Genomic DNA, 224,034 nt, shown 5'->3' with positions numbered 1-224,034 from the left:
CCGTTCCCCACGGGGCGGACCGATCTTGTGCGGGTCACCCGATCCCCCGGTGTCCCCGTGGAGGATGCCGCCAAGGAAGGCTCCGAGGAAGAAACGGCCGACGGCGTGGGGCTCCTTTACTGCCCCAGCCAGCTGGTGCTTCGGGCCGGGTTGGCGGCCAATGCGCTGATCGAAGGCATCCACGGGCCGCTGGCCGAGCTGCTGATCCCCGAGGAGCAGCGGGACAGGCACCAGGAACGCATCGACCTGGTCAACGCGCGCGACGGCGTCACCCGGGTGCACACCCGCGCCTCCACCTGGGGCATCCCCTTCAGCTGGTTTTCGCTGTTCCTCGAGTCCGACCCGCAGGACGTCGTCGAGGCCGGCGGCAGGATCCTCACCGTACGCGTGTGGACGCCCATCTCCGACGCCCTCGACCGGGTGCGCTACGCCGTCGCGAACCTTGCCCTCGCCGCGCCGGACCTGGACATGCTGGACGACCTCACGCAGCTCACCGAATGGCTGGAGCTCTTCCACGCCGACTCCATGGTGGAGCTGGACTACGGCGCGGTGGCGGACAAGGTCTACCCGGATGACTCCCCCATGGACGTGCGTCTTGGCATCGAGTGCCTCGCAGAAGGGGACATGACAGGCGCTGCCGCCGCCTACCGGCGGCTCGCTTCGCGCTGGATCCCGATCCGCCAGCTGGCCCGGGCTTCGTAAGCCCGGCAGCGGCGAGCGCCGGCGCGCCACGGGGAATTGCCGGCCCCAAACCCACGGTGAACGGTCAGGAGGACCGGGGCGGCGCCGTCGTGCGTCTGACGATCAGGCGGTGGGGCGCGACGGAGGACTTCACCGAACCGGGGATCCCCAGGAGTTCGTCGAGCAGCATCTTGGTGCCGAGCTCGGCCTGCTCGTCGGGCCGCTGCCCAACCGTGGTCAGTCCGATGGCATCGGAAAAGTCGTGGTCGTCGATGCCGATCACGGACAGGTCCTCCGGAACCCGGACACCGACCCGGTTCGCCTCGAAGATGACCCCCATGGCCATTTCGTCGGAGGCACAAAAGATGGCGGTCGGTTTTTCCCCGGGCTGGGCCCACAACCGGCGGAATGCCTCCTGGCCGCTGCGGACGGTGAAGTCTCCCCATTCGTCCCATTCGGGCCGGACCTCCAGGCCCGCGGAATTCATCACGTCCTGGAAGGCCAGGATGCGGACCCGGGGAACGTCGAAGTTGAGGTCGGTTTCGTCGTCGCCGTGCAGCAGCGCGATGTCCCGGTGGCCAAGTTCGATCAGGTGCTTGACGGCGGTGGAGGCTGCCGCGTAGTCGTCGATGCCGATGTAGGCGCATTCCTCCACATGGCCGCCCACCACCACCAGCGGAATATCGATCTTCTGCAGGTGCTCCAGTTCATCCCGCGTAAGCGCCATACACAGGACCAGCAGGGCATCGATCTGCTTGTAGACCATGGTCTTGCTGAACAGCCGCTCGCGGTGGCTGCCGTGGCCCCCGAGGTTGAAGAGGGAAAGGTTGTACTGCCGGGCGTGCAGTTCACGGTCGGCGCCCTCAATGGCCTTCGAGAAAAACCACCGGCTCACAAAGGGAGCCAGCACGCCGATGGTCTTGGTGCGTCCGGTGGCCAGGCCGGACGCCGACGACGACGCGACGTAACCGAGTGCCGTGGCCACCTCAAGGATCTTTTCCCGGGTGGCCGGCGACACTCGCGGCAGGCCGCGCACGGCGCGGGACACCGTTGCCGTGGAAACGCCTGCAGCGGCGGCTACGTCTTCGATGCTGACTCCTGAGTGGCCACCGCGCTGTGCCCTTTCAGTAGTGCGCGCCACGATGTCCTCTCTACGTCCTCATGCAGGTATCCGCCATGCTGTCCTCCAGGCGGCAAGAATCCATTTTAGTCCCGCCGGCCTCACCTGCGGCGCGTGGCCGTGCGCGCAGGAAGCCGCCTGCGGAGCCTGATCACTCCATACAGTGCGAGCAGTGTGGCCAGCAGGCCCAGGGCCCAGCCGACCGCGGGCTGCGCCGTCACCTCCATCCAGACGGTGACGACGAGCAGCACCACGGCCCAGAAGCCGAGGAATCCGATGATGATGTCGAAGTCCTCGCCGGAGCGGACGCGCCTGGGTGCGGCCGGTTCCGGTTTCCTGTTCTGCGGTGCTGCCCCGTGCGTCACTTGACTGCGCCCGCCGTCAGACCGGCCACAATCTTGCGCTGGAACACCAGCACCAGGATGACCAGCGGAATGGTGACGATGGTGCCGGCAGCCATGATGGCCGTGTACGGGACCTGGTTCGGCTGGGCACCGGCGAAGTTGGCGATTGCCACCGTTACCGGCTGGGTTGCGTCACTCGAGAGCTGGCTGGCAATGAGGAATTCATTCCACGAGGAGATGAACGCCAGGATCGCCGTGGTGAAGATCGCGGGTGCGGCCAGGGGCATGATGACCTTGCGGAAGGCCTGTCCCTGCGTGCAGCCGTCCACCCGGGCCGACTCCTCCAGCTCCCATGGCATCTCCCGGAAGAAGGAGGTCATGGTGTAGACGGTCAGCGGCAGGACGAACGAAATGTTCGGGATGATCAGCGCCTGGTAGGTGCCCATCCAGCCGATGTTGGTGAACAGCTGGAACAGCGGGGTGATAAGCGCAACGCCGGGGAACATGGACGCCCCCAGGATGAACCCGAGCACCAGGAACTTGAACCGGAAGTTCAGCCGCGCGAGCGCGTACGCCGCGAAGACACCGATGATCAGCGACACCAGCGTAACCACGCCGCCGATGAAGACGCTGTTCAGCAGGGCCTGGCCGAACCGGTTGCCGAAGGAGGTGTCGAACGCGGTGTTGAAGTTGTCCAGCGTGACATGGCTGGGCAGGATCGAGGTGTCGTAGGTGAAGCCCACCTCGCGGAACGCCGTCACCACCATCCAGTACGCCGGTGCCAGGCACCAGATCAGGATGACGGCGGCGCTGATGTAGGTCCTGCCCTGCGCCCACCGTTCCTTGTTCTGAGCCTTCCGGCGGCCTCGGTCCTGCTCCGCGCGCAGGGTTGCTGCGGAGGTTGTCGCGGCGGTCATTTCTTCCCCTTACCTGTGGCGCCGCTCTGTTCAACAACATTTGCGCCGAGGAACCGGACAAAGATGAACGCGACAAGAAAGATGATGATGAAGGTGATGGTCGACAACGCCGCGGCGGCATTGAACCCTTGCCTGATTTGGTTGATCACCAGGATGGACAGCGTGGTGGTGTTGTTCGCGCCGCCGGTGAGGATGTAGGGCAGGTCGAACATGCGCAGTGCGTCCAGGGTGCGGAACAGGATGGCCACCATCAGCGCGGGCTTTACCAGCGGCAGCGTGATCAGCCGGAAACGCTGCCAGGCAGAGGCGCCGTCGACCTTGGCGGCCTCGTAAACCTCGGCCGGGATCATCTGGAGTCCGGCGAGGATCAGCAAAGCCATGAACGGTGTGGTCTTCCAGACGTCCGCGATGACCACCGCCCACTTCGCCGGCCACTCGCTGCCCGTCCACAGGATTGAGGTGTTGAACAGCTTGTTGGCGATGCCCTCGAAGGCGAAGATGAAGAACCAGAGCTTCGCGGTGACGGCGGTGGGGATGGCCCACGGCACCAGCACAGCAGCGCGGACCATGCTCCGGCCCTTGAAGGTCCGGGCCATGATCATTGCCATCCAGAAACCCAGGACGGTCTCGAAGGCCACGGTCACCACGGTGAAGAAGAAGGTTGTTGCCGTGGCAGACCAGAACTGCGAACCGAGCGTGCCCGGCGGGCACGCGACCGTTCCGCCTGCCGGGGCGGAGCACTGCTGGGCGAGCCAGTTGACGTAGTTCTGAACGCCGGCCGAGCCGCCGGCCGTAAAGAGGCCGGTGGCGGGATCAAGGCCGGCGTCCTTCTGGAAGGACATCACGATTGCGCTGATGATCGGGTAAACGATCACCACCGCAAGGGCGATGATGGTCGGGGCCAGGAGCCATGTGGCCCACCTGCCCTGACTGAGAATCTTGTTGTCCTCACCCACGCCCTTGGGGCCGTGGTGGACCGGGGTGCCGCCCGACGCCGGTGCCTTGACCGGCGTCGAGCCTACTTCGGTTGCCATGGCAGAACTACGATCCTGCACCGGCGGATTCAATGGACTTCTGCATGTCAGACAGTGCAGTGTCCACTGGCTTCTCGCCCTTGATGGCTGAGTACGCGTTCTCCTGGATCGCCTTGGTGACTGCCGGGTAGAACGGGGTGACCGGGCGCGGCTTGGCGTTCTCGATGGAGGTCTTCAGGACGGGCAGGTACGGGAGCTTCTTCACCAGGGCCTGGTCCGTGTAGAGCGACCCGAGCACCGGTGCCAGCGAACCCTGGGTGGCGTAGAACTTCTCGGTTTCCTCCGACGTCATGAACTTCAGGAAGTCCAGGGCCGTTGCCTTGTTCTTGGAGTAAACGCTGACGGCGAGGTTGTGGCCGCCCAGCGACGAGGCGCCGGGGCCGTCCTTGCCGGGGATCGGGGCGATGCCCAGCTTGTCCTTCACTGCCGAGGAACCTTCAGTGGTGGCCAGGTTGTAGACGTAGGGCCAGTTGCGGAGGAAGAGGAGCTTTCCGCTCTGGAACGCCTGGCGGCTTTGCTCCTCCTGGAAGGTGATGCCTTCCTTGGGGATGTTGCCGTCCGCGTAGGCCTTGGCCAGGTTCGCCAGGCCGGCCTTGGCCTGGTCGGTGTTCAGGCTGGGCTTGCCGTCCGCGTCCAGGACGGAGCCGCCGGCCGAGTTGATGGCCTCCGACGCGTTGACGGTGAGGCCCTCATACTTGCTGAACTGCCCGGCGTAGCAGCCAATGTTGTTCTGCTTGGCGATGGAGCACATGCCCATCATTTCGTCCCACGTCTTCGGCGGAGTGGGGACCAGGTCCTTGCGGTAGTAGAGCAGGGCACCGTCAGAGGTCTGCGGGGCCGCGTAGAGCGTTCCCTTGTACGTGGCGCTTTCGACAGTCGGCTTCAGCATGGCGCCTGTATCGAAGGCCATCTTGTCCTTCAGCGGCTGGAGCCATCCCTTGGCGGCGAACTCAGCGGTCCATACGACGTCGACGTCCACGACGTCGTAGCTGGCGTCCTTGGCCTGGAAGTGCTGCACGATGTCGTCATGCTGCTGGTCCGCCTGGTCCGTCTGCTCCTTGAACGTCACCTTCTCGTTCGGGTGCGCGGCGTTCCATTTTTCGATCAGCGGGCGGACGACGTTGCTGTTGTCCTTGCCCTGCACATAGGTAATGGGACCGCGGCCATCAAGGTTGTTGGCAGCGTCGCCGCCCCCGGCACCGCCGCCGCCGCCCGTGGTGCCGCCCCCGCCGCCGCCACAGGCGGACAGTGTCAGGGCGAGTATGCCGGCGGTGGCAACCGGGAGTAAGAACTTTGGGGTTTTCATTGGCTGGAGACTCCTCGCTGAGTGACATGGAAATCAATCGTGCGGTTGATGTGGTGACAGTCACACTAGTAACGTTGCCCGAAGATATGCAAGCGTTTACACCGAATTGTTACCCGAGAGGCAACCATGACCCATAACCCGATTAGCACGCCGGCTTCCGAGACGGCAGCGTGGTGGGCCCACGCGGTTGTTTACCAGATCTATCCGCGCTCCTTCTCCGACGGGAACGGTGACGGCATGGGTGACCTGCCGGGTGTCACGGCACGCCTGCCCTACCTGCAGCAGCTCGGGGTCGACGCCGTCTGGCTCTCGCCGTTCTACAAATCACCGCAGGCCGACGGCGGCTATGACGTCGCGGATTACCGGCAGGTGGATCCCGCTTTCGGCACACTCGCGGACTTCGACGCCATGCTGGCCGAGGCCCACGGCCGCGGCCTGAAGGTGATCGTCGACCTGGTGCCCAACCACACCTCCGATGAACACGTGTGGTTCCAGGAGGCCCTCGCCTCGGAGCCCGGCTCGGCCGCCAGGGAGCGCTACATGTTCCGGCCGGGGAAGGACGAGGTCCCCGGCTCCGGCGACGGAAACATCGCTCCCAACAACTGGAAGTCGATCTTTGGTGGGCCGGCCTGGACGCGGACGACCGATGCGGACGGCACCCCCGGAGACTGGTACCTGCACCTGTTCGACACGAAGCAGCCGGATCTCAACTGGGAAAACCCCGAGGTCTGGGAGGAGATGCGTTCCGTACTCCGCTTCTGGCTGGACCGGGGCGTGGACGGCTTCCGGGTGGATGTTGCCCATGGCATGGTGAAGGAGGCCGGCCTTCCGGACTGGGAGGGCGTGGCCGCCATGGTGGAAGGCTCCGCCGAAACCGCCCACGTGGCGGATCCCCCGGGGGCCCACGGAGAAGCAGTTGAACCGCACACGGCGCACGCATCCCACGCCGGCAACCTTCCGGACGCTGCCGCCGGCGGCGCGGAGCATGAGCCCGTATCGCCGCTGTATCCGCCGTCGCCGTTCTTTGACCAGGACGGCGTCCACGACATCTACCGCGACTGGAACAGGGTCCTTGCCGGGTACGACGGCGACCGCATGCTGGTCGCCGAGGCATGGGTTGAACCGGCCGAGCGGCTGGCGAGGTACATCCGGCCGGACGAGATGCAGCAGGCCTTCAACTTCGATTTCCTCCTCGCCGGCTGGGACGCCCGGCGGATGGCCACGGCCATCGAGGACTCCCTCGAGGCAGCCGCGTCTGTGGGTGCACCGTCCACCTGGGTCCTGAGCAACCATGACACCGTGCGCCATCCGAGCCGCTTCGGCCTTCAGGACCCCACCACCTTCCCGAAGGGCATTGCCGCGGAGGACGAACAGCCCGACGCCGAACTCGGACTCGCCCGGGCAAGGGCCGCCACCCTTGTGTCCCTGGCCCTCCCCGGATCCGCCTACATCTACCAGGGCGAAGAGCTTGGCCTGCCCGAGCACACCTCGCTGCCGGCCGAGGCCCGCCAGGACCCGACGTTCTTCCGGACCAATGGCATCGAGCGCGGCCGCGACGGCTGCCGTGTGCCGCTGCCATGGAAATCCGCAGCACCCGGGTACGGCTTCGCGGCGGCCTCCTCGGCTACGGATCCGGCCGCACCGTGGCTGCCCCAGCCCGGGGTCTTCGGGGATCTCGCCGCTGACCGGCAGGACGGGGTCAAGGGTTCCACGCTGGAGCTGTACCGCTCCGCGCTCGCGGCGCGCCGGAGCCACGGCCTGGGATCCGGAACATTCTGCTGGGCGGACAACCACGACCCCGACCTCGGCGTCCTGGCGTTCCGCAACCGCGATGTGCTGGTGGTGGTCAACACCGGCGCGGAGCCCACGCCCATCCCCGACGGTTACCGGGTGGCGTTGTCGAGCGCTGCAGAACCGGGCGCCGAGGGATCGGCCGCCGATCAATCCGTGGTTGCGCCCAACAGTGCCGCCTACCTGGTAGCCGGATAAGAAGCCGAATAGCTTCGGGAAGACTGAGCTAGCGGACCCGCTCGGCACGGCTGAAGCGGGTCCGCGCGCCGGCCGCGATGTGCACCAGGACCGGCGTCCGCTGGCCCACCACGGCGCCCAGGGCGTCGATAAGGTCGGCCGCTTCGGCCGCGACCGCCTGCGGAGCCACGCCGGGCCGCGGATGCAGCCGGAGCTTCAGCGCCGGCTGGCCCTTGACGTCGTAGATCGAAACCGTGGCTCCGGCGAGATCTGGACGGTCGGTCAGCGCGTTCTTCAGTGCCTGCTCGGCCACTCCCCCGCCGATCCGGATATCGCCGGGAACGCCGCCCGGGTCCTCCGCTGCCAACAGGAGGTCGGTGCGGCCTTTGCCCTGCTGGGCGATCCAGGCCACCATGAGCACGATCAGCAGCACCACCGCCAGGGCCAGCACGATCCACAGCCAGCTTCCCTGCCGGCCGGGGAACTGTGTGCCCTCGAAGGCCGTTGCTGCGTTGTCCGAGACGCTTTTGGACCATGAATGCCACCAGTCCGCGACGGCGGGGACGGCCGCCAGAAGTATGAGCAGCATGCCAATCACCAGCAATTTGAAGCCCAGAATGCCGAGGATGATCCGGTTGAGGAGCCTGGGTGTGCTGTTCATGCGCCCACCACCCCGGAGGTGGACAGGTTGACCGTCACCTGGGGCATGGGGGAAGGGCCCATCGCCTGCAGTTCGTCCTCCACGGCCTGCAGAATGGCATTTTCGCTGACCGGCACGCCGGAGGTGGGGCGGACGTTGACCACCACCTGGCGCCGGGAGACCACCACCATGACCTGTTCCTGCGTGACATGGGCTGCGAGGCGGGCGCTCCTGGCGAGAGCCGCGGCGATGACTTCATCATCGACCACCACGGCGATCCGCCGGTCATCCAGCAGATGCCTGGCGCGCCGCCCGGGCAGGACCGCACTCAGGAAAAAGAACAGCCCCACCGCCGCAGTCACGGCTCCGGCAGCACCCAGCAGCAGCGGCGGAACGCCGGCCGGGAGCGCCGTGATCCGTTCCGCGGCCGTCTGCGGATCGATGAGCCAGGGCGGCTGGCCGATGGCGCGGACGACGGATTCCAGGAGGGCATAAAGGCAGACCAGAATGACCAGGGCTCCGGCGATGACCGCTGCCACGGCACGTGAGGAATGTGTTTCCCGGTGCAGGATCCGCCTCATGTCAATGGCGGCAGCGTGCGCCGCACCCGAGCCGCCCTGCGCCGGCTCCCCGCCGGCTTCCTGGTGCTGTTCAACGACAGAACTCACTGCGCCCTGCCCCCTTCCGTCACGTGGGTCCCGCTGATGCGGATATCCACCCTGCTCAACCTTGCACCGCTGAGTTCGGTGACCTTGGTGAGGATGTCGGACCGGGCGTGGACGGTCCTTTCCCAGATGGAGCCGCCCAGGGCCTGGACGCGACCCGGGTCGCGGAGGACGGCCGCAAGGCTGGGGATCCGGATGGGGGCGACGAGCGACAAGGCCAGCAGGCCGTCGTCGTCCGCCCAGTCTGCGCGCACGTCATGGGCGTGGATTCCCAGGGCTTCAGCAGCGGCAGCTTTGGCAAGGCTGGTCAGCGCCTGGGTACTGATCCTGTTGTGGCCGCTGTACTGCCCGGGGGCTGCACCGTTCATGAGGAGGAGCGCCGGCCGCTGATGGCGTCAATGACGCTGCGCAGGTCCAGTTTCCCTTCTGCGGCGCGGCCCAGAAGCGCACCGATTCCCATGAACAGCAAGGAAATCAGGAACCCCCAGAGGCCGAACTGTAGTGACATGAACGCCACGAAGGCGCCGACGGCGATTCCGACGACGGTGGGGCTCACAGGACTGCCTCCCTCTCCGCGATAGCGGGCGCACCGGTCGGCTTCACCGGCGGCGCGATGTAGACGTCGTTAATCTCGACGTTGACCTCGATGACCTGGAGGCCCACGAGTTTCTCGACGGCTGAATAAACGCTTGCCCGTACCTGGTTGGCCAGGGCATGCAGCGGAGTGCCATAGACCGCCACGAGGGTGATGTCTACTGCCACCTGGGTTTCACCGACCTCGGCGTGCACCCCGGCGGCGTGGTCGGAGCTGCCCACCGCGTCCCTGATGGCTCCGAGCGCCCGGGAGGATCCGGTGCCCAGGGAATACACGCCGGGCACGGCCCTGGCCGCTATCCCGGCAACCTTGGCCACGGCGGTCTCGGAGATGACGGTCCGCCCGCCGGCAGGAGCCGGCACCAGGGCAGGGTCCGCGCGAACGGCGGCGGTTTGTGGATTCTGGTATTCCATCAGCACTCCCCTTCTGTTGAACACAACCCTATCCCTTAGGCCGGACAACGTCAGGGGCCTGTCAGTTAGTGGCAGTTCGCGGACAGCCAGCTGGTCACGGGGGCCATGGCGGCCTCAAACTTGCCGTTGGAATACACACTCTGGTCCGAGAGGCCAGCCAGTGCCACCTGGTTGAGCCGCGCGAAATCCGCCTTCAGCGCTTCCGGCACCCGCTGGGCCGTCTCCGCCAGCTCGGCCTTCTTCTGCTCCAGTTCCGCCGTCTTGCCCTGGGCAGCGGAGAGGGGCAGCAGGGATGCGCCCGTGGCCTGCGTGGAGATGGCGCCACAGGCCTCAGCCGCCGTAGCGTAGCCGCCGTAGGGACCGGACGCCGCGCTTGCGGACTCGGTCGGCGCGGCGCTGCTGGCCGCCGTCGTGGATGTTGCAGAAGCCAACGGCGCACTTCCGGAGGCAGGCGCGGAGCAGGCGGTAAGTGCCGCTACGGCAAGAAGGGCGGTGGCGTACAGCGGGCGGGCAAGATGTTTCACGGTTTCCATTCCTGGAGTGGTTGTGCCGCCGTCGGCGGCCTGGCTGGGCAGCCGCAGAACGCCTGCCCCGTCCCCCGGCGTGCGAGTCTAGCCCGGGCGGAGTGCCTCTTTCCAAGTTGACAGGACGGGTGCACTTTGCAGTGCTGTCCGTACATGGCTCCTTATATACGGGGATGCAGACGCAGCAGGAGGCGCCCGGACCGGGTCCGGACGCCTCCTGTCTATTGCGTCAGGCTGGCCTACTTGTAGAGGCCGTTCCCGCCAACGTGGACGTTGGTGGGCAGGTAACCGAACGGGCCGAGGCCGTTCTTGCCGAAGCTGCGGTCAACCTGGGACACGCCGTCGCGGAAGTTGATCTTCACCGTGGGTGAGAGGGAGCCGCCGCGGACGCCGTTCACGTTGTCGATGAAGGACTGGACCAGGCCGCCGGGCTGCACGTAGTGCGAGTAGGCCTGGAACTGGCGGCCGTTCTGCTGGGCCGACAGGTTGCCGCTCGGGTTGTTGGCAGGCAGGTTCAGGTCGGTCGGGGACCCCAGGGCCAGGCCGCTCTTGTTCATCGGCTGGTAGTCGGAGCGGACGCCGTTGCCGACGAAGCCGTACACGCCGTCAGGGCCGCGCATGCCCGCCGCGTAGGTGAACTGGTGGCTGATGGTGAACAGGTAGTACTTGTTCTTGCCGTTTTCGTTCTGGATGAAGATCTGCGGGCGCTCGGTCTGGTCGTTGACGCAGTTGGCCGAGAGGACCGGCGGCAGGAAGTGCCACTTAGTCAGGTCCTTGTTGTCGGCCACGGCCAGGCCCACGTTGGCGGTCTGGTAGTAGGCGCCGCTGCTCTGGACGTCGTTTACGTTCTCGGCGTTGGCGTCGCCCGGCTTGTAGCCAAGGTCTTCGGCCTTGCACTCGTATGCGCCGCGGTTGCCGCCGGTGTTGCCTTCGAAGACCATGAAGGTCTTGCCCGGGTGGGCCGGGTCGGCAAAGGTGTAAGGGTCGCGGAACGCGAAGCCCGGGTTCTGCGCCTTGGTCTGGTACAGCTTTCCGTCCGGTTCCAGCAGTTTGGTGTGCTTGAAGCCGTCGAACGTCACGCCGTTCTTGTCAGCGTGGATGTTGCCCAGGGCCTTGGCGATGGCCGCGTCCGGGGCGATGCCGCCGCCGCCTGCGTTGCGCTCCGCAACGTCGTGGAACGTGGTGGCCGTGTAGAACACGTTCACCTGGTTGCCCTGCATCAGGCGGGTGGAGCCGGACCATTCGGTGTTGCCGATGGAGGTGTTGTCCAGGAACAGGTGTCCGCCATAGTTCCACTTGTCCTTGGCCGGGTCGGCGTTGGTCTTGCGGAAGAAGTAGCCGATCCGGGCGTTCCAGTGGCGCTGGTCGAAGCCATAGCCTGCGTGCCGGTCAGCAACCAGGGAGAAGATGACGTCGTAGCCCTTGTAGCTGATCTGGTTGGCGTTCTCGTCCGTCAGGGACCAGGTGTCCCAGACCCAGACGTCGTCGTTCATTGCAGGGAAATCCTCCGGGATTTCTGGCATGGTGACGTCGGGGCTCATGGAGTTCTTGCCCGGGGCAACAGTGGAGTCGCTCTGCGCCATGATCTGCTTGGCGTCGGCACGGGTCCACTTGGAGGTGAAGTCCGCTGCCGGGTCGTACGCCTTCTGGCTGTGGTCGGTGGGCAGCGGGAAACCGGGGGTGGGAGCCGGCATCTGCTGCGCGGCGGGCGGGTCCGACGGCTCGTTTGCCTGTGCCGAGGGCACGGCGAGGAACGCCGTGGCGGCGACGGTTGCCGCCAGAGCTGCGGCGGCGGGACGCCACCGCAGCATCCGGGTGTTGGGGTGCTTGTGCATTGTTGCTCTTCTCGCGGAGTTATTTCGTGGAAGACGGGCAAGTGCCCTTGTCCCGGCACTCCGGAGACCCCGATGACACGGCATGCGTCATCGAGGACGCCGTTGTGTCGAGGGAGAAACGGGGTTTGGGTAGGACCCCTGGTGGGCAAGTGGAAATGTCATACATTTCGCGGCCCACACTCAACGCTAGACAACGTTGTCAGCCGAGTTCAACCCGGTTTTTGGCGTCATCCATCACGAGGCATCAGATTCGCGCAAGCGCTTACATTTCGTCTGCGCGCGCGTGCAACACTCGAGGGCTGGAATCAAATGAGCCGTCATCAACGCGTCATCAATGGCCTCGATCACACCTCCCGCCAGGTGCCCGCCCCGACAAAAAGGGGGCACTATGACACGGAACACGCCGGCCGCCGTCGGAATTACGACGCCGGCAGCCCCAAAGCGCCCCGCGACGGCACACCCCTCTCCCGCCGAGGCCATCCTGGGACCGGCAGGTTCGAGGAATCCGCGCGGCCAAAGCGGGGGACTATGACACGAAACACGCCGGCCGCCGTCGGAATTACGACGCCGAAGCCGTCAAAGTGCCCCACGACGGTTCGCGGCGGCCCGGGAAGTGGGGTCAGAAAAGTGGGCGCCAGAGAAGCTGGGGGCCGGGCCGAAGATACGTAGTCCAGGGAAGGGAAATCCGGGGACGAAAAAACCCCGCTGTTCCTGATGGAACAGCGGGGTTTTAGCTGGTGGCTCCGACCGGCGTCGATCCGGTGACCTTTCGATTTTCAGTCGAACGCTCTACCAACTGAGCTACAGAGCCTAGGTGACATGTCACCATGACAACCGGAATTTCTTCCGGCAATCAAAGCGACCCTGACGGGACTTGAACCCGCGACCTCCGCCGTGACAGGGCGGCGCGCTAACCAACTGCGCTACAGGGCCTTGCTATTTCTTGCTTTCCGCAGCATCGCTACCGCGTTTTTTCAAGGACTCCAGCCTACCAGACTTTTTTGCCTGCTTTGACCACTTCCTTGCGTACCCCCAACGGGATTCGAACCCGTGCCGCCGCCGTGAAAGGGCGGTGTCCTAGGCCGCTAGACGATGGGGGCCTGGACTCAATTTGGCTGAGCGAGGGCAAAAATAAAGGGCCGAAGCCTTTCGTTTCTTTCCCTGTTCCTCCGAACTGGACGACTAAAACTATAGGGCCTATCCCCGGAATATCCAAAATCGGCGCCAAGACCGGCCAAACGGCAGGCAAACCACGGCCCGCGAGAATGGCAGTTTCTTGGCTAGACATGGCCGATTTCCGCCAGCCACCGGACGGGCAAGGGAACTAGATTGGCATCATGGCATCCACCGCCGGCACCAGTCCGCTCCAGCCCCACTCCCCCGAAGCGCACACCTCCCAGGAACCCCGGAAGGGCGTCAACAAGCTGGGCGTCGCCGCGGTCGTGGTGACCGTGGTGCTCTGGGCCTCCGCCTTCGTGGGCATCCGCGCCGTCGGCCCAAGCTTCTCCCCCGGCGCCCTGACCCTGGGGCGGCTGGCGATTGCCGCCGTCGTGCTTGGCGCGGTGATGCTTCCCAAGCTGCGGGCGCTGCCGCGGGGACGCGAGTGGTGGCCGATTCTCGCCTACGGCGTCATGTGGTTCGGCGGGTACAACGTAGCGCTCAACGCTGCGGAGCATTCGCTCGATGCCGGTACCAGCGCCCTGCTCATTAACGTGAACCCGATCCTGGTGGCCGTGATGGCGGGCATCATCCTCAAAGAGGGCTTCCCGCGCTGGCTGATTATCGGCAGCCTGGTGGCATTCGGCGGCGTCGCGGTCATCGCCTTGGGATCGGGGACGCGTTCGACGGCGGACGTGGCCGGCGTGCTGCTTTGCCTCCTCGCTGCTGCACTCGCCGCCGTCAGCGTCATCATCCAGAAGCCGGTCCTGCGGAAGTTTCCGGCGGGGCAGGCAACGTGGCTCGGAATCATGGTGGGCCTGGTCTGCTGCCTGCCCTTCGCCGGCCAGCTGGGACACGAACTGCAGGCGGCACCGCTGTCCGCCACCCTTGGCCTGGTCTACCTGGGCATCTTCCCCACCGCCATCGCCTTCACCACGTGGGCCTACGCCCTTTCGTTGATCGACGCCGGCAAACTCGCTGCCACCACGTATCTGGTGCCCGGCACCACGGTGCTGATCTCGTGGCTGGTGCTCAGCGAGATCCCGACGGTCTGGGGACTCGTGGGCGGCGCCATCTGCCTGCTCGGCGTAGGGCTGACCCGGCGGAGATCCCGCTAAAGTTTGGCTATGCCCGCAAACCTGCCGCCCGGCCTCCCGATCATGCCGGAGGGAGCCGGCGAACCGTCGGGTTTCGACATGTCCGAGGCCGACTTCGAAGCCGCCGTCAGCGACGCCCTGGACCAGCTTCCCGCCGAGGTGGCACGGGCGATGGACAACGTGGCCGTGTTCATCGACGACGACTACGTTCCGCAGCCCGGCGAGGACCCAGACACAGTGCTTCTGGGACTGTACGAAGGCGTTCCGCTGACCGAGCGCGACTCGTGGTGGGACGCCGGCTCCCTCCCGGACCGCATCACCATCTACCGCCAGCCGATCCTGGACATCTGCTCCTCGAGAGAGGACGTGGTGGAGGAGGTGGCGGTAACGGTGATCCACGAGGTCGCCCATCACTTCGGAATCGACGACCAGCGGCTTCACGAACTGGGCTGGGACTAGCCTGCAGGCTCTGTCCCCCACTGCCCGTTACGCCCCTGCGCCACCGTTTCCCACGACACGCCTGCGCATCTCGCGCGAAATGACACTGGTGTTGTTTATGTTATTGATGTGACCAGTGTTGCCAAAGTGGTAATTGGCCACCTAACCTCAGAGGGCTGGGCATCTCCAAAGGGGCACTTTCGTGCCGCCTCCCTCTTCGTTCGCCCCGCCATGACTTGCGAGGTTACGAATGGGTTTGACCGGCTCTGGCCGCACGACGGCGGTCCTGTGCACCGCGGTTGTCCTCTTGGGAACCCTTGCAGCACCCGCACGCGCTGACCGTGCACCCGCGGTAACACCGCCGTCTTCATTCCTTGTGCCAACAGCCCTGGCAGTTCCCGCATCGCCGGAGATCCCGTCCCCTGCGGACATCGCCGCCGCCAAGTCCAGTGAAAAAGCGACCGCGGCAAAGGTGGCGGACATCGAGGGCATCCTGGCCGACGCCGGCGCGGCCCAGGAGGTTACGTTCGCGCGGACGCTCGAAGCCAACAACGCCTACAGCAACGCGCTCGTGGAGCTGCACACGAGGGCGGACGCTGCCGCCGTGGCCACCGCAAGGGCCGCCGCGGCGGACAAGGAGCAGTCCAGGAGCCGCAAGGCCGTGGGGCAGTTGGCCGGGGACCTGTACCGGAACGGCGGACTCAATCCGGAGCTCAGCGGCCTGGTCACGGGCACGGGCGACGTCCTGGCCAAGGCCGCAACGCTGCAGGCCCTCACCGCCGGCCGGAGCAGGGCTTTCACCGACGCCGAAACCACCGCCGCCGCTGCCGAATCACTCACGGCCGCAGCCGCCGACGCCCGCCGAGCGGCCGACGACGCCGCAAAAACGGCCGAGACCCTCAAAGCAGAGGCGGACCAGGCCAATGCCGCCCAGGTGAAGGCGGTGGCGGATGCCAAGTCCCAGCGGACTGTCCTCGTGGGGCAGCTTGCCACGCTGCGCCACACCACCACAGCGCTCGAGTCCGCCCGCGTGGACGGCCTGGAGCGCCAGCGCCAGCAGGCCCGCCTCGCCGCCGTAACTGCGGCCGCCGAACGTGCTGCCGCAGCCCAGGCCGCGGCCGACGATGCAGTTGCCGACAAGGCAGCTGCTGCGAATGACGGGTCTGCAAGCAGCGGAACCGGGCAGCCGGCGGATCGGGCCGCTTCAGCTCCTGCCCGGACGCCTGCCCAGTCGGATCCTTCTCCCGCCGCCCCCGCGGCCCCTTCGGCCCCGACGCGCCCGGCTCCGGCGCCCGCCCGCCCGGCCCCCGCGCAGCCGGCCCCCGAACGGCCGGCACCAGCACCCGCCCCGGCACCTGTCCCGGTTCAGCCGGCCCCCGCCCCCGTGCCCGTCCCGGTTCAGCCCGCGCCGTCTCCCGGCGGTTCCAACCAGGCGGCCATCTCGGTGGCCATGGCCAAGGTGGGATCCCCTTACTTTTACCAGTACGGCGGCACGGGGGCGTACGGCTTCGATTGCTCGGGCCTGGTCCAGAACGCTTTCGCAGCCATCGGGAAACAACTTCCGCGCACCGCCGCGGAGCAGTTCGCCCAGGCACCCGTCCACCTTCCGCTGTCCCAGGCTCAGCCCGGCGATCTCCTGGTCTGGGGGTCGGCCCCGGGTTTCTACCATGTGGCGATCTACCTGGGCGGCGGCAAGGTGGTCCAGGCGCTGAACCCGTCGGCGGGCATCACCGTCACGGACCTGAGCATGATGGCCGGCATGCAGCTCTACCCCGTCGCTGCACGGTACTGAGCCGCCGCACGGCACTGATCCGCCCGGAAGCCCCGGGAGCCCCTAGGACAGCACGTCCTTGCTCACGAACCTGCCATAAGCGAGGGCGCCGAAGGCTGCGATGTAGCCCGCCTGCAGCAGCGCGTTGTCGCCGAACGAATCCCATCCGATGGGCTGGCGAAGCAGGTCTGCGAAGCCAAACCAGTTGTGCGTGAACAGCCACGGGTGCAGCCATTCCAGCTGGGGCAGCTGGTCGAGCACCTGGGAGACAACAGACAGGACGATGGTGGCAGCCATGGCCCCGACCGGCACGTCCGTCAGCGTGGACAGGAACAGCCCGATGGCCGACAACCCCAGAAGGGACACGGCCTGGTAGGCAGCGATCAGCAGCATCCTGACCAACGCTTCCTCCGGCTCCACGAGGTCGCCCGAGAGCAGCGCCACCGGCCCCACCGGAAAGAGCGCCCAGCCAATGCCCGCGCCAGCGAGCGCTACGGCCAGCGGCGCGGAAATACAGAACACGGCTGCCCCGGCATACTTGATCAGCAGCAGCCGCACCCTTCCGGCCGGAGCCACCAGCAGATACCGCAGAGTGCCCAGTCCGGCCTCCCCCGCGATGGTGTCCCCCGCAACCACGCCGATGGTCAGGGGCAGGAACAGCGGAACGGAAACCAGCATCGCGGTCACGGCCACGAACAGCCCGTTCTGGCTGATCCGGTCCAGGAAGGCCGGCCCCCTCCCCGCCGGCACAGCTGAAGAAACACGCACGACGACGGCAATCACCACCGGGATGGCGGCCAGTGCCAGGAGCATCGCCTGCGTCCTGCGGCGGCGGAAGAGCTGCTTCAGCTCCGACGCGAGCAGCGGACCACTGGACGGCCGGCGCCTGGTACCCGGTGCGGGGGCGTTGCGGACCGGCAGCTGCCCGCCTGCCGTCTCCTGCGCCGCCGGCCGATCACTGTGCGGCACCGAATCACCGTGGGACACCGAATCACTGTGCGACATCGAACCCTTCCCCCGTCAACGCCACGAAGCGGTCCTCCAGGCTGCCACGCTCCACCGTGAACCCGCGGACCCGCACACCGTCCGCCACGAGGGCCGCGACGATCGCTTCGGGTGCCACGCCTCCGTTTGCGCTTGGTTCACCAGCCGGGGCTGCGCCGACGGGCAGGCTGGACGTGATGACGGCGTCCGCGCCGTCCGGATGCCCCACCACCGCGGACAAACCAAACCGTGCCAAAACGCCCGAGGCCGTGCCGGCGTCGGGCGTCACCAGGCGGAGCTGTGCGGTGCCCGCCTGCCGGAGTTCTGCCAGGGGCCCCTGCGCCACGAGCCGGCCGGCGCTCATGATGGCCGCATGCGTGCAGATTTGCTCCACTTCGGCCAGCAGGTGGCTGGACACGAACACGGTGGCCCCGTCGGCGGCGAGGGAGCGCACCAGGTGGCGGACCTCCCGGGTGCCCTGCGGGTCCAGCCCGTTGGTGGGTTCGTCCAGGACCAGCAATTCGCGCCGTGCCAGCAGCGCGTTGGCGATTCCCAGCCGCTGCTTCATGCCGAGCGAATAGGCCCGCACCTTCTTGCCGGCGGCATGCGAAAGCCCCACGCGCTCCAGTGCTTCAGCCACCCGTGCCCGGCGCGTGGACGGCGCGGCGTGGCGGTCCGCTGCATCCAAGCGGTGCAGATTTGCCGCACCCGACAGGAACGGATAGAAGGCCGGCCCCTCCACCAGCGCGCCGACCCTGGGCAGGACCTCATCGAGCTGCCGGGGCATGTCGAACCCCAGGACCGTGACATCCCCCGCGGTGGGGGCCGCGAGGCCGAGCATCATGCGGATGGTGGTGGTCTTGCCGGAACCGTTGGGCCCCAGGAAGCCGAACACTGAACCCCGGGGCACGGTGAGGTCGATGCCGTTCACCGCCATCTGCCGGCCGAAGCGCTTGCTCAGCCCCCGAGTTTCTATTGCAGGTGCGTCAGTTGCGGAGCCCGGGCCGCGGCCAGCGGCTGTCACGTCGCGGCTGCGGCGGCCTGGAGCCGCTCCAGGGGCACGGCACCCACAAAGGTCCGGCCGTCGTCGGTCAGCAGGACATTGACCAGTGATGTGGAGATCGCCCGGCCGCCCTGCACCGTCACCGTCGCCTGGCGGAGCAGTGGATCATTGAGCAGCTTGTCCACCGACTGCTTACCGGAGTCCCGGGAAGCCGACGGGGCGGACGCGGACGGGGCCGGGATGCCGACGATCCGTTCCCAGCCGGTGCCAGAGACGGTTGGACCGTGCTCGCGCAGGTCCTTGTCAGCCAGGTCCTTGTGCATACGATTCCTGTTGGCCATGCCCTTCCCAGCCGGGTTCGTGCCCGTCTTGTGGGATGGCACCGCAAGTTCCTTCACCGAGGCACCCGGCGGCGGCGAGAAGTTGAACAGGCCCGCGTCGGGAGCCCCCAGCGTCAGGCTGGAGAATGCGGTCCGGAAGGCAGGCTCCTGTTGCCCGCGCGCCCGCACCTCCACGCTCAGCGGCATGCCGTTCTCACCGTCCACGGCCACGGCCACGGAGCCCACCAGGGTCACGTCCGACCGCGGTGTGAGGACCAGACTGTAAGCAGCCCGGCCCGCCACCTCGGTGTCGTCGGCCACGGTCACCTCGGTGCTGCTGTCCACCTTTTCAAGCATCTTCGCGGCCAGTTCCTCCGGCGTGGCAACACCGGCCGGCATGTCGTGGCTGCGGGATTCCTTCGACGCCCTGGCGGGGAGCGTGACGTGCGTGGCCGTGTTGTCCTTGGAGTTGTACAGCCACAGCTCATTGCCCTGGCGGACGGCGTCGTGCTCGGCCATCCGGTCCATCACCTGGATGCGCGCCTTGGTTGGCCCGTCGACGTAGACCCGGGCGCTGTGCGGCCCGGTCAGCAGCTCTGCGAGGGACCCCGTGGCTGCGCCCGATGTGGGCCCTACCTGTGGAAGATCAGGGAGGCCGAGTTCGGAGGACTGCTCCACCGTGCCGGAGAAGGACTTCGTCTGGTGTTGTCCGATCATCGCCAGCACCTGGGTCGGTGTCTTCTCCGGCAACGGATCCCGGGCGCTCGCGGGCAGGGACCCCGCCAGGACTCCGGCGGCAATAACAGCAGGTACGGCCACGGCAGGTGTCCACCGCAGCCAGGTGGCAGTCATGTCAACTCCGCTCCGACGTCGCAGCTCATATCCTCAGGGTACGCCTCAGTATCACCTGTGGCAGCCCCTGTCCGGCCTGTCCGCTTTCGCCATACCGGCCGGTAGGCCAGACTGGAGGGGACGCCGTCTTCCAGCTTCCAGGAGCCTTCAACAATGCGTATTCCCGGTGCCACCTCCAGTCCCGCCGACGAACTGACAGGCATCGTGGGCTTCGCCGCCCAGTCGATCGATTCGCTCGGGGAATGGGGCGTGGGCCTCTTTACGCTCCTCGAGACGGTGTTCCCGCCGATTCCCAGCGAGGTGATTCTTCCGCTGGCCGGGTTCCTGACCCGGCAGGGATCCCTCAGCCTGGCCCTGGTCTTCGTGACCAGTACGCTGGGGGCGTATCTCGGTGCGCTTGCCCTGTACTTCCTTGGCGCAAGGCTGGGGCTGGAGCGTTCGATCCGGTGGCTGTCGAAGCTGCCGCTGGTGGACCGGGAGGACTTCGAGCGCGCCGAGGGCTGGTTCCGCCGCCACGGCAGGGCCGCGGTTTTCTTCGGCCGCCTGCTCCCCGGTGTCCGCAGCCTCATTTCACTCCCGGCAGGTGCCGAACGGATGCACCTGGGCACCTTCAGCCTCTTCACCATTGCCGGCAGCGCCATCTGGAACGGGGCGCTGATCGGACTGGGCGTGCTGCTGGGCCGGCGGTACGCGACGGTGGAGCAGTACTCCCGCTACCTCAACTACGCCGTCTATGCCGCGCTGGCTATTTTCGTGGTCTGGCTCGTGGTCCGGCACGTCAGGCGCGGGAAGCCGGCGCCGGACCGGCAGTAGCCACCGGCACCCCGGTTCTCAGGTGCCCGGCACCACGGTGCCGGCCCCGCCGTCGACCGTCACTTCCTGGCCTGTCCTGAGCAGCAAGGTGGCGTCAGCGACGCCCACGACGGCCGGGATTCCGTACTCCCGGGCAACCACTGCGCCATGGGAGTTGGGGCCGCCCATCTCCATCACCAGGCCTCCCGCCGTCAGGAACAGCGGAGTCCAGCCCGGATCGGTGGACGGCGCGACGAGGATCTCCCCCGGCTCCAGATGGGCGCCAACGGGATCCAGGATGACACGGGCGGACGCCGTCACTGTCCCCGCCGACGCCGGGCTCCCGGACAGCGCCCCGGTGGCGGTGCCGTCGCCGGTAAGCAGGGTTTCGGGCTCCGTTCCGTCGGAGAGCAGCATGCGCGGAATATGGCGCCGCTCCAGTTCCAGGTAATAGGCGCCTTGCCGCTGCGCCACGAGATCCTGCATGTCGGCACCGTCCAGCGCCTGGTTCGCCTCGGCAAAGTCCAGGAAGAAGATGTCCTCTGCCCGGGCGATCCGTTTCTGCTCTGCCAGGACCGCGCCCACTTCGGCCAGCTGCTTGCGGACTTCGGCCAGTGCCAGGACGATCTGGAACTTGGGAAGTTCGCGCAGCCCGGCGAAGAGCCGCGCCCGCCGCAGCGCCGCCCTGACGGCCACGGCGCGGAGGCGTCCCCTGGTACCGGCCTCGGCCACCAGCCTCTCTATCTGTGCCTCCGCTTCGGCTGCTGCCTGGCTGAACTGGCGGTCGGGGGCCCGTTCCGGGTCCTCCAGCCGGAGGTAGTTGGCCAGGACACCAAGAATATGGGTGGGATCGTCCCGCCAGCGGGGCATGCCGACGTCGATCTCCGCGACCGCCCGGTGCCCGTACCGTGCCAGGAATTCGGCCAGACCGTCCTGGGCCGCGGCGGGCAACTCACCGGCGGCGAAGCGCTGCGCCAGGACGGCAGGGGGATGTCCGGTGACCACGGCCACCGACTCGGCGTCGGACTTGATCCTGGTGGCCACCCGCCACAGCTCGAGGTCCATCTCGGTTGTCACGTTGTTGGGCAGTCCGCGGAGCACGGGCTGGAGGTCGATGTTCCTGCCTGGACCCGTGCCATTCTTGGCGTTGTCCCCATTGGCGCTTTCCCTGCCCGCGCCAAAGAGCTTGCCGGCGCCCAGCAGTTTTCCGGCGAGGCCCAGCATGGCGAAACCGAGGCCGGCCAGCGGGAGTACGTTCGGAAGGTTGGGGAACAGCCGCGAGAGTATCCCCTCGGCGTGGTCAAGCCGCGCGCGGGGTGTTGCACCTTGGGGCAGCTCCAGCGTCGCGTTGAACTCAGTGGTGAAGCGGTTGAGGCGTTTGAGCGCCGCCTCCGGTCGGACCAGCGCCCGGAGTGCTGCTTCCGGCACTCGGAACCGGGCAGCGATGGGAACCACGTGCTTGAGCAGGGCCCAGGGCGTGCGGCGGGTGATGGAGAGGCGCGGGTCATCGAAAACGCTGCGGAGAACCTTTGCGGAGCGTGCCTCCATGATGTCAAAGACGCTGGGGATGACCCGGCGGCCCACGGTGCTCCGCGCTGCGGCCGTCAGGTCGACAAAGATGCGCTGCCCGGCTTCGACATAGGGCGGCGGCCCGCCGCGGTGGTCCGGGACGTCAAAACCGGCGGCGGCAGCAACGGAGGAGCCGAGTTGCCGCAGGGCGGCAAGCCCCATCGGGGTCAGCGGCCGGGTGAGGCCCTGGGCGAGGCTGAAGCACAGGTAGACGCGCAGCTCCTCCCCAGGGCCGCGCCGTGGCCGGGCCTTCGACGGCACGGGGAACAGCGTGGTGATCGGCCGGGACTGGGTCAGCCAGAGCTTTCCGCCGCCGTCGAGCGCCCACTCCGTGTCCTGCGGGGCGCCGTAGTGCGCCTCTGCTTTGCTCCCCAGCACGGCGAGTTCGCGGATCTGCGGGTCGGTCAGGCACGGCTCGGCCAGTGCACCCTGGCCTGCGTGGGCACCCTGGTCGACGTATTCGGTGCCGCCCCCGGGCAACGGCCGGACAGCTGTCCGCTTGTCCCCGAGGCGGCGCTGCAGGATGGCGCCGGATGCGGTGTCCACCACGAAATGGTCCGGGTTGACCGCGCCGGACACCACGGCCTCGCCGAGCCCCGGGCTCGCGTCGATCACGGTCTCCCGGCGCCTGCCGGTGACCGGGTTTGCTGTGAACATCACGCCCGCCGCCTCGGCGTCCACCATCCGCTGGACGACGACGGCGAGGGCAACGGTTGCGGGGTCGATGTTGCGGCTGGCGCGGTACGCCACTGCCCGGTCAGTCCACAGCGACGCCCAGCACTTGCGGACGGCGTCCAGCAGTGCCACGGCGTCGATGACGTTCAGGTACGTGTCCTGCTGGCCGGCAAAGCTGGCGAAGGGAAGGTCCTCGGCCGTGGCCGAGGACCTTACCGCGACGGGAACGCCGTCCATTGCCCGGTAGGCCGTCAGCACTTCCCCGGCGATCGCCGTCGGCAATTCTGCCGAGGTAATCAGGCTGCGGGCTGTGGCGGCCAGGGCTGCGAGGGCCTCCAGGTCATCAGCCGGGGTGTCCTGGAGGGCGCTGTGCACCTCTGCGAGGCCCAACGGCTCCACTGCCTGGACGTAGGCGTCGGTGGTCAGGCAGAATCCGTCGGGTACGGGGAGGCCTGCCGCAAGCAGCTCGCCGAGGTTGGCGGCTTTTCCGCCAACCTGCGGAAGCATGGAGGCGCTGAGGTCCCCGAGGCCGAGCACCAGCCCGCTCATGCGCTACGAAGCGCCGAGCATGGGTCCGAAGCTGGCGCGGTCGGCCAGCCGGGGGTCTTCCCGGTCCGGAACCACCATCACCGGGCTCTTGGCATGGTGGAGGACGCCGTCCGACGTCGAACCCAGGAGCATGCCGGTAAAGCCGCCGCGGCCGCGGGTTCCCACCACTATCAGCTCAACGTGCCGGCTGGCCTCCACCAGAACATCCACGGGCGAACCGTCCAGCAGCCGGGTCTCAATGGCCAGCCGCGGGAAGTGGCTCTGCAGCCAGGCCACCCCGGCCTTCAGCTGGACCTGGATGTCAGCGAACAGCGCCTCCCGGTCCAGCGGGGCAGGAACCCACGCAAGGGATCCGCTGTACTGCGGCACAGCGCAGATCACGCGCAGCGGCGCACCCAGGCGTTCGGCCTGCTCTGCGGCTTCCAGGACGGCGACGCGGGCCTGCTCGGACCCGTCCACGCCCACCACCACTGTCTTTTCCACGGCACCGTGGCCGGCCTTGGCCTGCTCCGCCCGGATGTGTTTGTCCTGGGTGGTCTCGCCCAGCCGGTCGGAGCAGATCAGGGGAACCGTCACCGTTGGGCATTTGGCATGGGCCGGAAGCGCGCTGCTTACGGAACCGAGGAGCCGCCCTACGAACCCTCCCCGCCCCCGCGTCCCGAAGACCAGCAGCTCGGCGGTCTCGGAGAGGTCGAGCAGCACCCCTGATGCGTCTCCGTTCTCAACCGAAGCGCTGACGTCGATGTTATAGCCGGCCACCTTGTCCACGGCATGCTGCAGGATGGCCTCGGCGCCCTCGCGGATCACCGAGTCGTCCACGGTGGCATAGCCGCCGTCGAGGCCGGAGGCGGCAAAGATGGGCACCGAGTAGGCGGTGACTATATGGAGGGGACGACGGCGGCGTTCGGCTTCGCGGGCCGCCCATACGAGGGCGCACTGGCCGTGGTCCGAACCATCGACGCCAACGACGATTCCTTCGGGTCTCGCGTGCCGGGCACCGCCATCCCTTGCCGGGTCGGGATGCAATTCGTGTGCGTCCATTCCGTCCGCCTCCTCGCGATACTGCCTGATGATGCGGCTAGTCTGCCAGAAGCAGCCTTGCTAACCGTAACCGGCAGGCCGTCCGGTTCCCGGTTTCGTACCGCCTGCGCTTAAATCCAATAATTCTCGGTCGGCGATCTCTTAGCAAGCAGGCCCAACGCGGCTCTGCGGGGCCTTTCGAAAGGCTGTTTTTGGCGGCCGGATGACGCCATGCAAAGCCCTGCAAACCAAAGTTTCGGGAGGGGTATCCAGCGACCAAAAAATTCTGTAATGTCGAGGCACCATCGATCCGGATTGTGCTCCACAGCACGTCCGGGGATGTCTTGTGTCTGCTTGCTGGGGCAGTGGACGGTGCACGGCGATGATGCCCTGCGCTTCGAAATTCTCGAGGAGGAAGTTGTAGTGTCAAGCATGCCTGGTCTCAGCGGCGCAGAACGGACCACCACTGTGGTCATCGGTACCGGACTTCCCGGTTTGGCCATCGCCACCGAACTCCGGCGCCGGGGCGTCGATTCAATCATCGTCAGCCGGCTTGCATCCCCCGGCAGCAGCCAGCCGTTCCAGAAGTCCGCGCCGCAGCGGTGCGACGAGGCGGCATCGGTCCAGGAGCGGAACGAAATCCTCCGGCACCTGCGCAACTACGCGTCGAGCCATCAGCTGGACATCCGCAACGACACGTCTGCCGTGTTGCTCGACAAGATGGGCCCGGCGGCGGAGGCCTCCCTGCACCGCTGGGCCGTGCATACTCCGGACGGCGTGCTCCTGGCCGACCACATTGTGCTCACCCGCTGCGCCCACAGCCAGCTGCGGCGCATGCTGACGGACCTCGGCATCTCCATTGGCACCAACCTGGTGGCCACCATGCGCGCCATCGGCATCTACCTGGTGGGCGTGGGTGAGCTCATCACGCCAACGCCCAAGGAAGTGCTGCGCCAGGCAAAGGTGGTGGGCCAGGCCATTTCGGCGAAGGTCTACCCGGACAGCGTGCCGTCGGTGCTCACCGGAAGCTTCCCGACGCTCCCCGCCGCAGCAGTCTGAGGCAAAGCCCGACGGCGATGATCGCCGTCGGGCTTTCTTGTCCCCTGTGGTTCGCTCGCGCTACTGCACAGGGCGGGGCGGGCAGGTGGCTAGTTAGTTCCCGGCGTCGTCATTGTCACTGACGCCGAGCCTCCGGCGGGCCAGCACGCCCAGGGTGACGAGCAGGCCGAGAGCCACGGCGGCAAAGATCACGATGCTCCATGGGAAGGGCTCCGCGGAGTGCGGGGCTGTGCCGGTGGCCTGGGTCTGCCCCGGCTGCGGCGTGCCGACGCTCGGGACCGGCGCCGTGGCCGCACCTGCGGCAGCGGCCGTGGCGGTGAAGGCGAACGTGCCCTCAATCGGATGGGAGTCCGAGCTCACCACGCGCCACACCACCGTGTACTTCCCGGCAGGCGCACCCTCCCGCAGCTTTTGCGAGGCGACGTTGTCCACGATCTCCACCTTGCCGTCGGCCCAGTCGGTTCCGGAGGCATCCGTCACCCTGACCTCGGAACCGAGCCCCAGCGGAGTGTTGTTGAAGGTGATCGAGACCCTGGCGGGAGCCGTTGCCACGGTGGCGCCGTCGGCCGGGCTGCTGCCCTCGGCGACATCGTGCGCAGAAGCCGGCCCTGCCGTCACGAGCCCCGCAGCAAGAAGCAGGCAAACGGACGCAAGCGCGCCAAGGACGGCGGACAGCAACTGGCGGGGAAAACGCATGGGCGGACTACTCCTAGTGTTGACTTCCTTACAGAGTAGGCGAATTTGCTGGGACGGCACCTGCCAACCTACTAGGATTCAAGTAACCCCCACACTCTCACCGGAGGACTAATGCTCAAGCAGGGCTCTGCACTTGACCGGTACTTCAAAATTTCAGAACGGGGGTCCAACCTCAACCGCGAGATCCGCGGCGGTTTCGCCACCTTCTTCGCCATGAGCTACATCGTGGTGCTGAACCCCCTGATCCTGTCCGTCGCCGACTCCTCCGGTGCCACACTCGGTTTCCAGGCAGTTGCTGCCGTCACCGCCTTTGTTGCCGGCATCCTGACCATCCTCATGGGCGCATGGGCCAAGCATCCGTTTGCCATGGCCACCGGCCTCGGCGTCAACGCCTTCGTGGCCGTGACAGTGGCCACCAACCCGGGCCTCACATGGCCGGACATGATGGGCCTGGTGGTCCTCTCCGGCGTCACCATGATGATCCTGGTCCTCACCGGGTTCCGGACCGCAGTGTTCCGGGCGGTGCCGGACGGTCTCAAGACGGCGATCGTGGTGGGCATCGGCCTGTTCATCGCCCTCATCGGCTTGGTGAACGCCGGCTTCGTGCGCCGCGTTCCCGATGCCGCCGGGACCACCGTCCCCGTGGGCCTCGGCTTTGACGGCAAGCTTCTGGGCTGGCCCACGCTGGTGTTCGTATTCGGACTGATCCTGACCATCGCCCTGCTGGTCCGCAACGTCAAGGGCGCCATCCTGATCGGCATCGTCGCCTCCACCATTCTGGCCGTCATCCTGGAGTTCACGCTGCACATCGGGCCCAGCTTCGACGGCAAGAACTTCAACCCGCAGGGCTGGTCCCTGGTGGCCCCCAAGTTCACCGAATGGGCCGCTCCCGATCTGTCCCTGATCGGCAAGGCCAACCCGATCGGCGCCTTCGGGCACCTGGGCGTGGTGGCCGCGGCCCTGCTCGCGTTCGTGATCCTGCTCAGCATCTTCTTCGATGCCATGGGCACCATGGTGGGCCTGGCCAACGAGGCCGGAACCGTGGACAAGGACGGCAACATCCCCAACGTTGACCGCGTGCTGCAGGTGGACGCCCTCGGCGCCATCGTGGGCGGCGGCGCCTCCGTGTCCTCCAACCAGATCTACGTCGAATCCGGTGCGGGCATCGGCGAGGGCGCGCGGACCGGACTGGCCTCGATCGTCACCGGCCTGCTGTTCCTGGTGGCCATGTTCTTCACCCCGCTGATCAACCTCGTGCCGTTCGAGGCCGTGGCCCCCGCCCTGGTGGTGGTCGGCTTCATGATGGTGGCGCAGATCAGCAAGATCCACTGGCAGGACTGGGGCATCGCGCTGCCCGCCTTCCTCACGTTCACGCTGATGCCCTTCACCTACTCGATCGCCAACGGCCTGGGCGCGGGCTTCATCTCCTACGTCCTGATCCGCACTTTCCAGGGCCGCACCCGCGAGGTGCACCCGCTGATGTGGGCCGTCGCGGCGGCGTTCGTCCTGTTCTTCGCCATCGGCCCGATCGAGCAGGCACTGGGCATGTAGTTCCGCTCTCCCCCTTCGACCAGATGGCACGGTGTTCTTCCCGGACACCGTGCCATCTGGCGTTTTCCGGTATTCCAGACATTGCGACGGCGGCGCTGCTGGTTTTCGCCGGGTCCGTGCGGTGAGCTTGAAGCATGGACTTTCCCACGCTCTCAGTTGACGTTCAGCCCCGCCCCTGGACGGGCCGTTACGACGGCGACGGCGAGGCCCACCGCCGGTGGTGGCAGGCGGTAGCAACTGATTCACAGGCCCCGCACACCACGGTGCCCGCACAGCGCCCCGCCGCTATCCTCGGCTTCTGCAGCGACGAGGGCGTGCGCCGGAACAAGGGCAGGACCGGGGCCGTGGCTGCCCCGGCGGCCATCCGCAGCGCGCTGGGCCCCCTCGCCTACCACTCGGAGAGATTGGTCGCCGACGCCGGCGACGTGGTGGTCCGAGACGGCGAACTGGAAGCCGGCCAGGCCCGCGCGGGCCTCGCCGTGGCAGCACTGCTCGACGGCGGCCGCCTCACCATGGTGCTCGGCGGCGGCCACGAAACCGCGTATGCCAGCTACATCGGCGTAGCCGGGTCGCGGGCGGTCCGCGACGGCCAGCGGCTGGGCGTGCTCAACCTCGATGCCCATTTCGACCTCCGGGACGAAGCAACGCCCAGTTCGGGGACGCCGTTCCTCCAGATGGCCCGTGCGGAAGCGGCCGCCGGGCGCGAACTGAACTACGCCGTCGTCGGAATTTCCGAACCCAACAACACCCGTGCCCTGTTCAGCACCGCCGAAAAGCTGGGGGTGAAGTATCTGCTGGACGAGGAGTGCACCCCCGGCGCAGCCGAGGCCTTTGTGGCGGATTTCCTCAGCGGGATCGACGTCCTCTACCTGACCATCGACCTGGACGTGCTCCCGGCGGCGGTTGCACCGGGGGTCAGCGCCCCGGCGGCCTACGGTGTTCCACTGCCGGTGATCAGCGCCGTCTGCCGCCAGGTGGTGGCCAGCGGCAAGCTGCTGCACGCGGACGTGGCCGAGCTGAACCCGGCCTTCGACATCGACAACCGGACCGCCAGGGTGGCCGCGCGGCTGGTCAGTATCCTGCTGGGCTAGGGACAGCCTGTCCCGCCCCTAATCCCTGGGTTTGGGCTTGGGCTTGGGCGTGGCCGTGGGCTTCGGGGTTGGCCGGGCGGGCGGCTTCGGCTTCGCCGCAGGCTTGCTGACGATCGACGCCGGCGGTTTGGGGAAGGCCGCGGCCGGATAGAGCCGCGCCACCTGGAGCATGTAGTTCGCCCACTGCGGGCCCGCGATCATGTAGCCGTCGATGCGGTCGTAGTGCTTGCCGTTGACGGTGAGGTTCCGGCCGGGGCGCTGCTGGCCCTCGAGGGCATCCCCGAAGAACGACGCGGTCGCCAGGCCGGAGGTGTAGCCCAGGACCCAGGTGGCGCTGTTGCTGTTGTTGGTGCCTGTCTTGGCCGCCACGGGCACGGCTTTCTGCACCTTGGGGTTGATGTAAATACCGGAGCCCTTGTTGAGCATGTCCTGAAGTGCCTTGTTCACTCCCCTGACCACGTTCTTGTCCACGGTGTCGCTGCATTCCTGGGCCTGCGCCGGAAGCTTCTTGCCGGCCATGTCCGCCACCCCGGCCAGGGCCACCGGCACGCAGTACCGGCCGTCGGCGGCGAAGGTGGCAAAGGCGCTGGCCATGGTCATCGGGGCCACCCCGGTGCCGCCCAGGAGGTTGCCCAGCTGGTGCATGTTGACCGGTGTCCCGTCCAGCCCGCTGCGCAGCCCGACGGCGTTGACCATGTTCTGGATTCCGCAGAAGTCCAGCTGTGCGGCTTCGGCAAAGGTGGCTGTGTTGATGGAGTTGTAGAGCCCGTAGTCGGCCGGCATCTTGCGGTAGTAGCCCTCCGACGCGTTCTGGAGGTCGTCAGCCGTTTCGAGCCCCGCCCGGCGCTGCTTGGTGCTGTAGCCGCCGGCCACCTTTCCACAGGAGGACCGCCAGCGGAACCCCAGCGGATACTCGCGCTTCGAGGCGTCCACCACCGTGGTCATGGTCCTGCCCTGGTGCAGCCATTCGGCGAAGGTAAAGGGCTTCATGGTGGATCCCGGCTGGAACCCGCCGGCCCCGTTGAGGTCGTTGCCGTTCGCGTCCTTGGCGTCCACATTGAAGTTCAGCTGGGTATTGAACTTCCCGGGCTGTGGCAGGTACACCGTGTTCTGGGCCATCGCCAGGACCTTGCCGGTGCCCGGCTGCACCGTGACCAGCGAAGCGCCCCACTTGTCCGGATTGGCACCGGCGGTGGCGTTGACCTGCGCCTGCGCCTTGGCCTGCAGCCGGCTGTCCAGGGTTGTCCTGATGGTCAGGCCGCCGCGGAAGAGCCGCTTTTCGCGCGCTTCCGTGTCCGCACCGTAGGCCGGGTTGTTGAGGAAGAGGTGGGTCACGTAGTCACAGAAGTACGGGGCCATGGTGGCCGCGGCACATCCCTGCCGCGAGGGCTTGACCTTCACGCCGACGCCGGAGGCCGCGGCGGCGTCGTGCTGTTTCTTGGTGATCATCTTCTGCTTGAGCATTTCGCCGAGGACCTGGTTGCGCCGTTTCAGCGAGTTCTTAGGGTTGGCCACGGGATCGTAGAAGCTGGGGCTGTTCACCAGGCCTGCGAGCAGCGCCGACTGGGGCAGCGTCAACTTGCTGGCCGGGACGCTGAAGAAGTACTGGGACGCCGCCTCGATGCCGTAGGCACTGCGGTTGAAGAAGACAATGTTGAGGTAGCCCTCGAGGATCTGGTCCTTGGTGAACTTCTGCTCCAGGGCCATCGCGAGCCGCATCTCACGCAGCTTGTCCCCCATGGTCTTCTGCCCGCTGAGCACCACCTGGTCCTCACGGCCTTCGGAAATCAGGGACTCGTTCACAATGTTGGTGACGTACTGCTGGGTAAGGGTGGAGGCGCCCTGCCGGTCGCCGCGGGTCAGGTTGCTGGTCAGTGCGCGCAGCACGCCCTGCGTGTCCACCCCGCGGTGCTCGTAGAACCGGCTGTCCTCGATGGCGACGACGGCCTTCCGGATGAACGGGGACATCTGCTTCAGGGGCACCCGGACCCGGTTCTCGGAATAGAACGTGGCGATGAGCTTGCCGTCCGCCGTCAGCATGCGGGTTGTCTGCGACGGCGCGGGCACCGCGAGTTCGGTCGGCAGGCTGTTGAAGTAGGAAATCGACCTGCTGACCGAGGTGCCGCCAAGGGCAGCCCCGGGCACCAGGAACCCGGCTACGAGGACTCCGCACAGGCAGCTGACAATCACGAACCCCAGCAACTTTGCCAAGGCCACAGCCGTACGGGGTATCAATCTTCTGCCTGCCATGATCCAAGCTCACCACACCACGGACGGAAAGCAGAATACTCGCGGCCCCCGGCATGGTTCGTTGCTCCGCAGGTCAGACCGGGGTGTGCGGAGCCTTTCCCTCATCACCGAATTTCTCCGCCGCCCTGCGTTCGCGGAGCCGGTCCAGGCGCTTCATGACCGGCGCTGTGGTGACCCCGTGCAGCACCACAGACGCCGCCACGACGAGCCCGATGATGCTCCACAGGCGCTCCGCCTGGTCCCCGAAGCCGCCCTGCCCCAGCGCGTAGGCAAGGTAGTACAGCGACCCGATGCCCCGGATGCCAAAGAAGGAAATCGCGATCCGCTCCCGGGGACCGGTCTTGCCCCGGGCCAGCGCCAGCCAGCCGGACAGCGGACGGACCAGGATCAGGAACGCCAGTGCCACGCCCACCTCGGCCCAGCCGATGCCCGCCAGCAGGCCCCGCGCGATCGCTCCGCCCAGGAGGACCAGGATGACTAGTGTCAGTAGCCGCTCGAGCTGTTCCACGTAGGAGTGAAGAATGCGGTGGTAGCCGTGCGTGCGCTCGGCCGCCCTGATGGTGACGGCGCAGACGAACACGGCGACGAAGCCGTAGCCTGCGACCATCTGGGTCAAGCCGTAGGCCAGGAAGGTGGCGGCCAGCGCAACGAAGCCTTCGGAATGGTTGGACAGCCGGATGCTGTCGTGCCGGGCGGAGAAGAAGAGCCGGGCGAGCGCCTTGCCCGTGCCGTAGCCCAGCAGCACGCCCATTCCGATGCGCCACAGGACGTCCACGCCGAACCACTCCGGAAACCAGGCCGACGGCGCCGTCCCCACGAGGCTCATGGCAATGGCCAGGTACACAAAGGGAAAGGCCAGCCCGTCATTCAGCCCCGCCTCCGAGGTCAGGGCGAACCTGACCTCGTCCTCCTGGTCGGTGCCCTCCTCCTCGTCGGCCGGTTCGCCGACCTGCACTTCGGAGGCGAGGACCGGATCCGTCGGTGCCAGGGCGGCGGCCACAAGGAGAGCGGCGGCGAGTCCCAGTCCCAGCAGCCACAGGCCCAGGAGCGTGAGGCCAAGTATGCACAGCGGCATGGCAATGCAGAGCATCCGCCACGTGGTGGCCCAGCTCCGCCGGCCGACCGAACGGTCCAGCGCCAGCCCGGCACCCATCAGGGAGACGATCACGCAGACCTCGGTCAGGTGCAGCGTCAGGTCCGGGTAGGTGAGGGGGCTGGGGTCGGGAAGATCCCTGAGCAGGCCGAAGGCGGCGGCCCCGGCACCAAGGAACACCATCGGCATTGAAACGGGCACGTTCCGGAGTGCTTTGGGCAGAATGGCGGCAACAAACACGGCCACCCCCGCCGCGGCGAACAGGATGCTGGCAGCTTCAAACACGGTAGCCTCCACGTTGGCCTTCCGGACCTGACCAACACTATCGGCCTGGCCGCGCGTCGGGGAGGGCAGGCGGACGCCGGGTACCGCCGCTCGAGGAACCAGTCATAAACGGCGGCAAATGCCAGTCGTCTGACCTTTGCACCCGTTCCCGGTAGAATGGGCTACTCCCCCCGGCAAGAAACACAGAAAGTCAGTACATGAGCACAGCAACCATGGAGCGCCCAACCGCTCCTACGAGCGCGACTCGCTCCGCGGATGCCCGGTCCATCGACCTGGCATTCACCAGCGCCGACCAGGTCCATGACGGTCTGGAAAACGCCGTGGAGACGCTGATCGCCACGGCTGCCCTTGAGGGCACCTGCGGCATCAAGGTCACGCGCCTTAAGCCAGGCCGTTACACGGTGGCCCTCGACGAGTCTGTTCCCTTCGGTGAAACACACGAGGACATCGCGGCCTAACACGCGAAAAAGCCCCCGATCCTGGACTCATGCCGGCCGTCAGGCCGGATGATCCAAGGTCGGGGGCTTTTTATTTCACGCTCTTCCGCGCTGCTTGAGCCAGCCGGGCTACGTCCGGCGCACCTGCACGCCATCGGACTTCATGAAGAGCTGGGACTCATGCGCTCCGCCGGAGACGAGCCACAACACGTTTCCGCTCCGTGAGACTTCCTCCACCTCGCCTGCAGCAATAACGTGCGCATGCTTGATGATCTCAACCCGCTCGCCCACATGCAGCGATCCCCAGTCGGAAACCGTTGCTGCGTGTGCGATACGTCTGGACAGGACTGCCCCGCGTGCTTTCATTTGAACTTCTACCCCTTTGTGGATGTTCTTACGCCACAGCCTCTTTGATGTGACTTTCACTACACCTTTAGTTCTACTACACTCGCAGGCCTCTTTCCGGCGCATTGCAGAGTATTTCGGCACCGCCGGCAATTACTTGCCGGCGGTGCAGATTGTTCACCCTCAGGCGAGGTTTCCGACGGCGGATTCGGCTGCCGTCCGCACCGCGCCGGAAGCTACGAACCGGTCGGCCGCTTCAAGCTCGGGTGAGAGGAACCTGTCCGTGCCGGGACCGCCGACGACGGTCCGCAGCGCTTCGAGCACGGCCGCGCCTGCGGGGCCGGGTGTCAGCTCACCGCCGGAAAGCTGCGTGCGCAGGTCAATCGCCCGTGCCGATGTCACGAGTTCGATCGCGAGCACGCGGCGCAGGTTCTCCACGGCCTTCCGGAGCTTGCGGGCCGCGTGCCAGCCCATGGACACGTGGTCCTCCTGCATGGCGGAGCTCGGGATGGAGTCGACGGACGCCGGGACCGCAAGCCGCTTGTTGTCCGAGACAAGCCCGGCCTGCGTGTACTGGGCGATCATCAGGCCCGAGTCCACGCCCGGGTCAGCGGCCAGGAACGCCGGCAGGCCATGGGACCGGGCCGGGTCCAGCATGCGGTCCGTCCGCCGTTCGGCGATGGAGCTGAGGTCGGCGACGGCGATCGCCAGGTAGTCCAGCACGTACGCCACCGGGGCGCCGTGGAAGTTGCCGTTGGAGCTGACCCGGCCGTCGGGCAGGACCACGGGGTTGTCGATGGCGGCCGCAAGTTCGCGGGAAGCGACCAGTTCGGCGTGGTCCACGGTATCCCGGACGGCGCCGGCAACCTGCGGCGCGCAGCGCAGTGAGTACGCGTCCTGGACGCGGGAGTCGCCCACACGGTGTGAGGCCACGATCGCCGAGTCGGACAGCACGCGGAGCATGTTGTCCGCGCTGGCGGCCTGGCCCGGGTGCGGCCGCAGTGCGGCGTGCAGCTCGGGCAGGAACACCTGGTCGGTGCCGAGCAGCGCCTCCACGCTGAGCGCAGCGGTGATGTCCGCCGTCGTAAGCAGTTGCCGCAGGTCTGCAATGGCCATGAGGAGCATGCCCAGCATGCCCTCGGTGCCGTTGACCAGTGCCAGCCCTTCCTTCTCGGCCAGGGTCACGGGCTCGATGCCGTGCGCGGCGAGGAGTTCGGCGACTGTCCCCTGGCCGGCGCCGCCGTAGAGCTCGCCGTCGGGGCCGGTGGCTTCGCCTTCGCCCATGAGGACCAGGGCGCAGTGCGACAGCGGCGCGAGGTCGCCGGAGCAGCCCAGCGAACCGAATTCCCGGACCACTGGGGTGATGCCGGCGTTGAGCACGTCCACCATGGTTTGCAGGACTACGGGGCGGACGCCGGTGCGGCCGGAGGCGAGGGTCTTGGCGCGCAGGAACATGATGCCGCGGACAACCTCGCGTTCCACCGCTGGCCCCATCCCGGCGGCGTGGCTGCGGATCAGCGACTTCTGCAGCTGGGTGCGCAGCTCGCCGGGAATGTGGCGGTTGGCCAGCGCGCCAAAGCCGGTGGAGATGCCGTAGGCGGGCACGTCACTGTGGGCCAGTTCGTCGATGTGCGCACGGACTTTGGCGACGGTGTCCAGGGCTTCCTGGGAGATGGTCACCTTGGCGTCGTAGCGTGCGACGGCGACGACGTCCTCGGGCGTGACACCGCTGGCACCGAGGGTAACGGTGAGCGGTTCGTGGGTAATCGTGGTCACTTTGTGGTTCCTTCGTTCATGGGGATGCGGACGCCGCGTTCCTTGGCGACGTCGACGGCGCGGTCGTAGCCGGCGTCGACGTGGCGGATGACGCCCATGCCGGGGTCGTTGGTGAGGAGCCGCTCGAGCTTCTCGGCAGCGAGGTCGGTGCCGTCGGCGACGGAGACCTGGCCGGCGTGGATGGAACGGCCGATGCCCACTCCGCCGCCGTGGTGGATCGAGACCCAGGTGGCGCCGGATGAGGTGTTGATCAGGGCGTTGAGCAGCGGCCAGTCGGCGATGGCGTCGGAGCCGTCGGCCATGGCCTCGGTCTCGCGGTACGGGGAGGCGACGGAGCCGGAGTCCAGGTGGTCGCGGCCGATCACGATGGGGGCCTTGACCTTGCCTTCCTTGACGAGCTGGTTGAAGAGCAGGCCGGCCTTGGCACGTTCGCCGTAGCCCAGCCAGCAGATGCGGGCCGGCAGGCCTTCGAACTCGACGCGCTCCTGGGCGGCGTCGATCCACTTGTGCAGGTGCTTGTTCTCCGGGAACAGCTCCTTGATGGCTTCGTCGGTGACGCGGATGTCTTCCGGGTCGCCGGACAGTGCGACCCAGCGGAACGGGCCGAGGCCCTCGCAGAACAGCGGGCGGATGTAGGCCGGAACGAAGCCGGGGAACTCGAAGGCCCGGCTGTAGCCGCCCTTGCGGGCTTCATCGCGGATGGAGTTGCCGTAGTCGAAGACCTCGGCGCCGGCGTCCTGGAATTCGACCATGGCCTGGACGTGCTTGGCCATGGAAGCCTGGGCCTTCTTGGTGAAGCCTTCGGGGTCGGCTTCTGCCTCGCGGTGCCATTCGTCCACCGAGATGCCCTCGGGCAGGTAGCTCAGGGGGTCGTGGGCGGAGGTCTGGTCGGTGACGACGTCGATGGTCAGCTCGCCGGCCGTGTGGCGGCGGAGCAGCTCGGGGAAGACCTCGGCTGCGTTGCCCACGTAGCCCACGGACCAGCCGCGGCGCTCTTCCTTGGCCTTCTGGACCTTGGCAACGGCGGTGTCCAGGTCGGTCTCGACCTCGTCCAGGTAGCGCTTGCCGGCGCGGCGGCGCAGGCGGGACTCGTCGACGTCGACAATCAGGCAGGCGCCGTCGTTCAGGGTGACGGCGAGCGGCTGGGCGCCGCCCATGCCGCCGCAGCCGCCGGTCAGCGTCAGGGTGCCGGCCAGCGGGCCCTCGGTGGAGCCTTCAGCGGCAGGAGCCGGTTGGCGGACAGCATCTTGCCTGGCGGCCGTCAGCTTATTTCCGACGGCGGCGAAGGTTTCGAAGGTGCCCTGCAGGATGCCCTGGGTGCCGATGTAGATCCAGGACCCGGCGGTCATCTGGCCGTACATCATCAGGCCCTCGGCCTCGAGCCGGCGGAACTCGGGCCAGTTCGCCCAGTCGCCCACGAGGTTGGAGTTGGCCAGCAGGACGCGCGGGGCCCATTCGTGGGTGCGGAAGACGCCGACCGGCTTGCCGGACTGGACCAGGAGGGTCTCGTCCTTTTCCATGGTTTCCAGAGTGCGGGTGATGGCGTCGAACGCGGCCCAGCTGCGGACGGCGCGGCCGGTGCCACCGTAGACCACCAGGTCATCGGGGCGCTCGGCAACCTCGGGGTCGAGGTTGTTCATCAGCATGCGCAGGGGCGCCTCGGTCTGCCAGGACTTGGCGGTGAGCTCGGTGCCGCGGGCTGCTTTGACCGGGCGGGCACCGGTGGTGAAATCGGCGGGTGCCATGGTGGCTCCTTCGTGTTGCGGAAATGTGGTGGACCGTTGTTGCGTGTTGAGGGGTTTTTGGTTGAGCGGGAAGTGCTTCTGTATCAACTAAAGCCCCTCCAGGCCGGGTCAGACAGGGGTTTCCAGCGGGTGCTGTCCGGTATCCCAGACGTGCCCGGCCACCCTGAATGCACCGGGCGGCGGCTACTTGGCCGGGCGGCCGTGGATGCGCACCGAGAGCTCGTCGGCGACCTTTTGCACCCGGGCGGCGAGCACCGGCCACTGGTCCTCGGGCAGTTTGTCCTCCAGGAACGTGACGGCGACGGCCGCCGTCGGCCATCCCAGGTGATCCGTGACAGCGGCGGCGATGGAGCCAAAGCCCGGTGTCACCTCGCCGTGTTCCGTGGCGTAGCCGCGCTGCCGCACCTGGTCCAGGTGCGAGGACAGCGCCGAGTACTTCATGATGGCGCCCTCCACCTCGTGCCTTGCCGTGAAGGCGGCGGCGTTCGGATACAGGGCGCGGACCTGGGATTTCGGCAGCGCGGCAAGGATGGCGCGGCCGCTGGCGGTGAGGTGGCTCGGCAGCCGGACACCGACGTCGGTCACCAGGGACGGCCGGTTCTTGGCCCGCTCCTCCACGATGTACAGCACGTCCCGGCCGTGCAGGACTGCCAGGTGCGCGCTTTCGCCAAGGACGTCCACGAGGGATGCCAGCATCGGCCGCCCGAGCCGGGACAGCGGCTCCTGCCTCGAATAAGCGGAACTGAGCTCGAAGGCGCTGATGCCCAGTCCGTAGCGCTGCTCCTCATGCAGGTGCAGGACAAAGCCGTTCGCCTCCATCACGCCCAGGAGGTGGTAGACACTTGAGCGCGGCAGCCCCAGCGCCGTGGCAATGTTCGACGCCGCCATCGGCCCCCGCCTGGAAGCCAACAGTTTGAGGATCCGCAGGGTGTTTTCGGCCGCCGGGACTTTCGCTTTGGCCGCTGGTTCCGGCCGCCTTGCCGCCGCTGCGGTCATGGTGCCTGCCATGTGCCCTCCAGGCCTCGTTGGTGACTGTGTTTTCGGATCTCGCCGGATCGGTGTCCGGTATCCCGTACTTAAGCTTGCGCTAGTTCCGGCGTCCCCTGCTGGCCCTGGCACCCGCATCTGTCTGGGGTACCGGACATTGGCCGCTTATGGCGATAATCCCGCTTTCCGCCGCACGGCGGTAGCGTTTGCGCATGGAATTTCCGCTGAAAGGCAAGGTAGCCCTGGTCGCCGGGGCCACGCGGGGCGCAGGACGCGGAACGGCCGTGGCCCTGGGTGAGGCCGGCGCGCTGGTCTACTGCACCGGGCGCACCACCAACGGCCGGACCTCCGACTATCGCCGCCCGGAAACCATCGATGAGACTGCGGCCATGGTGAGCGCGGCCGGCGGGACCGGCGTCGCAGTTGCCGTGGACCACCTCCACGCCACGGAGGTGGACGCGCTGGTCCGCCGCATCGACGGCGAGCATGGCCGGCTGGACATCCTGGTGAATGACATCTGGGGCGGCGAGAACCTCATCCAGTGGAACAAGCCCCTGTGGGAACACGACCTCGAGGGTGGCTGTTCTGCGGCGGTTCAGGCATGCCGGGGGCACAACTGTCCGTGCGCGCAGCTGCGACGCGCCCTGCCTGATGCCCCACAGTCTGAAATCAAAGACAGCAACAGCCCGTGAGTCTCATCACAGCCGCCTCCGGCATGGTCTGCTGGATAGCGATCCCCTCCCCAATGACGAGAAGGTATGTGGCATGCAACAAGCCCAAACAACTGATGAACTGGCACCGGAAAGCGGGGCAGGCACCTCTGCCGAAAGCACCTCCGCCGCCGGAACCGCACGCGCCGCCGTCGGAAGCGCCGTCGAAGGCGTCCTGAACCGCGGCCTGAACGTCCGCCACATCCGCTTCATGGCGCTGGGGTCCGCCATCGGCACCGGACTGTTCTACGGCTCCGCCTCGGCCATCCAGAAAGCCGGCCCGGCCGTGCTGTTCGCCTACATGATCGGCGGCGCCGCCGTGTTCATGGTGATGCGCGCCCTGGGGGAAATGGCCGTGCGGCACCCGGTCTCGGGGTCCTTCGGGCAGTACGCGAGCCGCTACCTTGGCCCGCTGGCAGGCTTCGTCACAGGCTGGACCTACGTCTTCGAAATGGCGATCGTCGCCATCGCCGACGTCACCGCGTTCAGCATCTATATGGGCTTCTGGTTCCCGGCCGTGGAACGTTGGGTCTGGATCCTGGCCATCATCTTCCTCCTCGCGGCGCTGAACCTGCTGAGCGTCAAGGTGTTCGGCGAACTCGAATTCTGGTTCACGCTGGTCAAGGTCTCAGCCATCATTGCCATGATCGCCGGCGGCGCAGCCATCCTGGCGTTCGGCTTCCAGAACGGCGACGCCTCGGCCGCCCCGGGCCTGGGCAACCTGGTGGAACACGGCGGCCTGTTTCCCAACGGCTTCGAAGGGCTTTTGGCCTCGTTCGCGGTGGTCATGTTCGCCTTCGGCGGCATTGAAACCATCGGCATCACCGCCGGCGAGGCAGCCGACCCCAAGAAGGTGATCCCCAAGGCCGTCAACACAGTGCCGGTCCGGGTCCTGCTCTTCTACGTGCTCACCCTCGGAGTGCTCATGAGTCTCTTCCCATGGAACGGGATCGGCAGCAACGGCAGCCCGTTCGTCCAGATCTTCAGCGGCCTGGGCATCCCCGCCGCGCCCCACATCCTCAACGCCGTGGTGATCACCGCCGCGCTCTCGGCCATCAACAGCGACATCTTCGGCGCCGGACGGATCCTCTTCGGCCTGGCCAAGCAGGGGCACGCACCGCAGAGCTTCGGACGTGTATCGCGGCATGGGGTGCCGTGGATGACGGTGGTGATGATGGCCGGAATCCTGCTCGTGGGAGTGGTGCTGAACGCGGTCATCCCCGAAGATGTCTTCCTGCTCATCGCCTCGATCGCAACATTTGCCACGGTCTGGGTGTGGGTCATGATTCTTGCCTCCCATGTGGCGATGAAACGCGAGATCGCGCGGAACGGCCTGCCGGCGTCGGAATTCCCCTCCCCGTGGTGGCCTGCCGCGTCCGTCCTCACCATCGGCTTCATGGGCCTGGTGATCGCGGTGCTTGGCTTCTTCGAGGACACCCGCGTGGCGCTCTATGTGGGGGCCGTGTGGCTGGGACTGCTGGTGGTCGCCTACCGGCTCTGGGTCAAAGGCAGCGGACGACGGCGGGCCCACCTTGAGGACGAGACCTCAGCGCTGCCGGTGGTGGCCAAAACTGAGTAGGATTCCGGCGAAAATGGCGCGCCAGGCTGGAATGGGCAAAAACAAGTAGTAAGAATGGAACAAGACAGGTACTTGGCATCTGTTACACGAGTGCCTGGTGTGATAAATGAGGTAGATGTTACTCGTGTGACGCATGTGATTCCTTCCTACAGTGGACTACACGGTGCCAGCCGGCTGGGGTTCTGACCCCCGATCGTGAACCGGACCCGCGCCGCCAGTGATTCGACGATTGGTCACACTGCGAAGGAGTGGTCCTCATGTTGGAAATCCAAGCCGGGGCGCCGGCACAAACTGCTCAGTCCGGGCGGTTACCCGGCATTCTGGCCCAGACCCTGCGGCGGGCCCGCACGGCCGCCGTTCCCTACAAAGTCGGTGACGTCCTGGTGGGCGACGATCCCTTCAACGGCAGGCGTGAGGGCACCGTGGTGGTCAAGAACGGCCGGTCGATCGGGATCCGTTCCTCGGACCGGGTGTACTTCTACGACCACCGGCAACTGAGGCGGCCGGACTAGGCGGGTCATCCCGCCAGTCCAGCCGACCACCAACAGGAGCCGATCCCATGTCCATCGCCAACCTGCCTGCCTCGTACCTCACGATTGCCGAGGTCGCCGCGGCCTTGCGCCTCTCGAAAATGACCGTTTACCGGATGGTCCGGGCCGGGACGCTGGCGGCGGACCGGTTCGGCAAGTCCTACCGCGTGCCGGAGTCGGCCGTGGAGGAGTACATCCGGGCCTCAGGCAACCCGGCTGCGGAAAGCCCTTCGGGCGCTGCCGCGGATTGAGTCACAGACTCTGGCTGGCCGGCGGCCACCGGCGTTACGATCAGGCATGCTCCCGCTGCAGAATCTGCTGGCCTTTGCCCTGGTCTCCGCACTGCTGATCGCCGTCCCCGGCCCAAGCGTCCTGTTCGTCATCGGACGGTCGCTGGCGCTGGGGCGGCGGGGTGGCCTGCTCAGCGTCCTCGGCAATGCTGCCGGGGAACTCGTGCAGATCGCAGGTGTGGCCCTGGGACTCGGCGTGGTGCTGGCCGAGTCGGTGCTGCTGTTCACCGTGGTGAAGTTTGCCGGCGCGGCCTACCTCGTTTATCTGGGAATCCAGGCGGTGCTGCACCGCCGTGGCGGCCATGCAGGCCCCGATCCGTCCCGGCCCGCGACCACCCGGCGGATTCTGCGCGAAGGCTTCATTGTCGGCGCCACGAATCCAAAGTCCGTGGTGTTCTTCGTGGCGGTCCTCCCCCAGTTCGTGGACCACTCCGCCGGCGCCATCCCGGCGCAACTGGCCCTGCTTGGTGCCACCTTCCTGGCCATCGCACTGGTCTCGGACAGCGTCTGGGCACTCGCCGCGGGAACCGCCCGGCAGTGGTTTGCCCGCTCACCCCGCCGGGTGGCAGCTGTCACGACTACCGGCGGGGTGATGATGATCGGCCTCGGCGGCACCCTGGCCCTGACGGGCTCGAAGAGCTGACACGAAGGGACCCGCGGTACTAGCGGGCCGACCAGCCTCCGTCCATTGTGTAGCTGGCCCCGGTGACCATTCCGGCGGCGTCGGAGGACAGCCAGGCAACCAGCGCGGCCACCTCCTCCGGCTCCACCAGCCGCTTCACCGCGGACTCGGTCAGCATCACCTTCGCCAGGACCTCCGACTCCGGAATCCCGTGGACACGCGCCTGGTCCGCCACCTGCTTCTCCACCAGCGGCGTCCGGACATAGCCGGGATTGACGCAGTTGGATGTGACGCCGTGCTCGCCGCCCTCAAGCGCCGTCACCTTGCTCAGCCCCTCAAGGCCGTGTTTCGCCGAGACGTAGGCGCTCTTGAACGGGGACGCCCGGAGGCCGTGCACCGATGACAGGTTGATGATGCGCCCGAAGCCGTTGGCGTACATGTGCGGCAGCGCGGCGCGGATCAGCAGGAAGGGTGCCTCGAGCATGAGCGCCAGGATCCGCCGGAACGCGACGGGATCGAACTCCTCGATGGGGCTGATGCGCTGAATGCCCGCGTTGTTCACCAGGATGTCGCAGTCCAGGCTCAGGGCGGCCAGCGCCTCGACGTCCAGGAGGTCGACGGCCCAGGACGTGCCGCCCACCTCATCGGCGAGAGCCGCGGCGCCGGCTTCGTCGACGTCGGCCACCACCACCTTGGCTCCCCTGGCGGCCAGTTCCCGGACGCACGCCGCGCCGATGCCGCTGGCACCACCGGTGACCAGGGCCTTGCGGCCGTTCAGGTTCTTTTCCACGTCCGGACCTTGTGCGTCCACAGTCTGCTCCTCCAAGTGTCCACGTTGACACGTGCCGCAAGCCATTCACTTCGAACACGTGCAGCACTTCCAATTCACCCGAGTATTCCTGCAGAAGTAGCGCGGTTCAATGACCAATGAGGCACTGGATTCGTGCAAAATTGCACATATGGATGCCAACCCGGACGACCTGCTGGTGCTGCTCGCCGTCTCCCGCTCGGCTAAATTCACCACAGCCGCCCAGGTCCTGGGCCTGAACCACACCACCGTTTCACGCCGGATCGCCGCACTGGAAAAGGCGCTGGGCGGCCGCGTCCTGGCCCGTGCCTCCGGGGGCTGGGAGCTGACCGAGCTCGGCGCCCAGGCCGTGCTGGTGGCGGAGCAGGTGGAGACTGCGGTGAGTACGCTGGGACCGTCCGGCCGCGCGCCTGACCCGATCACCGGCGTCGTACGCATGACGGCGACCGACGGCTTCAGCGCGTACATCGCCGCTCCGGCGGTGGCACGGCTGAGGAGGGACCACCCGGGGCTCAGCGTGGAGATCGTCACCGTCACCCGCCGGGCGCTCCAGCAGCGCTCGGGGCTGGACATCGAAGTGGTGGTTGGCGAGCCGCAGGTGCACCGCGCCGAAGCGTTCCGGCTGGGCGAGTACGAGCTGGGGATGTACGCCTCCCGCTCGTACATCGAGGCCAATGGGATGCCGGAATCGGTGGAGGCCCTGACCTCCCACCCGCTCGTATACTTCGTGGATTCCATGCTGCAGGTGGACGATCTTGATGCTCCGCGGCGGCTGGTGCCGGCAATGCGCGACGGCGTCAGCTCCACCAACGTTTTCGTGCACGTCGAGGCCACCCGGGCCGGTGCCGGGGTGGGGTTCCTCCCCTGCTTTATGGCCGACCGGCATGCCGACCTGGTGCGCCTGCTGCCCGGAAAAATCGCCGAGCGGCTGCCCTACTGGATGGTCCTGCGTCCCGACTCGATGCGCCGGCCGGCCGTCGCTGCCGTGGTGTCGGCGCTGCGCGAGCAGACCACGGCGCACCGGGAGTGGCTGCTGGGGCAGGGACGCGGCAGCTCAGCCGCTGAATGACGGCGCGGGCCCGGATTCGGCGGCGGGCGCGGCTTCCGTCCGGGGCTTGGTGTCTGTGCGCGGCCGGGGGTCGTGCCGCACCTGGGCTCCGGCGGCGAAGGCCCGGACCTTGGCGTCGTTCCAGATGTGCGCCGGCACCGCCCCGCCGAGGAGCCGCCGCGCGAGCTGGGGATCGTCGTCGAACGGTTCGTCGCTGCCGGCCATCACCATGTTGCCGTAGCGGCGCCCCTTCAGCATGGCCGGGTCCGCGATGATGATGGTGTGCTTGAACGCGGCCGCGATGGTGGCAGCGTCCTCCCGGGCATTCTTCAGGTCCGGCCCGTCCCCCGAATTCACCACGTAGATCCCGCCAGGGGCGAGCACACGGCGGACGTGCCCGTTGAACTCGGCTGTGGTCAGCGGAACGGGCGTCACCGCGCCGGCGAACACGTCCCGGATGATGAAGTCGCGGGTGTCCGGGGTGAGGGTCTCCGTCACGGCGCGGGCTTCCCCGACGCGCAGCCGGAGCAGCGGGGCCTTGGGCAGGTCGAACCAGCCGCGGACGTACTCCGCCAGCTTCCCGTCCAGTTCCACCACCACCTGCCGGGCATCCGGGTAGGCGGCATGAAAATACCGGGCCAGCGAGCACGCTCCGCCGCCCAGGTGCAGGCCCCGCAGCCTGGGCCTGGTCGCGGGCGCCCAGCGGGACTCGATGAGGGCGGACATCCAGCGCATGTACTCGAAGTCGAGGAACAGCGGATCCGCAAGGTCGATGTGCGAGCTCATCACGCCGTTGATGCGCAGCAGCCAGCCGGTGGAGTTGTCCTGGTCGGCGATGAGCTCACAGTCGCCGGTGTCGATGTAATAGACGCCCTCAACTGGGCCTTCTGGACGCGCTCCGCCGGGAGTTTCCAGCACGTCGGAGGCCGTTGCCGCGCCCTTCCTGCCGCCTGATTTGCCGCCCGCTTTGGAACCTGGCTTCCCGCCTGACTTGGTGCGCCGTGCCATCAGTTCTCCGCCGCTTCCGTCATGCCTTTAAGCCTAGTTGACCGCAGGCGGCCGGCGGCCGCCCCTCCGGACGCCGGCTACCCCTCCGCCACCGGCGCACCTTCGCCGTTGCGGATGCGCTGGACCATGGCCGTGGTGGAGCGCTCGGCCACGTAGTCGAGGATGGTGACTGTGCCGCCATAGGCCTCCACGGCCCCGGTTTCGGCCAGCATCTCCGGCGTGTAGTCCCCGCCCTTGGCGTAGATCTCCGGGCGCAGCTGTTCGATCAGGGGGATCGGCGTCGGCGTGTCAAAAACCGTCACGTAGTCCACGCAGCTCAGGGCGGCGATCACTGCGGCCCGGTCCGCCACGCTGTTGATGGGGCGGTCCGGCCCCTTGAGCTTCCGCACGGAATCGTCACTGTTGAGCGCCACCACCAGGATGTCACCGAGCTGTTTGGCCTGGTTCAGGTAGCGGGTGTGCCCGCGGTGCAGCACATCAAAGCAGCCGTTGGTCAGCACCACGCGCTGGCCGTCGCTGCGGTGGGCGCGGATGTGCCGCTCCAGTTCATCAGCCGCCAGGGCGGTGTCCGCGAAGCTTTCCAGGTAGCGGCCCAGTTCATCCGTGCCGCACACCGACGTCCCCGGAAGGTGGACCACCACGTCCGCGGCTGCCTGCGCCAGGTCCATGCTTGCCGTCAGTGGCAGCGACGCGGCCCGCGCCAGGGTCAGCGCGGCGACAAATGTATCACCCGCGCCGGAGGCCTGCTTCTCGTTGGCGGGCCGTGCCCAGGTCCGGTGCGTGTTCCCCGCGGCGGGAATCAGGACGGTCCCGTCCCGGTCCAGCGTGACCACGACGGCGCGTGCCCCGGTCGCCTGCAGCAGCTCGCCGGCATGCTCGGTCACCACCGCCGCGCGTTCCGGTCCGGTGCCGAGCCGGAGGTCCAGCATCCTGCCCGCCTCCTGTGCGTTGGGCGTGACCAGGTCCGGCTCCAGTCCTGCCCAGGGCCGGGGATCGTGGGCGTCCACCACCACCAGGGTGTCCTCCCCGCGCCGGGCCAGGGTCTCGATGAGCCGGCTGCGGACCGGCTCGGCAAGGACTCCTGTTCCGTAGTCGCAGATCACCACCGCGTCCTGCTGTCCGACGGCGGCGGGAACCGCCGCCTCGAATGCCGCCAGTGCGCCGGGCGGGACAGTTGCCGCCGAGTCGTCGAAGCGCAGCAGCACCTGGCCGCCGCTGCTGATCCGGATTTTCGTGGTGGTGACCATGTCCGGGTGCCCGGCGAGCAGCGCGGTGTCCACACCGGCAGTGTCCAGCTGGCGCCTCAGTTCCGCGCCGGCGTCGTCCGTCCCGACGATTCCGGCCACGCTGACCCGGGCACCCAGGGCTGCCAGGTTCATGGCGGTGTTGGCGGCACCGCCGGGGGCGAAGTCCCGCCGGGCGATGTCCACCACGGGAGCCGGAGCCTCGCGGCACATCCTGTCGATCGTTCCGGTCCACCAGCCGTCGAGCATGAAGTCGCCCACCACCATGACGGCCAGGCGCTCCTCCGCCAGCCGGCGCGGAAGCCAGGCCGCAAGGCCCCGCTGTTCGGAAAGCGCCGGTTCGGAACGCTGCGGGCCGCCGTCGTCCCCGGCAACTCCCCCGGCGCCGGGTGCCGTGGCGGTCACGACTCTGCCCCGCCCTGCCCGGCGTCGGCAGAAGTGCCAGAGGAAGAGCCAACGGCAGGCGCCGCCGGCGGGGGCGCCGCAATGTGCACCACCTTGACCCGGGTGAATTCGTCCAGGAGCTCCGGCCCGTAGCCGAACCCGTGCCCGCTTTCGCCGCGGGGCTGCGCAGAGCCGCCGGGGGCACCGCCAAAGACCTCGTTGACCTTGACTGTCCCCACCGGCAGTGCGGCGACGGCCTGCTGGGCGTGGGCAATGCTTCCGGTCAGGACGGTGGCAGCCAGTCCGTAGCGGCCGGCGGCGGCGAGGGCGAGCCCGTCCTCGAAGCTGTCCACCACGCGCACCGGGGCCACGGGGCCGAACGTTTCCTCGGCCATGACGTCCATGGTGTCGGTGCACTCCACGAGGACGGTGGCCGGGTAGAAGGCGCCGGGTCCGTCCGGGACAGTCCCGCCTTCCACGGCCCGCGCCCCGAGTTCCAGCGCCTCGGCCACGTGCCGCTGGACGGCGTCCCGCATCCGGGTGTCCACCAGCGGAGCGAGCCGGTCTCCGCTGTTCCGGTCCCGGGCCTGTCCGGCGAGGGCCTGGCAGAACTCTTCGGCAATGGCGCGGTGGACGTAGATCCGCTCCACGGACGTGCAGATCTGGCCGCTGTTGCTGAAGGCCCCGATCGCCGCCTGCTCCGCTGCCCAGGCCGGATCCACGTCGGCGTCGACCAGCAACGGATCGTTGCCGCCGTTTTCCCTGATGACGTAGGCACCGGTCAGCACCGCGGCCCGCGCAATCCGGTCCCCCGTCCCGCTGGATCCGACGTGGGCGAACATGTCGACGTCGGGCTGCTGCGTGAGGAGGGTCCCGACGTCGGCCCCTCCGGTCAGCGTGACCAGCACGTTGGGCGGAAATAGCGGCGCCAGCGCCTCCCCCAGAAGCTGTCCCACGTGCGGGCAGCGGTCGCTTGGCTTGTGGATGGCGGTGTTCCCGGTGACCAGGGCTGCGCCGATAAGTCCGCAGGCAACCGCAACGGGATCGTTCCACGGCGTCAGCAGGACGGCCACGCCCCGGGGCTCGGCAACGGTGTAGTCGGCTGCCAGTGCATTGCCGCGCAGGCTGTGTCCCCGGTGCAGCGGTCCGAGTTCGGCGTACTGCTCCAGTGTGGACACGCCTGCCGCGATGCCGGCGAGGGCCTCTTCCACCGGGCGGCCCGTCTCCTGCGCGTTCAGTTCCGCCAGTTCTGCTGCCGCAGCCTCGAGCGCCGCGGCAGCGTGGCGCAGCAACTTGCCCCGCTCCGCCGGAGGCGTGGCCGCCCACCCTGGCTGGGCACCGCGGGCGGCCGCCACGGCTCCCGTCACATCCTCCGGCCCCGCGGCCGGGACGCTGCCAACCGTTTCCCCGGTTCTGGGATTCAGGATGGTCAGCACGTCTTCTGCATGGGCCAGGTGGTTGGCGATGGTCGATTGCATGTGGCTCCTCACGGTGGATTGGCCTGTGCCGGGGTGGCATTTCACCCCTCTCTGAGGTGATCCGTACCCGGGCGCCGCCGGGTTTACACACGCCGGCAGCGGGAGTTTTCCGAGCTGGCACTACAGGGCCGGTGCACCGTAGGGTAGGCCCCACCAAACCCGTCCCGACCTGCACGATCCGGAGCCGAGGGGGGCTCACACCATGGAACTCTTCAACGCCGACTTCGGCGGGGCACGCATCACCGGACATGGAATCGGCCCGGTCCTGGAAGCCTTCGGCGGCGTCTCGCGGATAGCGGTTCTCCGGGGCGGCGGCCTGGGCGACCTGATGTACGTCCTGCCCGCCGTCGCGGCCCTGAAGGCCGCCTACCCGGGAGCCACTGTCACCCTGCTGTGCACGCCGGTCCAGGCGGAGCTGCTGTCGCAGACCGTGGGGCCGGTGGATGAGACGGTGATCCTGCCGTTTGCCGAAGGCGTCCGCCCCGGACCGGAGGACCGCGGTGAAGCAGAGCGGTTCTTCGCGGAAATGCGCACCAGGAACTTTGACCTGGCCGTCCAGCTGCACGGCGGCGGCCGGTACTCAAATCCCTTCCTGCTCCGCCTCGGAGCCCGCCACACTGTGGGCACAAGAACCCCGGACGCGGCGCCACTGGAACGGACCGTGCCCTACGTGTACTACCAGCACGAGCCGCTGCGGGCCCTCGAGGTGGCGGGCTTCGCCGGCGCCCCTCCCCGTGAGCTCGAGGCCAGGCTTGAGCCGCTGCCGGAGCTCAGGCAACAGCTTGCGCAGGACCTGGCTTTGGATATTGGCGCGTCCCGGAACCACCGCGTGCTGGTGATCCATCCCGGGGCGACCGATCCGCGCCGCCGCTGGCCGGGCGAACGTTTCGGCGCGGTGGCCCGGAGGGCGGCCGCCGACGGCTTCCGGGTTTACGTGGTGGGTGACAGCAGCGAAAAGGAACTGGCGGAAGCCGTGGTGGAGCTCGCCGTCGGGCATTCCGCTGACGGCACACAATCCGCTGACGGACCACCGGCCGAACCGAATGCAGCCCGGCCAACCGTGGAATCACTGGCCGGCAAACTCAGCCTCGGCGAGCTCGCGGCACTACTGGCGGGCAGCAGCGTGGTGGTGGCGAACGACAGCGGACCCCGGCACCTGGCCCAGGCCCTGGGCACGCCCACCGTGGGCGTCTACTGGGCCGGCAATGCCCTCAACGCCGCACCGCTGGGCCGCAGCCTCCACCGGATCCGCCTCGGCTGGGTCACCCGCTGCCCGGTGTGCGGCGTGGACGTCACGCAGGTCGGGTGGACGGCCCCACGGTGCCCGCATGACGAGTCCACCGTGAAGGCCGTCGAACCCTCAGAGGTCTACGAGGACGTCCTCCAACTCACGGCCACGAGCCCTCTTCTTCATGGCAGATGAGCATTTCACGGACCTCGCAGCCCGCGGGCTGGGACAGTGCGAACAGAATCGCCTGGGCCACGCTGCCGGGATCGTTCAGGCGTGAGTCGTCCTGCGGCTTGTACTGCTCGGCGCGGTCGTCGAAGAACCGCGTTTTCATGCCGCCGGGAATCATGGTGGTCACGCCGATTTCGCCGCCCGTTTCAGCTGCCAGCGAGTGGCTGAAACCCACCACGCCAAACTTTGAGGCGCAGTAGGCCGTGGCCTCCGGCAGTGCCCGTTTGCCGAGCGTGGACGCGATGGTGACCACCCGGCCCCGGGATGCCTTCAGGTACGGCAGGGCCGCCCGGACGACCGACACCGTGCCCATCAGGTTCACGCCGATCACGCGTTCCCACTCCTCCGCGGCGACGTCCTCCAGCTTGCCGCAGCGGTCGATTCCGGCCGCCGTGACCACGGCGTCAAGCCCGTCAAGGGTTTCCGCGGCCTGCTTCACCGCCTCGGTCACCGCAATGCGGTCCGAGACATCCACCTCGAAGGCCTTCGCCGCGGAGACGTTCCGGATGTCCCGGTCCAGCACCACCGGCGTTCCGCCGGCTTTCAGCACGGCATCGACGACGGCGGCCCCCAGTCCGGAGGCGCCGCCGGTTACCAGGACCCGGCCGGGCCGGGGAGTCGAGTCAGTCATGGTGTTCCTTTCGCTTGGGACAAAATTCGAGACTTAGGTTTGCGGTTCAGCTGACCTTCGCCAGGGCGTCCGCGAGGACGGACGTGGACCGCGCCTGGTGGAACGGCACCGTCACGCAGCGCCCACCCCAGCTTTCGATCAGGCCGGCCTCGGGAAGATCCGACGCGCGGTAGTCGCCGCCCTTCACCCAGACGTCCGGCCGCAGCGATTCCAGGCAGGCCTCCGGGGTGTCCTCCCCGAAAACCAGGACCGCATCCACACACGCCAGTGCCAACAGCAGTTCCGCCCGGTCCTGCTGGCCCACGATGGGCCGCTGCTCCCCCTTGATCCGGCGCACCGACTCGTCCGAGTTCAGGCACACGATCAGGCAGTCGCCAAGGTCCCTGGCGGCCGCCAGCGTCCGGGCGTGGCCGGCGTGCAGCAGGTCGAAGCAGCCCCCGGTGGCCACGACGGTTCCGCCGTTGGCGCGGACCCGCCGGGCAAGGTCCAGGGCGTCCTCTTCATGGCTGTGGTGCCAGACGGGCCTGTGCCGGTCCGGCAGGGAAGCCACTCCCCCGGCGCCGAGGAAGGCGGCCGCTTCGCTGATCGCAAGTTCCGCGGCCCCGTCCAGGCTGCGGCCTGCCCCCAGGTGGACGGCGAGGCTGGCCGCGAGCCGGTCTCCGGCGCCGCAGGGATCGGTGACCTCGGTACGGGGCGCCGGGATGGTCATGGGTGGAGCGTGGCGCTGGGACAGCAGGCCTCCCTGCTCCCCCATGGTCACCAGGACCGCCTGGCTTTGCCAGTTGTCCAGCAGTGTTTTGCCGACGGCGGCAATCGCCGCAGGCGTTCCGGTGCCGGCTTCCGCGGCTTTGGCAGCCTCGGAAAGGTTCGGGGTCACCACCGTGACGCCGGGCACCGGGACGGCGCCGGACGGGTGCGGATCCCACACGATCGGTATCTCGGCGGCACGGGCCTCGAGCACCCCGCGGATCTCCGGATTCGCGGCGACGCCCCTGCCATAGTCGGCCACAATGATCACCTCGGCCTGGTTCAGAGCCCGGAGCATGCCCGCGGTGGCCGCCGGCACCTCCGGCCTCTCGCATCCCTCGTCCACCCGCACCACCGGATGCCGGCCCGCGCGGACCCGGGTCTTCACAGGCGTCCTCGCGCGGGAGGGCCCGGACACCACCCGCACACCGGCGAGCGCGCCTTCCAATGCCAAGGAGGCGTCGTCGTCGGAAAGCACCGTCACCAGGGTGACGGGATGGCCGTCCTGGACCAGCATCCGGGCCACGAGCCCGGCGCCGCCTGCACGGCGGCGGACGTCTGCGACGTCCACCACCGGCACCGGGGCGTCGGGGCACAGCCGGGTTGCTTCCCCCGAAAGGTCCACGTCCAGCAAAACGTCGCCCACCACTGTGATTCTCATCCGCGATCGGCCTCCGGCCCCGGAACGCCCCGGCCCCTGCGGGCCACCTCGGCTTCGAAGGCGCGGCAAATGGCGTGCAGCGCAATCAGGTGCCCCTCCTGCGCATTGGCCGAGACGGCGTCGATGGCCACGGCATCATCGCAGCAGGACGCCAGCGGGTTGGGCGCCGGCCCGGTCAGTGCCCACGTGGTCACGTTCAGCCTGGCCGCCGCCTCGGCTGCCCGGAGCAGGTTGGGGCTCTGGCCGCTCGTGGACAGCAGCACGAGGATGTCCCCCGAACGGCCGTGGGCACGGACCTGCCGGGCAAAGAGCTCTGCGTAGCCGTAGTCGTTGGCGATGGCCGTGACGGCCGAACTTTCCGCGTGCAGGGAGATCGCGGAGAAAGGCATCCGCTCGCCGTCGAACCTTCCCACGAGTTCCGCGGTCAGGTGCTGCGCCTCGGCCGCGGACCCGCCGTTCCCTGCGGCAAGGAGCTTCTGCCCGCTCAGCAGGCGCTGGGCCAGTTCCACGCCCCAGGCTGTCAGCGTGTCGGCTTGGCTTTCCAGGGACCGCAGGGCGGGAAGGACGTTCTCCAGGTGCGCCCGCACGGCCTCCCGCGAGCCGGCCCCGGCATCCTTCCCGCCCGTGTCCGGAGCCGAGTCGGTGTCCGGAGCGGACAGCTGGTCCGCAGAGGAAAGGCCGGGCCGCATGCCAACCCGGTGCATCGCAGGAAGCTCAGCTTCCCGAAGGGATTCCGGAGTCACAGCGCAGCTCCTTCCATCGGTTCCAGGGTGCCGGCTTCCGCGGGGCCGGCGATCGCCAGCTGGTAGGCCCTTTCCGTTTCGGCGGCGACCCTGCTCCAGGAGTAGCGGGCCTTCGCCCGCTGCTCCCCGGCCCGGCCGAGTTTCGTGCGAAGGTCCGGGCTGGCCAGCAGGGTGCCGAGGGCTTCGGCGATGGCTTCGGGGTCCTTCGGGGGCACGTGGAGCCCGGTGCCGCCGTCCACCACGGTGTCCGTCAGGCCGCCTACCGCAGAGGCAACCACCGGAACGCCGCAGGCCATGGCCTCCAGGGGAACGATGCCGAACGGCTCGTACCAGGGCGTGCACACCACGGCATCCGCGCTGCGGAAGATGCCGGGCATGGCGTCCCTGGGCACCTGGCCCCGGAGTTCCACCTGGTCTGCCACGCCGAGCTTCCGGGCGAGGTCCAGCAGCCTGCGCGCTTCCGGATCGTGCCCGCCGGCGTCCGCCCCGCCGCCCACGATGAGCAGCTCGACGTCGTCGAACCCGGCCTGCAGCAGATGCGGCAGTGCGCGGATCACCAGGTCCACGCCCTTGCGCGGAACCAGACGTCCCACGGAAAGGATCCTGTGGGATCGGGAGCGGGCGTCGGCCGGGCCGTCACTGCAGAAGAGGTCCAGGTCCACCCCGCAGGGGGCAATGGAAACCCTGCGCGTGTCTATCCCCATCGCCCGAAGCTCGAACACCTCATCGGAGCAGGTGGCCACGATCCGGTCAACCGACCGGCCCACGGACGGTTCGAGGAAGCGCCGCTCGGCGGGGCTGGTATCGGCGGCGCCCTGGTGGCGGCGCTTGACCGTGCCCAGCGCATGGAAGGTCTGCACCACGGGGACCCGGAAGCCGCCCGGCCCGCGGCGTGCGGCGTCCAGGGCGGCCACCCCGGACATCCAGAAGTGGCCGTGCACCACGTGCGGCGGCGAGTCGCCCCAGTCCTGGACCACCCCATCCGCCAGTGCGCCCATGAAAGGGAGCAGTTCGTCCTTTGGCACGTGTTCGGCCGGCCCTGCGTCCACGTGCACCACCTCGAGCCCGGGATGCACGCGCACCCTGGGAGGCAGCCCGGACGAGTCACGCCTCGTGTAAACAGTCACGCGGTGGCCCCTCCGGGCCAGTGCCGCCGAAAGGGCGGCCACGTGGACGTTCTGGCCGCCCGCATCCACTCCGCCAAGCGCTGCCAAAGGACTGGCGTGTTCCGAAATCATTGAGATCTTCAATGGGTATTCCCTTCTCGCGCCGCGGACAGGGCATCCGGTCCGGACCCCTTCAAAGCTGCATCCCCCGGTGCCACCCCTTCCGTAAACTCCCCCCTCGTGCTGCCGGCCCGCTCCGGTTCGGGATATGCCGCCCCTGCCGGCGCCAGGTCCGCCAGCACCTCGTCCCAGTCCGCCAGGAAACGCTCCAGCCCGTACCGCTCCAGCGCGGCCTCCCGCGCGGCCTTGCCCCGCCGTCGTGCCTCCTCGGGATCGTTGACCAGCAGCCGTGCACACCGGCGCAGTTCCTCCACGTCGGTAGAGATGCAGCCCGCCTCCGCCGGGACGGCGCGTGCCGCCTCGGTGGTGGCCAGTGCCAGGACCGGCATGCCGAGGTGCATTGCCTCCAGCAAGGCCAGCCCCAGCGAGGTCCAGCGGAGCGGATGCAGATATGCCCGGCAGCGGGCCAGTTCCCGGTGGAGTTCAGCGGTTTTCAGGTCACCCCGCACGGTGAGGCGGGGCGCCGGAATGCCTGTGGCCTCCGCCAGCCCGCCGCCGCCCATCCCGAAGACCCGCAGCGGGGCTGCGGCGGCGAAACGCGGCAGCAGGTCGGTGCCGGTCACGCGTCCCCGGCGTACCGGTTCATTCACCACTACGCCCAGCTCCGGGACCTCACCCGTGTAGAGGTAACCGGGGTCCGCGATGCCGTGCTCGATCACCTTGGTCGGCGCGCGGCCGCTGTCCCAGAACAGCTCGTTGAAGTGCGTCACGTGCACGATCGGGATGTCGCGCTGCTCCCCGAGCGGATGGACGGTGAAGGGAACATCGCCCTTGGGCGTGTTGTGTTCCACATACACGGCGGGAAGGTCGACGCCGGGCCGCCGGCCCAGGACGCGGGTCACCTCCGCTGGTTCCTCCGGGCGCTGGAGCACGACGGCGTCCATGCTGCCGGCGTCCAGCTCCGCCAACGCGACCTCCCGCACGGAAGCGGGCCAGTCCCGGCCCGCCCGGCCCAGTCCCCAGGGCCCGCCGCCGGGCAGGACCGGAAGCAGGTACTCGTGCCGGCCGCGGACAAAGGCGTCCGTCCACGAGCCGTGCACGTGCCACAGCAAAATCCTCATAGTTTCCGGACCTTTCTCCGTGTGCTGAGCGAGGAAACCCCGCGCAGCAGGCGTTCGACCGCGTCCACCACCTGCTCCGGCGAAACGGAGCTGAGGCAGGGATGGCCCGGTACCGGACAGACGCGGGCACGGCTGAGCCGGCACGGCGCGTTCTGGTCGCCGAGCAGTTCCAGCGGGACGCCGTACGGCGCCCACCGCACTGCCGGGACGACCGGGGAAAACAGGCTCACCACAGGGGTTCCGACGGCCGCAGCGAGATGCGCGGGTCCGGTGTTTCCGCTGACCACCACATCGGCACCGGTGAGGACACCGGACAGGGTGGAAAGGTCTGTCCGTCCGCCCAGGTCGATGGCGGAGGGGCCGGCGACCGTTGCCGTGAGGGCGGCTTCACCCGGGCTGCCGGTCACCACAACCCTGTGGCCGGCACCCTCCAGCAGTTCCACGGCCGCCGCATGGTGCAGGGGCGGCCAGGCCCGGGCAGGCACCGTGGCGCCGGGATGGACCACAACGTAGGGCCCGTCCCCCACCAGGTGCCGGACACCGGGTGGCTCCTTGACCATGAGCTTTCCGTCGTCGCCGGTCCTGAGCCGGAAACCTGCCGCCTGGGCGATGCCCAGCGCCCGCACGGCTTCCGGCTGCTCCTCCGGAAAATCCTCGCCCGGCTTCAGCCTGACATCCAGGAGCGATCCCGGGTAGTCGGTGGAAGCCCCGGTGATGCGCTCCACGCCGGCCAGCCGCAGGAGCAGCGCCAGCGGAAGCGGCGACTGGTGAAACGACGTGAGGATGACCGCTTCAGTGATGCGCGAATTCCGGACAAAGCCAATCAGCGGGTCCAGGTGCGGTCCGGTGACCGGCGGAGCCGGGTTGCTGATCCACGGGGCATCCCAGGCAAAAACGTCGGCGACGCCGGGCAGCAGTGAGGCTGCAGACTGGCCCTGCGGTCCGCAAAGCACGACGACGTCATTGGGGCTCCCGCCGTCGGCCCGCCGCCCGTTCGCCACGGCCCGGACTGCGGGGCCGGCCAGGAGGACGTCGCCCACGCTGTCCAACCGGGCCACGAGGACCCTGCTCATACCGGTCCCCAAAGCGCTGCTTTCCTAAGCGCTGATTCCCGAAATTCTTGTTCCCGGAACAACAGCGCAACGGCCTGCTCGAGGTCGGCGGCAACCTCGGGGGCGGCCTCAACTTCCTCGGCGCGGGTGTGCGGTGTGGGAACCAGAACACCCCGGGCACCGGCGGCCGCGGCCGCCTCGACGTCGCTGCCGATGTCACCGATGAACGCCGCCTCTGACGGGTCGATGCCGAGCCGCCGGCAAGCGCTGTGGATCATGCCGGGCGCCGGCTTCCGGCACAGGCAGCCGTCGCCGGCTCCGTGCGGGCAGACCTCCCAGACGTCGAAGGGCCCCAGGAGGTCCTCCACCCGCGCGTTCACGCTGTTCACGTCCTCCACCGTCAGGAGGCCGCGGGCAATGCCCGACTGGTTGCTCAGGACCCCGGTGGCCAGGCCCATGCCGCGCAGCCCGTCGAGGGCTTTCCGCGCGCCAGGGCAGGGCTGCACCTTCTGCGGGTCGCCGTTGTACGGCACGTCAACCACGAGCGTTCCGTCCCGGTCGAACAGCACGGCCTTGAGCGTAGAAGCGTTACTTGCCATACCCCCTCCGTTCCCCGGACAGCAGACACCTAAACAACAGCCTGCTTACTTCTTCTCGGCTAGACTCCTCGACAGGCGACCCCCCAGGGCCTGCCCGAGGAGGAGAAGGACGGCAGTGGAAGCACGGAACGGCAAGCCCGAACAACCTGTCCTGCTGGTCCTGCGTGCACTAAAGCTTGGCGACCTGCTGGTTGCTGTGCCGGCGCTTCGTGCCCTGCACCGCGCTTATCCGGAACACCGCCTTCTCTACGCGGCGCAGGGCTGGCTGGAAGACGCGCTGGAGCTTGTGGGCGGGTACGAACTGCTTCCTACCCATGGCCTGGACGTTCCGATTCCCATCGAGGCAGGCAAGGTGGACATCGCGGTGAACCTGCACGGCAGCGGACCCGAAAGCGAGGCCCGGCTCGCCGCCGTCCGGCCCAGGACGACCATCGGCCACCGGACCCCGGAACGGCCGGGCCCGTCGTGGGTGGAGGACATCCATGAGCGGGAGCGCTGGACCAGGCTGCTGCAGTGGCACGGCATCGACGCGGAACCGGGCGATTTCCGGCTCCTCCCGCCTGCCGTTGCGAGTCCCTGCCCCGGCGCCACGGTACTGCACGTGGGGGCCGCGTACGGCAGCCGGCTGTGGCCCGAGGACCGCTTTGCCGAAGTGGCCCGCACGCTCGCGGAGGATGGGCACCAGGTGGTGTTCACTGGCAGCACGGGGGAACGGCCGCGGGCGCTGGACGTGGCACGGCTGGCCGGCCTTCCCGAAACGCAGGTCCTTGCGGGCCGGCTGCGGCTGGCCGAATTCATGGCCGCCATCACGGAAGCCCGGCTTGTGGTGTCGGCGGACACCGGCGCGGCGCATCTCGCCTCTGCCTACTCGCGGCCTTCAGTGGTGCTTTTCGGCCCGGCCCCGGCCGAAGTCTGGGGACCGCCCCCGGGACCGCACATAGTGCTGACGGACGCTCAGGCCCGCCGCGGCGACACCTTCGCGGCCACCCCTGACCCGGCCCTGCTGGCCGTCACGGTGGAGGATGTCCTGTCGGCTGTCGGGCGGCTCCGGCTGGCCTGATCCGCTCCGGTCCTGCCAGTGCCGGTCCTGCCGGTTCCCGTACTGCCGGTGACCGCATCCCCGTTGCGGACCTCCTCATCGAGCAGCCGGCGCTGCAGGCACACGAGGATCCGGGACAGGCGCCGGGACACCTGCATCTGGGAAATGCCAAAGCGCCTGCCCAGCTCCACCTGGGTCTCTTCCCGGAAGTAGCGCCGGTACAGCATCTCCCGGTCGTCAGGATCCAGTTCCTGGATGGCCTCGTTGAGGCAGACGAGCTCCTCGAGGTGCTCTATCGGCCGGTCCGGCGAGACAAGTCCTTCACCCATCGTCGGTCCACCCCAGGGATCCGGACTGTCCAGCGAGTCGGGATGCATGCTGCTCGCCGCCGCCCGGGCCTCCCGCACGTCGGCGGCGGTCACCCCCAGCTCGGCCGCAAGCTCCTGCTCCGACGGCACGCGGCCCAGCGACTGGGCCATGTCCGGGGCGGTGTGCAGCATCTGCGTCCGGACGTCCTGGACCCGCCGTGGCGGCCGCACGGTCCAGCACCGGTCCCGCAAAAAGCGCTTGAGTTCCCCGCTGATGGTGGGCGCGGCGTAGGCCGGGAAACTTTCGCCTTTCTCCTGATCGAAGCCGCGGGCAGCCTTGACCAGCCCCAGATAAGCCACCTGGACCAGGTCTGAACGCTCCCTCCCGCGGGCTGCATACCGGGAAGCGAGCGACTCCGCCAGGTCCAGGTAATTGAGCACCAGCTGGTTCTCGAAGGCGTCATGCAGCCGCCCCGCGGGAGGCCCATGCTGGGGCGCCGCGTGGGCGGAGCAGGTCGCGGAGTAAGAAGGCGGGGTATCTGGCATTGTCGTGGGTTCCTTCGATCGGGAGGTCGAGAAAGCCTGCGGCAAGACTTAGAAGTAGGAAATCATAAGCCTGCTTATTACACAATGGTCCCGAAGCTATACGCTCGGAAGAAGTACCACGGTTACGGCCCGTCGTCGGGCCGCCTGACCAGACCGTTCCACGGCAACAGACGGAGGGCATTTCATGCGTATCGCGATCACGGGCGCCAGCGGCAATGCGGGAACGGCCCTGCTGCGCAGGCTCCAGGAGGCCGGGCACGAATACCCGGGCGGCCTGGAACTGGTGGGCGTCAGCCGCCGCGCCCCGGACAGCACACGGCCACCCTACGCCGGCGTCCAGTGGCACACGCTGGATGTGGGTGCCGATGATGCCGCACAGAACCTGGCCAAGGCCTTTGCCGGCGCGGACGCGGTGGTGCATCTGGCCTGGCAGATCCAGCCGAACAGGGACCTGCCCCAGTTGCACCGCACCAACGTCACCGGCACTGCCAACATGCTGGCCGCCGCCCGGGAAGCCGGCGTAGGCCATGTGGTGTGCGCCTCCTCGGTCGGCGCCTACAGCAGGTCACCGAAGGACCGCCGCGTGGACGAATCCTGGCCCGCCGGAGGCATGGCGGGCTCGCACTACAGCCGGCACAAGGCGGAGCAGGAGAGGCTCCTGGACAGGTTCATGGCGGACAACCCCGCCATCGCCGTGGCCAGGCTGCGCCCCGGCCTCATCTTCCAAGCCAAGGCCGGCAGCGAGATCGGCCGGTACTTCCTCGGATGGGTCCACCCGAGGTTCGTCCCGCGCCGGCCGGCGCTGCCAATACTGCCGATTCCCGAGGAACTGGTCTTTCAGGCGGTGCATGCCGACGACGTCGCCGACGCCTACTGGCGCGTCCTCGAGCACGGGGCCGGCGGAGCGTTCAATGTGGCGGCCGAGCCGGTGGTCACGCCACAGAACCTGGCCAGGCTGTTTTCCGCCAGGCGGATCCTTCCAGTCCCGCTCCGCGCACTGCACGCCTTCGTCGGCGCCACCTGGCGGCTGCGCCTTCAGCAGACAGACTCGGGATGGGTGGAGATGGCGGCCGGCGCGCCGATCATGGACACCCGGCGGATCCGGGACGAGCTGGGCTGGGAACCGCGCACGCCGTCACTGGAAGCCATCCGCGAAGTAATTGATGGCATGGGTAAAGGCGCAGGCGTCCCGGCGTCCCCACCCCTCAAACCCCGGCGCAGCCTCCTGGCCCTCATCCGCCGGAGTTAAAAGCCCGACGACGGCCGGCTCGCGGCCCTACTCGCGCGGGGTATTCCTCCGGGTCGCGTCCGTCGTGTCAGCATCCGAGCGGCGGGCATCGACGTCCCGCGCGTCTGCATCGCGTGTCTCAGCGTTACGCGCATCGTCGTTTCGCGCCTCGGCGGTCCGGGCGTCAGCATCCCCGGCGTCGGCAGCCCGGACGTCGTTCCGCCCGGCATCCATCTGCGTATCGTCGCGCCGGTTGCCATCAGCGTCCACGTCGGGGTCCAGCGCGTCCGCCTTGTACTGGTGCTTCTCAGCATCCGTCCGGAACTCCTGCGCGGCCGACTGGCGGCTCTCGGCTTCCTGGCGGAGCCGCGCGGCTTCAACCTGCGCCTTTTCGGCGTCGGCCTTGGCGTGCATGGCGCGGGCTTCGTTTTCACGCGCCTCAAGATCCGCGTTTTCCGCTTTCCGGCGGATCTCGGCCGCATGCTGGCGGTTCTGCTCATCGCGCTTCTGCCGGAACGCCTCGCGGCGCCTGCGGCTGGACATCAGAAGCACCAACACGAGCGCGATGACGACAATTACAACGACGATCCAAATCCAGGCACTTGGGTCCACTGCGGATCCACCTCTCTCTTTTCCAGTACGTCACTATCCGGCAGGGGCTCAGCCGCCCCCTCCCGGTCTTTGGCTTCCGGAGCGGGCGGCCGGTTGAACTAGCGGCAGTCGGGGTACTTACTATCTAATAGTAATCATGCTTACTATTTATGGCGAGTGATTGCCGGTGCACGCGGCAGTCCGACATGTTGGAGAGGGATCAGTCATGACGGAGAACCAACAGCCACAGGATGCAGGCATTCCCCTGCCTGATGACGCCGGCCCGGCCCAGGAGCCGAACCCGCTGGATTCTGCCCAGCTGGCGGAAAGCCCGCAGTCGGATACCGGAATTGCGGACGATCCGCTGGGTGGCAAGCAACCCGCCGACGATCCCCTGGGCAGTGATCCGCTCACGCTCGACCGCCGGAACCCACCCAGGGCGCCCGGACGGTAAGCGCCGGCCCCGCGAGCCCGCCCCCCTGATAGCGGCAGGACGCCCACCCCGGAACACGTCCCTCCCGCGAACGAAAGGATGCCTCATGGCGACGAAAGAAGCCCCGGAAACCAGCACAGCAAAGGCGGCCAGCGCGCCTGCCCCGGATGACGCCCGAAAGCCGGACAGCCCCACGGACGTGGACAAGCCGTCGTGGAAGTACATAGCCCGCAAGACCCTGCGAGAATTCACTGCCGACCAATGCCCGGACCTCGCCGCCGGGCTTACCTACTACGCGATCTTTTCGATGTTCCCCGCACTGCTCGCCCTCGTTTCGCTGCTCGGGATCTTCGGCCAGGCCGAAAAGACGACGGCGGCACTCCTGGAAATCGTCCAGGGCGTAGCTCCGGGTCAGGCAGTGGAAACGATCCGTGATCCGATCCAGGAACTGACCACCTCTCCTGCGGCCGGATTTACCCTTGTCATCGGCCTCGCGGCGGCGATCTGGTCCGCCTCCGGGTATGTGACCGCCTTTGGCCGGGCCATGAACCGGATTTATGAAATAGATGAGGGCCGCGGCTTCGTAAAGCTCCGCGGCACCATGCTCGCGGTCACGGTGGTCTCGCTGATCATCGTTGCGCTGCTTGCAGCAATGCTGGTCATCAGCGGCCCGGTGGCCGAATCCATCGGCAACGTCCTGGGCCTGGGAGGAGCGGTCCTGACGGTGTGGAACATCGCCAAATGGCCCGTCATCGTGGCACTGGTCATTGTGGTCATTGCCATCCTCTACTACGCCACCCCGAACATCCGCCAGCCAAAGTTCCGCTGGATGAGCCTTGGTTCGCTGATCGCGCTGCTCATCTTCGTGGTGGCCTCGGTGGGCTTTGGCTTCTACGTGGGGAATTTCAGCAACTACAACAAGACCTACGGAGCGATCGGCGGCGTGATCGTCATGCTCCTGTGGCTCTGGATCCTGAACATGTCGCTGCTTTTTGGTGCCGAGTTCGACGCCGAGATGGAACGGGGCAGGCAGTTGCAGGCAGGCATTGAAGCCGAGGAAACGCTCCAGCTTCCGCCGCGCGACACCAAGAAGAGCGACAAGCTCCAGGAGAAGGAAGAGGAAGACGTCCGGCTGGGGCGCGAACTGCGCGAGAAGTACAGCGAGCAGGGCGGCGGCCAAGACGGCGACGGCCAGGACACGAAGGGCACGGGCGGAAGTGACCGTCACGGCAGCGACCGGCACAGCAGGGACCGGAACCGCAACAGCTAGCCGGCGGTTTTCAGCTGCTCCGGAGGGCCGCGGCCGTCTCCACGCCCAGGGCACGGAGATAAGCACCAAACCCGTGGGGTGCGCGGGCAACGGTCCGTCCGGAGGTCAGCACACGAGTGCTGTCCGTGGCGGTGACGGCGAAGCCACGTCTGCGCAGCTGTTCCACGAGGGCACGGTCCTCGGAGGAGCAGAGCGGCGGAAATCCGCCGGCCTGGCGGTACGCCGAGGCACGCACGCCGAGGTTGGCGCCGTAGACATTCGTGTGCCGTTCCTCCACCGGATGCCGGAGGCGCCAGCTCCGGAGCAGCTCCGGGTCCATGCCTGCGGAGTCCGGTTCCACGGAACCCAGCACCACATCCCAGCCGGCGTCCGCGAAGTGCAGTTGCCGGACGAGCCAGCTCTCCGGAACCCGGGAATCGGCGTCGGTATTTGCCAGCCAGGTTGTTTCGAGACGGCCGTTGCCGAGGTCCAGAAGGGCTGCCGCGGCTCCCGCTGCCCTGCTGGCTCCGGCGTTCCGGAACTGCCGGCGCAGGACCCTCACCCCCGTATGGGACACGGCGAAGCGGTCCGCGATTTCCGCCGAACGGTCGGTGCAGTGGTCCAGGACGATCGTGGTTCCCGTGGCCACCGGGGGCAGCTGCTGGGCCAGCGCCTCAGTCGCGGCGCGGACCGCGGAAAGGGCGGCCCCAAGGTGGTGCTCCTCGTCATGGACCGGCATCACCACCTCAACCCGGGTGATGACCGGCCGGGACCTAGCCGGCGTCACGCGCTGGTCCCGGCGCAATGAAGGTTTCGAGCACAAAGTCGCGCTCCCGGTAAAAGCTGGCCGACGGCCACCGCAGGTGGCTCCGTGCCAGCGCGTGGACGGCGTCGCCGTCGAGCTCCCAGCCGGAAACCGGATGCCTCCAATGGCAGAGCAGCAGTGTTCCGCCCGGCGCGAGGGACGTGGAGATACGGGTGAACAGCTCCTCCAGTTCGGCGGGTGCAAGGTAGTAACCCATCTCGGAGAGCACGATCAGGTCAAAGCTGCCGTCCGGCCACTGTTCCGGAAGGGTGAGCTGCCGGGCTTCAGCGCCCGGGTATCGGGCGAGCCGTTCGGCGGCCCGGGCCACGGCCGTACCGCTGGCATCCACGGCCAGGAGCCGCCCGCAGCGCTTTGCCAGTTCCTCGCCCAAGGTGCCGATCGAGCAGCCGGCCTCCAGTCCGGCGTCGTACTTCTGTTCAGGGAGGGCGGCGAGGGTCAGGCTGCGTTTGCGCTGCTCATACCAGCTGTCCTGGTACCTCCACGGGTCCTCTGCGCTGCGGTGCAGGGCGTCAAAGACGGCCTCGGCGTCCCGGGCCCTTCGCCTTCCGGTGACCGGAGGCCGCCAGGCGAAGACCTCAAAGGGCCGGGAGAAGTGCGCCAGGAACTGCTTTGACAGCAGTGCCTCGTCGCCCGGCTGGTCAGAGAGCGGCAGCAGCTGCGAGGCGTGGGCGCCAAGGGCTGCGCGCTTGGCCTCCCGTTCACCCGGGCTCAGGGGCAGCCTGGTCCAGCTCCGCCAGGCCGTGTCCTCCGGCGTGGCCCACAGCCAGTACCAGATGGGGTATTCCAGAAGCCCGTGGCCTCCGGCTGCGGCCGCCTCCGCCGCCACGGCCCCCAGGGTGTCGTGGTCGATGTGCCCGTCACCGCGGTAAGGGGCAACAATGACCAGCCCGCCGTCGGGTGTGCTGCGGTGGCTGATCAGGTCCGCCAGGTTTTCGGCAATGACTGCGCGGTGCCGGGCCAGCCCGCTGTCCGGGAGGCCCAGGAACTGCCAATGGTCCGCCAGCCCGAACGCCGCCATGGCAGCCGCGAACTCCTCCCGGCGGACGGCGGCAAGCTGCGCCGGCGTCGTGGTGGGCGAACCTGGATGGGACGCCTCCCCCGCTGAACACAGCAGCACCTCGACGTCCGCGCCGGCGGACACCAGCCGCGCAAGCAGGCCTCCGGCTCCAAGGGATTCGTCGTCCGGATGGGCAACCAGGACCACGAACCCCATCCCAGCCAGCTCAGCCGGATCCAGCGGGAGTTCGCCGATCGTGTCCAGGCCGCTGCCTGCCCAGGCCTCCTCGTCCGTGCCCGCATCCGCGTGCGAGAACGTCACCACGCGTGCTCGCCCGTGAGGGTCAGTGCACCCAACTGGGCGTCGTCACGTGTGGCGTGGTGCTGCCGCACGTAGAGCGACAGGTCCGCCATGCACTTGCCGTACCGTTCGTCGAAGGCCAGGGGGCCGGGTCCCAGGTTTTGGCTCACCAGGAGCTGGACGCGTTCGACGGCGGCAGCAACAGTTCCGCGGACACGGAGCGCCTCGCTCCACGCACCAACGGCCCCGCCGCCGTTGGGTTCGGCCCCGCCGCTGGCCGGCTGCGGCGCGGCATCCACGGCATCGGCTGCGCGGGCGAGGTACTGGAGGGTCGAAGCCAGGATCCGGTCCACTTCGCCCAAGGCTGCGAGCGCCACCTGGTCGGGCTCGCGCTGGGACCTGGCTCCGCGCAGGAGCGCGGCTTCGAAGTGGCGGCCGAGCGCCACGGCGCCGCCCAACCAGCATGCGGCAACGCCCATGCCGCCCCAGGCAAAGCCGGGGCGCTGGAAGTACCAGCCGTCACCTCCGAGCGGCACGGCAGGAACCCGGTCGAAGTGGACTGTGCCGCTGGGGATCTCGCGCAGTCCGCGGCTGGTCCACTCCGGCACGTCGCAGGTGACGCCGGCGGCCCGGAGATCGACGGTGAAGGCGGCCCTGCCGGTCCCGGTGTGCGCAGTCACAACGGCGTGGTCCACGAACTGCGCCAGCGAGCACCAGGGCTTGGAGCCGCTCAGCTGCACGTCGCCCGGAGTTTTGCCGGGTTCTGCCTCGCCCTGTTCAGGACCCTGTTCAGTGGCCGGTTCAGTGACCGGTTCAGCCGTCAGCCTGGTGCCGGGGGCTTCGGCTGCGTAGACGCCCCACGATCCCTTGAACGTTTCCGAAGTTCCCGCCTGGGACAGGATGGCGCCGGCATCAAGGTGCGGCTCCAGGACCCTGGCGGCAGCCACGTCCACCGCCGCGACTGATGCCAGCAACTCCCATAAACGGGCAGTCCGCCCGCCACCGGGCATCGGCGCCGAACGGCCGGCCTGCTGGGCGATGGCCAGGAGGGCAGGGACGTCCCCCACAGCCGAAGCAACCCTGTCCAGCAGCTGCTCGATGTTCAGTACCGATTCCGCGTCCAGCACAGATTCGGCGTCAGGGACAGGTTCGATGGCGGCCTTCCGGGCGGGCGGGGGGCTGAAGCGGACGGGCTGCCACTGGCGGTGCGGTGTGTTCATGCCGCATCCGCCGAAAGTCGGGGGCAACGGGTCATGGCCGCGCTACCCCTGTTCCGGTTCGGTGACCGACGCCGAGGCTGGCATCACTTCCGCGTTCACCATCCAGGCCAGCTGCTCCAGCCGGGTGATGGCCTCGTGCAGGAGGTCCGCGCTGGTGGGATCTTCTTCATCCACGTCATCGTGGACGTCGCGCATGGTCTTGACCGTCTGTTCCAGCCTCGCGGTGATGAGCTTGACGGTGTCCTTGGTGATGGTCAGGCCGGCAGGATACTGGTCCAGCCGGGTGCCGGACGAGACGGTGGCACTCCGGCCGTCCGGAAGCGCGTGGAGCGACCTCATGCGCTCGGCAGTCTGGTCGGCGAGCAGGCGGGCGCTGTCCACGATTTCATCCAGCTGCAGGTGCAGGTCCCGGAAGTTGGTGCCCACCAGGTTCCAGTGCGCCTGCTTGCCCTGAACGTGCAGCTCGATCAGGTCGGTGAGGACCTTCTGGAGATTGCTGGCCAGAGTCTCGGATGCTTTCATGTCTTCCTCCGCTGCCGTCACCGATGCATGGTCATGCCTGGCCGGCCGGGCAGCCCGCCAGGATGATTCCCAGCATACTTATCTTTTGGGCAGTCACATCCCCCTCACCGGCCGATGGGCCACAGCACCGTTGCCTGCAGCGATTCCACAGGCACGCTCCCGTAGGTCCGTGAATCGATGGAGCCGGCCCGGTTGTCACCGAGGACGAAGACGTGGCCGGCCGGCACCGTGACCGGACCAAAGTAGGTACCGTCGATGCGGCTGTGGTCGATCCCGGGCTCGGCTTGCGGAACCCCGTCCACCACCAGCACCGAATCCTCGATGGCAACACTCTGGCCTGCGAAGGCAATGGCGCGCTTGACCGCCGGGTTACCGTCCTCCGGGCTGGTGAACACAACGAGGTCTCCGGCCTTGACGGCCCCCAGCGCCGGTCCCGGCTTGAACATCAGCACAGTGCTGCCCTTGGGCAGGGCCGGTTCCATGCTTTCGGAGCTGACCGTTACCAGCTCCATCAGCCACAGCCGGGAGGCGAGCAGAGCGGCGGCCAGCAGCACCGCCGTCGTAATTGTCCTCCCCCGAAAACCCTGCCGGACGGAGCCGGCAGGGTTCCCGGAGACTGCGGGGCCGGCCCGGGGTTTCGGATCCGCCCTGTGCGCCGCTAGCCGTCCCATTGGGGCAGCGCCGCCGTCATGGGGTCGTTGGGATCATTGTCGTTTTCCTTCAGCCCCACCCGGAACTGGACCATCATGTCGTGGTCCTCGTGGGGCAGGTTGTGGCAGTGCACCATGTAGCGTCCGCGGTGCGGGCCGAACTTCATCAGCAGGCGGACCGTCTCACCCTCACCCACGTAGACCACGTCCTTGGGCCCGAGTTCCTGGGGAAACGGCGCCTTGCCGTTGCGGCTCAGGACCTTGAAATCCACCAGGTGGATGTGGACGGGGTGGAACCAGCCGCCGGACTTGTTCTCGATCTCCCACACTTCGACGCCGTCCAGGTCGACTTCTGCGGCGACCTTCTTGTAACCGCTGGCGATGACGTCCTGCCAGCTGTCGTCGTCGATGGTCCACATGTTGGTGGTGTCGTTCCGCTTGACCCGGAACCTCCGGACCCTGGTGGCCTGCTTCTCGGTCATCGCCATGACCTCGTTCGCGGGCGCCAGCTGCGTGGGCACCGTGTTCCAGGTCGGGTCCCCGGTGTTGACCGGCTCGTCCGTGACGTCGAAGGCCATGACCTTGTTGGTGAAGTCGTAGTCAACATTGTTCGGGTTGGACAGGTTGCGCAGCTCGATCCGCTGGCCGGTCTTGTACTTGCGGAAGTCGATGAGCACCTCGTAGCGCTCCGCCCCGCCATGCCGGTAGTTGGCCACCTTCTGCGCTGTGGGCACCAGGCCGCCGTCGGTGCCCACGATGATCAGCGGATCCCCCGTGCTCAGCGTCAGCCGCAGCGAGCGGGAGATGCTGCAGTTCAGGACCCGGAAACGGTAGATCCGCTTCTGCACCTTCATGACCGGCCACGGCTTGCCGTTGACCAGGATGACATCCCCCCAGAGGCCCGAGTGGGTGTTGTCGTCATAGCCCAGGGCGCCGTTCGCGGCGAACATCGCGTCGGAAATCAGGAGCGGCACGTCGAAGTCGCCCTGCGGGAGCAGCTGCCGTTCCATCGGATCGTGCATGTGGTACTGGGCCGCCAGGCCCGAGTAGGCATTCTGTGCGGTGAAGTGCACACCGTGGTCGTGGTACCAGAGCGTCCGGGCGGGCTGGAAGTTCGGGTAGTGGTAGTCCTTGAAGAAGCCGGGATGCGTGACGTCGCTCGCGTAGCCGTCGTACTGGGGCAGCGAGGCGGAGCCGTGCAGGTGCGTGGACGTGGCGAGCACATGCCCATCGTTCGGATGTGTTGCCGGGAGCTGGTTCCGGACCCGGACCACTGCCTTGGTGCCCTGGTCGAGGCTGATGGTCGGGCCGGGGAAAATGCCGTTGTAGCCCAGGATCGGAGTCTGGAGCCGCGGCAGGATGGACGCCATGGCTGCCCTCTCGGTCACCGTGTAGTAGTTGACGGGCCGGCCGTCGGCAGGGTCCACCTCCGTCCTGTCGGGTGCCAGCACCGGCGGCTTCACGAACGCGGACTGGAACGGTTTGGGCATCTCTGCGCTGCTCAGCCGGCTGGCGGACTTGGCCTCCACCTCGCCCCGCGGGAGCGAAAGGGCACCCGCACCAACAACACCGAGGCCACCCAGCAGCAGTACATTTCGTCTGGACACGGTCATAACCGGGCCTCCTTTCGAGTGGGATGAGACCGAATGGGGATGGTTCGAGGATGTCCCGGGCTACTTGGAAAAAGCCGGACCGGGCTGGGAGCCATGGGGGATGTGAGGGAGCACCCCCAATTGGGCCCCCTCAAATCGATGGTCTAATTCGGCAGCACCCCCCGCAGTCCGCGGAATGCCGGACCGCCGCAGGGGGACGAAACGCCAACTTGGGGCCGTGCCGGCACCGCTCCCCACCGGCTAAATCCGACCTTTGCCCAAGGTGCGGCGTCCACTGTTGACGCAGTTGGGAACGCACCTCCCGGCTTGGCCTTGAAGGTACTGGGGGCCATAAATCGAGTGTCCAAAAAGGAGTTACCATGTCCTCGCATTCCGCGATGAGGCCTTTAGTGCCTGACGGAGCCAAGGGCTCCGGGCCAGCGCACCGCAGGCCCTCCACCACCGCCGGGCGTCTTGCCCCGGCCGTTGCCGGCGCCCTGCTCGCCGCCGCCCTGTCACCCCTCGGCGCTGTTCCCGCTCACGCGGAAACTGCCGGGATGGGACCCGTCGACCCCGCAAACGGGTTCCCCACCTGGTTTTCAGACGGTAATGTCCGGCTGCAGTTCTGCTACCAGGGAGGGCAAGGCTGCCTCTCTGAGCCGCCCGACCCAAGCGCGCCGGCGTCCTACCCGGACAACTTCCCGGACGAGGCATTCTGGTTTGGGGCCGAGGCTTCGGCCGGCAACCTGCGCCTTTATGAGGCCGCCCTCGAAGGAGCTCACGCCAACGGACCCGTGGTCGACGGCGACCAGATGGGCTTCGGCCGGCTCCGGTTCCGCCTCAACGGCCTGACGCCTAATGCCAGCTACACCATCACCCACCCGTACGGCGTCCACACCTTTACGGCGGACGCCACCGGCATCATCAACCAGACCCTGGACCAGGGCGTCTGCGCTCCGTCTCCCACCGCCGCGTGCGACTGGGCCGGCGTCGGCGCCGCCTTCCTGGGGGACTTTGGCAGGGGCACCACGGCAACCTTCCTCCGCCAGGAGGGTGCTGCACCCGGTACCCTCGGCGACATCAATACCGCGCGCAAGGTCACGGGGGCCCCCTCGGGCAACAACTTCGTGAGCGTCGTGGGACCGAATGCCGGCGGGCCCGGGGTCAACACCCTCACCGTGGACACCTTCACGGTCCAGGGCCTGATCGCGACGGATTCCGTTGGCGGGCCCAATACGCCTGACCTGCCGGCAGCCAGCGACAGCGGCCGCTCCAGCACCGACAACATCACGAAGATCAACGCGCCCACCATCACGGGCACGCTGCCGGCGGGAACCACTGGTCCTGTGCAGCTCATTGTCGACGGCGGCGCTCCCCGGGCTGCCACCCTCACCGGCTCCACTTACTCCCTGAAGCTGACCCCGCTGGCCAACGGCTCCCACTCCGTGCAGGCTGTTGCCGGCGGACAGAATTCCGGGACGCTCAGGTTCACCGTGGACACGGTGGCACCGCCGGTGTCGATCGTGAGCCCGTTCCCGTCCTCGCCCAGCCTGGACAGCTCCCCGACGCTGAGTTTCACGAGCAGTGATGCGGGCGCCCGGTTCGAATGCCAGCTGCAGCCGACCAACACGATCTGGGATCCCACCTGCGCCTCACCGAAGACGTGGGACGCACAGGTCAGCGGCACGTACAACTTCATGGTCCGCGCCACGGACGTCGCCGGCAACGTCAGCCCGCTGGCCAGCCGCACCGTGCAGATCGGCACCACTGCCACAGCTCCGTACCGCAAGGTGGAGGACTTCAACGGTGACGGCCGTCCGGACGTCGTGTCCCGCGACTCCTCCGGGAACCTCTGGCTCTACCGCGGCAACGGAACCGGCGGCTTCCTCGCCCGGACCAAGATCGGCGCAGGCTGGAACTCGATGACCTCGATCGTCAGCACCGGCGACTTCAACAACGACCGCAAGGCCGACATCGTGGCCAGGTCCTCCACCGGCCTGCTGTACCTGTACAAGGGCAATGGTATCGGCGGCTTCTCCAGCCGCGTCCAGATCGGTTCGGGCTGGAACTCCTTCACGGCCATCACCGCGGCCGGGGACGTCAACGGTGACCGCAAGGCTGACATGGTTGTCCGCGACAGTGCCGGCAGGCTTTACGCCTACCTCGGCGTCGGCAACGGCGGCCTTTCCGGACGGATCCTGATCGGCAGCAGCTGGAACAGCCAGAACACCATCCTGGGCGCCGATTTCAACGGTGACGCCAAGCCGGACATCGTCTCCCGGGACGCTGCAGGCAGTCTCTGGCTCTACCGTGGCGACGGCGCCGGCGGGTTCGTCCCCCGGGTCCAGATCGGTGCCGGCTGGGGCGGCTTCAGCTCCCTGGTGGCCCCCGGCGACTTCAACCGGGACGGCAGGCAGGACATCCTGGCCCGTGACGCCCGCGGGAACCTGCTCCTCTACCGCGGCAACGGTTCCACCGGATTCCTGGGCAAGGCCGTCGTCGGCGCCGGCTGGAACACGATGAGTTCCATCCAGTAGTTCCCTGCAGGTAAGAAGCGCCCAGCAAGAAGAGCACCGCCCGCGTACAGCCAGTACGCGGGCGGTGCTTCGCTGTGGGGCGTGACTAACGGACCACTGCTAACGGACAACGGCGAGCGCGAAGCCGTCCCAGCCCTTGGAGCCCACGGTCTGGATGACCGTGGCGTCCAGCCTGCTGTCCTCCCCCATCATCTTCAGGGCGCCGATGATTCCGGGGGCGTTGACTTCATCCATGGAGGGGTCCAGCGCCACGCCCTCCCACACCACGTTGTCCATCACGATGCAGGTTCCGGCCCTCCCCAGCCGTACGGCCCAGTCCAGGTACTGCGGGTTGTTTTCCTTGTCCGCATCGATGAAGACGAAGTCGAACGGGGCTGCCCCCTCGGCTTCGAGGGCGGCGAGCGTGTCCAGTGCGGCGCCTGTCCGGATCTCCACTTTGTGGCCGACGCCGGCCGCATCCACGTTCGCCCGGGCCACCTCGGCGTGTTTCTGGAGGTATTCGCACGTCACCAGCTGCCCGTCGTCGGGCATTCCCTGGGCCATCCAGATGGTGCTGAAGCCTGCCAGGGTGCCGATCTCCAGCACCCGGCGGGCACCTGACGCCGCCACCAGCAGCTTCAACAGCTTTCCGGCGTTCGGGGTCACCTCGATCGGCGGCATCCCGGCCTCTTCGGCGGACCTGACGGCGCGCTGGACGGCATCGTCGGGATGGACGACGACGTCGGACAGGTACTCTTCCACGGCCGCCCACTCAGGCCTCGGCTTGTGCTCAAACATGCGCACAGTCTTCCAGCAAGCTCCCGGCCCGGCTAGGCTCCCCGGTCAGCCGCCGTCGGCCTTGCCTCTTTAGGCGCCGTTGGCCGGGGTACCGCCCAGGGCACCCTCCAGGCGCTCGACCTTCGCCGTGAGCTCGCCGGAGTAGCCGGGCCGGATGTCGGCCTTGATCACCAGCGATACCCTGCTGCCGAACTTGCCCACGGCCTCTGTGGCGCGCCTGACGACGTCGAACACTTCGTCCCACTCACCCTCGATGGTGGTGAACATCGAGTCGGTCTTATTGGGGAGCCCGGAGTCCCGGACAACCGTGACGGCGGCAGCCACGGCGTCATGCACGGAGGCGTCCCCGGCCCCCGCCGCGGCGTAGGCGGGATCAGCGGGAATTCCGGAGGGGGCGACTGAGAATGCAAGCAACATGGGTCCAGTCTGACACGGCGGAATCCGCGGCCCTGAACGTGTGCTGTGTCATATTCGGTGCTACCAACCGGTAACGGAGTCAGGCTGACACAGCGTTGCTAACCTTGGTTCCATGAACCTCGCAGTAGAGCGCAAGCCACTTCGTGCCGACGCTGCACGCAACGTGGACAAGATCATCAATGCCGCCCGCGAGTGTTTCCGGCAGTACGGCCCGGATGTTCCGCTGCAGACCATTGCCGCGACGGCGGGAGTGGGGCCGGCGACGCTGTTCCGGAATTTCTCGGACAAGGAACAGCTGGTCCTGGCAGCCCTGAACCGCCAGCTCCGGCTCAATGTGGACCCGGTGATCGACGTTGCCCTGGCGGGCACCGATGCGGCCGAGGGCCTGTTCCGGGTCATCGACGCCGTCATGACCGCGGCCAGCGACAACGCCAACCTGCTCGGCGCCGTGGCCGGCAGGCGGGATCTGCTCACCGGCATTACCGGAAGCCTGATTGAGTCTGTCGGTGTCCTCCTGGACCGCGGCCAGGATCAGGGCACCCTGCGCCTGGACATCTCGCTGACGGACATGGTGCGGCTCCTGGCAATGCTGATCGGCGTGGTGGACACCATGGAACCGGGCTCCGATGCCTGGCGCCGGCCGGCGGCACTTGTCGAAGACGCGATCCGCGCCGAACGGCCCACCAGGGTGCTGCCTCCGCAGGTGCCGCTCCCGTCGGCGCAGTTCGACCAGGCTGTTCCGCACGCCGCCCCTGCACAGTAAGCTGGGCACACCGGTGGGTTAGGAAGTCAGCCTCGGGCAGTTCCATATACGGAGCACACCATGTCATTCCTTGCAGGTGTTCAATTCAGACCGGCCGTGGCATCATGAACCGCTCACAGCTCGCGCACTTCATGAAGCATTCAACGGATCCTGAAATCACATTGGGCGCGGCCTCCACCGATGAGCTTGGCATCATCGTGGACGCGCTCTACCGGAACCTCGATACGCCGACACCCGTGTTCGGCGCCCAAGACTGGTACGACCTCGCCACCGAAGAGCTCGCACGGCGGTCCGAGGGGGCTTCCCGCGACGCCTACGGCGCAGCCTGAGCCGCTAACGCCTGTGCCGCTAGGGCCGGGCAGACAGCGCGTGCAGGGCCGCGGCCAAGCACTCACTCATGGCCTGCAGCGCGATCAGCTGCGCTTCACGCACCTGGGGCTTGGCAGAGTTGATGCAAATCGCTTCATCTGCGGCCTGGGCCAGCGGGTTCGGAGCTGCTCCGGTGACAGCCCACACGGCAGCCCCGGCGGAACGCGCAGCAGCCGTGGCTTCCAGCAGGGCACGCCTGTGCCCGCTGGCGGAGACCACCAGGAGAACGTCGTCGGAACGGATGTGGGCCCGCACCAGGCTGGCGGCCTCCTCCGCGTGCCCCTGCGCAATTTCGACGGCACTGACGGGCGCAGCGCCTGCTGACATTCCGGGCCGCAGGGCGATGACGGAGAACGGCTGGCGCTCGGCCGCGTGGCGCCCCAGCAGTTCCGCCGTGAATTGCTGCACTTCCGCCGCCGAACCGGCGCTTCCGGCCGTGACCAGGCGGTTCCCGGCAAGCAGGCGGCGGGCCAGTTCCTCACCCCAGTTGGCCAGGCGTGTGGACTCATTTCGCAGCGACGCTACCGCAGGGCCAACCTGCCGCAGATGCTCGAGGACAATGTCCACCGGGGCTTTGTTTTCGAATGGCGCGTCCGTGGCGCGGGTACGGGACAGTCTGCTGACGGCCTTCATTTGTACAACTCCTCTTCATTTAGAGCATACAACCGCGGTGACCTGCGTCACCCAAAAGCCCCGTCACCACTAATGCCCCGCTGCCGCCCGGCCGTTCCCGCTGCTTCAGCTCCAGCCGGCCAGCCGGAGCAGCGCAGCAGCTCCCGCCCCTGCCAGCACGACAACCAGGAAAGGCGCCCGAAGGAGCAGCGCCACCGCGGCGGCCACCAGAGCTCCCAGCCGGGCATCGAGGACAAGGGCCTGCCCGCTGGCCAGGGTGTTGACGATCGTCAGGGATGCCAGCAACCCGATGGTCATGGTGCCGGCCATCCGGGACATCCTGGGGTTCTGCAGCAGGGTGGCCGGGAGAAGGTAGCCCACCAATTTCCATGCGTACGCGAAGACGCAGGCGAGCAGCAACCACACCCACAGACTCATTTCGCACCCCCGCGGCCGGTCCCGTTGCCCTTGGAGTGCCCGCCGCCGGGATGATGGCCGGGATGCCGCCCGGTGTAGGGGTCGATGTCCGGTTCAAGCCCTTCGTCCTGGCGGCCGTGGCTGAGCCAGCCGATGACGGCGGCCACCACAGCGGCAATCAGGATGGGCACCCCTGCAGGGACGAACGGCACGGCCAGCACCGTTGCCAGGGCACAGACGACGGCGATCGCCACCGGTTCCCGGCCCTTCAGCCGCGGCCAGAGCAGGCCGAGGAACGCCGCCACGGCCGCGCCGTCGAGCCCCCACTGCTTCGGATCGCCCAGCGCGCCTCCGGCCAGGGCGCCCACCGCGGTGAAGACGTTCCAGAGTACGAAGATTCCAATGCCCGCGGCCCAGAAGCCCCGTTGCTGCTCGTCAGCATCCGACTGCCCGGTGCTGGTGGCCGTGGACTCGTCGATGGTCACGTGGGCGGCGGCGTACTTGCGCCACCCCCGCGGCCGGAGCAGCACGTTGAGCTGCATGCCGTAGATTCCGTTCCGCATTCCCAGCAGCGTGGCCGCCCCCATGGCCGCCAGGCCCGAGCCGCCACCGGCGACCACTCCGATGAACGCGAACTGGGAACCGCCGCTGAAGAGCAGCAGGCTCAGGGCCATGGTCTGCCAGAAGTCCAGGCCCGAGGTCACCGAAAGCGCGCCGAAGGACACACCGTAAAGGCCGGTGGCGACGCTGATGGACAGTCCGACGCGGACCGCCGGGGAACGCAGGAGGCTTGGGGGCCAGGTGATGGGCATGCCACCACTCAATCACAGCGGCGGACGCCCCTGGGTGGCAGTGCTGGCGGCCAAGGCCGGCTGCCGGAGCTGGGCCAGGACCTGCGCCGGCCGGTTGGTGGTGATCTCCTGGATGCCGAGTTCCCGGCACAGGGCCACGTCCTCCTCGGCATCCACGGTCCAGACCCGGAAGCGGCGGCCGGAATTCAGCCAGCGCCCCACGGTGCCTGCGTGCCGCCGTACATAGTCGATGCCCGGGCCGGCCATGCCCACTTCGCCGTCGTTGAGGATCCGCTCCCCCTCCAGCTGTGCGGCCTTCATCACGTTGGCCACCGCGCTGCCCGTGAAGGGCCCCAGCCCCAGTTCTTCGCGGATTTCGGCCACGTTCACGTCATCCACAAGCTGGCAGATGAACTCCGCGGGCACGGCCTTCCGCAGGTGCCGGACCGAGTCGGGGCTGAAGCTCATGAACGTCACCCGGATGTTGCCCAGGCGGGACGTCCGGGCGTCCCATCCTTCCTCCCGGAGCACCTCCAGTACCCGGTCCTCGAGCTTCAGCTGGTACGGGCTGGGATGCTTCAGCTCGATGGCCAGCCCGACGTCCCGCCCGGCGGTCCGGAGCAGGTCCAGCAGGTCGGGCAGGGTCAGGAACTGGTCGGATCTGGGCCCGTACGCTTCGGGGATCCGGGCGCCCTTCCAGGAGGAGAAATCCAGCAGCCGCAGCTGGTTGACCGTCCGCTCGGCCACCGGACCCGTGCCGTCCGAGGTCCGGTCCAGGTTGGAATCATGCAGCAGGACAACATGCTGGTCGCGGGTGAGGTGCACATCGCACTCCACGCCGTCCGCGCCGTCGGCGAGCGCGCGGAGGTAGGCGGCACGGGTGTGCTCGGCGAATTCCGCGCTGGCACCCCGGTGGGCGTAGACCAGGGGACGGGCTGGGGCTGACTCGTCGGCTGTCATGGTCACACGTTAGCCGACCGGGGCCGCCAAAGCGGGACTAGGCTTGGCACATGCAGGTGAACTCTGAACCAACCACCCAGCTGGCATCTCCCCCCGGTGAGGCAACCGCTGAGCGTCCGGGTCAGGACCGGCCGGCGGCCCGGCCCGCCGTCGGACGCCATCAGCCCGCGGCGGGCGACGCCGAAAAGGCGGCCGCCCTCCGGAGGATGAAACTGGTGGCGCTGTGCCTGCTGATTGCCATGGCTGTGGTGTTCGTCGTGGCCTTTGCGCTGCAGAAGCAGTACCCGTGGCTGGAATACGTCCGGGCCGCGGCGGAAGGCGGCATGGTGGGTGCGCTGGCCGACTGGTTCGCCGTGACCGCCCTCTTCCGTTACCCCATGGGGCTGAAGATCCCGCACACCGCCATCATTCCGCGCCGCAAGGACCAGATCGGAGCCTCCCTGGGCGAGTTTGTGGAGACGAACTTCCTGTCCGAACAGGTGGTCCAGGACAAGCTGGCCAGCATCAACATTTCCGCCAAGGTGGGCAGCTGGCTGTCGGGGCCGGGCGGCGCGGAGCGCGTGGCCAGGGAGGGTGCCGCCGTCATCCGCGGCACGTTCAAAGTGCTGAACGACGACGACGTGCAGGCCGTCATCGAGGGCATGGTCCGCAAGCACCTCCTGGCTCCGCCGTGGGGGCCTCCCGTGGGACGCATGGCCGAGCGGATCTTCGCCGAGGGCCACCACCACAAGCTGGTGGACCTCCTCGTGGACCGGGCGGCGGACTGGGTGGCGGCCAACCACCAGACGGTCAGCCGGCTGGTCACGGAGCGCTCCCCGCAGTGGGTGCCCAGCTTCGTGGACGGCCTGGTGGGCGACAAGGTCTACATCGAGCTGCTGAAATTCACCCGCGCGGTCCAGGACGACCAGCAGCACCAGGTCCGGCTGTCCATCGACAAGTACCTGACGGACCTCGCCCAGGACCTGCAGCACGATCCCGCCATGATCGCCCGCGCGGAGGGCATCAAGGCCCAGGTACTCGGCGATCCGGAAGTCCGGGAACTGGCGTCCCGGACCTGGGCCACCATCAAGGGCGCGCTGCTCAACGCCGTCGACGATCCGGACAGCGAACTGACGGTGAAGTTCAAGGCGGCGGTCCGCGATTTCGGCACCCGGCTGGTCAACGACGACGAACTGGCCGGCAAGGTCAACGCCTGGATCGGCGATGCCGCCGGCTACCTGGTCCGCACGTACCGGTCGGACATCGCCGGGGTGATCACGGATACGGTGGCCCGCTGGGATGCCGAGGAGACGTCGCAGAAGATCGAGCTTCAGGTGGGCAAGGACCTGCAGTTCATCCGGATCAACGGCACAGTGGTGGGGTCCCTCGCCGGGCTGGCCATCTTCACAGTGGCCCACCTGGCATTCGGCTGAGCGGGCTGTCCCCCAGGCGGCCCGCCGCGGGATGATGCCGCTAAAAGAAGCTTGACAGCTTTGCCGGGCAGGGCCACCTTGGTGTCAACTACGCCGCCCGGTCTCCTGCCGGTCCATGGGTGGCCAGTCCACGGACCGGCACCGCGGCGCTCCGTTCGGGAGTTTCGAATGAGGTGCCATGAGTCCCGCGACTTACCGGCCGGCAGCGTTCCACCGCGCCGGCCTTTTTCTGTGTGCCCTGGTTCTGTCAGCTGTGCTGCCGGCCCAGCTTGTCCTGCCTGCTGTGGCGGCCGTCCCGGCCAGCGCTGTCAACGCTGACGACGGCGGTTTCAGCCCCGGCGCTCCCGGTCTCGGGGATCCTTACTATCCGTTGGACGGCAACGGCGGCTACGACGTTGGGCGTTACCTCCTGGAGCTTAGCTACGATCCGGCCACCGGGTTCCTTGCAGGGTCCGCCACTATCCGTGCCCGCGCGACCCAGAACCTCTCGTCGTTCAACCTGGACCTGCAGGGGCTGACTGTCCGAGGCATCCGGGTTAACCACAGTGACGCCGCCTATCGGCGCAGCGGTGCGGAGCTTACGGTGATTCCGCAGCAGGGCATCAGGGACGGCCGGGAGTTCGACACCGTTGTGTCCTATGACGGCGTGCCGAAACCGGTCATTGACCAGTTCGGAATCTCGGGATTCCTCCGGACCGACGACGGTTCGCTGATCATCGGGCAGCCGCACGTGGCAGCCACCTGGTTCCCGGCCAACGACCATCCTCTGGACAAGGCGAGCTTCACTTTCAAGATCACTGTCCCGGACGGATCGTCTGTGGTGGCCAACGGCGTGCTTGACGACGAGGAGTCGCAGGACGGGAAAACCACGTGGACGTGGCACGCGGCCGAACCCCTGGCCACCTACCTGGCCACGGCGAGCGTTGGCAAGTTCAATCTGGACCGTTACCGGAATGGGCGGGTCCGGTACATCGACGCAATTGATCCCGACCTGTTCACACCGGCGGTCGTTGCCCGGACGGGCCACAATTTCGCCTGGTCCGACAGCCGCGCGGGCACTTATACCCGTTTGACCAGGACCCTTACGGTCCCCCCGGGCGGGGCGAAGCTCTCGTTCTGGCTCAACCGGAACATCGAATTCGGCCGCGATTTTGCCCTCATGGAAGCGCGTACCGCCGGCGCGCAGGACTGGACGACCCTCCGGGATACGACCGGCCACACGTCCGACGAAAGCGGTCCCGGCTGCCAGCAACTGATTGCCATTCATCCCTTCCTCGGCCACTACCTGACGGCCAGCCGCAACGGCGCATGCAGCCCACGTGGAAGCTCGGGAACGTGGTGGGCAGCCACCGGACCCAGCCAGGGATGGGAGCAGTGGGGATTCGACCTCTCCCGGTTCGCCGGGAAGGCCGTTGAACTTTCCTTGACCTACGTCACCGACGACGTCGTCGCGCTGGACGGGGTGTCGCTTGACGACGTCACCGTATCCACAGGCGAAGGCACCACGTCGTTCGAGGAGGACGGCAACACGACGGACGGCTGGTCAGCTTCCGGTCCACCGCCGGGGAGCCCACGGAGTGACGCGAAGTGGAGCGCGACCAGTTCCGGGCCACCCTCCACGGGCGACCGGGTGCAGGCGTCGTTCAACAGGCAGCCGGAAATTATCAAGTTCCTGTCTAATATCTTCGGCCCGTACCCGTTCAGCGCTGCCGGCGGAACCGTCGATGACCTGAAGAACCTCGGCTTCGCGCTGGAGAACCAAACAAGGCCGATCTACTCCAGACTCTTCTTCACCAGCCCTGAATCGGGCGACTCGGTGGTGGTCCACGAACTGGCGCACCAGTGGGTGGGCGACGATATGGCCGTCAGCCGTTGGCAGGACATCTGGTTGAATGAGGGGTTCGCGACCTACGCCGAGTGGCTCTGGAGCGAAAGCGAGGGGCGGGAAACCCCTCAACAGCTGTTCGACTTTTATGCCGCCGCGATTCCTGCCCAGGCGCCGTTGTGGGCAGTGAAGATCGGCGACCCGGGAACTGCGGCCCTCTTCGACTTCGCCGTGTACGTCCGCGGCGCGATGACACTGCAGGCGCTGCGCAACAGGGTAGGGGACGAAGTGTTCTTCGACATCCTCCGGGAATGGGCTGATGCCCATGCCGGCGGCAATGTCTCCAGCGCCGACTTCATGCGACTGGCCCAAGAGCTTTCGGGCCAGGACCTCGGGAGTTTCTTCCAGGACTGGCTGTTCACCGCCGCCAAGCCGGCCGGAACGGTGCCGCCCGTGCTGCGCGGCACAACCGACCCTGCCACCAGCCCGCCTGCCACAGCGCGGGTGCTGGAGCAACGGATGGAGGCGCGCCCGGGGCCGCGATAGCGCTACAATGTGCCGGCACCGTTCAGGCGAACGGCGCCAGTTCCACACCGGCTTCCTCCAGGCCGGCCCGGACGGCGGCCGCCATGTCCACGGCGCCGGGGGTGTCGCCGTGGATGCACAGGGAATCGGGGTCCACCCGGACCACGGTCCCGTCCACCGCCACCACCTCGCCCTTGAGCGCAAGGCGTACTGCCCGCTCAACGATCGGCCCGACGTCGTGCAGCACCGCACCTTCCTGCGAGCGCGGCACCAGCGTTCCGTCCGGCAGGTAAGCGCGGTCCACGAACGCCTCACGGAAGACAGGATGGCCGGCGTCCTGGGCCTGCTTGAGCAGTTCGGAGCCCGGGAGGCCCAGCACCGGCAGCCCGGGATCATAGGCATGGACGGCAGCCACCAGCGCGGAAGCCTGCTCGGCGTCGTGGAACGCCCGGTTATAGAGGGCGCCGTGCGGCTTTACGTAGTCCACCGAGGCGCCCACCGCGTGCGCCACTCCGTCCAGCGCCCCCAACTGGTAGAGGACGTCGCCGAACAGTTCGTCGAAGGACATGTCCAGCGAGCGCCGCCCGAAACCGGCGAGGTCCCGGTAGCCGACGTGCGCGCCCACCGTGACGTCCAGCTCATAGGCTGCGCGGCAGCTGTCCAGCATGGTCACGGGGTCCCCGGCGTGGAAGCCGCAGGCCACGTTGGCGCTGGTGATGAGCTCGAACATGGCGGCGTCCTCACCCATGGTCCAGGAGCCGAAGGACTCGCCGAGGTCAGCGTTCAGATCCACGCGTGCCACCTTCCCTTGTTTCACTTTGCACCGTGCCAGCTTCCCATGTGCTGCGTGCCGCTGTGCCGGTTTCCAACGACCGGCCGGCCGGCGGGCCGGCGTCCGGGCCTGCTGTTCCTGCGGGTTTGAGCTCCCCCGGCACGGTGTCCGGCATCGGCCCAAAGGCATCCTTGGCGTTGGCGACGACGGCCCGGCCCATCATGAGGTTGCCGGCACCGCCCACGACTGCCCCGATGCCGAACGGCAGCGCACGTCCGAACAGGGCAGTCCCCTGCCGCTTGAGCAGGTTCCGCAGGAAGGCCTTCTGGATCCGCTCACGGATGAAGCCGAAGCCGGACGAGGACATCCTGCCCGTCAGCACATTTCCCCAGGCCTGGCTTGCGCCCTTGCCCCGGCCCATGGCCTGGCCGCTGAGCGACCCCAGCAGGGCGGTCCCCTCCTCGCCGAGCATCACGGCCATCACCAGGGTGCTGGCCTTCTCGGGGTCCGTCATCCGGATCCCGTGCAGTTCGGCCAGCGAGGTGGCGTAAAGGGCCGTCGCCTCCAGGAACCCCACCGTGGCGGCCGCAGAGAGACCAAGGGACGCCACGGTACCAACACCAGGCACGACGGCGGTGGCCCCCACCAGCGCGCCCCCGCCGGTCACTGCCCGAAGATAGTCGCGTTCCAGGATGTCGGCGAGCTGGGCCGCGGACGCCCGCGGATTGCGGCGCTGGAGCCGGCGGATGTTCGCAATCACCAGCGGGCGCTGGATCTCCACGGCCCGCAGCAGCAGGTTGTGGACACCGGGTTTGGGATTGCCGTGGGCGTCGAACACGGCGTTGTGGGCTGTTTCCTGCGCGATTCTCATCGCGGGGTTGCGTCGCTTGGCCATCATCACCTCTACGTCGGAACAACCGGCGGCCGAAGACCGCCGTCTAGCCTTAACACTAGGCCACACCCCAACATACCAAGCATGCTGATCACCCCTCGCAGGCGGCCCGTCACAGCGCCCAGGACTCGGCCACCGCCATGTACGCCGAGGATGAGGGCCCCCGCGGTCCAGGGTAGACCGTGGGGGCGCCGGGCCATTCGACGCCGAACTCGGAGAGTTTGCCCCCGCTGCACGGGTGGTAGACGTTGCTCATCGATGCGCTGGCTGGCCCCAGTTGGAAGTCCGGCGCGGAGAACTGCCGCCGGTCCAGCACCCCGGAGACCTCGATGGCGGCCCGCCGTCCGGTCGCCCGGAATCCGCGCTCAAGATCGAGTTCGACGTCGAACTCGTCCCGGGTGTGGCTGACCGTGCCGAGCGGAAAGCGCGCAGCCTCCGGAAAGAAGCGCGTCAGTTCGGTGGCGAGGGAAGAGGCAAAGAATTCGTTGGAGCCGTAGCTGCGCCAGCCCTGGAGCGTGGCCACCATGAGGACTGTTCCGCTTCCCCACCGGGACCAGTCAGCCACCCAGAACGAAGCAAAGCAGCTGGCGGGCTCGCCGGCGATATGAACGCCGTTCCGGTCCACCGGGTGCAGGGCAAGGCCAAAGTTTGCGCCGATCAGCGCCACAATGCGCCGCCCCGGCCGGGCCGGTGTGTTCCCCATGCCTAGAGCCTATCCTTCCGGACGCGTTCCGCCCGGAAGAGGCCCGGCCTAAGATTGCCGTGTGCCCCTTCCCCGCGCCCTCCGGCCTTTTTCCCACCGCGAGTACCGTGTGCTGATCGGCGCCCTGGCCATTTCCATCTTCGGCTCGGGCATGTGGGCCGTGGCCATGGTCTACCAGGTGATCCATATTGGCGGCGGCCCGCTGGAACTGAGCCTTGTGGCCGCTGCCGGCAGCGTGGGGCTCGTGGCATTCGTCCTTGCCGGCGGCATCGCAGCGGACCGCGTTCCGCAGCGGCTGCTGATCATCGCCGTCGAAGGAACCAACCTTGCCGTCATCGCGGCGGTCAGCGGGCTGGCGATGGCAGGCTGGCTTCAGCTGTGGCACCTGGTGGCCGGCGCCTTTGTCCTCGGAGTCGGGGCGGCCTTCTTCTTCCCCGCGTACTCAGCGATTCTGCCGCGGATCCTCCCGCCGGAGGACCTGCTGGCGGCTAACGGCATGGAAGGGACCCTGCGTCCCACGCTTCAGCAGGCCGCGGGCCCTGCGGTGGCCGGCCTCGTCGTGGCTGCGCTGTCGCCGTCGCACGCGGTGACCGGCGTTGCCGTATGCCACCTGCTGGCGTTCATCGTCCTGAACCTCCTCGGCCAGCACGCCCTCAAGGCGCCGGGCGCAGGGCAGGGCGGCACCGGGGAGGGCGGCACTGCGGATGCCGCCACAGCACCCGCCAAGACCTCGTTCTTCTCCGACCTCCGCGAGGGCGTCAGCTACACCGTCCGGACGCCGTGGCTCCTCTGGACGCTGCTGTGGGCCTGCATTTCGGTGCTGTTCCTGATTGGCCCCATCGAAGTGCTCCTGCCCTTCGTGATCCGGGACCAGCTCGGCGGGGACAGCCGCATGTTCGGGTTCCTGCTGGCTGTCATGGGAGTGGGCAGCGCCGCGGCCTCGCTCGTCACGGCATCGGTCCGGCTGCCCCGCCGCTACCTGACCGTCATGATGGCGTGCTGGGGAGCGGGCACCTTGCCGCTGGCGGCGGTGGGGCTCATGGACAGTTTCTGGCTGCTTGCCCTGGCAGTCTTCATCTTCGGCGCCACGGGCAGCGTGGGCATGGTCATCTGGGGAACACTGCTGCAGCGGCGCGTGCCCCCGCACCTGCTGGGGCGGGTGTCCAGCCTGGACTTCTTCGTGTCCCTGGCGCTGATGCCGGTGTCCATGGCGCTGGCCGGCCCCGCGGCGTCGGCACTGCCCATCTGGCTCATCTTCCTGGTGGCGGGCGGGGTCTGCCCGGTGATGGCTGCGGTGGCCTTGTTGGCCGCCCGCATGTCCGTGGACGAGGTCGCCCACCCGCTCGACCGCAAAGGCCCGCTGCCGGCAGGCGCCGAGGCCACCACCTGACAGCGGGCGCAACCCGGCCAACAACGTAACTAGTGCGCGCGCACCACCGGGATGCTCGCCGTCGGCGGCCCGCTGGGGAACACCGACGGCTCGGGGACGTGCACTGGTTCCAGCGGAACGCGCACCGGCTGCGAACCCACTGGGAAAAGGGCCCCGCGCACGTCGATGTCCAGCGCTCCGCCGTCGAGGACGGTCAGCGTGATGGCGCCCTGGTCGAGCTCCACCAGGAGCAACCGCCCCTGCAGCCCGAGGTGGAAGCGCAGCGTGTCCCATTCCTCGGGCAGCCGGGGATCGAAGTACGGCACCGGCCCCTGGTCGCGGAGCCCGGCGAAGCCGCACACCAGCGAACTCCACACTCCGCCGGTGGAGGCGATGTGGACGCCGTCGATCGTGTTGCCGTGGGAGTTGTCCAGGTCGATGAACACGGCATTGGTGAAGTGCTCGAGGGCAGCCTTGCGGTAGCCCACCTCGGCGGCCATGATCCCCTGGACGCAGGCGGAGAGTGTGGAGTCACCGGTGGTGATCGGATCGTAGAAGTCGAAGGCACGGCGCTTTTCCTCGGCGGTGAACTCTTGCCACTGCAGGAACATGGCCAGCACCGTGTCAGCCTGCTTCAGCACCTGGTGGCGGTAGATCACCAGCGGGTGGAAGTTCAGCAGCAGCGGGTACTTGGAGCGCGGCGTCGTCCAGTCCCACGGTTCGAGGGTCATGAAGTCGTTGTCCTGCGAGTACACCTGGAAGTGCTCATCGAAGGGCAGCTGGATCCGCTCCGCGGCAGCCTCCCACAGCTCCCGCTCGGCGTCATCCACCGCCGGATGCTTCAGCGCGGCGGCGGCCCGCAGGTTAAACCTGGCCATGACGTTCGTGTAGAGGTTGTCGTTCACCACCGCGGTGTATTCGTCCGGCCCGGTTACGCCGTGGATATGGAACGCGCCGTCCTTGCCGAAGAAGCCCAGCGATACCCACATGCGGGCGGTCTCGATCAGCAGGTCGGCGCCCATGCCGGCACAGAACTCGGAATCACCGCTGGCCCAGACGTACCGGTTGGTGGCGAAGGCAACTGCGGCGGCGATGTGGAACTGCGCCGTGCCGGCAGCGTAGTAGGCGCTCGCTTCGAGCCCGTTGATGGTGCGCCAGGGGAACAGCGCGCCGTCCACGCTCAGCTCCTTGGCCCTGATTTTGGCGTCCGGGAGCATCTCGTGGCGGAACTCCAGGACCTGGCGCGCGCCGTCGGGGTTTGAATACGTCAGGTACGGCAGGAGGTAGACCTCCTGGTCCCAGAAATAGTGCCCGTCATAGCCCGAACCCGTGACACCCTTGGCCGGGATGCCGGCAACGCCCGCCCGGGCGGTCGCCTGCGCCAGCTGGAAGAGGTTCCACCGGATGGCCTGTTGCAGTTCAGGCTGCGCACCCACCTGGATGTCGGCGCTGGCCCAGTAGCTGCGGTAATGGTCCGCGCTTTCGGCGAAGAGGTCGCCGACGGGCTTCAGCCCGGCCGCCGCTGCGTCCGCCGGGTCCTCCCCCGCTTCAACGTCCGCGGCACCGGGCCGGCCCGCCAGGGCTCCCCTGGCCACGGCGTAGCTGACGCTCTTTTCCAGCCGGAACGGCTCATCGGCGGCAATTGCCAGCACGTAGCGGACGCTGCTGTCGTCCTGGTCCACGAGGGTATCGAACGGCTGGTGGCCCGCTGACGTCCAGTGGTCGACGGCCATCCCCACCCGCTGCTTCGACTCCGCGGCTTCCCAGGACAGGCGCAGCGAACCGTCGCCGCCCTCCATCCGGAGGGGCAGCAGGACCCGGCCCGCGTGCCGGCCGGCCCGGCGCGGGTCGTGCCCGGAATGGTCCTCCACCGGCTGGTCCTGCCGGTTGATGACGGAGGAAGTTACGTCCGCGGAGACTGCCCGGTCGGAGGAAACCTCCAGCGAGATGCCCAGGCTGCCGCGTGCTTCGAAGCCAACGGCCCGGCGCTCCACGGTGGTCACGGTGGCACCCGAACGGCACTGCCAGACGATGCTGCATTCGTAGATTCCGGTGGCGAAGTCCACGGACCGCCGGTAATCCAGGACTGCCGATTCGGCGAGGCTGAGCATTTCGCCGTCGATGATGACCGTGAAGTTGTTGGCGTCCGGGATGTACAGGATGCGCTGGCCGGTGCGGGCAAAGCCGTAGGCGTTCTCGGCGTGCTTGATGTCCCAGATCTCGTGGAAGCCGTTGATGAAGCTGCCGGGCAGCTCGGCGTCGGCTGAGGCCCAGTGGGCACCCCGGACCCCGAGGTGGCCGTTGCCGAGGGCAAAGAGGGTCTCGAGCGTTCCGGCGTCGCCGGGTGCGTGGCTCGTCTCCACGAGCTTCCAGGGATCATTGGGGAAGCGGACGCGGTCGGCGTTGATGAGTGCCATGAGTGGCGTTCCTTAGGCGGTCGAAAATGGTGCTTGGAGGTTCTGCCGGGCTTGGGGGAACCGGCACGGAACTGCGGGACTAGAGAAGTTCCCCGAGGTCGTTGACCACGAGGGTGGCGCCGGCGTCGAGCAGCGTCTGCCGTCCTGCGCCGCGGTCCACGCCGATGACGGAGTGGAAACTGCCGGCCCTGCCCGCCTGTACGCCGGAGACCGCGTCCTCGACGACGACGCACTGTTCGCTGGGCAGGTCAAGGAGCCGGGCGGCGTACTCATACGTGGCGGGGTCCGGCTTGCCGGGCAGCCCTTCCTCAGCGGCCACAACGCCGTCGACGACCACCGTGAAATGGTCCGCCAGCCCTGCCGCACGCAGTACCGACGGGGCGTTCCGGGAGGAGGAAACGACGGCGACCTTCAGTCCGCGCTCCAGTGCCGCTTCCAGGAAACGCACCGAGCCCTCATACGGCTCCACGCCGGCGCTGACAATGTCATTGAAGATCCTGTTCTTCCGGTTGCCCAGGCCCTGGACCGTGACGTTGTCCGGGTGGTCGTCCGTCGGGCCTTCGGGAAGGGTGATGCCGCGGGAGGCCAGGAAGTCCCGGACGCCGTCGAACCTTGGCTTGCCGTCGATGTGGTCGAAGTAGTCGCTCTCCCTGTACCCGTCCTTTTCGGGGACGGTTTCGAGGTAACCGTCGAACAGTTCCTGCCAGGCGCGCTCGTGGACCACGGCAGTGGGCGTGAGCACACCGTCCAGGTCGAAAAGGACGGCGGCGGCGCCGGTCCAGCTGTTCGGCCGGCTGGCAGCGCTGGTATTCAGGGTTTCGGTCATGCTTTGTTCCGTGTCCTTTCGGGGGGTCGGACAGCAATATGTTGGGGTTTACGAGGAACGTGGTCGCCGGTGACCAGGAGAGTGCGGAGCGCCTGCAGAACTCGCCCCTCAGGGCGTTGCGGACCCTGGAGGTTCCCTTACGGTGATTCTGCAGAGGGAAAAGACAGGCCGGCGTTTCCTGCGGACCGGGCTGCGTTGCCTTGGCCGCAAACGGCGGTGTCACCCTGTTTGCGCGACTGGTCCGGTCAGGGACCGGCGCGGTTATGTCCGGCGCGTATATTCGCGCGGTTTCGCCACTTGCACCGCAGCATTGCGGGCCAGGCAGAACGCGTCGACGCGCAGGTGCACGGTTTTCTGCCTACGTCCATGATGAGGGCGCGGACGGTTCAGGGCAAGCTGGCGGAACATCCCCGCGGGACGGGTGGCGCAAGGATGCATGGCGCGGTCCTGCCCTTTCGAACACTCTTAACTCGTGCAATGCCAGCCGCCCCCACGGCTGGATGTCTGATGGCCGGGTCCCGGCCGAAGATGAGTGTAAGCGCTTGCAGATTTGCACCGCAACTGTTTTTAATTCCCACGCCGTTCCCAGTCGGCTTCTGGCCCGTTCAGGGCCGGAGTCAGCCCAGGACGTAGTGCCGCAGGAAGGCACTGACGTCTACCATCTCAGTCTTGGACATGGCGTGGCCCATGCCGGGATACGTCCGCGCGGTGAGCCGGGTGTGCGCGTTGAGCCACTCCTCTGTATAGGCGGTCGCGTCCCCGTTGATAACGAGGTCGGCCTTGTCCCTCCCCCAGAAGAACGGGGGCCGTTCGTCAAGGGATTCACTGAGTGCCAGCAGGTCATTGTCGAGGACGAACCCGGACAGCCCCACAACGGCAGGGAAGTCCCGTGGCCGCAGGCGCAGGAGGGTGCTCGCCATGGCCATGCCCTGCGAATATCCCAGCAGGCTCACGCTGGTGTGGTTCGACCGGGCCGAGTCGATCCAGGAGAACACGGAGTTGGCCGCGGAGATGACGTCGGCAAAGTCGTTGGTCAGGAAGTAGTCCAGCAGGAACCAGCCGTAGCCATTGGCGATGGGCATGGGAGCCCGGAGCGCCGCGCAGGTGAACTCCCGGGGGAGATAGTCGAAGAGGTTGACCATCCTGGATTCGTCGGTGCCGTAGCCGTGCATCATTACCAGCAATGGGGTGCCGGCACGCTGCCCCTCCGGCTTGGACCATACAACCGTCTCCATCCGATCAGCCTAGCGAGTCCCCCGAAAACTCGGCCCGCCCCTGACCTGCGCTTTTGATTGAAACGCGGGTTGCGAAGGATGTAGCCTGACGCTTGACAGCATGCTTAGCAATTGCCGCACGGCAACCCGTACGGACCCGGATACGAGAAGTCCGCAAATGCAAGGAGCAAGTCATGAGAATCGGTTCCGCCATCTTCCTTATCGCCCTCGGGGCCATCCTCGCCTGGGCCGTCACCCCGGGCCTCATCCCCAACATTGACATGACCCTGATCGGCTACATCCTGATGGCCGTAGGTGTCATCGGCCTCATCGCCTCGCTGATCATCGCCGCCCCCGGCAGGAGCCGCCGCGTCAGCGAGACGCGCTCCGTCGTGGACCCCAACACGGGCGAAAGGATCACCAGGAACGAAAGCCGCGACAGCGGGCTGTAGGACCGCTTGGAAAGGGCGGCCAGCAGTGGACTCGCCAGACACGGCCGGGCCAGACCTTCGGGTCCGGTCCGGCCTTTGGCTTTCTGTTGTTTTTCGTTGACAAACCAACATGAACGAAGATAAAGTCAAGTACTTGCAGATTTGTGACAGCCGTCACTGAACCGATCATCACTGAACCGTCACTGACCAGTACGCAATGGAGGGTATGTGTTTGCCGAGGAGCGCCAGCAGCAGATCGCCGGGCTCGTTGCAGCCAGCGGCCGCGCCAGCGTGACCGACCTCGCCGAACGGTTCCGCATCACCACCGAGACCGTGCGCCGGGACCTGGCCGCCCTGGAGTCGGCGGGCACCGTGCGCCGCGTGCACGGCGGCGCTGTTTCCGCCGACCGTTTCAGCACCACGGAGGAGAGCATCCTCGAGCGGACTATCCAGCGGCAGGCGCAGAAGCTCCGCATCGCCGAGGCCGCCCTCGAATATCTCCCGAAGGGCCCCTCCAGCAGCATCCTCCTCGACGCCGGTTCCACCACAGAAGTCCTGGCCGACCTCCTCGCCCGCCGCGGGGCCGCAGCCCCGGCCAAACCGGCCGACTCGGCCCAGGAACTGCTTGTCATCACCCACGCCATTCCCATCGCCGCCAAGCTTGCAAGCACCCCCGGCATCGCCCTGCAGATTCTGGGCGGCCGGGTCCGCGGGCTCACGCAGGCCGCGGTGGGCCAGGGCACGGTGGAAGCCGCCGGCAAGCTGCGCCCGGACATCGCCTTCGTGGGCACCAACGGCATCCACGCAAGCTTCGGCCTCAGCACACCGGACTCCGAAGAAGCGGCAGTCAAGGCAGCCTTCGTCCATTCGGCACGCCGCATTGTGGTGCTGGCCGATTCGTCCAAGCTGGAAGCGGAAACGCTCGTCCAGTTCGCCTCGTTGAAAGATCTGGATACCGTGATCACTGACCGCAAACCCGGCTCCGAACTAGCTGCGGCCCTCGCCGAGGCAGGCGTGGAGGTGGTAGTCGCATGATTGTCACCCTGACAGCCAACCCCAGCCTGGACCGGACGGTGGCGCTGCCCGGACCGCTCGAACGCGGCGAAGTCCAGCGCGCAGTCTCCGTCCGGCAGGAGTCCGGCGGCAAGGGAGTCAACGTTTCCCGTGCCCTCGTGACGTCCGGCCTCGAGACCCTTGCGGTACTGCCCGGCGCGGAATCCGATCCCGTGCTGGCCGGCCTGCGGGAAGAGGGCGTGCCGTTCGCGTCGCTGGACATCCACGAACCGCTGCGCACCAATGTGGCCCTGACGGAGCCCGGCGGTGTGACCACCAAGATCAACGAACCCGGCCCGCTCCTCGGGGAGGAGGCCCAGGAGGCGCTGATCAACCTGCTCCTGGAGCGGTCGCGGGGAGCCAGTTGGGTGGTCCTGGCGGGTTCGCTTCCACCCGGCGTCCCGGCCGATTTCTACGCCACTGTCACGCGTCGGCTGCGCAATGCCGACGCAGGGGCCCGCGTCCCCATGATTGCCGTCGACTCCTCCGGCGCGCCCCTGGCAGCGGCCGTCGCCGGCGAAGCACCGGCAACAGCCACAGTGTCCGGAAAGCCGGACCTGCTCAAACCCAATGCCGAGGAACTGGCCGAACTGGCCGCAGCAGCAGGTTTTTCCTCGGTGAGCACGGCTGAGGAACTCGAAGCGGACCCGTACGCGGCCGCGGCGGCAGCTGCCGCCGTCGTGCGTTCCGGTGTGGGGGCCGTGTTGGCAACGCTCGGTTCAAAGGGCGCTGTCCTCGTGACGGCCGACGGCGCGTGGCTGGCCACGCATCCGCCGGTCACCGCAGTCAGTACGGTCGGCGCCGGCGACTCGTCGCTGGCCGGCTATCTGCTGGCCGCCAGCCAGGGCGCCGCCCCGGCTGACTGCCTCCGCCAGGCTGTGGCGCATGGCGCCGCCGCCGCTTCCCTGCCGGGCTCCACCGTCCCGGCAGTCCACCAAACAACCCCCGATGCCGTAACCATCACGGCCCTCCGGAAGGATTGACAGTGACTCAGCTCATCACCGCGGACCTGGTCGAGCTTGACCAGAACCTGGGCAATTCGCCCGAGGACGTGATCCGGCACCTGGCCGGCCGTGTTGCCGCCAACGGACGTGCGAGCGAAGTTGAAGGCCTCTTCACCGATGCCTTCGCCCGTGAGCAGAAGACCGCCACCGGCGTTCCCGGCGGCATCGCCATCCCGCACTGCCGCTCGGCCGCCGTGACCGAACCGACCCTCGCGATGGCACGCCTGTCCCAGCCCGTCGATTTCGGCGCCAAGGACGGCCCGGCGGACCTCATCTTCTTCATCGCCGCACCGGCCGGCGCCGACCAGGAGCACCTGAAGCTGCTGTCCAAGCTCGCCCGCTCGCTCATCAAGAAGGACTTCACGGGTGCGCTCCGCGCAGCCAGCTCACGGGAAGAAATCGTGGAACTCGTGGACAACGCCCTCGCGGACAAGCCGGCTGCTGCCACCGCACCCGAAACGGCTGCAGCCACGGCCGCCCCGGCAACCGGCGGCGCCGCGGCCGGCGGACCCAAGCGCCTCGTGGCCGTCACCGCCTGCCCCACCGGCATCGCGCACACCTACATGGCAGCGGATTCCCTCGTGGCCGCAGCCAAGGAAGTGGGCGTTGACCTGCAGGTTGAAACCCAGGGCTCCTCCGGCGCCAAGCCGTTGGACCCGGCAGTCATCGCCGCTGCCGACGCCGTCATCTTCGCCGTCGATGTGGACGTGCGCGGCAAGGAGCGCTTCGCCGGCAAGCCGGTCATCAACGCTCCGGTCAAGCGCGGCATCGACGAGCCCGCCAAGATGGTCCAGGAAGCCCTGGACGCAGCAAACAACCCGCACGCCCACCGCGTTCCGCACTTCGGCGCCGAGGAACAGGCCGAGCAGGAAGCCGCCGAAAAGGGCGAGCACATCGGCCAGAAGCTGAAGAAGGCCCTGCTCACCGGTGTGAGCTACATGATCCCGTTCGTGGCCGGTGGCGGCCTGCTGATCGCGCTGGGCTTCCTCCTGGCAGGTTTCGACATCGCCCTGGGCACCAAGGCCAACGACATCCTGGCCAACAACTCCCTGGTCAACCTTCCCGACGGCAACCTCGCCCTGTACCTCGGCACCGTCTTCTTCAAGATCGGCGCCCTGTCCATGGGCTTCCTGGTCCCCGCGCTTGCCGGCTACATTGCCTACGCAATCGCCGACCGTCCGGGCATTGCACCGGGCTTCGTCGCCGGTGCAGTCTCCGGCTTCATGGGCGCAGGCTTCCTCGGCGGCATCGTCGGCGGCCTGCTCGCCGGCTACATTGCCCACCTGATCGGAACATGGTCGGTGCCGCGCTGGCTCCGTGGCCTGATGCCCGTCGTCATCATTCCGCTGCTCGCCTCCATCATCGCCTCAGGCGCGATGTTCCTCTTCCTCGGCGGGCCGATTGCCGCCATCACGGTCGGACTGAACACCTGGCTCTCCGGCATGTCCGGCGCGTCAGCCATCGTCCTGGGCATCATCCTCGGCCTCATGATGTGCTTCGACCTCGGCGGCCCCGTCAACAAGGTTGCCTACGCCTTCGCGGTCGCAGGCCTCGGGGCCGGCAGCGCCACCAACCAGGCACCCTGGCAGATCATGGCCACCGTGATGGCCGCCGGCATGGTGCCGCCGCTGGCAATGGCCCTGGCCACCGTCCTGGACAAGAAGCTCTTCAGCCTGGCCGAGCGCGAAAACGGCAAGGCCGCCTGGCTGCTGGGTGCCTCCTTCATCTCCGAGGGCGCCATCCCGTTCGCTGCGGCTGACCCGCTGCGCGTCATCCCGGCCAGCATGGTCGGCGGTGCCGTCACCGGCGCACTCACCATGGCCTTCGGCGTCACCTCGCAGGCACCCCACGGCGGCATCTTCGTGTTCTTCGCCATCGGCAACGTGATGATGTTCATCGTGTCCATCCTGGCCGGCACCGTGGTCGCGGCACTGATCGTGGTGACCCTCAAACGCTGGGCTGCCCGCAAGGCCGTTGATACGGTGGAGTCAGTCCCTGTAACTGTCTGATCCCGCTGTCCTTCAGCACACCAACCCGCACTGCAATTGCAAGGAGCAGAAATGTCCGAACGTACCGCAACCGTCGCCAGCCGCGTAGGCCTGCACGCCCGTCCCGCCGCCATCTTCGCCGAGGCCGCGGGCGAGTTTGACCTCGACATCACCATCGCCCGCGAAGGGGAGCCTGCCGACGAGGCCATGGACGCCGCCAGCATCCTTTCGCTCATGAGCCTTGGCGCGTCCCACGGCGACGTTGTGGTGCTGCGGGCCGAGGGTGACGGTGCCGACGCCGCCCTCGAGCGCCTGGTCCAGATCCTGGAAACGGATCACGACGCCGAATAGGCACCGCACGCTTTACGGCCGGCTTCCGCAGCAGCTCACCTTGGTGAGCGCCGCGGAGGCCGGCCGTTGCCGTTTCTGGATGGTTCTTGTCACTGGGGGTGAGACCATGGCGGGCATCGCCCCTGATCAGCGGCACTTCGGCCCGAAGTAAGCAACCTTAGTAGTTTCTTGTTTTTGATTCTGTGTCCCACTAGCTTGGAACTGTGGCCAGCCATTCGAATGACCGGCGCAACGGCCGGGCTGAAGGAGGATGACAGAGTGGAAACCTTGCAGGAAAGCGTGGACGTCGAGGTACCCGTCAGCACCGCCTACAACCAGTGGACACAGTTCGAATCGTTCCCCCGGTTTATGAGGGGCGTCGAGTCCGTCCACCAGATCGACGAAACTTCACTCCATTTCCGCACCAGCGTGGCCGGGGTCAAACGCGACTACGACGCGCAGATCCTGGAACAGACGCCGGACCGGTGCATCGCCTGGGTCAGCAGGGACAAGCCCCGCAACGCCGGCAGGGTGACATTTGAGGACCTTGGCGAGGACCTCTGCCGCGTGAACGTGGAACTCGAGTGGGAACCGGAAAGCCTGCTGGAGAGGGCCGGTGCCGCCGCCCACGTGGATGAGCAGCAGGTGTCGGCCGACCTGGCGCGGTTCAAGGAGTTCATTGAAACCCGGGGCATCGAGACCGGCGCCTGGCGCGCCGCGGTGGACCGGGGCGAAGTAGACACTCCGGGAGCCCACTGACCTGATCCGCCGGCCGTTTCATCGCGGCCGCCCGTTCCATCCTGGAGGTAGCCATGCCGGAAAAGAAGAACCCCAGCCTGAAGGATCCCAAACTCTACGAGGAGCTCCGCGACGAGGGGGCCTCGAAGCAGAAGGCGGCCCGCGTCTCCAACGCGGCGGCCAAGAAGGGACGCTCGGAGGTGGGCCGCAAAGGCGGCAAGTCCGGCGACTACGAGGACTGGACCGTTGACCGGCTCAAGGCCAGAGCCAAGGAAATCGGCCTCAAGGGATACTCGGGCAAGAAAAAGAGCGAACTCATCTCCGCGCTCCGGAACTCCTGAGCGGATGCCCGTGCAGCCGCGCGGCGGAGCGCCCGCTTTGTCAGGCGCCCTTCCGCGCGGTCTTCGCCGTGGCCTTCGTGGCGGCGCCGGTCTTCGCTGCCGTCCCCGATTTGGAAGCGGTACCGGCTTTGGCGGCTGTGCCTGTCTTCGAGGCCGTGCCGGACTTGGATGCAGCACTGGTTCTGGAAGTGCCGGTCTTCGACGCAGTACCAGTCTTCGAAGCGCCGGCGGTCTTGCTGCGGGAACTGGATGTAGCGCTCTTGGCGGTTTCGGCGTCGGAGTCTCCCGTATCTTTTTTGGCAGCGCTGCTCCGGCTGCCGCTGCTCCTGCCGCCGGCAGTGCTGCGCCCGCCGCGTTTGACGGGTTCGGACGGCTCCTCTTCAGTCTCCTCGTCTTCGGACGGTTCCTGGGCGGCCGCCCCTCCCCCTCGCTTCTTGTCGAGGCTGCGCTTCAGGGCTTCCATCAGGTCGATAACTTCGCCCTTGCCACCCTCGGCTTCGGCGCCGAACGTCTCTTCCGTATCCAGCGCGTCGCCCTTTTCCAGCTTCGCCTCGATCAGCTGCCGCAGCTGTGCCTGGTAGTCATCCGTGAACTGCCCGGGCTCGAAGTCGGACGCCATGGACTCCACCAGGGCTGCGGACATCTCCCGTTCCTGCGCGGAGATGCGGATGGACGTGTCCAGGGCAGGAAACGAGGCCTCCCGGACTTCATCCGCCCACAGCAGCCCCTGCAGCATCAGGACGTCGTCGCGGATCCGCAAGGCGCCCAGCCGGGTCTTATCCCGCAGGGCGAACTGCACCACGGCCACGCGCTCGGTATCCTCCAGGGCCCTGCGCAGCAGCATGTAGGCCTTGGGCGACTTGGAATCCGGCTCCAGGTAATAGCTCTTCTCGAACATGATGGGGTCGAGCTGTTCGGAGGGGACGAACTGCACCACTTCGATTTCGTGGCTGTTCTCAGCGGGGATGGACTTGAGCTCCTCCTTGGTGAGGATCACTGTGCGCCCATCGTCCTCATAGGCCTTCTCGATGTCGGAGTAGTCAACCACCTCGCCGCAGACCTCACAGCGGCGCTGGTAGCGGATCCGGCCGCCGTCGGCGTTGTGTACCTGATGGAGGCTGATGTCGTGGTCCTCGGTGGCGCTGTAGACCTTCACCGGGACGTTGACCAGCCCGAACGCGATGGCGCCTTTCCAGATCGCTCTCATGAGACCAGTCAACAGCACGCAACGCCGGAGGTGAAGACCCATGGCCGCCGGTAAGGAACGCGTGCGGGTCGGCGGCCGCGAACTGACCCTGACCAACCTCGACAAGGTGATGTATCCCGCCACCGGCACCACCAAGGCGGATGTCATCGCCTACTACGCTGCTGTTGCCCCGGTGCTCATCCCTGCAGCCAGGAACCGCCCGGTGACCCGCAAGCGCTGGGTTCACGGGGTGGGAACCGAAGACCGCCCGGGCGAGGTGTTCTTCCAGAAGAACCTGGACGAATCGGCCCCGGGCTGGGTGCCCCGTGCCGCCATCACGCACAAGAGCAACACCAACTACTACCCGCTGCTCAACGATCCGGCCACCCTGACCTGGCTGGCGCAGATCGCCTCCCTGGAGATCCACGTGCCGCAGTGGACCGTGGACTCCCACGGCAGGTCATTGCCTCCCGACCGGCTGGTCCTGGATCTCGACCCCGGCGAAGGCGCGGGACTGGCCGAATGCGTGGAGGTGGCCAAACTGGCGCGGACCATCCTGCAGGACGTGGGGCTCGACCCCGTTCCTGTCACCAGCGGCAGCAAGGGCATCCACCTGTATGCGGTCCTCACCGGGACCCAGACCTCGGATGAGGTTTCCGCCTTCGCGCGGGAACTGGCCCGCGCGCTCGAGGCCGACCACCCGGACCTGGCCGTCAGCGACATGAAGAAGACGCTCAGGACCGGAAAGGTCCTGGTCGACTGGAGCCAGAACAATGCGGCGAAGACCACCATCGTTCCGTACTCACTCCGCGGGCGGCTGCATCCCACGGTGGCGGCGCCGCGGACGTGGCGGGAGCTGAGTTCGCCGTCGCTCAAGCACCTGGACTACGAGGAGGTCATGCGCCGGGTGGCGGCCGGGAAGGATCCCTTCGCGGCGATCAGTGCGGTCACCGGCCACCCCAGTCCCGGCCACCCCAGTCATGCCCAGGCCAGTCATGCCCAGGCCGACCCACGGCTGAACAAGTACCGCTCACTGCGCGACCAGGGGAAGACGCCCGAGCCGTTCACGGCGGAAGAACACCATGCGGCAAAGGCCGACGGCGTTTCCGGGCAGGCGGGCAAGGAAATCTTCGTAATCCAGGAGCACCACGCCAGCCGGCTCCATTACGACTTCCGGCTGGAGCACGAGGGAGTTCTTGTCTCCTGGGCGCTGCCGAAGGGCGTACCCGAGTCCGGAGGACAGAACCATCTGGCCGTACAGACCGAGGACCACCCCATGGACTACGCCGATTTTGAAGGCGACATCCCCAAGGGCGAGTACGGGGCGGGCAGTGTGGGCATCTGGGACAAGGGCGTCTATGAGCTCGAAAAGTGGGTCAACGGCAAGGAAGTCATTGCCACGCTGACGGGCCGGGAGGGCGGCGGGCTCGGCGGCACCAGGAGGTTCGCCCTGATCCATACGGGGAAGGGACAGGGCGAGGAATCGCAATGGCTCATCCACCTGATGGACAGGGTTCCGGGCGCACGGAAAAAGCCGGGCGGCACCAGGGAACAAGCCGCCCCCGCCCCCTCCCCCACACCTGCGGCACGGCGCATCGGCGCCCTCCAGGAGGACCCGGCACCGATGCTCGCCTCGGCTGGAACCCCGGCGGATCTGCGCGGCAGTGAGTGGCTCTTTGAACTCAAGTGGGACGGCATCCGTGCGCTCGTGGTGGCGGACGCCGAGAGGATCCGGCTCCTGAGCCGGAACGGCAACGACATGTCGGCCAGCTATCCCGAATTCACGGACAGGAGCTGCTGGCCGCCGCAGGACTTCATCGCGGACGGTGAGATTATCGCCGTCGGGCCTTCCGGCCGGCCGGACTTCGGGCTGCTGCAGGGGCGGATGAAGCTGACCAGGCCTGGCGACGTGAAACGGGCCCGTGCCGCCATCCCGGTCCGGATGATGCTCTTTGACCTGCTGGCCGACGGTGGCGATGACCTGCGCAGGTTGTCCCTGCGGACGCGGCGCGAACGCCTGGCTGACTTCTTCGAACCCGGCGAGTGCCCGGTGGAACTGTCGGAGACACTGGACGACCGGGTGGAACACATCCTGGACAGCGCCCGCGAGCTGGGCCTGGAAGGCGTGATGGCCAAGCGGGCGGACAGCCGCTACGTGAGCGGACAGCGGACCCACACGTGGATCAAACTCAAGATTGAACAGACCCAGGAAGTGGTGGTGGGCGGCTGGCGTCCGGGCAGGGGCGACCGGACCAACACCGTGGGTTCCCTCCTGGTGGGCATCCCGGAAGGTAAGAGCCTGCGATATGTGGGCCGCGTGGGAAGCGGCTTCAGCATGCGGGAACTGGAGGAGCTGCGGAAAAGGCTGGAGGGACTTGCGCGGAAGACGCGGCCGTTCGACGACGTTCCCTCGGCGGATGCGGCAGACGCCCACTGGGTCAGGCCCGAGCTGGTAGGCGAGGTGACCTTCGGTGAGTGGACCGGGAGCGGCAAGCTCCGCCACCCTGTATGGCGCGGCTGGCGGCTGGACAAGGAACCGGCGGAAGTCGTGGTGGAATCTCAGGAAACATGAAACAGCCCGGCGGCACCCGAATCTCGGGCATCACCAGGCTGTTTCGAATTTCTGCAGGATCAGGACGAGTGCGGCATCTGCGGACGGCCGGTCCGGTGGATTGCCGTCACCGCAGCACCCTGTCCCAGGCGGCCGGGGCTTGCACCGTGTTCCTTGGGGTGCCGCCGCTTACCGTTGCCGTCCGGCCACTGCTTTGCCCCGCCCATGGCCGTGGTCACGGCCAGGGTCTCGGGAGTGGGCAGCGCCGGCCTTTCCATCGATTCCGCCAGATGCGCAGCGACATCCGGCTTGATGCTGCTTCCGTTATAGGAGTCGGCCATTTGTTCTTCCTTTCCGCGGTGAAAATGAAGTGTTCCCCATATTTGGATCACTGGTTCAGCCGTTGTTGGGCAGCGAACACGTGACAGCGGACTGCTCAACCGTGGACTAATCGACTCTTGGATTCGGGCCGTCTTGGCGCGTTCGTCACTCGAAGATCAGTGTTCCCATGGGTCCACCTTAGGCAGAATCACGCCGTGCGGGAAGGGACTTCTTGGCCGTCCGGGAAGCTACCCCTTAGTCTTCAGCTCCGCTCCGGAACAATCCTTCCCAGACCGCCCTGGATCCGGATTCCCCGATCAGTGCCACGGTGGCCACCGCACCCCCGCAGACCACCAGGGCGACCACGACGGCGACAATCGCCGTGATGCGGGACCCTGCGATGCCCATGCGCCGCCGCGTCCCCCCTGCCTGCGCAGCGCCGTAACGGAACCACAACCATTGGGCCAGGGCCACGAGAAACACTCCCACCACCCATGGCAGGAGCGTACCGGCGATCTGCATGTGGGCGAGGATCCGTGGCGTGGTGTCCACACGGTCCAGCAGCCACTGCCCGGCCGCCGCCGTGACCGGCACCAAAATGAGCGCCAGCAGGGCAATCAGCGGCGTCACGATCCCCAGCCGCCGCCGGGCGGCAGGCCAGAGGAGACTGAGCAGCGTACAAAGGGCCGCCAGCGGAACGAAGACCACCGTGCAATGGACGAGCAACACGTGCATCGGCAGACCGTTGATCTCGTAGTCCATGGCGAACACCCCTGTCTGGAAATATGAACTGTCTGGAATATATGAACTATCCGCAAGTTATGGACGGTCGGGCAGTAATGAACTACCTAATCAGACGCGCACCCCGGTTGAACGGTTCAATCAGCACCCGGGCCGGGGCCTGATTTCGCCTCGCGGGGAGGGCTGCCACGGACCGGCTTCGGGTTGCCCGGCAGGCCCGGATTCACCGGAAAACCGGTCCCGAAAGGCGCAGTTCCAGAAAAAGGTTTGATAACGATCGTCCGCGGTGCCGAAAATCCGCGCGATGGCGGGGCCAAACCGGTCAAAACAAATCTGACTTCAGGCCCCGTTTGGCCCCCTAAACCGGGCGATCATACGGCACTGAACTCTCGATTTCCATGGAAATCCCGTAAAATTGAAGGCCTGCCCGGAGCGGGGCAGCTAGAAGTCGCAAGCAAATGACCTCCACAGGAGTTGCCCAAATGCCCACAGACCAAAGCACGACCGACTCTTCAGCAGGCGCCAGGAACGCCAGCGGAACTGACCAGGCCGCACCCCAGAGTGCGAAGAAACCCAAGCTGCTCGCGCGGCGCCGGCTCAAGGTATCCGACGTGAACGTCGTCGACCAGCCCATGCTCAAGAAGGCCCTTGGCGGCACGATCGTGGGCAACACCATGGAATGGTACGACGTCGGCGTGTTCGGCTACCTCATCACCACCATGGGTCCGGTGTTCCTGCCGGAGGCCGACAAGTCCGTCCAGACGCTGTTCCTCCTGGGCACGTTCGCTGCCACGTTCATCGCCCGCCCGCTCGGCGGCGTCGTCTTCGGCTGGCTCGGTGACAAGATCGGACGCCAGAAGGTTCTCGCGGCCACGCTGATGCTGATGGCGGCGAGCACCTTCGCCGTCGGTCTTCTGCCCGGTTACGCACAGATCGGCATGTGGGCAGCGGCCCTCCTGGTTGTGCTCAAACTCGTGCAGGGCTTCTCCACCGGCGGCGAATACGCCGGTGCCACCACCTTTGTGAGCGAGTACTCGCCTGACAAGCGCCGCGGCTTCTTCGCCAGCTTCCTCGACATGGGCAGCTACCTGGGCTTCGCCCTGGGTGCCGCGCTGGTGTCCGTGCTGCAGCTGACGCTGGGCCAGGCCGCCATGGAGGACTGGGGCTGGCGACTGCCGTTCCTGATCGCCGGTCCCCTGGGCCTGATCGCCATCTACTTCCGAAGCAAGATTGAGGAGTCCCCGCAGTTCCAGGCCACCCTGGACGCGCAGGAGGAACTCGCCAAGGACGCTGCCGCCGGTGATGAGGCTGCCGCCAAGGGCCCGGTGGGCATCGTCAAGGCTTACTGGCGCTCCATCATCGTGGCCATGATCCTGGTGGCTGCGGCCAACACTGCCGGCTACGCGCTGACGTCCTACATGCCTACGTACCTCACCGAATCCAAGGGTTACGACCCCGTCCACGGCACGCTGCTCACCATCCCGGTGCTCGTCGTCATGAGCCTCTGCATTCCGCTGACCGGCAAGCTCTCCGACCGGATCGGACGCCGCCCGGTACTCTGGATCGGCGCGGTGAGCACGGTGGTCTTGGCTGCACCGGCCTTTATGCTCATCGGCCTCGGCACCATCTGGTCCACGCTGGCCGGCCTGTCGCTGGTCGCGTTCCCCGTGACCTTCTACGTTGCGAACCTCGCCTCGGCGCTGCCGGCACAGTTTCCCACCGCCAGCCGCTACGGCGCCATGGGCATTGCCTACAACTTCTCGGTGGCGATCTTCGGTGGCACCACGCCGTTCATCGTGGATGCGCTCATCAACGCCACCGGCAACGACATGATGCCCGCCTACTACCTGATGGCCACCTCGGCTGTGGGTGCTGTGGCCATCTACTTCCTCAAGGAATCCGCCCAGCGTCCGCTGCCCGGCTCCATGCCCAGCGTGGACACCCCGGCGGAGGCCCGTGAACTGGTGGCCACCCAGGACGAGAACCCGCTGATCGACCTCGACGAACTGCCGTTCGAGACCGTCGATGAACTCAACGGTCTCGATAAGAAGTTCGACGACGAATTCAGCAAGGTGCCGGCCGGCACCTGACGCCGGTCCCCGCGTCCGGGTTGAGGGCCCGTCCCGCTGTGCTCCCCTTGAGAGGGAGCAGGCAGGGCGGGCCTTTGCTCTGTTCTCCCTTAGTTGCGCTGACTGCTCCCTGCGCGCTATTGCCGGTGCCTGCTGGACACAAGGGAGTCACGTCCGCGGGAAATCCGGGCCGACCTCCAATAACCATGCATAGTCGTTCCATCTAAGCCGTCTTCGGGCCGGGCGACGGATCCCCATTTCCCGATCCTATAGTTCCCAACGCCCGCCACAAATAGAGTTCACCAGCCATTCTGGATTAACAGTCATTGTTGCCTCTCTCACTATGTGACGCAGCCCGCGGTGAGATCTTTGCGGCGGTGCTACCTTCGTAGGGTGAAAGGGGTCGTGCCGGTGCAGTCTGTAGTGCACCACTGGCGGCAGCTGCACAGCCTGGGCCCCGCCAACAACGACCACCTCTCGGCATGGCGCGTGGCCATCAGCGTGGCCGTCCCCTCCCTCGTCCTGCTGCTCCTCGGCCGGCCGGACCTCACCATTTACGCCGTGTTCGGCGCGCTGACCGGCATGTACGGCCGCTCCGAACCGCACCAGCTCAGGCTCAAACACCAACTCCAGGCGGCTCTCGTCCTGTTGTCCGGCGTGACCGTGGGCGTGGTCCTGTCGGTCAACCACCTGCATTCGTGGTGGCTCGTTGGCATCGAAGCCTTTCTTGCCGGGGTTGGTTCCCTCTACTCGGACAAGGTCCGCCTCAGGCCCAACGGACCTTTCTTCGGAATCCTCGCCCTGGGTGCCTGCGCCTCCGTTCCCGTCGCCGTGCCCTGGTACGTTGCCCTGCTCATCGCTTTCGGTTCCGCGGCCTTCTCGTTGCTCGTGGGATTCGTCGGCTGGGTCCGCGGCAGGGCCTGGAAAGCCGGCGCGGCGCGGCCCTCCGCCAGCCTCCGCGGAGCCCTGCGCCGCCGGGCAGCCATCCACGCTTACCGCCACGTGCTCGCTGTCGGCGCGGCCGGCACCATCGGCGTCCTGACCGGAAGCGGCCACCCGCACTGGGCTATGGCGGCAGCAGCCGTGCCGCTCGCCGGCGCGGACCTGCCCAGCAGCGTCCACCGCGGCATCCACAGGATCATGGGGACGCTCCTCGGGCTGGTGGTGGTCGCCGTCGTACTTCTGCCCGGGCCCTGGGCTCCGCTGCACTTTTTCCCGGGGGCCGAGGCCGCGGTGTTGGCGCTGCTGGTGATCGTTTTCCAGTTCACCACTGAACTGTTCATGACCCGGCACTACGGGCTGGCCATGGTCTCCTTTACTCCGGTGATCCTCCTGATGACCCAGCTGGCGGCGCCGGCCGACCCGCAGGTGCTCATCGTTGAACGCGCCGTCGAAACCGTGGTGGGGGCCGGCGTCGGAATTCTCGTGGTGGTGCTTATCCGCTCGCGCTTTCTCCGCCGCCTGAACCGACGCCCGGCTCCTGCGGCCGGCGCGCCGGGCCGGCCATGAACCGGTCCGGCACAATCCGGGCGAGTCCGGCCACCACCTTGTAGCGCTTGGTGGGGATGGAGACGGCCTTCCCGCGCTCATTGTCCGCCAGAGCCTCACGGACCACGCGCCCCGGCCGCAGCCACGTCCAGCCCGGAGCCACGGACTTGTCCATCCCCATCCGGTCATGGAACTCGGTGTGGACAAACCCCGGGCAGACGGCGGTGACCTTCACGCCCCGGGGCGAGTAGGCGAGGTTCGCCCAGCGGCTGAAGCTGAGCAGCCAGGCCTTCGCCGCCGAGTAGGAGCCGCGGGGAAGGAAAGCCGCCACGCTGGCCACGTTGATGATCCGGCCGGAGCCGCGGGAGAGCATGCCCTGCAAGGCCGCGTGGCAGAGCTCCATGGCCGTCTGCACGTGCAGCTTCAGGTGCTTGCGCTCATCGTCGATCGGGTTCTCATCGAAGTTGTGCAGCAGCCCGATTCCGGCGTTGTTCACCAGCATGTCCACCGGCCGTGAGGGGTCGGACAGGCGTCCGACGACGGCGGCCACGCCGCGGTCGTCGGTCAGGTCAGCGGTGAGCACCTCAGCCGTGGTTCCGTACCGCCGCTGCAGCTCGTCCGCTGTGGCCTGCAGCCGTGCCGTGTCGCGGGCGACGAGCACAAGGTTGTTGCCCTGCTCGGCCAGTTGGCGGGCAAATTCGGCGCCCAGTCCCGCAGTGGCGCCGGTGACGAGGGCTGTGGGCCTGTCGGTGTTCTGCGTCATGCCCACAGCCTAGCCCTGCCCGGCAACGGAATTCACGCGAATCTGGCCAGCGGATTCGTGAGCCTGCCTGCCTTCTGCAGGCCTCCGGACGGGTCGGCCAGATCGAGCATCTGCTGGTTGTTGCGCAGCTGCAGCCGGTTCAGGCAGGACAGCTCGAAGTCCGGGGTGAACAGGTCATGGCGGGCAAACTGGTCCGCGAGTTCCGGGTGCCCGGCCTGGTAGTCGCGGACGGCTGCGGCCGCGGTGTGCCAGAATTCCTCGCCGCTGAGCACGCCGTCATCCTCCAGAAGGGCGGCGAGGAAACGGAAGATGCAGTCGAACACATCGGTGAAGATGGACAGGACCTTGTCGCCGTCGGGAATGTCCACCTTGATCCGGGACACTTCCTCGGGCAGGTCCAGCCTGTCCCCCATGACCACAATTTCCTCGGCGATGTCCTTCATGACCGCCCGGACCGGGACGCCGTCCTCAAGCACCAGGATCACGTTCTCGCCGTGCGGCATGAAGGCCAGCTCGTAGCGGTACAGACAGTGCACCAGCGGCACGAGGTACGCCTCGAAGTACTGCCGCAGCCACGCTCCCGGCTCCAGTCCGGACCGCTCAATCAGCGCGGACACCATGGGCTTGCCCGCGGCGTCGACGTGAAGGAGCGAGGCCATGGTGGCCAGCTGCTGCCCATCCTTCAGCAACGGCAGCGGGCTCTCACGCCACAACGCGGACAGCATCTTGCGGTACGGCGACCCCTTCGCGGCGGCTGCCTCGTAGTAGCCGTTGTGGTACCCGATGGCTGCTACCTCGCGGATCATGGCGAGCCCCCGGCCCTGCAGTGCCTCGTCACCTGCGATCAGTTCCTGGAGCCAATCGTTGATGGCCGGCGTTGCCTTCATGTACTGCGGCGACAGCCCGCGCATGAAACCCATATTCAGGACGGACATGGCCGTCTTCACGTACGTTTTCTCCGGAGCGGTGGTGTTGAAGAACGTCCGGATGGACTGCTGGGCCTGGTAGCTGTCCGCCCCGGTTCCGAGGTGGACAATGTGCCGCTGGGCGATCTCGGCCGCGAACGTGACCGTCAGCTTGTTCTCCCACTGCCAGGGATGGACCGGCATCAGGAAATACCGGGATGGGTCGAGGCCCAGGGCACCGAGTTCGGCCTCAAAGAGGGCGACGGCGCCGGCCCCAAGTTCGGCTTCAAAGTGCGCCGTGCAGTCCAGACCCTCGCTGGAGGTGAAGACCGCCCTGCCGCGGTGCACCGCGATCCACTCCAGCTGGACCGGGGCTCCCGCTTCCGGGGCAAAGGCCCGGTAGTCACCGATTCCAAAGCCCAGCCGGCCATTGTTGGCCACAAAGCATGGGTGCCCCTCGGTCATGCTGCGTTCAATCGCCTGGAAGTCCGTGGCCGGGTCCGCTCCCCCGGTCACGCCGGCTGCCAGTTCGCCCGACGACGGCTGGCCCGTCCACTGCTTGAACGCATGGCTGGAGAGCGTGCTGCTGATCTCCTCGAGGTAAACGGGAAGCATCTCCTGCGGGATGCCCAGGGTGCCGGAGAACTCGGTGATGAACCGCAGCGCATCCACCGGGGCGTCCCGGCCCTCGCGGCTACAGGTAATGGAGCCGGCATCGACGGACCAGTGATCCAGCTGCAGGAGCCGGGCGGTGAAGCGGTATTCAGTGGTTCCGTCATCGTTCCGGACCCGGTAGGCGCCGTCCCTGTTCCCGGCACTGTCACCGAGCGGTTCCGGAACGAGGATCCGCTCGTGCGAGAACTCGGCGAGCGCCTTGCGGACCAGGTGCCGGTTGGCCACAGCCCAGCGTTCCGGCGTGAGGTGGGGTGCCGCGTTGCCTGCGGTCAGGGCAGATTCAAGGTCAAGGGTGGTCACAGTGCTGCTCCCTGGATTGATTGGTGTTTCGGGGTTGAGGAACGGGCTGCGCGGGCGGACTCGAACGACTCCCGCGTGCAGAAGCTCAGGAGGGCCTGTTTGTCCGGCAGGGTCACCTCGCAGGCAGGCTCGAAGCCCAGGCGCGCGTTGAGGATGTGGATCTTGGTGTTGCGGGCGTCGGGCTCCACCACCACGCGGTTCACGCCGGGCTTTTGGAAGAGCCTGTCCAGGACCGACTCCATGACGTCGGCCGTGAACCCGTTGCGCGGCATGCCCTCCGCCGGGGCAACCAGCAGGTGCATGCCGATGTCGCCGGTCTGGACGGCGTAGACACTGTTGAGCGGTGAGGACCCCGGCAGGTACTCCTCCATTAGGAAGGCGGGAACACCGTCGTCGATCCCCAGCAGCGCGTGGTGGTGACCGCTGGACTGGATTTTGGCATACTCCTCCACGACATCACCGACGCTGGCGTTCAGCATCCCCCAGAACGAGGCATACGGCCGGGTGACCCAGCTGTGGAGGAGCTCTGCGTCCTCCCGTGGATCGAGGCAGCGGAACGTGAAGCTCATGCGGGCACCCCTGCCCGTCCGGCTGCCGCAGCAGCCAGGCCACCCGGCGCGGCAACGTGCGCTGCCACCTCTGCTACGGGAGCCGGAGCGCCGAACTCCTGGAAGGCAATGCTGCGTTCCACGGGGTAAACCTCGCGGCCCAGGATTTCCCGGAGGATGCACGAGTTCCGGTAGGCGGCCAGGCCGAGGTCCGGAGTGACGAAGCCGTGCGTGTGCAGTTCGGCGTTCTGCACGAAGATCTCGCCGGGCACGACGCCGGTGCTGTAGTCCCGCTGCACAGCGAACCTTCCGGCGCTGTCCCGGGCAATGCGCTCCTCCACGCCGGCCAGGAAGGCCGGCTCGCGGTAGGCGTAGCCGGTGGCGAGAACCAACGCCTCGGTCTCCAGCGAATAGTCCGCGCCCTGCTCCCCGTGCCTCAGCTCCAGCCTGTGGGTCCCGGCGGAGCCGTTCCAGGCGGCACCGGCAACGGCCGAATGGGTGAGCAGCCGGGTGTCCACGATGCCGGAGAGGCTCTTGGTGTACAGCAGGTCGTAGATCGCGTCGATGAGGTCCGAGTTGATTCCCTTGTAGAGGTTCTTCTGGCTGCTGACGAGCGAGTCGCGACGGTCCTGCGGAAGCCGGTGGAAATAGTCGACGTACTCCGGCGAAGTCATTTCCAGCGTGAGCTTGGTGTACTCCAGCGGGAAGAACCTGCCCGAGCGCGTGACCCAGTTGAGCTGGTACCCGTACACGTCGATGTCCTGAAGCAGCTCATAGTAGATCTCCGCCGCGCTCTGCCCGCTGCCCACGATGGTGATGCTGCGCCGCTGCTGGAGTTCGCTTTTCCGGGCCAGGTAGTCCGCGTTATGGAGGACTGTCCCGCCTGCGTCCAGAATTCCGCGGCACGCCTCCGGGACGTACGGCGACGTGCCGGTGGCGAGCACCAGCCGGCGCGCACGAAGCACCTCGGGCCCGGCCGGGCCGTCCACCGAAAGCGTGTACACGCCGTCGTCGTACGTCACTTCGGTGACGTCCGTGCCAAACCGGACCGACGGCAGCTGGCCGGCGACCCACTGGCAGTACTGGTTGTATTCGGCCCGCAGCGGGTAGAAGTTTTCGCGGATGTAGAAGCGGTAGAGCCGGCCGGTCTGCTTGAGGAAGTTCAGGAACGAGTACGGCGACGCCGGATCCGCCAGGGTCACGAGGTCAGCCATGAACGGGACCTGGAGGTGGGCGGGCTCCAGCATCATGCCGGGGTGCCAGTCGAAGGATTCCCGGCGTTCGAGGAACACCCCGTCGAGGTCTTTGACCGGTTCGCCCAGCGCGGCGAGGCCCAGGTTGAAAGGCCCGACGCCGATACCGGCGAAGTCGTACACGCGGCCTTTAGCCGAGGTACTAAATAGGGTGTTCATGCGCGTGCCTCCGTCCGGGCAGCGGAACCGGTAGCAGAACTGCCGGTGAGCAGGGTTTCGCCGGTGCTGCGAAGGAGGCTGACGATTTCGAGGATATCCTCAAGGGTTGCCTCAGCGTTGAGGAGCGTGAACTTCAGGTAGTGCCGTCCGGCCACCTTGGTGCCCGCCACAACGGCCTGGCCCGACGCGAACACGACGGCGCGGATGGCCGGATTCAGCTCATCGGCCGCGTCCTCCGGCAGCCGGGTTCCGTCTGCCAGGAGCGGCCGGTACCGGAAGACCAGCGTGCTCAGCCGCGGCTCGGCCGCCAGCTCGAAGTCCGTGTCCGCCGCCAGCACGGAGCCCACCCGGGCCGCCAGGTCGATCGCTTCGTCGAGGAGCGCACCCACGGCATCGGCGCCCATGATCCGGAGCGTCAGCCACAGCTTGAGGGCGTCGAACCGGCGCGTGGTCTGGATGCTCTTGTCCACCTGGTTGGGGATCTCGGCGCGCGCCGCGGTCTCCGGGTTCAGGTAATCGGCGTAGTACGTGACGTGGCGCAGCATTCCGCCGTCGCGCACCAGCAGCGCGCTGGAGCTGACGGGCTGGAAGAAGGTCTTGTGGAAGTCCACGGTGACGGAGTCCGCCATCCGGATGCCGTCCAGGAGATGCCGGTGGCGGTTGGAAACGATGAGGCCTCCGCCGTAGGCCGCATCTACGTGGAACCAGGCCCCATAGGCTCCGGCCAGGGCTGCCAGGTCTGCCAGCGGGTCCACGGCGCCGAAGTCGGTCGTACCCGCAGTGCCCACGACCGCCATGGGAACCAGGCCGTCGCTGGAGGCCGTGTCCAGGGCGCCGGCCAGGGAAGCCGGATCCATCCGGTGGTCCGGCCCGCAGGCGACGGATACGGCGGCGTCGAATCCCAGCCCCAGCATGGAGGCAGACTTCTGGATGCTGAAGTGGCTGTCCACCGAGGTGAAGATGCGCAGCTTCTCCAGCAGCAGCGGCAGGCGCAGCCCCTCGTTCGCCGGATCCTGCCGGAGGCGGGCCACCGCATGGTTGCGCGCAATGAGCAGCGCCTGCAGGTTGGACTGGCTACCGCCGGACGTGAACACGCCGTCGGCCCCGTTGCCCAGCCCGAGCCGTTCGGCGGTCCAGTCGATGAGGCGGCGCTCGATCATGGTGGCGCCTGCGCTCTGGTCCCACGTGTCCATGGACGAATTCACGGCCGAGAGCACGGCCTCCCCCACGAGCGCCGGAATGACCACCGGGCAGTTCAGGTGTGCCGCGTACTTGGCGTCGTGGAAGTACACGGCGTCGCGCAGGTAGGTGTACTGCAGTTCCTCGAGGGCGGCAGCCGTGTCCGGCAGGGGCCGCTCAAGGTCCACCGCGGCCACGCGCCGCTTCATCTCGGTCGGGTTGACACCGGTGAACGGCTGTGAGGTGCGCTCGAGCTTGGTGGCCACCGCGTTGACGCCCTGCAGCACCTGGGCCACGTAGCGCGGGGCGTTCTGGGCATTGAACAGCTGGTTGCTGGCGGCGAGGGCGAGCTCCACGCCAGACCCGAAGTCCAGGCTGGACGGGTCCTGCGCGGCGGTGCGAGCAGCCAGGTTCTGGCCGGACGGATATTGGCTCGCTGATTCCGGGGCGCAGGTTCCAGTTCCGTCGAAGTCCACGCGTGGCTCGTCCACGTCGGGCAGCAGCGTCATAGGGTCATCCTTTTGGTCGGCGTGATGTGAGACCGGCACCAGCCACTGGCGCCAAGCCAGGTAAGCCTTACTTAGGTGTACCTTTTAGTCAAACTTTCATGATCTAATTCGAGGACGCAGCGGACTTCCGGGGTTTTTCCGGCGTCACCAGTGGTCATTGACTTCCGTGAGGACGCGCAACACCCCATAATGGCCACCCGCGACAGGGGCGGGCAGCCGGGGTAGAGTTTCTGGCACAGTCAGTCCGGCCAAGCTATTCTCAGGCATGACTCGTCGACCGCGGCAGGAAGCAGGGGGACATGTCCGGCAGTGAGCATGATCCGTTGAATTTTCGGGAAGTGGATTCGCAGGGAAACACCACCGGCTATGGCCGCGTGGCGCCCGCCGACGGTTTTGGGCAGGCAGGTTTTGGGCAAGCAGGGTTTGGGCAGACTGGTGCGGCGCCGGGGCAGCGGAGCCGCCTGGCCGTGAACCCGTTCGTCGCGGCGCTGTGGGTGCTCGTGGCGGTCCTGCTGGTGTCGCCGTTTGGAGTCTTCACGCTCGCCCAGGAATCACTGAACTCAGGCACCGAGCCGCAGATCATGCCCGTGAGCTACATGTGGATCACGTTCGCGCCGCAGATCCTTTTCGCCGGAATCATAGGGTTGCTCGGCCTGCTTTTCTGGCACGCGGCGCAATGGCAACGGAACCGCGCAAAGCAGCCCCCGCCGTCGTAATCATCCGCCCGGCGCGAACGGAAACTTAAGCGCCGGCAGCTACCCGGCGGGGACCTCGCTGGCCAGGGGCCCGGGGCCGGACTGCGTTTCCAGCCCGGCTCCTGACGCGGATCCGGGACCGGCCAGGCGGCGCCGCCGCAGTTCCTCGGTGGCCTGAAGGAACCAGAAGCGGGCGCCGAAGGCGGGGCTTGGCGTGTCCAGATGCCGGAACAGCCCGTCCGCCAGGCGAGCCAACGGCGCATCCGGCACCGCCGCGAGGGTTACCGCCGGGTCCACTGTCGAGTTGAGCGGTCCGGCCAGGAGGCAGCACAGTTCCCCGTCCGTCATGGCGCCCTCGTTCATGGCGAAGTCGCTCATCCCCCGGTCCCCATCAAGAGCTGGGGGACGGGTCCGCGGAACGAAAGGATGACACGCCGGGGATACTCAATCCGCACCGGCGCACGCAGTTTTTGATTCAAGAGGTCCCCAAAAAAGAGAGTCCGAAGGCCAACTGCTTAGCCGTGCCCGATCGTACGGAAATGTCCCTCCGGTCACAAGTTCCGAAGGCCGGGCGTTGCGTCCCGGGAAGCGCCCGTCAGGTGCCCATAAGTTTGGGGGCGGCAGCCTCAGGCCAGTCGATGCACTGCGTGTACACCTCGTGCTTGCGCAAGTACCGCGCGGTAAACGGGCAATGCGGAATGATTCGCTTTCCCGCCGCCACAACATCATCGAGGGCAAAATGGATGAGCACCTTGGCCAGCCCGTGGCCCTGGAACTGCTCGGCCGTCTCCGTGTGGATGAAATCCACGTGCCCGGGCTTGTCCACGAACCTGACTTCCACCGCCAGCTTCCCGCCCACGTGCAGTTCATAGCGGTGGAGCGCATCGTTCCGGAATGTGGTGACGTCCGGGGTGAAATGGTCCTCGGTGGCTGCCGTGTTCTCCGTCATGGTTCGACATTGGCACTTAATGGCTGTGCTGGCAATGGTCGGGTGCCGGGCGCGGGCACACGCCCCAGCAACAGCACGGCCAGGGCAAAGCAGGCGGCGCCGCCGCCCAAAAGTCCCAGCGTCAGGCCGTTGACGGCGGCGTCAGCCACCGGGACAAAAACGACGACGACGGCGGTCACCACGGCGGCCGGTGCCCGGCCCCGTGAGTGCATGGCCGGCGTCGGCCGTTCCTCCAGCCGGCCGAACACGAGGACCGCCGGCAGCAGGAGGAGGACCACGCCGAGGAAGACCAGCGGGCGCGACCACCACCATCCAACGGTGCCCGAGGCGGGTTGGGGAAAGTCGGTCAGCAGGAGCAGCCCGGTCATGGCGGCCAGCAGCGGCAGGTGCCAGAGATAGACCGTCATGGCGTGGCGGCCCACAACGGCCACCACCGCCCGGATCCAGCGCACTGCGCCGACGGCCGTCAGCAGGGGCCGGGAAAGCTGCAGCACAGCCGCCTGCCAGACGCCGAGCAGGAACAGGCTGAGGTTGGGCGGATTCAGGTTCACCAGCATGTTGTCCCGGTACAGGCCCAGCATCACCAGGGCAAGCATCAGCAGGTTGCTGGCGGCCACCAGCCCCAGAAGCTGCGACCTGCTCCACCCGTCAAGCCAGCCGTCCGCCAGAAAAAACCCCAGTTGCTGCACGGCGCACCACACGAACACCATGTTGATGTAAGCGAACGTCGGGAAAGCACCGCGGAAACAGTCCACGGTGACCACCAGCGCCACCAGCCCCACCAGGGTCAGCCACGGGGCGCGGTGGTGCAGCCGCACCAGGAATGGAATGTTCAGCTGGGCGGCCAGGTACGCCGCGAGGAACCACAGCGGCATGCCGGCCCCGCTGGCCAGCAGCTGCACCACCTGCGGATCCACACCGGCCAGCAGCGCACCCCACAGGCCAACGAACATCACGGCCAGCAGCGCCGCCGCCGGGCGGACCAGGCGCAGCAGCCGGGACTGGATGAACTCAAAGCCGCTGCCGCCGCGCGCCTGCATGCGCCGCCAGGACTGCGCCCCGGTGATGCCTCCGGCCACGAAGAACAGCGGCATCACCATGAAGATCCAAATGACGGGCTCGAACCAGTCCTGCTCGGCGAGGGTGTTTTCGGTGGTGACGGTGCCGTCGGTGTGCAGCACCGGGCTGGTCATCATGCAGTGCCCCACCACCACGAGGACGAGGCAAACAAAGCGCGCGAGATCGATGGCCAGGTCCCGGGCGGGTGCTGCAACGTCCGGTCCCGCCCCCGGCTCCGTGGAATTCTTCATGGCGCCCCCACCACTGGAACTCAAGTACGTCTTTGTGCTTTCCATTGTGCGCCAACTTGGCCCACATGTGGCGGACTGGAGTTTTTGTCCACTTATTGGCCTCTAAAGGCCCCCGAAGTCGCGATACGTGGACAAAAACTCTGGATTTCCGGCAGGTCAGCGGCTGAGGATCGCCAGCGTGCTGGCGCCGAAGTCCTTCGCGGCGCCGTTCCACGTGGCCAGGAGCCCCTGCAGGTTCTCGCCGTCGGCCCGATGCGCGGCGATCTGCTCTTCGAGCGTGGCAAGGACGCCGGTGCGCAACTCGGTATTGAAGTTGACCTTGCCCACGTTCATGGCAGGCGCCTTGGCCAAATCGTCCGCAGGAATGCCGGACGCACCGTGAAGCACCAGCGGGATATGGGTCCGCACGGCGATGTCCTGCAGGACGTCCCAGCGGAGCATGGGCTCGCCCTTGTACTTCCCGTGCACGTTGCCCACGGCCACCGCGAGGAGCTGCGCACCCGTCCGGGCCACGAAGTCCTCCACCTGGGCGGAGTCGGTGAGCCCGGCAACCTCGCTGCCGGCGGCGTCCGCCCCGGCCCCAAAGGCCTTGTCCTCGTCGCCGGCCAGGCCGCCGAGCTCAGCCTCCAGGACCACGCCGGCATGCCCCGCGGCCTCGAGCGCGGATCGCACGGCATTCACCAGCGCGATGTTCTCTTCGTACGGAAGAGCCGAGCCGTCTGCCAGGACGGAGTCAGCCCCGGCCGCGACGGCGGCGGTGATGACGTCAATGTCGCTGGCGTGGTCCAGCTGCACCGCGACCGGGACGGTGGCGGCATCAGCCATGCCGCGAAGCGCCGAGATGAGCCGCAGCCCGTTGGCCGTGGCGGCGGTCTTGGGCGCCACCAGGAGAATGACGCCGCGCGCTGCTTCCTCCGCTGCGCTCACCACGGCAAGGGCCGTCGTGAAGTCGTAGCACGTGAACGCCGGCACGGCGGAGCCCTGTTTGAGGGCGGACACTACCAACTCGTCGAGTTGCGCCCGCATCAGCCTTCCCCGGTGGTGCGCTTGGTGGGGGCAACCACCTTGATGACGGCGGAATCGTCGGCGGCGGCCAGCCCGTGGGCCTGGCCCAGCAGGTACAGCTGCTCGGCGGCGGCGGCAACGGGGGTGGCCAGGCCCGCACTGCGCGTGGCCTTGCCCACGATGCCCATGTCCTTGACGAAAATGTCCAGCCGGCTGAGCACCTCGGCGCCTTCCTCCGAGTATGCCTCCAGGATGCGTGGCCCGCGGTTGGACAGCATGAACGAGCCCGCGGCGCCGGCCTCGAGGGCGGCCAGGGTCTTGGCCTGGTCCAGGCCGAGGGCATCGGCCAGCGCCATTGCCTCGGCGGCAGCCGCGATGTGTATGCCGCACAGCAGCTGGTTGACGGTCTTCAGCGCCTGCCCGTCACCGGGCTTGTCGCCGACGACGGTCAGTGTCGAGGCGAGCAGCTCGAGCACCGGGCGTGCCGTTTCCAGCGCCGCGGGTTCGGCTCCGACGACGATCAGCAGGTCGCCCTCACCGGCACGCTTCGGCCCCCCGGACAGCGGGGCGTCGACGAGCCCGACGCCGTACTCGGCCAGGCGTGCGACCGTGGACGGGATGGCTTCCGTGCCCACGGTGCTGGTCAGGATGACGACGGCGCCCGGCTTCAGCACCGCGGCCACGCCGTTCCCGCCGAACAGGACGTCGTCGAGCTGTTCGCTGTTGCGGACCGCCAGCAGCAGGGCATCGGTGTCCTGGGCGGCGTCCCGGGCGGAAGCGAAGGTCTTCACACCGGCTTCCTCCGCAAGGCGCACGCGCGGTTCAGCAATGTCGAAGCCGTGGACGGTCAGCTGGCTGGCGAGGCGGGAGGCCATGGGCAGGCCCATGGCACCCAGGCCGAGGACGGTGACGGTGTAATTCGAGGTCATTTGTGTTCTCCGTTGAAATGTTGCGGGGAGCGGGGTTTCGACGGGCTCAACCACCGGTGATTGAACCCGCTGAAATCAGAAGGTGTTGCTGAGCTTGCTGGTGACCTGGGCGAGTGACTCGTCGTCGCCCACGTTGCCGGCGAAAACGATGTACGGAATCCCCTTCGCGGGGCCGTCGACCGGTTCCCACAGGCTCACGATGCCGGGCAGCATGGGCCCGCGGACAATGGCATGCCGGATCTCCAGCCCGTGCGCCGCCACATCCGAGGAGGTGATGCCTCCCTTGGCGATGACGAACCGCGGCGGAAAGGTCTTCAGTGTCCGGTTCACCACGGCGACGACGGCGGCGGACACGGTGCGCGCGATCCGCAGGCTTTCGGCCGGGTCATCGGTCTTGATGAGCAGGCGGCTCGTGTGGACGATGACGTCGCCGCCCCGCAGCGCCGCCACGACGGCTTCCACGGTCTGGTCGAGGTACGCCGGCGCCTCCTCGCCCAGGAGCTTTTCGACGTCGATCTCCACAATGCGCGCACTGCTGTGCCGGTCCGTGAGCACCTTGAGCTGCCTGGTGGTCACACCCACGTGGGAGCCGACGACGATCAGGCCGCCGGCTTCGGAGGGGGTGTTGCCCGCGTACGCTTCCTCGCCGCTAAGCTCAGGCCTGATGTCCTGGCCGATCCGGGCGCGCATGAACGGCGGGCCCACCCGGTAGAGCAGCTTCTTGCCGCGGCGCTCGGCCTCTTCCAGCCCAAGGGCAAGGGCGCGCATGTCGTTTTCGGTGACTATGTCCACCACGATGGGGGTGGACTGCGTAGCCGGCTCAATTGCGTCGGCGATCGCCTTGGCCGACACCTCGGCCTGCCCGGTGGCGGAGCCGGCGCGGATGATGTTCAGGTCCAGCACGATGACGGAGTCTGCGGCGAACCGGCCCTGCGACTTCTCTTCCACGTACTTGGCCATCTCGGAATTGGCGAAGCCGAAGGTGGCGTCCTTGGCGAATTCGGTCTCCGCAACGGGGACCAGATGACCGGCCTCCGGCCCGCGGGTGTAGTGCACGCCGCCAATGGTGATGCGTCCGGCGTCGGGGAATGCGGGAACCATCACGACGCCGTCGGTGGCCTCTCCGCTTTCCGCCGCCACGGTGGCTGCGATGACGTCCGGCTCCAGGGGGAAGTGTCCGCGCAGGGTGGAGTCGCTGCGGCTCACGAAACCGAGCCGGACCTCCCCTTCGCCGTCCCGGGCCGCGGCCAGGGCGTTGCGCACCACTTCTTCGTTGCGCGCTGCTGCCTCCTCCGGGTCGAGGCTGCGGGTGTTGGTCAGCACGTATACGGCGGGCTTACCCTGATGGAGAGCCCACCGGAAGTCCTCGACTTCCCAGCGGGTGAGCACGGGAAGGTCTGCAACGGACTGCGTGCCGGTGGGGTCGTCGTCGAGCACCACCAGAACGCGCGGTGACGTGGCGGCCGTGGCCGCCACAGCGTCGGCGACCTGCTGCGAAGGGATCTGGAGTTCGGCGGGAAAGGCGGCCAGAACGTCGGATTCGAGGGGCACTGTGCACTCCGTTGTGTCGGAACTGTCTTGCGGATAACTTGTCAGATGTCAGACATCTGGCGTTTGATGCTAGTGTGGCATAACGCACAGCACGTGCGCAAGTACACTTTTGGCAGACATCTCCGGCTGTAAAGGCCGCACACGCTGAACGGAAGAAATGGCACGCAAATCACTGGTGGGCGTCGTCGCCGACGAACTCCTTGACCGCATCATCTCCGGCGAGTTCCCGCCGGGCAGCAGCGTGCCGGGGGAACTGGAACTCAGCGCACGGCACGACGTCAGCCGCATGACGGTGCGGGAGGCGATGAAAACGCTCGAGGCGCAGCGCATCCTCAGCGTGGAACGGGGCCGCGGCACGTTCGTGAACCCGCTGAACCGCTGGTCGTCGCTCGAGGCAGTGCTGCGGGCAGCCTCCGAAGGACAGAACGGCGCGGCCGCCGCGGTCCAGCTGATTGAGTTGCGGCGGATGCTTGAGACGGGCGCCTGTGAGCTGGCTGCACACCGCATTACCGACGCGGAGCTCCATGGCCTGCGGAACTGCCTGGCAGACATGCGGAAGGCACACCAGGACAACGACGTGGCGAGTTTCGTCGACGCCGACCTCGCGTTCCATGACCAGATTCTGCACGCGTCCGAGAACGTGTTCGTTGCTGTGCTCTTCGAGCCGCTGCACCGCGTTCTGGAAAAGGGGCGGACCGAGACCTCAAATGTGCCGGATATCCAGGAGCACGCCATCGGGCACCACCAGAACATTTACGAGGCCCTGGCCGCCCGGGATCCGCAGCAGGCTCGCAATGCCATGGACGCCCACATGCAGCAGACCCTCGACGACCTCAGAAGCTACGTGCTCGAAGCCTAGTCCCGGCGCTCCCGGTCCGATACTCTGCAGGAACGGCCCGCAGCCGGGTATCGATGGCGACCACGAGGAGCGAGATGTCTAACAACACCTACAGCATTTCTGAAATTGTCGGAACCTCCACAGAAGGCGTCGACGCGGCCGTCCGCAACGGCATAGCCGACGCCGCCAAGACCCTGCGGAACCTGGACTGGTTCGAAGTCAAGGAGATCCGCGGCCACCTCGACAACGGCCAGGTAGCCGACTGGCAGGTCACCCTCAAGCTCGGATTCCGGCTGGAGCGGGAGTAAACCCCGCCGCATACCAGCGGAAACCAAAGATGCGGCGCCGGCTGTTCTTCAGCCGGCGCCGCATCACTTGCTTAATCCTGGCCGGTGGCGCTGCGGCTCCACACGGTGGGGTTCCCACGGAAGGCGGGAAACACCTGGCCCTCGAAGAAGGCGTGCGCCTCATCCGGCGAGTCGGCGGGAGTCCACATTCCCGACGCCGGGCAGTGGGTTCCAGTGGAAGCTGCGGGCGTCTGTCGCTCCCGAAGCAGTGCGATGCGTTTCATCGTTGAATGTCATCCTTGATTTTGTGGGCGGGTGAAGTTCTCCCCCAAGGCTAGAAAACGCGACGGACTGGCCCAATGGACGAATGGATAAAATCCTTTGATCCTGCTGGGCAGAGGTACAGGAGAAACCTGTCTCCCGCCGCCCCCCTTCAGGATGGACGGTCAGCCGCGGCTGGAAGTCTGTTCCGCCGTCGTGCTTTCATCCCCGTTCAGGGTGCCCCGGCCCCTGCTGTCCGCGCCGAGGCTGCCGAGCAGTGCCAGTGCATCGGCCGACGGCGAGCCCGGCTTGGCCGAGTAGATCCGCAGCGTCTGGTCGGCGTCGTCCGGCAGCACCAGGTTTTCGAAATTCAGTTCAAGGTCACCCACCTCGGGATGGTGGAGGCGCACGGTCCCCGCAGAACGGGTGGCCACCCGGTGGCCGGCCCACCATTGGCGGAAGTGTTCGCTGTGAACCGCAAGCTCCCCCACGAGCTGGTTGGCCTGCGCGTCATTGGGGTGCCGTCCGACGTCAAGCCGGAGGGCGCCCGCTGCCTCCGCCGCCACTGTCTTCCAATCGCGGAAAAGCTCCCGCGCCCGGGGATCAAGGACCAGCCACCGGGTCAGGTTCCGTTCCCCGGGCGGCAGTTGCGGGAAGTCCGCAATGAGCAGGAAAGCCATCCGGTTACCGGCCAGGACATCCGCCCTGCGTCCAAGGACCAGGGCAGGCACGTCGCCAACGGCGTCCAGGAGTTGCCGAAGCCCAGGCCGGATTGCCTGGACAGGCAGCGGTGACCGGGCGGACACTGCACAGTGCCGCAGAAGGTTCATCATGTGGGCCTGCTCGCCGGCGTCGAGCCTGAGCGCCCGCGCCACGGAATCCAGAACGGCCCGGGACGCGTGGATGTTCCGGCCCTGTTCGAGCCGCGTGTAGTAGTCCGTGCTGATGTCCGCCAGCCGGGCGATCTCCTCCCGCCGCAACCCTGGCACGCGCCGCGCGCCGGCGCCGTCAGCGATGCCGACGTCCTCCGGTTTCAGCCGGGACCGCATTGCCTTGAGGAATTTGCCGAACTCGGCGCTCTGACCCATGACCTCCATTGTGCTGCACCCCGGGCAGCGTTTCTACAACGATGGTAGGACTGGCAATCCTAGGAAAAACAGGGAGAGTCACAGCTGCTGACTCCGGAGCCCTGGGTGCATAAGCTCGGAAAGAGCCCCGCGCCATCATCCTTCCGCGCGGCCCACTCTCAACACGGACTATCTAGTTGCATCATCAAGGAGAAGACATGTCGCAGATCCCGCAGGTCGTCCTCAACAACGGGGTTTCCATCCCGCAGCTGGGATTCGGCGTTTTCCAGGTACCCCCGGAGGAGACGCAGCGGATCGTCGAGGACGCCCTGGAGGCCGGCTACCGGCACATCGACACCGCGGCAGCCTACCGGAACGAGGCCGGGGTGGGGGCTGCCATCGCCGCCTCCGGCATCCCGCGCGAGGAGCTGTTCATCACCACCAAGCTGCGCAACGGCGACCAGGCCAGTGCCCAGGAGGCGTTCGAGAACAGCCGGAAGGCACTGGGGATCGACGTCGTCGACCTGTACCTGATCCACTGGCCGGTGCCTTCCCAGGGACTCTACACACAGGCTTGGAAGGCGCTGGAAGAAATCCACGCCACCGGCCAGGCCCGGGCCATAGGCGTCTCAAACTTTCTGGACGAGCACCTGGATGCTGTCCTGGCCGACGCGGACGTGGTCCCAGCTGTGAACCAGTTCGAGCTCCACCCGACCTTCCAGCAGGCCCCGCTGGCCACCAAGAGCCGCTCCCACGGGATTGCCGTTGAGGCCTACAGCCCGTTGGGCCAGGGCGCAGACCTGGACGCACCTGCGGTCACCGGCCTCGCCAAGGATCACGGGGCCACGCCCGCCCAGATCGTGCTCGCCTGGCACCTGGCCACCGGCAACATCGTCATCCCGAAGTCGGCCGACTCCGCAAGGATGCGGGAGAACCTCGCGGCAGCAGCAATCCGGCTGACTGCCGCAGACGTGGAATCGATCAATGCGCTGGAAGCCGGCTCCCGCATTGGCGCGGACCCCGCCGTCGCCGCATTCTCCCAGCTCTAACCGTTCTCGCAGCCCCAACCGCTTTCCAGCTCCACCGAAAGGACGAACCATCCATGGAGTACACCCATCTGGGCCGTTCCGGCCTCAAGGTTTCCCGGCTCTGCCTCGGCACCATGAACTTCGGCCCGCAAACCGAGGAATCCGAAGCGCATGCGATCATGGACTCCGCCCGGGAGTCCGGCATCAATTTCTTCGACACGGCCAACGTGTACGGCGGGACTGACCACCGCGGCTGGACAGAAGAGATCATTGGCCGCTGGTTCGCGAAGGGAGGCGAGCGTCGGGAACGCACCGTGCTCGCCACCAAGCTCTACGGCACCATGACGGACCGCCCGAACGAGTCGAAGCTGTCCGCGTTGAACATCCGGCGCGCCCTCGACGCCAGCCTCAAGCGCCTCCAAACCGATTACATCGACATCTATCAGTTCCACCATGTGGACCGGAACACGCCGTGGGACGAGATCTGGCAGGCCATCGAAGTGGCCATCCAGCAGGGCAAGATCCTCTACTCGGGCAGCAGCAATTTCGCCGGCTGGCACCTGGCCCAGGCGCAGGAAGCCGCCGCCCGCCGCAACTACACCGGCCTCATCAGCGAGCAGTCGATCTACAACCTGCTGACGCGGAACATCGAGTTGGAAGTCATCCCCGCGGCCCAGCAATACGGGATCGGGATCATCCCGTGGTCCCCGCTGCACGGAGGGCTACTGGGCGGGGTGCTCAAAAAAGAGCGCGACGGCGTCCGGCGGCTCGCAGGGCGGGCGGCGGAAACGCTGGAAAAGCACCATGACCAGATCCTGGAGTACGAGGACTTCGTCGAGGAGCTCGGCCATGAACCCGGCGACGTTGCACTCGCGTGGCTGCTCCGGCAGCCGGCGGTTACCGCCCCCATCGTTGGTCCCCGCACGCAGGAACAGCTCGACGCCGCCATCCGGGCTTTGGACGTGACACTCAACGAGGATGCGCTCAAGCGCCTGGATGGCATCTTTCCGGGCCACCGCACGGCTCCGGAGGACTACGCCTGGTAACCGGGACGGCTTCCGGCGGGCTGCGGATTGACGCCCCGGCTCGCCGCCTGCCTACCGGGCGGGCGGCCGCTGGGGGTCCTCCAGGGCGGGCTCGTCAGGCTCTCCGTCGGGGCCAGCGGGTGGTCCCGGGTTGTCCTGGGGAGGAATTGCCGGTTCCTCCTGGGGCGGATCCTGGTTGGGGTCAAACGGGAAACCCGCGGGTGAACCACTTTCAGGCTGGTCCGACGGATTCTGCTCCGGATCGGCGGGCGTTTCGCTCATGGTCTGGATCCTTTGCTGTTGGGAGGGCCTGGACATACCGTGCTCCGGCCCGATTCAAGCTTTACCAGCGGCGGCCACCGTTAGTCCAGAGCCGCCAAGCCCTGCGGCGAGCGACGGCGCCACCACATAAGGCCACCGCTAATACCGCGCCGTCAGTTCACCAGTTCCGTGCTGGAGTGGCGGCCGGTCCACTTGCGGTGGCTTTGCTCCAGTTCGACGACGTCCCGGCCAAACGAAGCGACCAGCGTTACCAGCGCCAGGGCAACGGCGGCCTTGCCAATTCCACCGGGTACGCCAGGAGTCAGTGCCACCAGCAAGGCGAACGGCTGGAAGGCGCCGATAACCTTGCGCAACCTCTTAACGGGCAGTGTCCGCTTCAGCTGAGGCCGGAACCATCCGGCGGCCACGAATGCGTACCACATCAGCCCAATGACCAGGACCCAGGGACCGACGGTCGGTGCAGCCGCACACGAGAGCACCAGGACCAGCGCCGCATCCGTCTGGACGTCCAGCCGGCCTCCCGCCGGGCTCGCGCACGCAAGTCGCCGCGCAACGGCCCCGTCCACCGCGTCAAGAATGAATGCCGCCCCGCCGAGCACCACCCCCGGCATGCCGGGAGCAGTTCCACTGAAGAGGGCCGGAACCGTTGTCGCCGCACAGCTTGCCACCAGGACAGCGCGAACCAGGGTCACCCGGTCCGCAGCCGTGGTCAGCCGGGGCTTGCGATTGAAGATGGAGGCCGCTGCATTTGCCAGGACAGCCAGTCCGGCACCTATCGCGGCAAGGAAGTACGTTGCGTCAGCACGTGTAGCAGTCAGGATCCAGCTCCCGGACACAAGGAAACAAGCCATGGCAACGGCTACGTCCACCAAAGCGCGCCTACCCAGCAAGACCTGCATATGCCTCCTTGCGCTCATCGTAACAACAGTCAGCGCATAAGCATTCCGGGCCTGACCTCGGAAGATAACAAACGCTCTGGGCAAACCGGCCCCGATAGGAAAGACTCTTCGGCATGGCACAAGCACCACTAATCGAACTGAACGACGGCAACCGGATTCCCCAGATCGGCTTGGGCACCTGGCCGCTGAACGACCGGGAGGTGAGTGACGCCGTCGTACGGGCTGCGGAAGCCGGGTACCGGCATATCGATACGGCCGTGCGGTACGGCAACGAGGCCGGCGTCGGATCCGGAGTCCGGGCGAGCGGCCTGGACCGGAGCGAGTTCTTCATCACCACCAAGCTGGACGGGGAATTTCAGGGTGGAGACCGGGCCGTAGCGGGCCTTGAAGGCTCCCTCCAACGCATGAACCTGGACTACGTGGACTTGCTGCTGATCCACTGGCCGCTCCCCCGCCGCGGAGAATTCATCTCCACCTGGAAGACCTTTGAGCGGCTGCAGGGCGAGGGGAAGGTTCGCTCGATCGGGGTCTCGAACTTCAAGCCGGCCCATCTGGAACAGCTGATGTGGGAGACCGATGTTGTGCCGGCCGTGAACCAGATGCAGATCAACCCGTCGGTGACCCGCTCCGCCGACTGCGCCTACAACCAGGGGCACGGGATCGCCACAGAATCGTATAGCCCGCTGGGGGCAGGTTCGGGGCTGCTGTCCGCGCCGGTGCTGACCAGAATCGCGGGAAAACATGGCCGGACGGCGAGCCAGGTGGTGCTGCGCTGGCACGTCCAGCAGGGCCTGGTGGCCATCCCCAAGTCGGCTGATCCCCAGCGGATGAAGGAGAACATCGACGTCTTCGACTTCGCCTTGGATGACGAGGACCTGACGGCTATCAGCACCCTCGACGAAGGCCCCGAGGCGGGTGTGAATTCGGACGTCCAGGGCCACTGACGGGCAGCGCCGGGCGTCGGTCCTCACGGGCAGGCACTTGGAACGCGACTGGCAAAAAAATAGTAAGCATGATTAGTATTGAGCAGAAGGACGAAGCGTACCCGGCAAACGGGTAACTCCTTTAGATGAAGAAGGAACGATAAAAGATGGGTTTTTTCGCATTTCTGATTCTTGGCCTCATTGCCGGAGCCATCGCTAAGGCCATCCTCCCCGGCCGGCAGGGCGGCGGCATTTTCATCACGCTGCTGCTCGGCGTGGTTGGCGCGATCCTCGGCGGCTTTATCGGCAGCGCGCTCTTTGGAGTGGGTATCAACCAGTTCTTCTCGCTGTCCACATGGCTGCTGGCGATCGGCGGCGCACTTATCGTGCTGCTGGTCTACGGCATGGTCACCAAGCGCTCCGCCCGCTAGACGGAGTCGCTGGATAAAGCACCGCCGGAACCGGCTCCGGGGAACTTCCCGGAGCCGGTTTCCCACTCAGGCCTCTGACGGGCTGAACAAAATCGTACAGATCCCCCTCAAGAGCAGGAGATCATCATGAAAGCCAAACTTCTCTTCGGCGCCGGAATCGCTGCAGGCTATGTGCTCGGATCGAGGTCCGGCCGGGCAGCGTACGACAAGCTCAAAGCACGGGCCGCAGGCATCTGGGACAGCAAGCCGGTCCAGGATAAGGTCACGGCTGCAACTGAGGCGGTCAAGGAGAAAGCCCCCGAGGTCAGCGACCACCTGGCTGAAGCCGCACGCCGGGCAGGCACCGTGCTCGGTTCTGCCATGCACCGCGACGCACACGCTGATACTGCGTCTGCTGGCTCTGCGTCCGCTGGCTCTGCTTCTGCAGACAGCGGGCACGTGCCCGCCCACAGCACGCACCCGGAAACAGTCAACCTCGGGACCTCCGACGTGGAGTCCGACCCGGCGCTCAGCGACACCACGGGTCAGGACTGGTCAGACGAAGGCGGAGCCACTCCTGCCGGTGCTGCCACCAACGTGAACCCGGACAAGCAGTAGCTCCGAAGCCGACTGCTGAGGCCTGCATCCCGGACGGTGTGGGCAAAAACTAAAAAGTCAGACCCCTCTGACAATGTTTTCCCATGGAAGCTCCCGGGGAAAACGCAGACTGCACATCAGGCCGGGCAGCAATGCCCGGCCTGAGTGCTGCCTTGCTGCGAAGCGTCCCAGCTTCCGGGTGTCCGGCTTCCTCCGGAACCGGCACCGCCGTTGCGGACACATCTTCGTCCGACGGCGGTGCTGCCGCCGGATTCGCGGCTCATCTCCCCGGTCACAGCCAAAAATGTCAGACCCTGGCGGGATAGTTTTCCTATGGAAGCGATTGGTGAGCACGAAGCAGGCATTGCAGCGGGGACTGATGTCTCCGGCGCCAGTGCCGCTGCCCTGCTGCGTGGCCGCGGGCTGCGCAGCGTTCCCGCCGCGGCTCCTGTGGCTGGCTCCCCTATGAGCGGAAAGTCCGACGGCGGTGCTGCGCCGGCAACCGCTGATCTGAGGGCGTCCGTGGCGCTGCTCGATTCGGCAATCACCGCGGCGCAGGAGGAGCTGGCCGCAGCAAACTTCGTCGAGGCGGCCGATTTCGCCGAACTCACCGAGGAGCTCTCCCGCCGCGTCGAATACTTTCAGGTCCTTGCTGCCGCCGCCGTGGACCGGGCCCGGACCGAGGCGATCAACGCCGCCGCAGCAGCCAGCCGTGCGGCCGGCTGGACCACAGGCTGGGGCACAGGCTGGGGCACAGAACCCGAAGCCGCCCCGGCGGGCACGGAATCCACACTCGTCGAGTCCACCATCACCGCCGCACCGTCCACGGCCGCCACCGCAGACACCGACGCCGACAGTGGTGCCAGCGAGAGTGCCGACGCTGCGGTTCCGGCCGTTCCCGCGCGTGCGGTGGGCTGGTCCCCGGCCGACGACGGGGCACGGAACACCCCCGACTTCCTCCGCACCCGGCTCCGGATCAGCTCCACCGAAGCACGCCGCCGGCTCGCCCTCGCCAACGCCACCCTCCCCCGCACCGGACTCGCCGGCCGCCCCATCCCGCCAGAACACGAAGAAACCGCCGCAGCCCTCACCGCCGGAATCATCTCCTCCCGCGCCGGCACCATCATCACCACCGCCCTGGACAAAGTCCGCCACATCCCCGACCCCGCCACGATCGCCCACATGGAACACAACCTCACCCAAACCGCGATCGAAAACGACCACGACTTCCTCACCCGCATCGCCCACCGCTGGATCGACGCCCTCGACCAGGACGGCACCGAACCCTCCGAAGAAAACCTCCGCCACCGCCAAGGCGTCTTCATCCGCCCCAAACGCGGAGGCCTCCACCACCTCGAAATCCACGCCACCACCGACCAATACGAAGCCCTCACCACCGCCATGAACACCGCCACCAACCCCCGCACCACCACCCCCAACACCACCAACTGCGGGAACGACAAGAACGACAACAGCAGCAGCAGCGGCGCTGAGCGCAGCGACGGCGGTGAGCGCACCGACCTCGACGCGGCATTCAACAGCACCTACCTCCCGGACCTGGACCGCCGCACCCTGGCCCAACAACGCCTCGACGGCCTCATCGGCGCCGCCAAAGCCGCCCTCGCCGCCGGCACCCTGCCCACCACCGGAGGACTCCGCCCCCAAGTCATGGTCACCGTCTCCTACCAAGACCTCCTCGGCAGCATCGAAACCACCGCCGCCCAAGGCCCCCGCTACAACAGAAACGCCACCAACACCCGGCCAAGCCCCACGCCAACAAACGACACCCGGCAAACCACCAGCAACCAGCCAACCAACACAACCGGATGGCAAGCCCACGGCCCACAAGAACTCCTACCAGGCACCTGGCAGGCCAACGGGCCCGAACCCCTGCCCGGCACCGCACCGGTCGGCATCCCGCCCGTCATCAACCGGCCCGGCACCGATCTCTTCACCGCACCCCGCTTTGGCACAAACACAGACGGCCCCACCGGCAGCGGAACCTTCACCTACACCGGCCCCATCACCGCCTCCACCATCCGCAAAATCGCCTGCGACGCCAACATCATCCCCATCCTCCTCAGCAGCCAAGGCAGAATCCTCGACATCGGCCGCACCACCAGGATCTTCCCGCCCCACATCCGCAAAGCCCTTCACGCCCGCGACCAAGGCTGCGCCTTCCCCAACTGCACCATCCCCGCCACCTGGTGCGAAGCCCACCACATCACCTACTGGTCACGCGGCGGACCCACCAGCACCGACAACGGCGTCCTCCTCTGCACCCACCACCACCACCTCATCCACAAGGAACAATGGAAAATCCACGTCAAAAACGGCGTTCCCTGGTTCATCCCGCCGCCCCACATCGACCCACGCCAACAACCCCGACAAAACCACCACCACAAAACCTGAAACCAGCCGACGGAGTCCTGTCAGGCAGACACGGCCACGCACAGGACAGGCACCCCGACTTAGAACCGCTCTCCGATCACCACTGTCGCGTCCAGTTCAGCCGACACAGCGGTCCGGGGGCTCAGTCCCCCACGGACCATTGCCGCTCCAGTAAGGGGTGCCTGCCGCCTGCTCGTTTCGATGAGAAGATGTCCGCCAGGACGGAGCCAGGCAGCCGCTTCCGCGATCACCCGGCGCTGGATGTCGAGCCCGTCGGGCCCTCCGTCGAGCGACACCCGCGGCTCGTGGACTCGGGCTTCGTGGGGCATGCTGCCGATGGAAGCCGTGGGAACATACGGCGCGTTGACGGCCAGAACGTCAACGTCGCCTCGGAGCCGGGCAGGCAGCGCCGAGTACAGGTCACCTTCATGGACCGCACCGCCCAGTGGCAGGAGGTTGAGGCGGGCGCAACGCACGGCGGCAGGGTCGACGTCGGAAGCGTGCACCTCAAGGCCGGGCACCAGTACCGCCAACCCAGTACCTACGGCTCCGGAGCCGCAGCACAGGTCAACAACGACCGGCGGTGTCGGGGACAAAGCCTCCACGGACGCCACACCGAGGAGTGCAGCAGCTTCCCGGACCAGCAGCTCCGTCCGGCGGCGCGGCACAAAGACGCCGGGCTCAACCCTGATCCGCAAACCGCAAAACTCGGCCCAGCCGAGAATATGCTCGAGCGGAAACCCGTCGACCCGCCGCTGCACGGCGACGGTCAGTTCATCGGGGCCAAGGCCTGCGGACAGGAGAAGGTCCGCTTCGCCCTCGGCGAAGACACAGCCGGCGGCCCGAAGCCTGCCGATGACGGCGGGACGGGAAAGCGGTGATTGAACAGGCATGGAGGCGTCCTTCGGTTGAATGATGGGCGCTCCGTGCATCCGTACGCCTAACCTTGACGGTGCGTGCGGCAGCGGACGGGGAGAACCCAGGCTTGCATTGCGTGAATTGTTCTCACCTCCCGGCTGGCTAAGTCGTGCAAAATTCATGTTATCCGACGCCGATTCCGGCAATTCTTGGCAGGATGGAACGATGACCCACAGCGAGAACCGCACGCTCATCTGGACCGGCTCCTACACTGCGGACAGCGGAGGGCACGGAGCTGGGATCGGAGCCGTGTCGGCCGATGCTGATGGGAACCTGACGTGGCTCGGTACAGCCGCAAAGGCGGATTCGCCGTCGTTCGTTGCTGTGCACCGGTCGCTGCCGATGGTTTACGCCGTCGGCGAGAACGCCAAAACCGTCCAGGCGTACCGGCGGCGCGGAGAGTTCGGCCTCGAAGTTGTCGGGGAACCGTGGCCGGCAGGCGAGGCTGCCTGCCACGTCACCGTCGATCCGCAGGGCAAGTTCCTGATCGTCGCCTGCTGGGGCGACGGCCAGGTATTGCTTTACGAACTGAAGGACGACGGCGGCATCGGCCGCCGCCTTCCGGCGGCACCCTCCAGCGACCCGCACCGGGACGGCCGCCCCAGCCGGGCCCACGCCAGCCTGGTCCTCGCGGACGGCCGCATCATGACCACGGACCTCGGACACGACGTCCTCCGCATATGGAACCGTGTTCCCCGGACCGGCCTGGTGCTGGACCATGAGCTGGTGCTTCCGCAGGACAGCGGGCCCCGCCACCTGGTGCAGCACCCTGATGGAACGGTTCTTGTGGTCTCCGAGTATTCCATCGAGGTCTTTGCGGCCCGTGCCGCCTCGGCCTCGGGGAAATACGAGCTGGTCGGCCGGGGTCCCGCGACGTCCGAGGGCGCCAAGGACGGTGATTCCGCCGCCGAGATTGCCTTGTCGGCGGACGGGCGGTTCGCATATGTCGGAACCCGGGGATCCAACCGCATCAGCGTGCTGGAGGTGATCTCGTCGGCAGACGGCAGTCGGCTGACCCCGATCGGCGATTTCGCCAGCGGCGGCGACTGGCCCCGTCACCACCTGGTCCGCGGCGAATGGCTGCACGTGGCCCACGAGCGGTCCCACGACATCACGACCTTCCGGCTGGACGCCTTGAGCGGTCTTCCGCAGGGCCCCGTCCACCGCCTCGTGGCGGGTTCCCCCACGGCCTTGATTATGGCAAGCTAACGGCAATCGACAAAGCCAATACAGCATCAGTCATTTCCAATACGGCTTCATCACAGGAGCTGGGGTCAGTGAACGGGCCTGTCTTGGACGAGTCGGCACCCTAACCGGTTCCGGGCTTCCCCACCCGGACAAGCAGCGTTGCTTTGCGGAAGGTCTCACATGTTCACCGTCCCTCGCCTCAATACACCGCGCCGCGCCGGCGGTCCGACAAAGCCAGCCCTCGCCACTGTCGCAGCGGCGGGCGCGCTCCTCCTGATCACCGCATCGGCCCTACCCGCCCAGGCAGTTCTGCCAACTGCAGCACCCGCCCAAACCGCAGCCGAAAACAAAAGCCCCGCGCCGCCGTCGGGCGCCAAAGCGGGTCAAAACAAAGAGGATCAGGGCGCCCATTCGCTCCGTACTCCCGTCACGGGCGAGAACTTCTACTTCGTCATGGCGGACAGATTCAGCAACGGCGACGCCGGCAACGACGACGGCGGGCTGGGACCGGATCCGATGGTCTCCGGCTTCGACCCCACCCGCAAGGGCTTCTACAACGGCGGGGACCTGAACGGCCTGCTCAACAAAATCGACTACATCCAGGGGCTCGGGACCACCGCGATCTGGCTGACACCGAGCTTCAAAAACAAGGCTGTCCAGCCCGAGGACAACTCGGCCGGCTACCACGGCTACTGGGTCACGGACTTCACCCAGATCGATCCGCATCTGGGCACCAACGCCGAACTGAAAGCGCTGATCGACGAGGCACACGCGCGCGGCATGAAGGTGTACTTCGACATCATCACCAACCACACCGCGGACGTCATCGGCTACAAGGAGGGCGCCCGCACCGGCTATGTCTCCAAGGACAAGGAGCCGTACCGCACCGCCTCGGGCGAACCCTTCGACGACCGGGACTTCGCCGGCCGGGCTGACTTCCCCACGCTCGACGCCGGGACCTCCTTCCCGTACACGCCTGTGCTGGATCCGGCCGAACAGAACCTCAAGGTCCCGGCCTGGCTCAACGACCCGACGCTGTACCACAACCGCGGCGACACCACCTTCGCTGGAGAAAACTCCTTCTACGGCGACTTCTTCGGCCTGGACGACCTGTTCACCGAGCACCCCGCCGTCGTGGCCGGCATGACGGACATCTACGAGACGTGGATCCGGGACTTCGGCGTGGACGGTTTCCGCATCGACACCATGAAGCACGTCAACGACGAGTTCTGGCAGAAGTTCGGGCCGGAGGTCCTCGCATATGCCAGGGAGCACGGCAAGGACGAGTTCTTCATGTTCGGCGAGGTCTTCGACACGTCCAAGAGCTTCACGAGCCAGTTCACCACCCGCAACAAAATGCAGGCCGTGCTCGACTTCCCCTTCCAGGATGCGGCGCGGAACTTCGCCTCAAAGAGCCAGGACGCGAAGCAGCTTGAGGACTTCTTCGCCGCAGACGACTGGTACACCGATGCGGACTCCAACGTCTACCAGCTGCCCACCTTCCTGGGGAACCATGACATGGGCCGGATCGGCAGTTTCATCAGTGCGGACAACCCTGACGCGGACGACGCCGAACGTGTTGCCCGCGACGAACTCGCCCATGAGCTGATGTACTTTTCCCGCGGAAACCCGGTGGTCTACTACGGCGACGAGCAGGGCTTCACGGGTCCCGGCGGAGACCAGGACGCCCGCCAGACGCTGTTCGCCAGCAAGGTGCCCGACTACCTCGATGATGACCTGCTCGGCACGGACGCCACCCATGCCACCGACAACTTCAACACCGGGCACCCCCTGTACGCCAAGATCAGCGAGCTCGCGGCGCTGGCCAGGGAGCACCCGGCCCTCCGCGACGGCGCCCACCAGAGCAGGTACGCCTCGGACGGGCCCGGCATTTATGCGTTTTCCCGCACGGGCGCCAAGGACCAGCGCGAGTACGTGGTGGCAGTGAACAACAGCGAGGAACCGCAGACCGCCGCTGTTCCCACTTACATCGCCAAGCGCAATTACAGCCTCATCTACGGCGACGCCGCCGAGAACTCCAAGACCTCCGCCGACGGCAAGCTGACGGTGACGGTCCCGCCGCTGTCCGCCGTCGTCTACCAGTCCTCCGGCAGGATCCCCCGTGAGAAAACGGCGCCCGCTGTCGCGCTGCAGGCCCCAGCCTCCGCCGCGGCCACGGCCACGTCCTCCGGGGACAACGGCCGCATCCAGGTCACGGCCGACGTCGACGGCACCTCCTTCTACGAGGTCACCTTCGAGGCCAGGACACCGGGCGGCCGGTGGGAGCGTGTGGGCACCGACGACACCGCACCCTACCGCGTCTTCCACGACGTCTCGGGGCTCACCCCCGGCACTGCGGTGGAGTACCGTGCGGTCGTCCTGAACAACGCGGGGCGCACATCGGTCAGCGTGCCCCGGTCCGCCGTGGTGCCGGACCCGGTGCTGACCATACAGCAGCCTGCCGAGGGCAGCACCGTCCAAGGCAACGTGGAGGTGGTGGCAACGGCGGATCCGGAGAAGGCCAGCCACGTGGTGCGCTTTGAGCGCAGCCTCGCGGGCGGACCGTGGACGGCCATCGGTGCCGACGATGACTCGTCTCCGGCCTACACCGTGACTGACGATCTCGCGGCCTTGGGCCTCGCCGACGGAACAGAGGTGCGGTACCGCGCCAAGCTCAGCGGATCAAGCGTGGTGAGCAATGTGCGGACGGTGACGGTGGGTGCCGCGCCACAGCCCGATTCGGTCACCGTGGCGGGCAGCCTGAACAGCGAGATGGGCTGCCCGGATGACTGGCAGCCCGCGTGCCAGGCGGCGTTCATGGCCTTCGATCCGGCTGACCGCCTGTGGAAACTCACGGCCGATCTGCCGGCCGGGCAGTACGAGTTCAAGGCCGCCATCAACGGCTCCTGGGACGAGAACTACGGCCAGGACGGCGCTCCGAACGGCTCCAATATCGTGCTGAACCACGACGGCGGCCCTGTCACCTTCCGGTACGACCACACCACGCACGTGATTACTGCGGGCTGAACCTGCCCCCGAGGCCCGTACCATCAGGAACGGGGCATCACTGCTGCATGGCCTCCTCGACCGCCGCGAGCAGGGAGTTGAACCTGTCGTCTTCCGCCAGGGCGTCGATCAGCACGGGGTCACCGTCCGAATTGGCCAGCGGCACCTGCCAGTTGGGGTACTGGGCCGAGGTGGTCCCGGGCTGGTTCTGCACGCGGCGTTCGCCGACCGCGTCCACGAGCGCCACGCCGAGAAGGACCGACGGAGTCTGTGCGAGCAGGCGGTGCAGCGCCTCGATCCGGTCCTGTTCGCTGCCGGCGTCGCCGGCGGGCAGCAGGCCCCGCTGCCTGAGCAGGTCCATCATTTTCTCCAGCTTGGCGTTGTGCTCCAGGCGCTCGTCCTCGGCCGAGCGCTGCAGCAGCCCCAGCTCGTTGCGCAGCGTCACGTGGTCCCCGGCAAGGTAACCGGCCGTGGGCGGGAGGTCGTGGGTGTTGACGCTGGAGAGCGCCTGCAGCCGGTACTGTTCGGGCGGCAGCGGCGCGTCGCCGTCGTTCTCGAACCACAGGATCGAGGTGCCCAGGATGCCCCGCGCTGCGAGGTAATCCCGGACCCACGGCTCAAAGGTGCCAAGGTCCTCGCCGATCACCACGGCCCCGGCACGGTGCGCCTCCAGGGCGAGGATGCCGATCATGGCGTCGTGGTCGAACCGGACGTAGGCGCCGTCCGCCGGCGAGTTTCCTTCGGGCACCCACCAGAGCCGGAAGAAGCCGAGGATGTGGTCCACCCGGATGCCGCCCGAGTGCCGGAGCACCGTGGCGAGCATCTCCCGGAACGGCTTGTAGCCGGCCTCGGCCAGGCGGGTGGGGTGCCACGGCGGCTGGTGCCAGTCCTGTCCCAGCTGGTTGTACATGTCCGGCGGCGCACCGACACTGACGCCGGGCGCGAGAACGCTGCGCAGCGTCCAGGCGTCGGAGCTCTGGAGGTCCGCGCCGACGGCGAGGTCGTTGACCACACCCAGGCGCATGCCGGCCTTGAGGGAGGCCTGCTGGGCGGATTCGAGCTGCTCGTCGCAGAGCCACTGCAGCCAGCGGTGGAACTCGATCCGCTCTGCCAGCTCGCCCCTCAGCTTCTCCGCGAAAGGCGAGCCGAGCGCGGCCGACGGGTCGGTCCAAAACGGGTCATCGGCGTCGAGGTCCTCGCGGACGGCGCACCAGAGGGCAAAGTCGTCCAGGCCGGCGCCGGCCCTGCGGCAGTACTCCTCGAACGCCAGCTGCCGCGACGGCGAACGGCGGACCCCAAAGACCAGCTCGAGGGCTGCCAGCTTGGCCGAATAGACCTTGTCCCGGTCAAGCCGCGTGGCGTCCTTGTTCAGCTTCCGCGCCTGCTTCATGAGGCTGTGGACAACGGACTGCTTCTTCGGCTTCAGGTAGGCCAGCTCGGGGATGGCTTCGATCCGGAGGTACAGCGGGTTGAAGAACCGGCGGGTCGACGGCGAATAGGGTGACGGTTCCAGCGGCGGCACGGGATCGGCCGCGTGCAGGGGATTCACCAGCACGTAGTCGGCCCCGCGTGCGCCGGCAACCGCCGCCAGTTCGGCGAGGTCGGCAAAGTCGCCCACGCCCCAGGAGCGTTTGGAACGGACGGAGTACAGCTGCGTCGCCAGCCCCCAGCCCCTGCGCTGTTCCAGGCCGGCAGCGGTGGCCAGCCGGGCGGGGGTCACCACCAGCGTGGACTCGGCAGAAACTCCTGCCGCCTCCGCGTGCAGGGTGTGCCAGCCCAGGCCGGTGTTCTGGGGCACGGCAAATGTGGCGCGGCCCGTCAGGACGCCGTCAACCTCCCGGGGCTCCACCCATTCGTCATCCTGGACCGCGTCCAGCCGCCGCCCGTCCTCGGTGACGGCCCAGACACGGACGGGTGAACCGTGCGGGACATGGACGAACACCTGCCCCGGTGTCCCCTCCTGAAGCACGACGGCGGGCGGCAGCATCCGGCGCCAGGGCGCCAGTTCCGCCTCGGCCAGCTCGTGCTCGATGAGCTGGTCAGTGTGGGCGTTGACCCCCAGCGCGGCCAGGACGCGGACCAGGGTACCGGCCGCGACCTCATGCGGATTCCCGTCCCACCCCTGGTAGGTGGTGCCCACGCCGTACGCCTCAGCCAGCCAGCGCAGCAGTTCGGGATTGACGGCGGTGCCGGCCGCCGATGCCCCGTCGGCGGGCGTCGTTTTGGAGGAAGAACTCTTGGGGGAACGTGCCTCAGGGGAAATCGCGTGCTGCTGGCTGGGAGCCTTCATATGTCCGCCTCGTCTGCTGTCATCGGCCCGAAACTACGCTGCTGCCCGTCGCGGCCGGCCGCTTTCAGCGCCCCCCGCAACTGCTGGTTCCGATTATTGCAGGCTGCGCTGGTTCCCGGACTCAGCCCACAGCGACTCAGGCGGCAGCGCAGGCCTTCTGCAGCTCACGGACCGAGTCGCTGGGAACCTGGTCGCCGGACTGCGCGATCGCCTTCAGTGGGCCGGTGATTTCAGCCGGAACTCCTGCCGTCTCGGCGCCGGACACAAGGCCCGCGAGCGCGGCCTTGTCCGAGGCGCTCACCAGGCCGTCCTCGATCACTTTGCAGATCTGGCCCTTCACCTGCTCGGCCGCCGCGTTGGCGGCCTGGGACACCGCCGAGCTCGCCGCGTTCTTGGCTGCCTCCTCCGCCTGGGCGCAGCCCGCCAGCAGTACAACGGCGGGGAGCAAGGACATGGCGAGGAGGCTGCGTTTCATGTTTCCACCCTAACAACGGCGCTCCGGGCGAACCCCGCCGACGCGGGTTTGACAACGGTGTCTCTTGATTCCAGACGGCCATAGCCGGCCGGAACGAGGCCCACCAACGAGGCCCACTGGAACGGCGGAAAATCCGTTGACTTGTCCTGTGGACATCCCCTAGCGTTCCACTCACTGACAACGTTGTCTACCCGCCCGCGAGTTTCAGTCACGGGCAGAAGGCACGCGCGATGAAGGGCGACACCAGCACAATGCACCAGAGAAAATTCGGCAGACTACAGCTATGTACCGCACTGACAGTGGCCGGTCTCAGCCTTGCTGCGGTACTTGGCGGAGCAGGTACCGCAACGGCGGCGGACCTTACCAGCAACGAGCAGTTCCGGCCGGCCTACCATTTCACGCCGCAGCAGAACTGGATGAATGATCCCAACGGGATGGTCTTCTACAAGGGCGTCTACCACCTCTATTTCCAGCACAATCCGTCCGGCAACCAGTGGGGCAACATGTCCTGGGGACACGCCACGTCAACGGACCTGGTTCACTGGAAGGAGCAACCTCTGGCGATCGCCACCGACGACCAGCAGGACATCTTCTCCGGCAGCGTCGTGGTGGACAAGAACAACACCTCAGGCCTGGGCACGGCCGAGAACCCGCCCATGGTGGCGGTCTTCACCAGCGCCTACAAGGACGCCTCGCCGTACAAAGGGCTGCAGGCGCAGTCCCTCGCCTACAGCGTGGACGAGGGCAAGACCTGGACCAAGTACAGCGGCAACCCTGTGCTCAACCGCAACTCGGCGAACTTCCGCGACCCGAAGGTGTTTTGGTACGACTCCCCCGGCGGAGGCGGCTACTGGGTGATGGCCGCCGTCGAGGCCACGGAGCACAAGGTGGTGCTGTACAAGTCCGGCAACCTCAAAGACTGGACGCAGCTCAGCGAGTTCGGCCCGGCGAACGCCACGGGCGGCCTCTGGGAGTGCCCCGACCTGTTCCCGCTGGCCGTCGACGGCGACCCCGCGAACGTCAAGTGGGTGATGGTGGTCAACATCAACCCCGGAGGTGTGGCCGGCGGCTCGGCAGGGCAGTACTTCGTGGGCAATTTCGACGGCACCAGCTTCACGTCGGAGACCACGAAGCCAGCCGGCGCGCTGCCCGCGGGCACTTCTCTGGCGGGCTTCAACGATGGCACATACAACGGCTGGACGGTCAGCAACGAACCCGGCAACCCGAAGGACGGGCCGTTCGCCGGCGCTCCCGCGGCCGGCACCCTCGAGGGGCAGAATGGTGTCTCCGGCTTCGTCGGCGCGGGCCTGGTCAACTCATTCAACGACGGCGACTGGCCGGTGGGGTCCATGGACTCGCCGGAGTTTACGGTGGACAGCGATTACCTGAACTTCCTGGTGGGCGGCGGCCAGCACCCGCGGGTCTCGGAGAAGCTGGACAACACCCCGCCGCCGGGGGACCTGCTGTTCAACGGCTTTGAGGTCCCGGACGGCTCCACGCTGGCCGACGCCGGGTGGACAGGGACCGGGGATCTGGAACCCCTGTTCCAACCGGCAACCTCCGGCGGCGACTTCTATATCGGCGCCAAACGGATCAACACGTTTGAGACGGGCGGCGCACCCGGTGACGACAGGCAGGGAACCCTGACGTCGCCGTCGTTCACGGTAACCCGGAACTTCATGAGCATGCTGGTGGGCGGCGGACACCGCGCAGCAGGCTCCGGCCAGACGCTGGAAGTCCAGCTGCTGGTGAATGGCAACGTGGTGCGCAGCCTCGCCGGGGACGACGCCGGCGCCCTGAACTGGAAGGGCTGGGACGTGTCCGAATTCGCGGGGCAGCAGGCGCAGCTGCGGATCGTGGACCAGGCCACCGGCGGCTGGGGACACCTCACCCTGGACCATGTCATGCTGACCGACCAGGCCGCCGTGCCGCGTTCCGATGAGACCACGGTCAACCTGGTGGTGGACGGCAGGGTGGTCAGGACTGTCACCGGCGCCAACAGCGAAGTGCTGGACTGGGCGTCGTGGAACGTTTCCGAGTTCCGGGGGCGGCAGGCGAGCATCCGCGTGGTGGACAACAACCGCTTCGGCTGGGGCCACATCCTGGCGGATGAGTTCACCGCCTCGCCGCGGCCGGCCACGCCTCGGGTCCAGACCTACGACTGGCTGGACTACGGCCGGGACTACTACGCGTCCGTGTCCTTCAACAACATGCCCTCGAACATGCGCATCATGCTGGGCTGGATGAACAACTGGGACTACGCCAACAACATTCCCACCTCGCCCTGGCGCAGCGCCATGTCGCTGCCCCGTGAGGTGGCCCTGACGCAGACGGCCAGCGGTCCGCGGCTGACGCAGAAGGCCGTCCAACAGGTGGATGGCCTCGGCACAAAGGAAAGCTACGCCGAAAAGCGGGCCCGCAGCATTCCGGCCGGCACGCACGCGCTGCCGGCCGCAGCCGCGGGCGACGTGCAGCGGATCGATGTGACCTTCTCCCCCGGATCAGCGTCCAAGGCGGGGATCACCGTGCTGGGGAACGGCAGCAAGTCGACGGTCATCGGCTACGACAAGGCAGCCGGGGAACTATACGTGGACAGGAGCAACTCCGGCATGACGGACTTCCATCCGCTCTTCGTCTCGGTTGACTCCGCCCCCGTGTCCGTGGACGCCAGCGGCAACGTGACGCTGCGGATCTATGTGGACCGGTCCTCGGTGGAGGTGTTCGCCCAGAACGGTCTGCGGACCATCACGGACCAGGTCTTCCCCGAACCGGCCCCGTTCCAGCAGGACGCCAACCGGGTGGCGCTCTTTGCCGAAGGCGGCACCGCCCGGCTGAAGTCGCTGTCGGTCACCCCGCTCAGCCAGTCCATGTTCCAGGCAGCCAAGCGGCAGGACAGGAACGGGAAGTAAGAGTGCAGGCTGCAGCCGGTTCAGTGGACCGGCTGCAGCCAGGTCAGCACCGAGCCGTCCTCCTCGATGTGGTCCACGAGTTCCCCGTTGAACCGGGCGCCGTAGTCGGCGGTGATGTGTTCCTGGAAGGCTGCGGCGTCCTGGTACACCTCGAACACGAAATACTCCCGGGGGTTGCTTTCCCGGGTGTACGGCAGGAAGAGCTGATTGCCCGGCTCGCTGCGAACCTGTTCGGTGAGTTCGCGCATCATTTCGGCAACCCGGGCCTCGCTGCCGGGCTTGACGGTGAATTCGGCGTAGAGCGTCTTGGTCATGATTCTCCTGTCGGGGTGGGTTTGGTAGCAGGGGCTTATTCAGTCGGCCGGATTTCGCCGGACCCGCGGACAATGAGCTCGGAAGGAACCACATAGGTCTCCGGGGCACTCTGGTCGCCGTCGATCCGGGCCAGCAGGCGTTCGGCAGCCAGTTTTCCGATCCGCTCGGGGTGCTGCGCAATCACGGTGACGCCCGGTTCCATCATGTCCGCGAGGGTGAAGTCGTCGAAGCCAACGAGGGCAACGCGCTTGTTCAGGCCCAGCTCCTTCAAGGCCCGCATGACACCGAACGTCACCAGGTTCTGGCTCGAGAAGATGGCCGTGGGCGGGTCTTCGGCCCTGAGCAGCTCCAGGGTGGCCAGGCGCGCTGACTCCTCGTCGTGGAGCCCTTCGCGGACCGGAACCGCGGACGTGGGTATCCCCGCCCGGCCAAGTTCCTCGACGAACCCGCGGCGCCGTTCGCGGGCCGTCTGGATATCGGCGCGGTCACCCATATATGCGATCCGCGTGTGGCCGTGCGCGATCAGGTGGGCCGCCGCCCTGGCGGCGCCGACGGCGTTGTCCGTCACCACGGCGTCAGCCTCGATGCCCACCGGTTCGCGGTCGATGAACACGATCGGCAGGTCCCGGGAATGTTCCGGAATGACGTACGCCTGGCTCTTGGCGATGGGCGTGAGCACCAGCCCGTCCACGCGCCTGCCCAGGAAGGCAGTCACCAGGGCTTTCTCCCGCTCGGCGTCGTCGTCGAGGCTGGCGGCGAAGACCGCGATTCCCCGGGCCGCGAGGGCGTCCTCCATGGCGCGGTGTATCTCGCTGCTGAACGGGTTGGCGACACTCGGCAGCAGTAGCCCGATGGAAAGCGTCTGGCGGCCGGCGCGCCGCAGGCTGCCCGCCGCCATGTCCAGCTGGTAGTTCAGCTGCTGCGAGGCGCCAAGGACACGCTGCCGGGTGGCTTCCGAGACGCCAGGCTCATCGTTCATTACGCGGGACACAGTCTTGATCCCGACGCCTGCCAACGCCGCGACGTGGCGCATGGTGGGGCGGCTCTTGGCCCCCTCGGCCTGGTAACGATTAGACATCGTTGTCATCAATCCGCCCTTCATCATTGCATTTGCCTTGACTCTACCCTGTGACATTGATTACATGATGCCTGACATCGTTGTCAGGCATGCTCAGATGCCACAACCCGGAGGAGATTCAATGTTGAGTTCCACAGCCCCGCGGACAGTCACCCACCGCCTGCTCGCCATCGGCGCAGTCCTTACTCTCGGCACGCTCAGCCTCACCGCCTGCGGCGGAAGTTCCACCGCCACCACCACCGGCGGCTCCTCGTCCGAAAAGGTCGGCGTCTCGCTGATCGTGAAGACCACGTCCAACCCCTTCTTCGTTTCCATGCAGGACGGAGCCAAGAAGGCGGCGGAGGCGGACGGCGTCGACCTCAAGCTCGCGGCCGGAAAGGCCGACGGCGATGAGGACACCCAGATCCAGGCCATCGAAAACGCTATTTCCAAGGGCGACAAAGGCATCCTGATCACGCCCAACGGCCCGTCCGTGGTCGACGCGCTGAAGAAGGCCAAGGACGCAGGCCTGTTCGTCATCGCGCTGGACACCCCGCCGGACCCCGCAGACGCTGCGGACATCACCTTCGCCACAGACAACTTCGCCGCCGGCGAGCTGATCGGCAAGTGGACGGCCGCCCAGCTGGGCGGCAAGAAGGCCACTATCGCCCTCGTGGACCTGTTCGACGACAAGGTGGTCTCGGTGGACTACAACCGCGACCAGGGCTTCCTCGCCGGGCTTGGCATCGACACCGCGGACAAGAAGAAGAACGGCGACGAGGCCAAGACCGGCAAGTACACGGGCGGCAAGGGCGGCGACTACGAGATCGTCGGCAGCCAGGCATCGCAGGGTGCCGAGGACGGCGGACGCACCGCGATGGAGACCCTGCTCGCCAAGAACCCGAACATCAACGTCGTCTACACCATCAACGAGCCGGCAGCCGCCGGTGCTTTCGAGGCCCTGAAGTCGGCCGGCAAGGAAAAGGACGTCCTGGTGGTCTCGGTGGACGGAGGCTGCACCGGCGTCAACAATGTCAAGTCCGGCATCATCGGCGCCACCGCCCAGCAGTACCCGGTCAAGATGGCCGAGCTCGGCGTCAAGGCCATCGTCGACCTCGCCAAGACCGGCCAGAAGCCGTCCAACTCCGAGGGCCTGGACTTCTTCAACACCGGCGTGGAGCTCGTGACGGACAAGGCTGCCGACGGCGTCAAGAGCATCACGACGTCGGAAGCTTCCCAGATCTGCTGGGGCAAGTAACCGGACATGACAGGAGCGAACATGACCCAGCAACAGACAGCAGGCCCGCCCGCCACCGGCCATGCCGACCTTGCCGAGGAATTCCTCGACCGCCAGACACCACTCAGCCGCATCCGCAACGTCCTGCACCGGTACCCTGCACTCAGTCCCGCCATCGTGCTGCTCGTGGCGGTGGTGATCTTCGGGCTACTCAACGACCGGTTCCTGCGGTTCGAAAACCTCTCCCTGATCACCCAGCAGGTCTCGGTGGTGGGAACGCTGGCGATCGCGCAAACCCTCATCATCCTCACCGCGGGAATCGACCTCTCCGTGGGCGCCGTCATGATCCTCTCGTCCATGGTGGTGGCGCAGCTGGCGGTGGGCGGCGGCCTTCCCGGCCCGCTCGCCCTGCTGACCGGCCTGGTAGTGGGCCTGGGGGCGGGCGCCCTCAACGGTTTCCTCGTCACCCGGTTCAAGCTTCCGCCGTTCATCGTCACCCTCGGAACCCTGAACATCTTCATCGCCGTCACCCTGCTGTACTCCGGCGGTTCCACCGTCCGAGGGTCCAACATGCCGGGCCTGCTCACCTGGACCGGAAGCACGTTCCCGCTGGGCCCGGTCCGCATCTCCACCGGCGTGATCATGATGCTCCTGCTCTACGGCGCTGTTGCCTTCATCCTGGGCAAGACAGCGTGGGGCCGGCACGTCTACGCCGTCGGGGATGACAAGGAAGCTGCGCGCCTGGCCGGCATTCCCGTCAACCGCGTCCTCATGAGCGTCTACCTGGCTGCCGGGGCCGTGCTGGCCATCGGCGCCTGGCTCCAGATCGGCCGCACCAACGCGGCCAGCCCCAACGCCGGCGTGGACCTCAACCTCGACTCCATCACCGCCGTCGTGATTGGCGGCACCAGCCTCTTCGGCGGCCGCGGCTCCGTCTGGGGATCCCTTCTCGGGGCGCTGATCGTCGGGGTGTTCCGCAACGGCCTCTCGCTGGCGGGACTCGACGTGCTGTACCAGACCCTCGCCGTGGGCGTCCTCATCATCCTCGCTGTGTCCATCGACCAGTGGATCCGAAAGGTGAAATCATGACCGCCACTGAAACCCAGCCGTCCGGCACGGCGGTTCGGCAGCCGATCCTGCAGGCCAGGAACCTCGTCAAAACCTTCGGACGCGTCGTCGGCCTCGACGGCGTCAGCCTGGACCTCTACCCGGGCGAAGTGCTGGCGGTCATCGGCGACAACGGCGCAGGCAAGTCCACCCTCATCAAGTGCCTCACCGGCGCCGAGGTGCCAGACTCAGGCGAGCTGAAGGTGTCCGGGCAGACAGTGCACTTCAAGCGGCCGCAGGACGCCCGCGCCCACGGCATCGAAACCGTCTACCAGAACCTCGCGGTATCACCCGCGCTGGACGTCGCCTCCAACCTGTTTCTCGGCCGTGAAGAACGGCTGGCCGGCCCGCTGGGCAAGCTCTTCCGCGTCCTGGACACCAAGGGCATGCGCCGCAAGGCCAAGGAGGAACTGACCCGGCTGGGCATTTCCACCCTGCAGGACGTCACGGTCCCGGTGGAAAACCTGTCCGGCGGCCAGCGCCAGGCGGTGGCCGTGGCCCGTGCCGCGGCGTTCGGTTCCAAGGTGGTTGTCCTCGATGAGCCGACGGCGGCACTCGGCGTCCGGGAATCGAACCAGGTCCTGCAGTTGGTCCGGGACCTCCGGGACAGGGGCCTGCCGGTCATCCTGATCAGCCACAACATGCCGCATGTCTTCGACGTGGCGGACCGCATCCACATCCAGCGGCTCGGGAAGTGCGCGGCCACCATCACGCCACAGTCGCACAGCATGACCGACGCCGTGGCGATCATGACGGGCGCTGCCACAGCCTGAACCCAGCGCCACCAAAGCAGCACCCGAAAGCCCAGCACCAACCCCCGTCCGCGGGCCGCAGCCGGCCCGCGGACAGCTCCATGAAAGGCCCACCGTGATCCCAACCTCCAACCCCGGAACCGCCAACGCAGGAACTGCTGACTCGGCAACCCGCGCAGCAACGCCGGAAGTCATCGTCATCGGTGAAGCGCTGGTGGACGTCGTCGCCTCTGCGGAGGGTGCCGTTGAGCACCCGGGCGGATCGCCGGCAAACGTTGCCTACGGCCTGGGCCTGCTCGGCATCCGGACCGCGCTTCTCACCTCCATCGGCGACGACGACCGCGGGCGGGCCATCGAAGCGCACCTGCAGCGCGCCGGCGTCGCGCTGCTCCCTGGCTCCAGGACACCGGGACGGACGGCCAGCGCCACCGCGACGCTGGGCGCAGACGGCTCCGCAACCTACGACTTCGACATCCACTGGGAATTGCCGCCGGTGGCCCCGGTATCCCTTCCCAAGGTCCTCCACACCGGTTCGATCGCGACCTTCCTGGCTCCGGGGGCGGCAGCAGTCAGGACCCTCTTGGAGCAGGCACACCGCGAGTGCGTGGTCACCTACGATCCCAACATCCGCCCCGCACTCCTCGGCAGCCAGGCTGAGGCCCGGACCATCTTCGAAGACCTGGTCCCGCTCACCGACGTGGTCAAGCTGAGCGACGAGGACGCCAGGTGGCTGTACCCGGACCTGCATCTCGAGGACACCGCAGCACGGATCCTGGGGCTGGGGGCGGGGCTCGCGGTGGTCACCCGCGGTTCTGAGGGATCACTGCTGGCTACTCCGGAGCTGCAGCTGGTGGTCCCGGCCGTCCGGTCCGCTGTGGCCGACACCATCGGCGCCGGCGATTCCTACATGGCGGCGCTGATCTACGGACTGCTTGCGCGGGGAACCGACGGCCTGGCGCCGGCCGTGCTGGAAACCTTGGGACGCACCGCCTCGAAGGCCGCCGCGATCACCGTGCGCCGTCCCGGAGCCAATCCGCCCACGGCGGCCGAGCTCCTGGCGGACCTGCCTGAGGACAGTATGCCCGGCCAGATGGCGGTGCCCGCCGTACACTGAGGCCCATGGCATGCCGTATCAGCGAACTAGTCCTTAATTGTGCCGACCCCGAACTGCTGGCGCGGTTCTGGAGCGAGGTCCTCGGCTACGTCGAGCTGGACCGGGAAGACGGTTACATCGAGATCGGCCCGCCGGGCGCCGGGTTCGGCGGGCTGCAGCCCACCATCATCCTCAGCCCCAGCAGCAACCCGCGGACTGGAAGGCTCCCCCTGCACATCGACGTCAACCCCGTCGACCGGGACCAGGACGCCGAGCTGGAGCGGCTGCTGGCGCTCGGCGCCCGGCCCGCCGACGTCGGGCAGACCGGCGACGAACAGTGGCACGTCCTGGCCGACCCTGAGGGCAACGAGTTCTGCCTCCTGCGCAAGCGGCTGGAGCCCATCCCGTCCTAGGAAAGCTGCAGCCTAGGCCAGCCGCTGACCGCGGGCCCCAACCGCCGAGTGCTGCACCGCTGAGTGCTGCGCCTGCCCGTCGACGAAAGTCGCCAGCACCCTGGCCCTGGCAAGGTCATCAGGAGCAACGGCCAGAGGGTCGACGTCGAAGACGGTGAAGTCCGCGCGCTTACCCACCGTGATGGAGCCGGACACCTCTTCCTCCCCCGCGGCCCTCGCAGCGTGCGAGGTGTAGCCTTCCAGCGCCTGCAGGGCACTGAGGGCCTGGCCGGGAACGATCGGGGGTTCATCCGGGCGCCCCGACCGCCGTCGTAATTGCGCGTCCGCCAGGATGGGCAGGGGCTCGAACGGGGCGATCGGCCAGTCCGAGCCGAGTCCCAGCGTGGTTCCCGCAGCGCGGAGGTCCGCGCACCGCCAGGCGTTGTTCGCCCTTTCCGTGCCGAGCCGGACGGACCAGTTGTCCGAATGGTCGGCGCGGGAGTAATGCGTGCAGTGGGTGGGCTGCATGCTGGCGATGAGGCCGGACCGGGAGAACCTTCCGATCAGCCCGTCCGGAATGGTCTCCAGGTGTTCGATCCGGTGCACGGCCGCCGGGGCGCCCGGCGGCAGGGACTCGAAGGCCTCCAGGACAGCGGCCACCCCTGCGTCGCCGATGGCGTGCGTGGCCGTGGGAATGCCGTGCCCGGCGAAGTACCGTACGGCCTCGGCGTATTGCTCGGGCCGGGGCCAGAACGGCGCCACCGACTCGCCGTAGGCGTCGGGCTCAAACAGCCAGGCCGTGCCGTTGTCCACCGTTCCGTCGACGAACAGCTTGATGCCGGCCACCTGCCAGCGCCGGCCGCCGGCGCCGATCTGCCCGGCCAGCCCGTGCCACTCCTTCTCGCTGCTGCCGGGCATGCACCACGGCGAGATCCGCAGGCGGAGCGGCAGCCCGCCGTCGGTCTCGTCTTCGAGCGCCCGGTATAGCTCCAGCGAATCGCCACCGCAGTCCATCACGTGCGCCCCCGTCAGGCCGGACTGTGAAAACTGCGTGAGCAGTTCCGCCAGGCGCGCCTTCCGTTCGTTGAAGGACTCTGCGGGCATCACCCCGGCAACGAGCTCGACGGCGGCCGCCTCCAGCAGGAGCCCCGTGGGCCTGCCGCTCCCGTCACAGACCACCTCGGCGGCCTGGTCGAAGGAGCGCGGCCCGGTGACCCCGGCGATCTCCAGCGCGCGGGAACTGGCCAGCGCGGAATGGCCGTCGAACAGGCGGATGAGGCACGGCCGTCCGGAGACGGCGTCGTCAATCAGATCGCGGTGGCCGGCAGCGGATCCGAAGGCGTTGGGGTCCAGTCCCCAGCCGCGCACCCACTCACCGGGCGCGGTTGCTGCCGCCTCGGCCCGCAAAAGCGCGCGCACCGCGGCGAGGTCCGCGGCGCCGGACAGGTCACAGCCACGGGTCAGTTCCAGCCCAAGCACAGGATGCATGTGGCAGTCCACCAGGCCGGGGGCCAGCACGGCGTCGCCGAAGTCGATGACCTCCGCGGCCGGCCATCCCGCCGCGTCCGCACGGGTTCCGACGGCGGCGATCATGCCGTCCTGCACCGCCACTGCCTGCGGCGCAGGGCTCCAGGCTGGCCGGCCGTTCATCGTGTGGATGGTGCCGGCGAGGATGATCACATCAGGATTCATGGGTTTCGAAGCTTCCAATCTGGGCGAAGGTTTCCGGCCGGTGGCGGCGAACCCAGCGGGCGGCCAGGAGTCCGGCGATAAAGACGAGGGGGGTCACCAGGATGAGCACGGTGTTGGTCAGCGCGTCGGCAAAGGTGAGCAGTTCGATGTTGAACCCGATCAGCAGCACCACGCCGAAGAGCAGGATGGCCGACGCCAGGCTGAGCGGGACCATCAGCCGGTGCGTCGCGGCGTCGGGGTTCCGGCGAAGGTAGAGGAATGCCGCCACCGACACCAGGCCCTGCAGCCCGACGATGCCGAAGATCCCCGGGGTGTTCACCCAGATCAGCAGCTGCTGGTAGGGATCGGCGTTGAGGACGGCGCAGATAGTGATGACCACGGCGGCCAGGAGGGTCTGCAGCTGGCCCGCCCGGTGCGGCGACTTGAACTTCGGGTGGGTCTGCCCCAGGAAGGGCGGCAGCACGCCGTCGCGCGCCAGCATGTAGACGTAGCGGTTGATCGCGTTGTGGAAGGCCAGCTGTGAGGCATAGACGCTGGTGACGATCAGGAGGTACATCGCCACCTCGGCCCAGGGCCCCACATAGTGGTTGATGGTCTGGAAGAACATTCCGCCGGCCAGTTCCCCGGCGGCCTGCACGGCACGGTCTTCGCCGTAGGCCTGCACCACGGCCCAGACGATGAAGGCGTAGAACACGGACATGAAACCGACGGCGATATAGGTGGCGCGGGGCACCGACCTGTCCGGGTCGCGGGCCTCCGAGCGGTACAGCACGGTGGATTCAAAGCCCATGAAGGCGGCGAAGCAGATGCCGAGGATGGCCAGGACGCCCGGTCCGAACGCGTTCTCCGGGCTGAAGGAGTCCACGCTGATTCCGTGCGCTCCGCCGCTGCCGAGGATGCCCACCCCCATCAGGGCGAGGATTCCAGTTTCGGCCACGAGGAGGACGCCAAGCACTTTGGCGCCGACGTCGATGCCCCGGTAGCCAAGGAACCACACGGCTGCGACGGCGGCCAGGGCTATCGCCGGCCAGGGCACCTCGAGCCCGAAGACCACCTTGAGCATGTCATGGGTCTGGACGGCGAAGAGTCCGTAGACGCCGATCTGGAGGCAGTTGTAGGAGACGATCGCCAGGATGGCAGAGGCAAGCCCCACGGTCTTGCCCATCGCCAGTGAAATGTAGGTGTAAAAACCGCCGGCCGCCTTCACGTGCCGGGTCATGGCCATGAAGCCGACGGCGAAGAGGGTGAGCACAAGGCCTGCCAGGAGGTAGCCCGCCGGGGCGCCGATGCCGCCGACGTTGATGGCCACCGGGGCAACGCCCGCCATGACGGTCAGCGGCGCTGCCGCCGAAATGACGAGGAAGGCAATGCCGCCCGTGCCCAGGGCATTGCGCTTGAGGGCGCCGTCCGCAGACGACGCCGGAGGTCTGGTTTGGATTTCCGGCACTGGTCCGTCCTTTCTGGGGAAGCCCGACCAAAACGAAAGGCTTTCGTTTTAGTATGAGGGCGTGTGGCGCGGAGCACAACAGTTTTCTTAAAGCGGCTGCCTCAGGTGCCGCAGACTAGGCTGGGTTCCGATGTTCCGATGCTGCAGACAGGAGATTCCATGGGGCGCCCGCTCCTCCCGCTGATATCCGTGGAGGCTCTGACGACGGCCGCGCTGGAGCTGGTCGATGAGAGCGGCGACTTCAGCTTTCCAAAGCTGGCGAAAAAGATCGGCGTGAGCCAGTCCTCCATCTACAACCACGTCAGCGGCCGGGACCAGATCCTGGAGCTGCTGCGCCACCGGATCATCACCGAGGAGCCGTATCCACCCGTGGACCATGGCGACTGGGAAGCCGCGCTGCGCATCCTGATCCGCGCATACCGGGATGCCTTCGCCCGCCACCCCCGGCTGGCCCCGCTGCTGGTACTGCAGTCCATCACGGACCCGGCGGTCATCGGCCTCTACGAGGACCTCGCCCTGGCCCTGGAGAGTGCAGGGTTCCGAGGGCGCGACGTCGTGGCGGGCATCTCCACCATCGACAGCTTCGCCCTCGGCGCGGCCCTGGACCTGGCGGCGCCGGAAGTGGTGTGGGATCCGCCCGCGGAGGGCTACCCCACGCTCAAGCGCGCGCTTGGCAATGCCGGGCCGTCAGAGGAGAGGGGCGGGCACGCCTTCGATTTCGGCCTTGACGTGGTCATCGGGGGCCTCCGGGCGAAGCTCGGCAACTAGGCGAAGGTGGCCACTGCCCGGCGTAGACTGTGCCGCATGAGCGACCCGGACGGACGGCCCGCACACGCCGGCGGCAACCCTGCCCAGGACCCCCGGTTCCGCACCCGGTTCCCCCGGGACGAACGGCGGGATGTTCTGCGGCGCCACGTCGACAGGAAGATCCGGATGCGGATGCGGATCTACGCGGTGATCTTCGTGGTACTCCTCGTGGTGGTGGCCATTGAACTCTTCCTGGCAGCACCCCCGGCCGTACTGCCGGCCCTGGCAGCCCTGGCGGGAGGCATCGCCGTCGGCCTGGTGGCCAGCCGCATGTTCCGGCTGGAGTGGGACCGCGCCGCCCGGACCGTGGTGGGCAAGCTCGATGTCCTTGGCATCATCATCCTGGTCGCCTACATCGTCTTCAGCATCTTCCGGAGCCGCATCGTGGCGTTGTGGGTGCCCGCGGACATCGTGAAGCTGTGCAGCCTGGCCGTGGTGGACGGGCTCATGCTGGGCCAGGTCGTCGGCACCGTGGGCGGGCTGAAGGGACTGTACAGGCGGATCGTGGCCGGGGCTGGTTAACTGATTTCCTGTTTGGCCGCGGCCCTTCGGCGCCCACGCCACGATGCCGCACCCCACAGCGCCAGGAACGCAGCCACCAGCAGCAGCCCGGCATCGCCCAGATCTATGCTGCCCAGCCAGGCGGTAAGCGGGTCCTTCAGCCCGAACGCCGCATTGAAGAAGCCGCCGAGGGTGATCACGGCAACGAAAAGCGCGGACAGGGCCGAGAGCCCGGTGACGACTGCGTTGAACCCGAGCTTGCGCAAGGGGTCATGGATGGCCGACCTGTACATCCGCATCATGGCAACGCCGTTCGTCGTGTCGCACAGGGTCATGGCGGCGGTGAATGCGAGCGGTAGGGCCAGCAGCGAGGCGGGCGAAACGCCTGCCAAGGAAGCCGCCGTCGTCATCACCAGGAGTCCTATGGTGGTGGCGGTGTCAAAACCGAGCCCGAACAGGAATCCGATCACGTACACGTTCCGGGGCCGCCGCACCTTGGACAGCGGCCTGGCCATTAGGCGGGCCACAAAACCTTTGGCCTCGAGTTCCGCCGGCAGCACCGTTCCGCCGCCGCGGACCCTGCGGTAGGACCTCGCGGCACCGAGGAACGCCGACCCGTTGAAGATCCCCATGGCCAGCAGGAACAGGCCGGAAACGCCGCTGCCGATCAGCCCCAGGACCAGGTTTCCGGTGCTGCCCTCGGTCATGAACCTCCCCACCAGCGACGCCCCCGAAACCACCAGGGCGCCGGCCAGTATCACCACCGAACTGTGCCCCAGGCTGAACGCGAATCCCACACTCGTGGGATCCTGCCGCTGGGCCACGAACTTGCGGGTGGAGTTGTCGATCGCGGCGATGTGGTCCCAGTCGTAGCTGTGCTTGATGCCCGCCAGATAGGCGGTGAGCACCAGGCCGAACGCCAGCGGCTGTCCCGACGCCGCGGCTCCGGCCAACAGGAGCACGACGGCGGCAAGATGCAGGCAACCCACCGCGCCAAACGTGGCCAGCAGGCGCGCCCGGAGCGGTAACTGCTCACGCTCGCGGTACATGGTGGCGAACTGGGTCAAGGCAGTCATCAGTACTTCCTCAGGTTCAGGGGCGCCTGGCCGTACCAGCGTTGGCGGAGAAGGCCGCTGCAGCCACCCAATAGCGTATTGAGTTTTTCGGTGCTGTTGGACAGGGACCTCAGCACCAGTGCCGTGATGCCGTCCATTGTGGCACCGAGCGAGACGCCTGTGTAGGCGTCGAACCCATCTGCCAGCCGGTGCAGTTCGTCGGCGAGCGCCTGGTCCACGCGGGCGTCCACCACCACCAGGGAGCCGAGGTGGCTGTAGCCTTCCATGAAGCCCGTTCCGGTGACATCGTCCAGCGGCGGCCGGATCAGCAGGTTGTCCAGGGCGAGCAGCCGGGTGCCCCCGTCCGCCTCCACGAAGATCTCGCTGCGGAGCCGCAGCTCCTCGTACCGGAAGGAGGCTCCGTCCGGGGACCATCCCGGAGTGATCACCTCGGCCATCACCAGGCTCGACGTCGGCCGCACCGTGATGTGGGTGCTCTGCCGGTAGCTCGCTTCCCGGTAGGCGATGACCTGGTCCGGCGCCAGCTCCAGCCTGGCCCCCTCGCCCAGCCGGATGGTCATCCGCTGCTCGGCAAACGACCCCGGAGTCCGGTAGATCTTCGTGGCGGACTGCGTGGTGAGCAGCAGGTCCGCCCCGTTCCCCACCTCCACGTCCATCACATAGAGATCAGCCCCCAAATAAGCCCCGCCCGGATTCACGACGACGTAGCAAACCTGTCCAGAGTCATCCAGATAGTGCGGCCGAAGCACCCGAAGTGCACCTTCGTGAAATTGCCGAGACGCAATGGAACGCCCACCACGTTCGCTGATGACGAGCTCAAGCACACCGCAAGGCGAAGCCGCCGGTGGCACCATCGCCGTCGAGCTCACTGCGCCAGGTCGAGCATCAGGACATCGCGCCGGATCCAGTTGATGACGTGTTCGAGGCCTTCGTCCGTTTTGAGGTTGGTGAAGCAGAAGGGTTTGGCGCCGCGGAATTCCTTGGAGTCCCGTTCCATGATGGCGAGGTCGGCGCCGACGTGCGGGGCGAGGTCCGTCTTGTTGATGATGAAGAGGTCGGACTTGATCATGCCCTGGCCGGCCTTGCGCGGGATCTTCTCGCCCTGTGCGACGTCGATGATGTAGATCGAGAAGTCGACCAGTTCGGGGCTGAAGGTGGCGGAGAGGTTGTCGCCGCCGGACTCCACGAAGATCACCTGCAGGTCCGGGTGCCGCTGCTTGAGCTCCTCGATGGCGGCCGTGTTCATGGACGTGTCCTCGCGGATGGCGGTGTGCGGGCAGCCGCCGGTTTCGACGCCGATGATGCGGTCCTCGGGCAGGATGCCGTTGGCCGCCAGGATCTTCGCATCCTCGATTGTGTAGATGTCGTTGGTGATGGCGGCCATGGAAATCTCCCCGCTCATGTGCCGCGTCAGCCGCTCCACGAGCTGGGTTTTTCCGGCGCCGACGGGGCCGCCGATGCCAATCTTGATGGGTTCAGTCATCTTGTCCTCCTAGGTCAAAAAGCACAGTTAGCTCATGAACATGCGGGCACGCTGGCGCTCATGCCTCATCTGCGAAATCTCCAGTCCGGGGCTGACCGCCCCGAAGTCGTCCGGCGTCAGGCGGGCGGCCCGCTCGACCGCGGCAGCAACGCCGTCGTGCGCGTTCCGCAGCACCCGCTGGCCGGCGGTCTGCCCAAGCGGGATGGCACGGACCGCGTTTTGCGTCAGCGAGGTGACGGCGGCGAAAAGGTGGGCGGCAATCGCCTCAGCCGGCGGGACACCGAGGGAACGGGCGACGACGGCGAACGCCAGCGGCTGATGGCCGGCGGCCCGGCCCCCGCTCACCAGCTCCCGGTACTCCGCCAACTCCGGAGACGGGAACACCTCCGTCCCGATGTCGATCAGCCGGTTGCCCATCTTGACGCTGGCCTCCCGCACCTGCCGCGGCAAAAGCTGCGCAGTAAGCAACCCATCGAGCTCCCCCACAGGCACCCCCGCATACAAAAACCGCATAGCGAGCGCATCCGAATAGGTCAGCTGCTGGGATAGAAACGCCTCCAGCCACACCCCGAATGACTCCTCATCCCGAACGACCCCCCGCTCGATGTAGGTCTCGAACCCCAGCGAGTGCGCAAAAGCCCCGGTAGGAAGCGCGGAGTCAGTGAGCTGCTGCAGTGCCAGCTGATAGGAGTTAGTGGCTGTGTTCGGCATGGCGGAAAGGCACTGGCATGACGCGTTCCTGGCGGTCGTAGGGCACTCCGACGTGTTTGAGGTAGTCCTCGACGGTGTGGTCGTACTGGCACACCATGACCTCGGCGCCATACTCGGAGGACGCATCGAAGAACTGCGCCTGCAGGTGCCGGTTACCGAGGGAATGCGCCACGACGCCCATCTCGTGGATGGTCCGGGGTGCGATGACCAGGACGTCGGTGGGCAGCACGGAAATGACGATCAGGTTGGTTTCGGCCAGGTGCAGCACGTCGCCGTCGCGGAGGTCCGGCGATCCGGCAGGAAGCCTGATGCCGATTTCGTTGCCGTGGTCGGTGGTGACGCGCTGGATGCGCTTGACCAGCTGGGCGCTGGGCAGCACCACCTTCTCCCGGTGCAGCCCGAAGTAGGAGTCCGCAGGCTGGTCATGCAGGTTGCCGAGGATCTTTTCGATAATCACGTGGGGCTCCTAGAAGAGGAAGTACCGCTGCGCCATGGGCAGCACATCCGACGGTTCGCAGGTGACCTCTTCGCCGTCAACGGCCACCGCGTAGGTTTCCGGGTCCACCTGGATGTCGGGCGTGGCGTCGTTGTACTTCAGGTCCGCCTTGGTCAGGGTGCGGATGCCGGAAACGGCCCGGATGACCTTCTCCAGGCCCAGTTCCTCCGGTACGCCCGCGTCGATGGCTGCCTGGGACAGGAAGGTGATGGACGACTTCTGCAGCGCCCTGCCGCAGGTGGCGAACATGGGCCGCATGGTTCGCGGCTGGGGCGTGGGGATGGATGCGTTGGCGTCACCCATCAGGGCGTAGGCGATCTGGCCGCCCTTGAGGACCAGCTCGGGCTTCACGCCGAAAAACGCCGGATCCCAGAGCACCAGGTCGGCGAACTTGCCCTCCTCCACGGAGCCGACGGACCCGGCCATGCCCTGGGCGATGGCCGGGTTGATGGTGTACTTCGCCACGTAGCGCTTCAGCCGGAAGTTGTCGCTGTCCGCACTCCCGTGGGCGGCGCCGGCGGGGTCCTTGAGGACGCCGCGCTGCTTCTTCATCTTGTCCGCCACCTGCCAGGTGCGCGTAATCACCTCGCCCACGCGTCCCATGGCCTGGGAGTCAGACGACGTGATGGCGAAGATGCCGAGATCCTGCAGGACGTCTTCGGCCGCGATGGTCTCGGCGCGGATGCGGGAATCAGCGAACGCCACATCCTCCGGAATGTCCGGATTGAGGTGGTGGCACACCATGAGCATGTCCAGGTGCTCTTCGATGGTGTTGCGGGTGTAGGGCAGCGTGGGGTTGGTGGAGGCCGGAAGCACGTTCGGCAGGCCTGCGATCCTGATGATGTCCGGCGCATGCCCGCCCCCGGCACCCTCTGTGTGGAAGGTGTGGATGACGCGCCCGCCGATGGCCCGGATGGTGTCCTCCACGAAGCCGCATTCGTTCAGCGTGTCCGTGTGGATGGCCACCTGCACGTCAAACTGGTCCGCCACCGTCAGCGAGGTGTCGATCGAGGATGTGGTGGAACCCCAGTCCTCGTGGACCTTGAGGCCCACCGCGCCCGCGCGGATCTGCTCGGCCAGCGGCTCTACGGCGGAAGCGTGCCCCTTGCCGAGCAGCCCGATGTTAACGGGAAGCCCCTCGGCGGCCTGCAGCATCCGCTGGATGTGCCACTTTCCCGGGGTGACCGTGGTGGCCTTGGTGCCTTCGGCCGGTCCCGTCCCGCCGCCGACCATGGTGGTCACGCCGCTGCTGAGGGCAGTGGCCACCTGGTCTGCGGAAATGAAGTGGATGTGCGTGTCCACGCCCCCGGCGGTAAGGATCTTGCGTTCCCCTGCGATGATCTCCGTGCTGGCGCCGATGACGATGTCCACGCCGTCGGCGATCTGTGGGTTGCCCGCCTTGCCGATCCTGAAGATGTGGCCGTCCCTCAGCGCGACGTCGGCCTTGTAGATGCCTGTGTAGTCCAGCACCACAACGTTGGTGATGACGGTGTCCGGGACGTCCTCATCCCGGGTGGCCTGGCCGTTCTGGCCCATGCCGTCCCGGATGACCTTGCCGCCGCCGAACACCACTTCCTCACCGTAGTTGGTGAGGTCCTTCTCGATTTCCAGGAACAGATCGGTGTCCGCGAGGCGGATGGCGTCGCCCGTCGTCGGACCGTAAAGGTCCGCGTACTGCCTGCGGGACAATTCGAAACTCATCGGTCTTCCCCCTCCCGGCCGCTAACGTCCTGGCCAGTGGTGTCCGGGCCGTCGTCGAGGCGCCCGTTGACCGCGTTGCTGAGGCCATGGACCTCCCGGCTCCCGGCCAGCCGGATCAGCCGGACAGTCTTGCTGTCGCCCGGTTCAAACCGCGCGGCGGTTCCCGCGGGAATGTCCAGGCGGCGCCCGTAGGCGGCGGCTCGGTCGAATTCCAGCGCCGGGTTTGCCTCCGCGAAATGATAGTGCGAGCCCACCTGTACCGGCCGGTCGCCGGTGTTAAGGACGACGACGTCGATCGCCTCCCGGCCAGTGTTGATGACCAGCGGTTCAGGACGCAGGACGTACTCTCCCGGAATCATGGCCTCCCCTATCGGATGGGACTGTGGACGGTGACCAGCTTGGTGCCGTCGGGAAAGGTGGCTTCGATCTGGACATCGTGGATCATCTCCGGCACGCCCTCCATGACGTCGTCGCGGCTGAGCAGCGTGGTGCCGTAGCTCATCAGCTCGGCCACGGTGCGGCCGTCCCGGGCACCCTCGATCAGCTCATAGCTGATGATTGCCACAGCTTCGGGATAGTTCAGCTTGAGTCCGCGCGCCTGCCGCCTGCGGGCGAGGTCGGCGGCGACCACGATCATGAGCTTTTCCTGCTCACGGGGCAGCAGATGCATAAGGATCCCTTCAACGGCCTGCGGATCGGCGTGGGACCCAGACTAAGCCCCGTTCGTTTCAGCCACGTTTCAGAGATGTCAGGTCCGGCCCTCAGCGGCCGCCGCGGAATACTCCCTGATCCGGACGAGGATTTCAGCGCTCGACTGGACGGGCTGGCGGTATGTGGTGGACAGGATGCGCAGCATGTCCGCGGCGTCCTGGCTGTCCTCCGACGCCATGGCGTCCTGGGCGTACGTAACCCGGATGTTGTGGGCGAAGGCGTCTGCTCCGGTCTGGGCGATGCAGTTGTGGGTGGAGACGCCGGCCAGCACCACTTCGTCGGCGCCCCAGTTCCGCAGGCGGGACAGCAGGTTGGTCCCCATGAAGGCGCTGTCCCGGGTCTTGGTCAGCTGCGGCAGGCCATCGGTGGCGAGCCCGGGAACAGCCTCCGCCTGGTTACTGCCGCGGAAGATGAAGCCCTGATCGTCGTCCAGCATGCTCAGGGTCCATGTTGACTTGTCCCGCTCGTGCTCGGTGCCAACCAGCAGAACCTTGTGTCCGCCGGACGTGAACCCCTCCAGCAGCCTGTTGCAGGAGTTGACCAGCCGCTCCCGCTGGGCTGCCAGTTCCGCTGCCTCGAAGTAGGCGTTCTGCATGTCGATGATGAGCAGGGCAATCATGGATGCACCTTACTGCCTCCCGCCGGTGCCGGCGCCGATCCACGGATCCTCAGTTCGAATTGCGCTTCCATATGCACACCCCCGGAGGCCTTCTCGGTCCCCTCGATGCGGTCGATCAGCAGCTGCACCGACCGCTCGGCGATCTCGTTCATGCCCGGAGCAACCGTGGTCAGCGACGGCGACGAGAACCGTGCCTCATCGATGTCATCGAACCCCGCCACGGCTGCGTCCCCGGGAACCTTGATTCCGCGGATCAGCAGCTCATGCATCGCGCCCAGGGCCAGGGCGTCATTCAACCCGAAGACGGCGTCGAACGGCTGGCCGCCCTCCAGCAGCCGTGCCACAGCCGACGCCCCGCCATCACGGCGCCAATCCGCAGGCACAATCAGGGCCGGATCAAAGGCGACGTCAGCCTCGGCCAGCGCTTCCCGGTATCCGGCAAGCCGAAGGCCGGGCGAACCGGAACGGTCCGCGGGCACGGCACCGATCACGGCAATACGGCGCCGGCCTCCCGCGAGGAGGTGGGCTGTCATGGCCTTGGCCGCCGCGACATTCTTCATGGTGACGAGGTCGAACCGCGGGTCGTCGATATGCTCGCCGAGCATCACGAGCGGCTTGGTTCCGCGCCGTGCCGAGGCCACGGCGTCCGCGTCGAGCACCAATGGCGTGAACAGGAGCCCGTCCGTCAGCTGGCTCAGGGATCCGTGCAGGGCAGTGAGCTCGTTGGCCCGGGTCGCCGAGGACTGCTCCACCACCACGCGGTAGTCCCGGGCCGCTGCCGCCGTCATGAGCTTGGAAGCAAGCTCTGCGTAGTACGGCACGGAAAGGTCGGATACTACGAGCCCCAGCATGCGGGACTTTCCGGAACGCAGGCTCCGCGCCGTCAGGTTGGCCTCGTAGCCGAGTTCCGAGATGGCGTCCAGCACTTTCTGCCGGGTGGCAGGCCGAATGAACTCATAGTTGTTGAGCACATTCGACACGGTCTTCAGGGAAACTCCGGCCGCGCGGGCAACATCGTTCATTGTCACGGCCATGCGAGGCACCTTTCGCGGCAAACATCGTTCTCACTTACATCTTTTGGATACATCGTTGCAGAATGCAGGCCGCCCCGCCCGTCAAGAATTTCCCAAGGTGGGTCGCCCACCCTTTCTGCAAGGTCTCTTGGCTCTGGGGCCAGGCAACGGCGCCTGGTCCCAGCGACAACCGGCGGTGTCCTCGTAGCGGCGGACACCGGCGGGACCGGTCCGGAAGCGGTGGCCGCGCGGTGCCACCACCCGGGGCGGCAACCAAGTGGCGCGGCAGGACACGATGGGGAACGTTTGCGGCGAAAGGGGGCCGGATTGTTGCAGGGTGCAGGGGGATCCATCGAGGGATTACCCCCGACAGAACGGCAGTTTGCTCTTGTGGTTTCCCATCATGCCCGCACGCCCTGCCGGGGGTCCGTTCCCCGGCGGGGAGACGGGGGTCCCGAACCGGTTGGCGACGAGGAAGGCCGGGGGTCCGGCCTGGAGTTCCTGGCGCGGCTCGGTTCGGGACCCGTCCGCATTACTTCGGACGTTATTGCGGGTGTGGACGGCGTGGCCGGAGCGGTCGTGCTTGCCACATGCAACCGGTTCGAGGTCTATTGTGACGTAGCTCCGGACGCGGATCCGGACGTCACCATGGAGCGCGTGCTGGCTATGATCAGCACCTGTACCGGCGTTACCCCCGGCGAGCTCGGCCGGGCACTTGAGTGCCTGACGGGCACCGCCATGACCGGGCATCTCTTCTCGGTGGGCGCCGGCCTTGACTCGGCTGTGGTGGGCGAGCGGGAAATTGCCGGGCAACTGCGCCGCGCGCTTGCCTCCGCCCAGGAGGCCAAAGCTGCCAGCGGAGCACTGGTCAGGCTTTTCCAGGCAGCCTCCCGCGCTGCCCGCGAAGTCGGATCGCTGACGGCCCTGGGTGATGCCGGCCGCTCCATGGTGTCCGTTGCCCTGGACCTGGCTCTGTCCAGGCTGGGACGCGAGAACCTGTCCGGCCTGTCAGTGGTGGTCATCGGCACCGGTGCCTACGCCGGTTCCACCCTCGCGCTCCTGGCGGCGAGGGCATGCTCGTCGGTGTCCGTATTTTCCTGGTCCGGACGGGCGGAGATCTTTGCGTCAGCCCGGGGCGCCGCCGGACTCACCGCCGAGGCCTTGCCTGATGCCGTCCGCGGTGCGGATGTGGTGATCGGGTGCAGCGGCCGCGCGCGCCGGCTCAGCTCCGAGGATTTTCGGACCTTCCGGCGGGGCGCCGCCCACCCGCTCATCGTCGTCGACCTCGCCCTCAGCCGGGACTTCCAAAGCGACGTGGATGAACTGCCCGGCCTGGACCTCATCACGCTGGAGGATGTGCTGCTGGCTTCGCCGCGTGAACAAACCGACGTCGTCCGGCAGGCCAATGAGCTTGTCCGGCAAGCTGCCGCGAGGTTCGAGGAGGACCGGCAGGCGCGGCTCCTGGACCCGTCGATCGTCGCGCTGCGTGAACACATGCAGTCGGTGCTGGCCGGTGAAGTGGAGCGGGTGAAGAACCAGCACGGCTGCACGGCCACGGCGGAAGCGGTGGAATTCGCCCTGCGGCGAGTGGTGAGGCAGCTCCTGCACGTACCCACCACCAGGGCGCGCGAACTGGCGGCAGCCGGCCGCCAGGACGAGTACACCGCCGCGCTTGAGACACTGTTCGGGCTGGATGTGACGCCCGCACCGAAGGAGACCGGCCTGGATGCGGTGGCAGAAACTTCAGGGGCAGAAGCGGGCCCGCTGGGCTGTCCGGCGAGGAATCGCCAGGACCAGCAGGTCCCTGACAAGACCCTGCCCGCAGCGAGCTAGCCGCGCAAATAAAAAGTCCCCGGCTTCCTGTTGCCAGGAAGCCGGGGACTTTCCACTCTTCGCTAAAAGAGTGGGCCCTGTGGGGATCGAACCCACGACCCACGGATTAAAAGTCCGATGCTCTACCAACTGAGCTAAAGGCCCAAACTGCCTGCAAAATGCGAAACAGTTCCAGTCCATTTCTGGACGTTTAATACTGTACCCCAGACGGTGGCGACTTCTGCACGGCTCCCGCAGCCGCCGTCGAACGTGTCTTCTTCCGGAAAGCGGCAAGGGTTCCGGGCTGCGGATGGCCGCTGGTTCGGATACGCAGGCTCCGGATCCCGACGCTCGATTCCGGTTCCCCGCAGGAGTAGCGTGGGACCATGAGCCAGAACGCAGGAACAAGCGGCCCGGGCGGGGCGGAGCGGCACCACAAACCGAAGCCTTTTGCGCCCATTGATTTCGAACCTTTCGCAGGCGGCGCCGATCCGGCGCGTGTCTCGGAAGCTGCGCACCTGGCCGCCCAGGCCCTGGTGCGCCACGGGCGGGACAGCGATGATCCCGTCATCACCAAACGGCTGGTCAAGCTGGCCGACGAGCAGGGCCTTGAGGCGATTGCGGAGATGTGGGCGGAAAGCCCGGCACGCTCGCTGCCCGGTGCGCTGTGGCGGCTCTATGCCCTCCGCGCCGCAACGGTGCAGGACCCCGAGCGCATCTCCGTCTATTTCAAGGCCGGCAAGGACACCGCGCAGGTCTCCCATGTGGTGGCCGGCGCGGCCGAACCGCCGGGCGCCGATGAAATGAAGAGCATGGCGGACGCGATCCTGTCCGGGGCCTTCGACGGCGATTTCGACGTTGCGCTGGAGCGGTCCGCCGCGTTCTGCCGTGTGGTGGCCCTCGGCCAGGCCACGCTCGCGGACGGTGCGGAGCACTCAAACGAGAGCCACGCACGCAAGCTGACGCGCAACTCGCACTTGCTCGTGAAGACAGCAGAGGACCTGGAACACGCCGCCAATGCCTGGCGGCTGGGTGAGCTCGACTGACCCATCAGGCCCGATCTGTCAATGTTGACTTGGCTCAGCCAAAGTAGAACACTGAAACTGGTGCCGAACCGCGAAACCCCCGGGCTTCAACATTTAGCCGCCTAGAGCGGCCTACCGCCGAGAGGCGTATCCGGTTCGGCACCATTTTTATGCCCTCCTGCAGGTGCCGGTAAAGTACTGACTAGCTGCGGCTCCGACGTCAAGTCAAAACCTCCCGCGGCGTCCCGCCCTGACAATCCTCCGGAGACCGGTACTCATGAAGCTGCGCCTTTTTCCCCAGGAGCCGGCAGGCCTGAACCTTCTGTCGCAGCTGGCCCGGCAGATCGTTTTTGCCAGCGCCACCATGGCGGAAATCCTGGGCGCGCCAGCCACCGAACACCACCGGCTGGTGGAGGACATGCACAACCACGAGGCGAAGTCCGCCGAGCTGCACTTCGCCCTGCTGACCCACATGCGCACCAGCTTTGTGAATCCGCTCCCGCGCGAGGACATGTATGCCCTGTCGCAGAGCCTGAACGAAGCCATCGAGAAGCTGGACGCCGCGGCCGAGCTGGTGGCGCTCTACAACCTGGACCGGCTGCCGAAGCGCGCGGCCGATCAGCTGGAGATCATCAGCCGCCAGGCCGAGCTGACCGCTGACGCCATGCGCCGGCTGAACAACCTGGACGACCTTGAGGACTACTGGATCGAGGTCCTGCGGCTGGCCAAGCGCGCGGAACGGACGCACCGCGTCTGGGTCGCGGACATGCTCAAGGACATGAAATCAGCCCAGTATGCCCGCAACCGGGACATCGCCAACCAGCTGGTGGACGTCACCAAGGACATGCGCCGCATCGCCACCCAGGTGGGCAGCATCATCGTCAAGGAATCCTGAGTTGACGCTGGCCATCTTCGCCCTGGTGGTGCTCCTCACTTCGGCTTTTTCCTTCATCAACGGCTTCCGGGACGTGTCCACGTCTGTGGCCCTGGCCGTGCGCACGCGCGCCCTGACCCCCACCGTGGCCGTCCTGCTGGCCGCGCTTTTCAACCTCGTCGGCGCGCTTCTCAGCGCCGGCCTGGCCGTGGCCATCAGCCAGAACTGGATTTCCCTTCCGCCGGGGAACAGCGGCCTGACCATCATCGCCGCCGGCCTTGCCAGCGCGTGCGCCTGGGGCATCTTCCTGTGGTGGCGGGGCATCCCCTCCTCCTCCACGCATGCCCTGGTGGGTGGACTGGCCGGGGCCGGAACCGCCAGCGTGCTGGTGGGCGGCAATTCAGTGAGCAACGTGGACCAGTCGCTCCTGTTCCAGGTGGTCCTCCCCCTGGTCCTCTCCCCTGTAATTGCCTTCATCGCCGCCTACCTGCTGGTGTTTCCCGTCACCTGGGCTGCGCGCTACACCCAGCCGAGCGTGGTCAACAAGCGGTTCCGGGCCGCCCAGTCCATCGCCGCAGGGGCTGTGGCCTTTGGCCACGGGCTGCAGGATGGCCAGCGGGTCAGCGCTGTCCTCATCCTGGCGTTGCTGGCCGCCGGCTATTCCGACGGCGGCTCGCTGCCGATCTGGGTGGCGCTGCTGTCCGCAGCCACCATCACGCTGGGCACGATGTTCGGCGGCTGGCGCATCTCGCACACCATTGGTTACCGCCTCACCCGGATCGATCCGCTGCGCGGCGTGGTGGCCCAGGGCTTCAGTGCGCTGCTGCTGTTCATTGGCGCCATCGGGCTGCACTGGCCCGTGTCCACCACCCACACGGTCACCTCCGCCGTGCTCGGCGCCGGCGAAAACCAGCAGTTCGCCACCAGCCACCGCAAACTGGTGACGCGGATTCTGTCCCTGTGGGTCCTGACGCCCGTCACCACGGCCGCCGGAGCCTTCGTCCTCGAGCTGGCGCTCTCCCCGCTGATTGGAATCTGAAAGACCAACGCGGGGTGGGCCCACGCCGGCGAGGGCCCCGGCCTGAGCTTGCGAAGGCTGGGAGCCGGTGGTTGGGCCCACAGCCGCAGGGGTCCCCGGGCGAGCGTGCGAGTCCGGGGTGCGGCTGGGGATTATCCGAAGCGGCCGGAGACGTAGTCCTCGGTGGCCTTCTGGCTCGGGTTGTTGAAGATGGTGCTGGTCTCGGCGAACTCGATGAGCTTGCCCGGCTTGCCGGTGCCGGCAATGTTGAAGAACGCCGTCTTGTCCGAGACGCGCGCGGCCTGCTGCATGTTGTGGGTCACGATCACCACGGTGTACTGGTCCTTGAGCTCGTTGATGAGGTCCTCAACGGCCAGGGTGGAGATCGGGTCCAGGGCGGAGCAGGGCTCATCCATGAGGATCACCTGCGGCTCCACGGCAATGGCGCGGGCAATGCAGAGGCGCTGCTGCTGGCCGCCGGACAGTCCCGAGCCGGGCTTCTCCAGGCGGTCCTTGACCTCGTTCCAGAGGTTGGCGCCGCGGAGCGAGCGCTCCACCAGGGCATCGGCCTCACCCTTTGAGATCTTCTGGTTGTTCAGTTTCACGCCGGCCAGGACGTTGTCGCGGATGGACATGGTGGGGAACGGGTTGGGCCGCTGGAACACCATGCCGATCTGGGACCGCACCGTCACCGGGTCCACGCCGGGTCCGTACAGGTTGTCGCCGTCGAGCAGCACCTCACCCTCAACCCGGGCGCCCGGCAGCACCTCGTGCATGCGGTTCAGCGTGCGCAGGAAGGTGGACTTGCCGCAGCCCGAGGGGCCAATGAACGCCGTGACGGACTTGGCCTCGATGTTGATGCTGACGTCTTCGACGGCCAGGAAATTGCCGTAGTACACGTTCAGGTCTTTGACGTCGATGCGCTTGGACATGATGTTCCTTAACTTGCTGGGTATGAAATGAAGTCTAGATCCCGGCTTCTCGAGCCGAAATGCGGTCCGGCCTAGCGGCCTGTCTTCGGGGCGAAGACGCGGGCAATCAGGCGGGCGCCAAGGTTGAGCAGCATCACCAGGATGATGAGGACCAGGGCAGCACCCCACGCCCGCTGCGACGACGGATCCGGGTTGGACGGGGAGGTGGGGTTCAGGATCTGGGTGTAGATGAACGTCGGCAGGGACGCCATCCACCCGCCGAACACGTTGTTGTTGATGCTCGTGGCGAACCCCGCAGTCACCAGGATGGGGGCGGTTTCGCCGATAACCCGGGCGATCGCCAGGGTGACGCCGGACGCAATGCCGGAGATCGCCGTCGGAATGACCACCTTGAGGATGGTCCGCCACTTGCGGACGCCCAGCGCGTAGGAGGCTTCGCGGAGCTCGTTGGGGACGATCTTCAACATTTCCTCGCTGGAGCGGACCACCACCGGGATCATCAGCACGGACAGTGCGACGGCGGCGACGGCGCCGGTCTTGGTGCCGGGCCCCACTACCGCGAAGAAGAACGCGGCGGAGAAGAGGCCGGCAACGATGGACGGGATGCCGGTCATGACGTCCACGAAGAACGTGATGGCGCGGGCCAGCGGGCGGTCGTTGCCGTACTCGACGAGGTAGATGGCCGTCAGCAGGCCCACCGGAACGGAGATCACGGTGGCCAGCAGGGTGATCTGCAGCGTGCCGACGAGTGCGTGGTAGATGCCGCCGAGCACGGGCCCGGTGCCCTCTGCGGCCCTGTTGTCGTAGACGCCGGTGACGCCGTTCATCGACTTGCCCAGGAACCCGGGGGTCAGCAGGCCCGGTATGCCGTTGACCATGACGGTCCAGATGACGGAGATCAGCGGGAGCAGCGCGACCAGGAAGGCCCCCACCACCAGGCAGGTGGCCAGCTTGTCCTTGGCCTTGCGCGCCCCTTCAACGGCGGCGCTCCAAGCGACCAGACCTGCGGCGAACAGGATCGCGGAGACGACTCCCCACCCGAAGGCATTGAATCCGATCAGGGCAAGGATGGCGGCGCCAAGGACCAGCGCGACGCCCAGGACCACGTAGGGCGCGTACTTGGGCAGCTGGCCCTTGGTCAGGGCGGACCGCTTGCGGACCGGTGTCAGGGTGGAGGTCATTTAGTTGGCTCCCGAGAATTCTTTGTGCCGGCTGATGATCCACCGGGCGATCATGTTGACGGCGAGGGTGATCACGAACAGGACCAGGCCCGCGGCGATCAGCGTGCTCACCTTGAGGCCGCTGGCCTCGGGGAAGTTCAGGGCGATCTCGGCGGCGATGGTCTGGTTGCCGGACTGGATCAGGCTGGCGGTGAGCGCGCCGGAGGACAGCACGAGCGCGACGGCCATGGTTTCACCCAGGGCGCGGCCGAGGCCCAGCATGACGGCGCTGATGATGCCCGGCCGGGCGAACGGCAGGACCGACATCTTGATCATTTCCCAGCGTGTGGCGCCCAGCGCGAGGGCTGCTTCCTCGTGCAGCTTGGGGGTCTGGAGGAAGATCTCGCGGGACAGCGACGTGATGATGGGGATGACCATCACGGACAGCACGACGCCGGCAGTCAGGATGGTCTTGCCCGTGGCGGAGGCGGGGCCGTGGAAGATGGGCAGCCAGCCCATGTTCGCTGCCAGCCACGCATAGGCGGGCGAAATCTGCGGGGCCAGGAAGGCGGCGCCCCATGCACCGTAGATGACGGAGGGGATCGCGGCGAGCAGGTCGATCACGTAGCCGAGGCCGGACGCGAGACCGCGCGGGGCGAAGTGTGAGATAAAGAGGGCGACGCCGATGGACACCGGCGTGGCGATGGCCAGGGCGATGATGGCAGCAATGAGCGTGCCGACGACGATCGGCCAGATGTACGCGAAGAAGCCCTCGCCGCCCTGGATGTCCGCGGCCGGGGCCGTGAAGGCGGGAACCGCCTGGATGACGAGGAAGAGCGCCACGCCGAACAGGACGGCCAGGATCAGGCAGCCTGCCGCGAGGGCCGCTCCGGAGAAGACTTTATCCCCGGCGCGGCCGGCGCCTCGGGAACTGGTCAGGGAGGTGGTGGTCATACCCGGCCCTTCGGTGTTGATGATGTGTCGGAGGTGATCGTGCGGAAACCGCGCTTTACACGGCTAAGTTCCCCGCCCTGCCTGGCGGCTGGGCGGGGAACTTCGGCGAACAGGCAAGTGGTTACGACTTGACCTTGATGGATTCGATGGCCTTGGTGGCCTTCTCTGCCAGGGTGGCGGAGATCGGCGCCGACTTGGCGGACTCGGCGGCAGCCTTCTGGCCCTCTTCGGAAACTACGTAGTTCTCGAATGCCTTGACCAGGTCGACAGTTTCCTGCTTGTCGTAGGTGGAGCAGACGATGTGGTAGGAAACCAGGACCACCGGGTAGGCACCGGCCTCGGTGGTGGTGCGGTCAAGCTTGATGGCACCGTCGGTGTCGGCGCGGCCTTCAACAGCCTTGCCGGCGTCGACTGCCTTGGAAGCAGCTTCCGGGGAGATCTTGACGAACTCGGAGCCGACCTTGATCTGGGCGGTGCCCAGCTTGCCGCCAACGGCGGAGTCGTCCGCGTAGGTCACGGCGCCCGGGGTGTCGGTGACGGTCTTGACGACGCCGGACGTGCCCTTGGCGTTCTCGCCCTTCAGGGATGCAGGCCAGATGCCGTCGGCCTTGTCCTTCCAGACCTCGGGGGCGGCAGCGGAGAGGTACTCGGTGAAGTTCTTGGTGGTGCCGGAGTCGTCAGAACGGCTCACGGGGGTGACGGCCAGGTCCGGAAGCTTGGCGTCCGGGTTCAGGGCGGCGATGGCGGGGTCGTTCCACTTGGCGATCTCGCCGCGGAAGATCTTGGCCGCGGTGGGGGCGTCCAGCTTCAGCTCGGTGATGTCAGGCAGGTTGAAGGCAACGGCGATCGGCGAGATGTAGACGGGGATCTCGATGGCACCCTCGGGGCCGCAGACCTTCTTGGCCGAGGCCAGTTCCTCGTCCTTCAGGTAGGCGTCGGAACCGGCGAACTGTGCCGAACCGTCGAGGATGGCCTTGCGGCCGGCGCCGGAGCCGTCCGGGGAGTACTGCACGGTGGCGCCCTGGTTGGCGGAGGCGAAGTTGGTCTTCCAGACATCCATGGCCGCGCCCTGCGCGGAGGAGCCGATGCCGGTCAGGGTGCCGGTGACCTTGGTGCCGGCGGCTGAGGCGCTGGCTGACGGGGCGGTGTTCGTGGCATTGTCTGAACCACAGGCGGTGAGCGCGAGTGCGCCAGCGGCGATAACAGCGATTGCCGCGTGGCGGCCGAAGCGGAGTGCCTTCACTGGGTGTACCCCTTCCAGGGTTTTTCGATGCGGTGCGGACCGGAGACGTCCGAACGTGAGCTGCGTACTTTTTGTACCTTCACTGAAGTTATGGGCCGCAGGTAACAAGTTTTGGGGTCCGAGGTGAACGGAGGGTTAACGACGGCGGGCCATTGGCTTACAGATACTGGGTTGCCATTGCGTTAGATGCGCCACAGCCGTAGTGGTTCCGTCACACTCTTAACAGCATGAACAAACGCCCCACGTGGCACGATGGCTTCATGGAAACTTCAGGGCCGCTGGACGCACACCAGCTGGGCCAGGGGCCGTTGGACGCCGACGTGGACCTGTACCGCAGGCTGAGTTCGGACATCACCGCGGGAGTCGCCGTCATTTCTACGCGGCTGAGGAACCGCGATTACGCCGCCACGGTCAGCGCTTTCCTCACTGTGTCCTACGACCCGCCGACCATGCTGGTCAGCCTGTACGCGGAATCCCGCATTGGGGAGGCCGTGGAGGAGTCGGGCACCTGGGCACTGAGCGTCCTCTCCGGCAAGCACCAGGGCACTGCAGCCTGGCTGGCCAGCCCGGGGACACCCCTGCACGGACTGCTGGCGCAGGTGCCGTTCCGCCGCGGACCGGCAACAGGATCTGCGGTCATCGACGGCTGCCTCGCCTACTTCGAGCTGCGCACCGTTGCGGTCCACACTGCTGCCACGCATCTGCTTGTTGTGGGCGAGGTGCTGGCGATGGGCACCGGAGCGGAGCCGGCCGAGACTCCGGACCCGCTGGTGCATTTCGGTTCGGAATTCCGCCGGCTGGCCCCGTAAGTCCGCGGGCATGGCAACGGGTGCGTTCTGCGGAACGCACCCGTTGCTTTTGTTTGGCGCTGCCCGCTCAGCGTGCCGCCGCCGCAGCCGTGCGGGGGACGGAGCGCAGGCGGGCTAGCAGCGTCGCTGCGAGGAACGCCGTCGTAATTTCCAGGACGACCATGGCCATCAGCCCGGCGGCGCCCGACCCCGACAAACCTGCGTCCGCTGCCGCCCCCGCGTGGGAGTGGCCGAGTGCGCCGGAAAGAACTGGGGTGCCCAGCAACATGACGGCGTGCAGCGCGGTCATGGCCAGGGCGCAGCCCATGACCTGGCGCAGGGCCGCCTCCCGTGCGCCGTGCCAGAGGTGCAGGGCGCACGGCAGGCAAACCCCGACCATCACGATCATCACCGCGCCCAGCCACAACCCGTGGTGGTTCCCGGCGACTAGCCACAGGTGCACCACGCAGGACGCGGCAGTCACCGCCGCGACAGCGCGGGAGTGCAGCATGCGGCCAGCCCCCGGGGACCCGTTCATGTCCTCCGCCTAGCCATGGCAGTGGCCGGCGGCGCCATGCTCGTCAACCGGCGGCGTGGCAGTGGCTGCCCTGAATGTTCGGGTTGGCCGGGACGTCCAGCACCGGGCTGCGGTCGAAGAAGCCTTCGGGGCGGAGCTTGAACCCGACCGTGTCCACCGGCATGATGGGCCAGTCCTCGACCCGCGGGAAGTGGGTCAGGCCGAAGGTGTGCCACACCACGATGTCCTGGCCGTCGATGTCGCGGTCCTGTGCGACGTAGGCGGGAAGCCCGGCGCCGCCGGAGTGCTGGTTAACGAAGTCGCCGGTCGGGTAGCGCTCGTCGTCGGCGTAGCGGGTGACCCACAGGTCCTTGATGGCAAACGCGGCCCGCCGGGCAATGGAAGACCCGGGATCGGCCATCAGGGTGGGCTGGTTGTGGGCGTGCAGCTTGTAGCCCACCGGTTCTCCCAGGCGGTTGCGGGATTCGGGGTTGGAGATGATCCAGGTCCGGCCAGTGCGGGCATCGGCCTCGCGGACCGCCTCGGACTCGCGCGCCAGCACGGTGCGCTTCCTGGCGAAGGCGTTGCCGCGGGGGTTGCCCTCGCCCATGGGCTGGCGGACCACGTCCTCCTCCTCCACCCTGTTGGTGAAGCCGTCGATGGCCATGTCCAGGCGGGCACTGAAGATGTGCTGGTGGAAGGGGGCACCGAGCCCCGGCGCCAGCTGGGAGATGTTGTCCGAGCCGGCTTCCGGAAATGCGGAGGTGAAGACGACGCCGGTGGCCTTCGCTTCGAATTCGATGGTGCCGTCGAGGTAGAGGTACCAGTAGAAGCCGTAGTCGTAGTTGCCGATGGTGGTGAAGAACGAAATCACCATGCGGCGGTTCCGGCGCGTGTAGCTAATGCCGGTCCAGAGGTCGCTGTGTTTGGCCAGGATGCCCCAGTCCTCCTCGTGCATGCAGATGCCGTTGCGGATCTCGCGGGGGTTGCCGAAGGCGTCGCTGATGATGGGGCTGAGGTAGGTGATGTCGCCGAGGCAGTCGCAGCCCAGCTCGAGGGAGTTGGCGTACTGCCCCACCAGGTACTCCCCCGTGTCGAAGTAGTTCTGCCAGGACCGGATCGGGGACGGATCGCCGTACGGGACCACCATTTCGGCGATCGACGCCCGGTTGATGATGGGCCGGAGCCGGTCCCCGTCCCGGAATCCGATGTTGTGCAGCACCACGCCCTCGCGGACGTCGAAGCCCACGTCAAGGCTCCACTTCTCCCACTCGATGTGGTTGCCGCCGGTCACCGTGAAGCTGGGGCCCTCGGGCTGGGTGATGCTGATGGGCTTCTGGGTGGTGCGTAGCGGACCGGTCAGCTCCGGGTCGGTATAGTTGCCGTGCTCCGCCGGGACGGGGACGACGCCGGTGTCGATCACCCGGGTGACTTCCTTGCTCACCACGTCCACGTACGCCACCAGCCCGTCCACCGGGTGGGCCCAGGCGCTGTCCTCGGGGAAGTCCTGCACGAACGCGAGCCCGCGCAGTATCCGGCGGCCCTTTTCCTCCGGGTACTCGAACACACCCGCGGACAGCGGGGCCACCCTGACCTTGCTGACGTCCAGGTTCCGCGCGGCGAGGGCGGTCAGCCACCGCTCGTCGGTGGCCAGGAGCTGCTCCACCACCTCGAACTCCTCCTCGAGGACCGGCAGTTCGCCGGTGGCCGCGGTATCGAGTTCGACGGCGGAAATCACCTCGCTGCCGGTGGCCGAGACAGTGACGTCGTGGGGCCGGGCGCCCGAAACGTCATGGATGAAGACCCGGAACCGACGGTCTTGCTGTTCACCGCCGGTTCCGCGGGCTGCACTTGTTCCGCGGGCAGGATCATTTTTCCGGGCGGGGTCCAGCAGCCCCAAATAGGCGATGCGCTTCTCCGGGCCCAGGAGGCCCGCGGAGCGAAGAATGCCTTGCACCTCGCTGATTTCCGCGGCTGAGGCAAGGCGGAACGGGCTGGCTGTTTCTGTGATGGAGAGCGTCATGGCGGCCTTTGGCAGGGACCCTGGCGGGTCGGACTTTTATTTTCTATAGTTGTAGAGAATAAGCGAACGTAAGATAGCTCACAAGACTGTGGGCTGAAATATTTATTGGGGAGCGGCCGCGTGCCAAAGATTGTCGACCACGACGAGCGCCGCCTGGAACTGGTGGATGCGACCTGGCGGATCATCGCCCGGATGGGCATCGAAAGCGCCACCATGCGGGAGATCGCCACCGAGGCAGGCTTCGCAAACGGCGCCCTCAAGCCATACTTCCCCACCAAGGACACGCTGCTGACCTTCGCGTTCGGCCACGTCTTCAACCGGACCAACGAGCGCATCGCCGAAGTCACCGCGGGACTTTCGGGACTCGCGGCCCTGCGGGCCTTTTGCATCGAGGTACTCCCGTTGGATGAGGAACGGATCAATGAAGCCCGCATCGTCATCCCCTTCTGGCAAAAGGCCATCAACGACCCCGGAAAGGCGCAGATCCACCGGGAATCAATGCAGCAGTGGCTGGACGCGATCCGCCGCCACCTCGCGGAGGCCCGGGATCACGGGGACGTGAGTACCGGCGTCGACGACGACAGCCTCGCCGGCCAGCTGCTCAACATGCTGCTCGGTGCGCAGATCGCGGCCGCCCTGCTTCCGGAAGGGCAGACGGAGCTCGGCCTGGACGGGCAGCTCGAGGGCTTCCTTGCCCTGCTGAGCAGCTAGCCTGCCGAGCACGTGGCCCGCCCACCGGTTAGCCTTAGGACCGCAAGAAACCGATCCACAAACAGGAGATGCCGGCAGTGACCATCCCGCAGGAAATCGATACGCCGGACATCATGATCGACCTCGACATCCTCGACCGGAATATCGAGCGTATGGCGTCAGCCGTCCGCGCACGGGGCCTGGGCCTGCGCCCGCACGCCAAAACCCACAAGATCCCCGAAATCGCCGCCCGCCAGATCGCAGCCGGAGCCTCAGGACTGACAGTGGCAACCATCGGCGAGGCCGAAGTGTTTGCGGCTGCCGGCGTCGACGACCTCTTCATCGCCTACCCCCTCTGGATTTCACCGCAGAAGGCCGAACGGCTCCGGCACCTGTCACAAACGGCGAGTATCGCCGTCGGCGTGGACTCAGCCGAGGGAGCAATGAGGCTGGGGGCCGGCCTGGGAAGTGCCGCGGCGAGCGTAAGAGTCCTCGTGGAAGTGGACAGCGGCCACCACCGCAGCGGAGTTCACCCGGAGGCCGTCACACCGGTGGCCCAGGCAGCGGCGCAAGCCGGACTGAGGGTGGCGGGGGTCTTCACCTTCCCGGGCCACAGCTACGCGCCGGGCATGCCGGTCGAGGCGGCCAGGCAGGAGCAGCAGGCGCTGAACCAGGCGTCCCAGGTTCTTGCCGCGGCCGGATTCGAGGTCACCTGCCGCAGCGGCGGCTCCACCCCGACGGCGATGCTGACCGGGAACTCGGCCGCCACCGAGGTGCGCCCGGGCGTTTACGTCTTTGGCGACGCCCAGCAGTTGGAGCTGGGGCGGTGCGCCGCCGAGGACATCGCGCTGACGGTGGCGGCCACTGTGGTCAGCCACCACGCAACTCCCGCGGACGGGCCGGCACGTTTCATCATCGACGCCGGCAGCAAGATCCTCGGCAGCGACCGGCCTGCGTGGGCCAGCGGCTTCGGACGGCTGATGGACCACCCCGAAGCCCGGATCACCGCATTGTCGGAGCACCACGCCACCGTCGAATGGCCAGAACGCGGGACCATGCCCGCCATCGGGGAACGGCTGCGCGTCATTCCCAACCATGTGTGCCTCGCCATGAACCTGGTGGATGACGTCGCGGTGGTCAGCGGCGGTGCAGTCGTGGACCGCTGGGTGGTGGCGGCGCGGGGGAAGAACAGGTAAATCTTTTTTCGCCATTTGTTGAAAAAAGATGACAGGGCAGAAGTTCGCCGCTAACCTGAAATGACTGTGTCGCAGGACACAATATTGGGGACCCGACAGACAACCCGCCGGCGTCAGGAACGTTCATGCCAGCAACCACAGCCCGCCCCGCGGACCAGGCCGTTACGTCCAGCGAGGCCACCTCCTTTGATCACTGGCGGCATCTTGTGGCTCAGTCCTTCGTGCCGCTGGCCGCCGAAACGGAACAGCCCGGGCAGTTCCGCGGCCGCATGCGCTCCAGGGTGCTGGACCGCACATGCATCGTGGAAGTGTCGGCTTCCGGCCACAGCGTCCACCGCACGCCGGCGCTTCTGGCGCAGTCCAACCAGCGCTATTTCAAGCTCAACCTCCAGCTGGAGGGCACCGGGCTCCTCATCCAGGACAACCGCGAGGCTGTGCTCCGCCCCGGCGACCTGGCCATCTATGACACCAACCGGCCGTACACGCTGGCCTTCGAAGAGCAGGCCCGCATGATGGTGGTCATGTTCCCGCACGACTCGCTGTCGCTGCCGCCGGACTACGTGGGTCAGCTGTCTGCGATCCGCCTGGCCGGCGAATCCGGCCTGGCGGGCATCGTGGGTCCGTTCATCGCCCAGCTCGCCGGCAACCTGGAGGCGCTCAGCGGGCCCACGGGATCCCGGCTCGTAGCCAACACCCTGGATCTCGTCTCCACCATGCTCCATTCGGAGCTGGACCTGGCCGCGGACAGCATGAAGCCGCAGGCGCTCCTGGCGACGTCGGTCCGTGAATACATCGAGGCGAACCTCGCCGACCCCCAGCTTTCACCGGCCAGCATTGCCGCGGCGCATTTCATTTCGACCCGCCACCTGCACAACGTCTTCCACGAGTCCGGCAGCACCGTTGCCAGCTGGATCCGCAGCCGCAGGCTGGAGCGGGTCCGCCGGGACCTCAGGGACCCGCTGCACTCCGGCACCTCCGTGGGCGCCGTCGCGGCGCGGTGGGGATTCCTGGACGCGGCGCACTTCAGCCGCACGTTCCGGGACGCCTTCGGCGAGTCCCCCAGCGACTGGCGGCGCGGCGCCTGAAAGCCCCCGGCTAGATCAAACCCTGCGCGAGCATGGCGTCGGCCACCTTGACGAAGCCGCCGATGTTCGCGCCCAGCACGTAGTTGCCGGGGTCGCCATACTCGTCCGCGGTGGAAGCGCAGCGGTGGTGGATTCCCACCATGATCTCGGTGAGGCGCTCTTCCGTGTGCTCGAAGGACCAGGAGTCGCGGCTTGCGTTCTGCTGCATTTCCAGCGCCGAAGTGGCCACGCCGCCTGCGTTGGCGGCCTTGCCGGGCCCGAACAGCACGCCCGCCTCCTGGAACACCGCGACGGCGTCCCGGGTGCAGGGCATGTTGGCGCCTTCGCCGACGGCGAGCAGTCCGTTGCGGACCAGCCGCGCGGCAGCACCGCCGTCGAGCTCGTTCTGTGTGGCACACGGCAAGGCGACCGTTGCGTCGACGTCCCAGACGGAACCGGCCTCCACATAGGAAACGCCGGTACGGCGCAAAACGTAGTCCTTAAGGCGTCCGCGCTCCACTTCCTTAATCTGGCGGAGCAGGCCGACGTCGACCCCAGCCTCGTCCACGATGTAGCCGGAGGAGTCGGAGCAGGCCACCACGGCGGCGCCGAGAGACTGGGCCTTCGCGATGGCGTTGATGGCGACGTTGCCGGAGCCGGAAACCACCACGCGCTGCCCGTCGAAGGACGAGCCGCGCGTCTTCAGCATCTCCTCGGTGAAGATCACCGTACCGAAGCCGGTGGCCTCGGGCCGGACCAGCGAACCTCCCCAGGAGGTTCCCTTGCCGGTCAGGACGCCGGACTCGTAGCGGTTGGTGATGCGCTTGTATTGGCCGAAGAGGTAACCGATTTCGCGGCCGCCCACGCCGATGTCGCCGGCCGGGACATCGGTATATTCGCCGATGTGGCGGTAAAGCTCGGTCATGAACGACTGGCAGAACCGCATCACTTCGGCATCGCTGCGGCCGCGGGGATCGAAGTCGGAGCCGCCCTTGCCGCCGCCGATGGGCATGCCGGTAAGGGCGTTTTTGAAGATCTGCTCGAAGCCGAGGAACTTCACGATGCCGAGATAGACGGACGGATGGAACCGGAGGCCGCCCTTATACGGGCCCAGTGCCGAATTGAATTCCACGCGGAAGCCGCGGTTAATCTGCACGCGGCCGTGGTCATCTGTCCACGGCACGCGGAAGATGATCTGCCGCTCAGGCTCGCAGAGCCGTTCCAGGATGGCCGCCTCAAGGAACTCAGGGTGCCGGTCGTGGACGGGGCCAAGGCTTTCAAAGACCTCCGCGACAGCCTGATGGAATTCAGCCTCGCCGGGGTTCCGCGCCAGGACGGTATCCCTGACAGCCGCCAGCCGTGCATCCATGAAACTGTCCTCACTTCCGGGCGCAACGGCTGCAGAGCATTCTTCGCGCCGCCTATGGTTGAGCTTTCAACCTAACCGATTAAGACCGGGCCCGGGTAGGTGGGCGGAGTGGCGTGCCCTATTCTCCGTATTGTGACAGACAAATTCCACAAGATGAGAAGTAGCTCCACCGTATCCACAGCCAGGAGGCCCTACTGATGCCCCACATCTGCCTCCTCCTCTCGGGCGCCGCACTCCTGATCAACGGGCTCGCAACGCTGGGTGCAATCCCCCGCAGGGACGCAGCCGTCCTCAGCCTGGTGATCGGGGGCGTGCAACTGCTGCTGGGCATCACATATCTGGGGATCACGCATCCGGGCGTCACAGCTCCGGACGCCGACGGCGACTGGGAGCTGCTGCTCCCGGCGTCCGGCATGTTCCTTTTCGGCCTGACCTACGTTTACGTCGGCTTGGATTTCCTGCTGGGGCTGGGATCGAAGGGCCTCGGCTGGTTCAGCGGAATGGTGGCCGGGTGCGGCCTCCTGCTCGCTGCTGCCTGGTTCAACAGCGACCCGCTGCTGGCGGTGCTGTGGCTCTGCTGGTCCTACCTGTGGACGTTGTTCTTCTTCTCGCTGGCGCTGGGCTACGGCCGGCTGTCGCCGCTGATCGGCTGGTCCCTGGTCCTGGCCAGCCAGACCACGGCAACAGCGCCGGCACTGCTTGGAATGACCGGGCAATGGTCCGGCGATCCGGCAATGGTCCGCGGCGCCGCCGCGTGCATCATTCTGCTTCTGCTGCTCGCCGGCGGCCTTGCCAGGCGGGACGGCAGGCGGGACGGGCAACGGGACCGCGGGACCGCCGTCGTCGTCCCCAACGAACAGTTGGGGACGACGGGCCGTTAGAGGTGATGACTGCCGTTAGTCTCCGCTGACGGCAGCCTCATGGGCAAACGCGATTCCTGAGGTCCGCCCCCGCCTCTCCACTCCGACTTCCGCCAGCACCCCGGCCAGGAACATCACAGGCACCGCTACCAGCAGCCCGGCCGCCGTTTCAGCGCTTCCGCCGATAAGGGACGTGAAGTTGCTGACCACCACGTAGAGGACCCAGGCCAGCAGCAGCGAAGCAACAACCGGTGCAATCAGGGTCTGCCAGAGCTGGCCGGGCACCCGTTCGCGGCGGAAAAATGCGACGACGGCAAGGGAGCAGAGCATGTACAGCACCAGCAGTGCCGCAACAGCGAGCCCGCTGAACCATGAGAAGAGCGTCAGCACCGGGTCCATCGCCAGCACTGCGAACGGAGCCACGAGCAGCACGGCGACCGTTGACTGGACCCACGCTGCCGATGCGGGCGCGCGGTGCTTGTTGGTCCGGGCCAGGACGGCGGGCAGCGAGCCGCGCAGGGCCAGCGAGTGCAGATAGCGGTTGATGCCGTTGTGGAAGGCGATGATGCCCGCCAGGAGGGAGGTCACCAGCAGGATTCCGGCGGTCACGCCTGCCCAGGGGCCGAACAGCTCAACCAGGGGCCCGATCACGAATGAGGTGGCGTCTCCGGACTCCAGGGCTGCTCCGGCGGCCTCGGTGACGTGTGACGGGCCGTAGAAGCTCACCAGCATCCACGTGATGAAGGCGAAGAACACGGCAATGATGCAGACGGAGAGATACGTTGCCCGCGCCACCGTCCGGTGCGGATCCTTGGCCTCGGCGGAGTAGATGGCCGTTGACTCGAAGCCGAACATGGACGCCACGGCGAACATGATGGCAACCCCGGGAGCTCCGCTGGCGATCGCCTCGGGGGAAAAGGAGGCTGCCATATTGAGGCCTTCCGGGCCGCCGCCCTTCAGCAGGACGGTGAAGCCGAACAGCAGCAGAATCGCCACTTCCAGGCCCACCAGGAGCGCCAGCACGCGGGCGCCGAGTTCGATGTTCTTCGAGCCCAGAACTTGCACACCCGCCATGGTGGCTACGGCGAGGAGCCACCACGGGACGGCCACGCCGGCCGAAGCCAGCAGACCGGAAAAGGCCGCACCGTAGAGTCCGTACATGGCCGCCTGGACCGTGCTGTAGGCCAGCAATGCCAGCCAGGCCGCGCCTGCGCCTGTCCTCCGGCCGAATGCTGCGGTGATGTAAGCGTAAAAAGCTCCGTTGGCCTGCACCTTCCGGCTCATGGCCACGAACCCGACGGCGAAGATGACAATCACAATGCCCACGATGAGGTACGCGCCCGGCGCCCCGGCTCCATTGCCGAGTGCAGCCGCCAGGGGCGCTGCGCCGACGATGCCGGTCAGCGGAGCCTGGGCTGAAAGAACGAAAAAGAGAATGCCCAGAACGCCGATGCTGCCCGCGCGGAGTGCCGTGGACTGCTCCTTGCGCGGATTTGCTTCTGCCGTCCGGGGCTCGGAATTTGAAATACTCATTGGATCCTTCTTAACGGTCATGAGCGTTGGAGAGGGGTGCCGGCAATGGCCTCGCACCGCTGATTCCAGCTTGGCAGTCCCGGTCGGATAGGGCTTGTCTGGCAGCGATCAGTTGTTGTGCCTGAGCGCACACGTCGCAGCCTCCGTGGGACCATGTCTCCATGAGCAGCGATCCCGCTCTGGAAGTGAGCGCCCTGGCCATCAATGTCACCATTCCGGAGGCCCTCCGCTGGACGGACAGCCGAAGGGGCGAGGAGTTCACGCTGACCACGCTGAACGTCCGGCTTCTGCCCGACGGCCATCTTGCCGCCAAGGCATATGGCAGGCCCCTCGCCGGCGGGCGGGGAGCATACGTTTCATTCCGCGTGCCGGACCGGCCGGAGCTCGCGGCGCTTATCGCGGAGGCCGCCAGCCACGCGGCCGGGATGTGGGCCGGGCACCGCGGGCTCGGCTGAGGCGGCACGCGGGAAAGGATGCGCACCCGGCAGCCCGGCTCTTACGCCAGGTTGGCGACCAGCCCCGAGCCGGCGGACTGAAGCGCTTCGGTCTGACCCGGCTCAGCCCGGCGGGCCGGGAGGATGCCCGCAAAGAAGGCGCCGAGTTCCGCCGTCGCCGTCAAAGGCAGGACGTTCGCCACGTACTGGTCCGGGCGGACCACCACTACAGCGCCGGCGCGGTCAAGGCCGCGCAGGTCGAAGATGTCGGCCTTCGGGTCCGCGCCGTAGACCTTCTCAAGGTTGGTCAGCCTGAACGGCCCCACCTCCGGCTTGAACACAGCAGGGACGGCATTGATGTCGATGCCCCGGTGGTCCTGCTGGTAGATGACCTTCACGTCGAACCAAGCATCGGCATCGGCACCCTCCGGCGTCGCCGCGAGCGGGGACTCCGGGGAGCTCTCCAGCCAGTGCGCGAGGTCAGTGGCCGGCGACAGTGCGCCGGCCACGGCCGGGTCCGCGAAAACGTAGATGCGCCAGCGCCCGTCGGCCTTTGCCTGGTGTCCCAGCTGCAGCGGGTTCGTGTCGCAGACCCGCAGCACGGGTGCGGACTTGAAGCGCTTGCCCACCGGGAAGCCGGCGGCCAGCTCCTGGTGCTTCGCCTCGGCCACGATCATTGACGGTGCATACTCGGTCATGAAGCCGGCCGGGAATTCGGCGGTGCGGACGTAGAAGTCCTCCAGCTCCGAGAGGTCGTTGAACTCCTCGGGCTTCTTGGCCATCAGGGTGGACCATTCCTTGTCGAAGTCGATCAGGTTCTTCGCGACCACCTGGCGTTCCGCCGAGTACGTGGCCAGCAGCGACTCAGGGCTGCGGCCCTCGAGCACATGGCCGAGCTTCCACCCGATGTTGAAACCGTCCTGCATGGACACGTTCATGCCCTGGCCGGCCTTGGCACTGTGGGTGTGGCAGGCGTCGCCGGTGATGAACACGCGGGGGGTGCGGGTGTCGCGTTCGGCGGGCAGGACGTCGTCGAACCTGTCGGTGAGACGGTGGCCCACCTCGTAGACGCTGTGCCAGGCGACGTTGCGGACGTCGAGGGTGTATGGCTGCAGGATCTGGTTCGCGTGAGCGATGATCTGGTCGATGGTGGTCTTGCGGATGGCGCCGTTGTCGTTCTCGGCCACGACGCCGAGGTCGACATACATGCGGAACAGGTGGCCGCCCTCGCGCGGGATCAGCAGGATGCTGCCGCCGTCGTGGGACTGGATGGCGCACTTGGTGCGGATGTCCGGGAAGTCGGTGGCGGCGAGGACGTCCATGACACCCCAGGCGTGGTTGGCCTGGTCACCGGCGAGCGTGCAGCCGATGGATTCACGGACTTTGCTGCGCGCGCCGTCGGCGCCCACCACATACTTGGCGCGCACAACGCGCTCCCGGCCAGCCTGCTCGCCTGCGGTGTGGACCAGCGTGACGGCGACGGGGTACTCCCCCGCGTCCGTGACCTCGAGGCTCCGGAACTCATAACCGTAGTCGGGGGTCATCCGCGTCGGCGAATAGGCCATGACCCGGGCGAAGTAATCCAGCACGCGGGCCTGGTTGACGATCAGGTGCGGAAATTCGCTGATGCCCATCTCGTCGTCGACCGCACGGGCGGCACGGTGGATGTGCTGCGGGTTCTCCGGGTCCGGCTTCCAGAACGCCATCTCGGTGATCCGGTACGCCTCCGCGGTGATTTCCTCGGCAAAGCCGAAGGCCTGGAAGGTCTCGACGCTGCGGGCCTGGATGCCGTCGGCCTGGCCGATCGCGAGGCGCCCGGGGCGGCGCTCCACAATACGCGTGGTGATGTCCGGAAACTGGGACAGCTGGGCTGCGGCGAGCATGCCGGCGGGGCCGGAACCCACGATCAGCACGTCAACCTCATCGGGGAGTTCTTCGGGGCGGTTGACGCCGACGCCGGCGGCCGGCTGGATGCGCGGGTCACCGGAAACGTAACCGTGGTGGTGGAACTGCACGGGCTTCCTCACTTCACTGTGTGGCTGGCTTGCGCCAAATCATGTGTTCTATATCAGAACAGATGGTTCGATAATAGAAACTTCGGTTATGATTCAGTACTGTACGTCACACACGACCCCGGCCACAAGAAGTGCCTCTTTCCCCCAAAGTGAGGGGTTGACGAATCCAAAGAGGGGGTCCAGTATGTTTCGTATACGATTTCGTACCTGATGAGGAGAATGCTTTGGAGCAGGTCAACGACGACACCTTTGCAGCAGCGCGCAAGGTGATCGCGGTGCACATCAACTACCCCAGCCGCGCAGCCCAGCGCGGCCGGACGCCTGCGCAGCCCTCCTACTTCCTGAAGCCGCCGTCCTCGCTGTCCCTGACCGGCACCGCCGTCGAACGCCCGGCCGGCTGCGAACTCCTCGGCTACGAGGGAGAAATTGCCATCATCATCGGCAAGGCGGCCCGCCGCGTTGAGGTCGAGGACGCGTGGAGCCACGTCGCCGCGGTCACCGCCAGCAACGACCTCGGCGTCTACGACCTCCGCTACGCGGACAAGGGCTCCAACCTCCGGTCCAAGGGCGGCGACGGTTTCACGCCGGTGGGCCCGGCACTGATTCCGGCAGAAGCCGTCGACCCCGCCAAACTGCGCCTCCGCACCTGGCACAACGGCGAACTGGTCCAGGACGACACCACCGAGGACCTGCTCTTCCCGTTCGCCCGGCTCGTGGCGGACCTGTCCCAGCTGCTCACCCTTGAGGAGGGGGACATCATCCTCACCGGCACGCCGGCCGGCGCCTCTGTCGCCGTTCCCGGCGATGTGCTGGAGGTGGAAGTAGGCACCGCTGACGGTGAGCTGAGCACCGGCCGCCTCACCACCACTGTTAAGGAAGGTACGACGGCGTTCGCTGACTTTGGTGCGCAGCCCAAGGCCGATGACCTCCAACGGGAGGAGGCGTACGGTTCGCGGGAGGCCGCCGGCCTTCCGGCCGACGCAAGTGCCGCCGTCGGGCTTGCCCTCTCCCCGGAACTTAAGGCCAAGCTGGAGAGCGTCTGCACGGCCACCCTGTCCTCACAGCTGCGCAAGCGCGGCCTGAACAACGTCAGCATCGACGGACTGACCGCCACCCGCCCTGACCGCAAGGTGGTGGGCCTGGCCCGCACCCTGCGCTACGTGCCCAACCGCGAAGACCTCTTCAAAACCCACGGCGGCGGCTTCAACGCCCAGAAACGCGCCATCGACTCCGTCAATGAAGGCGAAATCCTGGTGATGGAAGCCCGCGGCGAGAAGGGCACCGGAACCATCGGCGACATCCTGGCCCTGCGCGCCCAGGTCCGCGGCGCCGCTGCCATCATCACCGACGGCGGCGTCCGTGACTTCTCCGCCGTGGCCGCCATGGAACTGCCCACCTACTACTCCAACCCGCACCCGGCCGTACTGGGCCGCCGCCACATCCCGTGGGACACGGACATCACCATCGCCTGCGGCGGCACCACCGTGCAGCCCGGCGACATCATCGTCGCCGACTCGGACGGCATCCTGGTCATCCCGCCGGCCATCGCCGAGGAAGTCGCCAACGACTCCATCGCCCAGGAACGCGAGGAAGTCTTCATCGCCGAAATGGTCGAACAGGGCCACAGCGTGGACGGGCTCTACCCGCTGAACGCTGAATGGCGGACGAAGTTTGAGGAATGGGAAGCAGGCAAAGCCAATGACTGAAACGGCCACCGCCACCGCTGTCACCGACAGCCCCGCCGGCAGCAAATCCGAGCAGGCCTACCAGGCCATCAAGGCACGGATCGTGGAAGGCACCTACACCCCCGGCTACCGGCTGGTCCTGGCCGCCATCGCCAAGGACCTCGGCTTCAGCGTGGTCCCGGTCCGCGAAGCCATCCGCCGGCTCGAGGCCGAAGGCCTCGTGAAGTTCGAACGCAACGTCGGCGCCACCGTCTCCGGGATCGACCCCACCGAATACCTCTACACCATGCAGACCCTCAGCATCGTGGAAGGTGCTGCCACGGCACTGTCCGCCCCGCTGATCGGGGAAGCGGACATCGCCCGGGCACGCGCCGTGAACGAGGACATGCGCGACTGCCTGCAGCACTTCGACCCCGTCCGGTTCACCCGGCTCAACCAGGACTTCCACAGCGTCCTCTTCGAACACTGCCCCAACCCGCACATCCTGGACCTCGTCCACCGCGGCTGGAACCGGCTCGCATCACTGCGGTCCTCGACCTTCCGCTTCGTCCCGGGCCGCGCCCGCGAATCCGTGGAGGAACACGAGGCACTGCTGCAGCTCCTTGAAAACAACGCCGACGCCGACACCATCGAAAAAGCGGCCCGGCTCCACCGATCCGCCACCCTCGACGCGTACCTTGCCCAAACCAACACGCACCCCAAAACCAACACGGGGTCACTTAGCGCCCAATAAGGGGCCCGAATTGGGCCGTAAGTGACCCCGCGTTGCTCTAGACAGTAAGGAAACAACAATGACGTTCACTGCTCCGGAAACCACCACGCACTACGTTCCCGAGAACCTGCCCACCCACATCCAGCACTACATCAACGGTGAGTTCGTCGACTCCGTGGGCGGGAAGACCTTCGACGTCCTGGATCCGGTCTCCAACCGGAACTACGCCACGGCAGCGGCCGGCCAGAGGGAGGACATCGACCTCGCCGTCGCCGCCGCCCGCGAAGCATTCACCAACGGACCCTGGCCGAAGATGAAGCCCCGCGAACGCGCCCGCGTCCTGAACAGGATCGCGGACGCGGTCGAGGCGCAGGAATCCCGGCTCGCCGAACTCGAAACCTTCGACACCGGCCTCCCGATCACCCAGGCCAAGGGACAGGCGCTCCGGGCGGCGGAGAACTTCCGCTTCTTCGCGGACCTGATCGTTGCCCAGTTCGACGACGCCATGAAGGTCCCCGGCTCACAGATCAACTACGTGAACCGCAAGCCGATCGGCGTCGCAGGCCTCATCACCCCCTGGAACACCCCGTTCATGCTCGAGTCCTGGAAGCTCGCCCCCGCCCTGGCCACCGGCAACACCGTGGTCCTCAAGCCGGCAGAATTCACCCCGCTCTCCGCCTCGCTCTGGGCCACCATCTTCAAGGAAGCCGGCCTGCCGGACGGCGTCTTCAACCTGGTCAACGGCCTCGGCGAGGAAGCCGGCGACGCCCTGGTCAAGCACCCGGATGTCCCGCTGATCTCCTTCACCGGCGAGACTGCCACCGGCCAGACGATCTTCCGCAACGCCGCCGCCAACCTCAAGGGCCTGTCCATGGAACTCGGCGGCAAGTCCCCCTGCGTCGTCTTCGCCGACGCCGACCTCGACGCCGCCATCGACTCCGCCCTGTTCGGCGTCTTCTCCCTCAACGGCGAACGCTGCACCGCAGGCTCCCGCATCCTCGTCGAGCGCGCCATCTATGACGAGTTCTGCGAGAAGTACGCCGCCCGCGCCAGGAACATCGTGGTCGGAGACCCGCACGATCCCAAGACGCAGGTGGGCGCCCTGGTCCACCCGGAGCACTACGAGAAGGTGGCCTCCTACGTGGAGATCGGCAAGTCCGAAGGCCGGCTGCTGGCCGGCGGCGGACGGCCCGAAGGCCTGCCGGAGGGCAACTACATCGCGCCCACCGTGTTCGCCGATGTCTCCCCCGACGCAAGGATCTTCCAGGAGGAGATCTTTGGTCCCGTCGTCGCGATCACCCCGTTCGAGAACGACGACGAGGCGCTGGCTTTGGCGAACAACACCAGGTACGGCCTGGCGGCCTACATCTGGACCCAGAACCTGACCCGGGCCCACAACTTCTCGCAGAACGTCGAGGCCGGCATGGTGTGGCTGAACAGCCACAACGTCCGCGACCTGCGCACCCCGTTCGGCGGCGTCAAGGCCTCCGGCCTGGGCCATGAGGGCGGCTACCGCTCCATCGACTTCTACACCGACCAGCAGGCCGTCCACATCACCCTCGGATCCGTCCACACCCCAAAATTCGGCGCGTAAGCCCGCCGTCGTACTTCCAAACCCCTTTCAAAGAAGAGAGAACATCATGACCAACTTCGTTCCCACCCCCACTGTCCCGGCACCGGACATCGTCCGGTGCGCCTACATGGAAATCGTGGTCACGGACCTCGCCAAGTCGCGCGAGTTCTACGTCGACGTCCTGGGCCTGCACGTCACCGAAGAGGATGAAAACACCATCTACCTCCGCTCCCTGGAAGAGTTCATCCACCACAACCTGGTGCTCCGCCAGGGCCCCATCGCCGCCGTCGCCGCCTTCGCCTACCGGGTGAAGTCCCCCGCCGAGGTGGACGCCGCCGAGGCCTACTACCGCGAACTCGGCTGCCGGGTGGAGCGCCGCAAGGAAGGCTTCACCAAGGGCATCGGGGACTCCGTCCGCGTGGAGGACCCGCTGGGCTTCCCGTACGAGTTCTTCTACGAGACCGAGCACGTCGAGCGCCTCACCCAGCGCTATGACCTCTACTCCGCCGGCGAACTGGTGCGCCTTGACCACTTCAACCAGGTCACCCCGGACGTCCCCCGCGGCCGGGCGTACCTGGAGGACCTTGGCTTCCGCGTCTCCGAGGACATCAAGGACGCCGACGGCGTCACCTACGCCGCCTGGATGCACCGCAAGCAGACCGTCCATGACACCGCGCTGACCGGCGGCAACGGACCCCGCATGCACCACGTCGCGTTCGCCACCCACGAGAAGCACAACATCATCCAGATCTGCGACAAGATGGGCGCGCTGCGCATCAGCGACCGGATCGAACGCGGCCCCGGCCGGCACGGCGTTTCCAACGCCTTCTACCTCTACATCCTGGACCCGGACGGCCACCGCATCGAGATCTACACCCAGGATTACTACACCGGCGACCCGGACAACCCCACCATCACCTGGGACGTCCACGACAACCAGCGCCGCGACTGGTGGGGCAACCCCGTCGTCCCGTCCTGGTACACCGAGGCCTCCCTGGTCCTGGACCTGGACGGCAACCCGCAGCCGGTCATCGAACGCACCGATGCCTCCGAAATGGCCGTGACCGTCGGCGCCGACGGCTTCTCCTACACCCGCAAGGATGAGACTTCCGCCGCGGTAGAGGGCTTCAAGCTGGGAGCCCAGGTCTAAGCCATGCTGGACGCGAAGACGATCGAGGCCATTGCCGACGAACTGCTGGAGGCCAACCGGACCCGCACCCCTGTCCCCCGGCTGACCGCCCGCTACCCGGACATGACGGTGGAGGACTCCTACGCGGTGCAGCAGCTCTGGCGGCGCCGCAACGAGGACGCCGGCCGGACCCTGGTGGGGCGCAAGATCGGCCTCACGTCCAAGGCCATGCAGGCCGCCACCGGCATCACCGAACCCGACTACGGCGCCATCTTCGATGACATGGTCCTCGAGACCGGCTGCTCCGTGGGATGGGACAGGTACACCCATCCGCGGGTGGAGGTGGAGCTGGCCTTCGTGCTGAAAGACGGATTGAAGGGCCCGGGCTGCACCATCTTCGACGTCCTGAACGCCACCGACTACGTGGTCCCGGCCCTCGAGATCCTCGATTCCAGGATCGAGATGGAGGGCCGGACCATCGTGGACACCATCTCCGACAACGCCGCCATGGGCGCCATGGTGGTGGGCGGCCGCCCGGTGAAGCCGGACGCCGTGGACCTGCGCTGGGTCTCCGCGATCCTATACAAGAACCAGACCGTGGAGGAAACCGGCGTCGCCGCCGGGGTCCTGGACCACCCCGCCAACGGCGTGCACTGGCTGGCCAACAAGATCGCCGCGCACGGGGACAGCATGAAGGCCGGCGACATCATCCTCGCCGGGTCCTTCACCCGCCCCCTCTGGGTCTACAAGGGCGACACGGTCCATGCCGACTACGGACCCCTCGGGAGCGTCACGTGCCGTTTCGAGTAGAGGACACGTTCCGGTCCGCGCTGGAAAGCGCGGACCGGCCGCTGGCCGGGATGTGGGTCTGCTCCGGCAGCCCCCTCGTCGCCGAACTCTGCGCCGGATCCGGCCTGGACTGGCTCCTGGTCGACGCCGAACACTCCCCCAACGGGCTCGAATCCATCCTCGCCCAGCTCCAGGCCATCCACGGCTACCCCGTCCACACCCTGGTGCGGCCCCCGGTGAATGACACCGTGCTCATCAAGCAGTACCTGGACCTCGGCGTGCAGAACCTGCTGGTCCCCATGGTCAACTCCGTCGCCGAGGCCGAAGCGGCGGTCGCCGCCACGCGGTACCCGCCGCACGGCGTCCGCGGGGTCGGCTCCGCGCTGGCCAGGGCCGCCCGCTGGAACCGGGTCCCGGACTACCTCACCCGGGCATCGGAGACCGTCAGCGTCACCGTCCAGATCGAATCCACGGCTGCCGTGGAAGCGGTGGAGGACATCCTGAAGGTCGACGGCGTGGACGCCATCTTCGTCGGCCCCTCCGACCTCGCAGCCTCCATGGGCCTGCTGGGACAGCAGGAACACCCAGAGGTGCGCGCCGCCGTCGAACACTGCCTTACCGCCGCCAAAGCGGCCGGCAAGCCGGCCGGCGTCAACGCATTCGCCCCCGCGACCGCACGTGCTTACCTGGACGCCGGCGCCGCCTTCATCCTGATCGGGGCCGATGTCGCCCTCCTGGCCCGCGGCTCCGAAGCCCTCGCCGCCGAATACGTCCTGCCGTCGGACGGCGAAACCCCCGCCAGCTACTAACTCTTCCCTTCTAAGGACTTTCCCATGACAGTTACTTCTGCGCTGCCCCCTGCCATCCCACCGGCGCGCGAGGCTGAGCTGCTCGCCTCCGTCCCCACCGGTTTGTTGATCAACGGTGAGTGGCGTGGCGCGTCCGACGGCGGCACGTTCGACGTGCACGACCCCGCCACCGGGGAGGTACTCGCCACCCTGGCGTCCGCCACCAGCGAAGACGCCCTCGCCGCGCTCGATGCGGCCGACGCCGCCCAGGCCTCTTGGGCCCGCACCGCACCGCGGGAGCGTGCCGAGATCCTGCGCCGCGCCTTTGACCTGGTCACCGAACGCGCCGAGGACTTCGCCCTGTTGATGACCCTGGAGATGGGCAAACCCCTTACCGAGGCACGCGGCGAAGTCACCTACGGCGCCGAGTTCCTGCGCTGGTTCTCCGAAGAAACCGTCCGCGACTACGGCCGCTACCTCACCACCCCCGAGGGCAAGAACAAGATCCTCGTCCAGCACAAACCCGTCGGACCCTGCCTGCTCATCACCCCCTGGAACTTCCCGCTCGCGATGGCCACCCGCAAAGTAGCGCCCGCCGTCGCCGCCGGCTGCACCATGGTCCTCAAACCCGCCAAGCTCACCCCGCTCACCGCCCAGTACTTCGCCCAGACCATGCTCGACGCCGGCTTCCCCGCCGGAGTCCTGAACGTCGTCGCCTCCTCCTCCGCCTCCGGGATCTCCGGGCCGCTGCTCGCCGACCCGCGGCTCCGCAAGGTCTCCTTCACCGGCTCCACCCCGGTCGGCAAACGCCTCATGGCCGACGCCGCCCAGAACGTCCTGCGCACCTCCATGGAGCTTGGCGGGAACGCACCGTTCATCGTGTTCGAGGACGCCGATCTTGACGCCGCCGTGGAAGGCGCGATGGCCGCGAAGATGCGGAACATGGGCGAAGCCTGCACCGCCGCCAACCGGTTCCTCGTCCACGAAACCGTGGCCCAGGAGTTCACCGCCAAGTTCGCCGCGGCCATGGGCGCCCTGACCACCGGCCGCGGCACCGAACCGGCCACGAACGTTGGCCCGCTCATCGACGCCGGAGCCCGCGATGACGTCCACGCCCTCGTCACGGCAGCGGTCGGGGCCGGAGCCGTCGCCGTCACCGGCGGAGCACCCGTCGACGGTCCCGGCTACTTCTACCAGCCCACCGTGCTCGCCGATGTGCCCAACGACGCCGCCATCCTCGGTCAGGAAATCTTCGGCCCCGTCGCCCCGGTCACCACGTTCAAAACCGAGGAGGACGCGATCCGGCTCGCCAACGCCTCGGCGTACGGCCTCGCCTCCTACCTCTACAGCCGCGACTTCAACCGGCTCCTGCGCGTCGCCGAACAGATCGAATTCGGCATGGTCGGCTTCAACGCCGGCATCATCTCCAACGCCGCAGCACCCTTCGGCGGCGTCAAACAGTCCGGACTCGGCCGCGAAGGCGGTTCCGAAGGCATCGCCGAATACACCACCACCCAATACATCGGCATCGCCGACCCCTACGCCAACTGACACAGCGCCATATCCACACAATGACGTGTCCACACAGCAAGGAAAAACATTGAGTACTGTCCAGCAGGGGCAGCGCAGCTCGGCAACGGACCGCCGCGTAGCGTTCGCCACCATCATTGGAACCACCATCGAGTGGTACGACTTCTTCATCTACGCCAACGCCGCGGGCCTGGTCTTCGCGAAGCTGTTCTTCGAACCCGCCGGCGCAGATATTGGCATCCTGATTTCCTTTGCCTCGGTGGGACTCAGCTTCCTGTTCCGGCCGTTGGGCGCCTTCCTGGCCGGACACTTCGGGGACCGTCTTGGCCGCCGCGCCATGCTGGTCATCACGTTGATCATGATGGGTGCGGCCACCACCCTCATCGGCGTGCTGCCGACGTTCGAGACTGCCGGTGTTGTGGCGCCCATCCTGCTGCTTCTCCTGCGCATCCTGCAGGGCATTTCGGCCGGCGGCGAATGGGGCGGCGCCGTCCTGATGGCTGTCGAACATGCTCCCCGGGGCAAGCGCGGCCTGTTCGGCGCCTTCCCCCAGCTGGGCGTTCCGCTCGGCATGCTGCTGGCCTCCGGCGTGCTGGCCGTGATGTCAGGCGTGGTCTCCCCCGGTGCAGCCTTTGTGCAGTGGGGCTGGCGCATTCCGTTCCTGCTCAGCTTCGTTCTGATCGTGGTGGGCTTCATGGTCCGGCGCAGCGTGGAAGAAAGCCCGGTTTTCGAGGAGATCGCACAAAAGAAGCAGCAGACCCGCGTCCCGGTTGTCGAACTGTTCAAAAAGCACTGGCTGCTGGTCATCATCGCGGCGCTCGTCTTCGCGGGTAACAACGCAGCCGGCTACATGACCACCGGCGGCTACATCCTCAGCTACGCCGCCAACCCCGCCGGCCTGGCCATGGACCGCACGCAAGTGCTCCTCGCGGTGACGGGCTCCGGTGCCCTGTGGTTCGTTTTCACGCTGATCTCCGGCTACCTTGCAGACCGCATTGGCCGCAAGAAGACCTACCTCATCGGCTACGGCTGCCTCATGGTCACGGTGTTCCCGCTGTTCTGGCTGGTGAACACCGGCAACATCTGGGCGCTGTTCCTTGGCCTCGCACTGTTCACGGTCGGGCTCGGCCTGACCTACGGCCCGCAGGCGGCCCTCTACAGCGAACTGTTCCCCGCCTCCATCAGGTTCTCCGGCGTCGCGATCTCCTACGCTCTCGGCGCCATCATCGGCGGCGCCTTCGCCCCCATGATCGCCACCGCGCTGGTCCAGGCCACCGGAACAACAGCCTCCGTGTCCGTCTACCTGCTCATCGTGGCTCTCGTTTCAACGGCCGCGGTGCTGGTGATCCGGGAACGCAAAGGCATCGACCTGGGCATCAACAACCAGGCCGAACAGGAAACGGGCGCCACGATTTTCGACCGGCGGCCTGCCCAGGCTGACCCAGGCAGGGCACGCGCCGGCGTCTAGCCTCCGTCAGTTCGGCCTGTCAGTTCGCCCCACGTCAAGGTTTCTGCACCCAAAGACAAGCCAGTGGCCCGGCGGGCGGACAACACTTAGGTATGCCCGCCTCGCCGCCCGGCTGAGCGCACTTTCCTACTCGAAGTGGAGTACCTCTTGGAAACCTATGATGCCCTCCTCGCCTCCATTACCGCCGGTCCCGGCCAGGAGAGCCGGACCATCCTCGACCCCGCCACCGGCGCCGTCGTCGGCCACGCCCCCGTCCACACCATTGAAGACCTCGAAACCGCTATAGCCGCCGCGGCCGCCGCCCAGCCCGCCTGGGCGGCCCTGGGCCACAACGCCCGCTCCGCCGCGCTCCTCAAAGCAGCCGACGCCGTCGAACGCTCCGCCGAGGAACTCGCCCGGCTCCTCTCCCGCGAACAGGGCAAACCCCTCAACGGCCCCAACGCCCGCTTCGAAGTCGGCGCCTGCGCCGCCTGGCTCCGCGCCACCGCCACCACCGAACTCACCCCCGAAGTCATCGTCGACGACGGCGACACCTACGCCGAACTCCACTACAGACCCATCGGCGTCGTCGGCGCCATCGGCCCCTGGAACTGGCCCATGATGATCACCATCTGGCAGATCGCCCCTGCCCTCCGGATGGGCAACACCGCCGTCGTCAAACCCTCCAAAATGACCCCGCTCTCCGTCCTGGCCCTCATCAAAGTCCTCAACGAAGAACTCCCCGACGACGTCCTGCACGTCATCGCCGGCGACCGCGAAACCGGCGCCCGCCTCGCCGAACACCCCGCCATCGGCAAAATCATGTTCACCGGCTCCACCGCCGCCGGCAAAGCCATCATTCGCTCCTCCGCCGACACCGTCAAACGCCTCACCCTCGAACTCGGCGGCAACGACGCCGGCATCGTCCTGCCCGACGCCGACCCCAAAACCATCGCCACCGACCTCTTCTGGGGCGCCTTCATCAACACCGGCCAAACCTGCGCCGCCCTCAAACGCCTCTACGTCCACGACACCATCTACGACGCCGTCTGCGAAGAACTCACCAACGTCGCCAACACCATGCCCATGGGCGTCGGCCTGGACGAAAACAACGTCCTCGGCCCGCTCCAAAACAAAGCCCAATACGACATCGTCGCGCAACTGGTCCAAGCCGCCAAGGACTCCGGCGCCCGGATCCTCACCGGCGGCAACCCCGACCCCGAGCAGCCCGGCTACTTCTACCCCGCCACCCTCATCGCCGACATCGACAACACCAACCCCCTCGTCACCGAAGAACAATTCGGCCCCGCCCTGCCCATCATCCGCTACACCACCATCGACGAAGCCATCGAAATGGCCAACGGACTCGACGTCGGACTCGGCGCCTCCGTCTGGTCCCCCAACCTCCCCGCAGCCCGCGACGTCGCCAACCGCATCCAGGCCGGCACCGTCTGGATCAACAAACACGGCGCCGTCGACCCCCGCATCCCCTTCGGCGGAGCCAAACAATCCGGCTACGGCCTCGAATTCGGCACCGAAGGCCTCAAACACCTCGGCATCCCCCAAATCATCAACGGCTAACCCCACACCCCAACAAAACCCAGGAGCCGCCGTCGCCACCCCGCGACGGCGGCTCCCCGCTTGTCACCGGAGCGTCCACTACCCGGCCCACAGAGCCTCCCGCAATAGACTGAAGCCATGCCCCAGACCGGACTCTCCGCCAGCAAACGCTTCCTCCGCGGCCGGATCAGGACAGGGATGGTCCGGAGCAGGAGTTCACTGGTCCCCGCGATCCAGATGACCTTCGGCGCGGTGGCAGCCTACGCGTTCGCGGAATACGTCCTGGGGCATACCGGGCCGCTGTTCGCTGCCACCTCCGCCCTGATCGCCCTGGGTTTCTCCCGCGACCTGCGTTTGCGGAGGGTGATGGAGGTGGGGCTGGGTTGCACCCTCGGCATTGCCGTGGGTGACATGCTGCTCCACTGGCTCGGGGCAGGGATCTGGCAAGCCGCCGTCGTGCTTTTGACGTCAATCCTGCTGGCCCGTTTCCTTGACAGCGGCAATATCTTCACCACGCAGTTGGCGCTGCAGTCCGTGCTGGTGGTGCTGCTGCCGGCGCCTGCCGGCGGCCCGTTCACGCGCAGCATCGATGCCGTGGTGGGAGGCGTGGTTGCCCTGCTGATCACCATCCTGGCGCCTAAAGACCCGCGCCGGGAACCGCGCAGGGACGTGCAGAAGCTGCTCCATGAACTGGCTGAAGTACTGCGGGAATGCGCGGCGGCACTGCTGGAGAGTGACTCCACCCGGGCATGGCACGCCCTGGTCCGAGGGCGGAACAGCCAGCCCCTGGTGGATGCCATGCGGCATTCGCTCCGCGCGTCCGGCGAGGTGGCCACCCTCGCGCCCGCCTACCGCAGGCACCGGGACGAACTTGACCGGCTGGAGCAGTCGCTTGAGTTCATCGACCTTGCCCTCCGCAACAGCCGCGTCTTCGCGCGCCGGCTCACCAGTTCCATCAACCACGCCGCTCTGTCCGACGAAGCAACCGAGAACATCGCCGAAGTCCTGCAGGAGACAGCTGCGGCCGTGGACGAGCTCTCGCTGGGCCTGGCCGAAGTGCAGGAGGGCGCCCGCCATGCCCATCTGCGCAGCGCGCGGCAGGACCTGGGCGAGATCGCCGGGCGGCTGCACCCGATGATGCTGAAGGTTCAGAAGCTCGAGGGCGAGACCGTGGTGATGCTGTTCCGGCCGCTTATGGTGGACCTGCTCGAAGCGGCCGGCATTGATTCCCACGAGGCCCGCGACCTGCTGCCCCCGCTATAGTGTCGGTGCCGCCGGTTAAGGTGGAGCAATGGCTACAAAGACTTCCCGGGTTTCCAAGGCTCCGGGCTATAAATGCGCCGAATGCGGCTGGACCACGGTCAAGTGGGTGGGCCGGTGCGGTGAGTGCCAGGCCTGGGGCACCGTCGAGGAGACCGGCGCCGCGGTGGCGCGTACTACGGCGGCCACCACAGTTCTGGAGCCCGCCCGCCCCATTGCCGATATTGACGCCACGACCGCCGCATACCTGCCCACGGGTGTGGACGAACTGGACCGGGTGCTCGGCGGCGGAGTGGTGCCCGGCGCCGTCATCCTGCTTGCCGGCGAACCGGGCGTGGGCAAGTCCACGCTGCTGCTGGATGTCGCCGCCAAGTTTGCCCGGACCGGGCAGGGTGTCCTGTATGTGACCGGCGAGGAATCGGCGGCCCAGGTGAAGCTCCGGGCCGAACGGATCAGCGCGATCGCCGACACCCTGTACCTGTCCGCCGAAACCGACCTCGGCCAGGCGCTGGGCCAAGTGGAGAAGGTGGAGCCGAAGCTGCTGGTGGTGGACTCCGTGCAGACACTCAGCAGCGCGGACGTGGAGGGCAGCGCCGGCGGCGTCTCCCAGGTCCGCGAGGTGGCTGCCTCGATCATTTCCGCAGCCAAGCGCCGGAACATGACCACGCTGCTGGTGGGGCACGTGACCAAGGACGGCTCCATCGCCGGACCCCGGCTGCTGGAGCACCTGGTGGACGTCGTGTGCCAGTTCGAGGGCGAGCGCCACTCCCGCCTCCGCCTGCTGCGCGCAGTCAAGAACCGTTACGGGCCCACCGATGACGTGGGCTGCTTCGACCTCACCGAGGACGGCATCCTGGGCCTCGCCGATCCAAGCGGGCTGTTCGTCACGCGTACCAAGGATCCCGTATCCGGCACCTGCATCACGGTTACCATGGAGGGCCGCCGGCCGCTGCTTGCCGAGGTGCAGTCCCTGATGGCCGAGACCCAGAACTCACAGCCGCGCCGGGCGACCAGCGGACTGGACAGTTCCCGGGTGGCCATGCTCCTGGCCGTCCTGCAGCAGCGTGCCGGCTGCCAGCTGCAGAAGGACGATTCCTACGTGGCCACGGTGGGCGGCGTGAAGCTGAGCGAGCCGGCCACCGACCTCGCGGTGGCGCTGGCGGTGGCGTCCGCGAAGCACAAGAAGCCCTTGCCGCAGCGCCTGGTCGCGTTCGGCGAAGTGGGGCTGGCCGGCGAGGTCCGTCCTGTCCCGGGCATCAACCAGCGCATCCATGAGGCGCACCGGCTGGGCTTCACGCACGCCGTCGTTCCCGCCAGCCCCACCGGTCCCGGCGAGGTGCCGGCAGGATTTTCAGTCAAGGAAGTCGGACACCTGACCGAGGTCCTGGACCTGCTCAGCCTTAAGGCAGGAGCCTAGGCTCGTGTGACCACGAGTGCCGCACTGTGCCCGCCGAACCCGAAGGCATTGACGAGTCCCGCCGTCGCGGTGCTGCCGCTGACGGTGCCGGTGATGACGTTGAGGTCCACCTCGGGGTCGAGGGCAGCCACGTTGTAGGTGCCGGGCAGGTCACCGGTCCGGAGCGCCTGCAGCGTGGCAATGGCGGCGAGCGCGCCCGCGCCGCCGAGCAGGTGGCCGGTGAGCGACTTCGTGGAGGTCACCGGGACGTGCCCGCCGGCCACGGCACGGATGGCCTGCGCCTCCAGGCGGTCACCCACGGGCGTCGAGGTGGCGTGCGCGTGCACGAACCCGATGTCCCTTCCGGTGAGGCCTGCGGAGGCAAGGGCCTTTTCCATCACCCGCACCTGCATGTCCGGATCGGCCGCCACGATGTCGTTCGCGTCCGAGGTCACGGCTGCTCCGGCAACGCCGCCCAGCACTTCCGCCCCGCGGGCACGTGCGTGCTCCCCGCTTTCCAGCACCACTATCCCGGCGCCCTCGGACAGCACGAAACCGTCGCGGTCCCGGTCGAACGGCCGGGAGGCCTGCCCCGGATCCCCGTTGCGCGTGGAAAGTGCCCGGATCTGGGAGAAACCGCTGATGATCAGGTCGTTGATGCAGGCGTCAACGCCGCCGGCAATTACGACGTCGGCTGCCCCCGACCTGATCATGTCGGCACCCTGGGCAATCGCTTCGGCCCCGGACGCACAGGCGCTGACCGGGGTGCGTGCCCCGCCCCTGGCGCCGAGGTCGATCGAAACCCAGGCTGACGGCCCGTTCACCATGAGCCTGGTCAGGGTGTGCGGGGAAACCTTGCGCGGGCCGCCGTGGTCCAGCTCCCTGACCTGGGCGACCACGCTGTCCATGCCGCCGTAGGCGGATCCGATCACGACGGCGAACCGCTCAGGGTCGACGCCGGGTTTCCCCGCCTGTTCCCAGGCTTCGCGGGCGGCCACCAGCGCCAGCTGCCCGCAGCGGTCCATCCGTTTCAGCTCGCGCGTACCTAGGAATGTGCCAAGGCCGGCGGTGACCCGCCCGGCGATGCGCACCGGCAGGGCCTCGGCCCAGCCGTCCTCCAGTGCCGCGATGCCCGACCTGCCGGCGAGAATGGCCTCCCAGGTCTCGGGGACATTGGCCCCGAGCGGGTTGATGGAACCCATGCCGGTCACGACGACGGCGGGTCGCGTCACTGGTGCTGCTGCGGACGGCTGGCTTGAGGGCACGGCAATACCTTGCTTCGTTGGTTGGGAGACCGTTGGAGAGGCGGGCTCCCCGTGTTGACGTTACTTGGCGGGGTTGTGCGTCCCGATCGGTACCAGCGTGAGATCCGGGTGGTTCTTCTCGATGCGGCGCAGGGCCCAGACGTCGTTGAAGAGGGCCAGGTATTCGCCGTCGGAGCGGAGCAGCACCTCAGCGCCGGGCACGTTGGCCAGCGCCGGCATGGCGTCCGCCGTCGAAATCCTTGCCATGGAGTACGGGAGGCGTTCAAGGCGCATCGGCGCGCTGAAGTCGTGCGCCATGCGGTCCTCCACCACTTCGAACTGCATGGGTCCGACGGCGGCAAGCACGGGCGCCTGGTCACCGCGGACGTCGGAGCGCAGTACCTGGATGACGCCCTCGTGCTCGAGCTGCTCGATGCCGCGGCGGAACTGCTTGAAGCGGCTGGGGTCCTTGGAACGGGCCACCTGGAAGTGCTCGGGGGCGAACAGCGGAATGGCCGGGAACTCCACGGCTTCCTCGAGGAACAGGCTGTCCCCCACGCGCAGCGAGGACGCGTTGACCAGGCCCACGACGTCGCCCGGGTAGGCCTCGTCGATGACCTCGCGTTCACGGCCGAAGACCTGCTGCGCGTACTTGGTTGCGAACGACTTTCCGGTGCGGGTCTGGGTGACCACCATGCCGCGCTCGAACACGCCGGAGCAGACCCGTATGAAGGCGACGTGGTCGCGGTGGGCCTTGTTCATGCCGGCCTGGACCTTGAAGACGAAGCCGGAGAACGGGGACTCCACCGGCCGCGGCGAGCCTTCGATGTCCGGGCGGGGCGCTGCCGGCGGGGCGAAGTCCACCAGGGCGTCCAGGAGTTCCTTGACGCCGAAGTTCAGGGCCGCGGAGCTGAACAGGATGGGGGTGGCCTTGCCCGCGTGGAAGCTTTCGACGTCGAAGGCCAGGTTGGATTCGATGACCAGGCCTGCCTCGTCGACGGCGTCCGTCCAGTTGCTGCCCTGGCTTTCCTCGGCTTCGTCTGGTGTGAAGTATTCGGTGAGGGCGATGCTGGCGCCGGCATTGTTCCGCTGGAAGCGTGCGAACCTGTCGTTGCGCAGGTCCCAGACGCCGCGGAAGTCGCCGGAGATTCCCACGGCCCAGGTCAGGGGCATGGGCTGCAGTCCGGTGCGCTCCGTGATCTCGTCCATGAGGGCCAGCGCGTCCAGGCCGGGACGGTCCCACTTGTTGATGACCGTGATGATGGGGAGGTTCCGCTGCTTGCAGACCTCGAACAGCTTCATGGTCTGCGTCTCGAGGCCCTTGGCCGCGTCCACGAGCATCACGGCGCAGTCGACGGCGGCGAGCACCCGGTAGGTGTCCTCCGAGAAGTCCGCGTGGCCCGGGGTGTCCAGCAGGTTGATCACGGTGTCCCGGTAGGAGAACTGCAGGGCAGCCGAGCTGATGGAAATGCCGCGGTCCTTCTCCATCTGCATCCAGTCCGAGACCGTCTCCTTGCGGTTGGCCTTGCCGCTGGAGGCACCCGCCGTGCCAATCACCTTGGCGTGCAGGGCCAGGGCCTCGGTGAGCGTGGACTTGCCGGCGTCCGGGTGGGAGATGACGGCGAACGTACGGCGCCGGGAGGCCTGCTTGTGGATCTCGTGCACTCGGGCGGGGCTCTGCACTTCTTGGGACACGGTGCTACTTTCACTGCGATCCGCGGGGGATCCGGTTGGGGAATGTGGCGGCCGGACCTGCCAGCCAAGGCTTCAAGTTTATCGCAGCGGCGGAAACCGCACCGAAGGCGGGCCAAAAGTGCCCCTTGGCGGGCCGCCGTCGGACGCACTCCGGATGCGTGTTGCGCAGGCCCCGGACGGGGCACTTTAAGGCTTGCCCGTGCGGTTGCTGGGGTAATCTACCTCTAGGATGGTGCATGCGGGAAACCGAGTACTTTTGATCCTGCCGGCAGACCAGTGAAACCGGCAAACCTGCAGGCCCCGCCTGCACCTTTGAAGGGAATATCTATGGCTCGCAGCCCTGAAGAATCGCTCAAGGCGACTTTGGGGAGGGTGGCCCCGGGGACCGCGTTGCGGGACGGCCTGGAACGCATTCTCCGCGGACGCACCGGCGCGCTGATCGTGCTCGGCTCGGACCGGACCATCGACTCGATCTGTTCCGGCGGCTTCGACATCGGCATCGACTTCTCCCCGACCAGGCTGCGCGAACTGGCCAAGATGGACGGCGCCATCATCTGCGACAGAGACGCCGGCAACATCCTCCGGGCGGCCGTCCAGCTCGTCCCTGACCCCAGCATCGAAACCCAGGAATCCGGCACCCGGCACCGGACCGCCGAACGCGTCGCCATCCAGACCGGCGTTCCGGTGATCTCGGTAAGCCAGTCCATGCAGATCATCGCCCTGTACGTCAACGGGCTTCGGCACGTGCTCGAGGGCTCCGAGAAGGTCCTGGCCCGCGCCAACCAGGCCCTGGCCACGCTGGAACGCTACCGCTCCCGCCTGGACCAGGTGACCAGCTCGCTCTCCGCCCTGGAGATCGAGGCGATGGTCACGGTCCGCGACGTGGCGGTGACCCTGCAGCGCCAGGAGATGGTGCGCCGGATCTCCGAGGAGATCTCGCAGTATGTGCTGGAGCTCGGCGAGGACGGCCGGCTCCTGTCCCTCCAGCTGGACGAGCTCACGGTGGGCCGCGGCCCGGGCAGCGACATCATCATCCGCGACTACGCCGGGCCGAACGCATCTCCGGAGGAGATCGACGGCGCCGTCAACGCGCTCCTCAACCTCGGCCCCACGGAACTGATCGACCTGAGCAAGATCGCCGGGATCATCGGGTTCGCCGGCGGCGTGGACACCCTCGACGCCGTGGTCCAGCCGCGCGGCTACCGGCTCCTTTCCGGGCTCAAGGCCGTCCCCAAAGCGGTGGCGGACAGGCTGGTGGACCACTTCGGCGGCCTGCAGCACCTCATGGCCGCGACCATTGACGACCTGATGACCGTGGACGGCATCGGCGACCAGCGTGCCCGCACGGTCCGCGAGGGCCTCAGCCGGATGGCCGAGGCCAGCCTGCTGGACCGGTTCCTCTAGGTTCCCGGGAGCCTCAGCCGAGCTGGAAGACGGTCGGGGCGCTGACCTTGGCGCCAAGCTTCGCGATGAACACGTAGTACCCGCTGCCTGCAACCGCGCCGTCCGGCACCTTCTCGCAGCCCTGCACCGAGCGGTTGCGCGGCCACGGGAAGTTCGCCGTTTCGCTCTTGCCCGGCGCGATGGTCTTGACGAGGTCGGTGCTGGCAGCCTGGCAGTCGGCCGATGAGAAGACCCGGTCCGATCCGCTGGTCACCAGGAAGTCCATCTGCGAGGTGCCGATGTTCACCTTGCACGGGAGCTTTCCGCCGTTGGTGACGGTGAGGCTCAACACCGGTTTTTCATCCGCCGCGTAGGACGTCTTGTTGGTGGCCGCCTTTACCGTCACGAGCTTCTGGTCGCAGGTGGGCGAGGCCGAGGGGGTGGCTGTCGGGGTTGCCGACGGCGTGGCACCCGGCTGGGCGGTGCCGGTGCCTTCGGTTGAAGGATCCTGGGTGGAGTCCTGCGCGGACGAGGCCTGCTGGGCGCCGCCGAGGAGGCTGCTCATGGTCGCCACGCCCCCGGCGATCAGGCCCAGGACCAGCAGCAGCGCCACTCCGGCAAAAAGCCGACGACGGCGGTACACGGCGGGGCTCGTTTTGCGGACGGTCCGGGATGCCGTCTTCTGTGCCGCCGTTTTTGGTGACCGGTTCCGGCCCGCGCCGGAGTTCGGAGTGTCTTGCCTGCCCATCCTCCTAGGCTAGGGAACGGCCGGGTTTCTGCGGCGCCACCACGCCGCCCCCGCCCCATCATGTCCAATTCGTAACTCAAATTCGGGTGACAACTGTCAGCACACTTATTAAAATTGAATCCCGGTTACCACTTACCGGGCCGAGTTGGAGAGGACCAAAGATGGTAGATCACGTGTCTGGCGGTCACCTCGAACGCGTCCTTCTGCCGCTGACGTTTGGCAAACATCAGAGCCAGGGGACTGAGTTCACGGTGCTTGCGGTTGAGATCTGGGACACCGGAATCGTGGTGAACCTGCATCTCGCATCCGTCAACGGAGACGAGCCGCAAACCCCCGAAATCATCGTCCATGACCACTTCGGCACAGAGTACAAGCTGGACCAGGTCGCCACCGTCGGCGCCCGCCAACTGCAGTTCTTTGCGCCCTCTATACCGGAAGGAACGCGCAGCCTGACCATCCGCTCCGTGGATCCGGACAGTCGCAGCTTTGTGGTTGCCCTTGCAGTTCCGGCGCCCAACGGCCGCGGCGGTGAAACCCTGCACGGCCACGTCAGGCGCCTGCCCGGGCGGCACGGGGGACTGCCTCCCGCGGAAAAGGAGGCCAGCTGACGGCGCCCGGCCGTGAACCGGAGCCGTGGTTTTCAACTAGAGTGTTGGCATCAAAACCACAACCGTTTACCCCGAGCTGACCGACGTCCATTCCACGCTGGAGGACTGGTTCGACGCCGAAGCCCGCGACCTGCCGTGGCGCCTGCCGGACTGCCCGCCCTGGGGTGTGCTGGTCAGCGAGATCATGCTGCAGCAAACCCCTGTGGTGCGGGTGCTTCCGGTGTGGGAGGAGTGGATGCGCAGGTGGCCTGAGCCCGCGGCGCTGGCCCGGGAACCCGCAGGTGAGGCGGTCCGCGCCTGGGGCCGGCTGGGTTATCCGCGGCGGGCGCTCAGGCTGCACGGCGCGGCGGTCGCCATCGAACGCGACCACGGCGGCAGGGTCCCCGCGGACTACGCCGATCTGCTCGGCCTGCCCGGCGTCGGCAGTTACACGGCGGCCGCCGTCGCCGCCTTCGCCTTTGGGCGCCGCGAGACGGTGGTGGACACCAACATCCGGCGCGTTCACGCCCGGCTCTTTTCCGGAACCGCCCTGCCCGCCCCGGCGCTGACCGCCGCGGAGATGCGGCTCGCCGCGGAACTGCTGCCCTCCGACGCCGGCCGTTCCGTCCGCTGGAACGCTTCGGTCATGGAACTGGGGGCACTGGTGTGCACGGCCCGTTCGCCCAAGTGTCCGGCGTGCCCGGTGCGCGACCGGTGCGCCTGGCTCGCCGCCGGCGAGCCGCCGCCGTCGTACATCCCCAAGGGGCAGGCATGGCACGGCACCGACCGCCAGGTCCGAGGCGGCGTGATGGCCGTCCTCCGGCTGGCGGACGCGCCGGTGCCGGCGGAGATGTTCCAGCAGGCCCCGGCCTGCCTCGGGTTCGAAGCCGCCGGCATCGGCGTGCCACTTGCTGCCCTGCACCGGCTGAACTGCGCACCGGAACAGCTGGAACGGGCCCTGGCCGGCCTCCTGGCGGACGGCCTCGCCGAACTGCACCAGGGCGGGTACCGGCTGCCCGCCTGACGGCCCCGCCCGTTCCGCCCGTTCCGCCGCACGTTCATTTTTGGTCTCATTTCAGCCCCCAGTGCGGGGACCCGGATAACGATGAGGGCGCCAGTTTTGCGCGCGCCGGTTCCGCTTCCGAACCGCGGATTTACCCTGAAGTATGGGCAAGGCAGGGGTACTTTTGGCCACAATCACGACGACGGCACTCATCTCGGGGTGCCATGCTTTCGAGACGGCGTGCCCGGCGATCGGCCAGGTGTCCGGAGTCGCCGTCACCGTGGCGGCCGGTTACTCACCCCAAGTGAAAACGCTGCACCTGAAGGCATGCCAGGACGGCAAGTGCGAAGAAGACACCATCCATCTGGTGCCGGGCTCCGTTTCGGTGGATCTGGGCTGCGCCGATGACTCCAAGGATGGCGATTCCAGGCCCGACGGCACGTGCTCAGCGACGTCCAAACCGGACGGCACGCAGCGCGGACTGCTGGAGCTGGGCACCCTGGGCGACTCCCCCATCGACGTCACTGCGAGCGGGTCGTACACCAACGGCAAGCCGATGCCGACGCGCACGCTGCGCTTCGAGCCCAAAGCCAGCTACCCGTTTGGCGAGCAGTGCGGACGGTTTGTCTCGGCTTCCGTGGTGCTGGACGCCGCCGGCCTCAGGCAGGACAGGTAGCCCCGGCATTTCAGGGCACACCGGAAACACTCAGGGTTCGCCGAAACCGCCCCTGACCAGGTCCGCCACGTACGCAACGGCGCGCTCGGCGTCGGGGCCGTACGCTTCCACATGGAGCACTGCCCCCTTCCCGGCTGCCAGCGTCATCAGCCCGGTCATCGAGGCCCCGTCCACCCCGTTCACCGTCACCTCCGCATCGAGCGCCGCCAGGCCCCCGGCTATCTTCGCGGCCGGCCGGGCGTGCATTCCCGCCTGGTTAACGAGCTCGAAGTCGCCGGCTGCATCAGGGCCGTCGGGCGCGGGGGCAGCCACGGCAACGGGGGCTACAACTGAGGCTCCGGCCCTGACGGCAGCATGGGTACCGCCCGGAAGATGCTCCTCCGCCTTGGGACGGGATGCTGGATAGCCGTGGGTGGCCTCGGCAGCGCGCCGGACAGCATGGACGCTGGCGCCGCCCTGGGCCGCCACGGCGGCCGCCACCAGGCCCTCCACGATCGGGGCGTCGGCAAGAAGCACAGGGGTGCTTCCCTCGGCAAACTCCAGGGCGGACTCAGCCGTCATCACGGCCGAGCCGAGATCGGTCAGCACCACCACGCCGTCGGCTCCGCCCGCGGCCTCCAGCGCGGCCATCACCTTTTCCAAGCTGGTGCCGATCCGGCCGTCAGACGTTCCGCCCGCCGGCACCATCATCACGTCCGGCGCCATCTGGGCCGCGAGTTCCACGGCGCCGTCGGCAATCTTTTCACTGTGCGAAACCACCACGATCCGCACCGTCATGCGGCGGCTCCCGCGGCGGCGCGGAGAATGAGGGCACTTGAGGCCGCGCCGGGGTCCCGGTGGCCGGCGCTGCGCTCCCCGAGGTAGCTGGCCCTGCCCTTGCGTGCCACCAGCGGATCGGTGGCAACGGCGCCCGCCTCGGCAGCCTCCGCGGCGGCGATGAGCACTGCCAGCGTGTCGCCGTCGGCCGCGGCCGCGGCGGCTGCGTCGGCGGCGGGGGTCCAGGCATCAACCATCGTCTTGTCGCCGGCCTCGGCCTTTCCGCGGGCCACGATGCCGTCCCGCGCCGCTGTGAGTGCTGCGGCGAGCGCCGCCGAGTCGACGTCGGCGGCGTCCCCCAGCGTGGTTGCGGCCCGCAGGAATGCCGTCCCGTACAGCGGCCCGGCGGCGCCGCCCACCTTCGACATCAGCGCCATCGCCGTCAGCTTGAGCGCTGCCCCGGGGGTTTCGGGCGGGTTTTCGGCGAGCTTGTCGAGCACCGCCTGGAAACCCCGGTCCATGTTTTCGCCGTGGTCCGAATCCCCGATGGCCCTGTCCAGCTCGATGAGTTCCACCCTATGTTCCGCCATCGCCTGCGCTGACAGCGTCAGCCACTTGACGGCCCAGGTCACGTCCAGTCCCACTGCTACACGCCCCATCGCAGCGCCGGCGTGTGCACGGGCGCATCCCAGAGGGCTGTCATCTCATCGTCAAGCCGCAGGACGGAGATGGAACAGCCCTGCATCTCGAGGGACGTGATGTAGTTCCCCACCAGGGAACGTTCCACGGTGAGGCCCCGTTCCGCCAGGACCTGGGCGGCGCGGCGGTAGACGATGTACAGCTCGCTCAGCGGCGTTCCGCCCATGCCGTTGACGAACAGGAGAACCTTCTCGCCCGACGCCGTTCCGAGGTCGCTGAGAATCGGTTCCAGCAGGCGGTTGGTGATGCCGTCGGCGTTTTCCATGGCGATCTTGTGCCGGCCGGGCTCGCCGTGGATGCCGATGCCGATTTCAATCTCGTTGTCCTCAAGGTCGAAGCTCGGGGTTCCGGCATGCGGCACCGTGCAGGCCGTGAGTGCGACGCCCATGGTCCGCACATTCCGGTTCACGCGGTCGCCGATGGCCGCCACCGCGTCGAGGTCGTCGCCGCGTTCGGCGGCGGCCCCGGCGATCTTCTCCACCAGGACGGTGCCGCCCACTCCCCTGCGGCCTGCCGTGTAGAGCGAATCCTCCACCGCGACGTCGTCGTTGACGAGGACGGTGCGGACCTCCACACCCTCAGCCTGGGCCATCTCCGCGGCCGTCTCGAAGTTCAGGACGTCGCCGGTGTAGTTCTTGACGATATGGACGACGCCGGCGCCGGAGTTCACGGCGAGCGTCGCCGGAATGATCTGGTCGGGGGTCGGGGAGGTAAAGACGGCGCCGGGCACGGCGGCGTCGAGCATTCCCCGGCCCACGAAGCCGGCGTGGAGCGGCTCATGGCCGCTGCCTCCTCCGGACACCAGGCCGACCTTGCCGGCAACGGGGGCATCCTTGCGGGTGACGTACTTCGGGTCGGCGCTGACGGTCACGAGGTCCGCATGGGCAAGTCCGAATCCTTCCACGGATTCATCCACAACAGCGCGGGGGTCATTGATGAGCTTCTTCATGGCCGGCTCCTGGGCTCTCGGTGCTTCATTGACATCGGTCAGGATGTGCTTTGACCCTACTACCGGCACCGGCTGCGCGGTAGTTCCGCGCGGGGTAGTTCAGACGGCGGAAGGGACAGCCCCCAATGCTGTCCCTTCCGGCTCCCTGGTAGTTTATCCAGCAAATTTATAAAAGGAAAGGAATGTTACCCGGCAGCATTGGGCAGGCAGGAGGACTAAAGGGCCCTGATCATCCGGGTGTTGCCAAGCGTGTTGGGCTTCACGCGCGCAAGGTCCAGGAATTCGGCCACGCCTTCGTCGTGTGAGCGCAGGAGTTCGGAGTACACCTGCGGGTCCACGGCGGACTGGTCCGCCATCACTTCGAAGCCGTGCCGCTTGAAGAAATCCACCTCGAACGTCAGGCAGAACACGCGCGAGACGCCCAGGGCTTCGGCCTGCTCCAGGAGACTCCCGACCAGGACGTGCCCCACCCCCTTACCCCGCCAGGCATCGGAAGCGGCAAGGGTGCGCACTTCGGCGAGGTCCTCCCACATGACGTGCAGGGCACCGCAGCCGATGACCTCGCCGGCAGCCGACTCGGCAATCAGGAACTCCTGCAGGCTCTCGTAATACGCCACCGTCTCCTTCGCCATCAGGATCCGCTGCTCGGCGAGCGGCGCCACGAGTCTCTTGATGGCGGCCACATCGCTGGTCCGGGCGGGACGGATGGTGAAGGAGTCAGTCACAGCCCCCATCTTACGGACTGCTTACCGCCATCTCCGGAAGCTACAGCCCCAGATCCGCCGGAAGCGGGATGTCCTTGCCGAGGACGTTCCTGGCCAGGAAGTGTTCCACCACCCCGTACCAGACCTTGGCATGCTGCGGCTGCAGGATCCAGTGGTTTTCGTCCGGGTAGAAGAGGAACCGGTGGCTCGTCTGGCCGTTCCCGTCGCTGGCGAGCTGGGACCTTGACAGCAGCTCGTACCAGAGCCGCAGGCCCTCCCCGATGGGCACGCGGTAGTCCTTGTCGCCGTGGATCACCAGGATGGGCGTCCGGATCTTCTCGACATGCAGGTGCGGGGAGTTCTCCAGCGCCATTTCCGCGGTCATTTCCTTGAGCCAGTACTGCGACGCGTCCGTGGTGGGCCCGAACTGGTCCAGCGCCCACAGGCTGGCGTGGGTGACGATCGCCTTGAAGCGGTCAGTCTGCCCGGCCACCCAGTTCGCCATGTAGCCGCCGAAGGAGCCGCCCATCGCTGCCGTCCGGCTTTCGTCAATGTCCGGCCGCTGGACCACGGCATCCGTGATGGCCATGAGGTCCTCGTAAGGCGCCTTGCCCCAGCCGCCCCAGCCCCGCTGGATGTATTCCTGGCCGTAGCCGGTCGACAGGGCGGGATCCGGCAGGAGAACGGCGTAGCCCCGGGCCGTCAGCAGCCACGGGTTCCAGCGCCAGGTCCAGGCATTCCAGGATCCCAGCGGGCCGCCGTGGATCCACAGCAGCAGCGGCGCAGGGTTCTCGGCTGAAGCACCGGCGGGCAGGGCCAGGTAGGCGGGCACCCGGGCGCCGTCAGCCGCCGTCGCCTCCACCCGCTCCAGCGACCCCGCGATTCGCGGCCGCTCCGCCGGGGACGGCAGCCGCGTGACATCCCCGGTGGCGAGGTCGATCCGGACCGGCTCGGGAGGAAACTCGTACGAACCGCGCAGCGCGTAGGCGCTGCGCCCGTCAGGTGAGACGACGACGTCGGTGTAGGCCGCCGCGTCCGGCGTCACCCGGGTAACACTCCCCCGGGCGGCACCTGCCGCAACAGTGACGCTGAAAACCGGCGTCGCGCCGTCGTCGTCCGCCGTGACCAGGAGGGCGGAGCCATCCGGGAGCCATGCCTCAGGGTGGGCCCACCGGTCCCAGCCATGGGCCAGGGGATGCAGGTCTTCCGGGCCGGCCTCCCCGGAGACGTCGAGCAGGTGCAGCTTGACCTGCGGGGCCTGCTGCGGGGTCGTGTCGCTTTCGCTGAGGACCGCGAGCGTGGCACCGTCGGGGCTGACCGGACCCGGGAAGTAGTTCATGCCTTCCTCGTCGAGGAGCACGCGGATGGTCCCGGTGGCAACATCAACGGCGGCGAGGACCGAGCGCAGGTCGGCCTTCGGCAGCGGCTTCACCAGGCTGGTGTAGATGGTCTTGCCGTCCGGACTGACCACCGAGACGGCCTCGCGGAGCCGGGAACCCGCCTGCGGGGTGAGGTTGCGCAGCGCGAGGGGCGCTGCGCTGTCCACGGTGGCGGGTTTTCCGGGTTCCTGTCCAGGCCCCGGCTCGACGGCGAAGAGCCGCGGCTGGGCGGGACCGAGGTCCGCGTCCCAGTAGCGCACCGGGTATTCGCTGTGCAGGATGGCCGCCACTTTGTTGTCCTTGCGGCTCTTGCGGCGCCCGGCGTCGTCCTCCTCGTCGCCGGAGCCGGCCAGAACGGAGGCGGTGACGAAGGCAGCGTTTGCGTCCCTCGCCGTCATCACCTTGTCCACGCCGCCAGCCCTGGAGAGCACCACGCGGGCTTCACCGCCGCCAGCGGGGAGCACCCAGAGCGCACTGACGGGATCGCCGTCGGCCTCCTTGTCCGGATCCGGCCGGGCGGACGTGAAGTAGACGTCGCCGTTGGCCGCGAACGCGGCGCCGGCTTCACCCTTGGCACTGCGGGTGATCCTGCGGGCCTGCTGCCCACCGGCCGGGTCCAGCTCCCACAGCGCCGAGACGTATTCGGTGCCCTTGCTGTTAAGCGTGGCGACTGTAGTCACCAGCCGCCGGCCGTCGGGGCTCAGCGCCAGGCCACTGACGCGCGGGATCGCAAGGTAGTGGTCGAGGTCATGGAAAGGGGTCGCCGGTTGCTCGCGCAGGATCGCTCCATCTTCAGTTGACATGTGCTGATTCAACACCCCCTGTGCCCCGGATCACAGGCCGGTTCACTATTAGTGAAACAGTACTTTCAGACTTGGCGCGTTTCCCAACCCGGGCAAGCTTCCCGATACAGCGAGAGGCCCCGCCAGTTCCCTTTCGGGAGCGGGCGGGGCCTCTAGGCGCTGGAGTGCGGCTGTTGTCCTGGAGCTACGCGCTGGGCGCGATCTCCGGGATGCGCGGCTTGGCGTTGCCGGCGAAGGTGAACTTCGCGTCGTCGCCTTCGCCGTCCACGTCCACCACCACGATGTCGCCTGGGTGCAGCTCGCCGAAGAGGATTTTCTCGGAGAGCTGGTCCTCGATCTCGCGCTGGATGGTGCGGCGCAGCGGCCGGGCACCCATGGCGGGATCGTAGCCGCGGGTGGCCAGGAGCACCTTGGCCGTCTTGGTCAGCTCGATGCCCATGTCCTTGTCCTTGAGGCGCTTCTCCAGGCGCGTCACGAACATGTCCACGATCTCGATGATCTCGTCCTGCGTCAGCTGCGGGAACACCACGACGTCGTCAACACGGTTGAGGAACTCGGGGCGGAAGTGCTGCTTGAGCTCCTCCGTGACCCGGGCGCGCATCCGGTTGTAGCCGGTCTGGGTGTCCGTGCCGGACTGGAAGCCGGTGGCAACGCTCTTGGAAATGTCCCGGGTTCCGAGGTTCGTGGTCATGATGATCACGGTGTTCTTGAAGTCCACGACGCGGCCCTGGGAGTCGGTCAGGCGGCCGTCTTCCAGGATCTGCAGCAGCGAGTTGAAGAGGTCAGCGTGGGCCTTCTCCACTTCATCGAACAGGACCACGGAGAACGGACGGCGGCGGACCTTCTCGGTCAGCTGCCCGCCCTCTTCGTAGCCGACGTAGCCCGGAGGGGCACCGAAGAGACGCGACACCGTGTGCTTCTCCGAGTATTCGGACATGTCCAGGGTGATCAGCGCGTCTTCTTCGCCGAACAGGAACTCGGCGAGGGCCTTGGCCAGCTCGGTCTTGCCGACGCCGGTGGGGCCGGCGAAGATGAACGAACCGCCCGGACGCTTGGGATCCTTCAGGCCGGCACGCGTGCGGCGGATGGCCTGGGACAGCGCCTTGATGGCCTCGTCCTGGCCGACGACGCGCTTGTGCAGCTCGTCTTCCATCTTCAGCAGGCGCGAGGATTCTTCCTCGGTCAGCTTGAAGACCGGGATGCCCGTGGAGTTCGCGAGGACTTCGGCGATCAGGTCCTCGTCCACCTCGGAGATGTCGTCCATGCCGCCGGTCTTCCAGTGGCGTTCCTTTTCGGAGCGCTCGGTGATGAGCTTCTGCTCCTTGTCGCGCAGCGCGGCAGCACCCTCGAAGTCCTGCGCGTCAATCGCGGACTCCTTCTCCATCTTCAGCTCGGAGATGCGCTCGTCCATCTCCTTGAGCTCCGGCGGAGCGGTCATGCGGCGGATGCGCAGCCGGGCACCGGCTTCATCGATGAGGTCGATCGCCTTGTCCGGCAGGAACCGGTCCGAGATGTAGCGTTCGGAGAGGTTCGCGGCCGAGGCGAGGGCGCCGTCGGTGATGGTGACGCGGTGGTGCGCCTCGTAGCGGTCCCGCAGGCCCTTGAGGATCTCGATTGCGTGCGCAACCGACGGCTCCTTGACCTGGATCGGCTGGAAGCGGCGCTCGAGGGCGGCGTCCTTCTCGATGTGCTTGCGGTACTCGTCGAGGGTGGTGGCACCGATGGTCTGCAGCTCGCCGCGGGCCAGCATGGGCTTCAGGATCGAGGCCGCGTCGATGGCGCCTTCGGCGGCACCGGCACCCACGAGGGTGTGGATCTCGTCGATGAAGAGGATGATGTCGCCGCGGGTGCGGATTTCCTTGAGGACCTTCTTCAGTCGCTCTTCGAAGTCACCGCGGTAGCGGGAGCCGGCCACGAGGGAACCCAGGTCCAGCGTGTACAGCTGCTTGTCCTTGATGGTCTCGGGGACGTCGCCGCGCACGATCGCCTGGGCAAGGCCCTCGACGACGGCGGTCTTGCCGACGCCGGGCTCGCCGATCAGCACGGGGTTGTTCTTGGTGCGGCGGGAAAGGACCTGCATGACGCGTTCCATTTCCTGCTCGCGTCCGATGACCGGGTCCAGCTTGTTCTCGCGGGCAGCCTGTGTGAGGTTCCGGCCGAACTGGTCCAGCACAACGGAGCCGGCGGGGGTGCCCTCTGCCTGGCTCTGGCCGACGCCGGCACCGGTGGTCTCTTTGCCCTGGTAGCCGGAGAGCAGCTGGATGACCTGCTGGCGGACCCGGTTGAGGTCGGCGCCGAGCTTCACCAGCACCTGCGCCGCCACACCCTCACCCTCGCGGATGAGTCCCAGCAGGATGTGCTCCGTGCCGATGTAGTTGTGGCCGAGCTGCAGGGCTTCGCGCAGCGAAAGCTCCAGCACCTTCTTTGCACGCGGCGTGAAGGGGATGTGGCCGGAGGGAGCCTGCTGGCCCTGGCCGATGATCTCCTGCACCTGCTCGCGGACGCCGTCGAGCGAAATGCTCAAGGACTCAAGAGCTTTGGCGGCAACGCCCTCACCCTCGTGGATCAGACCCAAGAGGATGTGTTCGGTACCAATGTAATTGTGGTTCAGCATGCGTGCCTCTTCTTGGGCAAGCACAACTACGCGACGGGCACGGTCCGTAAATCGCTCAAACATTTCGCCACACTCCTAGCTACGACGTACTTTGATGCTACGTGGGGGAAGCCTGACTTGGGGAGCTTGTTCGCCACAGGGGAAACCGGGGCCCTTGCACAGTTCCGCGCAGCTGCCGTAGGCGGCTTGACGCTGCGTTGCCGCGAGGGCCTGAATACGCTCCGCCGGTGCCGCCCGGCCGGCACTTATTGTTTCCCGGGCCGGGGTGTCCGAAATCACCCGCTGGTGATTTGTTCCGGATTCACGGCGCCGCAACATGTTTTGGAAAACCAGCAGGATTCCAGGGGCGTGATTCCCACGGGACAGGACGCCCTGATTCGCCAGCCCGGCGGAGGCGATTAGTTGCATAACGGGCCAGCTTCAGATAAATGCACCGGTCCCCGGCCGGCTAAAGCTTCGGTTAAAGCGGAGCGCCCCCGTCAACCGGGGGCGCCACACATATGCTCAGAACGTTTTGTGCCCTAACTGGTTGCCAGGGCTTCCATGCTAGGAATTCGCCTTTTGGTAGGCTTCCTGGATTTCTGCCTGAATGCGGCCGCGCGCGTTTACGGTGTAACCGTGATCCCGCGCCCACTGGCGTATCTGGGCAGAGTCCTGGCTGCGTCCACCCGGTGCCTTGACACGGGCGGGGCGGCCGCCGGACGTTTTGCGGCCGGCTGAAACAAAGCGTTCCAGTGATGACCGCAGTTCTGAAGCATTGGCAGAGGACAGGTCAATTTCATAACCGACGCCATCCAGGCCGAAGCGAACGGTTTCGTCCGCAGATCCCCCATCCAGATCGTCCACCAGGACGATATTGACTTTCTGTGCCATCAAAAATCTCTCTTTTGGAAAGGACGTGTAATCAGAAAAGCAGGATGTTTCCACCTGAAGTATCTCTCCCATTAAGGCAACGCGTCAAAACGCGCAATGGTTCCTTGGGGATAACCGAGGTGTATTAAAGTCGCCTGCTATTTGTCTGATTCAGCCGGCGGCCCGGAGGAATCGTCTCCGGCTGCCGCCTGCGTGTCCGTTGCCGCCTGGGCATCGGCTTCAGCCTGTGCGCGCGCTTCGGCCTGGCGTTCTGCCTTGTCAGCGTTAAAGATCGACTTCATGGCAAACCAAAAGAGCAGTCCAACCACCACCGAGGGCAGCAGTACGGCGATGTAATCCATGATCAGTGGCCTTCGGGCTTGAGCAGCGGGAAGAGAATGGTTTCGCGGATGCCCGCGCCCGTGAAGAGCATGACCAGGCGGTCGATGCCCAGGCCGATGCCGCCCATGGGAGGCGCGCCGTACTCCAGGGCGCGGAGGAAGTCCTCGTCAAGCTGCATGGCCTCTGCGTCGCCGGCGGCGGCGTGCATGGACTGCTCGGTGAGGCGTTCGCGCTGGATGACCGGGTCGATGAGCTCGGAGAAGGCCGTGCCCCGCTCCATGCCGCCGATGATCAGGTCCCAGGCCTCGATCAGGCGGCCGTCCTCGCGGTGCGGGCGGGCCAGCGGCTGCGCGGACGGCGGGTAGTCATAGACAAAGGTGGGGTTCAGCAGCGTGGGTTCCACGATTTCGCCGAAGAGTTCCACTGCCAGCTTCTCGGCGTCCCACTTCGGGTCGACCTTGACGTCGTGCTTCGCGGCCACGGCGCGCAGTTCGTCGAGCGTGGTGTCCGGGGTGATCTCCTGGCCCACAGCTTCGGAAAGTCCCGGATACACGGCCACCCAGGCCCAGTCGCCGTCGAGGTTGATCTCCCCTGCCTCGGTCTGCAGAACGCGTCCTGCGCCCACGGAGTCCGCGGCGTCCAGGATGATCTCCTTGATGCGCTCGGCCATGACGAACTGGTCCGCCCAGGCCTCGTAGCACTCAAGTGTGGTGAACTCCGGGCTGTGGGTGGAGTCGACGCCCTCGTTGCGGAACACGCGGCCCATGTCGTAGACGCGGTCGATGCCGCCGACCACTGCGCGCTTGAGGTACAGCTCGGTGGCAATGCGCAGGGTCATCTTCTGATCGAACGCATTCATGTGCGTCTCGAACGGACGGGCCAGGGCGCCGCCGTGGACCAGCTGCAGGATGGGGGTTTCCACCTCGACGTAAGTGTGGCGGAACAGGGTCTCGCGGATGGAGCGGGTGATGGCGGCGCGGGTGTAGACCATCTCGCGGGCCTCGTCGCGGACCATCAGGTCCACGTAGCGCTGGCGGACGCGGGTTTCCTCGTTGAGTTCCGCATGCAGCACCGGCAGCGGGCGCAGCGCCTTGGAGGCCATGGACCAGGAGTCGGCCATGACGGAGAGCTCGCCGCGGCGGGACGAGATGACTTCGCCCCGGATGAAGACGTGGTCGCCCAGGTCAACAAGGGCCTTCCAGTCGGCGAGCGCCTCCTCGCCCACGTTCGCCAGGCTGAGCATGGCCTGCAGCCGGGTGCCCTTGCCGTCGGTGCCGCCTTCCTGCAGCGTGGCGAAGCACAGCTTGCCGGTGTTGCGGACAAACACCACGCGGCCGGTGATGCCCACGACGTCGCCGGTGGTCTCGTCGGCCTGCAGGTGGGCGTACTTTTCGCGGATCTCGCTGAGCGAGTGCGTGCGCTCAACACCCACCGGGTACGCCTCCTGGCCGCGTTCGATCAGCTTGGCGCGCTTGTCCATGCGGATGCGCATCTGTTCGCTGGCGTCGAGCGGCTCTGGGGCATTCTTGGGGGCGGGGGTGTTTTGGGAAGTCACAGTCATCAAGTTTACCTTGGAGTTTTTGTACAGATATTCGGACTTCCGGGCACGTTTGCGGCCATTATCTGTACAAAAACTCCGAAAGAGGGTGGGGCATAGACTCGGGCTGTGGAGACGTTGACAGTTGAGTCGGACGACGACGGCAGCCGGCTTGAGGTGCACTCCTTCAGGCCCGCTGTTCTCACCACCGCCAACGGCGGAAACTCTGGCGGAAACTCTGCCGCCAACAGCACCTCCGCCGAAGGCGACCCGGCCCCGGCGACGGCGCCCGGCGTCGTCGTTATCCACGGAACACTGGTGACAGACGCGCTGTACCGGCCGTTCGCCCGCAACCTGAGTCTCCTCCTGAGCCGGCCGGTTCACTGCTACAACCGGCGCGGCCGCGGCCGTTCCGCACAGCAGCCGGACGACTACTCCGTGCAGACCGAGATCCGGGACCTCGCCGCCGTGATGAAGGCGACGGGCTCGGAGGACGTGGTGGCGCACAGCTACGGCGGCTTCGTTGCGCTGCAGGCGGCACGCGAGATGCCGCTGCGCCGGCTGGTCACCTACGACGCCGCGGTGTCCCTCTCCGGCAACCTGAACCACCGCTGGCGGCCGGAACTCGAGCAGGCCGTGACGGAAGGGCAGCTCAACCACGCCTGGGCACACCTGGTGCAGGGGCTGGCCACGGCCGGGCCGCTGTCGTACCTGCCCCTCGGCGCCCTGCGGATGCTGAGCATCATGTCCGCCCGGACCAACGTCGGCGCGGAAATGCGGGAACTGCTCCCCACGGCCGTGAAGGAAATGCGGGCAGTGCTCGACGCCGACGCCGAGCTCGCCGATTTCACGGGACTGGCCACCCCCACGCTGATGCTCAGCGGCGGCTGGAGCCCGGGATACTTTGCCCAGACCGGCAGGCAGCTGGCCACTGCGGTGCCGGCGATCGACTTCGCCGTGGTTCCGGGCCAGCTGCACGAGGGTCCGATCCGGCCGGGCAAGCGCCTGGCCATCCGGATCGCGCGTTTCCTGAACGGCACCGACGGCAGCATCACGCCGCTTAGCCGCAAGCGCCGGCGCCGGTAGGGCTGCCGCCTGCCGGCCGTGCACCAGTGTCAGCCGCACGCCGGCTGTCAGCACGGGCCGGCCTCCGATAGGCTCGGAACATGACTCGCGAGATCATCAGCACACCCGACGGCGGCAAGCTCGAGCTGTTCAGCACGGGCGAGGAACTGGCCCCGGCCGGGTCCGGCGTGGTTGTGGTCACGGCCTCCATGGTGACGGCGGCGGACTACACCCGCTTCGCGCAGAAACTCAGCGCCTCCCTCGGCCGGCCGGTGCACACGTTCAACCGCCGCGGCCGGGGCGCCTCCTCCGAGCAGGCCGGGGATTACACCCTGGACGTTGACATCCGCGACCTCGATACCGTCATGAAGCACACGGACAGCACCGACGTCTTCGGCCACAGCTTCGGCGGAGCCGTGGCTATCCACGCGGCCAGGACCCTCCCGGTGGAGCGGCTCGCCGTGTACGACCCCGCGGTTTCCGTCAACCACAGCGTCACGGCGGGCTGGACCACTGAATACGAACGGGCGACGGCGGCCGGGGATGACGACCGTGCCCTCGCCGTCCTGCTCCGCGGGCTTGAGGCCGAGAACGCCTTCTCCTCCCGCATGCCGCTGTCCATGATGACCCTCGCCAACAAGCTCACGGCGGGAACGACAGTTGGCAGGCAGATGCGCGAAATGATGCGCACCGGCGTCCGCGAGATCAAGGCGATCATCGCCGCGGACATGCCGGCCGAACCGTTCCTGGCGCTGCCGCTGGAGACCCTCATCATCGTGGGCGAGAAGAGCCCGGCCTACTTCGGCGTGGCCTGCGGCCAGATCCACGACGTCCTCTCCGGCTCCAGCTACACCATCCTGCCGGGCTTCGGGCACGATGGCGTCATCCGCGCGCCGGACAGGCTCATCACCGAACTCAGCGACTTCTTCGCCGGGTAACAGAGCCCAACAAGCAACGCGCTTAGTGGGGCGCGGGCGCCCCTTCGACGGCGGCTGTCTTGCGCATCATCGCTGAGAGGACGACGGCGGCAACGGCAATGACGGTCGCCGTCAGGAACGCTGCGTTCATGCCCGCGACGAGGCCGGAGCCCGCGGATACGAAGGCGAAGATGGACACCAGCAGTGCGGTGCCTGCGGCGCCGGCCACCTGCTGCAGGGTGCTCATGATGGCCGAGCCGTGGGAGTACAGGTGCGGCGGCAGCGGGTTCAGGCCGGTGGTGAACGCGGGCGTGAAGAGCAGCGCCAGCCCGAAGCTGAGCCCGACGTGCAGGGTCACGATCCACCAGACCGGAGTGCCGGCGTCGAGCATGGCAAACTGCCAGAGCGTAAGGACCATCAGCGATGAACCGGTGACCGTGAGCGGCAGCGGCCCCACCTTGTCGAACAGGCGGCCGATCACCGGGCCGAGCAGGCCCATGGCAAGGCCGCCGGGCAGCAGGGCCAGGCCGGTCTCGAGGGACTGCAGGCCACGGATCTGCTGCAGGTACAGCGGCAGCAGGATCACGGCGCCGAACAGGGCCACCATGGACACGACCATCAGCAGCACGGAAACCGTGAACATCCGGAAGTTGAATGCGCGCAGGTCCAGCAGCGGGGCCTCGGACTTCTGCAGCCGGAGCTGGCGGAACGTGAAGGCGGCAAGGCCGGCCACGCCAGCAACCAGCGCCACCACGGCGACCGTGCCCGGGCCGCCGCTGCCGCCGTGGCCGTTGCCGATCTGGCTGAGGCCGTAGACGAGGCCGCCGAAGGCGGGGACGGTCAGCACCACGGAGAGGAAGTCGAGCCTCGACTTCTGGGTCTCGCCGACGTTGGTCAGGAACCTGGCGCCGATGGCCAGGGCCGCCAGCGCAATGGGCAGCACGAAAATGAACATGAAGCGCCAGGAGAAATGCTGCAGGATGAAGCCTGAGACGGTGGGGCCCATGGCCGGAGCGACGGAGATGGCGATGCTGACGTTGCCCATCACGGCACCGCGGCGCGCCAACGGCACCAGCGTGAGGATGGTGGTCATCAGCAGCGGAAGCATGATGGCCGTGCCGCCGGCCTGGATGATGCGTGCCAGCAGGAGGATCTCAAAGCCCGGAGCCGCCGCGGCCAGCGCCGTACCGCCGGCAAACAGGCCCATCGCCAGGAGGAAGACGGCCCTCGTCGACAGTCGCTGGAGGATGAAACCGGTGGTCGGAATCACCACGGCCATGGTCAGCATGAACCCGGTGGAGAGCCACTGGACGGTGGGCGCGTCCACGCGCAGGTCCACCATGAGCCGCTGCAGGGCGACGTTCATGATGGTTTCGTTGAGGATCACCACGAACGTTGCCACCAGCAGCGTGACGATGACCGTCACGGACTCGCGGGACATCTTGTCCGACGGCGGTGCGGCCGCCTGGGTTGCGACCGGAGCGGCAGGCTCCTGGGCAGGTTCGCCAGACGAAGTGGACGTGGCGTTGGTAGACATGGCGGGGCCCTCAGGGAGTTGGAAGTGGTGGCTGGCGGTCAGCGCCGCTGCAGACTCCAACAGTGTAGTGGCCGGACCCATTCCCCGCACAGGGGGTTAAATCACCGGGGCATCTGCCTGTCAGGAGCGCAGCGGCACGTTGTCGATCAGCCGCACGGCGCCCACCTTCGCGGCTACGAGCGCCAGCCCCTCACCGCGGAACGGCGTTTCATGGCAGTTCTCGGCGAGCGGTTCGAGCGTGACGGGATCCACGACCTCGAGGTAATCGAGCTGGACCAGGGGCTGGGACCCGATCAGGTCCCTGGCCGAATCGACGTCAAGGGGCTCGTTGGCGTTGGCCCGTTCCTCAATTAGGTGCAGTGCGCGGGACAGGACGAGGGCGGCTTCCCGTTCCTCGTCCGAGAGGAAGCGGTTCCGGCTGGACAGTGCCAGTCCGTCGGCGTCGCGGGCGGTTGGCACGGCAACGATCTCCACCGGGAAGTTCAGGTCCGCCACCATCCGGCGCACCAGGGCCAGCTGCTGGGCGTCCTTCTGCCCGAAGTAGGCGCGGTACGCCGGCAGGCCGCCGCCGGAGCCGGCCACGAACGCGCTGCCGCCCGGAAGGCCGGTGCCGGGGATGCCCAGGTGCAGCAGCTTGGCCACCACCGTGAGGGCGCCGTCGAAGTGCCCGGGACGGGACGCGCCCTCCCACTTTTCCCCCAGCGGACCGGAGGTGATCCTGACCAGCGGCGCCCCGTCCGGATACATCTCCTCGACCGACGGCGCGAAGACCAGGTCCACGCCCTGCTCCTCGAGCAGCGCCATGTCCGCCTCGAGGGTCCGCGGATACCGGTCCAGGTCCTGGGCCTCGCCGAACTGCAGCGGGTTCACAAAGATGGAGGCCACCACCACGTCGTTGTGTTCGACGGCGGCCCGCGCCAGCCGTCCGTGGCCCGCGTGCAGGGCGCCCATCGTGGGCACGAGGCCCAGGGACGAGCCGTTCTTCTGCGTCAGCAGCAGCCGGCTTTGTGCCCGGAGGGAGTCCGCCGTCGTTACGAGTCGGATTGCCATGTCAGTGTCCTCCCTCGGCGCGCTGGCCATCGTCTGGGCCGCCTGCCTGGCCATCTAGTGCGATACGAATATTGTCCGCCTGATCCGGTTTCAGCAAACCCCGCCCCTCAGCACGCAGGGCGGTGGCCCGCGCCATGGCGAGGTACGCCGCGAGAACGTCGCCGCCGGTCCCGCCGTCATGCTCCCGCAGCGCGCCGGCGTGCGCCTCCACCGTTCCGGCATCCCCGCGGGCCACCGGGCCGGTCAGTGCCGATTCGCCGGAGGCAAGCGCGTTCTCCAGTGTTGCCCGCAGCAGCGGCCCGAGCATGCGCTCCGGCGCCTCCACGCCTACCTCGCTCAGCAGCTGCGATGCCTGCGCCACGAGCGTGACCAGATGGTTCGAACCGTGCGCCAGGGCGGCGTGGTAGAGGGTGCGGTCGCCTTCGGCGATCACTACCGGCTCGGCCCCCATCTCGACGACGAGCGCCTGGGCGATGGGGAGCATGGCGGCGTCCGCGGTGACCCCGAATGTGCAGTCCAGGAGGCGGGTCAGGTCCAGGCTCATCCCGGTGAAGGTCATGGCCGGGTGCAGCGCCAGCGGCACCGCCCCTGCAGCCCGGACCGGATGCAGCACCCCGACGCCGAACCGGCCCGACGTATGTGCCACGAGCTGGCCCGGCTGCCAGGCACCGAGCTTGGCGAGGCCCTCCACGAGCCCGCCGAGGGCATCGTCGGGAACGGCTAGCAGGACCAGTTCCGAGCGTTCCACGATGTCCTGGATCTCCAGGACGGGAACACCGGGCAGCAGGGTTTCGGCGCGCTCCCGGCTCGCGTCGGAGACGGCGGAAACCCCGACGACGGCGTGCTCGGCCGCGCGGAGCGCCGCACCGAGGACGGCGCCCACCTTGCCGGCACCGATGATTCCGACGCCGAGGCGTCCTGGCTTAGCCACGTTGCTGGCCTTCCTGTTGGGGTGCTTGGGTAGGAGTTTCGATGTGCCCGGGCTTAACGGACGGCGTGGGGGCCGGTTCAGGCAGCCCGGCCGGGGCCATCTGCGCCAGCCACTGCTCGCTCGTCTGCCGCCGGCGGGCCGCCCTGGCGCGGGCAGCCTGCGCGTCGAAGAGCGCCTGCGCCTGCCGGAGGTCGGCCTGGATCACGCGCGGCGCTACCGGCCCCGCGGTGGTGTGCAGCACGAGGTCGGCAAGCCCGAAACTGCGCGCGAGGGGTCCCTGCTGCAGTGCGATCGACTGCGTGCGCTGGTGCGGCACCACCACGAGCTGCCGCCACCAGCGGCCTGAGCGCATGAGCAGCGCCGTGTCCGTGGCTGCGAAGGCGTTCCGCCGCCAGCCCAGGGGCGCCAGCAGCCGGGCCCGGCGCGGCGTGGTGACGAACCCGCCGTCGGAATCCAGGCCGTTCACACCCTGGTGGAAAACGCGCAGCGGATCGGCGGTTCCCGGGTCGGGCAGCACGAGCGCCAGCATGTTCAGGACGTCGTCCCATTTGCCGACCGGCAGCAGCGTGGTGCGGGCGCCGCCCTCGCCGTTGTTCGCCCCGGCCCCGTAGCCTGCGGCATTAACCTGCATCCGGTACCAGCCGAAGAGCCGCCAGAGGGGCGGCTGCGCCACCTTCAGTGCCTGGATCCGGCCCGGCGGCAGGGTCTGGGCCTGGGTGTCGAGCAGCCCGTACCGGAGCCGGATGCCGTCCGGGGAGATGGCCGCCGTGAAGTTGTAGCCCTTGGTGAACGAGTTCCAGTAGGCGGCAAAGAGGCCGAGCACCGCGGGAATCAGATAGAGGAAGAACGCCCTGTTCTCGGTGAGCGCGGACAGCATTACCGATGCCGCGGCCCCCAGGACCACAAAAACGCTCTGCTCGCTGAGCAGGAGCGAACCGATCAGCCGCGGCGGCGGGACCTGCAGGACCTGCCGCTCGGGCGCCTCGGGGGCTGCTGCTTCGGGGTGCCCGGGATCCGGCCGGACGCCCGACGCGCGGGCGAGGATGGTGGCGCGCAGCTGCCGGGCGTCGGCAATGCGGAGGTACGCCAGCCGCACGGCGGATTCGCCGGCGTCGGCAACTTCGAACTTGAGCTCGGCGAGGCCGAAGATCCTGGCGAGCAGCGGCTGGACGATGTCGATGGCCTGGACGCGGTCCAGCCGTGCCTGCCGCTGCTGTTTGAAGAGGAATCCGGTGTTGACGCGGACGTAGCCTTCCGCCACCTGGTACCGGGTGAAGTACCAGGAGAGGATGAAGCCCAGCACCGCCAGTACCAGCATCAACGCACCGCCGCCCAGGAGCCACGGCGCGCGTCCGGCGATGCGGTCGTCGATCAGCGGCTGGCCCTGGAGCAGCCGCTCAAAGCTGTCCCGCCCGAAGAAGTAGCCGATGGCGGCAAGCGCAACCCAGCCCCGCACGAACGGTGTGGCGGGGTGCACGCGCAGCCACTCGCCGTCGGGCTTTCCGGGAGCAGGGCCGCCGGCGCTCACAGCCCGGCCAGCCTGGCTTCGCCGCGCGCCGAGAGCTGTTCCCTGAGCCGGGCGCCTTCCTCGGCGGGAAGGCCGGGAATTCCGGCGTTGGTTCCGGCGGAGGCGGTGTGCAGCTTCAGGGTGCACAGGCCCAGCCCGCGTTCCACCGGGCCGGCGCTGATGTCCACGTACTGCATACGGCCGTACGGCACCACCATGACGCGCTGGAAGAAGATGCCGCCGCGGATGAGCAGGTCGTCGTCGCGCTCGGCGTAACCGATGGCACGCACCTGCCGCGGGATCAGGACAAGGCGCCACAGCGCGAGCAGGAGCATGAACGCCGGAACGCCGATGGCCAGCCACAGCGGCGGCCACCGCCACCAGCCGAGCCGGACGAACACCAGCGGCAGGCTGAGTACGGCCACCATGACCAGGTTGCCCACGGCCCACTCGACGAGCCGGACGGTGACGTACTTCGGGGACACGCGCAGCCAGGTGATCCCGGGGGGATCAATCGCCGCGGTAGGCATACTCGCCTTCCCCTTTGGCCTTGCCCCGGCCGTGGCCCGGCAGGCCTTCGCCGGCATCCGTCTCGCCGTCTTCCGGCGGGATCCTGCAGAAGCGCTCGACGACCAGCCCCACCACGATCATGACCAGGCCGCCGCCCGCCATTCCGAGGGCGAGCCAGGTGACGTCCAGCCCGCTGCGGATGCTCCAGAACCGCAGCTGGTCCAGGAAGATCCCGGCGTGCCAGCCCAGCAGCATCGCGCCGGTGAAGGCGCAGGCCTGGGCCAGGACAAGCGTCCACGCCGCCAGGATGGGGTTCAGCATTTTCTTCTTCTTGCCGTTCCGCCAGCGGAGCACGCGGATGCCCAGCACCAGGGTCAGTGCCACGATCACGCCCATGGTGACCAGCGCCGTGGCCGGCAGGACCGGCGTGGCCATGCCGTAGCGGACGGTCAGGACGGCAGCGGACCAGCCGGCGATTGCCAGGGCAAGGCCAACGACAGTCAGCAGCAGCGGGCTAACGGGCTTCACGGCTGATCCACCGTCCCGCCCTCAGGCACGCCGTCGAAGTCGCCGAAGCCGTCGAACGGCTGCAGGTCCGGATAGTCGGCGGCTTTGGCGGCCAGTTCCGCCACAGGCTGCCCGTTCAGCGTGGCCGAAGGGTCCATCTGGGCCCAGGGGAAGAGCACGAAGGCCCGCTGGGCGGCGAACGGGTGGGGCAGGGTCAGCACCGGGTCGTCGCTCTCGATGTCGCCGTAAACGACGACGTCGACGTCGAGTGTGCGGGGGCCCCAGTGGACCTCACGCACGCGGTGGTGCTTGTTTTCCACCGACTGGCAGTGCCTGAGAAGTTCAAGCGGTTCCAGGGATGTTTCCACCGAAATCACCATGTTGAGGAAGTCCGGCTGCCCGGCGGGGCCGCCGACGGCCTTGGTCTGCACTATCGGCGACACGGCCAGGAGCCGGACCTCCGGGCGGTCCACAAGGTCCGCCACAGCTTCGGACAGTGTCTCGTTCCGGGCCCCGAGGTTGCTGCCCAGTGCCAGGACGGCCCGCGTGTAGCCGGTCTTGGCCGGCGCCGGGAGCCCGTCCACCGGTTTTTCATGCAGCGCAGGTGCCGGGTTCATGTCCGCTCCCGGTAGACGCTGACGGCAACGTCGCCGAAAGGGACCTCGATGGGCGCCTTCGGTTTGTGCACGGTGATCTCCACGGCCTGGATTTTGAATTCCTTGAGCAGGCCCTCGGCCATCCGCACCGCCAGCCCCTCGATCAGGTTCAGGGGCTCGCCGGTGATCCAGTCGGTGATCCGTCCGGCCACCTCGCCGTAGTGGGCGGTGTCGCGGACGTCGTCCGACTCCGCAGCCTGGCTGAAATCCAGGTGCAGCACGGCGTCCACAACAAACGGCTGCCCTTCGCGGCGCTCAAAATCGAACACCCCGTGGTAGCCGGTGGCGGTGACACCGGTCAGCGAGATCCTGTCCATGGCTGTTCTGCGTGGCCTTTCCTGGTCAGCGGCCGTGGTCCGGGGCGGCCATGCGGGCGGCCACCTTGACGGCGTCAAGGCTGGGTCCGACGTCGTGCACCCGCACGGCCCAGGCGCCGCGGGCGGCGCTGATGGCGGTGATGGCGGCGGTGGCGGCGTCGCGCTCTTCCGGGAGCGCCGCCTTGCCGGAGACGGTCAGCAGGGTGCCCAGGAAGCGCTTGCGGGACGCGCCCACCAGCACCTTGTGGCCCATGGCTTCGAGCCGGTCCAGGTTGCGCAGCAGTTCCCAGTTCTGCACGTCCGTCTTGGAGAACCCAATTCCCGGATCGATGATGATCTGCTCGGGCAGGACCCCGGCCGCGTACAGCTTGTCGCGGACGCCGTTCAGTTCGGAGACGACGTCGTCCGCGACGTCGTCGTACTCCGTCAGGGAGGTCATGGTCTTGGCATCCCCGCGGCGGTGGGTCAGGACATACGGCGCCTTCGTCTTCGCCACGAGTTCGGCCATGCCAGGCTCGATGCTGAGGCCGGAGATGTCGTTGATGATCGCCGCACCCGCGTTCAGGGCAGCCTCGGCGGTGGAGACGTGGGTGGTGTCGATGCTGACCAGCGCGCCGGCCTTCACGAGTGCTTCGATGACGGGCACCACCCGCCGCTGCTCTTCCTCGGGGCTGACTTCCTCCGCGCCGGGACGGGTGGATTCACCGCCGACGTCGATGATGTCAGCCCCCGCGTAGAACATCCGGAGGCCGGCGGCGATGGCGGTGTCCGCCGTCGCGTGCTTGCCGCCGTCGCTGAATGAATCCGGGGTGACGTTGAGGATGCCCATGACGAGCGTGCGGTCTGTGGGCAGGTCGTCGAACTTGGCTGCCGGCCGCGGTTTGCGCAGGATGGGCAGCGGTGATGTTGCGGGGCCGGTTCCAGGTGCTGCAGCTAGGGAATCCATAGTCTGTTTTTTACCTTCCGAGTATCAGGCTCATGGCCTCGGCACGGGTGGCCGGGTCATGAAGTTGCCCGCGAACCGCGCTTGTGACGGTTTTGGCTCCGGGCTTGCGGATGCCGCGCATGGACATGCACATGTGTTCGCATTCCACCACCACAATGGCTCCGCGCGGCTTGAGGAATGTGACCAGCGCTTCAACGATCTGCGTGGTGAGGCGTTCCTGCACCTGCGGACGGCGGGCATAGATGTCCACCAGGCGTGCCAGCTTGCTCAGGCCCGTCACCCGGCCGTCGTGCGAGGGGATGTAGCCCACATGCGCGACGCCGTGGAACGGCACCAGGTGGTGCTCGCAGGTGGAGTAGAACGGGATGTCCTTCACCAGCACGAGTTCCTCGTGGTCGAGGTCGAAGGTGGTGCCGAGCACGCTGCCCGGATCCTGGTGCAGGCCCGCAAACACCTCGGCATAGGCCTTGGCCACGCGCTTGGGCGTGTCCTGCAGCCCGCCGCGGTCCGGGTCCTCCCCGATGGCCAGCAGGATTTCCCGCACGGCTGCTTCAATCCGGGGCCGGTCCACCTTGTGGTGGCGGTCTGATCCGTCCACCGCCGAATGGCCGGCGGTGGCGGTGAGGTCGTCGTCGTCGAAGTGAGTCACACCAAAGAGCTTAGCTGTGGTGGCCGTCTGGACCGGATTCCGTTACTCCGCCCTGAAAGGAGGCGTCCTCCGGAACGCCCTGCGGGTGCGGCGGAATCGCGTCCAGCGGCTCCTCGAGCCGGGCCTCCTTGGCCTCCTGCTGGGCCTCGCGTTCGGCACGCTCCTGCCGGCTCTCCACCGGGCCGGCCATCTGGACGGGCCGGGTTTCCTTGGACAGCCAGATCTCGCGGAAATCACGCTTACGGATGTCGCGGAAGACGTCGGCAATCTCGGCCTGGTTCAGGGTTTCGCGTTCCAGCAGCTCCAGGGCCAGCCGGTCCAGCACGTCGCGGTTTTCGGTGAGGATGGCGTAGGCCTCGTCGTGGGCCTGGTCGATCAGGCGGCGGACCTCTTCGTCAACGATGTAGGCGATCTGGTCCGAGTAGTTCCGCTCGTGGCTGGCGTCCCGGCCCAGGAACGGCTCGCCGCCGCCCTGACCCAGGCGCACTGCGCCCACGCGCTCGCTCATGCCGTACTGGGTAACCATCTGGCGGGCCGTGGAGGTGGCCTTTTCGATGTCATTCGAGGCACCGGTGGAAGGATCGTGGAAGACGATTTCCTCGGCCACGCGGCCGCCCATGGCGTAGGCCATCTGGTCCAGCAGTTCGTTGCGGGTGACGGAGTACTTGTCGTTCTCCGGGACCACCATGGTGTAACCCAGGGCACGGCCGCGGGGCAGGATGGTGATCTTGGTGACCGGAGCTGAGTTCCGCAGCGCCGCGGCGACCAGGGCGTGGCCGCCTTCGTGGTACGCGGTGATCTTGCGCTCGTGCTCCTTCATCACGCGGCTGCGCTTCTGCGGGCCGGCCATGACGCGGTCGATGGCCTCGTCCAGCGCGCGGTCGTCGATCAGGTTGGCGTTGGAGCGGGCGGTCAGCAGCGCGGCCTCGTTGAGCACGTTGGCCAGGTCTGCACCGGTGTAGCCGGGGGTCTTCTTGGCCACGGCCTTGAGGTCCACGTTGGACGCCATCGGCTTGCCCTTGGCGTGGACCTGGAGGATCTGGTCGCGCCCGATCAGGTCCGGGGCTTCCACGGAGACCTGGCGGTCGAAGCGGCCCGGGCGCAGCAGCGCCGGGTCCAGCACGTCGGGCCGGTTGGTGGCCGCGATCAGGATGACGTTGGTCTTGACGTCGAAGCCGTCCATTTCAACCAGGAGCTGGTTGAGGGTCTGCTCGCGTTCGTCGTTGCCGCCGCCCACGCCGGCGCCGCGGTGGCGGCCGACGGCGTCGATTTCGTCGACGAAGATGATGGCGGGCGAGTTGGACTTGGCCTGCTCGAAGAGGTCGCGGACACGGGAAGCACCAACACCGACGAACATTTCAACGAAGTCCGAGCCGGAGATGGAGAAGAACGGCACCCCGGCCTCGCCTGCGACGGCGCGGGCCAGGAGGGTCTTGCCGGTGCCCGGCGGGCCGTAGAGCAGCACGCCCTTGGGGATCTTGGCTCCCACAGCCTGAAACTTGGAGGGCTCCTGCAGGAACTCCTTGATTTCCTGGAGTTCCTCGACGGCTTCGTCCGCGCCGGCCACGTCAGCGAAGGTCACCTGGGGCATGTCCTTGCTGACCATCTTGGCCTTGGACTTGCCGAACTGCATGACCTTGGAGCCGCCGCCCTGCATGCGGGAGAGCAGGAACCAGAACAGGACGCCGAGCAGCAGCACGGGCACCAGCAGCGAGAAGAGTCCCGAGAGCCAGTTGCTCTCCACCGGCTGGTCCGTGTAGCCCTTGGAGGGGTTGGCAGCAGTCACGGCTTTCACGACGTCGGGGCCGCGGTCATTGACGAAGAAGAACTGGACGTTCTTGCCCTTGTCCTGGCCGTCGATGACGAGGTTGTCTTTCAGCACCAGGTCGACGCGGTTTTCGCCGTCGAAGATCTTGGCCTGTTCCACCTTGCCCGGCTGGCTGAGGAGCTCGAGGCCCGGCTGCGTGTCGATGCGCGTCGAGCCACCCGGAGCCAACGTTGCAAAGGCCAGCAGGAGCATGCCGACCACCACAATGATCCAAATGCCCGGGCCCTTGAAGAAACTCTTAGCTTTCATCTGTTCGGGGGCTGGCCCCGTCCCTCCTGGTAGTGCTGCACGGCGCGAGGACTGCGCGCGTGTGGTGCTGCGTCGCTTCTAGCTATACACCGTCCGGAGTAATTCACGCACGGCCAAATATAAAAGTTCCCTCAGGGCGTAGTGGCTGGTGGGGCCGGAATTGCGTCCGTTTCTGCGCCGCTTTAAGCAGGCCGCGCCGCCGTCGAACCCGGGTTACCAGGGCTCGGCGGCGGCGCGGTCAGCGAAAGTGGAGCAAATCTTCCCGGCGGGGGCGTTTACTCGTAGACGTGCGGGGCCAGGGTGCCCACGAAGTCCAGGTTGCGGTACTTTTCGGCGTAGTCCAGGCCGTAGCCCACCACGAACTCGTTGGGGATGTCGTAGCCGACGTACTTGACGTCGATCTCCACCTTGGCTGCCGTCGGCTTGCGGAACGCGGTGCAGACCTCCACCGAAGCGGTGCCGCGGGATTCGAGGTTGGTCTTCAGCCAGGACAGGGTGAGGCCGGAGTCGATGATGTCCTCGACGATGAGCACGTCCTTGCCCATCAGGTCCGTGTCGAGGTCCTTGAGGATGCGGACCACGCCGGAGGACTGGGTGCCGGAGCCGTACGAGGACACTGCCATCCAGTCCATGGAGACGTGGCTGTGAAGCGCCCGTGCGAGGTCGGCCATGACCATGACAGCGCCCTTCAGCACACCGACGATGAGCAGGTCGCGCCCTTCGTAGTCCTTGTCGATCTGGGCCGCGAGCTCGGTGATGCGCTGCTGGATCTGTTCCTTGGTGTAGAGAACGTGTTTGAGGTCTGCCTGGACGTCGGATGAATCCACCAATTGCTCCTGTGTAGATGCGGGTGCGACTATTTGCGGGACGGTTTATGAAGCCGGAATACAAGCTTCCCACAGCGGGCGGCCTCGCGGGGAACACCTTCAGCCGCGTTCTGCCCCTGGGCACGCTCGCGGTCCTGCAGTTCAGCAAGCGAGAGGCGGTACACGCTGACGCCGCCGGGCAGTTCCACCGGGCCGGCCGAACCTTTCCGCCGCAGCAGTGCTTCGGCCGCCAAAAGCCGCTGGTAGCTGGGCTGCTGGCCGCCGACGCCGGCAGCGGCCTTGGCGATCACCCGGAACCTGATGGCGGGGGCAAGGTCCGTCAGGTCAGCCTCCGGGAGGATGGCGTCCGGTCCGTCGTGCTCAACGAGCGACGCGTACGTGCTGTTGGCCACGTCCTCCAGATAGTCGGCATCCAGCTGCAGGATGGCCGCCGTGCGCGCCAGCGATTCGGCCACGCCCGGACCGAGTTTCTCCTCCAGAACCGGCATGACCTCCGTCCGGGTCCGCGAACGGGCGAAGGAAGGATCGGCGTTGCTGGGATCGTGCCAGGGCTCAAGCTCCTCCGCCCGGCAAATCTCCAGGGTTTCCGCCCTGCGCAGGCCGAGGAACGGCCGGAGCAGCTGCCCACGCGCCGGGCGCATCCCGGCCAGGGACCGCGTGCCTGAGCCGCGGGCCAGGCCCAGCATCACCTGCTCCGCCTGGTCATCGAGGGTGTGCCCAAGCAGGATGGCACCGGCGCCCCACTCCCCTGCCGCCGCCTCGAGTGCGGCATGGCGGGCGTCGCGGGCGGCAGCCTCCGGCCCAAAACCGGTGGAGGCGACATCGACGGTGCGGATCTGCACCGGATCCAGGCCCAGTTCCCGGAGGGTCTGGGCCGTCCGCGCTGCAACGTCGGCGGAGCCGGCCTGCAGCTGGTGGTCCACCACCACGGCCCCGACGGCCACCGGCCGGCCGTCCACGTGGCCGCGCCGGGCAAAGTAGGCGGCTACGGCCGCCAGCGCCAGGGAATCCGGGCCACCACTGCAGGCCACCAGAACCCGTTCCGGGTAGCCGGCCGCAGCCAGGGCATCCTGCAGCATTTTCCGTGCGGTGCCCAGCACCGGCGCCAGTCGGCCAGGCCGCCGCCGCCCGCTGGGAACCGAGCCGCTGGGAACCGAGCCGCTGGGAACCGGCCCGCCTGCAGTATTGGGGATGTGCTGCACGGAAGCCTAGAAACCCATCCTGTCGAGCCAGATCCTGGCGTTGTGGATTTCCTCTTCGGTGGGCAAATTCGCCGGGGCTTCCCAGACGCGGTTGAAGCCCTCCATCCCGGCCACGTCCACCACGGCGCGGACAAACTTGGCGCCGTCGCTGTACTGCTTCATCTTGGCGTCGAGCCCCAGCAGGCTGCGGATGAATTTCTCGATCACGCCGCGATCCTTGCCGCGGGCGTTGAAGCGCTGCCGGATGGTCTTCACGGACGGCACGATGCTGGCGTCCACGGCGTCCATCACCACGTTGGCGTGGCCTTCGAGCAGGCTCATGACAGCGGTGAGGTGTGACAGGGACGCCTTTTCCTCGGGGTCCTGCAGGAGGTCGAGGATGGCGCCGCGGCCCGGAGCCGCACCGGAAACGGCCCGGTCCTTGAGCGAGCGTGCGGCGGCCGAGGCACGTTCCATCAGGGAGTCGACGTTGCCCAGCAGGTGCCCGCTGAGGTTGTCGATCTCGTTCAGCATGTGGTGCCGGAGCCAGGGTGCAGCCGCGAACTGCACCCGGTGCGTCTGCTCATGCAGGCACACCCAGAGCCGGAAGTCCGCGGGGGTCACATTGAGCTCGCGCTCGACGGCGATGATGTTGGGCGCGACGAGCAGCAGGCGGCCGCCCGACGGCGCCTGCGATCCTTCGGCCAGGGCCGCAAACGGGTCGTACTGGCCCAAGACTTTGCTGGAGAGGAATGCCAGCACGGCGCCGAGCTGGCTGCCGGTGACCGCGCCGCTGACGGCGGCGGCGCCAGGGCTGATGGTGCCGCGGCGGTTCTCCAGCATCTTTTCGATGGCAGGCTTCAGCATCACCGCGAAGCTCTGTGTGTTGGCCTTCGCCCAGGAGGCACGGTCCACAACCAGGACGGATGAGTCACGCAGATCGCGTGCCGCTTCCAGCCCGGTGATCTGGTGGACGTGCGGAACGGAGGCATCTGCCAGCTCGCGGAGCTGGGAGACGGCGTCCCCGATCTCGGCGGCTGTCAGCGACGGGCCTGGCGGAGCCAGCCGTGCTGCGGCGGAGGCGGCAAGGTCCCAGTTGATGAGGGACTGGGCCGGGGCGGATGACTGGCTTGCAGTGGACTCCATATGCTCCATCAGAACATACGTGCCCTGAAGTGCGCCTTAAGTTCGCTGACCGGCGAACTAACTGCAGCCGCAGCCGGCCAGCGCCGTGGCCGCCGTGTCGAGGGCCGGTTTGTTGCCCTCTGCTCCCGGCGTCAGACCGTTGCCGATGAAGGAGAACACCAGGAGCCGGCCGTCTGCGTCCACCACGTATCCGCTGAGGGCGATGACCGTGTTCAGGGTTCCCGTCTTGGCCCGCACCAGGCCGGCGCCTTCGGCCGTGGATTCGTCGATGTATCTGTCGCCGAGCGTGCCCGTCAGCCCTGCCACCGGGAAGCCCGCCAGCGCGGCCCTCAGCCGGGTGTCCTTGCCGTTGGTGATGGCGCGCACCACCTCCGCGAACTGGCGGGCGGACACCTGATTGCCCAGGGCCAGGCCCGAAACGTCCGCCGTGACCATCCCTCCCGTGGGGATGCCCAGCCCAGCGAGCTCGTTAAGCACCGCTGCTTTGGCGGCGTCGCTGGTACCCGGCTGGCCGGCTGCCACCGCGGTCATGCGGCCGAGGGTTTCGGCCAGGTAGTTGTCCGACGTCTGGAGCATGAGGTCCACCTGCTGGCTGACGGTCGCGGACTGAACCTCGGCGAGGACTTTCCCGCCCGCCGTCGGCTTCCCGTCAAGGCGTACGACGGCGGGTGCCACAGTAACGCCCGCGGCGGCACCTGCCGTTTTGAGGCCGGCAGCGAACGCCGACCCCGCGGCCATGGCGGAGTCCTGGGGCCGGGGTGCCGCGGTGTCTGCCGGATCAAACCGGGCCGAGTTCAGGGCCAGCGGAAACAGCGGGGCCGTCTCTCCGGCCGCAACGTCATCCGGGCTCCAGGCCGGGTTCAGTGCGGGCCCGCTGAAAAGGGAATCATCCACAAGCACCCGGACCTGCCCCTTGAACCCGTCCTTCCGCAGTGAGTCCACGGTCTGTTTGGCCAGCGTGGCGAGCCCGGCATGGCCCAGGACCTTGGCCTCCGCGGATTCGCCCGCACCGAGCAGGACGTCGCCGCCGCCCACCAGCACGACGGACCTCGTTCCTGCCGCGGCAGCCGGCCCGGTGATAACCCTGGTGCTGAACCTTTCCCCGGGGCCGATCCCCCGCAGCGCAGCCACTGCCGTGAGGAGCTTCATGTTGGAGGCCGGGATCCGGTTGGCGGCGCCGTTCCTGTCGTACAGGACCTTGCCGGTGGCGGCGTCCTGGACCACGGCCGTGAAGGTGCCGCCGCCGTCGGTCTTGAGGACTGGGTCCAGCCGGGCCGCCACATCGGCGGGAACCGGCACCGGCGCCGCGCTGCTGAGCGGATCGATGCCCTGCGGCACGGACAGCCGGTTCGGGACGAGCTGCCAGGCGGGGGTCTGGACCGGCTGGGCCGAGGATTGGGCCGGGCCCGTGAGGGCCGGTGCGATGAGCATCCCGGCGGGGAGGGCCAGCGCCAGCAGGAGCACCGTGAGCAGGAGGATAGGCCAGCCCCGGACCAGTGTGGAAAGTTTGCCTGTGAAAAATTTTCCGGTGGAAAGTTTGCCGCGGGCCCTCGCCGTGCCCCTGGTGCCGCTCATACTGCTGGTCCTCAAGTCCTGAAATTACCCCATTAGTTCCTGAAACCTGGGCCTCTCGCTATATCCTCAATAGTAGTCGGCGGCACCGACAGTCCATTTTTGGTTGATCATCGCGTGTGCCGCGAACACCAAGCAATCGTCGAGGAGCATTCCATGAAGCATGACGTGACCATCGAGATCCCCAAGGGATCGCGCGTCAAGTACGAAGTCGACCATGAGACCGGCCGCGTCCGCCTGGACCGTGTCCTCTTCACCTCCATGCAGTACCCCACCCACTACGGTTTCTTCGAGAACACCCTCGGCGAGGACGGCGACCCGCTGGACGCACTGGTGCTCCTGCAGGACTTCGACCTGCACCCGGGCGTCATCGTCGAGGCCCGTCCGATCGGCGTCTTCAACATGACCGACGACGGCGGCGGAGACGCCAAGGTCCTCTGCGTTCCGGCCGACCCCCGGTTCGACCACATCCAGGAAGTCAGCGACGTCAACGAATTCCTGATCAAGGAAATCGAGCACTTCTTCACCCGCTACAAGGACCTGGAGCCCGGCAAGTGGGTCAAGGCCGAAGGCTGGGCCGACCGCGCGGCTGCCGAAGCCGAGCTCGAGGCGTCCATCAAGCGTTACGTGCCCGCAGCGCACTAACCCGCAGCGGTTAACTTTCGACGGCGGCCGGTGCGGTTCTTCTTGAAC

The 224,034-nt window shown here is 67.3% G+C and carries 210 protein-coding genes and 4 tRNA genes (1 of these 214 only partly in view); 84 read left to right on the top strand and 130 right to left on the bottom strand.

The genetic code is table 11. The features are described 5' to 3' along the window. Positions 1 to 702 carry the 3' portion of a hypothetical protein gene (locus tag ACFRAH_RS04450; protein ID WP_377989709.1) on the top strand. 198 nt of this gene lie to the left of the window's left edge, so 702 of the gene's 900 nt are visible here — the last part of the coding sequence; the start codon falls outside the window, past its left edge; the stop codon is at positions 700 to 702. Positions 703 to 766: 64 nt separating this feature from the next. On the opposite strand, the gene ACFRAH_RS04445 is transcribed toward ACFRAH_RS04450, so the two are convergent. From ACFRAH_RS04445 to ACFRAH_RS04425, 5 genes are all read right to left on the bottom strand, one after another. Then, complete coding sequence (locus tag ACFRAH_RS04445) at positions 767 to 1,822, bottom strand: LacI family DNA-binding transcriptional regulator (protein WP_377989708.1); 1,056 nt, start codon at positions 1,820 to 1,822, stop codon at positions 767 to 769. A gap of 80 nt (positions 1,823 to 1,902) precedes the next feature. Next, on the bottom strand, positions 1,903 to 2,166 hold the full coding sequence (locus ACFRAH_RS04440; RefSeq protein ID WP_377989707.1) for a hypothetical protein: 264 nt from the start codon (positions 2,164 to 2,166) through the stop codon (positions 1,903 to 1,905). Continuing rightward, positions 2,163 to 3,062: a carbohydrate ABC transporter permease gene (locus ACFRAH_RS04435; RefSeq protein WP_377989706.1), complete on the bottom strand. Its 900-nt coding sequence runs from the start codon at positions 3,060 to 3,062 to the stop codon at positions 2,163 to 2,165. Before ACFRAH_RS04435 ends, ACFRAH_RS04440 begins: the two co-directional genes overlap by 4 nt. Beyond that, positions 3,059 to 4,096: a carbohydrate ABC transporter permease gene (locus ACFRAH_RS04430; RefSeq protein WP_377989705.1), complete on the bottom strand. Its 1,038-nt coding sequence runs from the start codon at positions 4,094 to 4,096 to the stop codon at positions 3,059 to 3,061. Before ACFRAH_RS04430 ends, ACFRAH_RS04435 begins: the two co-directional genes overlap by 4 nt. 7 nt (positions 4,097 to 4,103) lie before the next feature. Next, positions 4,104 to 5,402: an ABC transporter substrate-binding protein gene (locus ACFRAH_RS04425; protein ID WP_377989704.1), complete on the bottom strand. Its 1,299-nt coding sequence runs from the start codon at positions 5,400 to 5,402 to the stop codon at positions 4,104 to 4,106. A gap of 126 nt (positions 5,403 to 5,528) precedes the next feature. On the opposite strand from ACFRAH_RS04425, the gene ACFRAH_RS04420 reads away from it, so the two are divergent. Beyond that, positions 5,529 to 7,391, top strand: coding sequence for a glycoside hydrolase family 13 protein (locus ACFRAH_RS04420; RefSeq protein WP_377989703.1), 1,863 nt, complete (start codon positions 5,529 to 5,531; stop codon positions 7,389 to 7,391). A gap of 28 nt (positions 7,392 to 7,419) precedes the next feature. On the opposite strand, the gene ACFRAH_RS04415 is transcribed toward ACFRAH_RS04420, so the two are convergent. From ACFRAH_RS04415 to ACFRAH_RS04370, 10 genes are all read right to left on the bottom strand, one after another. After that, complete coding sequence (locus ACFRAH_RS04415) at positions 7,420 to 8,031, bottom strand: hypothetical protein (RefSeq protein WP_377989702.1); 612 nt, start codon at positions 8,029 to 8,031, stop codon at positions 7,420 to 7,422. Further along, positions 8,028 to 8,678, bottom strand: a complete 651-nt coding sequence (locus ACFRAH_RS04410; protein ID WP_377989701.1) for a DUF6286 domain-containing protein — start codon at positions 8,676 to 8,678, stop codon at positions 8,028 to 8,030. Before ACFRAH_RS04410 ends, ACFRAH_RS04415 begins: the two co-directional genes overlap by 4 nt. After that, the gene (locus tag ACFRAH_RS04405) at positions 8,675 to 9,043 is read right to left on the bottom strand and encodes a hypothetical protein (RefSeq protein WP_377989700.1); all 369 of its coding nucleotides are present in this window, start codon (positions 9,041 to 9,043) and stop codon (positions 8,675 to 8,677) included. The genes ACFRAH_RS04410 and ACFRAH_RS04405 overlap by 4 nt, the downstream gene beginning before the upstream one ends. Further along, entirely contained in the window at positions 9,040 to 9,231 is a 192-nt protein-coding gene (locus tag ACFRAH_RS04400) for a DUF2273 domain-containing protein (protein WP_003799126.1), read from the bottom strand. The genes ACFRAH_RS04405 and ACFRAH_RS04400 overlap by 4 nt, the downstream gene beginning before the upstream one ends. Continuing rightward, the gene (locus ACFRAH_RS04395; RefSeq protein WP_377989699.1) at positions 9,228 to 9,683 is read right to left on the bottom strand and encodes an Asp23/Gls24 family envelope stress response protein; all 456 of its coding nucleotides are present in this window, start codon (positions 9,681 to 9,683) and stop codon (positions 9,228 to 9,230) included. The genes ACFRAH_RS04400 and ACFRAH_RS04395 overlap by 4 nt, the downstream gene beginning before the upstream one ends. 65 nt (positions 9,684 to 9,748) lie before the next feature. After that, positions 9,749 to 10,216: a hypothetical protein gene (locus ACFRAH_RS04390; protein WP_377989698.1), complete on the bottom strand. Its 468-nt coding sequence runs from the start codon at positions 10,214 to 10,216 to the stop codon at positions 9,749 to 9,751. A gap of 230 nt (positions 10,217 to 10,446) precedes the next feature. Further along, positions 10,447 to 12,042: a glycoside hydrolase family 68 protein gene (locus ACFRAH_RS04385; protein ID WP_377989697.1), complete on the bottom strand. Its 1,596-nt coding sequence runs from the start codon at positions 12,040 to 12,042 to the stop codon at positions 10,447 to 10,449. Between the two features lie 735 nt (positions 12,043 to 12,777). Then, positions 12,778 to 12,853: transfer RNA gene (locus tag ACFRAH_RS04380), tRNA-Phe, on the bottom strand. 48 nt (positions 12,854 to 12,901) lie between these two features. Then, positions 12,902 to 12,975: transfer RNA gene (locus ACFRAH_RS04375), tRNA-Asp, on the bottom strand. 94 nt (positions 12,976 to 13,069) lie between these two features. Next, positions 13,070 to 13,142, bottom strand: a tRNA-Glu gene (locus tag ACFRAH_RS04370). Positions 13,143 to 13,379: 237 nt separating this feature from the next. Here ACFRAH_RS04370 and ACFRAH_RS04365 point away from each other — a divergent pair. From ACFRAH_RS04365 to ACFRAH_RS04355, 3 genes are all read left to right on the top strand, one after another. Continuing rightward, positions 13,380 to 14,318: a DMT family transporter gene (locus ACFRAH_RS04365; RefSeq protein ID WP_377989696.1), complete on the top strand. Its 939-nt coding sequence runs from the start codon at positions 13,380 to 13,382 to the stop codon at positions 14,316 to 14,318. Between the two features lie 9 nt (positions 14,319 to 14,327). Continuing rightward, the gene (locus ACFRAH_RS04360; RefSeq protein ID WP_377989695.1) at positions 14,328 to 14,756 is read left to right on the top strand and encodes a metallopeptidase family protein; all 429 of its coding nucleotides are present in this window, start codon (positions 14,328 to 14,330) and stop codon (positions 14,754 to 14,756) included. 229 nt (positions 14,757 to 14,985) lie between these two features. Then, positions 14,986 to 16,527, top strand: coding sequence for a C40 family peptidase (locus ACFRAH_RS04355; protein WP_377989694.1), 1,542 nt, complete (start codon positions 14,986 to 14,988; stop codon positions 16,525 to 16,527). 42 nt (positions 16,528 to 16,569) lie between these two features. Here ACFRAH_RS04355 and ACFRAH_RS04350 read toward each other — a convergent pair whose 3' ends face one another. The 3 genes from ACFRAH_RS04350 to ACFRAH_RS04340 all read right to left on the bottom strand — a co-directional run bounded on the left by ACFRAH_RS04350 (position 16,570) and on the right by ACFRAH_RS04340 (position 19,665). Continuing rightward, the gene (locus ACFRAH_RS04350) at positions 16,570 to 17,511 is read right to left on the bottom strand and encodes an ABC transporter permease (protein ID WP_377989693.1); all 942 of its coding nucleotides are present in this window, start codon (positions 17,509 to 17,511) and stop codon (positions 16,570 to 16,572) included. Further along, a complete protein-coding gene (locus ACFRAH_RS04345; protein WP_377989809.1) occupies positions 17,498 to 18,427 on the bottom strand; it encodes an ABC transporter ATP-binding protein in 930 nt (309 codons plus the stop codon). Before ACFRAH_RS04345 ends, ACFRAH_RS04350 begins: the two co-directional genes overlap by 14 nt. An 83-nt stretch (positions 18,428 to 18,510) precedes the next feature. Then, positions 18,511 to 19,665 (bottom strand): outer membrane lipoprotein carrier protein LolA, encoded by a 1,155-nt coding sequence (locus tag ACFRAH_RS04340; RefSeq protein ID WP_377989692.1) that lies wholly within the window; start codon positions 19,663 to 19,665, stop codon positions 18,511 to 18,513. Positions 19,666 to 19,818: 153 nt separating this feature from the next. On the opposite strand from ACFRAH_RS04340, the gene ACFRAH_RS04335 reads away from it, so the two are divergent. Next, a complete protein-coding gene (locus ACFRAH_RS04335) occupies positions 19,819 to 20,478 on the top strand; it encodes a DedA family protein (protein ID WP_377989691.1) in 660 nt (219 codons plus the stop codon). Between the two features lie 18 nt (positions 20,479 to 20,496). Here ACFRAH_RS04335 and ACFRAH_RS04330 read toward each other — a convergent pair whose 3' ends face one another. After that, positions 20,497 to 23,250 carry a PEP/pyruvate-binding domain-containing protein gene (locus ACFRAH_RS04330; RefSeq protein ID WP_377989690.1) on the bottom strand — a complete coding sequence of 918 codons (2,754 nt, stop codon included), beginning with the start codon at positions 23,248 to 23,250 and terminating at the stop codon, positions 20,497 to 20,499. A gap of 3 nt (positions 23,251 to 23,253) precedes the next feature. Then, positions 23,254 to 24,291 (bottom strand): universal stress protein, encoded by a 1,038-nt coding sequence (locus ACFRAH_RS04325; protein ID WP_377989689.1) that lies wholly within the window; start codon positions 24,289 to 24,291, stop codon positions 23,254 to 23,256. Between the two features lie 411 nt (positions 24,292 to 24,702). Between ACFRAH_RS04325 and ACFRAH_RS04320 the strand changes: the two genes are divergently transcribed. Then, positions 24,703 to 25,329: an FAD-dependent monooxygenase gene (locus ACFRAH_RS04320; RefSeq protein ID WP_377989688.1), complete on the top strand. Its 627-nt coding sequence runs from the start codon at positions 24,703 to 24,705 to the stop codon at positions 25,327 to 25,329. Between the two features lie 93 nt (positions 25,330 to 25,422). Here ACFRAH_RS04320 and ACFRAH_RS04315 read toward each other — a convergent pair whose 3' ends face one another. Next, positions 25,423 to 26,025, bottom strand: coding sequence for a copper resistance protein CopC (locus tag ACFRAH_RS04315; protein WP_377989687.1), 603 nt, complete (start codon positions 26,023 to 26,025; stop codon positions 25,423 to 25,425). A gap of 111 nt (positions 26,026 to 26,136) precedes the next feature. On the opposite strand from ACFRAH_RS04315, the gene ACFRAH_RS04310 reads away from it, so the two are divergent. Further along, entirely contained in the window at positions 26,137 to 27,576 is a 1,440-nt protein-coding gene (locus ACFRAH_RS04310) for an NCS2 family permease (RefSeq protein WP_377989686.1), read from the top strand. Between the two features lie 134 nt (positions 27,577 to 27,710). Continuing rightward, positions 27,711 to 28,667, top strand: coding sequence for a formimidoylglutamase (gene hutG / locus ACFRAH_RS04305; protein ID WP_377989685.1), 957 nt, complete (start codon positions 27,711 to 27,713; stop codon positions 28,665 to 28,667). An 18-nt stretch (positions 28,668 to 28,685) separates the two neighbouring features. Here the strand turns inward: hutG and ACFRAH_RS04300 are convergent, their stop codons facing one another. After that, positions 28,686 to 30,917, bottom strand: coding sequence for a transglycosylase domain-containing protein (locus tag ACFRAH_RS04300; protein ID WP_377989684.1), 2,232 nt, complete (start codon positions 30,915 to 30,917; stop codon positions 28,686 to 28,688). A gap of 73 nt (positions 30,918 to 30,990) precedes the next feature. Continuing rightward, a complete protein-coding gene (locus ACFRAH_RS04295) occupies positions 30,991 to 32,295 on the bottom strand; it encodes a cation:proton antiporter (protein ID WP_377989683.1) in 1,305 nt (434 codons plus the stop codon). Positions 32,296 to 32,492: 197 nt separating this feature from the next. On the opposite strand from ACFRAH_RS04295, the gene ACFRAH_RS04290 reads away from it, so the two are divergent. Continuing rightward, positions 32,493 to 32,753 carry a hypothetical protein gene (locus ACFRAH_RS04290; RefSeq protein WP_377989682.1) on the top strand — a complete coding sequence of 87 codons (261 nt, stop codon included), beginning with the start codon at positions 32,493 to 32,495 and terminating at the stop codon, positions 32,751 to 32,753. Between the two features lie 108 nt (positions 32,754 to 32,861). Here ACFRAH_RS04290 and ACFRAH_RS04285 read toward each other — a convergent pair whose 3' ends face one another. The 4 genes from ACFRAH_RS04285 to ACFRAH_RS04270 form a co-directional block, all read right to left on the bottom strand. Beyond that, positions 32,862 to 33,098, bottom strand: coding sequence for a hypothetical protein (locus tag ACFRAH_RS04285; protein WP_377989681.1), 237 nt, complete (start codon positions 33,096 to 33,098; stop codon positions 32,862 to 32,864). Positions 33,099 to 33,260: 162 nt separating this feature from the next. Further along, the gene (gene hutH / locus ACFRAH_RS04280) at positions 33,261 to 34,853 is read right to left on the bottom strand and encodes a histidine ammonia-lyase (RefSeq protein ID WP_377989680.1); all 1,593 of its coding nucleotides are present in this window, start codon (positions 34,851 to 34,853) and stop codon (positions 33,261 to 33,263) included. Then, positions 34,850 to 36,598 carry a urocanate hydratase gene (locus ACFRAH_RS04275; RefSeq protein WP_377989679.1) on the bottom strand — a complete coding sequence of 583 codons (1,749 nt, stop codon included), beginning with the start codon at positions 36,596 to 36,598 and terminating at the stop codon, positions 34,850 to 34,852. The genes hutH and ACFRAH_RS04275 overlap by 4 nt, the downstream gene beginning before the upstream one ends. 183 nt (positions 36,599 to 36,781) lie before the next feature. Beyond that, positions 36,782 to 37,606, bottom strand: coding sequence for an IclR family transcriptional regulator (locus tag ACFRAH_RS04270; RefSeq protein ID WP_377989678.1), 825 nt, complete (start codon positions 37,604 to 37,606; stop codon positions 36,782 to 36,784). A gap of 191 nt (positions 37,607 to 37,797) precedes the next feature. Between ACFRAH_RS04270 and ACFRAH_RS04265 the strand changes: the two genes are divergently transcribed. From ACFRAH_RS04265 to ACFRAH_RS04245, 5 genes are all read left to right on the top strand, one after another. After that, a complete protein-coding gene (locus ACFRAH_RS04265) occupies positions 37,798 to 38,277 on the top strand; it encodes an SDR family NAD(P)-dependent oxidoreductase (RefSeq protein ID WP_377989677.1) in 480 nt (159 codons plus the stop codon). A gap of 73 nt (positions 38,278 to 38,350) precedes the next feature. Beyond that, positions 38,351 to 39,874 (top strand): amino acid permease, encoded by a 1,524-nt coding sequence (locus ACFRAH_RS04260; protein ID WP_377989676.1) that lies wholly within the window; start codon positions 38,351 to 38,353, stop codon positions 39,872 to 39,874. Positions 39,875 to 40,131: 257 nt separating this feature from the next. Then, positions 40,132 to 40,386 (top strand): hypothetical protein, encoded by a 255-nt coding sequence (locus ACFRAH_RS04255; RefSeq protein ID WP_377989675.1) that lies wholly within the window; start codon positions 40,132 to 40,134, stop codon positions 40,384 to 40,386. 47 nt (positions 40,387 to 40,433) lie between these two features. Continuing rightward, positions 40,434 to 40,655, top strand: coding sequence for a helix-turn-helix domain-containing protein (locus tag ACFRAH_RS04250; protein WP_377989674.1), 222 nt, complete (start codon positions 40,434 to 40,436; stop codon positions 40,653 to 40,655). 46 nt (positions 40,656 to 40,701) lie between these two features. Beyond that, a complete protein-coding gene (locus ACFRAH_RS04245) occupies positions 40,702 to 41,337 on the top strand; it encodes a LysE family translocator (protein ID WP_377989673.1) in 636 nt (211 codons plus the stop codon). Positions 41,338 to 41,356: 19 nt separating this feature from the next. Here the strand turns inward: ACFRAH_RS04245 and ACFRAH_RS04240 are convergent, their stop codons facing one another. After that, entirely contained in the window at positions 41,357 to 42,106 is a 750-nt protein-coding gene (locus tag ACFRAH_RS04240; RefSeq protein WP_377989808.1) for a 3-hydroxybutyrate dehydrogenase, read from the bottom strand. 169 nt (positions 42,107 to 42,275) lie between these two features. On the opposite strand from ACFRAH_RS04240, the gene ACFRAH_RS04235 reads away from it, so the two are divergent. Beyond that, positions 42,276 to 43,193 carry a LysR family transcriptional regulator gene (locus ACFRAH_RS04235; RefSeq protein WP_377989672.1) on the top strand — a complete coding sequence of 306 codons (918 nt, stop codon included), beginning with the start codon at positions 42,276 to 42,278 and terminating at the stop codon, positions 43,191 to 43,193. Here the strand turns inward: ACFRAH_RS04235 and ACFRAH_RS04230 are convergent. The 3 genes from ACFRAH_RS04230 to ACFRAH_RS04220 form a co-directional block, all read right to left on the bottom strand. Then, on the bottom strand, positions 43,179 to 44,180 hold the full coding sequence (locus ACFRAH_RS04230; protein ID WP_377989671.1) for a spermidine synthase: 1,002 nt from the start codon (positions 44,178 to 44,180) through the stop codon (positions 43,179 to 43,181). The two genes, ACFRAH_RS04235 and ACFRAH_RS04230, sit on opposite strands and share 15 nt — an antisense overlap. A 77-nt stretch (positions 44,181 to 44,257) precedes the next feature. Beyond that, complete coding sequence (rfaE2, locus tag ACFRAH_RS04225) at positions 44,258 to 45,829, bottom strand: D-glycero-beta-D-manno-heptose 1-phosphate adenylyltransferase (protein ID WP_377989670.1); 1,572 nt, start codon at positions 45,827 to 45,829, stop codon at positions 44,258 to 44,260. After that, positions 45,826 to 47,286 carry an aldehyde dehydrogenase family protein gene (locus ACFRAH_RS04220; RefSeq protein ID WP_377989669.1) on the bottom strand — a complete coding sequence of 487 codons (1,461 nt, stop codon included), beginning with the start codon at positions 47,284 to 47,286 and terminating at the stop codon, positions 45,826 to 45,828. The genes rfaE2 and ACFRAH_RS04220 overlap by 4 nt, the downstream gene beginning before the upstream one ends. Positions 47,287 to 47,488: 202 nt before the next feature. Between ACFRAH_RS04220 and ACFRAH_RS04215 the strand changes: the two genes are divergently transcribed. After that, entirely contained in the window at positions 47,489 to 48,709 is a 1,221-nt protein-coding gene (locus tag ACFRAH_RS04215; RefSeq protein WP_377989668.1) for a glycosyltransferase family 9 protein, read from the top strand. Here ACFRAH_RS04215 and ACFRAH_RS04210 read toward each other — a convergent pair. From ACFRAH_RS04210 to ACFRAH_RS04180, 7 genes are read right to left on the bottom strand one after another with little or no spacing between them, the layout of a single operon-like run. Continuing rightward, positions 48,675 to 49,376, bottom strand: coding sequence for an SDR family oxidoreductase (locus ACFRAH_RS04210; protein WP_377989667.1), 702 nt, complete (start codon positions 49,374 to 49,376; stop codon positions 48,675 to 48,677). The two genes, ACFRAH_RS04215 and ACFRAH_RS04210, sit on opposite strands and share 35 nt — an antisense overlap. A gap of 46 nt (positions 49,377 to 49,422) precedes the next feature. After that, a complete protein-coding gene (locus tag ACFRAH_RS04205) occupies positions 49,423 to 50,784 on the bottom strand; it encodes a PfkB family carbohydrate kinase (RefSeq protein WP_377989666.1) in 1,362 nt (453 codons plus the stop codon). Then, positions 50,781 to 51,527, bottom strand: coding sequence for an SIS domain-containing protein (locus ACFRAH_RS04200; protein ID WP_377989665.1), 747 nt, complete (start codon positions 51,525 to 51,527; stop codon positions 50,781 to 50,783). The genes ACFRAH_RS04205 and ACFRAH_RS04200 overlap by 4 nt, the downstream gene beginning before the upstream one ends. Then, positions 51,524 to 52,777: a glycosyltransferase gene (locus ACFRAH_RS04195; RefSeq protein WP_377989664.1), complete on the bottom strand. Its 1,254-nt coding sequence runs from the start codon at positions 52,775 to 52,777 to the stop codon at positions 51,524 to 51,526. Before ACFRAH_RS04195 ends, ACFRAH_RS04200 begins: the two co-directional genes overlap by 4 nt. Beyond that, entirely contained in the window at positions 52,774 to 53,874 is a 1,101-nt protein-coding gene (locus tag ACFRAH_RS04190; RefSeq protein ID WP_377989663.1) for a glycosyltransferase, read from the bottom strand. Before ACFRAH_RS04190 ends, ACFRAH_RS04195 begins: the two co-directional genes overlap by 4 nt. Beyond that, positions 53,871 to 54,947, bottom strand: coding sequence for a glycosyltransferase family 9 protein (locus ACFRAH_RS04185; RefSeq protein WP_377989662.1), 1,077 nt, complete (start codon positions 54,945 to 54,947; stop codon positions 53,871 to 53,873). Before ACFRAH_RS04185 ends, ACFRAH_RS04190 begins: the two co-directional genes overlap by 4 nt. Beyond that, positions 54,944 to 55,525 carry a D-glycero-alpha-D-manno-heptose-1,7-bisphosphate 7-phosphatase gene (locus ACFRAH_RS04180; protein WP_377989661.1) on the bottom strand — a complete coding sequence of 194 codons (582 nt, stop codon included), beginning with the start codon at positions 55,523 to 55,525 and terminating at the stop codon, positions 54,944 to 54,946. Before ACFRAH_RS04180 ends, ACFRAH_RS04185 begins: the two co-directional genes overlap by 4 nt. Before the next feature lie 115 nt (positions 55,526 to 55,640). Here ACFRAH_RS04180 and ACFRAH_RS04175 point away from each other — a divergent pair, with 115 nt between their 5' ends. Next, the gene (locus ACFRAH_RS04175) at positions 55,641 to 56,585 is read left to right on the top strand and encodes a glycosyltransferase family 9 protein (RefSeq protein ID WP_377989660.1); all 945 of its coding nucleotides are present in this window, start codon (positions 55,641 to 55,643) and stop codon (positions 56,583 to 56,585) included. Here the strand turns inward: ACFRAH_RS04175 and ACFRAH_RS04170 are convergent. Beyond that, positions 56,480 to 57,418, bottom strand: coding sequence for a sigma-70 family RNA polymerase sigma factor (locus tag ACFRAH_RS04170; protein WP_377989659.1), 939 nt, complete (start codon positions 57,416 to 57,418; stop codon positions 56,480 to 56,482). The genes ACFRAH_RS04175 and ACFRAH_RS04170 overlap by 106 nt on opposite strands. 184 nt (positions 57,419 to 57,602) lie before the next feature. Here ACFRAH_RS04170 and ACFRAH_RS04165 point away from each other — a divergent pair, with 184 nt between their 5' ends. Beyond that, positions 57,603 to 58,667, top strand: a complete 1,065-nt coding sequence (locus tag ACFRAH_RS04165; protein WP_377989658.1) for an NAD-dependent epimerase/dehydratase family protein — start codon at positions 57,603 to 57,605, stop codon at positions 58,665 to 58,667. 27 nt (positions 58,668 to 58,694) lie between these two features. Here the strand turns inward: ACFRAH_RS04165 and ACFRAH_RS04160 are convergent, their stop codons facing one another. After that, on the bottom strand, positions 58,695 to 59,258 hold the full coding sequence (locus tag ACFRAH_RS04160; RefSeq protein WP_377989657.1) for a hypothetical protein: 564 nt from the start codon (positions 59,256 to 59,258) through the stop codon (positions 58,695 to 58,697). A 205-nt stretch (positions 59,259 to 59,463) separates the two neighbouring features. Between ACFRAH_RS04160 and ACFRAH_RS04155 the strand changes: the two genes are divergently transcribed. Beyond that, the gene (locus ACFRAH_RS04155) at positions 59,464 to 59,691 is read left to right on the top strand and encodes a hypothetical protein (protein WP_377989656.1); all 228 of its coding nucleotides are present in this window, start codon (positions 59,464 to 59,466) and stop codon (positions 59,689 to 59,691) included. 85 nt (positions 59,692 to 59,776) lie between these two features. Then, the gene (locus ACFRAH_RS04150) at positions 59,777 to 60,940 is read left to right on the top strand and encodes a YihY/virulence factor BrkB family protein (protein ID WP_377989655.1); all 1,164 of its coding nucleotides are present in this window, start codon (positions 59,777 to 59,779) and stop codon (positions 60,938 to 60,940) included. Between the two features lie 10 nt (positions 60,941 to 60,950). Here the strand turns inward: ACFRAH_RS04150 and ACFRAH_RS04145 are convergent, their stop codons facing one another. The 6 genes from ACFRAH_RS04145 to ACFRAH_RS04120 all read right to left on the bottom strand — a co-directional run bounded on the left by ACFRAH_RS04145 (position 60,951) and on the right by ACFRAH_RS04120 (position 67,047). Further along, entirely contained in the window at positions 60,951 to 61,706 is a 756-nt protein-coding gene (locus ACFRAH_RS04145; RefSeq protein WP_377989654.1) for a glycosyltransferase, read from the bottom strand. Beyond that, complete coding sequence (locus tag ACFRAH_RS04140) at positions 61,693 to 63,066, bottom strand: PIG-L family deacetylase (RefSeq protein ID WP_377989653.1); 1,374 nt, start codon at positions 63,064 to 63,066, stop codon at positions 61,693 to 61,695. The genes ACFRAH_RS04145 and ACFRAH_RS04140 overlap by 14 nt, the downstream gene beginning before the upstream one ends. Continuing rightward, the gene (locus ACFRAH_RS04135) at positions 63,060 to 64,262 is read right to left on the bottom strand and encodes a hypothetical protein (RefSeq protein WP_377989652.1); all 1,203 of its coding nucleotides are present in this window, start codon (positions 64,260 to 64,262) and stop codon (positions 63,060 to 63,062) included. The genes ACFRAH_RS04140 and ACFRAH_RS04135 overlap by 7 nt, the downstream gene beginning before the upstream one ends. A gap of 42 nt (positions 64,263 to 64,304) precedes the next feature. Further along, entirely contained in the window at positions 64,305 to 64,784 is a 480-nt protein-coding gene (locus tag ACFRAH_RS04130; protein WP_377989651.1) for a Dps family protein, read from the bottom strand. A gap of 104 nt (positions 64,785 to 64,888) precedes the next feature. Then, positions 64,889 to 65,350 carry a signal peptidase I gene (lepB, locus tag ACFRAH_RS04125; RefSeq protein WP_377989807.1) on the bottom strand — a complete coding sequence of 154 codons (462 nt, stop codon included), beginning with the start codon at positions 65,348 to 65,350 and terminating at the stop codon, positions 64,889 to 64,891. A gap of 92 nt (positions 65,351 to 65,442) precedes the next feature. After that, positions 65,443 to 67,047 carry a multicopper oxidase family protein gene (locus ACFRAH_RS04120; protein ID WP_377989650.1) on the bottom strand — a complete coding sequence of 535 codons (1,605 nt, stop codon included), beginning with the start codon at positions 67,045 to 67,047 and terminating at the stop codon, positions 65,443 to 65,445. A gap of 359 nt (positions 67,048 to 67,406) precedes the next feature. Here ACFRAH_RS04120 and ACFRAH_RS04115 point away from each other — a divergent pair, with 359 nt between their 5' ends. Then, a complete protein-coding gene (locus tag ACFRAH_RS04115; protein ID WP_377989649.1) occupies positions 67,407 to 69,563 on the top strand; it encodes an FG-GAP-like repeat-containing protein in 2,157 nt (718 codons plus the stop codon). A gap of 99 nt (positions 69,564 to 69,662) precedes the next feature. On the opposite strand, the gene ACFRAH_RS04110 is transcribed toward ACFRAH_RS04115, so the two are convergent. Then, entirely contained in the window at positions 69,663 to 70,340 is a 678-nt protein-coding gene (locus tag ACFRAH_RS04110; protein WP_377989648.1) for an O-methyltransferase, read from the bottom strand. Between the two features lie 69 nt (positions 70,341 to 70,409). Further along, positions 70,410 to 70,757 (bottom strand): MTH1187 family thiamine-binding protein, encoded by a 348-nt coding sequence (locus ACFRAH_RS04105; protein WP_377989647.1) that lies wholly within the window; start codon positions 70,755 to 70,757, stop codon positions 70,410 to 70,412. Positions 70,758 to 70,869: 112 nt separating this feature from the next. On the opposite strand from ACFRAH_RS04105, the gene ACFRAH_RS04100 reads away from it, so the two are divergent. Both ACFRAH_RS04100 and ACFRAH_RS04095 read left to right on the top strand, forming a co-directional pair. After that, positions 70,870 to 71,520 carry a TetR/AcrR family transcriptional regulator gene (locus ACFRAH_RS04100; RefSeq protein ID WP_377989646.1) on the top strand — a complete coding sequence of 217 codons (651 nt, stop codon included), beginning with the start codon at positions 70,870 to 70,872 and terminating at the stop codon, positions 71,518 to 71,520. A gap of 104 nt (positions 71,521 to 71,624) precedes the next feature. Further along, the gene (locus tag ACFRAH_RS04095; protein ID WP_377989645.1) at positions 71,625 to 71,849 is read left to right on the top strand and encodes a hypothetical protein; all 225 of its coding nucleotides are present in this window, start codon (positions 71,625 to 71,627) and stop codon (positions 71,847 to 71,849) included. A 19-nt stretch (positions 71,850 to 71,868) separates the two neighbouring features. On the opposite strand, the gene ACFRAH_RS04090 is transcribed toward ACFRAH_RS04095, so the two are convergent. From ACFRAH_RS04090 to ACFRAH_RS04075, 4 genes are all read right to left on the bottom strand, one after another. Next, the gene (locus tag ACFRAH_RS04090; protein ID WP_377989644.1) at positions 71,869 to 72,522 is read right to left on the bottom strand and encodes an SIS domain-containing protein; all 654 of its coding nucleotides are present in this window, start codon (positions 72,520 to 72,522) and stop codon (positions 71,869 to 71,871) included. A 105-nt stretch (positions 72,523 to 72,627) separates the two neighbouring features. Then, entirely contained in the window at positions 72,628 to 72,939 is a 312-nt protein-coding gene (locus ACFRAH_RS04085) for an AzlD domain-containing protein (RefSeq protein ID WP_377989643.1), read from the bottom strand. After that, complete coding sequence (locus ACFRAH_RS04080; RefSeq protein ID WP_377989642.1) at positions 72,936 to 73,730, bottom strand: AzlC family ABC transporter permease; 795 nt, start codon at positions 73,728 to 73,730, stop codon at positions 72,936 to 72,938. The genes ACFRAH_RS04085 and ACFRAH_RS04080 overlap by 4 nt, the downstream gene beginning before the upstream one ends. Positions 73,731 to 73,742: 12 nt before the next feature. Continuing rightward, on the bottom strand, positions 73,743 to 74,669 hold the full coding sequence (locus ACFRAH_RS04075) for a glycerophosphodiester phosphodiesterase (RefSeq protein ID WP_377989641.1): 927 nt from the start codon (positions 74,667 to 74,669) through the stop codon (positions 73,743 to 73,745). A gap of 50 nt (positions 74,670 to 74,719) precedes the next feature. Here ACFRAH_RS04075 and ACFRAH_RS04070 point away from each other — a divergent pair, with 50 nt between their 5' ends. Both ACFRAH_RS04070 and ACFRAH_RS04065 read left to right on the top strand, forming a co-directional pair. Continuing rightward, positions 74,720 to 76,081 (top strand): DUF445 domain-containing protein, encoded by a 1,362-nt coding sequence (locus ACFRAH_RS04070; RefSeq protein ID WP_377989640.1) that lies wholly within the window; start codon positions 74,720 to 74,722, stop codon positions 76,079 to 76,081. A 178-nt stretch (positions 76,082 to 76,259) separates the two neighbouring features. After that, positions 76,260 to 78,452, top strand: coding sequence for a M1 family metallopeptidase (locus ACFRAH_RS04065; protein WP_377989639.1), 2,193 nt, complete (start codon positions 76,260 to 76,262; stop codon positions 78,450 to 78,452). Positions 78,453 to 78,474: 22 nt separating this feature from the next. Here the strand turns inward: ACFRAH_RS04065 and ACFRAH_RS04060 are convergent, their stop codons facing one another. The 3 genes from ACFRAH_RS04060 to ACFRAH_RS04050 form a co-directional block, all read right to left on the bottom strand. After that, the gene (locus tag ACFRAH_RS04060) at positions 78,475 to 79,224 is read right to left on the bottom strand and encodes a LamB/YcsF family protein (protein ID WP_377989638.1); all 750 of its coding nucleotides are present in this window, start codon (positions 79,222 to 79,224) and stop codon (positions 78,475 to 78,477) included. After that, on the bottom strand, positions 79,208 to 80,098 hold the full coding sequence (locus ACFRAH_RS04055) for a hypothetical protein (protein WP_377989806.1): 891 nt from the start codon (positions 80,096 to 80,098) through the stop codon (positions 79,208 to 79,210). The genes ACFRAH_RS04060 and ACFRAH_RS04055 overlap by 17 nt, the downstream gene beginning before the upstream one ends. 109 nt (positions 80,099 to 80,207) lie before the next feature. Then, positions 80,208 to 80,798 (bottom strand): hypothetical protein, encoded by a 591-nt coding sequence (locus ACFRAH_RS04050; RefSeq protein ID WP_377989637.1) that lies wholly within the window; start codon positions 80,796 to 80,798, stop codon positions 80,208 to 80,210. Positions 80,799 to 80,859: 61 nt separating this feature from the next. Between ACFRAH_RS04050 and ACFRAH_RS04045 the strand changes: the two genes are divergently transcribed. Further along, complete coding sequence (locus tag ACFRAH_RS04045) at positions 80,860 to 82,188, top strand: MFS transporter (protein WP_377989636.1); 1,329 nt, start codon at positions 80,860 to 80,862, stop codon at positions 82,186 to 82,188. Positions 82,189 to 82,217: 29 nt separating this feature from the next. On the opposite strand, the gene ACFRAH_RS04040 is transcribed toward ACFRAH_RS04045, so the two are convergent. From ACFRAH_RS04040 to ACFRAH_RS04030, 3 genes are all read right to left on the bottom strand, one after another. Then, positions 82,218 to 84,584 carry a glycoside hydrolase family 65 protein gene (locus tag ACFRAH_RS04040; protein WP_377989635.1) on the bottom strand — a complete coding sequence of 789 codons (2,367 nt, stop codon included), beginning with the start codon at positions 84,582 to 84,584 and terminating at the stop codon, positions 82,218 to 82,220. 79 nt (positions 84,585 to 84,663) lie between these two features. Further along, on the bottom strand, positions 84,664 to 85,410 hold the full coding sequence (locus ACFRAH_RS04035; RefSeq protein WP_377989634.1) for an HAD family hydrolase: 747 nt from the start codon (positions 85,408 to 85,410) through the stop codon (positions 84,664 to 84,666). Between the two features lie 617 nt (positions 85,411 to 86,027). Then, a complete protein-coding gene (locus ACFRAH_RS04030) occupies positions 86,028 to 86,645 on the bottom strand; it encodes an alpha/beta hydrolase (protein WP_377989633.1) in 618 nt (205 codons plus the stop codon). Positions 86,646 to 86,818: 173 nt separating this feature from the next. Between ACFRAH_RS04030 and ACFRAH_RS04025 the strand changes: the two genes are divergently transcribed. From ACFRAH_RS04025 to ACFRAH_RS03995, 7 genes are all read left to right on the top strand, one after another. Next, on the top strand, positions 86,819 to 87,076 hold the full coding sequence (locus tag ACFRAH_RS04025) for a DUF6458 family protein (RefSeq protein ID WP_377989632.1): 258 nt from the start codon (positions 86,819 to 86,821) through the stop codon (positions 87,074 to 87,076). Positions 87,077 to 87,283: 207 nt separating this feature from the next. Beyond that, positions 87,284 to 88,090, top strand: coding sequence for a DeoR/GlpR family DNA-binding transcription regulator (locus tag ACFRAH_RS04020; protein ID WP_377989631.1), 807 nt, complete (start codon positions 87,284 to 87,286; stop codon positions 88,088 to 88,090). Next, on the top strand, positions 88,087 to 89,091 hold the full coding sequence (locus ACFRAH_RS04015) for a 1-phosphofructokinase family hexose kinase (RefSeq protein WP_377989630.1): 1,005 nt from the start codon (positions 88,087 to 88,089) through the stop codon (positions 89,089 to 89,091). The genes ACFRAH_RS04020 and ACFRAH_RS04015 overlap by 4 nt, the downstream gene beginning before the upstream one ends. A gap of 2 nt (positions 89,092 to 89,093) precedes the next feature. Then, complete coding sequence (locus ACFRAH_RS04010; RefSeq protein WP_377989629.1) at positions 89,094 to 91,121, top strand: fructose-specific PTS transporter subunit EIIC; 2,028 nt, start codon at positions 89,094 to 89,096, stop codon at positions 91,119 to 91,121. 51 nt (positions 91,122 to 91,172) lie between these two features. After that, positions 91,173 to 91,451: an HPr family phosphocarrier protein gene (locus ACFRAH_RS04005; RefSeq protein WP_314193380.1), complete on the top strand. Its 279-nt coding sequence runs from the start codon at positions 91,173 to 91,175 to the stop codon at positions 91,449 to 91,451. A 258-nt stretch (positions 91,452 to 91,709) separates the two neighbouring features. Next, entirely contained in the window at positions 91,710 to 92,189 is a 480-nt protein-coding gene (locus ACFRAH_RS04000; RefSeq protein WP_377989628.1) for an SRPBCC family protein, read from the top strand. Positions 92,190 to 92,242: 53 nt separating this feature from the next. After that, entirely contained in the window at positions 92,243 to 92,509 is a 267-nt protein-coding gene (locus tag ACFRAH_RS03995) for a Rho termination factor N-terminal domain-containing protein (RefSeq protein WP_377989627.1), read from the top strand. A gap of 40 nt (positions 92,510 to 92,549) precedes the next feature. On the opposite strand, the gene ACFRAH_RS03990 is transcribed toward ACFRAH_RS03995, so the two are convergent. Beyond that, the gene (locus ACFRAH_RS03990; RefSeq protein ID WP_377989626.1) at positions 92,550 to 93,716 is read right to left on the bottom strand and encodes a Ku protein; all 1,167 of its coding nucleotides are present in this window, start codon (positions 93,714 to 93,716) and stop codon (positions 92,550 to 92,552) included. 40 nt (positions 93,717 to 93,756) lie between these two features. Between ACFRAH_RS03990 and ACFRAH_RS03985 the strand changes: the two genes are divergently transcribed. Further along, positions 93,757 to 96,267 (top strand): ATP-dependent DNA ligase, encoded by a 2,511-nt coding sequence (locus ACFRAH_RS03985; RefSeq protein ID WP_377989625.1) that lies wholly within the window; start codon positions 93,757 to 93,759, stop codon positions 96,265 to 96,267. A 59-nt stretch (positions 96,268 to 96,326) separates the two neighbouring features. Here the strand turns inward: ACFRAH_RS03985 and ACFRAH_RS03980 are convergent, their stop codons facing one another. Next, positions 96,327 to 96,587: a hypothetical protein gene (locus ACFRAH_RS03980; RefSeq protein ID WP_377989624.1), complete on the bottom strand. Its 261-nt coding sequence runs from the start codon at positions 96,585 to 96,587 to the stop codon at positions 96,327 to 96,329. Between the two features lie 235 nt (positions 96,588 to 96,822). Further along, positions 96,823 to 97,329, bottom strand: coding sequence for a hypothetical protein (locus tag ACFRAH_RS03975; RefSeq protein ID WP_377989623.1), 507 nt, complete (start codon positions 97,327 to 97,329; stop codon positions 96,823 to 96,825). 461 nt (positions 97,330 to 97,790) lie between these two features. Here ACFRAH_RS03975 and ACFRAH_RS03970 point away from each other — a divergent pair, with 461 nt between their 5' ends. Together ACFRAH_RS03970 and ACFRAH_RS03965 are read left to right on the top strand one after the other, a co-directional pair. Further along, positions 97,791 to 99,398, top strand: coding sequence for an MFS transporter (locus ACFRAH_RS03970; RefSeq protein ID WP_377989622.1), 1,608 nt, complete (start codon positions 97,791 to 97,793; stop codon positions 99,396 to 99,398). A gap of 390 nt (positions 99,399 to 99,788) precedes the next feature. Then, positions 99,789 to 100,886 carry an FUSC family protein gene (locus ACFRAH_RS03965; RefSeq protein ID WP_377989621.1) on the top strand — a complete coding sequence of 366 codons (1,098 nt, stop codon included), beginning with the start codon at positions 99,789 to 99,791 and terminating at the stop codon, positions 100,884 to 100,886. On the opposite strand, the gene ACFRAH_RS03960 is transcribed toward ACFRAH_RS03965, so the two are convergent. Genes ACFRAH_RS03960 through ACFRAH_RS03940 form a run of 5 tightly spaced genes read right to left on the bottom strand, consistent with a single transcriptional unit; the run spans position 100,813 to position 107,156 of the window. Next, positions 100,813 to 101,628: an SDR family NAD(P)-dependent oxidoreductase gene (locus tag ACFRAH_RS03960; protein ID WP_377989620.1), complete on the bottom strand. Its 816-nt coding sequence runs from the start codon at positions 101,626 to 101,628 to the stop codon at positions 100,813 to 100,815. The two genes, ACFRAH_RS03965 and ACFRAH_RS03960, sit on opposite strands and share 74 nt — an antisense overlap. A 32-nt stretch (positions 101,629 to 101,660) precedes the next feature. Next, on the bottom strand, positions 101,661 to 103,508 hold the full coding sequence (locus ACFRAH_RS03955) for an IucA/IucC family protein (RefSeq protein ID WP_377989619.1): 1,848 nt from the start codon (positions 103,506 to 103,508) through the stop codon (positions 101,661 to 101,663). After that, on the bottom strand, positions 103,505 to 104,077 hold the full coding sequence (locus ACFRAH_RS03950) for a GNAT family N-acetyltransferase (RefSeq protein WP_377989618.1): 573 nt from the start codon (positions 104,075 to 104,077) through the stop codon (positions 103,505 to 103,507). Before ACFRAH_RS03950 ends, ACFRAH_RS03955 begins: the two co-directional genes overlap by 4 nt. Beyond that, positions 104,074 to 105,468, bottom strand: coding sequence for a lysine N(6)-hydroxylase/L-ornithine N(5)-oxygenase family protein (locus ACFRAH_RS03945; protein ID WP_377989617.1), 1,395 nt, complete (start codon positions 105,466 to 105,468; stop codon positions 104,074 to 104,076). The genes ACFRAH_RS03950 and ACFRAH_RS03945 overlap by 4 nt, the downstream gene beginning before the upstream one ends. Further along, positions 105,465 to 107,156, bottom strand: coding sequence for a pyridoxal phosphate-dependent decarboxylase family protein (locus ACFRAH_RS03940; RefSeq protein WP_377989616.1), 1,692 nt, complete (start codon positions 107,154 to 107,156; stop codon positions 105,465 to 105,467). The genes ACFRAH_RS03945 and ACFRAH_RS03940 overlap by 4 nt, the downstream gene beginning before the upstream one ends. A 299-nt stretch (positions 107,157 to 107,455) precedes the next feature. On the opposite strand from ACFRAH_RS03940, the gene ACFRAH_RS03935 reads away from it, so the two are divergent. Continuing rightward, positions 107,456 to 107,872 (top strand): hypothetical protein, encoded by a 417-nt coding sequence (locus ACFRAH_RS03935; RefSeq protein ID WP_377989615.1) that lies wholly within the window; start codon positions 107,456 to 107,458, stop codon positions 107,870 to 107,872. Positions 107,873 to 107,911: 39 nt separating this feature from the next. On the opposite strand, the gene ACFRAH_RS03930 is transcribed toward ACFRAH_RS03935, so the two are convergent. From ACFRAH_RS03930 to ACFRAH_RS03905, 6 genes are all read right to left on the bottom strand, one after another. Beyond that, positions 107,912 to 108,229 (bottom strand): hypothetical protein, encoded by a 318-nt coding sequence (locus tag ACFRAH_RS03930; RefSeq protein WP_377989614.1) that lies wholly within the window; start codon positions 108,227 to 108,229, stop codon positions 107,912 to 107,914. Between the two features lie 217 nt (positions 108,230 to 108,446). Further along, positions 108,447 to 108,800 carry a GNAT family N-acetyltransferase gene (locus tag ACFRAH_RS03925; RefSeq protein ID WP_377989613.1) on the bottom strand — a complete coding sequence of 118 codons (354 nt, stop codon included), beginning with the start codon at positions 108,798 to 108,800 and terminating at the stop codon, positions 108,447 to 108,449. Further along, positions 108,797 to 110,110 carry an acyltransferase gene (locus ACFRAH_RS03920; RefSeq protein WP_377989612.1) on the bottom strand — a complete coding sequence of 438 codons (1,314 nt, stop codon included), beginning with the start codon at positions 110,108 to 110,110 and terminating at the stop codon, positions 108,797 to 108,799. The genes ACFRAH_RS03925 and ACFRAH_RS03920 overlap by 4 nt, the downstream gene beginning before the upstream one ends. A gap of 156 nt (positions 110,111 to 110,266) precedes the next feature. Continuing rightward, entirely contained in the window at positions 110,267 to 111,136 is an 870-nt protein-coding gene (locus ACFRAH_RS03915; protein ID WP_377989611.1) for a class II fructose-bisphosphate aldolase, read from the bottom strand. Continuing rightward, entirely contained in the window at positions 111,136 to 112,044 is a 909-nt protein-coding gene (locus tag ACFRAH_RS03910; RefSeq protein ID WP_377989610.1) for an NAD(P)-dependent oxidoreductase, read from the bottom strand. The genes ACFRAH_RS03915 and ACFRAH_RS03910 overlap by 1 nt, the downstream gene beginning before the upstream one ends. Before the next feature lie 75 nt (positions 112,045 to 112,119). Then, a complete protein-coding gene (locus ACFRAH_RS03905) occupies positions 112,120 to 113,595 on the bottom strand; it encodes a four-carbon acid sugar kinase family protein (RefSeq protein WP_377989609.1) in 1,476 nt (491 codons plus the stop codon). Positions 113,596 to 113,752: 157 nt separating this feature from the next. Here ACFRAH_RS03905 and ACFRAH_RS03900 point away from each other — a divergent pair, with 157 nt between their 5' ends. After that, positions 113,753 to 114,454, top strand: a complete 702-nt coding sequence (locus ACFRAH_RS03900; protein ID WP_377989608.1) for a FadR/GntR family transcriptional regulator — start codon at positions 113,753 to 113,755, stop codon at positions 114,452 to 114,454. A gap of 74 nt (positions 114,455 to 114,528) precedes the next feature. Next, the gene (locus ACFRAH_RS03895; protein ID WP_377963854.1) at positions 114,529 to 114,741 is read left to right on the top strand and encodes a dodecin; all 213 of its coding nucleotides are present in this window, start codon (positions 114,529 to 114,531) and stop codon (positions 114,739 to 114,741) included. A gap of 71 nt (positions 114,742 to 114,812) precedes the next feature. Here ACFRAH_RS03895 and ACFRAH_RS03890 read toward each other — a convergent pair whose 3' ends face one another. Together ACFRAH_RS03890 and ACFRAH_RS03885 are read right to left on the bottom strand one after the other, a co-directional pair. Continuing rightward, positions 114,813 to 115,004, bottom strand: coding sequence for a hypothetical protein (locus ACFRAH_RS03890; protein ID WP_377989607.1), 192 nt, complete (start codon positions 115,002 to 115,004; stop codon positions 114,813 to 114,815). Between the two features lie 162 nt (positions 115,005 to 115,166). Then, positions 115,167 to 116,069 carry a helix-turn-helix transcriptional regulator gene (locus tag ACFRAH_RS03885; protein ID WP_377989606.1) on the bottom strand — a complete coding sequence of 301 codons (903 nt, stop codon included), beginning with the start codon at positions 116,067 to 116,069 and terminating at the stop codon, positions 115,167 to 115,169. 197 nt (positions 116,070 to 116,266) lie between these two features. Between ACFRAH_RS03885 and ACFRAH_RS03880 the strand changes: the two genes are divergently transcribed. Both ACFRAH_RS03880 and ACFRAH_RS03875 read left to right on the top strand, forming a co-directional pair. Beyond that, positions 116,267 to 117,097 carry an aldo/keto reductase gene (locus ACFRAH_RS03880; protein ID WP_377989605.1) on the top strand — a complete coding sequence of 277 codons (831 nt, stop codon included), beginning with the start codon at positions 116,267 to 116,269 and terminating at the stop codon, positions 117,095 to 117,097. Positions 117,098 to 117,150: 53 nt separating this feature from the next. Continuing rightward, on the top strand, positions 117,151 to 118,122 hold the full coding sequence (locus tag ACFRAH_RS03875; RefSeq protein WP_377989604.1) for an aldo/keto reductase: 972 nt from the start codon (positions 117,151 to 117,153) through the stop codon (positions 118,120 to 118,122). Between the two features lie 51 nt (positions 118,123 to 118,173). Here the strand turns inward: ACFRAH_RS03875 and ACFRAH_RS03870 are convergent, their stop codons facing one another. Both ACFRAH_RS03870 and ACFRAH_RS03865 read right to left on the bottom strand, forming a co-directional pair. Beyond that, on the bottom strand, positions 118,174 to 118,383 hold the full coding sequence (locus tag ACFRAH_RS03870) for a hypothetical protein (protein ID WP_377989603.1): 210 nt from the start codon (positions 118,381 to 118,383) through the stop codon (positions 118,174 to 118,176). Between the two features lie 152 nt (positions 118,384 to 118,535). Next, on the bottom strand, positions 118,536 to 119,234 hold the full coding sequence (locus tag ACFRAH_RS03865; RefSeq protein WP_377989602.1) for a CDP-alcohol phosphatidyltransferase family protein: 699 nt from the start codon (positions 119,232 to 119,234) through the stop codon (positions 118,536 to 118,538). Positions 119,235 to 119,395: 161 nt separating this feature from the next. Between ACFRAH_RS03865 and ACFRAH_RS03860 the strand changes: the two genes are divergently transcribed. From ACFRAH_RS03860 to ACFRAH_RS03845, 4 genes are all read left to right on the top strand, one after another. Beyond that, positions 119,396 to 120,226, top strand: coding sequence for an aldo/keto reductase (locus ACFRAH_RS03860; RefSeq protein WP_377989601.1), 831 nt, complete (start codon positions 119,396 to 119,398; stop codon positions 120,224 to 120,226). A gap of 146 nt (positions 120,227 to 120,372) precedes the next feature. Continuing rightward, a complete protein-coding gene (locus tag ACFRAH_RS03855) occupies positions 120,373 to 120,636 on the top strand; it encodes a GlsB/YeaQ/YmgE family stress response membrane protein (protein ID WP_377989600.1) in 264 nt (87 codons plus the stop codon). A 126-nt stretch (positions 120,637 to 120,762) separates the two neighbouring features. Next, the gene (locus ACFRAH_RS03850) at positions 120,763 to 121,233 is read left to right on the top strand and encodes a hypothetical protein (protein WP_377989599.1); all 471 of its coding nucleotides are present in this window, start codon (positions 120,763 to 120,765) and stop codon (positions 121,231 to 121,233) included. 312 nt (positions 121,234 to 121,545) lie between these two features. Continuing rightward, on the top strand, positions 121,546 to 123,624 hold the full coding sequence (locus ACFRAH_RS03845) for a DUF222 domain-containing protein (RefSeq protein WP_377989598.1): 2,079 nt from the start codon (positions 121,546 to 121,548) through the stop codon (positions 123,622 to 123,624). Between the two features lie 59 nt (positions 123,625 to 123,683). Here ACFRAH_RS03845 and ACFRAH_RS03840 read toward each other — a convergent pair whose 3' ends face one another. After that, positions 123,684 to 124,496, bottom strand: a complete 813-nt coding sequence (locus tag ACFRAH_RS03840; RefSeq protein ID WP_377989597.1) for a putative protein N(5)-glutamine methyltransferase — start codon at positions 124,494 to 124,496, stop codon at positions 123,684 to 123,686. Between the two features lie 190 nt (positions 124,497 to 124,686). On the opposite strand from ACFRAH_RS03840, the gene ACFRAH_RS03835 reads away from it, so the two are divergent. Both ACFRAH_RS03835 and ACFRAH_RS03830 read left to right on the top strand, forming a co-directional pair. Beyond that, positions 124,687 to 125,730: a lactonase family protein gene (locus tag ACFRAH_RS03835; protein ID WP_377989596.1), complete on the top strand. Its 1,044-nt coding sequence runs from the start codon at positions 124,687 to 124,689 to the stop codon at positions 125,728 to 125,730. A gap of 159 nt (positions 125,731 to 125,889) precedes the next feature. Beyond that, positions 125,890 to 128,736 carry an alpha-amylase family glycosyl hydrolase gene (locus tag ACFRAH_RS03830; protein ID WP_377989595.1) on the top strand — a complete coding sequence of 949 codons (2,847 nt, stop codon included), beginning with the start codon at positions 125,890 to 125,892 and terminating at the stop codon, positions 128,734 to 128,736. Positions 128,737 to 128,773: 37 nt separating this feature from the next. On the opposite strand, the gene malQ is transcribed toward ACFRAH_RS03830, so the two are convergent. Together malQ and ACFRAH_RS03820 are read right to left on the bottom strand one after the other, a co-directional pair. After that, entirely contained in the window at positions 128,774 to 131,005 is a 2,232-nt protein-coding gene (gene malQ, locus ACFRAH_RS03825) for a 4-alpha-glucanotransferase (RefSeq protein ID WP_377989594.1), read from the bottom strand. 136 nt (positions 131,006 to 131,141) lie between these two features. Next, positions 131,142 to 131,480, bottom strand: coding sequence for a hypothetical protein (locus ACFRAH_RS03820; protein WP_377989593.1), 339 nt, complete (start codon positions 131,478 to 131,480; stop codon positions 131,142 to 131,144). Positions 131,481 to 131,731: 251 nt separating this feature from the next. On the opposite strand from ACFRAH_RS03820, the gene ACFRAH_RS03815 reads away from it, so the two are divergent. Continuing rightward, a complete protein-coding gene (locus ACFRAH_RS03815; RefSeq protein WP_377989592.1) occupies positions 131,732 to 134,389 on the top strand; it encodes a GH32 C-terminal domain-containing protein in 2,658 nt (885 codons plus the stop codon). Between the two features lie 20 nt (positions 134,390 to 134,409). Here ACFRAH_RS03815 and ACFRAH_RS03810 read toward each other — a convergent pair whose 3' ends face one another. Continuing rightward, positions 134,410 to 134,703, bottom strand: a complete 294-nt coding sequence (locus tag ACFRAH_RS03810) for a putative quinol monooxygenase (protein WP_377989591.1) — start codon at positions 134,701 to 134,703, stop codon at positions 134,410 to 134,412. A 35-nt stretch (positions 134,704 to 134,738) separates the two neighbouring features. Beyond that, the gene (locus tag ACFRAH_RS03805) at positions 134,739 to 135,737 is read right to left on the bottom strand and encodes a LacI family DNA-binding transcriptional regulator (RefSeq protein WP_377989805.1); all 999 of its coding nucleotides are present in this window, start codon (positions 135,735 to 135,737) and stop codon (positions 134,739 to 134,741) included. Between the two features lie 166 nt (positions 135,738 to 135,903). Here ACFRAH_RS03805 and ACFRAH_RS03800 point away from each other — a divergent pair, with 166 nt between their 5' ends. From ACFRAH_RS03800 to ACFRAH_RS03780, 5 genes are all read left to right on the top strand, one after another. Further along, on the top strand, positions 135,904 to 137,019 hold the full coding sequence (locus tag ACFRAH_RS03800; protein ID WP_377989590.1) for a substrate-binding domain-containing protein: 1,116 nt from the start codon (positions 135,904 to 135,906) through the stop codon (positions 137,017 to 137,019). A gap of 21 nt (positions 137,020 to 137,040) precedes the next feature. Continuing rightward, positions 137,041 to 138,087 carry an ABC transporter permease gene (locus tag ACFRAH_RS03795; protein ID WP_377989589.1) on the top strand — a complete coding sequence of 349 codons (1,047 nt, stop codon included), beginning with the start codon at positions 137,041 to 137,043 and terminating at the stop codon, positions 138,085 to 138,087. Then, the gene (locus tag ACFRAH_RS03790; protein WP_377989588.1) at positions 138,084 to 138,878 is read left to right on the top strand and encodes an ATP-binding cassette domain-containing protein; all 795 of its coding nucleotides are present in this window, start codon (positions 138,084 to 138,086) and stop codon (positions 138,876 to 138,878) included. The genes ACFRAH_RS03795 and ACFRAH_RS03790 overlap by 4 nt, the downstream gene beginning before the upstream one ends. A 94-nt stretch (positions 138,879 to 138,972) precedes the next feature. Beyond that, complete coding sequence (locus ACFRAH_RS03785) at positions 138,973 to 139,971, top strand: carbohydrate kinase (protein ID WP_377989587.1); 999 nt, start codon at positions 138,973 to 138,975, stop codon at positions 139,969 to 139,971. A 5-nt stretch (positions 139,972 to 139,976) separates the two neighbouring features. Then, positions 139,977 to 140,363 carry a VOC family protein gene (locus tag ACFRAH_RS03780; protein ID WP_377989586.1) on the top strand — a complete coding sequence of 129 codons (387 nt, stop codon included), beginning with the start codon at positions 139,977 to 139,979 and terminating at the stop codon, positions 140,361 to 140,363. A 12-nt stretch (positions 140,364 to 140,375) separates the two neighbouring features. Here ACFRAH_RS03780 and ACFRAH_RS03775 read toward each other — a convergent pair whose 3' ends face one another. Together ACFRAH_RS03775 and ACFRAH_RS03770 are read right to left on the bottom strand one after the other, a co-directional pair. Then, positions 140,376 to 142,034 carry an amidohydrolase gene (locus ACFRAH_RS03775; RefSeq protein ID WP_377989585.1) on the bottom strand — a complete coding sequence of 553 codons (1,659 nt, stop codon included), beginning with the start codon at positions 142,032 to 142,034 and terminating at the stop codon, positions 140,376 to 140,378. After that, complete coding sequence (locus tag ACFRAH_RS03770; RefSeq protein WP_377989584.1) at positions 142,024 to 143,481, bottom strand: APC family permease; 1,458 nt, start codon at positions 143,479 to 143,481, stop codon at positions 142,024 to 142,026. The genes ACFRAH_RS03775 and ACFRAH_RS03770 overlap by 11 nt, the downstream gene beginning before the upstream one ends. A 159-nt stretch (positions 143,482 to 143,640) precedes the next feature. Here ACFRAH_RS03770 and ACFRAH_RS03765 point away from each other — a divergent pair, with 159 nt between their 5' ends. Continuing rightward, on the top strand, positions 143,641 to 144,249 hold the full coding sequence (locus tag ACFRAH_RS03765) for a TetR/AcrR family transcriptional regulator (protein WP_377989583.1): 609 nt from the start codon (positions 143,641 to 143,643) through the stop codon (positions 144,247 to 144,249). Positions 144,250 to 144,285: 36 nt separating this feature from the next. Further along, positions 144,286 to 144,810, top strand: a complete 525-nt coding sequence (locus tag ACFRAH_RS03760) for a hypothetical protein (RefSeq protein WP_377989582.1) — start codon at positions 144,286 to 144,288, stop codon at positions 144,808 to 144,810. Here ACFRAH_RS03760 and ACFRAH_RS03755 read toward each other — a convergent pair. The 10 genes from ACFRAH_RS03755 to ACFRAH_RS03710 all read right to left on the bottom strand — a co-directional run bounded on the left by ACFRAH_RS03755 (position 144,807) and on the right by ACFRAH_RS03710 (position 152,620). Further along, complete coding sequence (locus tag ACFRAH_RS03755; protein ID WP_377989581.1) at positions 144,807 to 145,865, bottom strand: HoxN/HupN/NixA family nickel/cobalt transporter; 1,059 nt, start codon at positions 145,863 to 145,865, stop codon at positions 144,807 to 144,809. The two genes, ACFRAH_RS03760 and ACFRAH_RS03755, sit on opposite strands and share 4 nt — an antisense overlap. Beyond that, positions 145,865 to 146,719: an urease accessory protein UreD gene (locus ACFRAH_RS03750; protein WP_377989804.1), complete on the bottom strand. Its 855-nt coding sequence runs from the start codon at positions 146,717 to 146,719 to the stop codon at positions 145,865 to 145,867. Before ACFRAH_RS03750 ends, ACFRAH_RS03755 begins: the two co-directional genes overlap by 1 nt. Before the next feature lie 11 nt (positions 146,720 to 146,730). Continuing rightward, complete coding sequence (gene ureG, locus ACFRAH_RS03745; RefSeq protein ID WP_377989580.1) at positions 146,731 to 147,348, bottom strand: urease accessory protein UreG; 618 nt, start codon at positions 147,346 to 147,348, stop codon at positions 146,731 to 146,733. 27 nt (positions 147,349 to 147,375) lie between these two features. Then, positions 147,376 to 148,059 carry an urease accessory protein UreF gene (locus ACFRAH_RS03740; RefSeq protein ID WP_377989579.1) on the bottom strand — a complete coding sequence of 228 codons (684 nt, stop codon included), beginning with the start codon at positions 148,057 to 148,059 and terminating at the stop codon, positions 147,376 to 147,378. Continuing rightward, positions 148,040 to 148,516, bottom strand: coding sequence for an urease accessory protein UreE (gene ureE / locus ACFRAH_RS03735; RefSeq protein WP_377989578.1), 477 nt, complete (start codon positions 148,514 to 148,516; stop codon positions 148,040 to 148,042). Before ureE ends, ACFRAH_RS03740 begins: the two co-directional genes overlap by 20 nt. 9 nt (positions 148,517 to 148,525) lie before the next feature. Further along, on the bottom strand, positions 148,526 to 150,256 hold the full coding sequence (ureC, locus tag ACFRAH_RS03730) for an urease subunit alpha (RefSeq protein ID WP_377989577.1): 1,731 nt from the start codon (positions 150,254 to 150,256) through the stop codon (positions 148,526 to 148,528). Continuing rightward, positions 150,253 to 150,615 (bottom strand): urease subunit beta, encoded by a 363-nt coding sequence (locus ACFRAH_RS03725; RefSeq protein ID WP_377989576.1) that lies wholly within the window; start codon positions 150,613 to 150,615, stop codon positions 150,253 to 150,255. The genes ureC and ACFRAH_RS03725 overlap by 4 nt, the downstream gene beginning before the upstream one ends. 8 nt (positions 150,616 to 150,623) lie before the next feature. Then, complete coding sequence (locus tag ACFRAH_RS03720; RefSeq protein WP_377989575.1) at positions 150,624 to 150,926, bottom strand: urease subunit gamma; 303 nt, start codon at positions 150,924 to 150,926, stop codon at positions 150,624 to 150,626. Between the two features lie 78 nt (positions 150,927 to 151,004). After that, positions 151,005 to 151,586: a cysteine hydrolase family protein gene (locus ACFRAH_RS03715; RefSeq protein WP_377989574.1), complete on the bottom strand. Its 582-nt coding sequence runs from the start codon at positions 151,584 to 151,586 to the stop codon at positions 151,005 to 151,007. Continuing rightward, on the bottom strand, positions 151,583 to 152,620 hold the full coding sequence (locus ACFRAH_RS03710; protein ID WP_377989573.1) for a LacI family DNA-binding transcriptional regulator: 1,038 nt from the start codon (positions 152,618 to 152,620) through the stop codon (positions 151,583 to 151,585). Before ACFRAH_RS03710 ends, ACFRAH_RS03715 begins: the two co-directional genes overlap by 4 nt. A 369-nt stretch (positions 152,621 to 152,989) precedes the next feature. Between ACFRAH_RS03710 and ACFRAH_RS03705 the strand changes: the two genes are divergently transcribed. Continuing rightward, entirely contained in the window at positions 152,990 to 154,432 is a 1,443-nt protein-coding gene (locus ACFRAH_RS03705) for a glutamyl-tRNA reductase (RefSeq protein ID WP_377989572.1), read from the top strand. Positions 154,433 to 154,503: 71 nt separating this feature from the next. On the opposite strand, the gene ACFRAH_RS03700 is transcribed toward ACFRAH_RS03705, so the two are convergent. Beyond that, positions 154,504 to 154,576 (bottom strand) — tRNA-Lys (locus tag ACFRAH_RS03700). Between the two features lie 221 nt (positions 154,577 to 154,797). Between ACFRAH_RS03700 and ACFRAH_RS03695 the strand changes: the two genes are divergently transcribed. From ACFRAH_RS03695 to ACFRAH_RS03685, 3 genes are all read left to right on the top strand, one after another. Continuing rightward, positions 154,798 to 155,457, top strand: a complete 660-nt coding sequence (locus ACFRAH_RS03695) for a hypothetical protein (RefSeq protein ID WP_377989571.1) — start codon at positions 154,798 to 154,800, stop codon at positions 155,455 to 155,457. A gap of 256 nt (positions 155,458 to 155,713) precedes the next feature. Beyond that, on the top strand, positions 155,714 to 156,331 hold the full coding sequence (locus tag ACFRAH_RS03690; protein WP_377963917.1) for a DUF47 domain-containing protein: 618 nt from the start codon (positions 155,714 to 155,716) through the stop codon (positions 156,329 to 156,331). Position 156,332: 1 nt separating this feature from the next. Further along, positions 156,333 to 157,349 (top strand): anion permease, encoded by a 1,017-nt coding sequence (locus tag ACFRAH_RS03685; protein WP_377989570.1) that lies wholly within the window; start codon positions 156,333 to 156,335, stop codon positions 157,347 to 157,349. 131 nt (positions 157,350 to 157,480) lie between these two features. Here ACFRAH_RS03685 and pstB read toward each other — a convergent pair whose 3' ends face one another. The 4 genes from pstB to pstS form a co-directional block, all read right to left on the bottom strand. Further along, positions 157,481 to 158,260, bottom strand: coding sequence for a phosphate ABC transporter ATP-binding protein PstB (pstB, locus tag ACFRAH_RS03680; protein WP_003799400.1), 780 nt, complete (start codon positions 158,258 to 158,260; stop codon positions 157,481 to 157,483). A 71-nt stretch (positions 158,261 to 158,331) separates the two neighbouring features. Continuing rightward, positions 158,332 to 159,441, bottom strand: a complete 1,110-nt coding sequence (gene pstA / locus ACFRAH_RS03675) for a phosphate ABC transporter permease PstA (protein ID WP_377989569.1) — start codon at positions 159,439 to 159,441, stop codon at positions 158,332 to 158,334. After that, complete coding sequence (gene pstC, locus ACFRAH_RS03670) at positions 159,442 to 160,374, bottom strand: phosphate ABC transporter permease subunit PstC (protein WP_377989568.1); 933 nt, start codon at positions 160,372 to 160,374, stop codon at positions 159,442 to 159,444. Between the two features lie 121 nt (positions 160,375 to 160,495). Continuing rightward, the gene (gene pstS, locus ACFRAH_RS03665) at positions 160,496 to 161,617 is read right to left on the bottom strand and encodes a phosphate ABC transporter substrate-binding protein PstS (protein WP_377989567.1); all 1,122 of its coding nucleotides are present in this window, start codon (positions 161,615 to 161,617) and stop codon (positions 160,496 to 160,498) included. 260 nt (positions 161,618 to 161,877) lie between these two features. On the opposite strand from pstS, the gene ACFRAH_RS03660 reads away from it, so the two are divergent. Beyond that, positions 161,878 to 162,426 carry a flavin reductase family protein gene (locus ACFRAH_RS03660; protein ID WP_377989566.1) on the top strand — a complete coding sequence of 183 codons (549 nt, stop codon included), beginning with the start codon at positions 161,878 to 161,880 and terminating at the stop codon, positions 162,424 to 162,426. 67 nt (positions 162,427 to 162,493) lie between these two features. Here ACFRAH_RS03660 and ACFRAH_RS03655 read toward each other — a convergent pair whose 3' ends face one another. Together ACFRAH_RS03655 and ACFRAH_RS03650 are read right to left on the bottom strand one after the other, a co-directional pair. Continuing rightward, positions 162,494 to 162,943 carry a hypothetical protein gene (locus tag ACFRAH_RS03655; protein WP_377989565.1) on the bottom strand — a complete coding sequence of 150 codons (450 nt, stop codon included), beginning with the start codon at positions 162,941 to 162,943 and terminating at the stop codon, positions 162,494 to 162,496. Positions 162,944 to 162,986: 43 nt separating this feature from the next. After that, positions 162,987 to 164,945 carry a primary-amine oxidase gene (locus tag ACFRAH_RS03650; RefSeq protein WP_377989564.1) on the bottom strand — a complete coding sequence of 653 codons (1,959 nt, stop codon included), beginning with the start codon at positions 164,943 to 164,945 and terminating at the stop codon, positions 162,987 to 162,989. 120 nt (positions 164,946 to 165,065) lie between these two features. On the opposite strand from ACFRAH_RS03650, the gene ACFRAH_RS03645 reads away from it, so the two are divergent. The 3 genes from ACFRAH_RS03645 to ACFRAH_RS03635 all read left to right on the top strand — a co-directional run bounded on the left by ACFRAH_RS03645 (position 165,066) and on the right by ACFRAH_RS03635 (position 167,916). After that, positions 165,066 to 165,656: a TetR/AcrR family transcriptional regulator gene (locus tag ACFRAH_RS03645; RefSeq protein WP_377989563.1), complete on the top strand. Its 591-nt coding sequence runs from the start codon at positions 165,066 to 165,068 to the stop codon at positions 165,654 to 165,656. A gap of 68 nt (positions 165,657 to 165,724) precedes the next feature. After that, the gene (locus tag ACFRAH_RS03640; RefSeq protein WP_377989562.1) at positions 165,725 to 166,831 is read left to right on the top strand and encodes a D-TA family PLP-dependent enzyme; all 1,107 of its coding nucleotides are present in this window, start codon (positions 165,725 to 165,727) and stop codon (positions 166,829 to 166,831) included. 125 nt (positions 166,832 to 166,956) lie between these two features. Further along, positions 166,957 to 167,916, top strand: coding sequence for a helix-turn-helix domain-containing protein (locus tag ACFRAH_RS03635; RefSeq protein ID WP_377989561.1), 960 nt, complete (start codon positions 166,957 to 166,959; stop codon positions 167,914 to 167,916). A gap of 10 nt (positions 167,917 to 167,926) precedes the next feature. On the opposite strand, the gene gdhA is transcribed toward ACFRAH_RS03635, so the two are convergent. Then, the gene (gene gdhA / locus ACFRAH_RS03630; protein ID WP_377989560.1) at positions 167,927 to 169,264 is read right to left on the bottom strand and encodes an NADP-specific glutamate dehydrogenase; all 1,338 of its coding nucleotides are present in this window, start codon (positions 169,262 to 169,264) and stop codon (positions 167,927 to 167,929) included. Between the two features lie 197 nt (positions 169,265 to 169,461). Between gdhA and ACFRAH_RS03625 the strand changes: the two genes are divergently transcribed. Continuing rightward, positions 169,462 to 170,145, top strand: coding sequence for an AmiS/UreI family transporter (locus ACFRAH_RS03625; RefSeq protein WP_377989559.1), 684 nt, complete (start codon positions 169,462 to 169,464; stop codon positions 170,143 to 170,145). Positions 170,146 to 170,160: 15 nt separating this feature from the next. Here ACFRAH_RS03625 and ACFRAH_RS03620 read toward each other — a convergent pair whose 3' ends face one another. Then, positions 170,161 to 171,657 carry an APC family permease gene (locus ACFRAH_RS03620; RefSeq protein ID WP_377989558.1) on the bottom strand — a complete coding sequence of 499 codons (1,497 nt, stop codon included), beginning with the start codon at positions 171,655 to 171,657 and terminating at the stop codon, positions 170,161 to 170,163. Positions 171,658 to 171,818: 161 nt separating this feature from the next. On the opposite strand from ACFRAH_RS03620, the gene ACFRAH_RS03615 reads away from it, so the two are divergent. Then, positions 171,819 to 172,112: a hypothetical protein gene (locus tag ACFRAH_RS03615; RefSeq protein ID WP_377989557.1), complete on the top strand. Its 294-nt coding sequence runs from the start codon at positions 171,819 to 171,821 to the stop codon at positions 172,110 to 172,112. A 41-nt stretch (positions 172,113 to 172,153) separates the two neighbouring features. On the opposite strand, the gene ACFRAH_RS03610 is transcribed toward ACFRAH_RS03615, so the two are convergent. After that, positions 172,154 to 174,106 carry an FAD-binding monooxygenase gene (locus tag ACFRAH_RS03610; protein WP_377989556.1) on the bottom strand — a complete coding sequence of 651 codons (1,953 nt, stop codon included), beginning with the start codon at positions 174,104 to 174,106 and terminating at the stop codon, positions 172,154 to 172,156. 224 nt (positions 174,107 to 174,330) lie between these two features. Between ACFRAH_RS03610 and ACFRAH_RS03605 the strand changes: the two genes are divergently transcribed. From ACFRAH_RS03605 to radA, 11 genes are all read left to right on the top strand, one after another. Then, positions 174,331 to 175,812, top strand: coding sequence for a fumarylacetoacetate hydrolase family protein (locus tag ACFRAH_RS03605; protein WP_377989555.1), 1,482 nt, complete (start codon positions 174,331 to 174,333; stop codon positions 175,810 to 175,812). Further along, complete coding sequence (locus ACFRAH_RS03600; protein WP_377989554.1) at positions 175,805 to 176,524, top strand: GntR family transcriptional regulator; 720 nt, start codon at positions 175,805 to 175,807, stop codon at positions 176,522 to 176,524. Before ACFRAH_RS03605 ends, ACFRAH_RS03600 begins: the two co-directional genes overlap by 8 nt. Before the next feature lie 58 nt (positions 176,525 to 176,582). Next, on the top strand, positions 176,583 to 178,097 hold the full coding sequence (gene hpaE / locus ACFRAH_RS03595) for a 5-carboxymethyl-2-hydroxymuconate semialdehyde dehydrogenase (protein WP_377989553.1): 1,515 nt from the start codon (positions 176,583 to 176,585) through the stop codon (positions 178,095 to 178,097). Between the two features lie 46 nt (positions 178,098 to 178,143). Further along, positions 178,144 to 179,226 carry a 3,4-dihydroxyphenylacetate 2,3-dioxygenase gene (gene hpaD, locus ACFRAH_RS03590; protein WP_377989552.1) on the top strand — a complete coding sequence of 361 codons (1,083 nt, stop codon included), beginning with the start codon at positions 178,144 to 178,146 and terminating at the stop codon, positions 179,224 to 179,226. 3 nt (positions 179,227 to 179,229) lie between these two features. Beyond that, on the top strand, positions 179,230 to 180,015 hold the full coding sequence (hpaH, locus tag ACFRAH_RS03585; protein WP_377989551.1) for a 2-oxo-hept-4-ene-1,7-dioate hydratase: 786 nt from the start codon (positions 179,230 to 179,232) through the stop codon (positions 180,013 to 180,015). Continuing rightward, entirely contained in the window at positions 180,000 to 180,803 is an 804-nt protein-coding gene (locus tag ACFRAH_RS03580; protein WP_377989550.1) for an HpcH/HpaI aldolase/citrate lyase family protein, read from the top strand. The genes hpaH and ACFRAH_RS03580 overlap by 16 nt, the downstream gene beginning before the upstream one ends. Positions 180,804 to 180,827: 24 nt before the next feature. Then, complete coding sequence (locus ACFRAH_RS03575) at positions 180,828 to 182,333, top strand: NAD-dependent succinate-semialdehyde dehydrogenase (RefSeq protein WP_377989549.1); 1,506 nt, start codon at positions 180,828 to 180,830, stop codon at positions 182,331 to 182,333. A 49-nt stretch (positions 182,334 to 182,382) separates the two neighbouring features. Further along, entirely contained in the window at positions 182,383 to 183,780 is a 1,398-nt protein-coding gene (locus ACFRAH_RS03570) for an MFS transporter (RefSeq protein WP_377989548.1), read from the top strand. 147 nt (positions 183,781 to 183,927) lie between these two features. After that, on the top strand, positions 183,928 to 185,340 hold the full coding sequence (locus ACFRAH_RS03565; protein WP_377989547.1) for an aldehyde dehydrogenase family protein: 1,413 nt from the start codon (positions 183,928 to 183,930) through the stop codon (positions 185,338 to 185,340). 117 nt (positions 185,341 to 185,457) lie between these two features. Continuing rightward, positions 185,458 to 186,582: an aromatic acid exporter family protein gene (locus ACFRAH_RS03560; RefSeq protein ID WP_377989546.1), complete on the top strand. Its 1,125-nt coding sequence runs from the start codon at positions 185,458 to 185,460 to the stop codon at positions 186,580 to 186,582. Between the two features lie 28 nt (positions 186,583 to 186,610). Beyond that, complete coding sequence (radA, locus tag ACFRAH_RS03555) at positions 186,611 to 187,996, top strand: DNA repair protein RadA (RefSeq protein ID WP_377989545.1); 1,386 nt, start codon at positions 186,611 to 186,613, stop codon at positions 187,994 to 187,996. On the opposite strand, the gene ACFRAH_RS03550 is transcribed toward radA, so the two are convergent. Both ACFRAH_RS03550 and ACFRAH_RS03545 read right to left on the bottom strand, forming a co-directional pair. Further along, positions 187,993 to 189,240, bottom strand: coding sequence for a beta-ketoacyl-[acyl-carrier-protein] synthase family protein (locus ACFRAH_RS03550; protein ID WP_377989544.1), 1,248 nt, complete (start codon positions 189,238 to 189,240; stop codon positions 187,993 to 187,995). The genes radA and ACFRAH_RS03550 overlap by 4 nt on opposite strands. A 60-nt stretch (positions 189,241 to 189,300) precedes the next feature. Continuing rightward, a complete protein-coding gene (locus ACFRAH_RS03545) occupies positions 189,301 to 190,914 on the bottom strand; it encodes a peptide chain release factor 3 (protein WP_377989543.1) in 1,614 nt (537 codons plus the stop codon). A 327-nt stretch (positions 190,915 to 191,241) separates the two neighbouring features. Between ACFRAH_RS03545 and disA the strand changes: the two genes are divergently transcribed. Next, positions 191,242 to 192,318 carry a DNA integrity scanning diadenylate cyclase DisA gene (disA, locus tag ACFRAH_RS03540; RefSeq protein WP_377989542.1) on the top strand — a complete coding sequence of 359 codons (1,077 nt, stop codon included), beginning with the start codon at positions 191,242 to 191,244 and terminating at the stop codon, positions 192,316 to 192,318. Between the two features lie 13 nt (positions 192,319 to 192,331). Here disA and ACFRAH_RS03535 read toward each other — a convergent pair whose 3' ends face one another. Continuing rightward, positions 192,332 to 193,045: a hypothetical protein gene (locus ACFRAH_RS03535; protein ID WP_377989541.1), complete on the bottom strand. Its 714-nt coding sequence runs from the start codon at positions 193,043 to 193,045 to the stop codon at positions 192,332 to 192,334. A 161-nt stretch (positions 193,046 to 193,206) separates the two neighbouring features. Here ACFRAH_RS03535 and ACFRAH_RS03530 point away from each other — a divergent pair, with 161 nt between their 5' ends. The 3 genes from ACFRAH_RS03530 to ACFRAH_RS03520 all read left to right on the top strand — a co-directional run bounded on the left by ACFRAH_RS03530 (position 193,207) and on the right by ACFRAH_RS03520 (position 195,311). After that, entirely contained in the window at positions 193,207 to 193,653 is a 447-nt protein-coding gene (locus ACFRAH_RS03530) for a hypothetical protein (protein WP_377989540.1), read from the top strand. Positions 193,654 to 193,837: 184 nt separating this feature from the next. Continuing rightward, positions 193,838 to 194,656 carry an A/G-specific adenine glycosylase gene (locus ACFRAH_RS03525; protein WP_377989539.1) on the top strand — a complete coding sequence of 273 codons (819 nt, stop codon included), beginning with the start codon at positions 193,838 to 193,840 and terminating at the stop codon, positions 194,654 to 194,656. Positions 194,657 to 194,798: 142 nt separating this feature from the next. Beyond that, on the top strand, positions 194,799 to 195,311 hold the full coding sequence (locus tag ACFRAH_RS03520) for a hypothetical protein (RefSeq protein WP_377989538.1): 513 nt from the start codon (positions 194,799 to 194,801) through the stop codon (positions 195,309 to 195,311). Between the two features lie 30 nt (positions 195,312 to 195,341). Here ACFRAH_RS03520 and dhaM read toward each other — a convergent pair whose 3' ends face one another. The 9 genes from dhaM to lysS all read right to left on the bottom strand — a co-directional run bounded on the left by dhaM (position 195,342) and on the right by lysS (position 205,970). After that, on the bottom strand, positions 195,342 to 196,088 hold the full coding sequence (gene dhaM / locus ACFRAH_RS03515) for a dihydroxyacetone kinase phosphoryl donor subunit DhaM (RefSeq protein WP_377989537.1): 747 nt from the start codon (positions 196,086 to 196,088) through the stop codon (positions 195,342 to 195,344). Continuing rightward, entirely contained in the window at positions 196,085 to 196,711 is a 627-nt protein-coding gene (gene dhaL, locus ACFRAH_RS03510) for a dihydroxyacetone kinase subunit DhaL (RefSeq protein ID WP_377989803.1), read from the bottom strand. The genes dhaM and dhaL overlap by 4 nt, the downstream gene beginning before the upstream one ends. Before the next feature lie 2 nt (positions 196,712 to 196,713). Beyond that, entirely contained in the window at positions 196,714 to 197,715 is a 1,002-nt protein-coding gene (dhaK, locus tag ACFRAH_RS03505; protein ID WP_377989536.1) for a dihydroxyacetone kinase subunit DhaK, read from the bottom strand. Positions 197,716 to 197,930: 215 nt separating this feature from the next. Continuing rightward, positions 197,931 to 198,449, bottom strand: a complete 519-nt coding sequence (locus ACFRAH_RS03500; protein ID WP_377989535.1) for an amino-acid N-acetyltransferase — start codon at positions 198,447 to 198,449, stop codon at positions 197,931 to 197,933. A 31-nt stretch (positions 198,450 to 198,480) separates the two neighbouring features. Then, a complete protein-coding gene (locus ACFRAH_RS03495) occupies positions 198,481 to 200,601 on the bottom strand; it encodes a prolyl oligopeptidase family serine peptidase (protein ID WP_377989534.1) in 2,121 nt (706 codons plus the stop codon). A gap of 184 nt (positions 200,602 to 200,785) precedes the next feature. Next, entirely contained in the window at positions 200,786 to 203,278 is a 2,493-nt protein-coding gene (locus tag ACFRAH_RS03490; RefSeq protein ID WP_111903217.1) for an ATP-dependent Clp protease ATP-binding subunit, read from the bottom strand. Positions 203,279 to 203,761: 483 nt separating this feature from the next. Beyond that, complete coding sequence (locus tag ACFRAH_RS03485; protein ID WP_377964375.1) at positions 203,762 to 204,088, bottom strand: Lsr2 family protein; 327 nt, start codon at positions 204,086 to 204,088, stop codon at positions 203,762 to 203,764. Positions 204,089 to 204,225: 137 nt separating this feature from the next. Further along, on the bottom strand, positions 204,226 to 204,429 hold the full coding sequence (locus tag ACFRAH_RS03480) for a hypothetical protein (protein WP_377989533.1): 204 nt from the start codon (positions 204,427 to 204,429) through the stop codon (positions 204,226 to 204,228). A 2-nt stretch (positions 204,430 to 204,431) separates the two neighbouring features. Continuing rightward, a complete protein-coding gene (lysS, locus tag ACFRAH_RS03475) occupies positions 204,432 to 205,970 on the bottom strand; it encodes a lysine--tRNA ligase (RefSeq protein ID WP_377989532.1) in 1,539 nt (512 codons plus the stop codon). A gap of 105 nt (positions 205,971 to 206,075) precedes the next feature. Here lysS and ACFRAH_RS03470 point away from each other — a divergent pair, with 105 nt between their 5' ends. Both ACFRAH_RS03470 and ACFRAH_RS03465 read left to right on the top strand, forming a co-directional pair. Beyond that, positions 206,076 to 207,032, top strand: coding sequence for an alpha/beta fold hydrolase (locus tag ACFRAH_RS03470; protein WP_377989531.1), 957 nt, complete (start codon positions 206,076 to 206,078; stop codon positions 207,030 to 207,032). 80 nt (positions 207,033 to 207,112) lie between these two features. After that, the gene (locus ACFRAH_RS03465; RefSeq protein WP_377989530.1) at positions 207,113 to 207,949 is read left to right on the top strand and encodes an alpha/beta fold hydrolase; all 837 of its coding nucleotides are present in this window, start codon (positions 207,113 to 207,115) and stop codon (positions 207,947 to 207,949) included. A 22-nt stretch (positions 207,950 to 207,971) separates the two neighbouring features. On the opposite strand, the gene ACFRAH_RS03460 is transcribed toward ACFRAH_RS03465, so the two are convergent. From ACFRAH_RS03460 to dacB, 15 genes are all read right to left on the bottom strand, one after another. Beyond that, positions 207,972 to 209,465: an MDR family MFS transporter gene (locus tag ACFRAH_RS03460; RefSeq protein WP_377989529.1), complete on the bottom strand. Its 1,494-nt coding sequence runs from the start codon at positions 209,463 to 209,465 to the stop codon at positions 207,972 to 207,974. 120 nt (positions 209,466 to 209,585) lie between these two features. Further along, complete coding sequence (locus tag ACFRAH_RS03455; RefSeq protein ID WP_377989528.1) at positions 209,586 to 210,515, bottom strand: 4-phosphopantoate--beta-alanine ligase; 930 nt, start codon at positions 210,513 to 210,515, stop codon at positions 209,586 to 209,588. Position 210,516: 1 nt separating this feature from the next. Next, positions 210,517 to 211,446, bottom strand: a complete 930-nt coding sequence (locus ACFRAH_RS03450) for a Rossmann-like and DUF2520 domain-containing protein (protein WP_377989527.1) — start codon at positions 211,444 to 211,446, stop codon at positions 210,517 to 210,519. After that, the gene (locus ACFRAH_RS03445; protein ID WP_377989526.1) at positions 211,439 to 212,974 is read right to left on the bottom strand and encodes a PH domain-containing protein; all 1,536 of its coding nucleotides are present in this window, start codon (positions 212,972 to 212,974) and stop codon (positions 211,439 to 211,441) included. Before ACFRAH_RS03445 ends, ACFRAH_RS03450 begins: the two co-directional genes overlap by 8 nt. Then, on the bottom strand, positions 212,971 to 213,483 hold the full coding sequence (locus ACFRAH_RS03440; protein WP_377989525.1) for a PH domain-containing protein: 513 nt from the start codon (positions 213,481 to 213,483) through the stop codon (positions 212,971 to 212,973). The genes ACFRAH_RS03445 and ACFRAH_RS03440 overlap by 4 nt, the downstream gene beginning before the upstream one ends. Beyond that, on the bottom strand, positions 213,464 to 213,991 hold the full coding sequence (locus ACFRAH_RS03435) for a DUF3180 domain-containing protein (protein ID WP_377989524.1): 528 nt from the start codon (positions 213,989 to 213,991) through the stop codon (positions 213,464 to 213,466). The genes ACFRAH_RS03440 and ACFRAH_RS03435 overlap by 20 nt, the downstream gene beginning before the upstream one ends. Next, positions 213,988 to 214,587: a 2-amino-4-hydroxy-6-hydroxymethyldihydropteridine diphosphokinase gene (gene folK / locus ACFRAH_RS03430; protein ID WP_377989523.1), complete on the bottom strand. Its 600-nt coding sequence runs from the start codon at positions 214,585 to 214,587 to the stop codon at positions 213,988 to 213,990. Before folK ends, ACFRAH_RS03435 begins: the two co-directional genes overlap by 4 nt. After that, positions 214,584 to 214,943 (bottom strand): dihydroneopterin aldolase, encoded by a 360-nt coding sequence (gene folB, locus ACFRAH_RS03425; protein ID WP_377989522.1) that lies wholly within the window; start codon positions 214,941 to 214,943, stop codon positions 214,584 to 214,586. Before folB ends, folK begins: the two co-directional genes overlap by 4 nt. A 25-nt stretch (positions 214,944 to 214,968) precedes the next feature. After that, positions 214,969 to 215,889 (bottom strand): dihydropteroate synthase, encoded by a 921-nt coding sequence (gene folP, locus ACFRAH_RS03420; protein WP_377989521.1) that lies wholly within the window; start codon positions 215,887 to 215,889, stop codon positions 214,969 to 214,971. Between the two features lie 10 nt (positions 215,890 to 215,899). Continuing rightward, entirely contained in the window at positions 215,900 to 216,538 is a 639-nt protein-coding gene (gene folE, locus ACFRAH_RS03415) for a GTP cyclohydrolase I FolE (RefSeq protein WP_377989520.1), read from the bottom strand. A 10-nt stretch (positions 216,539 to 216,548) separates the two neighbouring features. Beyond that, positions 216,549 to 218,615: an ATP-dependent zinc metalloprotease FtsH gene (gene ftsH / locus ACFRAH_RS03410; RefSeq protein WP_377989519.1), complete on the bottom strand. Its 2,067-nt coding sequence runs from the start codon at positions 218,613 to 218,615 to the stop codon at positions 216,549 to 216,551. A 275-nt stretch (positions 218,616 to 218,890) separates the two neighbouring features. Beyond that, positions 218,891 to 219,442, bottom strand: a complete 552-nt coding sequence (hpt, locus tag ACFRAH_RS03405; protein ID WP_377989518.1) for a hypoxanthine phosphoribosyltransferase — start codon at positions 219,440 to 219,442, stop codon at positions 218,891 to 218,893. Between the two features lie 29 nt (positions 219,443 to 219,471). Then, positions 219,472 to 220,521 carry a tRNA lysidine(34) synthetase TilS gene (tilS, locus tag ACFRAH_RS03400; protein WP_377989802.1) on the bottom strand — a complete coding sequence of 350 codons (1,050 nt, stop codon included), beginning with the start codon at positions 220,519 to 220,521 and terminating at the stop codon, positions 219,472 to 219,474. 129 nt (positions 220,522 to 220,650) lie between these two features. After that, positions 220,651 to 221,769, bottom strand: a complete 1,119-nt coding sequence (locus tag ACFRAH_RS03395; protein ID WP_377989517.1) for a zinc-dependent metalloprotease — start codon at positions 221,767 to 221,769, stop codon at positions 220,651 to 220,653. 57 nt (positions 221,770 to 221,826) lie between these two features. After that, entirely contained in the window at positions 221,827 to 223,344 is a 1,518-nt protein-coding gene (dacB, locus tag ACFRAH_RS03390; RefSeq protein WP_377989516.1) for a D-alanyl-D-alanine carboxypeptidase/D-alanyl-D-alanine-endopeptidase, read from the bottom strand. 153 nt (positions 223,345 to 223,497) lie between these two features. Between dacB and ACFRAH_RS03385 the strand changes: the two genes are divergently transcribed. After that, positions 223,498 to 223,986: an inorganic diphosphatase gene (locus ACFRAH_RS03385; protein WP_003799714.1), complete on the top strand. Its 489-nt coding sequence runs from the start codon at positions 223,498 to 223,500 to the stop codon at positions 223,984 to 223,986. Positions 223,987 to 224,034 lie beyond the last annotated feature (48 nt).

Source organism: Arthrobacter sp. NPDC056727 (genome assembly GCF_042790555.1).
Lineage (GTDB): Bacteria > Actinomycetota > Actinomycetes > Actinomycetales > Micrococcaceae > Arthrobacter.
The sequence above is the reverse complement of the archived record's forward strand: the minus strand, read 5'-3'. Positions and strand labels throughout refer to the sequence as shown.

Excerpts from the sequence above, each read along its gene's own strand:
- ureG (WP_377989580.1), bottom strand. The coding sequence starts at position 147,348 with ATGACTGAACCCATCAAGATTGGCATCGGCGGCCCCGTCGGCGCCGGA.
- ACFRAH_RS03440 (WP_377989525.1), bottom strand. The coding sequence starts at position 213,483 with ATGCCTACCGCGGCGATTGATCCCCCCGGGATCACCTGGCTGCGCGTG.
- ACFRAH_RS03975 (WP_377989623.1), bottom strand. The coding sequence starts at position 97,329 with ATGGACTACGAGATCAACGGTCTGCCGATGCACGTGTTGCTCGTCCAT.
- ACFRAH_RS04100 (WP_377989646.1), top strand. The coding sequence starts at position 70,870 with ATGAACCTCGCAGTAGAGCGCAAGCCACTTCGTGCCGACGCTGCACGC.
- hpaH (WP_377989551.1), top strand. The coding sequence starts at position 179,230 with ATGCTGGACGCGAAGACGATCGAGGCCATTGCCGACGAACTGCTGGAG.
- ACFRAH_RS04425 (WP_377989704.1), bottom strand. The coding sequence starts at position 5,402 with ATGAAAACCCCAAAGTTCTTACTCCCGGTTGCCACCGCCGGCATACTC.
- ACFRAH_RS04130 (WP_377989651.1), bottom strand. The coding sequence starts at position 64,784 with ATGAAAGCATCCGAGACTCTGGCCAGCAATCTCCAGAAGGTCCTCACC.
- ACFRAH_RS04210 (WP_377989667.1), bottom strand. The coding sequence starts at position 49,376 with ATGACTGACTCGACTCCCCGGCCCGGCCGGGTCCTGGTAACCGGCGGC.
- ACFRAH_RS04300 (WP_377989684.1), bottom strand. The coding sequence starts at position 30,917 with ATGGCAGGCAGAAGATTGATACCCCGTACGGCTGTGGCCTTGGCAAAG.
- ACFRAH_RS03710 (WP_377989573.1), bottom strand. The coding sequence starts at position 152,620 with ATGGCCGTGACAATGAACGATGTTGCCCGCGCGGCCGGAGTTTCCCTG.
- ACFRAH_RS03805 (WP_377989805.1), bottom strand. The coding sequence starts at position 135,737 with ATGCGCCACGTCGCGGCGTTGGCAGGCGTCGGGATCAAGACTGTGTCC.
- ACFRAH_RS03760 (WP_377989582.1), top strand. The coding sequence starts at position 144,286 with ATGAGCGACCCGGACGGACGGCCCGCACACGCCGGCGGCAACCCTGCC.
- ACFRAH_RS04255 (WP_377989675.1), top strand. The coding sequence starts at position 40,132 with ATGTTGGAAATCCAAGCCGGGGCGCCGGCACAAACTGCTCAGTCCGGG.
- ACFRAH_RS04325 (WP_377989689.1), bottom strand. The coding sequence starts at position 24,291 with ATGGACGCACACGAATTGCATCCCGACCCGGCAAGGGATGGCGGTGCC.
- ACFRAH_RS03530 (WP_377989540.1), top strand. The coding sequence starts at position 193,207 with ATGGTAGATCACGTGTCTGGCGGTCACCTCGAACGCGTCCTTCTGCCG.
- ACFRAH_RS04285 (WP_377989681.1), bottom strand. The coding sequence starts at position 33,098 with ATGAAAGCACGCGGGGCAGTCCTGTCCAGACGTATCGCACACGCAGCA.
- ACFRAH_RS03890 (WP_377989607.1), bottom strand. The coding sequence starts at position 115,004 with ATGAAACGCATCGCACTGCTTCGGGAGCGACAGACGCCCGCAGCTTCC.
- ACFRAH_RS04350 (WP_377989693.1), bottom strand. The coding sequence starts at position 17,511 with ATGTCGCACAGTGATTCGGTGTCCCACGGTGATTCGGTGCCGCACAGT.
- ftsH (WP_377989519.1), bottom strand. The coding sequence starts at position 218,615 with ATGAAAGCTAAGAGTTTCTTCAAGGGCCCGGGCATTTGGATCATTGTG.
- ACFRAH_RS04110 (WP_377989648.1), bottom strand. The coding sequence starts at position 70,340 with ATGTTTGAGCACAAGCCGAGGCCTGAGTGGGCGGCCGTGGAAGAGTAC.
- ACFRAH_RS03465 (WP_377989530.1), top strand. The coding sequence starts at position 207,113 with ATGACTCGCGAGATCATCAGCACACCCGACGGCGGCAAGCTCGAGCTG.
- ACFRAH_RS04185 (WP_377989662.1), bottom strand. The coding sequence starts at position 54,947 with ATGAGCAGGGTCCTCGTGGCCCGGTTGGACAGCGTGGGCGACGTCCTC.
- ACFRAH_RS04190 (WP_377989663.1), bottom strand. The coding sequence starts at position 53,874 with ATGAGGATTTTGCTGTGGCACGTGCACGGCTCGTGGACGGACGCCTTT.
- ACFRAH_RS03795 (WP_377989589.1), top strand. The coding sequence starts at position 137,041 with ATGACCCAGCAACAGACAGCAGGCCCGCCCGCCACCGGCCATGCCGAC.
- ACFRAH_RS04420 (WP_377989703.1), top strand. The coding sequence starts at position 5,529 with ATGACCCATAACCCGATTAGCACGCCGGCTTCCGAGACGGCAGCGTGG.
- ACFRAH_RS04095 (WP_377989645.1), top strand. The coding sequence starts at position 71,625 with ATGAACCGCTCACAGCTCGCGCACTTCATGAAGCATTCAACGGATCCT.
- ACFRAH_RS04105 (WP_377989647.1), bottom strand. The coding sequence starts at position 70,757 with ATGTTGCTTGCATTCTCAGTCGCCCCCTCCGGAATTCCCGCTGATCCC.
- ACFRAH_RS04230 (WP_377989671.1), bottom strand. The coding sequence starts at position 44,180 with ATGGCACGGCGCACCAAGTCAGGCGGGAAGCCAGGTTCCAAAGCGGGC.
- ACFRAH_RS04180 (WP_377989661.1), bottom strand. The coding sequence starts at position 55,525 with ATGGCAAGTAACGCTTCTACGCTCAAGGCCGTGCTGTTCGACCGGGAC.
- ACFRAH_RS04355 (WP_377989694.1), top strand. The coding sequence starts at position 14,986 with ATGGGTTTGACCGGCTCTGGCCGCACGACGGCGGTCCTGTGCACCGCG.
- ACFRAH_RS03885 (WP_377989606.1), bottom strand. The coding sequence starts at position 116,069 with ATGGGTCAGAGCGCCGAGTTCGGCAAATTCCTCAAGGCAATGCGGTCC.
- ACFRAH_RS03500 (WP_377989535.1), bottom strand. The coding sequence starts at position 198,449 with ATGGGGGCTGTGACTGACTCCTTCACCATCCGTCCCGCCCGGACCAGC.
- ACFRAH_RS04435 (WP_377989706.1), bottom strand. The coding sequence starts at position 3,062 with ATGACCGCCGCGACAACCTCCGCAGCAACCCTGCGCGCGGAGCAGGAC.
- lysS (WP_377989532.1), bottom strand. The coding sequence starts at position 205,970 with ATGACTGTGACTTCCCAAAACACCCCCGCCCCCAAGAATGCCCCAGAG.
- pstC (WP_377989568.1), bottom strand. The coding sequence starts at position 160,374 with ATGACCACCACCTCCCTGACCAGTTCCCGAGGCGCCGGCCGCGCCGGG.
- ACFRAH_RS04120 (WP_377989650.1), bottom strand. The coding sequence starts at position 67,047 with ATGACCGTGTCCAGACGAAATGTACTGCTGCTGGGTGGCCTCGGTGTT.
- ACFRAH_RS03910 (WP_377989610.1), bottom strand. The coding sequence starts at position 112,044 with ATGACCTCGAATTACACCGTCACCGTCCTCGGCCTGGGTGCCATGGGC.
- ACFRAH_RS03600 (WP_377989554.1), top strand. The coding sequence starts at position 175,805 with ATGACTGAAACGGCCACCGCCACCGCTGTCACCGACAGCCCCGCCGGC.
- dacB (WP_377989516.1), bottom strand. The coding sequence starts at position 223,344 with ATGAGCGGCACCAGGGGCACGGCGAGGGCCCGCGGCAAACTTTCCACC.
- ACFRAH_RS03880 (WP_377989605.1), top strand. The coding sequence starts at position 116,267 with ATGTCGCAGATCCCGCAGGTCGTCCTCAACAACGGGGTTTCCATCCCG.
- ACFRAH_RS04365 (WP_377989696.1), top strand. The coding sequence starts at position 13,380 with ATGGCATCCACCGCCGGCACCAGTCCGCTCCAGCCCCACTCCCCCGAA.
- ACFRAH_RS03480 (WP_377989533.1), bottom strand. The coding sequence starts at position 204,429 with ATGGATTACATCGCCGTACTGCTGCCCTCGGTGGTGGTTGGACTGCTC.
- ACFRAH_RS03575 (WP_377989549.1), top strand. The coding sequence starts at position 180,828 with ATGACAGTTACTTCTGCGCTGCCCCCTGCCATCCCACCGGCGCGCGAG.
- ACFRAH_RS03850 (WP_377989599.1), top strand. The coding sequence starts at position 120,763 with ATGAAAGCCAAACTTCTCTTCGGCGCCGGAATCGCTGCAGGCTATGTG.
- radA (WP_377989545.1), top strand. The coding sequence starts at position 186,611 with ATGGCTACAAAGACTTCCCGGGTTTCCAAGGCTCCGGGCTATAAATGC.
- ACFRAH_RS03830 (WP_377989595.1), top strand. The coding sequence starts at position 125,890 with ATGTTCACCGTCCCTCGCCTCAATACACCGCGCCGCGCCGGCGGTCCG.
- ACFRAH_RS04115 (WP_377989649.1), top strand. The coding sequence starts at position 67,407 with ATGTCCTCGCATTCCGCGATGAGGCCTTTAGTGCCTGACGGAGCCAAG.
- ACFRAH_RS04260 (WP_377989676.1), top strand. The coding sequence starts at position 38,351 with ATGCAACAAGCCCAAACAACTGATGAACTGGCACCGGAAAGCGGGGCA.
- ACFRAH_RS03640 (WP_377989562.1), top strand. The coding sequence starts at position 165,725 with ATGCCGGCAGTGACCATCCCGCAGGAAATCGATACGCCGGACATCATG.
- ACFRAH_RS03625 (WP_377989559.1), top strand. The coding sequence starts at position 169,462 with ATGCCCCACATCTGCCTCCTCCTCTCGGGCGCCGCACTCCTGATCAAC.
- ACFRAH_RS03620 (WP_377989558.1), bottom strand. The coding sequence starts at position 171,657 with ATGAGTATTTCAAATTCCGAGCCCCGGACGGCAGAAGCAAATCCGCGC.
- ACFRAH_RS04215 (WP_377989668.1), top strand. The coding sequence starts at position 47,489 with ATGGAACTCTTCAACGCCGACTTCGGCGGGGCACGCATCACCGGACAT.
- ACFRAH_RS03860 (WP_377989601.1), top strand. The coding sequence starts at position 119,396 with ATGGCACAAGCACCACTAATCGAACTGAACGACGGCAACCGGATTCCC.
- ACFRAH_RS03895 (WP_377963854.1), top strand. The coding sequence starts at position 114,529 with ATGTCTAACAACACCTACAGCATTTCTGAAATTGTCGGAACCTCCACA.
- ACFRAH_RS03800 (WP_377989590.1), top strand. The coding sequence starts at position 135,904 with ATGTTGAGTTCCACAGCCCCGCGGACAGTCACCCACCGCCTGCTCGCC.
- ACFRAH_RS03820 (WP_377989593.1), bottom strand. The coding sequence starts at position 131,480 with ATGAAACGCAGCCTCCTCGCCATGTCCTTGCTCCCCGCCGTTGTACTG.
- ACFRAH_RS03615 (WP_377989557.1), top strand. The coding sequence starts at position 171,819 with ATGAGCAGCGATCCCGCTCTGGAAGTGAGCGCCCTGGCCATCAATGTC.
- ACFRAH_RS03715 (WP_377989574.1), bottom strand. The coding sequence starts at position 151,586 with ATGATTGCCCTGCTCATCATCGACATGCAGAACGCCTACTTCGAGGCA.
- ACFRAH_RS04315 (WP_377989687.1), bottom strand. The coding sequence starts at position 26,025 with ATGCGTTTTCCCCGCCAGTTGCTGTCCGCCGTCCTTGGCGCGCTTGCG.
- ACFRAH_RS03495 (WP_377989534.1), bottom strand. The coding sequence starts at position 200,601 with ATGTCAACTGAAGATGGAGCGATCCTGCGCGAGCAACCGGCGACCCCT.
- ACFRAH_RS04205 (WP_377989666.1), bottom strand. The coding sequence starts at position 50,784 with ATGAGAATCACAGTGGTGGGCGACGTTTTGCTGGACGTGGACCTTTCG.
- pstA (WP_377989569.1), bottom strand. The coding sequence starts at position 159,441 with ATGACCTCCACCCTGACACCGGTCCGCAAGCGGTCCGCCCTGACCAAG.
- ACFRAH_RS04080 (WP_377989642.1), bottom strand. The coding sequence starts at position 73,730 with ATGCCCATCACCTGGCCCCCAAGCCTCCTGCGTTCCCCGGCGGTCCGC.
- ACFRAH_RS03520 (WP_377989538.1), top strand. The coding sequence starts at position 194,799 with ATGGGCAAGGCAGGGGTACTTTTGGCCACAATCACGACGACGGCACTC.
- ACFRAH_RS03915 (WP_377989611.1), bottom strand. The coding sequence starts at position 111,136 with ATGCGGGCGCAACTCGACGAGTTGGTAGTGTCCGCCCTCAAACAGGGC.
- ACFRAH_RS04055 (WP_377989806.1), bottom strand. The coding sequence starts at position 80,098 with ATGGCCAAGCGACGCAACCCCGCGATGAGAATCGCGCAGGAAACAGCC.
- ACFRAH_RS03750 (WP_377989804.1), bottom strand. The coding sequence starts at position 146,719 with ATGGTGCCACCGGCGGCTTCGCCTTGCGGTGTGCTTGAGCTCGTCATC.
- disA (WP_377989542.1), top strand. The coding sequence starts at position 191,242 with ATGGCTCGCAGCCCTGAAGAATCGCTCAAGGCGACTTTGGGGAGGGTG.
- ACFRAH_RS03845 (WP_377989598.1), top strand. The coding sequence starts at position 121,546 with ATGGAAGCGATTGGTGAGCACGAAGCAGGCATTGCAGCGGGGACTGAT.
- ACFRAH_RS03765 (WP_377989583.1), top strand. The coding sequence starts at position 143,641 with ATGGGGCGCCCGCTCCTCCCGCTGATATCCGTGGAGGCTCTGACGACG.
- ACFRAH_RS03775 (WP_377989585.1), bottom strand. The coding sequence starts at position 142,034 with ATGAATCCTGATGTGATCATCCTCGCCGGCACCATCCACACGATGAAC.
- ACFRAH_RS04220 (WP_377989669.1), bottom strand. The coding sequence starts at position 47,286 with ATGCAATCGACCATCGCCAACCACCTGGCCCATGCAGAAGACGTGCTG.
- ACFRAH_RS04395 (WP_377989699.1), bottom strand. The coding sequence starts at position 9,683 with ATGGAATACCAGAATCCACAAACCGCCGCCGTTCGCGCGGACCCTGCC.
- ACFRAH_RS04155 (WP_377989656.1), top strand. The coding sequence starts at position 59,464 with ATGACGGAGAACCAACAGCCACAGGATGCAGGCATTCCCCTGCCTGAT.
- hutG (WP_377989685.1), top strand. The coding sequence starts at position 27,711 with ATGGACTTTCCCACGCTCTCAGTTGACGTTCAGCCCCGCCCCTGGACG.
- ACFRAH_RS04165 (WP_377989658.1), top strand. The coding sequence starts at position 57,603 with ATGCGTATCGCGATCACGGGCGCCAGCGGCAATGCGGGAACGGCCCTG.
- ACFRAH_RS03535 (WP_377989541.1), bottom strand. The coding sequence starts at position 193,045 with ATGGGCAGGCAAGACACTCCGAACTCCGGCGCGGGCCGGAACCGGTCA.
- ACFRAH_RS03855 (WP_377989600.1), top strand. The coding sequence starts at position 120,373 with ATGGGTTTTTTCGCATTTCTGATTCTTGGCCTCATTGCCGGAGCCATC.
- ACFRAH_RS04310 (WP_377989686.1), top strand. The coding sequence starts at position 26,137 with ATGCTCAAGCAGGGCTCTGCACTTGACCGGTACTTCAAAATTTCAGAA.
- folK (WP_377989523.1), bottom strand. The coding sequence starts at position 214,587 with ATGAACCCGGCACCTGCGCTGCATGAAAAACCGGTGGACGGGCTCCCG.
- ACFRAH_RS04050 (WP_377989637.1), bottom strand. The coding sequence starts at position 80,798 with ATGGGGAACACACCGGCCCGGCCGGGGCGGCGCATTGTGGCGCTGATC.
- ACFRAH_RS03865 (WP_377989602.1), bottom strand. The coding sequence starts at position 119,234 with ATGGCTTGTTTCCTTGTGTCCGGGAGCTGGATCCTGACTGCTACACGT.
- ACFRAH_RS03525 (WP_377989539.1), top strand. The coding sequence starts at position 193,838 with ATGCTGCAGCAAACCCCTGTGGTGCGGGTGCTTCCGGTGTGGGAGGAG.
- ACFRAH_RS03980 (WP_377989624.1), bottom strand. The coding sequence starts at position 96,587 with ATGGCCGACTCCTATAACGGAAGCAGCATCAAGCCGGATGTCGCTGCG.
- ACFRAH_RS04235 (WP_377989672.1), top strand. The coding sequence starts at position 42,276 with ATGGATGCCAACCCGGACGACCTGCTGGTGCTGCTCGCCGTCTCCCGC.
- ACFRAH_RS03970 (WP_377989622.1), top strand. The coding sequence starts at position 97,791 with ATGCCCACAGACCAAAGCACGACCGACTCTTCAGCAGGCGCCAGGAAC.
- ACFRAH_RS03780 (WP_377989586.1), top strand. The coding sequence starts at position 139,977 with ATGGCATGCCGTATCAGCGAACTAGTCCTTAATTGTGCCGACCCCGAA.
- ACFRAH_RS03985 (WP_377989625.1), top strand. The coding sequence starts at position 93,757 with ATGGCCGCCGGTAAGGAACGCGTGCGGGTCGGCGGCCGCGAACTGACC.
- ACFRAH_RS04360 (WP_377989695.1), top strand. The coding sequence starts at position 14,328 with ATGCCCGCAAACCTGCCGCCCGGCCTCCCGATCATGCCGGAGGGAGCC.
- ACFRAH_RS04015 (WP_377989630.1), top strand. The coding sequence starts at position 88,087 with ATGATTGTCACCCTGACAGCCAACCCCAGCCTGGACCGGACGGTGGCG.
- ACFRAH_RS03940 (WP_377989616.1), bottom strand. The coding sequence starts at position 107,156 with ATGACGCTGCTGCCCGACGTGGACGAGCCACGCGTGGACTTCGACGGA.
- dhaK (WP_377989536.1), bottom strand. The coding sequence starts at position 197,715 with ATGAAGAAGCTCATCAATGACCCCCGCGCTGTTGTGGATGAATCCGTG.
- ACFRAH_RS03870 (WP_377989603.1), bottom strand. The coding sequence starts at position 118,383 with ATGAGCGAAACGCCCGCCGATCCGGAGCAGAATCCGTCGGACCAGCCT.
- ACFRAH_RS04345 (WP_377989809.1), bottom strand. The coding sequence starts at position 18,427 with ATGGCGGTGAACGGCATCGACCTCACCGTGCCCCGGGGTTCAGTGTTC.
- ACFRAH_RS03560 (WP_377989546.1), top strand. The coding sequence starts at position 185,458 with ATGCCCCAGACCGGACTCTCCGCCAGCAAACGCTTCCTCCGCGGCCGG.
- ACFRAH_RS03460 (WP_377989529.1), bottom strand. The coding sequence starts at position 209,465 with ATGTCTACCAACGCCACGTCCACTTCGTCTGGCGAACCTGCCCAGGAG.
- ACFRAH_RS03650 (WP_377989564.1), bottom strand. The coding sequence starts at position 164,945 with ATGACGCTCTCCATCACAGAAACAGCCAGCCCGTTCCGCCTTGCCTCA.
- ACFRAH_RS04065 (WP_377989639.1), top strand. The coding sequence starts at position 76,260 with ATGAGTCCCGCGACTTACCGGCCGGCAGCGTTCCACCGCGCCGGCCTT.
- ACFRAH_RS03945 (WP_377989617.1), bottom strand. The coding sequence starts at position 105,468 with ATGAACACCCTATTTAGTACCTCGGCTAAAGGCCGCGTGTACGACTTC.
- ACFRAH_RS03925 (WP_377989613.1), bottom strand. The coding sequence starts at position 108,800 with ATGACGGAGAACACGGCAGCCACCGAGGACCATTTCACCCCGGACGTC.
- ACFRAH_RS03635 (WP_377989561.1), top strand. The coding sequence starts at position 166,957 with ATGCCAGCAACCACAGCCCGCCCCGCGGACCAGGCCGTTACGTCCAGC.
- ACFRAH_RS03935 (WP_377989615.1), top strand. The coding sequence starts at position 107,456 with ATGTCCGGCAGTGAGCATGATCCGTTGAATTTTCGGGAAGTGGATTCG.
- ACFRAH_RS03755 (WP_377989581.1), bottom strand. The coding sequence starts at position 145,865 with ATGACTGCCTTGACCCAGTTCGCCACCATGTACCGCGAGCGTGAGCAG.
- ACFRAH_RS04340 (WP_377989692.1), bottom strand. The coding sequence starts at position 19,665 with ATGACTGCCACCTGGCTGCGGTGGACACCTGCCGTGGCCGTACCTGCT.
- pstB (WP_003799400.1), bottom strand. The coding sequence starts at position 158,260 with ATGTCCAAGCGCATCGACGTCAAAGACCTGAACGTGTACTACGGCAAT.
- ACFRAH_RS04135 (WP_377989652.1), bottom strand. The coding sequence starts at position 64,262 with ATGAACACACCGCACCGCCAGTGGCAGCCCGTCCGCTTCAGCCCCCCG.
- ACFRAH_RS04405 (WP_377989700.1), bottom strand. The coding sequence starts at position 9,043 with ATGAACGGTGCAGCCCCCGGGCAGTACAGCGGCCACAACAGGATCAGT.
- ACFRAH_RS03960 (WP_377989620.1), bottom strand. The coding sequence starts at position 101,628 with ATGACGCAGAACACCGACAGGCCCACAGCCCTCGTCACCGGCGCCACT.
- ACFRAH_RS04070 (WP_377989640.1), top strand. The coding sequence starts at position 74,720 with ATGCAGGTGAACTCTGAACCAACCACCCAGCTGGCATCTCCCCCCGGT.
- ACFRAH_RS04085 (WP_377989643.1), bottom strand. The coding sequence starts at position 72,939 with ATGAGTCTGTGGGTGTGGTTGCTGCTCGCCTGCGTCTTCGCGTACGCA.
- ACFRAH_RS04025 (WP_377989632.1), top strand. The coding sequence starts at position 86,819 with ATGAGAATCGGTTCCGCCATCTTCCTTATCGCCCTCGGGGCCATCCTC.
- ACFRAH_RS03810 (WP_377989591.1), bottom strand. The coding sequence starts at position 134,703 with ATGACCAAGACGCTCTACGCCGAATTCACCGTCAAGCCCGGCAGCGAG.
- ACFRAH_RS03835 (WP_377989596.1), top strand. The coding sequence starts at position 124,687 with ATGACCCACAGCGAGAACCGCACGCTCATCTGGACCGGCTCCTACACT.
- tilS (WP_377989802.1), bottom strand. The coding sequence starts at position 220,521 with ATGCTGCAGGATGCCCTGGCTGCGGCCGGCTACCCGGAACGGGTTCTG.
- ACFRAH_RS03690 (WP_377963917.1), top strand. The coding sequence starts at position 155,714 with ATGAAGCTGCGCCTTTTTCCCCAGGAGCCGGCAGGCCTGAACCTTCTG.
- ACFRAH_RS03455 (WP_377989528.1), bottom strand. The coding sequence starts at position 210,515 with ATGGCAATCCGACTCGTAACGACGGCGGACTCCCTCCGGGCACAAAGC.
- ACFRAH_RS03725 (WP_377989576.1), bottom strand. The coding sequence starts at position 150,615 with ATGATTCCGGGAGAGTACGTCCTGCGTCCTGAACCGCTGGTCATCAAC.
- ACFRAH_RS03660 (WP_377989566.1), top strand. The coding sequence starts at position 161,878 with ATGGAAACTTCAGGGCCGCTGGACGCACACCAGCTGGGCCAGGGGCCG.
- ACFRAH_RS04245 (WP_377989673.1), top strand. The coding sequence starts at position 40,702 with ATGCTCCCGCTGCAGAATCTGCTGGCCTTTGCCCTGGTCTCCGCACTG.
- ACFRAH_RS03920 (WP_377989612.1), bottom strand. The coding sequence starts at position 110,110 with ATGAAGAATTCCACGGAGCCGGGGGCGGGACCGGACGTTGCAGCACCC.
- ACFRAH_RS04415 (WP_377989702.1), bottom strand. The coding sequence starts at position 8,031 with ATGAACAGCACACCCAGGCTCCTCAACCGGATCATCCTCGGCATTCTG.
- ACFRAH_RS04005 (WP_314193380.1), top strand. The coding sequence starts at position 91,173 with ATGTCCGAACGTACCGCAACCGTCGCCAGCCGCGTAGGCCTGCACGCC.
- ACFRAH_RS04390 (WP_377989698.1), bottom strand. The coding sequence starts at position 10,216 with ATGGAAACCGTGAAACATCTTGCCCGCCCGCTGTACGCCACCGCCCTT.
- ACFRAH_RS03490 (WP_111903217.1), bottom strand. The coding sequence starts at position 203,278 with ATGTTTGAGCGATTTACGGACCGTGCCCGTCGCGTAGTTGTGCTTGCC.
- ACFRAH_RS03995 (WP_377989627.1), top strand. The coding sequence starts at position 92,243 with ATGCCGGAAAAGAAGAACCCCAGCCTGAAGGATCCCAAACTCTACGAG.
- ACFRAH_RS04035 (WP_377989634.1), bottom strand. The coding sequence starts at position 85,410 with ATGACCGAAACCCTGAATACCAGCGCTGCCAGCCGGCCGAACAGCTGG.
- ACFRAH_RS03900 (WP_377989608.1), top strand. The coding sequence starts at position 113,753 with ATGGCACGCAAATCACTGGTGGGCGTCGTCGCCGACGAACTCCTTGAC.
- ACFRAH_RS04320 (WP_377989688.1), top strand. The coding sequence starts at position 24,703 with ATGCCTGGTCTCAGCGGCGCAGAACGGACCACCACTGTGGTCATCGGT.
- ACFRAH_RS04385 (WP_377989697.1), bottom strand. The coding sequence starts at position 12,042 with ATGCACAAGCACCCCAACACCCGGATGCTGCGGTGGCGTCCCGCCGCC.
- dhaM (WP_377989537.1), bottom strand. The coding sequence starts at position 196,088 with ATGACGGTGCGGATCGTGGTGGTTTCGCACAGTGAAAAGATTGCCGAC.
- ACFRAH_RS04040 (WP_377989635.1), bottom strand. The coding sequence starts at position 84,584 with ATGGCACTCATCAACGCCGACCGCGTCCGCTTCCCCAATGATCCCTGG.
- ACFRAH_RS03485 (WP_377964375.1), bottom strand. The coding sequence starts at position 204,088 with ATGGCACAGAAAGTCAATATCGTCCTGGTGGACGATCTGGATGGGGGA.
- ACFRAH_RS03990 (WP_377989626.1), bottom strand. The coding sequence starts at position 93,716 with ATGAGAGCGATCTGGAAAGGCGCCATCGCGTTCGGGCTGGTCAACGTC.
- ACFRAH_RS04265 (WP_377989677.1), top strand. The coding sequence starts at position 37,798 with ATGGAATTTCCGCTGAAAGGCAAGGTAGCCCTGGTCGCCGGGGCCACG.
- ACFRAH_RS04075 (WP_377989641.1), bottom strand. The coding sequence starts at position 74,669 with ATGACAGCCGACGAGTCAGCCCCAGCCCGTCCCCTGGTCTACGCCCAC.
- ACFRAH_RS04430 (WP_377989705.1), bottom strand. The coding sequence starts at position 4,096 with ATGGCAACCGAAGTAGGCTCGACGCCGGTCAAGGCACCGGCGTCGGGC.
- hpaD (WP_377989552.1), top strand. The coding sequence starts at position 178,144 with ATGACCAACTTCGTTCCCACCCCCACTGTCCCGGCACCGGACATCGTC.
- ACFRAH_RS03695 (WP_377989571.1), top strand. The coding sequence starts at position 154,798 with ATGAGCCAGAACGCAGGAACAAGCGGCCCGGGCGGGGCGGAGCGGCAC.
- ACFRAH_RS03875 (WP_377989604.1), top strand. The coding sequence starts at position 117,151 with ATGGAGTACACCCATCTGGGCCGTTCCGGCCTCAAGGTTTCCCGGCTC.
- ACFRAH_RS04150 (WP_377989655.1), top strand. The coding sequence starts at position 59,777 with ATGGCGACGAAAGAAGCCCCGGAAACCAGCACAGCAAAGGCGGCCAGC.
- ACFRAH_RS03655 (WP_377989565.1), bottom strand. The coding sequence starts at position 162,943 with ATGAACGGGTCCCCGGGGGCTGGCCGCATGCTGCACTCCCGCGCTGTC.
- ACFRAH_RS04250 (WP_377989674.1), top strand. The coding sequence starts at position 40,434 with ATGTCCATCGCCAACCTGCCTGCCTCGTACCTCACGATTGCCGAGGTC.
- malQ (WP_377989594.1), bottom strand. The coding sequence starts at position 131,005 with ATGAAGGCTCCCAGCCAGCAGCACGCGATTTCCCCTGAGGCACGTTCC.
- ureC (WP_377989577.1), bottom strand. The coding sequence starts at position 150,256 with ATGAGTTTCGAATTGTCCCGCAGGCAGTACGCGGACCTTTACGGTCCG.
- ACFRAH_RS04275 (WP_377989679.1), bottom strand. The coding sequence starts at position 36,598 with ATGGCACCCGCCGATTTCACCACCGGTGCCCGCCCGGTCAAAGCAGCC.
- ACFRAH_RS03740 (WP_377989579.1), bottom strand. The coding sequence starts at position 148,059 with ATGCCGAACACAGCCACTAACTCCTATCAGCTGGCACTGCAGCAGCTC.
- ACFRAH_RS04170 (WP_377989659.1), bottom strand. The coding sequence starts at position 57,418 with ATGCCAGATACCCCGCCTTCTTACTCCGCGACCTGCTCCGCCCACGCG.
- ACFRAH_RS03720 (WP_377989575.1), bottom strand. The coding sequence starts at position 150,926 with ATGCATCTGCTGCCCCGTGAGCAGGAAAAGCTCATGATCGTGGTCGCC.
- ACFRAH_RS03790 (WP_377989588.1), top strand. The coding sequence starts at position 138,084 with ATGACCGCCACTGAAACCCAGCCGTCCGGCACGGCGGTTCGGCAGCCG.
- folP (WP_377989521.1), bottom strand. The coding sequence starts at position 215,889 with ATGGATTCCCTAGCTGCAGCACCTGGAACCGGCCCCGCAACATCACCG.
- ACFRAH_RS04270 (WP_377989678.1), bottom strand. The coding sequence starts at position 37,606 with ATGGCAGGCACCATGACCGCAGCGGCGGCAAGGCGGCCGGAACCAGCG.
- ACFRAH_RS04290 (WP_377989682.1), top strand. The coding sequence starts at position 32,493 with ATGAGCACAGCAACCATGGAGCGCCCAACCGCTCCTACGAGCGCGACT.
- ACFRAH_RS04030 (WP_377989633.1), bottom strand. The coding sequence starts at position 86,645 with ATGGAGACGGTTGTATGGTCCAAGCCGGAGGGGCAGCGTGCCGGCACC.
- hpaE (WP_377989553.1), top strand. The coding sequence starts at position 176,583 with ATGACGTTCACTGCTCCGGAAACCACCACGCACTACGTTCCCGAGAAC.
- ACFRAH_RS03950 (WP_377989618.1), bottom strand. The coding sequence starts at position 104,077 with ATGAGCTTCACGTTCCGCTGCCTCGATCCACGGGAGGACGCAGAGCTC.
- ACFRAH_RS04330 (WP_377989690.1), bottom strand. The coding sequence starts at position 23,250 with ATGAGCGGGCTGGTGCTCGGCCTCGGGGACCTCAGCGCCTCCATGCTT.
- ACFRAH_RS03815 (WP_377989592.1), top strand. The coding sequence starts at position 131,732 with ATGCACCAGAGAAAATTCGGCAGACTACAGCTATGTACCGCACTGACA.
- ACFRAH_RS03930 (WP_377989614.1), bottom strand. The coding sequence starts at position 108,229 with ATGAGCGACTTCGCCATGAACGAGGGCGCCATGACGGACGGGGAACTG.
- ACFRAH_RS03840 (WP_377989597.1), bottom strand. The coding sequence starts at position 124,496 with ATGCCTGTTCAATCACCGCTTTCCCGTCCCGCCGTCATCGGCAGGCTT.
- ACFRAH_RS04090 (WP_377989644.1), bottom strand. The coding sequence starts at position 72,522 with ATGAAGGCCGTCAGCAGACTGTCCCGTACCCGCGCCACGGACGCGCCA.
- ACFRAH_RS04335 (WP_377989691.1), top strand. The coding sequence starts at position 19,819 with ATGCGTATTCCCGGTGCCACCTCCAGTCCCGCCGACGAACTGACAGGC.
- ACFRAH_RS03385 (WP_003799714.1), top strand. The coding sequence starts at position 223,498 with ATGAAGCATGACGTGACCATCGAGATCCCCAAGGGATCGCGCGTCAAG.
- gdhA (WP_377989560.1), bottom strand. The coding sequence starts at position 169,264 with ATGGATGCACGGCTGGCGGCTGTCAGGGATACCGTCCTGGCGCGGAAC.
- ACFRAH_RS03395 (WP_377989517.1), bottom strand. The coding sequence starts at position 221,769 with ATGGAGTCCACTGCAAGCCAGTCATCCGCCCCGGCCCAGTCCCTCATC.
- folB (WP_377989522.1), bottom strand. The coding sequence starts at position 214,943 with ATGGACAGGATCTCGCTGACCGGTGTCACCGCCACCGGCTACCACGGG.